This window comes from Paenibacillus sp. FSL H3-0321, from assembly GCF_038002865.1.
Lineage (GTDB): Bacteria > Bacillota > Bacilli > Paenibacillales > Paenibacillaceae > Paenibacillus_AQ.
In genome coordinates this window covers 865,071-1,095,756 of sequence record NZ_JBBODH010000001.1, presented here as the reverse complement: position 1 = coordinate 1,095,756, position 230,686 = coordinate 865,071, and the positions used below count along the sequence as shown (strand labels likewise).

At 49.5% G+C, this 230,686-nt stretch carries 202 protein-coding genes, 1 tRNA gene and 1 pseudogene (2 of these 204 only partly in view); 177 read left to right on the top strand and 27 right to left on the bottom strand.

Translation table 11 applies throughout. The annotated features are described in order from the left end of the window. From ffh to trmD, 5 genes are all read left to right on the top strand, one after another. Nucleotides 1–526, top strand: partial view of a signal recognition particle protein gene (ffh, locus tag MHI45_RS04710; protein WP_076110127.1) — the final stretch only. It extends 869 nt beyond the left edge of the window; the window shows 526 of its 1,395 coding nt (coding positions 870–1,395); its start codon lies beyond the left edge, outside the window; the stop codon is at nucleotides 524–526. A 412-nt stretch (nucleotides 527–938) separates the two neighbouring features. Next, nucleotides 939–1,211 (top strand): 30S ribosomal protein S16, encoded by a 273-nt coding sequence (rpsP, locus tag MHI45_RS04705; protein ID WP_036688604.1) that lies wholly within the window; start codon nucleotides 939–941, stop codon nucleotides 1,209–1,211. Between the two features lie 22 nt (nucleotides 1,212–1,233). Continuing rightward, nucleotides 1,234–1,464 carry a KH domain-containing protein gene (locus tag MHI45_RS04700; RefSeq protein ID WP_038593622.1) on the top strand — a complete coding sequence of 77 codons (231 nt, stop codon included), beginning with the start codon at nucleotides 1,234–1,236 and terminating at the stop codon, nucleotides 1,462–1,464. Nucleotides 1,465–1,630: 166 nt separating this feature from the next. Continuing rightward, on the top strand, nucleotides 1,631–2,155 hold the full coding sequence (gene rimM, locus MHI45_RS04695; RefSeq protein WP_076110126.1) for a ribosome maturation factor RimM: 525 nt from the start codon (nucleotides 1,631–1,633) through the stop codon (nucleotides 2,153–2,155). Then, nucleotides 2,155–3,033, top strand: a complete 879-nt coding sequence (gene trmD / locus MHI45_RS04690) for a tRNA (guanosine(37)-N1)-methyltransferase TrmD (RefSeq protein ID WP_076110159.1) — start codon at nucleotides 2,155–2,157, stop codon at nucleotides 3,031–3,033. Before rimM ends, trmD begins: the two co-directional genes overlap by 1 nt. Before the next feature lie 748 nt (nucleotides 3,034–3,781). On the opposite strand, the gene MHI45_RS04685 is transcribed toward trmD, so the two are convergent. Beyond that, on the bottom strand, nucleotides 3,782–4,147 hold the full coding sequence (locus tag MHI45_RS04685) for a hypothetical protein (protein ID WP_076110125.1): 366 nt from the start codon (nucleotides 4,145–4,147) through the stop codon (nucleotides 3,782–3,784). A 197-nt stretch (nucleotides 4,148–4,344) separates the two neighbouring features. On the opposite strand from MHI45_RS04685, the gene MHI45_RS04680 reads away from it, so the two are divergent. Beyond that, nucleotides 4,345–4,418: transfer RNA gene (locus MHI45_RS04680), tRNA-Pro, on the top strand. 162 nt (nucleotides 4,419–4,580) lie between these two features. Here the strand turns inward: MHI45_RS04680 and MHI45_RS04675 are convergent. Then, nucleotides 4,581–4,778: a hypothetical protein gene (locus MHI45_RS04675; RefSeq protein WP_076110124.1), complete on the bottom strand. Its 198-nt coding sequence runs from the start codon at nucleotides 4,776–4,778 to the stop codon at nucleotides 4,581–4,583. Nucleotides 4,779–4,989: 211 nt separating this feature from the next. On the opposite strand from MHI45_RS04675, the gene MHI45_RS04670 reads away from it, so the two are divergent. Continuing rightward, nucleotides 4,990–5,238, top strand: a complete 249-nt coding sequence (locus tag MHI45_RS04670) for a hypothetical protein (protein ID WP_076110123.1) — start codon at nucleotides 4,990–4,992, stop codon at nucleotides 5,236–5,238. 88 nt (nucleotides 5,239–5,326) lie between these two features. Here the strand turns inward: MHI45_RS04670 and MHI45_RS04665 are convergent, their stop codons facing one another. Beyond that, complete coding sequence (locus MHI45_RS04665) at nucleotides 5,327–6,370, bottom strand: hypothetical protein (protein WP_076110122.1); 1,044 nt, start codon at nucleotides 6,368–6,370, stop codon at nucleotides 5,327–5,329. A gap of 331 nt (nucleotides 6,371–6,701) precedes the next feature. Here MHI45_RS04665 and MHI45_RS04660 point away from each other — a divergent pair, with 331 nt between their 5' ends. The 11 genes from MHI45_RS04660 (at nucleotide 6,702) to MHI45_RS04610 (ending at nucleotide 16,196) form a co-directional block, all read left to right on the top strand. Further along, nucleotides 6,702–6,989, top strand: a complete 288-nt coding sequence (locus MHI45_RS04660; RefSeq protein ID WP_076110121.1) for a hypothetical protein — start codon at nucleotides 6,702–6,704, stop codon at nucleotides 6,987–6,989. A 141-nt stretch (nucleotides 6,990–7,130) separates the two neighbouring features. Further along, nucleotides 7,131–7,475, top strand: coding sequence for a 50S ribosomal protein L19 (rplS, locus tag MHI45_RS04655; RefSeq protein WP_038593601.1), 345 nt, complete (start codon nucleotides 7,131–7,133; stop codon nucleotides 7,473–7,475). Nucleotides 7,476–7,692: 217 nt separating this feature from the next. Further along, nucleotides 7,693–8,313 (top strand): signal peptidase I, encoded by a 621-nt coding sequence (gene lepB, locus MHI45_RS04650; RefSeq protein ID WP_076110120.1) that lies wholly within the window; start codon nucleotides 7,693–7,695, stop codon nucleotides 8,311–8,313. A 29-nt stretch (nucleotides 8,314–8,342) separates the two neighbouring features. Next, on the top strand, nucleotides 8,343–9,203 hold the full coding sequence (gene ylqF, locus MHI45_RS04645; protein ID WP_076110119.1) for a ribosome biogenesis GTPase YlqF: 861 nt from the start codon (nucleotides 8,343–8,345) through the stop codon (nucleotides 9,201–9,203). Between the two features lie 219 nt (nucleotides 9,204–9,422). Further along, a complete protein-coding gene (locus MHI45_RS04640) occupies nucleotides 9,423–10,034 on the top strand; it encodes a ribonuclease HII (protein ID WP_076110158.1) in 612 nt (203 codons plus the stop codon). 60 nt (nucleotides 10,035–10,094) lie between these two features. Further along, on the top strand, nucleotides 10,095–12,401 hold the full coding sequence (locus tag MHI45_RS04635) for a hypothetical protein (RefSeq protein ID WP_076110118.1): 2,307 nt from the start codon (nucleotides 10,095–10,097) through the stop codon (nucleotides 12,399–12,401). After that, the gene (locus MHI45_RS04630; RefSeq protein WP_038593587.1) at nucleotides 12,398–12,697 is read left to right on the top strand and encodes an EscU/YscU/HrcU family type III secretion system export apparatus switch protein; all 300 of its coding nucleotides are present in this window, start codon (nucleotides 12,398–12,400) and stop codon (nucleotides 12,695–12,697) included. The genes MHI45_RS04635 and MHI45_RS04630 overlap by 4 nt, the downstream gene beginning before the upstream one ends. Further along, on the top strand, nucleotides 12,694–13,080 hold the full coding sequence (locus MHI45_RS04625; protein WP_076110117.1) for a YraN family protein: 387 nt from the start codon (nucleotides 12,694–12,696) through the stop codon (nucleotides 13,078–13,080). Before MHI45_RS04630 ends, MHI45_RS04625 begins: the two co-directional genes overlap by 4 nt. Before the next feature lie 134 nt (nucleotides 13,081–13,214). Beyond that, nucleotides 13,215–13,628, top strand: coding sequence for a hypothetical protein (locus MHI45_RS04620; protein WP_038593581.1), 414 nt, complete (start codon nucleotides 13,215–13,217; stop codon nucleotides 13,626–13,628). A gap of 65 nt (nucleotides 13,629–13,693) precedes the next feature. Further along, nucleotides 13,694–14,203, top strand: a complete 510-nt coding sequence (locus tag MHI45_RS04615; RefSeq protein ID WP_076110116.1) for a metallophosphoesterase — start codon at nucleotides 13,694–13,696, stop codon at nucleotides 14,201–14,203. Between the two features lie 196 nt (nucleotides 14,204–14,399). Further along, a complete protein-coding gene (locus MHI45_RS04610; RefSeq protein ID WP_076110115.1) occupies nucleotides 14,400–16,196 on the top strand; it encodes a YifB family Mg chelatase-like AAA ATPase in 1,797 nt (598 codons plus the stop codon). Nucleotides 16,197–16,318: 122 nt separating this feature from the next. Here the strand turns inward: MHI45_RS04610 and MHI45_RS04605 are convergent, their stop codons facing one another. Continuing rightward, nucleotides 16,319–16,747 (bottom strand): organic hydroperoxide resistance protein, encoded by a 429-nt coding sequence (locus MHI45_RS04605; RefSeq protein WP_076110114.1) that lies wholly within the window; start codon nucleotides 16,745–16,747, stop codon nucleotides 16,319–16,321. A gap of 147 nt (nucleotides 16,748–16,894) precedes the next feature. On the opposite strand from MHI45_RS04605, the gene MHI45_RS04600 reads away from it, so the two are divergent. The 80 genes and pseudogenes from MHI45_RS04600 (at nucleotide 16,895) to MHI45_RS04205 (ending at nucleotide 99,942) form a co-directional block, all read left to right on the top strand. Then, nucleotides 16,895–17,359 (top strand): MarR family winged helix-turn-helix transcriptional regulator, encoded by a 465-nt coding sequence (locus MHI45_RS04600; RefSeq protein WP_038593568.1) that lies wholly within the window; start codon nucleotides 16,895–16,897, stop codon nucleotides 17,357–17,359. Nucleotides 17,360–17,707: 348 nt separating this feature from the next. Continuing rightward, nucleotides 17,708–18,865 (top strand): ADP-forming succinate--CoA ligase subunit beta, encoded by a 1,158-nt coding sequence (sucC, locus tag MHI45_RS04595; RefSeq protein ID WP_076110113.1) that lies wholly within the window; start codon nucleotides 17,708–17,710, stop codon nucleotides 18,863–18,865. Between the two features lie 66 nt (nucleotides 18,866–18,931). Further along, nucleotides 18,932–19,861, top strand: a complete 930-nt coding sequence (sucD, locus tag MHI45_RS04590) for a succinate--CoA ligase subunit alpha (RefSeq protein WP_038593560.1) — start codon at nucleotides 18,932–18,934, stop codon at nucleotides 19,859–19,861. A gap of 228 nt (nucleotides 19,862–20,089) precedes the next feature. Continuing rightward, a complete protein-coding gene (gene dprA / locus MHI45_RS04585; protein WP_076110112.1) occupies nucleotides 20,090–21,208 on the top strand; it encodes a DNA-processing protein DprA in 1,119 nt (372 codons plus the stop codon). Nucleotides 21,209–21,307: 99 nt separating this feature from the next. Beyond that, entirely contained in the window at nucleotides 21,308–23,404 is a 2,097-nt protein-coding gene (gene topA, locus MHI45_RS04580) for a type I DNA topoisomerase (protein ID WP_076110111.1), read from the top strand. Between the two features lie 24 nt (nucleotides 23,405–23,428). Next, a complete protein-coding gene (trmFO, locus tag MHI45_RS04575; protein WP_076110110.1) occupies nucleotides 23,429–24,787 on the top strand; it encodes an FADH(2)-oxidizing methylenetetrahydrofolate--tRNA-(uracil(54)-C(5))-methyltransferase TrmFO in 1,359 nt (452 codons plus the stop codon). Between the two features lie 131 nt (nucleotides 24,788–24,918). Then, nucleotides 24,919–25,461: an ATP-dependent protease subunit HslV gene (hslV, locus tag MHI45_RS04570; protein WP_341118909.1), complete on the top strand. Its 543-nt coding sequence runs from the start codon at nucleotides 24,919–24,921 to the stop codon at nucleotides 25,459–25,461. 33 nt (nucleotides 25,462–25,494) lie between these two features. Next, nucleotides 25,495–26,895: an ATP-dependent protease ATPase subunit HslU gene (hslU, locus tag MHI45_RS04565; protein WP_076110109.1), complete on the top strand. Its 1,401-nt coding sequence runs from the start codon at nucleotides 25,495–25,497 to the stop codon at nucleotides 26,893–26,895. A 379-nt stretch (nucleotides 26,896–27,274) separates the two neighbouring features. Continuing rightward, nucleotides 27,275–27,682, top strand: a complete 408-nt coding sequence (flgB, locus tag MHI45_RS04560) for a flagellar basal body rod protein FlgB (protein ID WP_076110108.1) — start codon at nucleotides 27,275–27,277, stop codon at nucleotides 27,680–27,682. A 6-nt stretch (nucleotides 27,683–27,688) separates the two neighbouring features. After that, the gene (gene flgC / locus MHI45_RS04555; protein WP_038593540.1) at nucleotides 27,689–28,135 is read left to right on the top strand and encodes a flagellar basal body rod protein FlgC; all 447 of its coding nucleotides are present in this window, start codon (nucleotides 27,689–27,691) and stop codon (nucleotides 28,133–28,135) included. A gap of 30 nt (nucleotides 28,136–28,165) precedes the next feature. Continuing rightward, nucleotides 28,166–28,474, top strand: coding sequence for a flagellar hook-basal body complex protein FliE (fliE, locus tag MHI45_RS04550; RefSeq protein WP_076110107.1), 309 nt, complete (start codon nucleotides 28,166–28,168; stop codon nucleotides 28,472–28,474). Nucleotides 28,475–28,509: 35 nt separating this feature from the next. Continuing rightward, on the top strand, nucleotides 28,510–30,099 hold the full coding sequence (gene fliF, locus MHI45_RS04545; RefSeq protein ID WP_076110106.1) for a flagellar basal-body MS-ring/collar protein FliF: 1,590 nt from the start codon (nucleotides 28,510–28,512) through the stop codon (nucleotides 30,097–30,099). A gap of 4 nt (nucleotides 30,100–30,103) precedes the next feature. Further along, complete coding sequence (gene fliG / locus MHI45_RS04540) at nucleotides 30,104–31,120, top strand: flagellar motor switch protein FliG (RefSeq protein ID WP_038593531.1); 1,017 nt, start codon at nucleotides 30,104–30,106, stop codon at nucleotides 31,118–31,120. Further along, nucleotides 31,113–31,967, top strand: coding sequence for a FliH/SctL family protein (locus tag MHI45_RS04535; RefSeq protein ID WP_076110105.1), 855 nt, complete (start codon nucleotides 31,113–31,115; stop codon nucleotides 31,965–31,967). The genes fliG and MHI45_RS04535 overlap by 8 nt, the downstream gene beginning before the upstream one ends. Beyond that, nucleotides 31,960–33,273 (top strand): flagellar protein export ATPase FliI, encoded by a 1,314-nt coding sequence (fliI, locus tag MHI45_RS04530; RefSeq protein WP_038600094.1) that lies wholly within the window; start codon nucleotides 31,960–31,962, stop codon nucleotides 33,271–33,273. Before MHI45_RS04535 ends, fliI begins: the two co-directional genes overlap by 8 nt. Nucleotides 33,274–33,279: 6 nt before the next feature. After that, complete coding sequence (fliJ, locus tag MHI45_RS04525; RefSeq protein ID WP_038593525.1) at nucleotides 33,280–33,723, top strand: flagellar export protein FliJ; 444 nt, start codon at nucleotides 33,280–33,282, stop codon at nucleotides 33,721–33,723. 18 nt (nucleotides 33,724–33,741) lie between these two features. Then, a complete protein-coding gene (locus MHI45_RS04520) occupies nucleotides 33,742–34,689 on the top strand; it encodes a MotE family protein (RefSeq protein WP_256718079.1) in 948 nt (315 codons plus the stop codon). A gap of 23 nt (nucleotides 34,690–34,712) precedes the next feature. Beyond that, a complete protein-coding gene (locus MHI45_RS04515; RefSeq protein ID WP_076110104.1) occupies nucleotides 34,713–36,347 on the top strand; it encodes a flagellar hook-length control protein FliK in 1,635 nt (544 codons plus the stop codon). Nucleotides 36,348–36,374: 27 nt separating this feature from the next. Further along, entirely contained in the window at nucleotides 36,375–36,866 is a 492-nt protein-coding gene (gene flgD, locus MHI45_RS04510) for a flagellar hook assembly protein FlgD (protein ID WP_083675551.1), read from the top strand. Further along, entirely contained in the window at nucleotides 36,863–37,246 is a 384-nt protein-coding gene (locus MHI45_RS04505; RefSeq protein WP_076110103.1) for a TIGR02530 family flagellar biosynthesis protein, read from the top strand. The genes flgD and MHI45_RS04505 overlap by 4 nt, the downstream gene beginning before the upstream one ends. A 123-nt stretch (nucleotides 37,247–37,369) precedes the next feature. Next, nucleotides 37,370–38,188 (top strand): flagellar basal body rod protein FlgG, encoded by an 819-nt coding sequence (flgG, locus tag MHI45_RS04500; RefSeq protein WP_076110102.1) that lies wholly within the window; start codon nucleotides 37,370–37,372, stop codon nucleotides 38,186–38,188. Between the two features lie 84 nt (nucleotides 38,189–38,272). Then, complete coding sequence (locus tag MHI45_RS04495; protein ID WP_038593507.1) at nucleotides 38,273–38,497, top strand: flagellar FlbD family protein; 225 nt, start codon at nucleotides 38,273–38,275, stop codon at nucleotides 38,495–38,497. After that, nucleotides 38,494–38,961: a flagellar basal body-associated FliL family protein gene (locus tag MHI45_RS04490; RefSeq protein WP_038593503.1), complete on the top strand. Its 468-nt coding sequence runs from the start codon at nucleotides 38,494–38,496 to the stop codon at nucleotides 38,959–38,961. The genes MHI45_RS04495 and MHI45_RS04490 overlap by 4 nt, the downstream gene beginning before the upstream one ends. 39 nt (nucleotides 38,962–39,000) lie before the next feature. Further along, on the top strand, nucleotides 39,001–39,999 hold the full coding sequence (fliM, locus tag MHI45_RS04485; protein ID WP_341118908.1) for a flagellar motor switch protein FliM: 999 nt from the start codon (nucleotides 39,001–39,003) through the stop codon (nucleotides 39,997–39,999). Then, nucleotides 39,989–41,299, top strand: coding sequence for a flagellar motor switch phosphatase FliY (gene fliY / locus MHI45_RS04480; RefSeq protein ID WP_076110100.1), 1,311 nt, complete (start codon nucleotides 39,989–39,991; stop codon nucleotides 41,297–41,299). Before fliM ends, fliY begins: the two co-directional genes overlap by 11 nt. A 26-nt stretch (nucleotides 41,300–41,325) precedes the next feature. Further along, on the top strand, nucleotides 41,326–41,691 hold the full coding sequence (locus MHI45_RS04475; RefSeq protein WP_019910416.1) for a response regulator: 366 nt from the start codon (nucleotides 41,326–41,328) through the stop codon (nucleotides 41,689–41,691). A 9-nt stretch (nucleotides 41,692–41,700) separates the two neighbouring features. Next, a complete protein-coding gene (locus MHI45_RS04470) occupies nucleotides 41,701–42,228 on the top strand; it encodes a flagellar biosynthetic protein FliO (RefSeq protein WP_038593494.1) in 528 nt (175 codons plus the stop codon). Further along, complete coding sequence (fliP, locus tag MHI45_RS04465; RefSeq protein ID WP_076110099.1) at nucleotides 42,225–42,992, top strand: flagellar type III secretion system pore protein FliP; 768 nt, start codon at nucleotides 42,225–42,227, stop codon at nucleotides 42,990–42,992. Before MHI45_RS04470 ends, fliP begins: the two co-directional genes overlap by 4 nt. Before the next feature lie 22 nt (nucleotides 42,993–43,014). Then, complete coding sequence (gene fliQ / locus MHI45_RS04460; RefSeq protein ID WP_038593488.1) at nucleotides 43,015–43,284, top strand: flagellar biosynthesis protein FliQ; 270 nt, start codon at nucleotides 43,015–43,017, stop codon at nucleotides 43,282–43,284. A gap of 10 nt (nucleotides 43,285–43,294) precedes the next feature. Beyond that, on the top strand, nucleotides 43,295–44,080 hold the full coding sequence (fliR, locus tag MHI45_RS04455; protein ID WP_038600090.1) for a flagellar biosynthetic protein FliR: 786 nt from the start codon (nucleotides 43,295–43,297) through the stop codon (nucleotides 44,078–44,080). A 22-nt stretch (nucleotides 44,081–44,102) separates the two neighbouring features. Next, nucleotides 44,103–45,197 (top strand): flagellar biosynthesis protein FlhB, encoded by a 1,095-nt coding sequence (gene flhB, locus MHI45_RS04450; RefSeq protein ID WP_038593485.1) that lies wholly within the window; start codon nucleotides 44,103–44,105, stop codon nucleotides 45,195–45,197. Between the two features lie 20 nt (nucleotides 45,198–45,217). Next, entirely contained in the window at nucleotides 45,218–47,251 is a 2,034-nt protein-coding gene (flhA, locus tag MHI45_RS04445) for a flagellar biosynthesis protein FlhA (protein ID WP_076110098.1), read from the top strand. Further along, nucleotides 47,248–48,672, top strand: coding sequence for a flagellar biosynthesis protein FlhF (gene flhF, locus MHI45_RS04440; protein ID WP_076110097.1), 1,425 nt, complete (start codon nucleotides 47,248–47,250; stop codon nucleotides 48,670–48,672). The genes flhA and flhF overlap by 4 nt, the downstream gene beginning before the upstream one ends. Beyond that, complete coding sequence (locus tag MHI45_RS04435; RefSeq protein ID WP_038593478.1) at nucleotides 48,672–49,547, top strand: MinD/ParA family protein; 876 nt, start codon at nucleotides 48,672–48,674, stop codon at nucleotides 49,545–49,547. The genes flhF and MHI45_RS04435 overlap by 1 nt, the downstream gene beginning before the upstream one ends. A gap of 38 nt (nucleotides 49,548–49,585) precedes the next feature. Continuing rightward, on the top strand, nucleotides 49,586–50,989 hold the full coding sequence (gene cheB, locus MHI45_RS04430) for a protein-glutamate methylesterase/protein-glutamine glutaminase (protein ID WP_076110096.1): 1,404 nt from the start codon (nucleotides 49,586–49,588) through the stop codon (nucleotides 50,987–50,989). 34 nt (nucleotides 50,990–51,023) lie between these two features. Further along, nucleotides 51,024–53,081, top strand: coding sequence for a chemotaxis protein CheA (locus MHI45_RS04425; protein WP_076110095.1), 2,058 nt, complete (start codon nucleotides 51,024–51,026; stop codon nucleotides 53,079–53,081). Nucleotides 53,082–53,108: 27 nt separating this feature from the next. Then, on the top strand, nucleotides 53,109–53,570 hold the full coding sequence (locus tag MHI45_RS04420; RefSeq protein WP_038593472.1) for a chemotaxis protein CheW: 462 nt from the start codon (nucleotides 53,109–53,111) through the stop codon (nucleotides 53,568–53,570). A gap of 3 nt (nucleotides 53,571–53,573) precedes the next feature. Continuing rightward, nucleotides 53,574–54,200: a chemotaxis protein CheC gene (locus MHI45_RS04415; protein ID WP_038593470.1), complete on the top strand. Its 627-nt coding sequence runs from the start codon at nucleotides 53,574–53,576 to the stop codon at nucleotides 54,198–54,200. Continuing rightward, nucleotides 54,193–54,690, top strand: a complete 498-nt coding sequence (locus tag MHI45_RS04410) for a chemotaxis protein CheD (protein ID WP_076110094.1) — start codon at nucleotides 54,193–54,195, stop codon at nucleotides 54,688–54,690. Before MHI45_RS04415 ends, MHI45_RS04410 begins: the two co-directional genes overlap by 8 nt. Before the next feature lie 2 nt (nucleotides 54,691–54,692). After that, nucleotides 54,693–55,106: a hypothetical protein gene (locus tag MHI45_RS04405; RefSeq protein ID WP_076110093.1), complete on the top strand. Its 414-nt coding sequence runs from the start codon at nucleotides 54,693–54,695 to the stop codon at nucleotides 55,104–55,106. A 76-nt stretch (nucleotides 55,107–55,182) separates the two neighbouring features. Next, a complete protein-coding gene (locus tag MHI45_RS04400; protein WP_076110092.1) occupies nucleotides 55,183–55,971 on the top strand; it encodes a FliA/WhiG family RNA polymerase sigma factor in 789 nt (262 codons plus the stop codon). Between the two features lie 29 nt (nucleotides 55,972–56,000). Further along, complete coding sequence (locus tag MHI45_RS04395; RefSeq protein WP_076110091.1) at nucleotides 56,001–57,404, top strand: DUF342 domain-containing protein; 1,404 nt, start codon at nucleotides 56,001–56,003, stop codon at nucleotides 57,402–57,404. A gap of 117 nt (nucleotides 57,405–57,521) precedes the next feature. Continuing rightward, the gene (locus MHI45_RS04390; protein WP_038593454.1) at nucleotides 57,522–57,833 is read left to right on the top strand and encodes a hypothetical protein; all 312 of its coding nucleotides are present in this window, start codon (nucleotides 57,522–57,524) and stop codon (nucleotides 57,831–57,833) included. A 37-nt stretch (nucleotides 57,834–57,870) separates the two neighbouring features. Next, entirely contained in the window at nucleotides 57,871–58,449 is a 579-nt protein-coding gene (locus MHI45_RS04385; RefSeq protein WP_076110090.1) for a hypothetical protein, read from the top strand. After that, nucleotides 58,446–59,072 (top strand): endolytic transglycosylase MltG, encoded by a 627-nt coding sequence (locus MHI45_RS04380; RefSeq protein WP_076110089.1) that lies wholly within the window; start codon nucleotides 58,446–58,448, stop codon nucleotides 59,070–59,072. The genes MHI45_RS04385 and MHI45_RS04380 overlap by 4 nt, the downstream gene beginning before the upstream one ends. A gap of 201 nt (nucleotides 59,073–59,273) precedes the next feature. After that, entirely contained in the window at nucleotides 59,274–59,975 is a 702-nt protein-coding gene (gene rpsB / locus MHI45_RS04375) for a 30S ribosomal protein S2 (protein ID WP_036692565.1), read from the top strand. 129 nt (nucleotides 59,976–60,104) lie between these two features. Further along, a complete protein-coding gene (gene tsf, locus MHI45_RS04370; protein ID WP_038593448.1) occupies nucleotides 60,105–60,755 on the top strand; it encodes a translation elongation factor Ts in 651 nt (216 codons plus the stop codon). A gap of 108 nt (nucleotides 60,756–60,863) precedes the next feature. Continuing rightward, nucleotides 60,864–61,592, top strand: a complete 729-nt coding sequence (gene pyrH, locus MHI45_RS04365; protein ID WP_038593446.1) for a UMP kinase — start codon at nucleotides 60,864–60,866, stop codon at nucleotides 61,590–61,592. Beyond that, nucleotides 61,592–62,146 carry a ribosome recycling factor gene (gene frr / locus MHI45_RS04360; protein ID WP_038593444.1) on the top strand — a complete coding sequence of 185 codons (555 nt, stop codon included), beginning with the start codon at nucleotides 61,592–61,594 and terminating at the stop codon, nucleotides 62,144–62,146. The genes pyrH and frr overlap by 1 nt, the downstream gene beginning before the upstream one ends. Before the next feature lie 79 nt (nucleotides 62,147–62,225). Then, the gene (locus MHI45_RS04355) at nucleotides 62,226–62,999 is read left to right on the top strand and encodes an isoprenyl transferase (protein ID WP_038593442.1); all 774 of its coding nucleotides are present in this window, start codon (nucleotides 62,226–62,228) and stop codon (nucleotides 62,997–62,999) included. A 21-nt stretch (nucleotides 63,000–63,020) separates the two neighbouring features. Continuing rightward, a complete protein-coding gene (locus MHI45_RS04350) occupies nucleotides 63,021–63,824 on the top strand; it encodes a phosphatidate cytidylyltransferase (protein ID WP_076110088.1) in 804 nt (267 codons plus the stop codon). A 24-nt stretch (nucleotides 63,825–63,848) separates the two neighbouring features. Further along, on the top strand, nucleotides 63,849–64,988 hold the full coding sequence (locus MHI45_RS04345) for a 1-deoxy-D-xylulose-5-phosphate reductoisomerase (protein WP_076110087.1): 1,140 nt from the start codon (nucleotides 63,849–63,851) through the stop codon (nucleotides 64,986–64,988). A 150-nt stretch (nucleotides 64,989–65,138) separates the two neighbouring features. After that, nucleotides 65,139–66,413 carry an RIP metalloprotease RseP gene (rseP, locus tag MHI45_RS04340; protein WP_038593436.1) on the top strand — a complete coding sequence of 425 codons (1,275 nt, stop codon included), beginning with the start codon at nucleotides 65,139–65,141 and terminating at the stop codon, nucleotides 66,411–66,413. A gap of 105 nt (nucleotides 66,414–66,518) precedes the next feature. Beyond that, nucleotides 66,519–67,967: a proline--tRNA ligase gene (gene proS, locus MHI45_RS04335; RefSeq protein WP_038593433.1), complete on the top strand. Its 1,449-nt coding sequence runs from the start codon at nucleotides 66,519–66,521 to the stop codon at nucleotides 67,965–67,967. Between the two features lie 307 nt (nucleotides 67,968–68,274). Continuing rightward, nucleotides 68,275–72,603: a PolC-type DNA polymerase III gene (locus MHI45_RS04330; protein ID WP_076110086.1), complete on the top strand. Its 4,329-nt coding sequence runs from the start codon at nucleotides 68,275–68,277 to the stop codon at nucleotides 72,601–72,603. Nucleotides 72,604–72,779: 176 nt separating this feature from the next. Further along, complete coding sequence (gene rimP / locus MHI45_RS04325) at nucleotides 72,780–73,247, top strand: ribosome maturation factor RimP (protein ID WP_038593427.1); 468 nt, start codon at nucleotides 72,780–72,782, stop codon at nucleotides 73,245–73,247. Nucleotides 73,248–73,273: 26 nt separating this feature from the next. Further along, nucleotides 73,274–74,371 carry a transcription termination factor NusA gene (nusA, locus tag MHI45_RS04320; RefSeq protein ID WP_076110085.1) on the top strand — a complete coding sequence of 366 codons (1,098 nt, stop codon included), beginning with the start codon at nucleotides 73,274–73,276 and terminating at the stop codon, nucleotides 74,369–74,371. 32 nt (nucleotides 74,372–74,403) lie between these two features. Continuing rightward, nucleotides 74,404–74,712 carry an RNase P modulator RnpM gene (gene rnpM / locus MHI45_RS04315; protein WP_076110084.1) on the top strand — a complete coding sequence of 103 codons (309 nt, stop codon included), beginning with the start codon at nucleotides 74,404–74,406 and terminating at the stop codon, nucleotides 74,710–74,712. Next, nucleotides 74,705–75,023, top strand: a pseudogene (locus MHI45_RS04310) (YlxQ family RNA-binding protein); the annotation flags it as partial. The gene rnpM and the pseudogene MHI45_RS04310, both read left to right, overlap by 8 nt. Next, nucleotides 75,021–77,723, top strand: coding sequence for a translation initiation factor IF-2 (gene infB / locus MHI45_RS04305; RefSeq protein ID WP_076110083.1), 2,703 nt, complete (start codon nucleotides 75,021–75,023; stop codon nucleotides 77,721–77,723). The pseudogene MHI45_RS04310 and the gene infB, both read left to right, overlap by 3 nt. Before the next feature lie 18 nt (nucleotides 77,724–77,741). Then, on the top strand, nucleotides 77,742–78,095 hold the full coding sequence (gene rbfA / locus MHI45_RS04300) for a 30S ribosome-binding factor RbfA (protein WP_076110082.1): 354 nt from the start codon (nucleotides 77,742–77,744) through the stop codon (nucleotides 78,093–78,095). A 21-nt stretch (nucleotides 78,096–78,116) separates the two neighbouring features. Further along, nucleotides 78,117–79,094 (top strand): DHH family phosphoesterase, encoded by a 978-nt coding sequence (locus MHI45_RS04295; protein ID WP_076110081.1) that lies wholly within the window; start codon nucleotides 78,117–78,119, stop codon nucleotides 79,092–79,094. Further along, nucleotides 79,091–80,005 (top strand): tRNA pseudouridine(55) synthase TruB, encoded by a 915-nt coding sequence (truB, locus tag MHI45_RS04290; protein ID WP_076110080.1) that lies wholly within the window; start codon nucleotides 79,091–79,093, stop codon nucleotides 80,003–80,005. The genes MHI45_RS04295 and truB overlap by 4 nt, the downstream gene beginning before the upstream one ends. Nucleotides 80,006–80,042: 37 nt before the next feature. Next, complete coding sequence (locus MHI45_RS04285) at nucleotides 80,043–80,990, top strand: bifunctional riboflavin kinase/FAD synthetase (protein ID WP_076110079.1); 948 nt, start codon at nucleotides 80,043–80,045, stop codon at nucleotides 80,988–80,990. Between the two features lie 150 nt (nucleotides 80,991–81,140). After that, nucleotides 81,141–81,410 carry a 30S ribosomal protein S15 gene (gene rpsO, locus MHI45_RS04280; RefSeq protein ID WP_019910460.1) on the top strand — a complete coding sequence of 90 codons (270 nt, stop codon included), beginning with the start codon at nucleotides 81,141–81,143 and terminating at the stop codon, nucleotides 81,408–81,410. 301 nt (nucleotides 81,411–81,711) lie between these two features. Then, entirely contained in the window at nucleotides 81,712–83,814 is a 2,103-nt protein-coding gene (pnp, locus tag MHI45_RS04275; protein ID WP_038593399.1) for a polyribonucleotide nucleotidyltransferase, read from the top strand. A gap of 361 nt (nucleotides 83,815–84,175) precedes the next feature. Then, nucleotides 84,176–85,162, top strand: a complete 987-nt coding sequence (locus tag MHI45_RS04270; RefSeq protein ID WP_076110078.1) for a polysaccharide deacetylase family protein — start codon at nucleotides 84,176–84,178, stop codon at nucleotides 85,160–85,162. Between the two features lie 80 nt (nucleotides 85,163–85,242). After that, nucleotides 85,243–86,508, top strand: a complete 1,266-nt coding sequence (locus MHI45_RS04265) for a M16 family metallopeptidase (protein WP_076110077.1) — start codon at nucleotides 85,243–85,245, stop codon at nucleotides 86,506–86,508. Further along, nucleotides 86,486–86,932 carry a dUTP diphosphatase gene (gene dut / locus MHI45_RS04260; protein ID WP_179091716.1) on the top strand — a complete coding sequence of 149 codons (447 nt, stop codon included), beginning with the start codon at nucleotides 86,486–86,488 and terminating at the stop codon, nucleotides 86,930–86,932. Before MHI45_RS04265 ends, dut begins: the two co-directional genes overlap by 23 nt. 213 nt (nucleotides 86,933–87,145) lie before the next feature. Then, a complete protein-coding gene (gene dpsA, locus MHI45_RS04255; protein ID WP_038593387.1) occupies nucleotides 87,146–88,042 on the top strand; it encodes a dipicolinate synthase subunit DpsA in 897 nt (298 codons plus the stop codon). Further along, nucleotides 88,043–88,639, top strand: a complete 597-nt coding sequence (locus MHI45_RS04250; protein WP_038593383.1) for a dipicolinate synthase subunit B — start codon at nucleotides 88,043–88,045, stop codon at nucleotides 88,637–88,639. Between the two features lie 172 nt (nucleotides 88,640–88,811). Next, the gene (dpsA, locus tag MHI45_RS04245) at nucleotides 88,812–89,711 is read left to right on the top strand and encodes a dipicolinate synthase subunit DpsA (protein WP_076110075.1); all 900 of its coding nucleotides are present in this window, start codon (nucleotides 88,812–88,814) and stop codon (nucleotides 89,709–89,711) included. Nucleotides 89,712–89,898: 187 nt separating this feature from the next. Further along, nucleotides 89,899–91,119, top strand: coding sequence for an aspartate kinase (gene dapG / locus MHI45_RS04240; protein ID WP_038593379.1), 1,221 nt, complete (start codon nucleotides 89,899–89,901; stop codon nucleotides 91,117–91,119). Between the two features lie 16 nt (nucleotides 91,120–91,135). Beyond that, nucleotides 91,136–92,011 (top strand): 4-hydroxy-tetrahydrodipicolinate synthase, encoded by an 876-nt coding sequence (dapA, locus tag MHI45_RS04235; RefSeq protein WP_076110074.1) that lies wholly within the window; start codon nucleotides 91,136–91,138, stop codon nucleotides 92,009–92,011. 611 nt (nucleotides 92,012–92,622) lie between these two features. Continuing rightward, nucleotides 92,623–94,302, top strand: a complete 1,680-nt coding sequence (locus MHI45_RS04230) for a ribonuclease J (protein ID WP_038593375.1) — start codon at nucleotides 92,623–92,625, stop codon at nucleotides 94,300–94,302. Nucleotides 94,303–94,533: 231 nt separating this feature from the next. Further along, nucleotides 94,534–95,028, top strand: coding sequence for an RNA polymerase sigma factor (locus MHI45_RS04225; RefSeq protein ID WP_038593373.1), 495 nt, complete (start codon nucleotides 94,534–94,536; stop codon nucleotides 95,026–95,028). Continuing rightward, on the top strand, nucleotides 95,025–96,035 hold the full coding sequence (locus tag MHI45_RS04220; RefSeq protein WP_076110073.1) for an anti sigma factor C-terminal domain-containing protein: 1,011 nt from the start codon (nucleotides 95,025–95,027) through the stop codon (nucleotides 96,033–96,035). Before MHI45_RS04225 ends, MHI45_RS04220 begins: the two co-directional genes overlap by 4 nt. Before the next feature lie 130 nt (nucleotides 96,036–96,165). Further along, a complete protein-coding gene (locus MHI45_RS04215) occupies nucleotides 96,166–96,945 on the top strand; it encodes a ClpP family protease (RefSeq protein WP_076110072.1) in 780 nt (259 codons plus the stop codon). Beyond that, nucleotides 96,942–97,157, top strand: coding sequence for a YlzJ-like family protein (locus MHI45_RS04210; protein WP_076110071.1), 216 nt, complete (start codon nucleotides 96,942–96,944; stop codon nucleotides 97,155–97,157). The genes MHI45_RS04215 and MHI45_RS04210 overlap by 4 nt, the downstream gene beginning before the upstream one ends. A 124-nt stretch (nucleotides 97,158–97,281) precedes the next feature. Beyond that, a complete protein-coding gene (locus MHI45_RS04205; RefSeq protein ID WP_076110070.1) occupies nucleotides 97,282–99,942 on the top strand; it encodes an FtsK/SpoIIIE family DNA translocase in 2,661 nt (886 codons plus the stop codon). Between the two features lie 60 nt (nucleotides 99,943–100,002). On the opposite strand, the gene MHI45_RS04200 is transcribed toward MHI45_RS04205, so the two are convergent. After that, the gene (locus MHI45_RS04200) at nucleotides 100,003–101,361 is read right to left on the bottom strand and encodes an AraC family transcriptional regulator (protein WP_256718077.1); all 1,359 of its coding nucleotides are present in this window, start codon (nucleotides 101,359–101,361) and stop codon (nucleotides 100,003–100,005) included. A 17-nt stretch (nucleotides 101,362–101,378) separates the two neighbouring features. After that, a complete protein-coding gene (locus MHI45_RS04195; RefSeq protein ID WP_256718076.1) occupies nucleotides 101,379–101,978 on the bottom strand; it encodes a hypothetical protein in 600 nt (199 codons plus the stop codon). Between the two features lie 172 nt (nucleotides 101,979–102,150). On the opposite strand from MHI45_RS04195, the gene sleB reads away from it, so the two are divergent. The 18 genes from sleB to pduL all read left to right on the top strand — a co-directional run bounded on the left by sleB (nucleotide 102,151) and on the right by pduL (nucleotide 119,272). Beyond that, nucleotides 102,151–103,011 (top strand): spore cortex-lytic enzyme, encoded by an 861-nt coding sequence (gene sleB, locus MHI45_RS04190; protein ID WP_076110069.1) that lies wholly within the window; start codon nucleotides 102,151–102,153, stop codon nucleotides 103,009–103,011. Between the two features lie 203 nt (nucleotides 103,012–103,214). After that, complete coding sequence (yfmF, locus tag MHI45_RS04185) at nucleotides 103,215–104,453, top strand: EF-P 5-aminopentanol modification-associated protein YfmF (protein WP_179091717.1); 1,239 nt, start codon at nucleotides 103,215–103,217, stop codon at nucleotides 104,451–104,453. 2 nt (nucleotides 104,454–104,455) lie between these two features. Further along, nucleotides 104,456–105,736, top strand: a complete 1,281-nt coding sequence (yfmH, locus tag MHI45_RS04180) for an EF-P 5-aminopentanol modification-associated protein YfmH (protein WP_076110067.1) — start codon at nucleotides 104,456–104,458, stop codon at nucleotides 105,734–105,736. Continuing rightward, nucleotides 105,736–106,503 carry an elongation factor P 5-aminopentanone reductase gene (ymfI, locus tag MHI45_RS04175; protein WP_038593352.1) on the top strand — a complete coding sequence of 256 codons (768 nt, stop codon included), beginning with the start codon at nucleotides 105,736–105,738 and terminating at the stop codon, nucleotides 106,501–106,503. The genes yfmH and ymfI overlap by 1 nt, the downstream gene beginning before the upstream one ends. 153 nt (nucleotides 106,504–106,656) lie before the next feature. Then, a complete protein-coding gene (locus MHI45_RS04170; protein ID WP_076110066.1) occupies nucleotides 106,657–106,917 on the top strand; it encodes a DUF3243 domain-containing protein in 261 nt (86 codons plus the stop codon). A gap of 177 nt (nucleotides 106,918–107,094) precedes the next feature. Further along, nucleotides 107,095–107,862, top strand: a complete 768-nt coding sequence (locus MHI45_RS04165) for a DUF3388 domain-containing protein (RefSeq protein ID WP_038593346.1) — start codon at nucleotides 107,095–107,097, stop codon at nucleotides 107,860–107,862. A 91-nt stretch (nucleotides 107,863–107,953) separates the two neighbouring features. Next, on the top strand, nucleotides 107,954–108,934 hold the full coding sequence (locus MHI45_RS04160; RefSeq protein WP_076110065.1) for a helix-turn-helix domain-containing protein: 981 nt from the start codon (nucleotides 107,954–107,956) through the stop codon (nucleotides 108,932–108,934). A gap of 82 nt (nucleotides 108,935–109,016) precedes the next feature. Beyond that, on the top strand, nucleotides 109,017–109,178 hold the full coding sequence (locus MHI45_RS04155; protein ID WP_167347618.1) for a hypothetical protein: 162 nt from the start codon (nucleotides 109,017–109,019) through the stop codon (nucleotides 109,176–109,178). Nucleotides 109,179–109,385: 207 nt separating this feature from the next. Further along, complete coding sequence (locus MHI45_RS04150) at nucleotides 109,386–109,877, top strand: YajQ family cyclic di-GMP-binding protein (protein WP_076110064.1); 492 nt, start codon at nucleotides 109,386–109,388, stop codon at nucleotides 109,875–109,877. A gap of 150 nt (nucleotides 109,878–110,027) precedes the next feature. Next, the gene (pgsA, locus tag MHI45_RS04145; protein WP_038593337.1) at nucleotides 110,028–110,615 is read left to right on the top strand and encodes a CDP-diacylglycerol--glycerol-3-phosphate 3-phosphatidyltransferase; all 588 of its coding nucleotides are present in this window, start codon (nucleotides 110,028–110,030) and stop codon (nucleotides 110,613–110,615) included. Nucleotides 110,616–110,661: 46 nt separating this feature from the next. Continuing rightward, nucleotides 110,662–111,951: a competence/damage-inducible protein A gene (locus MHI45_RS04140; protein WP_076110063.1), complete on the top strand. Its 1,290-nt coding sequence runs from the start codon at nucleotides 110,662–110,664 to the stop codon at nucleotides 111,949–111,951. A gap of 297 nt (nucleotides 111,952–112,248) precedes the next feature. After that, entirely contained in the window at nucleotides 112,249–113,313 is a 1,065-nt protein-coding gene (gene recA / locus MHI45_RS04135; RefSeq protein WP_038593331.1) for a recombinase RecA, read from the top strand. A 114-nt stretch (nucleotides 113,314–113,427) separates the two neighbouring features. Next, nucleotides 113,428–114,162: a regulatory protein RecX gene (locus tag MHI45_RS04130; protein WP_038593328.1), complete on the top strand. Its 735-nt coding sequence runs from the start codon at nucleotides 113,428–113,430 to the stop codon at nucleotides 114,160–114,162. A 307-nt stretch (nucleotides 114,163–114,469) separates the two neighbouring features. Next, nucleotides 114,470–116,011 carry a ribonuclease Y gene (gene rny / locus MHI45_RS04125; protein WP_038593326.1) on the top strand — a complete coding sequence of 514 codons (1,542 nt, stop codon included), beginning with the start codon at nucleotides 114,470–114,472 and terminating at the stop codon, nucleotides 116,009–116,011. Nucleotides 116,012–116,136: 125 nt separating this feature from the next. Continuing rightward, the gene (locus MHI45_RS04120) at nucleotides 116,137–116,931 is read left to right on the top strand and encodes a TIGR00282 family metallophosphoesterase (protein WP_076110062.1); all 795 of its coding nucleotides are present in this window, start codon (nucleotides 116,137–116,139) and stop codon (nucleotides 116,929–116,931) included. 200 nt (nucleotides 116,932–117,131) lie between these two features. Next, nucleotides 117,132–117,392 (top strand): stage V sporulation protein S, encoded by a 261-nt coding sequence (locus MHI45_RS04115; protein ID WP_019910496.1) that lies wholly within the window; start codon nucleotides 117,132–117,134, stop codon nucleotides 117,390–117,392. 165 nt (nucleotides 117,393–117,557) lie between these two features. Then, nucleotides 117,558–118,535: a dipeptidase gene (locus MHI45_RS04110; protein WP_076110061.1), complete on the top strand. Its 978-nt coding sequence runs from the start codon at nucleotides 117,558–117,560 to the stop codon at nucleotides 118,533–118,535. Nucleotides 118,536–118,699: 164 nt separating this feature from the next. Next, nucleotides 118,700–119,272 carry a phosphate propanoyltransferase gene (pduL, locus tag MHI45_RS04105; protein WP_076110060.1) on the top strand — a complete coding sequence of 191 codons (573 nt, stop codon included), beginning with the start codon at nucleotides 118,700–118,702 and terminating at the stop codon, nucleotides 119,270–119,272. A gap of 159 nt (nucleotides 119,273–119,431) precedes the next feature. Here pduL and MHI45_RS04100 read toward each other — a convergent pair whose 3' ends face one another. Then, on the bottom strand, nucleotides 119,432–119,596 hold the full coding sequence (locus tag MHI45_RS04100) for a hypothetical protein (protein WP_179091715.1): 165 nt from the start codon (nucleotides 119,594–119,596) through the stop codon (nucleotides 119,432–119,434). A 289-nt stretch (nucleotides 119,597–119,885) separates the two neighbouring features. Between MHI45_RS04100 and MHI45_RS04095 the strand changes: the two genes are divergently transcribed. Both MHI45_RS04095 and MHI45_RS04090 read left to right on the top strand, forming a co-directional pair. Next, a complete protein-coding gene (locus MHI45_RS04095; RefSeq protein ID WP_076110059.1) occupies nucleotides 119,886–121,463 on the top strand; it encodes a DEAD/DEAH box helicase in 1,578 nt (525 codons plus the stop codon). Nucleotides 121,464–121,958: 495 nt separating this feature from the next. Next, entirely contained in the window at nucleotides 121,959–122,372 is a 414-nt protein-coding gene (locus tag MHI45_RS04090) for a VOC family protein (protein WP_076110058.1), read from the top strand. 111 nt (nucleotides 122,373–122,483) lie between these two features. On the opposite strand, the gene dapA (MHI45_RS04085) is transcribed toward MHI45_RS04090, so the two are convergent. Next, nucleotides 122,484–123,359 carry a 4-hydroxy-tetrahydrodipicolinate synthase gene (gene dapA, locus MHI45_RS04085; RefSeq protein WP_076110057.1) on the bottom strand — a complete coding sequence of 292 codons (876 nt, stop codon included), beginning with the start codon at nucleotides 123,357–123,359 and terminating at the stop codon, nucleotides 122,484–122,486. A 119-nt stretch (nucleotides 123,360–123,478) separates the two neighbouring features. Here dapA (MHI45_RS04085) and MHI45_RS04080 point away from each other — a divergent pair, with 119 nt between their 5' ends. From MHI45_RS04080 to MHI45_RS04070, 3 genes are all read left to right on the top strand, one after another. Continuing rightward, complete coding sequence (locus MHI45_RS04080; protein WP_076110056.1) at nucleotides 123,479–124,375, top strand: LysR family transcriptional regulator; 897 nt, start codon at nucleotides 123,479–123,481, stop codon at nucleotides 124,373–124,375. A gap of 175 nt (nucleotides 124,376–124,550) precedes the next feature. Next, the gene (htpG, locus tag MHI45_RS04075; protein WP_076110055.1) at nucleotides 124,551–126,431 is read left to right on the top strand and encodes a molecular chaperone HtpG; all 1,881 of its coding nucleotides are present in this window, start codon (nucleotides 124,551–124,553) and stop codon (nucleotides 126,429–126,431) included. A 190-nt stretch (nucleotides 126,432–126,621) separates the two neighbouring features. Beyond that, nucleotides 126,622–127,353, top strand: coding sequence for an MOSC domain-containing protein (locus tag MHI45_RS04070; protein ID WP_144024283.1), 732 nt, complete (start codon nucleotides 126,622–126,624; stop codon nucleotides 127,351–127,353). A 77-nt stretch (nucleotides 127,354–127,430) separates the two neighbouring features. Here MHI45_RS04070 and MHI45_RS04065 read toward each other — a convergent pair whose 3' ends face one another. Next, the gene (locus MHI45_RS04065; protein WP_076110054.1) at nucleotides 127,431–128,300 is read right to left on the bottom strand and encodes a LysR family transcriptional regulator; all 870 of its coding nucleotides are present in this window, start codon (nucleotides 128,298–128,300) and stop codon (nucleotides 127,431–127,433) included. 151 nt (nucleotides 128,301–128,451) lie between these two features. Here MHI45_RS04065 and MHI45_RS04060 point away from each other — a divergent pair, with 151 nt between their 5' ends. Then, nucleotides 128,452–130,188 carry an ABC transporter ATP-binding protein gene (locus MHI45_RS04060; RefSeq protein ID WP_076110053.1) on the top strand — a complete coding sequence of 579 codons (1,737 nt, stop codon included), beginning with the start codon at nucleotides 128,452–128,454 and terminating at the stop codon, nucleotides 130,186–130,188. Next, a complete protein-coding gene (locus MHI45_RS04055; RefSeq protein ID WP_076110052.1) occupies nucleotides 130,185–131,924 on the top strand; it encodes an ABC transporter ATP-binding protein in 1,740 nt (579 codons plus the stop codon). Before MHI45_RS04060 ends, MHI45_RS04055 begins: the two co-directional genes overlap by 4 nt. Before the next feature lie 166 nt (nucleotides 131,925–132,090). On the opposite strand, the gene MHI45_RS04050 is transcribed toward MHI45_RS04055, so the two are convergent. Both MHI45_RS04050 and MHI45_RS04045 read right to left on the bottom strand, forming a co-directional pair. Continuing rightward, the gene (locus MHI45_RS04050) at nucleotides 132,091–133,221 is read right to left on the bottom strand and encodes a YARHG domain-containing protein (protein ID WP_076110051.1); all 1,131 of its coding nucleotides are present in this window, start codon (nucleotides 133,219–133,221) and stop codon (nucleotides 132,091–132,093) included. Between the two features lie 144 nt (nucleotides 133,222–133,365). Then, nucleotides 133,366–134,256 (bottom strand): helix-turn-helix domain-containing protein, encoded by an 891-nt coding sequence (locus MHI45_RS04045; RefSeq protein ID WP_076110050.1) that lies wholly within the window; start codon nucleotides 134,254–134,256, stop codon nucleotides 133,366–133,368. Between the two features lie 189 nt (nucleotides 134,257–134,445). Between MHI45_RS04045 and MHI45_RS04040 the strand changes: the two genes are divergently transcribed. Then, a complete protein-coding gene (locus tag MHI45_RS04040) occupies nucleotides 134,446–136,524 on the top strand; it encodes a beta-galactosidase (protein ID WP_076110154.1) in 2,079 nt (692 codons plus the stop codon). A gap of 141 nt (nucleotides 136,525–136,665) precedes the next feature. Here the strand turns inward: MHI45_RS04040 and MHI45_RS04035 are convergent, their stop codons facing one another. Continuing rightward, nucleotides 136,666–137,289, bottom strand: coding sequence for an NUDIX hydrolase (locus MHI45_RS04035; protein WP_076110049.1), 624 nt, complete (start codon nucleotides 137,287–137,289; stop codon nucleotides 136,666–136,668). A gap of 155 nt (nucleotides 137,290–137,444) precedes the next feature. Between MHI45_RS04035 and MHI45_RS04030 the strand changes: the two genes are divergently transcribed. The 5 genes from MHI45_RS04030 to MHI45_RS04010 all read left to right on the top strand — a co-directional run bounded on the left by MHI45_RS04030 (nucleotide 137,445) and on the right by MHI45_RS04010 (nucleotide 142,457). Continuing rightward, on the top strand, nucleotides 137,445–138,578 hold the full coding sequence (locus MHI45_RS04030) for a stalk domain-containing protein (protein WP_076110048.1): 1,134 nt from the start codon (nucleotides 137,445–137,447) through the stop codon (nucleotides 138,576–138,578). An 84-nt stretch (nucleotides 138,579–138,662) separates the two neighbouring features. After that, nucleotides 138,663–139,115 (top strand): hypothetical protein, encoded by a 453-nt coding sequence (locus MHI45_RS04025; protein ID WP_076110047.1) that lies wholly within the window; start codon nucleotides 138,663–138,665, stop codon nucleotides 139,113–139,115. Between the two features lie 155 nt (nucleotides 139,116–139,270). Next, a complete protein-coding gene (locus MHI45_RS04020; protein WP_076110046.1) occupies nucleotides 139,271–139,945 on the top strand; it encodes a response regulator transcription factor in 675 nt (224 codons plus the stop codon). Next, complete coding sequence (locus tag MHI45_RS04015) at nucleotides 139,942–141,309, top strand: sensor histidine kinase (protein WP_076110045.1); 1,368 nt, start codon at nucleotides 139,942–139,944, stop codon at nucleotides 141,307–141,309. The genes MHI45_RS04020 and MHI45_RS04015 overlap by 4 nt, the downstream gene beginning before the upstream one ends. A 221-nt stretch (nucleotides 141,310–141,530) precedes the next feature. Beyond that, nucleotides 141,531–142,457: a phosphotransferase enzyme family protein gene (locus tag MHI45_RS04010; protein WP_076110044.1), complete on the top strand. Its 927-nt coding sequence runs from the start codon at nucleotides 141,531–141,533 to the stop codon at nucleotides 142,455–142,457. A gap of 122 nt (nucleotides 142,458–142,579) precedes the next feature. Here the strand turns inward: MHI45_RS04010 and kduD are convergent, their stop codons facing one another. From kduD to kduI, 3 genes are all read right to left on the bottom strand, one after another. Next, entirely contained in the window at nucleotides 142,580–143,335 is a 756-nt protein-coding gene (gene kduD / locus MHI45_RS04005; protein WP_076110043.1) for a 2-dehydro-3-deoxy-D-gluconate 5-dehydrogenase KduD, read from the bottom strand. 70 nt (nucleotides 143,336–143,405) lie between these two features. Continuing rightward, nucleotides 143,406–144,161, bottom strand: a complete 756-nt coding sequence (locus tag MHI45_RS04000) for a DeoR/GlpR family DNA-binding transcription regulator (protein ID WP_076110042.1) — start codon at nucleotides 144,159–144,161, stop codon at nucleotides 143,406–143,408. Nucleotides 144,162–144,195: 34 nt separating this feature from the next. After that, a complete protein-coding gene (kduI, locus tag MHI45_RS03995; RefSeq protein ID WP_038593270.1) occupies nucleotides 144,196–145,029 on the bottom strand; it encodes a 5-dehydro-4-deoxy-D-glucuronate isomerase in 834 nt (277 codons plus the stop codon). A 259-nt stretch (nucleotides 145,030–145,288) separates the two neighbouring features. Here kduI and MHI45_RS03990 point away from each other — a divergent pair, with 259 nt between their 5' ends. Beyond that, the gene (locus MHI45_RS03990) at nucleotides 145,289–146,968 is read left to right on the top strand and encodes a hypothetical protein (protein WP_256718075.1); all 1,680 of its coding nucleotides are present in this window, start codon (nucleotides 145,289–145,291) and stop codon (nucleotides 146,966–146,968) included. 74 nt (nucleotides 146,969–147,042) lie between these two features. Here MHI45_RS03990 and MHI45_RS03985 read toward each other — a convergent pair whose 3' ends face one another. Further along, nucleotides 147,043–147,372, bottom strand: a complete 330-nt coding sequence (locus MHI45_RS03985; RefSeq protein ID WP_076110040.1) for a DUF4362 domain-containing protein — start codon at nucleotides 147,370–147,372, stop codon at nucleotides 147,043–147,045. A gap of 88 nt (nucleotides 147,373–147,460) precedes the next feature. On the opposite strand from MHI45_RS03985, the gene MHI45_RS03980 reads away from it, so the two are divergent. Further along, the gene (locus MHI45_RS03980; RefSeq protein WP_076110039.1) at nucleotides 147,461–147,943 is read left to right on the top strand and encodes an SRPBCC family protein; all 483 of its coding nucleotides are present in this window, start codon (nucleotides 147,461–147,463) and stop codon (nucleotides 147,941–147,943) included. A 330-nt stretch (nucleotides 147,944–148,273) separates the two neighbouring features. On the opposite strand, the gene MHI45_RS03975 is transcribed toward MHI45_RS03980, so the two are convergent. Beyond that, nucleotides 148,274–150,610, bottom strand: a complete 2,337-nt coding sequence (locus tag MHI45_RS03975) for a beta-galactosidase (RefSeq protein ID WP_076110038.1) — start codon at nucleotides 150,608–150,610, stop codon at nucleotides 148,274–148,276. 122 nt (nucleotides 150,611–150,732) lie between these two features. On the opposite strand from MHI45_RS03975, the gene MHI45_RS03970 reads away from it, so the two are divergent. Next, nucleotides 150,733–151,563 (top strand): helix-turn-helix domain-containing protein, encoded by an 831-nt coding sequence (locus MHI45_RS03970; RefSeq protein WP_341118907.1) that lies wholly within the window; start codon nucleotides 150,733–150,735, stop codon nucleotides 151,561–151,563. A gap of 63 nt (nucleotides 151,564–151,626) precedes the next feature. Here MHI45_RS03970 and MHI45_RS03965 read toward each other — a convergent pair whose 3' ends face one another. Beyond that, nucleotides 151,627–152,523, bottom strand: a complete 897-nt coding sequence (locus MHI45_RS03965; protein ID WP_076110036.1) for an AraC family transcriptional regulator — start codon at nucleotides 152,521–152,523, stop codon at nucleotides 151,627–151,629. A gap of 127 nt (nucleotides 152,524–152,650) precedes the next feature. On the opposite strand from MHI45_RS03965, the gene MHI45_RS03960 reads away from it, so the two are divergent. The 4 genes from MHI45_RS03960 (at nucleotide 152,651) to MHI45_RS03945 (ending at nucleotide 160,227) form a co-directional block, all read left to right on the top strand. Beyond that, nucleotides 152,651–156,031: a tetratricopeptide repeat protein gene (locus MHI45_RS03960; RefSeq protein WP_076110035.1), complete on the top strand. Its 3,381-nt coding sequence runs from the start codon at nucleotides 152,651–152,653 to the stop codon at nucleotides 156,029–156,031. A 33-nt stretch (nucleotides 156,032–156,064) separates the two neighbouring features. Beyond that, complete coding sequence (locus MHI45_RS03955) at nucleotides 156,065–158,017, top strand: glycoside hydrolase family 2 protein (RefSeq protein WP_341118906.1); 1,953 nt, start codon at nucleotides 156,065–156,067, stop codon at nucleotides 158,015–158,017. Between the two features lie 168 nt (nucleotides 158,018–158,185). Further along, complete coding sequence (locus tag MHI45_RS03950) at nucleotides 158,186–159,472, top strand: cellulase-like family protein (protein ID WP_076109418.1); 1,287 nt, start codon at nucleotides 158,186–158,188, stop codon at nucleotides 159,470–159,472. A 149-nt stretch (nucleotides 159,473–159,621) separates the two neighbouring features. Then, complete coding sequence (locus MHI45_RS03945; protein ID WP_076109419.1) at nucleotides 159,622–160,227, top strand: sensor histidine kinase; 606 nt, start codon at nucleotides 159,622–159,624, stop codon at nucleotides 160,225–160,227. Nucleotides 160,228–160,319: 92 nt separating this feature from the next. Here MHI45_RS03945 and MHI45_RS03940 read toward each other — a convergent pair whose 3' ends face one another. Then, nucleotides 160,320–161,123: a hypothetical protein gene (locus MHI45_RS03940; RefSeq protein WP_076109420.1), complete on the bottom strand. Its 804-nt coding sequence runs from the start codon at nucleotides 161,121–161,123 to the stop codon at nucleotides 160,320–160,322. A gap of 524 nt (nucleotides 161,124–161,647) precedes the next feature. Here MHI45_RS03940 and MHI45_RS03935 point away from each other — a divergent pair. Further along, nucleotides 161,648–161,899, top strand: a complete 252-nt coding sequence (locus MHI45_RS03935; protein ID WP_038593259.1) for a YolD-like family protein — start codon at nucleotides 161,648–161,650, stop codon at nucleotides 161,897–161,899. Between the two features lie 228 nt (nucleotides 161,900–162,127). Here the strand turns inward: MHI45_RS03935 and MHI45_RS03930 are convergent, their stop codons facing one another. Then, the gene (locus MHI45_RS03930; RefSeq protein ID WP_076109421.1) at nucleotides 162,128–162,340 is read right to left on the bottom strand and encodes a hypothetical protein; all 213 of its coding nucleotides are present in this window, start codon (nucleotides 162,338–162,340) and stop codon (nucleotides 162,128–162,130) included. A gap of 195 nt (nucleotides 162,341–162,535) precedes the next feature. Between MHI45_RS03930 and MHI45_RS03925 the strand changes: the two genes are divergently transcribed. The 9 genes from MHI45_RS03925 (at nucleotide 162,536) to ybaK (ending at nucleotide 178,467) form a co-directional block, all read left to right on the top strand. Continuing rightward, the gene (locus MHI45_RS03925; RefSeq protein ID WP_341118905.1) at nucleotides 162,536–164,806 is read left to right on the top strand and encodes a hypothetical protein; all 2,271 of its coding nucleotides are present in this window, start codon (nucleotides 162,536–162,538) and stop codon (nucleotides 164,804–164,806) included. A gap of 143 nt (nucleotides 164,807–164,949) precedes the next feature. Next, nucleotides 164,950–167,955, top strand: coding sequence for a glycosyl hydrolase (locus MHI45_RS03920; protein ID WP_341118904.1), 3,006 nt, complete (start codon nucleotides 164,950–164,952; stop codon nucleotides 167,953–167,955). A 225-nt stretch (nucleotides 167,956–168,180) separates the two neighbouring features. Further along, nucleotides 168,181–169,044, top strand: coding sequence for an ABC transporter permease (locus tag MHI45_RS03915; protein ID WP_144024255.1), 864 nt, complete (start codon nucleotides 168,181–168,183; stop codon nucleotides 169,042–169,044). 76 nt (nucleotides 169,045–169,120) lie between these two features. Then, the gene (locus MHI45_RS03910; protein ID WP_341118902.1) at nucleotides 169,121–170,023 is read left to right on the top strand and encodes a carbohydrate ABC transporter permease; all 903 of its coding nucleotides are present in this window, start codon (nucleotides 169,121–169,123) and stop codon (nucleotides 170,021–170,023) included. 108 nt (nucleotides 170,024–170,131) lie between these two features. Further along, nucleotides 170,132–171,760, top strand: a complete 1,629-nt coding sequence (locus MHI45_RS03905) for an extracellular solute-binding protein (protein ID WP_341119144.1) — start codon at nucleotides 170,132–170,134, stop codon at nucleotides 171,758–171,760. Between the two features lie 140 nt (nucleotides 171,761–171,900). Continuing rightward, nucleotides 171,901–173,475: a response regulator gene (locus MHI45_RS03900; protein ID WP_340897851.1), complete on the top strand. Its 1,575-nt coding sequence runs from the start codon at nucleotides 171,901–171,903 to the stop codon at nucleotides 173,473–173,475. After that, nucleotides 173,438–175,192 (top strand): sensor histidine kinase, encoded by a 1,755-nt coding sequence (locus MHI45_RS03895; RefSeq protein ID WP_341118901.1) that lies wholly within the window; start codon nucleotides 173,438–173,440, stop codon nucleotides 175,190–175,192. The genes MHI45_RS03900 and MHI45_RS03895 overlap by 38 nt, the downstream gene beginning before the upstream one ends. A 42-nt stretch (nucleotides 175,193–175,234) precedes the next feature. After that, nucleotides 175,235–177,022, top strand: coding sequence for a glycoside hydrolase family 36 protein (locus MHI45_RS03890; RefSeq protein WP_341118900.1), 1,788 nt, complete (start codon nucleotides 175,235–175,237; stop codon nucleotides 177,020–177,022). 971 nt (nucleotides 177,023–177,993) lie between these two features. Beyond that, nucleotides 177,994–178,467, top strand: a complete 474-nt coding sequence (gene ybaK / locus MHI45_RS03885) for a Cys-tRNA(Pro) deacylase (RefSeq protein ID WP_076109429.1) — start codon at nucleotides 177,994–177,996, stop codon at nucleotides 178,465–178,467. A gap of 61 nt (nucleotides 178,468–178,528) precedes the next feature. On the opposite strand, the gene MHI45_RS03880 is transcribed toward ybaK, so the two are convergent. Beyond that, entirely contained in the window at nucleotides 178,529–179,275 is a 747-nt protein-coding gene (locus tag MHI45_RS03880) for a YdcF family protein (RefSeq protein WP_076109574.1), read from the bottom strand. Between the two features lie 372 nt (nucleotides 179,276–179,647). Here MHI45_RS03880 and MHI45_RS03875 point away from each other — a divergent pair, with 372 nt between their 5' ends. The 6 genes from MHI45_RS03875 (at nucleotide 179,648) to MHI45_RS03850 (ending at nucleotide 187,986) form a co-directional block, all read left to right on the top strand. Next, complete coding sequence (locus tag MHI45_RS03875; protein ID WP_076109430.1) at nucleotides 179,648–181,246, top strand: response regulator; 1,599 nt, start codon at nucleotides 179,648–179,650, stop codon at nucleotides 181,244–181,246. A 33-nt stretch (nucleotides 181,247–181,279) separates the two neighbouring features. Continuing rightward, a complete protein-coding gene (locus MHI45_RS03870) occupies nucleotides 181,280–183,028 on the top strand; it encodes a cache domain-containing sensor histidine kinase (protein WP_083675490.1) in 1,749 nt (582 codons plus the stop codon). Between the two features lie 31 nt (nucleotides 183,029–183,059). Continuing rightward, complete coding sequence (locus tag MHI45_RS03865; RefSeq protein ID WP_076109432.1) at nucleotides 183,060–184,406, top strand: ABC transporter substrate-binding protein; 1,347 nt, start codon at nucleotides 183,060–183,062, stop codon at nucleotides 184,404–184,406. A 369-nt stretch (nucleotides 184,407–184,775) separates the two neighbouring features. Next, nucleotides 184,776–186,131, top strand: coding sequence for an ABC transporter substrate-binding protein (locus tag MHI45_RS03860; RefSeq protein WP_256718037.1), 1,356 nt, complete (start codon nucleotides 184,776–184,778; stop codon nucleotides 186,129–186,131). A gap of 84 nt (nucleotides 186,132–186,215) precedes the next feature. Then, entirely contained in the window at nucleotides 186,216–187,148 is a 933-nt protein-coding gene (locus MHI45_RS03855) for a carbohydrate ABC transporter permease (protein ID WP_052092152.1), read from the top strand. Nucleotide 187,149: 1 nt separating this feature from the next. Next, the gene (locus tag MHI45_RS03850; RefSeq protein WP_076109433.1) at nucleotides 187,150–187,986 is read left to right on the top strand and encodes a carbohydrate ABC transporter permease; all 837 of its coding nucleotides are present in this window, start codon (nucleotides 187,150–187,152) and stop codon (nucleotides 187,984–187,986) included. A 115-nt stretch (nucleotides 187,987–188,101) separates the two neighbouring features. On the opposite strand, the gene MHI45_RS03845 is transcribed toward MHI45_RS03850, so the two are convergent. Next, entirely contained in the window at nucleotides 188,102–189,031 is a 930-nt protein-coding gene (locus MHI45_RS03845) for an AraC family transcriptional regulator (protein WP_076109434.1), read from the bottom strand. 176 nt (nucleotides 189,032–189,207) lie between these two features. Here MHI45_RS03845 and MHI45_RS03840 point away from each other — a divergent pair, with 176 nt between their 5' ends. From MHI45_RS03840 to MHI45_RS03830, 3 genes are all read left to right on the top strand, one after another. Further along, nucleotides 189,208–191,319, top strand: coding sequence for a glycoside hydrolase family 52 protein (locus MHI45_RS03840; protein WP_076109435.1), 2,112 nt, complete (start codon nucleotides 189,208–189,210; stop codon nucleotides 191,317–191,319). Between the two features lie 225 nt (nucleotides 191,320–191,544). Further along, nucleotides 191,545–191,913, top strand: a complete 369-nt coding sequence (locus MHI45_RS03835; RefSeq protein WP_306080814.1) for a BlaI/MecI/CopY family transcriptional regulator — start codon at nucleotides 191,545–191,547, stop codon at nucleotides 191,911–191,913. Continuing rightward, nucleotides 191,910–193,817: a M56 family metallopeptidase gene (locus MHI45_RS03830; RefSeq protein WP_076109436.1), complete on the top strand. Its 1,908-nt coding sequence runs from the start codon at nucleotides 191,910–191,912 to the stop codon at nucleotides 193,815–193,817. Before MHI45_RS03835 ends, MHI45_RS03830 begins: the two co-directional genes overlap by 4 nt. Before the next feature lie 81 nt (nucleotides 193,818–193,898). On the opposite strand, the gene MHI45_RS03825 is transcribed toward MHI45_RS03830, so the two are convergent. Continuing rightward, nucleotides 193,899–195,005, bottom strand: coding sequence for a glycoside hydrolase family 88 protein (locus tag MHI45_RS03825; protein ID WP_076109437.1), 1,107 nt, complete (start codon nucleotides 195,003–195,005; stop codon nucleotides 193,899–193,901). Nucleotides 195,006–195,251: 246 nt separating this feature from the next. Between MHI45_RS03825 and MHI45_RS03820 the strand changes: the two genes are divergently transcribed. Further along, complete coding sequence (locus MHI45_RS03820; protein WP_076109438.1) at nucleotides 195,252–196,703, top strand: glycosyl hydrolase family 28 protein; 1,452 nt, start codon at nucleotides 195,252–195,254, stop codon at nucleotides 196,701–196,703. Here MHI45_RS03820 and MHI45_RS03815 read toward each other — a convergent pair. Next, on the bottom strand, nucleotides 196,700–197,557 hold the full coding sequence (locus tag MHI45_RS03815; protein WP_076109439.1) for an AraC family transcriptional regulator: 858 nt from the start codon (nucleotides 197,555–197,557) through the stop codon (nucleotides 196,700–196,702). The two genes, MHI45_RS03820 and MHI45_RS03815, sit on opposite strands and share 4 nt — an antisense overlap. A gap of 136 nt (nucleotides 197,558–197,693) precedes the next feature. Here MHI45_RS03815 and MHI45_RS03810 point away from each other — a divergent pair, with 136 nt between their 5' ends. The 3 genes from MHI45_RS03810 to MHI45_RS03800 all read left to right on the top strand — a co-directional run bounded on the left by MHI45_RS03810 (nucleotide 197,694) and on the right by MHI45_RS03800 (nucleotide 206,087). Then, nucleotides 197,694–199,283, top strand: a complete 1,590-nt coding sequence (locus MHI45_RS03810; RefSeq protein ID WP_076109440.1) for a glycoside hydrolase family 43 protein — start codon at nucleotides 197,694–197,696, stop codon at nucleotides 199,281–199,283. Between the two features lie 34 nt (nucleotides 199,284–199,317). Further along, complete coding sequence (locus MHI45_RS03805) at nucleotides 199,318–200,808, top strand: DUF5605 domain-containing protein (protein WP_076109441.1); 1,491 nt, start codon at nucleotides 199,318–199,320, stop codon at nucleotides 200,806–200,808. A gap of 512 nt (nucleotides 200,809–201,320) precedes the next feature. Then, nucleotides 201,321–206,087 (top strand): LamG-like jellyroll fold domain-containing protein, encoded by a 4,767-nt coding sequence (locus MHI45_RS03800; protein ID WP_256718045.1) that lies wholly within the window; start codon nucleotides 201,321–201,323, stop codon nucleotides 206,085–206,087. Between the two features lie 101 nt (nucleotides 206,088–206,188). Here MHI45_RS03800 and MHI45_RS03795 read toward each other — a convergent pair whose 3' ends face one another. Beyond that, nucleotides 206,189–206,503 carry a winged helix-turn-helix transcriptional regulator gene (locus MHI45_RS03795; protein WP_038593196.1) on the bottom strand — a complete coding sequence of 105 codons (315 nt, stop codon included), beginning with the start codon at nucleotides 206,501–206,503 and terminating at the stop codon, nucleotides 206,189–206,191. A 200-nt stretch (nucleotides 206,504–206,703) separates the two neighbouring features. Between MHI45_RS03795 and zwf the strand changes: the two genes are divergently transcribed. The 5 genes from zwf (at nucleotide 206,704) to MHI45_RS03770 (ending at nucleotide 211,961) form a co-directional block, all read left to right on the top strand. Next, a complete protein-coding gene (zwf, locus tag MHI45_RS03790; protein WP_076109443.1) occupies nucleotides 206,704–208,242 on the top strand; it encodes a glucose-6-phosphate dehydrogenase in 1,539 nt (512 codons plus the stop codon). 71 nt (nucleotides 208,243–208,313) lie between these two features. Further along, nucleotides 208,314–209,207: a phosphogluconate dehydrogenase (NAD(+)-dependent, decarboxylating) gene (gene gnd, locus MHI45_RS03785; protein ID WP_038593194.1), complete on the top strand. Its 894-nt coding sequence runs from the start codon at nucleotides 208,314–208,316 to the stop codon at nucleotides 209,205–209,207. Between the two features lie 219 nt (nucleotides 209,208–209,426). Next, nucleotides 209,427–210,716: an L-cysteine desulfidase family protein gene (locus tag MHI45_RS03780; protein WP_076109444.1), complete on the top strand. Its 1,290-nt coding sequence runs from the start codon at nucleotides 209,427–209,429 to the stop codon at nucleotides 210,714–210,716. Between the two features lie 589 nt (nucleotides 210,717–211,305). Further along, nucleotides 211,306–211,623 carry a transposase gene (locus MHI45_RS03775; protein WP_341118899.1) on the top strand — a complete coding sequence of 106 codons (318 nt, stop codon included), beginning with the start codon at nucleotides 211,306–211,308 and terminating at the stop codon, nucleotides 211,621–211,623. Nucleotides 211,624–211,634: 11 nt separating this feature from the next. Further along, on the top strand, nucleotides 211,635–211,961 hold the full coding sequence (locus MHI45_RS03770; RefSeq protein ID WP_341118898.1) for an IS3 family transposase: 327 nt from the start codon (nucleotides 211,635–211,637) through the stop codon (nucleotides 211,959–211,961). Nucleotides 211,962–212,142: 181 nt separating this feature from the next. Here MHI45_RS03770 and MHI45_RS03765 read toward each other — a convergent pair whose 3' ends face one another. Continuing rightward, nucleotides 212,143–212,898: a DeoR/GlpR family DNA-binding transcription regulator gene (locus MHI45_RS03765; protein ID WP_076109577.1), complete on the bottom strand. Its 756-nt coding sequence runs from the start codon at nucleotides 212,896–212,898 to the stop codon at nucleotides 212,143–212,145. 361 nt (nucleotides 212,899–213,259) lie between these two features. On the opposite strand from MHI45_RS03765, the gene MHI45_RS03760 reads away from it, so the two are divergent. From MHI45_RS03760 to MHI45_RS03735, 6 genes are all read left to right on the top strand, one after another. After that, a complete protein-coding gene (locus MHI45_RS03760; protein ID WP_076109447.1) occupies nucleotides 213,260–214,411 on the top strand; it encodes an iron-containing alcohol dehydrogenase in 1,152 nt (383 codons plus the stop codon). Between the two features lie 26 nt (nucleotides 214,412–214,437). Further along, nucleotides 214,438–215,916: a rhamnulokinase gene (rhaB, locus tag MHI45_RS03755; RefSeq protein WP_076109448.1), complete on the top strand. Its 1,479-nt coding sequence runs from the start codon at nucleotides 214,438–214,440 to the stop codon at nucleotides 215,914–215,916. Nucleotides 215,917–216,055: 139 nt separating this feature from the next. Then, nucleotides 216,056–217,312, top strand: coding sequence for an L-rhamnose isomerase (gene rhaA, locus MHI45_RS03750; RefSeq protein ID WP_076109449.1), 1,257 nt, complete (start codon nucleotides 216,056–216,058; stop codon nucleotides 217,310–217,312). 57 nt (nucleotides 217,313–217,369) lie between these two features. Then, on the top strand, nucleotides 217,370–218,215 hold the full coding sequence (gene rhaD, locus MHI45_RS03745) for a rhamnulose-1-phosphate aldolase (protein WP_076109450.1): 846 nt from the start codon (nucleotides 217,370–217,372) through the stop codon (nucleotides 218,213–218,215). A 172-nt stretch (nucleotides 218,216–218,387) separates the two neighbouring features. Then, the gene (locus MHI45_RS03740; RefSeq protein ID WP_340897880.1) at nucleotides 218,388–219,482 is read left to right on the top strand and encodes an NADH:flavin oxidoreductase; all 1,095 of its coding nucleotides are present in this window, start codon (nucleotides 218,388–218,390) and stop codon (nucleotides 219,480–219,482) included. A 151-nt stretch (nucleotides 219,483–219,633) separates the two neighbouring features. Further along, the gene (locus MHI45_RS03735; protein ID WP_076109452.1) at nucleotides 219,634–220,824 is read left to right on the top strand and encodes a beta-ketoacyl-[acyl-carrier-protein] synthase family protein; all 1,191 of its coding nucleotides are present in this window, start codon (nucleotides 219,634–219,636) and stop codon (nucleotides 220,822–220,824) included. Nucleotides 220,825–220,836: 12 nt separating this feature from the next. On the opposite strand, the gene MHI45_RS03730 is transcribed toward MHI45_RS03735, so the two are convergent. After that, nucleotides 220,837–222,414 (bottom strand): alpha/beta hydrolase, encoded by a 1,578-nt coding sequence (locus tag MHI45_RS03730; protein WP_076109453.1) that lies wholly within the window; start codon nucleotides 222,412–222,414, stop codon nucleotides 220,837–220,839. Between the two features lie 470 nt (nucleotides 222,415–222,884). On the opposite strand from MHI45_RS03730, the gene miaB reads away from it, so the two are divergent. The 7 genes from miaB to MHI45_RS03695 form a co-directional block, all read left to right on the top strand. Continuing rightward, complete coding sequence (miaB, locus tag MHI45_RS03725) at nucleotides 222,885–224,492, top strand: tRNA (N6-isopentenyl adenosine(37)-C2)-methylthiotransferase MiaB (RefSeq protein WP_083675493.1); 1,608 nt, start codon at nucleotides 222,885–222,887, stop codon at nucleotides 224,490–224,492. Nucleotides 224,493–224,552: 60 nt separating this feature from the next. After that, nucleotides 224,553–224,969: a RicAFT regulatory complex protein RicA family protein gene (locus MHI45_RS03720; protein ID WP_341380381.1), complete on the top strand. Its 417-nt coding sequence runs from the start codon at nucleotides 224,553–224,555 to the stop codon at nucleotides 224,967–224,969. A gap of 138 nt (nucleotides 224,970–225,107) precedes the next feature. Then, the gene (locus tag MHI45_RS03715) at nucleotides 225,108–225,878 is read left to right on the top strand and encodes an NUDIX domain-containing protein (protein ID WP_038593164.1); all 771 of its coding nucleotides are present in this window, start codon (nucleotides 225,108–225,110) and stop codon (nucleotides 225,876–225,878) included. A gap of 161 nt (nucleotides 225,879–226,039) precedes the next feature. Then, the gene (locus MHI45_RS03710) at nucleotides 226,040–226,582 is read left to right on the top strand and encodes a cysteine hydrolase family protein (RefSeq protein WP_076109454.1); all 543 of its coding nucleotides are present in this window, start codon (nucleotides 226,040–226,042) and stop codon (nucleotides 226,580–226,582) included. Between the two features lie 53 nt (nucleotides 226,583–226,635). Beyond that, complete coding sequence (locus tag MHI45_RS03705; protein ID WP_076109455.1) at nucleotides 226,636–228,087, top strand: nicotinate phosphoribosyltransferase; 1,452 nt, start codon at nucleotides 226,636–226,638, stop codon at nucleotides 228,085–228,087. Between the two features lie 319 nt (nucleotides 228,088–228,406). Then, nucleotides 228,407–229,636 (top strand): glycosyl hydrolase family 8, encoded by a 1,230-nt coding sequence (locus MHI45_RS03700; protein ID WP_076109456.1) that lies wholly within the window; start codon nucleotides 228,407–228,409, stop codon nucleotides 229,634–229,636. 425 nt (nucleotides 229,637–230,061) lie between these two features. After that, on the top strand, nucleotides 230,062–230,686 hold the 5' portion of the coding sequence (locus MHI45_RS03695; protein WP_076109579.1) for a 2-oxoacid:acceptor oxidoreductase family protein. The gene runs 386 nt beyond the window's last position; the window shows 625 of its 1,011 coding nt (coding positions 1–625); the start codon lies at nucleotides 230,062–230,064; the stop codon falls past the right edge of the window.

Here is a 230,686-nt window from a genome sequence, read left to right as displayed (position 1 = left end):
GGCTTCACGGATTCTCGGCATGGGCGATATGCTCTCCTTGATCGAGAAGGCTCAGGCCAACATTGATACCGAAAAAGCGAAGGAAATGGAACGTAAAATGCGCAATGCGGAATTTACGTTCGACGATTTCCTGGAGCAGATGGATCAGGTCAAGAAGCTTGGCCCGATCGACCAGATTCTCGACATGCTGCCTGGCATGAATAAAGCCAAAGGCATGAAGGACCTGAAGGTCGACGACAAGCAGATGGGCCGCGTCGAAGCAATTGTTCATTCGATGACCAAAGCTGAGAAAGCCCAGCCTGAGATCATCAACCATAACCGCCGCAAGCGCATCGCCGCAGGCAGCGGAACCAACGTAGCCGAGGTTAACCGTCTCATCAAGCAGTTCGATGAAATGCGCAAGATGATGAAGCAGTTCTCCGGTATGATGGGCGGCGGCGGTGGTGGTAAGGGCGGTAAGAAAAACGCCATGAAGCAGCTTAAGAGCCTTGGCGGCGGTAAGGGTATGAAGTTCCCTTTCCGTTAATGTTAATAGTCTTTAAGGTTTAAGGTTTAATCTTTAAGCTTTACCCTTAGATCAGACATTGTACAACATCAGATGATCGAGAAGGTCTAATCTTTTGATCTTAATCTCTTGATCTTAATCTCTTGATCTTAATCTTTTGATCTTAATCTCTTGATCTAAAGAGTTTGTAAAACCAGTTCCCAGGTACCGCCCGTTGTTAAGCGGGTCCCGTCAGGGACGAAAAGCGATCCTGCTCGAACTATCCCAGATCCCGCCAGTCTGAATGCCCACGCCAATTGCACTTAGCCGGGTGTCCAGAGGGCAGAGCCCTTGGGGCCCTCCCTTGGCTAAGGGAGGGTTTGGGAGGGATCGAAAAAAGGTTTCCGGCAAACTCTTCCCAATCTTTCGATATTCTTTTAAGGAGGTGAATTTCGTGGCAGTACGTATTCGTTTGAAAAGAATGGGTGCACATAAAGCGCCTTTCTATCGTGTAGTGGTTTCCGATTCCCGGTCCCCTCGTGACGGTCGTTTCATCGAGGAAATCGGTTATTATAATCCGATTGAACAACCGGCAGTAGTTAAGATCGATGAGGAAAAAGCTCTTAAATGGCTTCAAACAGGTGCACAAGCATCTGATACCGTCCGCAACTTGCTTTCCAAAGCAGGCGTGATGAAGAAGTTCCATGAGCTGAAGCAACAGAAATAATGACTGATTGCGAGGGTCCTCTATGGAAGAATTAGTTGGTGTTATTGCTAAGGCTTTAGTGGATCATCCAGAAGATGTGATCGTGCGGACTGTGGAGAAGGATCACCTGATTGTATATGAACTCTCTGTACATCCTGATGATGTCGGCAAGGTCATTGGCAAGCAGGGGCGGATCGCCAAAGCGCTTCGCACAGTAGTCACATCTGCAGCAGTCAAGAGCGATAAACGCGTTACCGTAGATATTTTATCTTAATGGATGCGTTCAATAAGGGGCTAGGGATAGTATATCCCGGCTCCTTTTTGTTCAAATATAGCAGTATAGATTAATGTACAAAGAACCAAAATAGGCGTTGCCGTACCATTTATGTACGAGTCCTACAGCAGCAGTAACGCTGATAATATTTGAAGGAGAGGATTATATGACCGAAGAGTTAACCGTAGGCAGGCTGGTCAATACCCACGGCATTCGCGGGGAGGTCAAGATTTTGTCGCATACCGATTTTCCGGATGTCCGCTTTGCGCCGGGCAAAAAGCTGCTGCTTATCCCCGCTGATGGAAGTCCGAAATTCGAGGTGATCGTGGAATCCGCCAAAGAGCATAAAGGGATGTTCATTGCCAAACTCAAGGGCTATACCAACATCAATCAGATCGAGAAATATAAAGGCAGCCTGCTTAAGGTTCCTAGTGATGATCTGGTCGAGCTTCCGGAAAATGAATATTACTTCCACCACATCGTTGGCTGCGAAGTATACACTGATGAGGATGGAAGCCAGCCGCTGGGCACGATTACAGACATCCTGCAGCCTGGAGCCAACGACGTCTGGGTTGTGAAGCCGGCCAAGGGACAGGATATTCTTATTCCGGTCATCAATGATGTTGTGCTTGACGTGGATATTGCAGCCCGGAAAATCACCGTTCACCTGATGGAAGGACTATTGCCATGATGAGAATTGATGTGCTGACGCTCTTCCCGGAAATGTGTGAGGGCGTATTTGGCACAAGCATTCTTGGCAAAGCACGTGAAAAAGGCATCGTCTCCCTGAACGCGGTCAATTTCCGTGATTTCTCAGGCAATAAGCATAACAGTGTGGATGACACGCCTTATGGCGGAGGCGGGGGGATGGTGCTGAAGCCTGACCCAATCTTTGCTGCCGTGGAGCATGTGCTGGGCATCTCACAGGACGGAGAGCAAGCGGAGGATGAGGGGATCGCCGCGGGAAGTTTTCCCGAAAGCGACGATGTAAACGGAGATGAGCGCGAGCATGGTACTGGAGCAATAGCGGAAAGTACGTCTGCTTCTTCTGTGAAACCGCGTATTATCCTTATGTGCCCGCAGGGAAAACAATATAACCAGCACATCGCTGAGGAATTGGCCCAGGAGCAGCATCTGATCTTTATCTGTGGCCATTATGAAGGTTATGATGAACGGATCAGAGAGCATCTCGTAACGGATGAGCTGTCCATTGGGGATTACGTGCTGACTGGTGGTGAGCTGCCCGCCCTGACGGTCATTGATTCGGTGGTGCGCCTGCAGCCCGGGGCTCTCGGAAATGAAACCTCAGCGATAACAGATTCGTTCAGCACCGGCCTGCTGGAGTATCCGCATTATACGCGTCCGGCTGAGTTTAGGGGATGGAAGGTGCCGGATATTCTGCTGAGCGGTCACCATGCCAATATCGAAATTTGGCGGCGTGAGCAGGCTCTGGAACGAACCCTGGAGCGCAGACCGGATCTTCTGGATACCGCCGAATTAACGGTGAAGGATACGAAGACGCTGGAGCGTTTACGCCAGCAGCAGAACAAGCCTGAACAAAATAATTAATGACACAAGGCATATCACACGTCTTTTTAACGTATATTACGTTGAGGAGGCGTTTTTTGTTATGTAGTGAATAATTTAACAGACACATAAGCTTCACACAAAAAATAAGAGCAAATGTGCGTAGTTATCCTTTTTTTAGGGTAATTAATAGAGGTGCCGCCATAAGATATGCAGCTTAGATGCAGTTAGCTTAACAATTGAAAGGAATGAACTGAAAGTGACTACGAATACGCGTGAAGAATTCAAACCGGACGTGGACACTGTCCACAAGGAAGCGGAGCCGCTCCGCACAGTAAGCGATATTATCGATTTTTATACGAATCGTAAATCGTAACCCCCTTTCTTGAGTAGAGAACAGACCCTGGCAACAGGTCCAATAGGAGAAGTGCTATAGTAATAGCAGCAGTAACCCAAAAAACCATTAGAACAGACGGATCAATGACCCGCTGCTTTAATGGTTTTTTTACATGAAAAAGACCGTCCGAAGACGGTCTCTCTACCCGAGGCGCTGTTTTATTACCTTGATCCGTATCCCGCGCCACCAAAGCCAGTTGTTCAGCCGTTGGTCCGGGTAAGGGATACGTTCAGCATGTCATGCTTGATGTGAACGCACCTCCTTTCCTTGTGCCAAGAGTATAGCATAACGTGATTTAAAAATCTATAAAATTTTAAGAATATATTAAAAACTATTTTCACAGAAGAAAGCATTGCTTTGATGAGAGGTCGGAGATCTGCGCTTGTTTTCGTTTTAAAACGTCAATAACCGCCGCATAAGTTCCGCAGCTTCCTCCGCAACCTCCGTATCCGGGATCGCTAAGTCACCGATGCCAGCCTGGCATTGATAACGAATCCGCAGCGTGCCATCTATGTGCTGTTTTTCTATAATGCTAATTCCGTTCTGATGTGCCTGCTCCTTTATCATGAGATCTTCTTGCGTTAATCTTTCCCGGGCCTGCGACAGCCACGCGACATACGGGTCAAGTGTGTGCATCGAGAGGAATATCTGGGAGTCCCGTTCGAATGCGGCTTTCACCATCGGAAGGATCGCGTAAGGGCGGATGAAGTTACGGATTTCTGCTGTGGTAGATGCGGGTGATGTGCGTATTGCGGACATTACAGTGCCTCCGTTCAATTGCGAATATATGTTCGCATTATATCTCATATGAAGAAGTTTGTATAGGTGCGCGTTATTTTATTGCATAGGTGCGCGGGCATACGCTATAATAAACGCAGATTGGTAAAAGCTGTGACGACCGTATGGGCAATCGTTGACAGAACGTGATAATGGCGCGGAAGTTACGGCGTAGCCGTCGGGGTATAGCGCAGCCTGGTAGCGCGCACCCTTGGGGTGGGTGAGGTCGCAGGTTCAAATCCTGTTACTCCGATGCGACACTAAAAAAACCGCTTCATACGGATTCAAGATTCCGTATGAAGCGGTTTTTTGTCCGAATATAAGAATTTATATGCTGCACGCTATAAACTATCCTTCTATTTCTCGCTGAAACGGATACCGTCCTTTTGAGGACGGCAAAGCCGTTTCCACTTGGTTATCGTCGCTCTAGTGCTTCACTGTCACTGCGGGTAAGCTTAATGATCCCAGTAACCAATGCATATAATGCAACAACCGTGAGTATGATAATGGCCCAGACGTAGTTTCTTACTGTGTAAGTAAGTGATGCAATGATTAGGAACAAGGCGATGCGCAGTATTCCCTCGTTAATAAAATTTCTCCCTGCTGTACTCATGATTCCTGCCTCCTTAAGTTCGGATTAGTACATATACAAGCCCGTAAGCGCTTTACTGTTTATAATCTTATTATAAACCTTTTCCAACGAAAAAGACACATAATGTTCACAAGTTATTTATTTCACATATATTTCACAATGGTAACTTAGCCGTTACCGGCTAATCCCTCCAGTCATAAAATAAATCATTACAGTAAAGGAGGAGTTACGGGTGGAAGCATATTATAATTGTCTGCAATGCAAAAACAAAAGGGTACGGATTATGACAACCGATGGAAAACAGCATGAAGGTATCATCGTGGATGTGGATCGTAACAATGTCTATCTGAAAACGAAGGGCAACGGAAAAATGAGAACCTCGGCATTTTACCCAGGCAATTATTACGGCGGTTTTTACGGGTACGGCAGTGAAATTTTAACTTTAAGCTTGTTTACGCTGCTGGCAATCGCGCTGATCTAAAAGGCGAAAAAGTGGGCCTCCCTAAACTGGGAAGCCCACTTTTTGCGTATATACGTAAATTTTGAAATTCGGTTCGGTATCTTTCATTCTAGTTTTGTATGGAGATGGAGCCGATTTCCGTGGATAGTGACAATAGCGGTCCACCCCCGTTTAAATCATGTTTGCCGGAACCTGTACCGGAAATATGTCCAAGCTCACTGGAGGCCTCCACGGTGCATTTGAGACTGCTGTCCAAAGAGGCGGATATTTTGCCTATGTCACTTTTAGCTTTGAGACTGCTGCCATTTTTCATCTCATTGATACTTAGCCCGATGCTTCCGGTATCTGTCTCTACCTTGGACTTGCCGGTGACTTCAACATCCCGGAGTGTGATGGCTCCAACATCGCTCGAAATGTCAAAGGTTCCCTGTAACTGGCTCAGCTCAATAGAACCTACATCATTATTGATTTCAAATCTGTTGACACTGGCTGGAAGCTCAATCAGGTAGTTGATGCTGAAATCTGAATAGCCGTATTTTTTGTGCGCCCAGGACCATAAATCCTTTTTTGGACTGTCCTTGGCGTAAGTGGATACTTTAAGCTCGTCACCGCTAATTATTACAGATACTTCAGCTTTATCAAACAACTCTGGAGCATATTTGCTGGAGGCATGATGGGCTACGATAGTAGCGGTTACGTTGACAGTATTTCCTGTAGTGGAGATGACCTCAACCTCACCCACTGCATTGTCCAGGGTAAGTGTAGAAGAGGACCCTGGTTTCGAGGTGGCAACAAGTTCTTTGCTGACACTGTCGGCTGTGATCTGTTCTGCCACGACGGACCCAGTATTCTGAAAGGCTTGATGCACATTTTCCATGGCTTCTCCGACATCCTGCCCAAGGTTTGCTGTTGCTTCACTTAACCCCTGCCCTAAATCTGCTGCTGCTTCGCTGATTTCCTGCCCGAGTTCACTAGAGAATTCTTCAAACTCCCCATTGCTGTCAGCAACTTCCTGTTGGGAGTTGCCGGATAAGCGCTGTTCAAGTTGATTATCAGCAGCTTCCTTGCCAGGCAGTTCTCTGCAGCCGGCTAATAGTACGATGGAGAAAACAGCCAGTGCTGCAATCTTCGCTGGTTTATAATTTTTTTTCAAATGGAGCCCCTCCTAAAAGTCTGTATATTGCTTATGTATAATCGTTATTATATATTATGGTAAATAATTGAATAACAGGCTGGAGACCGGTTGCTGTGCTGGACTAAAGTCCAGTACCTATGGGCGCGACTACAAATCAATAAACGATTGTGTTAAAATTAGCTGTAGATGATATGTTCAGTAAAGCTGAAACGGCGGGTTGGAAATCAGAGCAATGGAAGTGTAGAAGTGTAACGGAGCTTGACAGCAGAAACAGACCGACTCTCAGGCACCACGAAAGGCGGTCTATTACTATTTTGACTGTAAAAAGTCAAGGGAGCGGATGAGCCTGATGCGATATGCAGCAATCCTGATCGTATTGTTATTTGTTGTGGTTGTTTATTGGCTGTTTAGCAGACGGCATAAGAGGGCCGGAAGTCCAAAGACTGCAACGGCCAGTAATGTGATCTCGATGGACAGACACCGCAAAGCTAAGCAGAGTTCCACGGAGCAGCTCTGTTCCTCATGCAAGAAGAGAAACGGCAAACTAATCTTTTATGCCCAGGATAATGGAAGCGTAGTCGGACTATGCAAGGATTGCAAAACTAAGGCCCAAAAGAAGGATATGCTGCCGCTCTAAAAATATAGTTGTATTAGCCTACTCTTTATGTTATTATTATTTCTGTTGTGTGGAATACGGTGGTCCTCTGCGGATAATGAGGGAGAGCGATGGTCTCTCCGGAAGAGGCATGAACACCTGTACGGAAGGAGGAAGTCCTAAATGAATATCCTACAAGCAATTACGCAAGAACAAATCCGCAAAGATATCCCGAGTTTTCGCCCGGGTGACACTTTGAAGGTACACGTAAAAGTTATCGAAGGAACTCGTGAACGGATCCAGTTGTTCGAAGGCGTTGTAATCAAACGTCGCGGCGGTGGAATTGGTGAGACTTTTACGGTTCGTAAAATTTCTTACGGTGTTGGTGTGGAAAGAACTTTCCCAATCAACTCGCCTAAACTCGAGAAAATCGAAGTGGCTCGCCGTGGTAAAGTTCGTCGTGCGAAGCTCTACTATCTTCGTGAACTGCGCGGTAAAGCTGCAAGAATTAAAGAAATCCGTCGCTAGAATAGTGACAAAGGAAAGGGGCTTGAGTTCAAGCCCCTTTCGTTTATTCTTGTTGCTATATCCGGTTCTTCTCGACCCCAATAATGGACATTAAAATAGTTGCCTTAGGATCAGCTTCTCCGAAAAGGCCTCCTGAAGGAGTAATTGTGGAGGAGTTTTTGGCAGGAGTTTTTTTGTGTTGTATAGTGAATATAGGATGAAGAGAGGACGGTGAATTATGCAGCAGGATTTGCAGCAAGGACAAGGGGAAATCGTGGAGTCCGGCGGACAGAACCCCAAGAAACAGAAGAATGAAGTATTGGAATGGGTTAAAGCGATAGCAATTGCATTGGTTCTGGTAATTCTGATACGCTGGCTTTTATTTAAGCCGTTTATTGTGGATGGACCTTCCATGAAGCCTAATTTCCATACCGGTGAACGGGTAATTGTAAATGAAATCTTGTATGACATCCGCTCTCCGCAGCGTGGTGAGGTGATTGTGTTTCATGTACCTTCAGAGGGCAGGGACTTCATCAAGCGCGTAATTGGAGTGGCTGGAGATACGGTGAAAGTCGAAGGGGATGTCGTTACAGTTAACGGAGAACCTGTGAACGAAACTTACATTCAAGGCGCGATTGATGAAGCGCATAATAATAATGCTTTGTACAATAATAAAGATTTCCCTAACGAAGATTATACTGACGGCACAGTGCCGGAAGGACATGTATTCGTAATGGGGGATAACCGCTCAGACAGTACAGATAGCCGGATGATCGGTTATGTGCCGCTTGGCGATATTGTAGGCCGTGCAGATCTGATTTTTTGGCCGGTCAAAGACATTTCAGTAATTAACCATTAAGCTGACAGAAGTCAAAGGAGGTGACGGCAATGGCCATTCAATGGTTTCCGGGTCATATGACGAAGGCTAGACGGCAAATTGAGGATAAGCTGAAGCTGATAGATGTTGCAATAGAACTGCTCGATTCCCGTCTGCCGCTTTCCAGCCGCAATCCGATGATTGACGATATTTTACGGGACAAGCCGAGATTGATTATTCTGAATAAAGCAGATTTGGCTGATCCAGAAGCGACGCGCAAATGGTTGTCGTACTTCAAAGCCCAGGGGCATGTAGCCCATCCTGTAGATGCGTCTACCGGAACAGGTGTGAAGGAAATCCCTGAACAGGTTAAGCTGCTGCTGAAGGAGAAGATTGATCGGCAAATTGCCAAGGGGATGAATCCGCGGGCGATGCGCGCGCTGATCGTGGGGATTCCCAATGTGGGCAAATCGACGCTTATTAACCGGATGGCAGGCAAAAGCATCGCTGCAACCGGTGACCGTCCAGGGGTCACAAAGGGCCAGCAATGGATCAAAACGGGCGGAAATCTGGAACTTCTGGATACCCCGGGTATTCTGTGGCCAAAGTTCGAGGATCAGGATGTAGGCTACCGCCTTGCTGTAACCGGAGCTATTAAAGAGGAGATTCTGAACGTCGAGGATATCGCCTTTTATGCTGTCAAATATCTGGTCAAGGATTATGGTTCCCGGTTTAAGGAACGATTCGGGATTGATAAGCTTCCTGAGGATCTGGAGAACCCCGATGAGATCGTTGCCGTTCTGGAAGCAGTAGGCCGTAAACGCGGCTGTCTGATCAGTGGCGGACGTGTGGATCTGGAGAAGGCATCACGTACGTTACTCCATGAACTGCGTGCTGGAAAGCTTGGAACCTTTACCTTGGAGATGCCTTAAGCACGGTAAAATAATGATTGGATTATAAGCCATCCACTTTTTGGGGTGGCTCTTTTTGTTGTCTTTGTATTTGAAGTATGATAGAAATGGGTCCTATGCAGAGTTTTATTTATTAACTTAAAGAGGGATGCCCCCTGAAGGCTTCATATGATAAGCTAAACAGCAGTAGGACTGAATATAAGTGAAACTGGCGGTGGATGAACAGTGAGTACTACAGATATGTTGTTATACGAAAAAGAAGGCTGGGAGCAGTCATTTTGCCGGATTGCCGGAGTAGATGAGGTGGGCAGAGGCTGTCTGTTCGGGGATGTTGTCGCCGCAGCGGTGATATTGCCAGAAGGCCTTATTATAGAGGGTGTTGACGATTCAAAGAAGCTGAGCGCCAAGAAGAGAGATGTTTTGTTTGAGCTCATTATGGAGCAAGCGCTGGCGGTTGGCGTTGGCCACGTTGATTCTGCGGTCATTGATGAAATTAACATTAAACAGGCTTCGCGGCTGGCGATGAAGAAGGCGGTAGAGGGCTTGAGCCATACACCGGATTACATGCTAATTGATGCGGAAAAAGTAGATTTGCCGCTTCCTCAGCGTTCAATTATTAAAGGAGATGCCAATAGTCAATCCATAGCTGCGGCATCCATTGTGGCGAAGGTGACCCGTGACCGGCTCTGTGAAGGCTTATGGGAGGAATTATACCCGGACTATGGGATTAAAATACATAAAGGCTATGCGACCAAGCTTCACCGCGAGCAAATTGTGGCCCTGGGGCCAACGCCTATGCACCGGCGGAGTTTCATCAGCCGGATATTGGCGGAGCAGCAGACGTTATTTTAAAAAAAGAACTCAAATGTCGATATACTAAGAAGACATTAAACGAAGGGAGGAGAAAACGGCATGAATATCGGATCTTTGATTCGAGGATTGCTCGGAGACAGTAAACCGGGAGAAGCCAAGTCTTTGGAACTGAAGGAAGGCCAGGTCGTTCGTGGTGTAGTCCTCAGTGTGTCGGAATCCGGCAAAGAAGCGGTCGTACAGATCCAAGGCACGCCTGTCCGTGCGGAGCTGGAAACTCCGCTGCAGCCTGGACAAACCTTAAATCTGCAGGTTGCCCCTCCGGGTGAGGGCGGACTGCCCGTATTGAAGCCGGTCTCCCTTGGCGAATCGGCTCTTGCATCATCTCAGAGCATGGGGGAGGCACTGGAATCACTTGGGCTGTCAGATTCCAAGGCAGGACGGGAGATTATTCAGGCCATGCAATCAGGAGGCCTGCCCCTGACCAAAGAGACGGCGGCGAAGCTCGATGCGGTGATGAACGCCAAGCCGCAGGGCGTGCCTACTTCGGAGTGGCTGGAAGCGGCAGTGATCTCGGTGAAACGGGGACTGCCTGTGACTGCGGAGAGCGTGAAGGGGCTGCAGCAGGCTGTGTTTGGTCCGAAATTGCATGAATTGCTGACCAAGCTTGAAACGGAGCTTACGCTCTGGGCACAGCAGGAAGGTGAAGGGGAGGGTGGAAAGGCTATAGGTGGTTCGGAGAAGCTTGCGGCTCCTTCCGGATCTGCTGCCCCTTCTTCTACCGGCAATACTGGTACTGGTCTTGCTGTGGCAGGCGGAGAGCTTGATGTCGATCCGGCAGCGGCTAAAGCTGCCCTAGCGGCTTCTGCTATGCCGGACGAAGCTGCTGACGGGGCCAAACCAGCTGTGCAGTCTACGGCAGCGCAGCAGACTGGCGCAGGGAAGGGTGAACAGGCTGCGGCGGCGATGGCTGCGAATACACCCGAAGCCGAAGGTATTAATCCAGAAGCCGCAGCCAAAAATATGGCTGTTACTGCTGCGGCTGTGCCGGCAGACAACGAATCTGCCGACGCGGCTGTTCTCCCTAAGGCAGCAAATGCGGCTCCAGGGAGTTCCGCTGAAGGAACTGACGCGCAGAATCCTGCAGCGCGGCTGAAAGAGAGTGGAGCAGATCCTGCGGCGGTACGAATCGGCACAGGGTCTGCCGGATCAGGGGCGGATTCTGCGGAGAATGCGGCAAAGCCTGGGACCGCAGTACAGCCGGAACGAGCGCAAGCTGCCACAGGCAATGCTGGTGGACCGGCAGCGCAGCAGTCCGGTACGGCCCTGCTCACGAAGCTGCAGGGCGTGCTCAGCGAGCTGCGCGGCACACTGCCGCAGCTCGCCGCTTCGCCGCCCGCTAACGTTGCGGGCGGAAGCCCCGCGCCAACGCCGGCGGCACCACCAGCGCCAGCGGCGGCACCAGCGTCGGCGGCAGCACCAACGCTAGCGTCTACGCCAGCACCAGCGCCATTGGCTGCGCCAACGGCGGCAGTGCCGGCGCCTGCGGCTGCGCCGCCGCAGGGCAATGTAGCCCCGCTGACGCAGGCGGGGCAAACCCAGGCCCACGCGGCGGCTGCGCCACGCGGGGAGAGCCCGGCTGCTGCGTCAGCGCCGCAGCCGGGGCCCGCTGCCACCCAGGACACGGAGTCCTGGGTGGGGCGGGTGCTGAAGCTGCTCGGCGCGGAGCACGAGCAGCAGGCGGTGCGCGGTAGCTTCGCAGCCGGCGCAGAGGCGCGGCCTGTGCCAGCGGCCGCGGGAACGCGTGAAGCAGCGCTGCCGCTGGTTGCGCTGCAAGGCGGTGCGGCGGCAGGTGAAGATGCCGCCGACACGCTGAAGGGCGTGCTGCTGCAGGTGATGAGCAGCGATGCGCCGCCTGCGGTGAAGGAAGCCGCAGGCCAGCTTGTGCAGCAGCTGACCGGACAGCAGCTGCTGCTCAACACGGACCGTACGGCACCGTTCGCACAGGTGACGCTGTTTCTGCCGCTGCGGGGTGAGGATGGACAGGAAACGGCTTCTGTCCATATTCAGTCGCGGCGTGGCCGCAAGGGTGAACTGGATGCGGCGAATTGCCGGCTTTGGTTCGATTTGGACATGAAGCAGCTGGGACAGACGCTAGTTGACGTCCAAGTGGTCGACCGGATCGTAAGCCTCAAGGTGCATAATAATGATCCTTGGGTACTTGAACTGCTGGAGGATCGGCGGGAGGATGTTCAATCCGCAGTGGAGTCAATAGGCTACCAGCTTTTAAGCTTGCGCACAGAGCCCTTGCCGGAGCCCAACTCGCTTGCGGCATCTGGTATGAAGACTGTGTCCAAGCTGGCAGACTATGTTCCTGACTCCTACAAAGGAGTCGATTACCGGATATGAGTGAGCCAAATGAAGTTTCACAGAACCTTAAGAAGGCTGTTGCACTGAAATATACTCCAGGCCAAAGCGAAGCCCCGGTAGTTGTGGCCAAAGGGCAAGGCGCTGTGGCGGATATGATTTTGCAGCGGGCCAAGGAGAACGGGGTCGCCGTTCAGGAGGATGCAGCATTGGTGGAGGTCCTGTCGAAGTTGGACCTCGATCAGCAGATTCCTCCTGAGCTGTATCATTTGGTGGCGGAGATTCTAAGCTATATCTACCAGAGTGACCGTTCTGCAGGAGAGCGGAGGCTCAAGTGAGGGAGAACGGCACAGGCGGGCGGTATAGCCGCAAACAAAAAGGCACAGCAGCTGAACAAGCTGCTGTGATGTATTTGACTTCCCAAGGTTACGATATTATAAAATGCAATTGGCGCTGCCGCAGCGGCGAGATTGACATCATTGCTGAGCTTGAAGGCGGGCTGATCTTCGTGGAAGTGCGGAGCCGCAGCGGAAACCCTCAGCAGGGGACACCCGAGGAATCTGTGAACACCCGCAAAATACGGCAGGTGCGTAATACGGCAGAGGTCTATTTACATGCCACAGGTCAGGAAGAACGGCAGGTCTCATTTGATGTAATTTCGGTATTACTGAATGACGATACGAGTATCGCTGCTCTAAGGCATATTCGCGAGGCATTTTAAGTAGTTTTTTGTCGATTTAATGTCCATACTAGATCTTATGTCTTGACATTACTTCCGTGTCATGGGTCATTTCTTAAGGGAAATGGGTAAACATTATTGTAACTTTTAATGCTGCCATGAGGAGGGTTGTCCGCATGAGGAATCAACCATTTGATATACAAGTAAGTTTTACATGCCAAGAATGTGAACAGAAGATCGCTGTAGATTTAGGCGGAGAGCCTTTATCCGTTGTCTGCTGCAGCCAATGCAACAAAACCTTCACCGTTATGCGGCCAGCCATTGCCGAGGAGATATTGATTGATTGGGAGAATGAGGCGCTTATCCAAAAGATTCGGGCCGAAAAGAGCCAAAGCGACAGCAGCAGCCTGTTGTCACTGGTTATAAAAGTCATAGAGCTGCTAACTTGGCGGGATAAGGGCAATGGACAGGTGGAGGCAATTAGGGAAATGCGTAAATGGCTTATTGATCATGAAGAAGTTCCGCCACTCGCCGAATTGATTCAACTGGATGCAAACCAGCGTTCCAACAAACGGGAATGGCGTAAATAAAAGTAAGTGCAGCGTAATTGGGAAATCAGAATATAAAGAGTTTCGTGAAAGTTGGGTGTACGCAAATGTCTAAAGTATTTTTTACCTCAGACCACCATTTTGGGCATAAGCTGATTATTGATTTTGAATCACGTCCCTTCAGTGGTGTGGAGGAGATGAACCGGACGATGATCGAGAACTGGAATTCCGTGGTGGGGGAAGGGGATACGGTATTTCACCTTGGGGATTTTTCATTTATGAACCTGGAAGCGACGACGGGGATAGTGTCTTCGCTGAACGGCTACAAGATACTGATTCTCGGCAATCATGACCGCGGACGAAGCCGAAAATGGTGGCTGGAGGCGGGTTTCGACGAGGTTAGTGAATATCCGATGATCTACAAGGATTTCTTCTTTCTTTCACATGAACCGATGTATATGAACAAACATATGCCTTACGTGAATGTCCATGGTCATATTCATGGGCAGAAATATGAAGGAAACAATCATTTTAATATTTGTGTGGAGCATTGGGGCTACAAACCGCTCTCTTTTGAGCAAATTAGGGATGCTGTGGTGGTAAGTGAAGAAGGTTAATTCATCACCTTTTTAAATGCCCTTTCACATTTGTGCAAATAAGCTGGAACGGTGATCTCCGTTCAGCTATTGCGCATGGCTGCAGATCATTTGTATACTAGTTATAATATAATCTCGGAAAATGAGGAAGCACCCTTTTTCTTGAAAAGACAACGCTCAATGTGGGGCGTATTTCAGGAGAAGAGGTGTTTTTTTTATGTATGGAAAAATGCACAGCGCCTGCCTGTATGGGATTGAGGGTGTGATGATCGGTGTTGAAATTGATCTGGCCAACGGTTTACCACAGACGAATATCATTGGATTGCCTGATTCTGCTATTCGTGAAGCTGTGGAAAGAGTGCGTGCGGCGGTCAAAAATTGCGGATATCGTTACCCTCAGCAGCGTGTTACGGTCAATTTAGCTCCGGCTGATCTGCGTAAGGAAGGTTCGGCATTCGATCTGGCTATTGCCCTGGGCATTCTGACGACAAGCGGCCAACTGGTGATGCCTGAGGCAGAAAAGCTGCTGCTGATCGGCGAACTGGCGCTCGACGGCAGCCTGCGACCTGTTACAGGTGTGTTGCCAATGGTAGAGGCAGCGCGGCGTACCGGATTTCGTGCTGTATTGGTGCCATTGGGCAACGCAGCTGAGGCCGCTTTAATTAGCGGGATCACAGTGTATGCTATAGAGCACTTGCGGCAGCTGCCGCAGCCTGAACAGGAATCGGTAGTGAACCTGGCGGACACCGCAAAGAGAAGCGGGGTAGAGCAGCAAATTGTAAGCGTGAATACAATGGGTGTTGATGAATCGGTCGGCTCAGTCGAAACTAAATCTTCTCTGCCAATAGGATTGTCTGCTGCTGAAGCTGTAGCTGTGACAAAGGAGACTGTCCTGCAAAATCCGCTGCCGTTTCCGGTTTCCGTCAGCAGCGGTCTTGCGAACAGCGAGCGTCCTCCGGTCATGGCGCTTACGCTGGATCATTTGAAATATATACCGGCAGTGATGTATGAAGGATCTGCTTTAACTGAAGACAACGGTATGCTGGAGGATTACAGTGATGTTCTAGGGCAAAATCATGTGAAGCGGGCTTTAACCATTGCGGCGGCGGGGATGCACAATATTATCCTGATGGGACCACCAGGAACGGGGAAAACGATGCTCATCAAACGGCTTCCTAGTATTCTACCTCCGCTGAATGACAGTGAATCCCTGGAGGTGACCAAAATTTTCAGCGCGGCGGGCAAGCTTAAGGATGCTCACAGCGGGCTGCTGCGGGGGCGCCCGTTCCGTTCGCCGCATCATACTATCTCTGCGGCAGGGCTTATTGGTGGTGGAGGGATTCCCAAACCTGGTGAAGTCAGCTTGGCCCATCGCGGTATTCTCTTTCTGGATGAGCTGCCGGAATTCTCGCGCAATGTACTAGAGGTTCTGAGGCAGCCCTTGGAGGACCGGGTAGTGACGATCAGCCGTGCCCGCGCTGCATTTACTTTTCCCGCCCAATTTTTGCTAGCCTGTTCTATGAATCCTTGCCATTGCGGGTATTTGGGAAGCGGAGGGTTGCAGCAGAGATGCACCTGCAGTCCTGCGCGGATTGCACAATACCGCTCTAAGATTTCCGGACCGCTGCTGGACCGGATTGATATGCAGGTGGATGTTCCCCGTCCGAAGGATTGGGGCGGTGAGGGGTCTTCATTATCTTCGGCAGAGATGCGCGCAGAGGTCCTGAAAGCTCAGGCTATTCAGACAGAGCGATATAAGGCTCTGCCGATATCCTGGAACAGCGAACTATCCGGTGCGGCTTTGCGCCGTTATGCCAGTTTGAGCAGGGAAGGCACATTGATGCTGCATACCATTCTGGAAAGTCTCGGCTTAAGCATGCGGGCCCATGACCGGATTATTAAGCTGGCCCGGACGATTGCCGATCTGGAGGGATCCGCAGACATTGCTTCTGCACATCTGGCGGAGGCGGTGCAGTACCGCAATCTGGACAGGCAGATCATGACAGAGGACTAGCGACTTTTAGTATATAGTCTATTACGATTGATGAGAGATATTAACGGCAAACAAGCCGCCCATAGCCAATGGACGGCTCGTTCTGTTCTCACTTCGAGAATGGTCGGGAAGACGCATATTCTTTACAGTACGTTGATTTCCACTTCAATGTTACCGCGGGTAGCGCGGGAGTATGGGCAGGCACCGTGGGCGGCTTCTACAAGCTGGGCAGCAGTTTCATGGTCAACGCCTTTAACCAGAACATCAAGCTTCACAGCGATGCCGAACCCCCCGTCTTCAACTTTACCGAAGCTTACAGTAGCGGTAACTTCGCTGCCTTCAATCTTCACTTTGCCCATCCGGGCCACCATGTTCAACGCGCTGTCAAAACAAGCGGAATATCCGGCAGCGAACAGCTGCTCAGGATTTGTGCCTTCGCCCCCGGCGCCGCCCATTTCACGGGGAGTGCTAATCGTAAGAGCCAGCTTAGGGTTCTCCGACTCAATAGTTCCGTTTCTTCCGCCTACTGCTTTAACTGTAGTTTCATACATTTTTTGTTGAATAGTCATCATTATTATCCGCTCCCGTTCATTTGATAATATATTGTACACAACTTAATTTAACACAATTAAAATAATAGTCAATCTATTTTTCGCTATTAACATGATATTACGGATGAATTGTGATAAAATAATGTCATAAAGGCAGGTGAAGAAGAAATGCAAAAGACAACCACAACTCCTGAGCTAATGCTTGATAATCAACTTTGTTTTACCATCTATGCTTGCTCGCGCGAATTTACGAAGCTGTACCAGCCTCACCTGGACAAGATCGGTTTAACGTACTCCCAGTATCTAGTAATGATCGTGCTTTGGGAAAGACAGCAGTGTACGGTTAAGGAGCTGGGCGAAGCCCTGTTTTTGGACTCCGGTACCTTAACGCCGCTATTGAAACGGCTGCAGGCAGCTGGTTTGATTCTGCGTGAGCGTTCCTTGCAGGATGAGCGGAAGGTTCTAATTTCACTGACAGAAAAGGGCTGGGCTCTGCAAGGTGAAGCGGCATGCATCCCGGGGAAAATGGCGGAAGGAACGATGCTCTCGGCAGATGAATTTGTTGCTCTGCTGGGTCAGTTTAAAGACCTACTGGCTCGTGTACACGAAGCCAACATTAATGCCTCTAAATAGCTCTTGAAAGCTATGTCAATATAATCGTTCGCATTCCGGCATGAAATCAAGCGAAAATGTGTGTGCAAATAGTGAAAGTTTTTGAGGAAAGCGCTTTTAAAACATGTTACAATATTCTGGGTTTCCTTTTCTGACATATAGCTAAATATAGATGAAAATCTGTATTTCAAAGCTTGTGTCACTGGCAGAAGCCATGCCGTTTCTATTAGATGCGGTTAGGTTTTCTGCTTGTGCCGGAATATGTAGCAATAAACCGGTCTGGACCCGGCTTTGGACAATCAAAACGGAAAGCGGAATGGCTGCAGGCTGCCTGTTTAAGCCACCGCAACACTTTAGGAGGCTTCCGGTATGAATATCCACGAGTATCAGGGAAAAGAAGTACTTAAGAAGTACGGCGTAGCCGTACCGAACGGAAAAGTAGCTTATACAGTGGAGGAAGCAGTAGAAGCTGCAGTATCGCTGGGTACACCGGTAGTGGTTGTAAAAGCGCAGATTCATGCAGGCGGACGCGGAAAAGCCGGCGGTGTTAAGGTAGCGAAGTCGCTTGACGAAGTCCGGTCTTATGCCGGAGAGATTCTTGGCAAGACACTGGTAACCCATCAAACCGGTCCTGAAGGCAAGGTTGTAAAGCGGCTGCTGATTGAAGAAGGCTGCCAGATTATGAAAGAATATTACATTGGAATCGTGGTGGACCGTGGCTCCGGCCGGGTGGTCATGATGGCTTCTGAAGAAGGCGGCACGGAAATTGAGGAGGTAGCGGCCACTCATCCGGAAAAGATTTTCAAGGAAATCATTGATCCTGCGGTAGGCTTGCAGACTTTCCAGGCCCGCAAACTGGCGTACAGCATTGCTATTCCGACAGAACTGGTAAATAAGGCTGTCAAGTTCATGCAAGCGCTATATTTGGCTTTTGTGGATAAGGATTGCTCCATTGCGGAGATTAATCCGCTGGTCGTTACAGCTGACGGGAATGTGATGGCTCTGGATGCCAAGCTTAATTTTGACTCTAACGCATTGTTTCGGCATAAGGATATTCTGGAGCTGCGGGACCTTGATGAAGAGGACGGGAAGGAAATTGAAGCCTCGAAATACGATCTCAGTTATATTGCCCTTGACGGCAACATCGGCTGTATGGTCAATGGCGCGGGACTTGCGATGGCTACAATGGATATCATTAAATATTACGGCGGCGAACCGGCCAATTTCCTGGACGTAGGGGGCGGTGCGACGACCGAAAAGGTTACCGAAGCTTTTAAAATCATTTTGTCTGATGATAAAGTGAACGGGATTTTCGTCAATATATTCGGTGGAATTATGCGCTGCGACGTTATCGCCACAGGTGTCGTGGAAGCGGCCCGGCAGCTTGGTCTGACCAAACCGCTCGTCGTGCGTCTTGAGGGAACCAATGTAGCACTGGGCAAGCAGATTCTTGCCGGTTCCGGACTGAATATCGTTGCTGCCGATTCCATGGCGGATGGTGCCCGGAAAATTGTTGCTCTTGTGTAATCGCGGCTGGGCCTTTGAGCGCCAGTGCTCGTATTCGACAAACTAAGTAGGGATGTGACCTAAAACATGAGCATTCTTGTAGATAAAAATACGAAAGTCATCACGCAGGGCATAACAGGTTCGACGGGCTTGTTCCATACCAAGGGAGCGCTGGATTACGGCACGCAAATGGTGGGCGGGGTTACACCGGGCAAAGGCGGCACGACGGTGAACATCACGCTGGAGAACGGCAGTGAGGTCAGCCTTCCTGTATTTGATACGGTGATAGCAGCCAAGGCAGCGACCGGGGCAACTGCGAGTGTAATCTATGTGCCACCGGCGTTTGCTGCCGATTCCATTATGGAAGCAGTGGATGCAGGGCTGGAACTGGTCATTTGCATTACAGAAGGCATCCCGGTACTGGATATGGTGAAAGTATCGCGTTACATGGAAGGTCGTTCTACGGTTCTGATTGGTCCGAACTGTCCGGGTGTGATCACACCGGGAGAGTGTAAAATCGGCATTATGCCGGGCTACATCCATACTCCGGGGTACGTAGGGGTTGTCTCACGCAGCGGAACTCTGACCTATGAGGCGGTGCATCAACTAACTGAGCGCGGCATCGGCCAGTCTTCGGCAGTAGGGATAGGCGGAGATCCGGTTAAAGGATCGGAGTTTATTGATATTCTCAAGCTTTTTAATGAGGATCCGGGAACCAAGGCGGTCATTATGATCGGAGAAATCGGCGGTACTGCGGAGGAAGAAGCTGCTGTATGGATCAAGGAAAATATGACCAAACCGGTAGTTGGGTTCATCGGTGGGGTTACTGCACCTCCAGGCAAACGAATGGGCCATGCAGGTGCGATTATTTCCGGAGGAAAAGGGACGGCCAGCGAAAAAATTGCCGTGCTGGAATCCTGCGGTATTAAGGTGGCTCCTACTCCGGCAGAAATGGGCTCTACACTTGTAAGTGTGCTGGAAGAGCGCGGCATTCTGAGCGCTTTTACCGGAAGCTAAGTTTCTACTATTATATTTATCAGCATACGTATGTTCTTTAGCAGGGCATCGTGTATAATATGTTCAAAGGTAAGCAACCTTTTGTTCCTGTTCATGGGGATAAAAGGTTGCTTTTTTTGCGTTCAAATCTGCTGACGTATAGACGTTTAAGGAACTGTAACTTGCATTTCTGACACAGGTATCACAAAATAGGGAAGGCTGACCTTCCTCACGAGGGAGAATGTGCATATGGATTCGCGATATTTGTTGTTTGGATTAAATGAAGTGGAAGGCATCGGCTGGAAGAGTATCGACAAAATTCGTCGAGCGGGTATGTTGACGGATTTGGCTTTTACCTGTGGTGCCGGTGATTGGGAACGTGTCGGAATCAGCGGGAAAATGTCGCAGCGTCTCGAAGCGGTATATACTTCCGAGTGGATTCACCGTCGTCACATTCTAATGAAAGAAAGCGGAGTAGAAATGGTAACTCTTCTCGACGAGGAGTATCCCGGGCTCCTGAAAGAGACGCCGCAGCCCCCATGGGTGCTCTACTATCGTGGCAGCCTCGCCCTGGCCTCCCGCCCGGCGATTGCCATGGTTGGTACCCGTGTGCCTACGGCATATGGCCGTAAGATGGGGGAGATGCTCTCAGAGCAGCTAAGCGGGGCAGGCCTTACTGTAGTGAGCGGACTGGCCCGGGGAATCGACAGTGTATGCCATGAAGCGGCCCTGCGTGGATGCGGGAGTACGATTGCGGTGGTCGCGACGGGACTGGATAAGGTCTATCCCTTAGAGAACCGGGAACTAGAACATCAAATCGCACAGGATGGACTTGTAATCAGCGAATATCCGATTGGCACTAAAAGCCACCCAGGCTTGTTTCCACAGCGCAACCGGATTATTGCCGGCCTTGCCCTTGGGACGGTGGTCGTAGAGGCGGACAGCCGCAGTGGCTCGCTAATTACTGCCGATGCCGCCCTGGAGGCTGGTAGAGATGTTTTTGCCGTGCCGGGTCCAGTGACTTCACCCAAAAGCCGGGGTGCGAACGACCTGATCAAACAAGGGGCAAAATTAGTGACCGGCGCTCACGACATCGTGGAAGAATACATATCCTATCTGCCTGTAAAGTCGGTGGAACAGAGAGAGAAAGAGCTCTTTAACCCGGAAAACGGAGACAAGCTGGCAGAAAAGAAATTGACAAGTGAGGAGTCTCACCTATACCATATACTGCATCAAGGCCCATTTACGTTGGATGAGCTGTTGGGTAGAACGAGATGGGATTTTGGACATTTGCATTCAGTTCTGTTATCTTTAATCATAAAAAAAGCGGTAACACAATTACCGGGTGCAATTTATAAGGTAATTTAATATAGAAGAGATTGTGTTAAGCGTATGCTTTCGGATTCAGATATGCCCGAAGCAGTTCCAGGAAGCTTATGCTTACAAAACTTTTAGGAGGAACAACCTATGGCGGATGCATTAGTTATCGTCGAATCGCCTGCAAAAGCGAAGACCATCGGCAAATATTTAGGCAGTAAATATATCGTAAAGGCCTCAATGGGACATATCAGAGATTTGCCAAAGAGCCAGATTGGCGTGGAAGTAGAGAATGATTTCAGTCCCAAATATATCACGATCCGCGGAAAGGGTTCCATATTGAAGGAACTCAAAGACGCCAGCAAAAAAGTGAAAAAAGTCTATCTGGCGGCTGACCCGGACCGTGAAGGTGAAGCCATTGCCTGGCATCTGGCGCATGCGCTGGATTTGGATAATACCGAGGAGTGCCGTGTTGTCTTTAATGAAATCACCAAACAAGCCGTAAAGGATGCTTTTAAGACACCCCGCAAAATCAACATGGATCTTGTGAACGCACAGCAGGCCCGGCGGATTCTTGACCGCCTTGTCGGTTACAAGATTAGCCCACTATTATGGAAGAAAGTCAAAAAAGGCCTGTCGGCCGGACGGGTTCAATCGGTTGCAGTCAAGATCATTATGGACCGGGAGAATGAAATTTCCGCTTTCGTCCCTACTGAATATTGGAGCATCACCGCAAAGCTCGGCATTCGTGACTCCAGTTTTGAAGCGAAGTTTCATAAGCTGAATGGAGTGAAAAAAGAGCTGGGCCAGGAAAGCGATGTTCAGGAAGTTCTGGAAGCTATCAAGAACGCCGCTTTCAAAGTAAATGAAGTGAAAGAGAAGGAGAGGCAGCGCCACCCTTCTGCACCGTTTACGACAAGTTCACTGCAGCAGGAAGCTGCACGTAAACTGGGCTTTCGTGCAGCCAAGACGATGTCCGTGGCACAGCAGCTCTATGAAGGTGTGGAGCTGGGCAAAGAAGGCACCGTCGGTTTAATTACCTACATGCGTACTGACTCCACCCGGCTGTCCACAACGGCACAGGATGAAGCCAAGGAACTGATTGGGGCAAAATACGGTGAGAAGTTTGTTCCGGAGTCGCCTCGCCAGTATTCCAAAAAAGCCGCAGGCTCGCAGGACGCGCATGAAGCGATCCGCCCTACTTCAGCATTCCGCGAGCCGGAGACCGTCAAAGAATATATGAGCCGCGATCAATTCCGCTTGTATAAGCTGATCTGGGAGCGTTTTGTATCCAGTCAAATGGCTTCTGCGCTCTTGGATACGCTCTCCGTGGATATCGCCGCAGGCGATGCTGTCTTTAGAGCCGTAGGCTCGAAGGTTTCTTTCCCGGGCTTTATGAAGGTTTATGTAGAAGGTAATGATGATGGAACAACAGATGAAGAGAAGTTTCTGCCTCCGCTCAAAGCCGGAGATGATCTGACTAAACAGGACATTGAACCCAAACAGCATTTCACACAGCCTCCACCGCGTTATACAGAAGCACGTCTTGTTAAGACGCTGGAAGAGCTGGGTATTGGGCGTCCAAGTACCTATGCACCAACGCTGGAAACGATCCAGAAGCGTGGTTATGTGGCTATCGAAGAGAAGAAATTTATGCCTACTGAACTTGGTGAGCTGATTATAGAGCAGATGGAGGAGTTTTTCCCCGAAATTCTCGATGTGGAATTTACAGCACATATGGAGGGGGATCTTGACCATGTAGAAGAAGGCGCGGAGGATTGGGTGAAGGTACTTGCCCAATTTTACGAATCTTTCGAGAAGCGGCTAATCTTTGCGGAAGAAGAAATGAAAGAGATCGAGATTGAAGATGAGGTCTCCGACGAACTCTGCGAGAAATGCGGTAAGCCGATGGTTTACAAGCTGGGGCGTTTCGGGAAATTTCTGGCATGCTCAGGATTTCCGGATTGCCGTAATACCAAGCCGATTGTGAAGGATATCGGAGTAAACTGTCCGAAATGTCATGAAGGCAAGGTTGTAGAGCGGCGCAGCAAAAAGGGACGCGTCTTCTACGGGTGCGATCAGTATCCAGGCTGTGATTTTGTTTCCTGGGATAGACCATCCATTAAACCATGCCCTGTATGCAATTCCTGGATGGTTGAGAAGCGCAACAAACAAGGGACCAAGCTGCAATGCACCTCGTGCGATCATACAGAGGCCGTGTTGGACAACGAAGAATTAGCAGAATAATAGTCGCTACAGGAGGAAAGGAAATTGACAGAAACAGCTAAAGTAACAGTAATAGGCGCCGGTCTTGCCGGCAGTGAGGCCGCATGGCAGATCGCTTCGAGCGGAGTGCCGGTCAGACTATATGAAATGAGACCTGTTGTAAAGACGCCTGCGCATCATACGGATCAGTTTGCTGAACTGGTATGCAGCAACTCCCTGCGTGCAAACGGACTCGGCAATGCCGTAGGTGTATTGAAGGAAGAAATGCGGCGGTTGAATTCGCTGGTCCTGGGTGCCGCAGACCGGCATGCGGTTCCTGCCGGCGGCGCACTTGCCGTAGACCGGGACGGATTTTCGGGTGAAATTACTTCGACGCTGCACAATCATCCTTTGGTGGAAGTCATAAATGAAGAACTTACGCATATACCGGAGGAAGGGATTGTCGTTATCGCGACTGGTCCGCTGACTTCTCCGGCTTTGTCTGCTGAGATTAAAGCGCTGCTCGGTGAAGAGTATTTCTACTTCTATGACGCTGCAGCGCCGATTGTGGAGAAAGACACCATCGACATGAGCAAGGTGTATTTGGCCTCCCGTTACGACAAAGGGGAAGCAGCCTATCTTAACTGTCCGATGACGGAAGAGGAATTTGATGTTTTTTATGATGCGCTGATCTTGGCCGAGACCGCAGCACTTAAAGATTTTGAGAAAGAGATTTACTTTGAAGGCTGTATGCCGATTGAAATCATGATGAAGCGCGGCAAGCAAACGGCATTGTTCGGCCCAATGAAGCCGGTAGGACTCATGAATCCCCACACTGGAAAATTGCCTCATGCAGTAGTGCAGCTGCGTCAGGATAATGCTGCAGGTACACTATACAACCTGGTTGGATTCCAGACCCATCTTAAGTGGGGGGAGCAGAAACGTGTCTTTTCGCTGATACCGGGTCTTGAAAATGCGGAATATGTCCGTTATGGCGTAATGCACCGCAATACTTTTATTAATTCTCCCAAACTGCTGCATCCCACATATCAGATGAAAGGCAAGGAAAGATTGTTTTTTGCCGGACAGATGACAGGTGTCGAAGGTTATGTGGAATCGGCTGCTTCCGGAATGATCGCCGGAATTAACGCGGCCAGAGCTGCACTTGGCGAGGAAGGCTTGATCTTCCCGGAGGACAGTGTGCTGGGCAGCATGCCTGCTTACATCACTTCCGCGGATCCGGAACATTTCCAGCCAATGAATGCCAACTTCGGCCTGCTTCCTAAGCTTGAGAAGAAAATCCGCAGCAAGAAGGAAAAAAATGAATTTCTGGCTCACCGTGCACTGGACAGTATTGCCGGTTTCGCTGCCCGCACAGGACTTCCCTACACAGAACCGGAGATCACTGAACCAAGCCCGTCATAAACAAGGGTGTGTTAAGCCGTTCTTTTGCAAGTGGCATCCCACAAAACTTAAGGTATATGCTTTCGAAGCCAGTTTTGTTCGAAGGGATTCAAGGTGCGAAGCTCACAAAACTTTTAGGAGGTTGCAAAATCATGTTACCCAGCTTTCATGCGACTACAATTTGTGCGGTTAGACATAATGGCCATGCGGCAATAGCCGGCGATGGTCAGGTTACTTTTGGAGAAAGTGTCATCATGAAGACGACGGCTAAAAAAGTCCGCTGCCTGTACAGAGGACAAGTAATCGCTGGCTTTGCGGGTTCCGTGGCCGATGCGATTACTTTATTCGAGAAGTTTGAAGGCAAGCTGGAGGAGCATCACGGCAATCTGCAGCGGGCAGCTGTGGAACTGGCCAAGGATTGGCGCCAGGACCGCATCCTGCGCAAGCTGGAAGCCTTAATGATTGTGATGGATAAAGAGGGGATGCTGCTGATCTCCGGTAACGGTGAAATCATCGAACCGGATGATGATGTGTTGGCCATTGGCTCCGGAGGCAACTTTGCACTGGCGTCAGGACGTGCGCTGAAACGCCATGCTCCGAATTTAGAAGCTGCCGAAATTGCCAGGGAAGCACTGCAAATCGCTTCCGAGATTTGTGTATATACCAATTCCAATATTATTGTTGAACAATTATAGGCACGGCGCCGCAGAAAGAGGGAGGAAGTCATAATGGGTAATCAATCGCTTACACCGCGTCAAATCGTAGCAGAACTCGATAAGTATATCGTTGGCCAGAAGCAGGCAAAAAAATCGGTGGCAGTTGCACTACGTAACCGTTACCGCCGCAGTCTGCTTGCTGAAGAGCTGCGGGATGAAGTTGTTCCAAAGAACATTCTGATGATCGGTCCTACTGGGGTAGGGAAGACTGAGATCGCCCGCCGGCTTGCCAAGCTTGTAAATGCCCCGTTCATCAAAGTAGAGGCTACCAAGTTTACCGAGGTTGGTTATGTGGGGCGCGACGTGGAATCTATGGTCCGCGATTTGGTGGAGACCGCCATCCGTATGGTTAAGCTTGAGCGGACAGAGAAGGTGAAAGACCGGGCTGAGGAACTGGCAAATGAGCGGATCGTCTCGATTCTCGTTCCGTCTACTTCCAAAAACAAGTCACAGCGGAATCCCTTCGAAATGATTTTCGGCGGCAATAACGCAAGCTCCGAAGATACAAAGGAAGAGCCCGAGGATGGTTCGCTCAGCGAACGCCGGCGTGGTGTCAAATTCAAACTGCTGGCAGGACAGCTGGAAGACGACATCATTGAAATCGACGTGGAGGATACCGCCCCTACGATGCTGGATATGTTTGCCGGGCAAGGCAATGACCAGATGGGAATGAACATGCAGGAAATGTTCGGCAGTCTACTGCCCAAGCGGACCAAAAAACGCAAGCTGCCGGTCAAGGAAGCACGCAAAGTGCTGATCCAGGATGAAGCGGCCAAGCTGATTGACATGGACGACGTCATTCAGGAATCCGTGTCCCGTGCCGAGCAGTCCGGTATTATTTTTATCGATGAAATCGATAAGGTTGCCAGCCAGGGCAAAGGTTCTGGACCAGATGTTTCCCGTGAAGGGGTGCAGCGTGATATATTGCCTATCGTTGAAGGGTCTACGGTGATGACTAAATACGGACCTGTGAAGACGGATTATGTTCTGTTTATGGCAGCGGGAGCCTTTCATATTGCGAAACCTTCCGACCTTATCCCTGAGCTTCAGGGGCGATTCCCGATTCGTGTGGAGTTGAGCAGTCTTACACTGGAGGATTTCGTCTCCATATTGACTGAACCGGAGAATGCGCTGACGAAACAATATGTTAATTTGCTCAGGACGGAAAATATTGAAATTCAGTTCCAGCCGGACGCGATCCAGGAAATCGCCAAAATCGCAGCCTCTGTGAACCAGAACATGGAAAATATAGGTGCGCGTCGTTTGCATACCATTCTCGAGAAACTGCTGGAAGACCTATCTTTTGAAGCTCCTGAATTGACTCTCGAAACAATGGTAATCACTCCGGAATATGTTCGTGAAAAACTGTCAGAAATCGCACAAGACCGCGATTTAAGCCAGTATATCCTCTAATCCGACAGCCTCCAAAATTACTTCAAATTAGGTATATGGAAGTAGTGACATGACAAAAGTCGGTGGAAATCAACCTTTTTATGTCACTAAATGCTAAATAAAGTTAGATATTGGAACGAAAAAGGTAAATAATTGAAAAACCATGCTTTAAGCCCTCTCTTTTCAGAAAAGATAGGGCTTATTTCTTATTGTAATAATATACAATTTCTAAGAGAATCAATGTATATGAGATTGACATTTTAAATCTTCATCGACAGCTTTCGACCTGTGTGCTATAAATAAAAGTTAAAAATTTAGCTTTATTTGTCGAAAGTAGCAGGATTTCGGAAGAAGTTGTGGAATTCTTTTCATTATGATAGCTTTGGAAGGGGGGATTTGCATGGGTTTGCTAAACAATGTCAGTTTTCAAAGACTACAGGCAGGCATTGATGCCGCCAATAAACGACAAAGTGTTTTGGCCAACAATGTGGCAAATAACGACACACCGAATTTCAAACGCTCCGACGTTTCTTTTGAAAGTTTGCTTAGGCAACAGGAAAGTGGACTGAAGTCAACGCTTAACGCGAAGATATCGGATTCCCGCCATTTCCAATTCGGATCGGCTACAGCCGTTCCGTCTGCAGTAGTCACTACAGACCACACCACCTCGATGAACAACAATGATAATAATGTGGATATGGAACGCGAGATGGCGTTAAGCGCCGAGAATCAGCTTCGGTACAACTCTTATGTACATCTGTTAAACAGTGATATCACTAAAATGCGCACAGCAGTTGAGGGGAGGTAGCAAATAGTGAATTTTGGTAGCAGCTTTGGAATAAGCGCTTCAGCTTTAACCGCTCAGCGGCTGCGGATGGATGTAATATCCTCCAACATTGCCAACGCTGAAACAACCAGAGCCTCTGTAGTGGACGGCAAAGCCGTACCTTACCGGAGAAAGCTGGTGGTGCTGGAGACAGCCGAGAACAAAAGCTTTTCCAACATATTGAATGCTAAGATGAATGGTGAAAGCGAAGGGGTTAAGGTACAGTCGATTATTGATGATGCCTCACCTATGAAGCCGGTATACAACCCCAGCCATCCTGATGCGGATGCCGAAGGTTATGTGTATATGCCTAACGTAGATGTTACGAAGGAAATGGTAGATATGCTGTCTTCCTACCGTTCCTATGAAGCTAATGTTACGATGCTAAACGCGTCCAAGGCTATGGTAAGCAAAGCGCTTGAAATTGGTCGGTAATTTTGAAATGACATCTTAGGAGGAAAACAGTTGATACAGAATTTAACTATTGGAACCCAAGCTGTTCAACCGCTTGCTATGAAGCCAGTAGCTACAGAGTCAGAAGCGGTTAGCGGTTCCAAACAAAGCTTTGGTTCTTATCTGCAGGATGCACTTAATCAAGTGGCAGAGCAAGAGCAATATTCCAAGGAAATGAGTAATAAATTCGTATTGGGAGAAGTCAACATTGATGAGGCTTTGATTTCTTCCCAGCAGGCATTGCTGAGTTTGCAGCTGACTACACAAGTCCGGAACAAAGTGATCGAAGCCTATCAGGAAATTATGAGAACTCAAATCTAAATAATCCTTAGCTTAGTTTCGGATGGGGTGACACTGTGAATGAACGATTGGCCCAGTACCGGGAAAAAATCACCCAGTATTGGAACAGATTTAGCGCTAAACAGAAGATTCTATTTTTTTCTACATTGTTTATCATTATTTTAATAATCGTAGTTTTGACCATGCAGCTTTCGAAGACGGAATATGAAGTGGCATTTCAAGATCTGGACAGCACGGACTCCGCCGGAGTCATGACTTACCTGGATACAAAAGGAATTTCATACCGTTTAAGTCCGGATGGACACAGCATATCCGTACCAAGCACAGAGGCCGCTCGCATTAAAGTTGATATTGGCTCGCAGGGAATCGTGCAGGGAGGTTCCATCGGGTATAAAGTGTTTGACGAATCTTCGTCGATGATCGGTACGACGGACAGTGAGTTTGATGTTAAATACAACAATGCTTTAAATGGTGAAGTGGAACAGCTGATGAGACGGATGCAGGGAATCAAGGATGCTAAGGTACTGATTAATTTGCCCAAAGAGACGGTCTTTGCCGCTCAAGAGGGTCAGGAGCAGGCTTCGGCTTCCGTTGTACTTTCCTTTGATCCAGGATTTAGACCATCACAGGACAATATTGACGGTTATTTCAACCTTGTAAAGACTGCAGTGCCGAATTTGCCGATTGACAACATCACGATTGCAAATAACGAGATCGAGTTGATGCCGACAGCTAAAGGCGGACAGGCAGGGGTTACCAACCAGGTTGAAGAAAACTTTGCTCTTCAAAAGAAATTTGAAGAAGAAGTTAAGAAAAATGTGAAACAGTTCCTAACTACGCTCACAGGACCAGATAAAGTCGATGTCCTTGTCTTCTCTAAGTTAAATTTTGACAAAGAGAACCGGAAAGAAGATCTTGTTACTCCGGTAGATACAGAGAATATGAAAGGGATTGAAATCAGTTCGCAGATTATCAGCAATTCCTATTCGGGGCAAGGAAATACTACCGGAGGCGTTGCGGGTACGGGCTCAGAAGATGTCTCAGGTTATCCATCTGGAACTAATACAGGCACTTCTACATCTGAAGAATCATCAGAGACCCGAAACTACGAAGTGAACCGGATCACCAAGGATATTATCGCTAGCCCGTATACTGTAAAAGATTTAACCATAAATGTTGCGGTTGAACCACCTACAGGACAAAATATTTTGGATGATAATACTTCAGCAGCAATTAAGAATATTCTGACCAATATTGTAAGAGCTACTCTAGCAGATTCAGGAGTCACTTATACAGACGCAGATTTGACCAAAAAAGTTTCGGTATACTCGCAACAATTTGGAGATACAGCTGCTGATACAGGGTCGGGCGGACTTGCTACGTGGATGATTTGGGCCATTGCTGCGGCAGCATTGCTGGTCGGCGCAGGCGGGGGATACTTCATTTACCGCAGCCGCAAGAAGACAGAAGAAGAAGAAGTGGAAGAAGACATTCCGCTGCAGGTTCCTACCGAGTTTCCTTCTATTAACTTGGAGAGCGTGACGAATGAAAGTCAGGTTCGCAAGCAGTTGGAAAGTCTGGCGAAGAAAAAGCCGGATGAATTCGTAAACTTGTTGCGTACATGGCTTGCAGACGAACAGAGGTGAACTAATGGCAAAAGCTAGCCAGCAGGGTCTCAGCGGCCGTCAAAAAGCGGCGATCCTGCTTATCACACTAGGCCCTGAGGTATCAGCGCAAATATTCAAACATCTAAGAGACGAGGAGATTGAACAACTGACTCTGGAGATAGCCAATGTCCGTAAGGTGGATAGCGGCGAGAAAGAGTCAATCATGTCCGAGTTTCACCAAATATGCCTCGCTCAGGAATATATCTCTCAAGGCGGTATTAACTACGCCAAGGAGATTCTGGAGAAAGCGCTTGGTTCAACCAAGGCTATGGAGGTCATTAACCGCCTGACGGCAACGCTGCAAGTTAGACCTTTTGATTTTGCACGCAAAGCTGATCCGCATCAAATATTAAACTTTATCCAGAATGAAAATGTACAAACTATTGCCCTTGTATTATCTTATCTGCAGTTTGAACAGGCAGCTTCCATTCTTTCTTCGTTACCACAAGAGAAGCAGGCTGAAGTTGCGAGAAGAATCGCGATTATGGATAGTACTTCACCTGAGGTTGTCACGCAAATCGAACGCGTACTGGAGCAGAAACTTTCTGCAACAGTAACGCAGGATTATACGAATGCAGGCGGTATCGAATCTATCGTACAGATCCTGAACGGTGTTGACCGGGGGACGGAACGTACGATTCTGGATTCCCTGGAAATACAGGATCCGGAGCTGGCCGAAGAGATCAAAAAACGGATGTTCGTATTCGAGGATATTGTCAATGTCGACAACCGTTCCATCCAGCGCATTATCAAAGATATCGAGAATGCGGATTTGCAGCTTGCACTCAAAGTGGCCAGCGAAGAAGTGCGCGATGTTATTTTCCGCAACATGTCCAAACGGATGGCCGAAAGCTTCCGCGAGGAAATGGAATATATGGGTCCGGTGCGGTTGCGTGATGTTGAGGAAGCACAGACCCGCATTGTAGGCACGATCCGCAGACTCGAAGAGTCAGGTGAAATTATCATCGCCCGTGGTGGAGGAGATGACATCATTGTCTAAGCTGATTAAACATTCTCAATATGTTCCCGTAGATGTGCTTAAGCGGCTGGAACAAGCCAGGCACCATGCAGGGCTTGTTGTAGAGCCGGCTCACGAAGAAACAGCAGCAGCAGGAGAGGTTCAATATCAGGACCCGGCCCGTGAAGAGGCAGAGCAAGCACGCAAGCAAATGCTGAAGGACGCCCAGGAGTTCGCTGAAGGACAGGTCCGGAACGCATCGCAGGAAGCTGAGAATATTGTGGAATCGGCACGGAATGAAGCTGAGGAATGGTGGCGGCAGCGCAGGGAGCAGGATGAGCATCTTATAGAAGCTATTAAGGCCGAGGCGTTTCAGCAAGGTTACCAGGAAGGCGTCACACAGGCTGAACAGGATATGGTGCAAAAGCTTGCGGAGATGATGGAAGAAGCACGTAATGTTCTTCAAGAAGCATACCGCGGGAGAGACGTCATTATTCAGGAAGCTGAGCCTTTCCTGGTGGAGCTTAGCTGCAGTATCGCCGAGAAAATTGTGGACAAGCAGCTGACGGTTGAGCCGCAGTTCGCACTGGATCTGATCCGCAAGAATCTGGCCCGTAAACGTGAGCAGGGACTTATCTCCCTCTGCGTTTCACCTGCGCAGTTCGCTTTCGTCAATGCGGCCAGGGAAGAATTGGCGCTGGCGGTGGATTCGCAGGCCGAACTGCAAATCCTGCCTGATTCCACGGTCAAGGATCTTGGATGTGTGATCCGCTCTTCCTTCGGCAGTATTGATGCACGAATCGACACTCAGCTTGCAGAAATCAAGAAAGAGCTGGTTCGAATCGCATTGGACACCGAGGAGCACAGAAATGGGGAAGACGATGCTTGACAGTGGGCGATATAAAGAACAGCTGCGTAATTTCGACCCTGTAAGAATTAACGGGAAGGTTACCCAGGTGATCGGGCTGATGGTTGAGTCAGAAGGGCCGGATGCCAGCATCGGTGATGTCTGCTACATCTATCCTTCCAAAGGCAATAAGCCGCTGCAAGCTGAAGTTGTAGGCTTCCGCGATAATAAAGTGCTGCTGATGCCTCTTGGAGAATTGCAGGCGATAGGCCCCGGTTGTGATGTTGTTGGTACAGGCAAACCGTTGAGCGTTCAGGTTGGTTCCGAACTGCTTGGTAAGGTGCTCGATGGATTGGGCCAGCCGCTTGACGGCTCATTGATTCCGGCCCGGATGCCGCATAGCTCAACCTTCAATATTCCGTCCAATCCGCTGAATCGTCCCCGGGTGCATGAGCCCATCAGTATTGGCGTCCGGGCGATCGACGGTCTGCTTACGATCGGCAAAGGTCAGCGGGTAGGGATTTTTGCAGGGTCCGGCGTTGGTAAGAGTACTCTAATGGGCATGATCGCCCGCAATACTTCGGCGGACGTGAATGTGATTGCCCTTATCGGTGAGCGGGGCAGGGAAGTGCTGGATTTCATTGAACGTGATTTAGGGCCGGAAGGTCTGCAGCGCTCGGTAGTTATTGTTGCCACATCCGACCAGCCGGCACTCATACGGATCAAAGGTGCGCTGATCGCCACAACGATTGCTGAATATTTCCGCGACCGGGGACTGAATGTGATGCTGATGATGGATTCGGTAACACGTTACGCCATGGCACAGCGCGAAGTAGGGCTGGCGGTAGGCGAACCTCCTGCAATGAGAGGTTACACCCCTTCCGTATTTGCCAGTCTGCCCAAGCTGCTGGAACGGGCGGGAACAGGGCCAACGGGTTCCATTACCGCTTTTTACACAGTGCTGGTGGATGGTGACGATATGAATGAACCCATCGCCGATGCTGTGCGGGGTATACTCGACGGACATATTGTGCTCAACCGGAATATCGCGAATAAAGGTCACTTTCCTGCAATTGATGTACTGGCCAGCATCAGTCGTGTAATGAAGGATATTGCTCCCGAGGAGCAAATTGACGCGGCCGAGAATGTAAAACGACTTATGGCGGTATATAAGGATTCAGAGGACTTGATCAATATCGGTGCCTATCAGAGAGGCTCCAATGCCCAGATTGATGAGTCGATGCATTATATCGACAGCATCTGGGATTTCACGAAACAGAAAGTTAACGAAAAAGTGACGCTGGCCGAGGTTCAACAATCATTAATTTCACAGTTCTCGAGGAGTTGATCAGCAGTGAGGTTCCATTATACTTTTCAAAAAGTTGTGGACTTGAAAGGCAACGAAAAAACACAGGCAGAGTGGATGCTTTCAAGTGCGCTCGGAGAATTGCAAGCCCAGGAAAAAAGTCTTGATGAATTAATCTCTCAGCGCAGCACACTGATGCTGTCCCTGCAAAGTGCAGCCGAACAAAAGACACCGATGGCCAAGATTCGAGAGATGCAGGATTACATGGATTATCTGGATACCTGTATCGCCCGCAAGCATTTGGATATCCGCCGGGCTCATGTAGAGGTGCAGCATAAGCAGGATCATCTTAGCACTAAGGTCCTTGATGAGAAGGTTTGGCTGAAAGCCAAAGACAAGGCTCAGACTATATTTCAGCAGAATATGATTTTACGGGAACAAAACGAACTGGATGAGATGGCTACCGTCCGCTTCGCGATGAAATCCCTCTAACCCGGGAGGTTTCCGCTAGTGGCTAACAATGATATGGAATTTGAAAATGAAGAGTCAGCAGGTAAATTCGAGCGGTTTTTGTTCTTAATGATTCCGATCATATTCACTCTCGTACTGCTTGGTGTGTTGTTGACTCTATTTAATATGGATATCCGCAACAACGTGCTGGCAATCGGAAACAAGATCCCTTTTATCGAAAAAGTGATTCCTGATCCTCCCGCCGAACCGGGGAGCGAGACTGCCACTGATCCTGAAGCGCAAAGCGAAGAGCAGGAGGCAAGTTCGGAAACAACGATCAAAAAACTGAAGGCCCAGGTTGCTGAGCAGGCCAAACAGCTGCAGCAGGTGACCGAAGAAAAAACGACTCAGGAAACCCAGGTTCAGGCGCTCCAAAAGCAGATTGACGGTATGAAGGAAGAAGCTGCAGCTGCGGAGGTTGCTCCTGAGGAGACGGAAGATCCGTATGAAGTGAAGGTCGCTGAATTAGCCAAGCTGTATGCGGGAATGAAAGCCTCCAAGGCAGCTCCGATTATGGAGAATTTAACTACTGAAGAAATGGTTCAAGTGTTCAGCGCCATGAGTAAAGCCAGCAAAACAGCGATTCTGGAAAAAATGGATCCTAAAAAGGCTGCAGATGTCTCGATTAAGCTAAAAGAAACGACAGATTCTACCGATATGGCTATTGCAGCCCTTCAATCGAGGTTGAAGCAGAATGAGGCTAGTGTGGCCACAACAACTTCAACCGCTAATCTCAATAAGGACAAGCTCAGCCAGACATTCACGTCTATGCCTGCGACGGAAGCGGCAACCTTGCTTGGTTCAATGTACAGTATTAGCCCTGATAAGGTGATTACGATATTGAACACGGTGAGTGACAGTGTAAGATCCTCGATCTTAGGCGAGATGACGAAGAAAAACAGCGCTCAAACTGCCAAAATTGTAAATCGGCTGATGGGTGGTAAATAACACTTGAAAGGAGGTGAAAAATAATGAGTTTAGTCGTTCCATCACTTTCTGGCGGTAACCTGACAACATCGGCAGGAACTTCTTCTGCTGCAACCGGAGCAGCTTCAGCCCTTGGTGGAGCAACTGCTGCAAACGGAACAACAACGGCAATGCCTTTTGCCCAGACTCTAGTTCAGAGTATGACTGGAGGAACTGCAAAGGAAACAGAGACGCCTTTACTGGGCAATCTGGCTTCATTGCTGCAGGGTTTGCTGAATAGCGCAAGCTCGACGGGGGAAGAAGCTGGTCAATCGCTGGGCGGTAAGGCTGCAGAAAGTTCCGAGAGCTCTAAGCAGCTGGAAGGGCTTTTGCAGGATATTGAGAAGCTGGATGACAATATCAGCACTGACCCTGCTTTGCTCGCTGCCCTGCAAGGCTGGCTGATTCAGGTATCGGCACTGCTGTCCGGCAGTAACAACCCTGCTGAGACTGGTGCAGCAAACATGGACATTGACCCTGCATCGGGCTTATCTCCGCTTGCCCAGAACTCAGAGACTGTGCGTTTTGTTGTTCAGGATGACCTTACTAGTCTAGTGAATCTGATTCAGCAGTCGTCCGTTACCGGGAATGAAAAAAATGCGGCCGAGGGTATTGAGTTGTTGAACGAGTTCACGGTCATTATGGCCCAAGCTGCCGTTTCTGAGAGTAAACTTAAGTCAAAACCAGTTATCCATGCGGAGGCATCAGCCGTAGAAAATAACGTTATTGCTAAAGAGTTAACTCGGGCAGAAACTTCTATACCGGATAATAAGGCAAAAACGGTAGAGGCAACAATCCTTAGCAATACTCCTGCTGTGACTTTGAAACAACAGGCTGCTGCTGAGAATAACAAGCTTGTATTTCATTTCGAAGCTAAGGCACCTGTACAAACTGTCGGCAATGCCGCTGCCACAACTGCTGCTAACGTTGAGAGTGCAGATCCGCTTACGCCTGTAACAAATATAGGTGCTGCTGAGGCAGAGTTGATCACAACACCGGCCTCCAAGACCGGAGCGGAGGTTAAACCAGCCGGAACCTTAGAAGAAGCTTTGCCCGAGATCAATGGGACTGCAGATGAGAATAATGTCGTGACTGCAGGACAATTGTCGCTTAGAGGCGGTATTACAGCACCGCTGAAGGCAGCAACAGTCCAAGTACCCGTTCATCAATTTGCTCAAGAAATGGACACAATGATCACGGGGAAACTAGAAATTCTAAAAAAAGGCGGGGTAGCTGAAGCTACAATCACGCTTTTTCCGGAAAATTTGGGACAAGTAGATGTTAAGATTACGATGCAAAACGGCAATTTGATTGCCCAGTTCTTGACTGAGCATTCCGGAGCCAAAGATATGCTTGAGCAGCAGATGAGTCAATTGCGCAGCGCATTACAGTCTCAAGGACTTCAGGTCGAGAAATTGGAAGTTTCGCAGAATTCAGCGCTTCTTTCCCAGTTCAACGGGCAGCAGGGACGTCAATCGGCTTCCGGAGGGCAACAGCAGGATGGTCGCTCCAAGGAACGCCGTGAGGAAATTGCTGATGCGGTACTTGCCGCAGAGCTTAATGGGGAATGGAAGGATTGGGTAGCAAACGGCCAGGAGGATATCCGTAACGAAGGCGGAGGCTTCTCAGCCAAAGCTTAATTTTTGAAAAAAGTGAGGTGAAATGAAATGGAATCAACGACTCCGATAACGACTACCAAAGATCAATGGAATTATGTAGTTCCTGACAGCAGCAAGAAAACAACAGGCAGCTCCGTCCTGGGCAAGGATCAGTTCTTGAAAATCCTCATGACTCAATTGCAGAATCAGGATCCCACGCAGCCTATGGAGGATAAAGAATTTATCGCCCAGATGGCTCAATTCTCATCGGTAGAGCAACTTATGAATATTTCGACCCAAATGACGGCTATGAGTCAGTCGCTTGGTTCGGTCTCCGGATTGATCGGAAAGGATATCACCTGGACTGATACGGAAACCAAACTTCCAAAGACAGGCAATGTAGAATCCATCGTTGTCAATAAAGGTGTGCAATATGCAGTTGTAGGCACTGAGCGAATTGCTTTAACTGACATTACACAAATCCAGAATGCAGCATCTAAAGTGGAAACTGTGAGCGACAAGACTCAAGACGACGCAGGGGAGAGCGGGGGGGCAATATGAGCGACAGGTTGACTATAGGACAACTGTATCCCTCAAGTGTACATCCGCAGGCTCTACAGCGACAGCAGGCAGCAAAGAATACGGTCAAAACAGAAGCTTCATTTGAAAGTGTGCTTCAGCGGAATTTACTGAAATTCAGCAATCATGCCGCGAAACGACTGGAGCAACGGGGGATTGAACTTGGAACCCGTCAATTGGATGAGATCTCTTCGGCAGTGGATAAAGCTGCAGCCAAGGGTAGCAAAGAATCCTTGATATTAATGAAGGATATGGCTCTAATCGTCAGTGTGCCTAACCGTACTGTAGTCACGGCTATGGATGGAAGCTCTATGAAGGACAATGTGTTCACACAAATTGATAGTGCAGTTATTATCTCATAAACCGGCCGGTCCTATCGGGAGAGCCGGAGTAGACGCCGACCGACTGACGTGTCTACAGCTCAATTATGAATTACATTATAAATTATGGGTCAGTTGACTCTATAATCCGGGAGGATATTAATCATGTTAAGATCTATGTATTCAGGTGTTTCAGGTATGCGCGGATTTCAAACCAAGCTGGATGTCATCGGCAATAACATCGCCAATGTGAACACACTCGGTTTCAAATCGGGCCGCGTAATGTTCAAAGACATCATGAGCCAAACCGTATCAGGTGTTACTGCTCCGGTTGAAGGCGGTCAAGGCGGGGTCAATGCGCAGCAGATTGGCCTTGGAGTAAGCATCGGTTCCGTAGACACCATGCATCTGGCGGGCAGTGCCATGACTACCAACAATCCTACCGACCTGCGGATTGACGGAGACGGCTTCTTCGTGGTTAGACTTTCGGATGATCAGGAGACTCCTTTTCTGACCCGTGCAGGTGATTTCCATATGGATGCAGCCCGCAACCTGATCACTTCCGATGGACTGCATGTTCTGAATTCCGATGGCGAGGCTATTCAACTTGCAGCGGAAGTAACGGCGTTCTCAATCTCCAGCGACGGCACCATCGTACAGACGATGGCTGACGGAACAACTGAGCCGGGCGTTAGAATCGGTATGGCTAAAGTAAGCAATCCGCAAGGTTTGGAAAAAATCGGCGGTAATCTGTATCGCATGACATTGAATGCGAATGCCGATGGTGAGCTTGTGATAACGACTCCGAATGATGCGGAAGCAGGTACAGGGAAAATCGTCTCCGGTCAGCTAGAAATGTCCAATGTCGATCTGACGGGTGAGTTTACTGAAATGATCGTAACCCAGCGCGGTTTTCAGGCGAACTCACGGATTATTACAACTTCTGATGAAGTCCTTCAGGAAGTTGTTAACCTCAAGCGTTAATTTTTAAACCATAATCATAAACTTGCTGTATTGTGAAGTCTTGGGGGAGGAACTCCTCCCTCTATTTTTGTTAGGAGGCCTGTTATGATTTCGGTAACAAGATTGAATGGAACGCCAATGTTTTTAAATGCTTTGCTGGTAGAAATGGTAGAGGAAGGCCCGGATACTTACATTACACTGGTAACCGGAAAAAGACTGATCGTGCTTGAAAAAGCCGATGAGGTCATACGTAAGATCCGAGATTATAACAGGGACATAGGCACATATGCTGCCACCATTAAAGTCCAGTCTATGGAGGAGCTCTCATGAAAAAGATGATGCCGTGGCTCATTACAATTTTACTTGCGGTAACACTCATCGTAGTAGCTGCATTTTTACTAATGGATAAGATCTTCCCAAGCGATGCGAATGATGTGAAAGCGGCAGTTCAAAATGTGGAAACCAACAGAATGAGTGCTGATCAAATCGTCGAACTGACGGCGCAAATCACCGATATCAAAACTAATCTTGCCGATCCCGATTACATCCTTTCAGTAGACATCGCGTTCCAATTGGATACAGCGAAGTCCAAGGAAGAATTCGAAAAGATAAAAGCTATTAAGATCACGCCGCTAATTATTAAGGCGATTGCCGATACCAAGCCAGAGGATCTCAATGGTGCTAGCGGCAAAGATCAAATCAGCAGCAAGCTGGTGAATATAATCAACAAGAATTTGACTGAAGGGTCTATAACCCAGATCGAATTCACTAAATTCATTATGGCTTCTATTTAGCTGCTGGCGGGTTTAATTGTTTGATGGGGGGTGATTGAATTGGTTGATGTACTATCACAAAATGAAATTGATGCTCTGCTTGCCGCACTTTCATCCGGTGAAATGGATGCCGACGAACTTAAAAAAGAAGAAACCCAGAAAAAAATCCGCTCTTACGATTTCAAACGGGCCGTGCGCTTCTCGAAAGATCATATCCGCAGCATTACGCGGATTCATGATAACTTTGCCCGCTATCTTACGACGTACTTTTCGGCCCAATTGCGTACCTTTGTGCAGATCAGTGTCGTTCAAGTAGAGCAGCTCCCTTATGATGAGTTCATCCGTTCCATTCCAAAAATGACGATTTTGAATATTTTCGAAGCGGAACCGCTGGAGGGACGAATGGTCATGGAGGTGCATCCGAATATTGCCTTTGCCATGCTTGATAGGCTACTGGGCGGTTTTGGAACGGCACCAAGCAAGATTAATGCACTGACCGAAATTGAAACAACTATCATGGAGAGGATTTTCAGCAGATGTTTTGAAAGTCTACAGGAAGCCTGGAAGACGGTTCTGGATATTAATCCACGGATGGAAGCTCTGGAGACGAACCCGCAGTTCATGCAGATTGTATCACCGAATGAAACGATTGCGCTGATCTCGTTAAGCACCAAAATAGGCGACACTACCGGGATGATCAATCTATGTATCCCTCATGTCGTACTGGAGCCGATTATGACTAGGCTGTCCGTGCACCAATGGTTTGTTTCTGAGAAGAAGGTGCGGGACGAGGTTGAACTTGAATCTATCCGTTCGAGAGTTCACAGGGCGCAGCTGCCTATAGTTGCAGAGCTGGGTGAATCCAGGTTATCCATAGCTGAATTTCTCGGGCTTAGCGTCGGCGACGTAATCTCTCTCAATAAGACCGTGGATTCCGGGCTGTCGATCAAAGTAGGGGACAAGCTGAAATTCATTGGAAGTCCAGGGATGATTAAAGATCGTGTAGCTGTGCAAATAGACGAGATTGTCAGTGAAGGAGCTGAAGAGTTTGACGAGTAAAGACTATTTATCCCAAGAAGAGATCGATGCTCTTCTCAGACAGTCCGCGGAAGGCTCAATGGAACCACAGGAAAAGACAGTTGATGATTACCTGACACCATTTGAGCAGGATGCGCTGGGGGAAATCGGCAATATTACATTTGGCAGTGCAGCGACTGCACTTTCCACTTTGCTGGGTAAGAAGGTTGATATTACGACTCCGCAAGTGTCCATCATTACCCGCGGACAGTTTGAGGAAGCTTTTCCTAAACCTCATGTTGCCGTACATGTACAGTACGTGGATGGTTTTCAAGGCATTAACTCACTGGTAATCAAGATCAGGGATGCGCAAGTCATTGCCGACTTAATGCTTGGCGGTGAAGGAGAACCCAAGGATGAAGAGCTGAATGAAATTCATATCAGCGCCGTGCAGGAAGCAATGAACCAGATGATGGGCTCATCTGCTACCTCCATGTCAACGATCTTCAACCGGTTTGTCAACATCTCGCCTCCGGGAATTGATATCCTGAATATGTCGAGTGGAGAAGGGGTAGGCAGTCTTCCGGATGACGAAACTTTGATTCAAATTTCCTTCCGACTGAAGATTGGGGATCTTATCGACTCCACGATTATGCAGCTTTTGCCGGTTCAGTTCGCCAAGGATATGGTCAGCATGCTGCTCGGTGATGTCAGCCAGGCGGATCAGGAAGCGGCTGTGTCGACAGCAGACAAGTCTGCTGCACCAGCGCCTGCACCTGCACCTGCCCAGGCTCCTGCAGCACCTCCAGCGCAGCAGACGCCGCCTGGACCTGGTGAAGTGCCGCCGCAATATCCGCCTCAGGGAATGCCGCCTTATCCGGGGATGCCTGAAGGAGGCTATTATTATCCACCGGCAGGAATGCCTGCTTATGAAATGCCGGGCGTGCCGCCATATGGAGTACCGCCTCAGGGAATGCCTTACGGACAGGTTCCACCGCAGGCGCCGCCTCTTGGACGCAATGTAAATGTACAGCCTGTTCAATTCGCTAATCTTAGCGCAGGAGCCTTTGGCAATATTGATGAAAATAATTTAAATTTATTGATGGACATACCACTGAGAGTGACCGTAGAATTAGGAAGGACCCAGAAGCAGATCAAAGATATTCTGGAAATGTCGCAAGGTTCGATTATCGAGCTGGACAAGCTGGCTGGTGAGCCTGTTGACATTCTGGTGAACAACAAGCTCATTGCCAAGGGTGAAGTCGTAGTTATCGACGAAAACTTCGGAGTTCGCGTTACGGATATCGTCAGCCAGTGGGACCGAATTCAAAAATTACAATAAGCATACTTAGGGAGGATTTTTTAAAAATGGCTAACCGAATTCTAATCGTGGACGATGCAGCATTTATGAGAATGATGATCCGGGATATTTTGTCAAAGAACGGATTTGAGGTAGTGGGTGAAGCCCAGGACGGTTCGCAGGCTATTGAGAAGTTTAAAGAACTGCGTCCGGATCTGATCACGATGGATATTACCATGCCTGAAATGGACGGAATTGCCGCCCTTAAAGAAATTAAAAAAGTAGATGCCAATGCCAAGGTCATCATGTGTTCAGCCATGGGTCAGCAGGCTATGGTCATTGACGCGATTCAAGCGGGTGCCAAGGACTTTATCGTTAAACCGTTCCAGGCAGACCGTGTTATTGAAGCAATCAACAAAACGCTGGGCGTGTAGGAATCAGACATGCCGGCTAACAGCGAACCGCTGGGAAACAGTAACCCCCTGCTGAATTTGCTCAACGTTATTTTTGTCCTTGCGGCAATCGTCATTCTTATAGTGCTGCTGATCCGTTTTCTTGGCCGCCGCAATCAGACGTTAATGAGCGGGCGCTCCATCCGAACGCTGGGTGCGCTCGGACTGGGCCCCAATAAGTCTGTGCAGATTATTGAAATCGGCGGCAGCCTTTACATGATCGGGGTCGGTGAGAATATATCCATGTTGGATAAAATCACGGACCCGGCGGAAGTGGCACTTATCATTTCTACGTTTGAAGAAGAGTCGTCAGGACAGAACAACTTTCTGGTGCCGCTCATTTCCAAAATCAAAGCCAAGGTGCGCGGTGAGGTTCCATCTCAGGAAATCGAACTTAGTGAAACATCCTCTTTTTATGAGACCCTGCAATCCAAGCTTGCACTTGCACCTGAGCGCAACGAAAAAATGGAAGAGCTTCTCCGGGATGATGCACTTAAAGATGAGTCGAGGGATTTATGAAAAAAAAGCTGATTCTTTCTTTTCTGCTGCTCGGTATGTTCAGTGTTTTGCTTTTGCATCCGATACACGCTGATCCTATACCGAACATTAATATTCAAGTTGGCGACAGTAACGGTTCAAGCAGCGGGGGTACCAGTTCCATCTCTATACTGCTACTTGTGACAGTTCTGAGTGTAGCCCCGGCTTTTCTTGTTCTAATGACCAGCTTTACACGGATCGTCATCGTATTGGGTTTCGTCAGAACCTCACTCGGTACACAGCAGATGCCTCCGAACCAAGTGCTTGTAGGGTTGGCGCTTTTTCTTACTCTCTTCATAATGTCGCCTACACTTGCACAGGTGAATGAAACGGCGCTGCAGCCGTACATGAAAGGTACCTTAACTCAGTCCGAAGCGCTTAATAAAGCAGCCGAACCGATGAAGGAATTCATGTTCAAACAGACGAACACCAAAGATCTGCTTTTGTTTATGAATTACACGGGTAACAATGCCACGGTCAAACCCGCCACGTACAATGATATTCCGTTGACAGTGATGGTGCCGGCTTTTGCCATTGGTGAAATGAAAAAGGCGTTTACAATGGGCTTCATGATTTTTATACCTTTTCTGATCATTGATATTGTAGTTTCGAGTACACTGATGGCCATGGGGATGATGATGTTGCCTCCGGTCATGATTTCATTACCGTTCAAAATAATGCTCTTCGTACTGGTAGACGGCTGGTACTTAGTTGTAAAATCACTGCTGATGAGTTTTAACACCTGACGTATAAGAGGAGGCATAAGGGATGAATACGGAGTTTATTATCGGTCTAGCCGGCCAAGCCGTATATTTGGTGCTGGAAACAAGCGCTCCCATGCTGATTCTTGGTCTGGTGGTAGGACTGATAGTCAGTATTTTCCAAGCTACAACCCAGATTCAGGAGCAGACGCTTGCGTTCGTTCCCAAAATCGTCGCCGTACTGCTCGCATTACTGCTGTTCGGCCCTTGGATCATTACGAAGCTGGTAGACTTCACCAGTCAAATATTGGGCAGTCTCTACATGTATATCGGTTAAGACTATGGATATGGAGACCCTTCTGCAAAGTTTTCCCGTCTTTCTGTTGATTTTTTGTCGAATTTCCGCCTTTTTTGTTGTAATACCAGTGTTTTCTTCTCAGAGTCTACCGGCAACTTTCAAAATCGGATTGTCCTTTTTTGTCGCCTTAGTTGTCTTCAGCTCAAGGGGGACCGGCATTGTTGTTCCGCAGGACCTCACCTACATTTTGCTAGTGGCCAGGGAAGCGTTGATAGGTTTGCTGCTCGGGTTCATCGGCTATCTGATGTTTATGACGATTCAGACGGCCGGGTCCTTCATTGATATTCAAATCGGGTTTGGGATTGCCAACGTCATTGACCCAATGACTGGAGCATCAGCCCCAATCATAGGTAACTTTAAGTACATGATCGCCCTGCTGCTGTTTCTGAGCATGAATGGACATCATTACTTGCTGAATGCGATCGTATACAGCTATAACTGGGTGCCTCTAGACAACGATTTGTTTGTCAAAATGATCAATGGCAGTCTTTCAGAATTTCTGGTCCGCTCTTTTGCCCAATCTTTTATGCTGGCCTTTCAAATGTCGGCACCTTTGGTTACCGCGCTGTTTCTTACGGATATCGGTTTGGCCTTTCTGGCAAGAACCGCTCCGCAATATAATGTATTCGTCATCGGGGTACCGCTCAAAATTATTATAGGTCTTGCGCTGCTTCTTATTCTGATGCCGAGTCTGGCTGCGTTGTTCCAGAATCTCTTCGACATTATGTTTGAGTCCATGCAAAATTTGCTGGGGCTTATGGGGAAGAGTCCTTAGGTGACTGTAAGGAGAGAGTGTTATGCCGAAGCCGAAACGATATAAACTGGATCTTCAGCATTTTGGGGGGGATAAGACAGAGAAAGCCACCCCGAAAAAACGTCAGGATGCCCGTAAAAAGGGTCAGGTAGCCAAAAGTGCCGAACTATCCGGTGCCGTTGTATTGTTTTCGGCGCTGCTTAGTCTGACGATGTTCGGAAGTTTCATGAAAGAACGTTTTATGAGTCTCTATTTGGATGTTTTTCAGAATCGCATGATGATGGAAGTAACAGCCGAAAATGTGTCCAAGATGTTCAACGAGTATGGTCTGCAGATACTGATTCTGCTGGCCCCGCTGCTCGGGATTACCTTCTTACTCGCACTTGTCGTAAATTTTGCACAGGTTGGCTTTATGGCCTCAGGTGAAGGGATTACGCCTAAGTTCAGCAAGATTAATCCAATCAAAGGGTTCAAAAATATATTTTCCATGCGTTCGTTTGTGGAATTCCTGAAATCCGTCTTTAAACTGGTGCTGATTGCCTATCTGGTTTATAGCACGCTTTGGGGAGAGAAAGAGAGTTTTGCCGCTCTTTCACATGTGAATGCGGAGGGTGTATACCGTTTCACTGCAAAGATGACCATGAATCTTGGCATCAAAATAGCAGCTGTATTGTTTATTATGGCAGTTCTCGATTATATGTACCAGAAGTACGAACATGAAAAAAGTCTGAAAATGTCCAAGCAGGACATTAAAGATGAATACAAAAAGATGGAGGGCGATCCCTTAATTAAAGGGAAGATCAGGGAGCGCCAACGCCGAATGGCAATGCAGCGGATGATGCAGGAAGTGCCAAAGGCGGATGTGATCATTACGAATCCTACGCACTTTGCCGTTGCCCTTAAATATGACGGTTCCAAAATGGAGGCTCCGCAGATTATAGCCAAAGGCCAGGATTATGTGGCGCTCCGCATTCGAGAGCTGGCTAAGGAGCATGGTGTTGTGACTATGGAGAACAAGCCGCTGGCACGGGCATTATTCCAAAGAGCAGAAATTGGCGATGTCGTTCCTGCCGATCTGTTCCAGGCGGTTGCCGAAGTGCTGGCCTATGTATACAAGCTTAAAGGTAAGAGGAGATAAGCCGGGGGAGGTAAAGGACATTGAAAGCTAAAGATCTAACAGTTCTACTGGGCGTTATCGGTATTGTGCTTATGATGATTCTGCCCATCCCGGTCTGGCTTCTGGATGTACTGCTGATTGTCAATATTTCGATAGCACTAACCATTATTTTGGTCGCAATGAATACAAGGGATCCGCTGCAATTTTCGATTTTTCCTTCTTTGCTGTTGATCACAACGTTATTCCGTCTCGCACTCAACATTTCCACTACCAAGCTGATTCTTAAAGATGGTCATGCGGGTGAAGTTGTTGCCACGTTCGGCAGCTGGATTGCCGGGGGACAAATCGCTATCGGATTCATCGTCTTTCTAATTCTGGTTGTTGTGCAGTTCATTGTTATTACCAAAGGTTCGGAACGTGTTGCTGAAGTAGGCGCCCGGTTTACATTGGACGCGATGCCCGGTAAACAAATGAGTATTGATGCTGATTTGAATGCAGGGATGATTAATGAACAGCAGGCACGGGAACGCCGCCGGAACGTTGAACGCGAAGCTGACTTCTTCGGAGCAATGGATGGTGCGAGTAAATTCGTCAAAGGTGACGCAATTGCCAGTATCATCATTTTGCTGATCAACCTGATCGGCGGATTCGTCATCGGGATGACTATTCATGGACTGTCGTTTCAGGATGCACTTTCGACATATTCCGTACTGACAATTGGTGATGGACTGGTCAGCCAAATTCCTGCTTTGCTCATTTCAACCGCTTCCGGTTTGATCGTTACACGGGCGGCGTCAGAAGGAAACCTGGCAGAGGATTTAACAGGCCAATTATTGTCCTATCCGAAGCTCTTGTATATCGTTGCGGCGACAATTGCCTTCCTTGGGTTCTTCACTCCGATTACAGTAATGTCTACCTTGCCCCTGGCAGCACTTATGGGATATGCGGCTTACAGCATGGGCCAGAAGGCAAACCAAAAACAAATTGCCGAGGAACAACTGGTCGAGGAGAAGCAGATTGAAGAAGTGCGGAGTCCGGAGAGCGTCATTAACTTGCTTACAGTGGATCCCATTGAATTTGAGTTCGGTTACGGACTTATTCCTCTGGCCGATACAGGTCAGGGCGGAGATTTACTCGACAGAATTATCATGATTAGGCGACAATGTGCCCTAGAAATGGGACTTGTGGTGCCTGTTATTCGTATTCGCGACAATATTCAGCTAAAACCGAATGAATATGTCATAAAAATTAAAGGGAATAATGTCGGCGGTGGTGAATTATTACTTAATCACTATCTTGCCATGAGTCCCGGTTATGATGATGAATCTATAAACGGTATTGAGACTGTTGAACCATCTTTTGGACTTCCGGCACTTTGGATTGACGAATCGGTGAAAGAACGGGCGGAATTATCCGGCTACACTGTAGTTGATCCGCCTTCCGTGGTTGCTACGCATTTGACGGAGCTGATCAAACGTCATGGGCATGAGCTGCTAGGACGTCAGGAAACCAAACAGCTGGTCGACAATCTCCGGGAGAATTACCCCGTGCTGGTTGATGAACTTATTCCTTCGGTACTGGCAATTGGTGATGTTCAGAAGGTGCTCGGCAAGCTGCTGCGTGAAAAGATTTCGATCCGCGATTTGGTGACGATCTTCGAAACGCTGGCTGACTATGGTACTTACACCAAAGATCCTGATATCCTGACCGAGTATGTACGCCAGTCGTTGTCGAGACAGATTACACAGCAGTTTTCCCAAGTGGGAGAGACGCTGCGTGTAATTACTGTCGGACCTAATTTGGAGAAGAAAATTTCCGAAAGTGTGCAGCAAACGGAACAGGGCAGCTATCTGGCACTGGATCCGGTTTCGACACAAACCGTGTATCAGCGGCTTACGGAACAGATCAACCGTTTGCTTCAGTCCGGGCAGCAGCCTATCGTACTGACTTCACCGACCATTCGTATGTATTTGCGGCAGGTTATTGAGCGGACGATGCAGGATATTCCGGTGTTGTCCTACAGCGAACTGGAACCTAATATCGAAATTCAAAGCGTTGGAGTGGTGAACTTATGAGAGTGAAGCGTTATGTGGTCGATACGATGCCTGACGCCATGCATTCCATCCGCAGCGAGCTAGGAAGCGATGCCGTCATCCTAAGCACCAAGGAAGTTAAAGTCGGCGGATTTATGGGCATGTTTAAAAAGAAAAAAATTGAAGTTGTAGCCGCAGTAGAAGAGGTACGGAAGCCGGCAGTACCTGATAAGGCCCCTGTACAATCGCTGAATGTTCCGCGTAGTGCAGTGCCACAGGCCTATCAGAAAGCCGCCACAGCATCATCACCGTCAGCATCGCTCACGAAGGAGCCTGCTGCTGGCCGGAGCTTTGCTGAAATTGCCGCTGCCATATCGGAAGCCTCCGGGATTGCTGAGGCAGGCGGGAATGTAGCCGTTCTGCCTGCAACTGCAACCGTAACTGCTGTTGAGGAACAGAAAGAGGAATTGGATAGAGAGCTTGCATATGCAATGCAGGCCTCTGCTCCGAAGGAACAGCCTGGTTCGGTCAAGGCACTTTACGAGAACTTTGGTGCTGAACCCAATCCTCCCGCAGTCTCGGTAGCGGAAAGTGATGTCCTTCGCGAAATCAGGGACATGAAGCATTGGATGGAACGTATCGCCCGCTACTCTTCAAGCGGAGTGGAATTGCCCGAGCAGCTGGAACAGCTTAAGATCCGTTTACTGGACCAGGAGACTGACCCGGTGCTGGTGGAGGAATGGATCAGCAATGTGTTTACCCGCTGGAATGATGAGGGGCGTACCGGAGCTCCTGATCAATTCGGTGAAATGCTGAAAGCTCAGGTGGATGAATTTTTGTCAGGCCGTATTGCAAACGGAATTGCGGCGGATACGCGGATTGTTTACATTGCCGGGCCAACCGGAGTGGGCAAAACAACAACAATCGCCAAGCTGGCGGCAGAGCAGCTGTTTAGACAAGGCAGGAAGGTCGGCCTCATTACCTCCGACACTTACCGGATTTCCGCGGTGGAGCAGCTGCGCACGTATGCATCGATACTGAATATTCCGCTGGAGGTTGTTCAGTCCCCGGGAGATTTGCAAAGAGCGTTGTTCCGCCTGGAGAGCTGTGACCTCGTTTTGATGGATACGGCAGGACGGAATTACCGCAATGAGATGCTCGTCGCTGAACTTCAGAGCCTGCTGGCCAAGGAACTTAAGAGTGAAACTTTCCTTGTACTCAGCCTGACCTCAAAAAGCCGCGATATGAAGACGATCGCCGAGCATTTCGGCCGTTACCAGCTTGACAAGGTTATCTTCACAAAGCTGGACGAGACAGGAAGCTATGGTCCGCTATTTAATGTTCTGAATGACTTCCCTCTTATGCTGTCTTATATAACGAATGGCCAGAATGTGCCAGATGACCTGCTAATGGCTACCAAAGAGCAGCTATCAGGGATGTTGCTGGGAACAGGAGGGGCGTAATGGATCAGGCGCAATCCTTGAGACAGCTGGTGTCCAACAAGGACACCAAACTCGTGCCCAAAGACGGGGTTTCCGCCAGAATCATCACCGTATGCAGTGGAAAAGGCGGTGTCGGAAAGTCGAATTTCACGCTGAACTTTGCATTAGCGCTGAAGGCCATGGGCCGTAAGGTACTATTGTTCGACGCCGATATCGGAATGGCCAATATAGACGTGTTAATGGGTGTCTCTTCTAAATATAATTTGTACCATCTGCTGAAAAGAGAGGCGGATATCGGACAAATTATTCAGACGGGCCCAGGCGGTCTACAATTCATTGCAGGCGGATCGGGTATGGATGAGCTGTTTTCTCTCTCGGAATCAGATTTGAATTACTTTACAACACAGATTGCGCAAATTGCTGATACTATGGATTTTATCCTGTTCGATACGGGGGCAGGACTTTCTAAAGAAACACTCAAATTTATTAGCTCGGCGGATGATTGCCTTGTGGTAACAACCCCTGAGCCTACAGCTATAACTGATGCATATGCATTGATGAAGGTAGTGCATAATTCCTTTCCCGAAACTTCCTTTAGACTGATTGTGAACCAAGCAGGAGACGAAAGGGAAGCGAAAGCAACCAGCGACAAAATCCGCATGGCGGCAAGCCGCTTTTTACAATTAGATATTCCTTTTCTCGGGTATATGAGTAGTGATGCACATGTTGTTCAGGCAGTTAAGAAACAAGTTCCATTCTCAGTGGCTTTTCCGAACAGTGCAGCAGCCAAAGACGTACAGCGGCTTGCCCAAAACTATTTGGCCGCGGATTCAGCGGAACCAAGCAAGGTAGAGGGCATAAAGGGATTTATCAACAGGTGGTTGAAGCGTAAATAATAATTGTTCTGAATTAGAGGAGCAGAGGTGGAAATGATATGAAGCCATATAAAGTTTTGGTTGTTGATGATTCTGCATTTATGCGCAAGATCATTTCCGATTTAATTGAAAATGACGCGAACTTCCAGGTCACCGCTACGGCTTCAAACGGCCGTGAAGCTATTGAGAAAGTGAATCAGCTTTCTCCGGATCTGGTAACGATGGATGTGGAGATGCCGGAAATGAACGGCCTGGAGGCGCTGAAAATAATAATGGCCCAGCGTCCGCTGCCGGTGATCATGCTCTCAGGAATCAATGAGCAGGGCATGAAGGAAACGATTATGGCGCTGGAGTCAGGAGCATTTGATTTCATACGTAAGCCATCCATTTCCAACTCCCAGGATATTATTGCTGTAGGAGAATCTCTCCGGGAGCAAATGAAAGAAGCGATGATGGCCCGTGAGCAGCGTGAAGCTCGAGCATCCGCCTCCAAGAGTGAGGACAAGCCGCCAGCTGCGGTTATTCCAAAACCTCTGGCAGATACTCCTTTACGCAAGCAGGAACTTCCCAAGAAAGCAAAAGCCGCGGAAGTTCCCGGCACATCAGCACGAGACAAGCTGAAGCCGGAGGCAAAGACCGCGTCCCCTAAGGAAACGGGCAAGAATTTGCTTGATAAGCAGCCAGGGAATAGCGGATCCCCGCGAAATCCTGTCAAGCCTACTGCAGCTCCGGTAACCCCGGCATCTTCTGAAAAAGCAAAAAACCGCTCCAAAGCGAACGCTACTCCAGTCACACCTGATGTACGTCTGCAACTGGATGGTGTTCCCGGTACGTTCGTCGAACCTCCTGCAGCTTCGGCTGACCGGAAGTCCGGCAGTACTAAAGGGCTGCGCAAGCTTGTTGCTGTAGGCTGCTCTACAGGCGGGCCGCGTGCGCTCAAGGCGTTTTTGGAGAACATCCCGGCTGAATTTCCGGCACCGATAGTCATTGTCCAGCATATGCCGCCCAATTTTACCAAATCATTAGCCCAGCGGCTTAATACCTTTAGCCCGCTTGAGGTTGCAGAAGCGGAGCATGGCATGATCCTTCGCCAAGGAGCGGCTTATATCGCTCCCGGAGGTTATCATCTGAAGGTTATTCCAGCAGCGGGAGGACAATATGCGATTGAGCTTACGAGTGAGGATGCCCGCAATGGGCATCGTCCATCCGTGGACATGATGTTCGAATCACTATTGCCGCTTACCACGCTGGAACGGCATGCGGTAATTATGACGGGTATGGGCAGCGATGGTGCCAGAATGATGAAATCCCTATATGATTCGGGTGTAACCTCAACCTTCGCTGAAAGTGAAGAAACCTGCGTTGTATATGGAATGCCGCGATCTGCGGTGGAATTGAATTGCGTTAAACATATCCTGCCTTTGCATGAAATTGCTCCAAGGCTGGTGCAAGCCGTTAAATAATGGAAAAGCGAACTTGAAGGGGAGGTGCTCGTTAGTGGACATGAACCAATATTTATCCATGTTTATTGATGAGTCAAATGATCATCTGCAGTCATTGAACGAAAGTATGATGGGGTTGGAAGCAAATCCTGATGATCTGAGTATTGTACAGGTAATATTCCGCTCTGCGCACACCTTAAAAGGTATGGCGGCTACGATGGGTTTTGAGGATTTGGCTTCTCTTACCCACCAGATGGAAAATGTTCTGGATTTAGTACGCAATAACAAGCTGCGGATGCAGGATTTCATTTTTGACACACTGTTCAAAAGTCTGGATGCCCTGGAATCAATGGTTGAGGACATTACGGCTGGGGGCGAAGGTAAGGCGGATGTCTCGGTAATCGTGACTTCTCTTCAGGCTATTGTTCGAGGCGAAGTTCCTACTGCGGCCGGTGCCGCTACCGAGGTTACAGCTGCAGCTCAAAAGACTGGAGACGCTCCGGTGTTTTTAGATGAATTCCAATACTCGGTTCTGCAGCAGTCGCTGCAGGAAGGCCATCAGGTGCTTTATGTGGACGTAGCGATCCGTCAGGATTGTCAGCTTAAAGCGGTGCGGGCATATATGGTTTTCGATCTCTTGGAACGTTCAGGAGAGGTGGTCAAATCCTTCCCTTCGGTTCAAGATATAGAGCAGGAAAAATTCGATTACGGCTTTTCCCTCTATTACATAACCCAAAAGGACGCAAGTGAAATTCAATCTATGATCCTAAACTTATCGGAAATTGATAAGGTTACGGCTTTAGCCCTTGATCAAGAGACACTGGAACAGATGGTGCAGGATATGGCTGCCGCTACTGTGGAAGCACCGGTTCAAGAAGCGGCTGCTCCCGCAGCGGCACCGGCTGCAGCACCGGTCAGAGAAGAAGCAATCAAAGCGGCAGCTGCCAAAACGGTTGCAGCACCTTCCCGGACGATCCGCGTAGATATCGAACGCCTGGATGTGCTGATGAACCTGTTCAGCGAACTGCTGATCGACCGTGTCCGTCTGGAACAGCTGGCTACAGAAGTGCAGAATAGCGACCTTACTGAGACTGTTGAACATATGGGACGGGTTAGCGGCGATTTGCAGAACATTGTCATGAAGCTGCGCATGGTACCGGTCGACACTGTATTTAACCGTTTCCCCCGCATGGTTCGTGACCTTGCCAAATCTCTGGACAAAAAAATCGATCTGATCGTTACTGGTGCTGAAACAGAGCTTGACCGTACTGTTATTGATGAGATTGGTGATCCGCTGGTGCATTTGCTCCGAAATGCCGTTGACCATGGGGTTGAAGGCGTTCAGGAGCGTATTGCTGCCGGCAAACCGGAGACGGGTACGATAAATCTGCGGGCTTTCCATAGCGGCAATCACGTCTTTATCGAAATTGAGGAGGACGGCGCCGGAATCAATCCGCAGAAAATCCTGAAATCTGCTGTTAAGAAGGGAATTCTTACTCAGGATCAGGCTGCTGGCTATTCGGATGATGAAGCCATTCAACTTTTGTTCTCACCGGGCTTTAGTACCGCAGAGGTTATCTCTGACGTATCGGGGCGCGGAGTCGGACTCGATGTCGTGAAATCCAAGATTACTTCTCTTGGCGGCAACGTGGTTGTGTATTCCACCTTCGGCAAAGGAACTAACTTTTCAGTACAGCTTCCACTAACCTTATCAATTATCGCGGCCATGCTGGTGCGGCTTGGTTCCGAGAAATATGCCATCCCGCTTTCTTCCATCGTGGAGACTGGGATTGTGAAGAAAACTCAGATCCGCACGATTCATAGCAACAAAATGATTGAATTCCGTAACGGTCATATCCCTCTGCTTTCACTGAGCAAATTCTTCTCGGTGCCTGATTTTGATGAAAGTACTGAAGAGGAAACGGAAATAGTAGTAGTCCGCAAAGGGGAACGCCTCGTAGCCCTGGCCGTTCAGGATTTTATTGGGCAGAACGAAATCGTCATCAAGAATCTTGGCAAGTATCTGCCTGAGGTTCAAGGCATCTCCGGGGCGACCATACTTGGTGACGGTCAGGTTGCACTTATTATTGATCCGAATGCTTTTATTAAATAATCAGGATAGAACAGGGAGGTTCATTCCATGGCTGAAGATATCAAAGTAATCGTGTTTAAACTAGGCTCTGAAGAGTACGGTATTGAAGTGGAGAAAGTCCAAACTATTGAACGCATGATGCCAATTACCCGTGTGCCGAAGACCTACTCCTTTATTAAGGGAGTTATCAATTTGCGCGGAGTGGTTATTCCGGTAATTGATTTGCGGGGCCGTTTCGGTATTGAGGAAGCTGATCATACTGATCAGACCCGTATCATTATCGTCAATGTAAATGCAATGGAAGTCGGCTTTATTGTGGACTCGGCCAATGATGTTATTGACTTGAACCGCGATTCCATTGATACACCACCGGAGGTTGTGGGCGGCATCAGAGCGAAGTATCTGGACGGGGTGGCTAAAATTGGAGAAGAACGTTTGCTGATCATGCTCAATTTGAACGAGGTGCTGAACAAGGGCGAAATCGTGCAATTGGAAAGCCTAGAGGGCTAACATATGGAGCTTTTCAAAAACTTCAAAGATTTTAAAATGGATGTCCTTAAGGAAGTGGGCAACATTGGAGCTGGTAACGCCGCCACCGCGTTATCTCAGCTTCTTGGCAAGCCGATCGATATGGCTGTTCCGAAAGTGCAGCTGCTGAGCTTTGAAGAAATCACTGAAAAGGTCGGAGGAGCAGAAGAACTGGTATATGCAGTTTTCCTGCGGGTCGAGGGTGAAGCACCGGGCAATCTCTTTTTCATTCTTACTCCGGAAGCGGCTATAAGCCTGCTTAACCGGGTTGCCGGTATTGAGATTTCTCCCGAGCAGGAGCTGGGTGAAATGGAGCTTTCGGCTTTGAATGAAATTGGCAACATTCTTGCCGGGTCTTACCTGTCTTCCCTTGCCGACTTCACCTCGCTTTCCATGTACCCTACAGTACCTGCACTGGCCATGGACATGGCCGGGGCCATTCTGGGCTACGGTCTGCTGCAGTTCGGTCAGATGGGCGATGATGCTTTGCTGATCGACACGACTTTCCTGGAAGGCAAGGACGAAATTGAAGGACAGTTCTTTCTTATTCCCGATCCAGAATCATTCCCGAAGATCTTTAAATCATTAGGAGTACCGTTTGATAATGATTGAAGAACAAAGCATTATTAAAGTAGGTATGGCAGATCTTAATGTAGGAAGCCAAGACAGCCTTGTGCGCACAACAGGTCTTGGTTCCTGCGTGGGGCTTACATTGTTTGATCCCGGGAAGAAGCTGGCGGGGATGGCGCATGTGATGCTGCCTTCGTCGGATATTGCACGTGAGGGACAAATGAACATTGCCAAATTTGCAGATACCGCAGTGCCGGAGCTTCTGAACCGCTTGCTTACACTTGGAGCAATGCGCAGCCGGATCGTGGCCAAGATGGCCGGAGGCTCTCAAATGTTTGCCTTTGCCGGGGGGAATGACACCATGAGGATCGGGCCTCGTAATGTGGAATCCTGTAAGCTTGCTTTGGAGGCGCTAAAGATCCCTTTGATTGCTGAGGACACGGGCGGCAATTTTGGCCGCACCATTGAAATTTCCTGCAGTACCGGTATACTCTATATCCGCAGCGTGCAAAAAGGCACTAGGGAAATATAACCATGAGCAGAAAAATAGTAGTGAACATCATCGTCGGAGCGATAGGATTTTTGTTTACCTTTTTTGTGAACTATGGGCATAATTTACTTGGAACAAGTTTAATTCGGGCCAGTTTTGGATTTATTATTTGGTTTGTGCTTGCATTCCTCTTAAGATGGGTATTGGGTTTTATTGCTGGACAGTCCGCAGAGCCAGAAGATGCTGAGACAAACTTAGAGGGCAACGAGGCGCTGGGTGGTAATTTTGATGTCATTACTCCGGATGAGGATGAAGAATTAATAAACCTGCTGAAACCGAAGCCGGCCGAAGAAAGCGGAAGCAGTGAAGGTTTTACACCGCTGCAGCCGCCTAAACTGGTCTCTATGAAAGATCCTGAAGAATTGGCCAAGGCCGTTCGTCACCTGAAAGAAGAATAAGCGTGTGCTATTGCGGAAGTGGCTCACCTGTTCCGTGTTATGCCCGCTGACTAAACTTTGGGAAGGGTGAAAGCCGTTGAACGAGCATAAAGCTTCTCAATCGGAAACTGACGGGCTCTGGGAACAGTGGAAAGAGCAAGGTAATCCCGAAGCCAAAAAAAAGCTGATTGAGAATTACCTCCATATTGTAGATTACGTGTCCAGCCGCTTGGCAGTCGGATTACCTAAAAATGTATCTAAAGATGATTTGGCCAGCAACGGTGTCATGGGTTTGATTGATGCCATCGAGAAATTCGACTATAAGCGGGGACTCCAGTTTCAGACTTATGCTTCCTGGCGTGTACGTGGAGCGATTCTTGATTCATTGCGCCAGAGCGACTGGGTTCCCAGGTCCGTGAGGGAGAAAGCCAAAAAAATCGAAGATGCTTACCAGCAGCTGGAGCAGAAATACCTAAGATCAGTCAGTGACGAGGAAATGAGCGAATATCTGAATGTTTCGGAGACGGAATTTCAGAATATGCTGCAGGACGTAGCAGTAATGTCGCTCTGCTCACTAGAGGATCCTATTCGCGAGGAAGAATCAGAGACACGCTTGTCCATCCTCGTGGATGATAAAGCCAAAAATCCGGATCGCAAAGTAAATGAGTTTTATTTGCGCGATACGCTCACTAAAGGCATCGAGAAACTAACGGTGAAAGAAAGGACCGTTGTGTCCCTTTTATATTATGAAGATTTATCATTAAGCGAGATCGCCGAGGTGATGTCACTGTCGCCTTCACGGATTTCGCAGCTTCATTCAAAAGCTATTTTGCGGCTGAGAGGAACACTTGAGAAAAATCGCGATCTTCTCATGCAAAACGATTAACCGGGCGACGGTGACAAGGGGGAGCAAAATTGATCGGTAATTATGCTTTGAACCAGTACGTGAGTATCACGTTTTCGGAGGATAAAGGGATTGCGTACCTCCAATTTTCCAAGAAGGATGAAAACTTCTCCTGTTCGAGTGAAGATCTCGAAAGCTTCCTAAACAGTCACAATATTCGTTACGGTATTCAGCGGGATATTGTACAGCGAATCAGCAGCAATCCAGAAGAGTATTTCTTCAACAGGGTACCAATTGCTATTGGTGATCCCGCGGTGAATGGTACGGATGGGCGGGTAGTCCTTACTATCGATATGGAAGAGGACCGCAAACCGCTAGAAAAAGCTGACGGCAAGGTCGATTATAAGGACCTGGTCCGGCTTCACAATGTTAAGAAAGGCCAGTTGATTGCCAGAAAAATTCTGCCAATGCCCGGCAAAAGCGGCAATACGGTTACCGGCGAGGAAATTCCGTATAAAGCGGGAAAAGATGCCCACTTTAAAGTCGGCAAAAATGTTCTGATCGATCAAGATGAAACTTCGATGTATGCCGCGATGGACGGACTCGTTACTCTGACGGAGAAGGGCAAGGTCAATGTTTTCCCGGTTTATGAAGTCAACGGTGATGTTGATTACAGTACGGGAAATATTGATTTTGTAGGGACAGTTGTTATTCGCGGCAACGTCTTGACCGGGTTTACGGTTAAATCTGCCGGAGATATCCGTGTGGTTGGCGGAGTGGAAGGTGCTGAACTGATATCCGGGGGATCGATCGAGATTGCCGGCGGAATTATCGGATATAACAAGGGACTCGTCAGTGCAGGCAAAAATGTAAAAGTATCGTTCATCCAGGATGGAAATGTCGTCGCCGGAGAGGATGTTATCGTTTCGCAAAGTATTATGCATTCTAATATCCGGGCTGGCCGGGATGTGCTTTGTAATGGTTCAAAGGGACTTATAGTAGGTGGTGTTGTACAAGCCGGTGAAAGAGTTGTAGCAAGAACCATCGGAAATACGATGTCTACGGCGACGGCCATTGAGGTTGGCGTTGTACCAGAACTCCGAAATGAGATTAACGATCTGCGCCTGGAGCTGCGGCAACTGCTTGAAAATGAGGACAAAACCAACAAAGCGCTGTACCTGCTGAATCAATTGGCGAACAATGGTCAGCTTGCTCCTGATAAGGTGGCATTGCGCGTCAAGCTGAACGCCACCAAGCAATCGCATATGCGTGAGGAGAAGCGCATTAAAGAGCGTGTACTGGAAATTGAAAGAATGCTCGAGGATACGGTTAGAGCCAGGGTGGAAGTAGTTAAGACCATCTACGGAGGTTCCAAAATCGTAATTGGCAGATATACACGTTTTGTCAAGGATCCTACGGAACGGGTTGTATTTATTTATAGTGAAGGCGATATCACTTTGGCGCCGTACGTTTAATCAGGCGGGCAGCGACAGGCGGCCGGCCATCCTTGATGTCTAAATACAGCAGGCTTCGGAAGGATTTGCGAATCTTGGGACGGCCCGTCCGTTTCTACTTATGAGAAGAGGGTTGCTATGAGTCTGAAACCGGTGGAATTGCAGATTGCCCTGCCCCGGACAACTGACGCGGGCAAAGTCCAGCATGGGCTGCAGCATCGTCCTGCTGTAGATCAGCAGCAGCTCGCAGGACAGAATGTCAAGCAGAGCTCGGAGCTGGCCCATCGCAGCACTGAGGTTGACGAATCTGCGGAATCTGCGCTGCGCAATGATGATAGCCAGGGAAATCATGCGGGAAGTCAGTCCTCTTCCCATCAACAAGAGAAACAGCAGACGTCTCACGACGCTGAACATCCCTATAAGGGCCGACGGATCGATCTCAGTCTCTGAGAGGATATAATTTGATATGTAAAAGGAGATAGGGCACTTGCAACCATGGGTATATATCGTGCTGGTAGGCGCTGTCGCTATCGTTTATGCCCTGAGACTGCCGGCGCGTGCAAAAGAAGACTCAGCCGATAAGCAGAGTCTAAAGGAAACAGAAGCGGCGCTTGAACTATATATGGCGGACATCGAGCGGGAAAATGATAAAATGCTGCAGCTTGTCAGCAGCATCAAACAGCAATCCCAGAACAACAGAACAGCAATGCAGGAGGAGGTCGATTCACTTCGGGAGCAAGTTGCCGATCTGCAAAAGAACTCTATGCTGCTTGAAACGCGTCTGACGGCTGAAGAAAAGGGCCTGCTGCAGCTAACAGCTTCATTTGCCAAGGAATCTTCAGCCAGCCGCGCTTCAGAAGCTGTGAGACCGCCTTCAACAGAGCACGCTGCAGAACAGCCGGAGCCGAAACCAAAGCCGGTCAACTCGATCAAATTGCGTTATCCGCGATTGTTCGAGCTGCATGAGCAAGGTAAGTCTATTGACGCTATCGCTAAGACAGCAGGACTTCAGCGTGGAGAGGTTCAACTGATTCTGCAGCTGGCCAAGCAGGAGGAAACCGGATGATCAAGAATCGTTCCTTCATGTTCGGACTAGGTACAGGCCTGATTGCAGGAGCATTGCTGCTGCAAGTGATGATCACCGGGGGGGCTGCTCCCTTGTCCAAGGAGAAGCTAATCAAGGAAGCTGCGAAGCTGAACCTTACCGTAACCGATCCGAGTGCAACACCTATTGCCACTAGTAATACAGGCGAGACAGGAGAGGTAACAGATGGAGCAGGGAAAGAGGGGACAGCTGCGGTTGTTCCGTCAGCAACTGTATCCGCCGCTCCAGCTTCGCCTGCTTCTACGCCGCAAGCGGCGGTGGAGCCAAGCGCTGCCGCTGCTCCTTCTGAACCAGCTACCCCGTCAAAGCCGGCAAGCGAGAAGAAACCATCCAGTGCCCCAGTTGCGCCAGCAACTCCGGAGGTTGCCGTAAACGGCTCGATATCGGTTACAATTCCTACCGGCAGCACACTTACGGAAACTGCCGATTTGCTGGTCAAAGCAGGTGTAATTACGGATAAGAATAAGTTTCTTCAGACAGCAGTAAGCCGTAAAGCCAATACGAAAATTCAATATGGACGGTACAGCTTTACTAAAGGTGAGAGCAATAATGTTATCATTGACAAGCTGATTACAGTGAAATAATTTATCTTAGAACTTTGAAATTCACAAAACTTTTCATGAATCGTTGCATACATTATTTTATTATGGTATAGTAATTGACGGTGTTAAAACACACGCCGGTTGATTTCGACAAGGGGTGCTTTCTTCTGAAGAAAGTCTTGTAGAAAAATGACACGCGGCGGAGGAGACACACAATAAACCAAAACTAGGAGGTGTGTGAAGATGGCAGTAATTTCCATGAAGCAGCTTCTCGAAGCTGGGGTACACTTCGGTCATCAGACTCGTCGTTGGAATCCAAAGATGGATCGTTATATCTTCACTGAAAGAAACGGAATTTACATTATTGACCTGCAAAAAACGGTTAAAAAGGTAGAGGAAGCTTACAACTTTGTAAAAAGCGTCGCTGGCGACAACGGCACAATCCTGTTCGTAGGAACAAAGAAACAAGCTCAAGATTCCGTAAAAGAAGAAGCTGAACGTTCGGGTATGTTCTTCATTAACCAACGTTGGCTGGGTGGTACCCTGACTAACTTCCAAACTATTCAGAAGCGTATTGATCGCCTGAAGAAACTGGAAGCTTGGGAAGAAGACGGTACCTTCGCAGTTCTGCCTAAGAAAGAAGTAATCCTTCTCCGCAAAGAGAAAGATCGTCTTGAAAAATTCCTGGGCGGTATCAAGAACATGAAAGGCCTGCCAAGCGCGCTGTTCATTATCGACCCGCGTAAAGAGCGCATCGCTGTTGCGGAAGCTCGCAAATTGGGTATTCCTATCGTGGCTATCGTTGATACTAACTGTGATCCGGACGAAATCGACTATGTTATCCCGGGCAACGACGACGCAATCCGCGCCGTGAAATTGCTTACTGGTAAAATGGCTGATGCCGTTGTCGAAGCTCACCAGGGCGAAGACACAACTACTGCTTAAATAGTAGCCGGAATCAAACAAGAACTTAAATGAAAAGGGTGGTTGGCAGGTGGATAACCTCTCACTGCCCTTTTTTTAGGATAATGGACCAAAATGGTATAAAATGACAATTATCTGGAGGGAATAACAATGGCAGTAGATGCAAAAGCAGTAAAGGAACTTCGTGAAAGAACAGGCGCAGGGATGCTGGATTGCAAAAAGGCGCTTGAAGAAGCTAACAATGACATCACCAAAGCCGCTGAATTGCTTCGTGAAAAAGGCCTTTCCGCAGCAGCTAACAAAGCTGGACGTATCGCTACTGAAGGTACAGTAGAATCTTACATCCATGCTGGCGGACGTATTGGAGTACTTGTAGAAATCAACTGCGAAACTGACTTCGTAGGTAAAACGGATTCCTTCAAAGAGTTTGCACGCGATATCGCAATGCAAATTGCTGCAGCTAACCCGCTGTATGTTCGTCGTGAAGAAGTTCCGGCAGAAGCTGTAGAGAAAGAAAAAGAAATTCTGAAGGCACAAGCGCTTAATGAAGGCAAGCCTGAGAAAATCGTTGAAAAAATGGTTGAAGGCCGTATCAGCAAGTTCTACGAAGAATATTGTTTGCTTGAGCAACCCTTCGTTAAAGATCCGGACAAAACCATTTCCCAGCTGCTGAACGAAAAAATCAGCACTATTGGTGAAAACATCTCCATCCGTCGTTTTGTTCGTTTTGAACTGGGCGAAGGTCTGGAAAAGAAAGTCGACAACTTTGTTGAAGAAGTAATGGCGCAAGTTAATCAATAAGAAGCAAGTCGGATTACAACTTCATTGAACTGAATAATGCAAGCATCAAATGAACGGAACACAGGCACAATCGTGTTCCGTCTTTTGTAAGAAAGTGAGGGTATACATTTGGAACAGCCGGTATTTAAAAGAGTAGTCCTTAAGGTAAGCGGTGAGTCACTATCAGGACAAAACGGATATGGCATTGATGCCGAGACGATTATTTCCATCGCAGAGCAGGTCAAGGAAGTTGTTGAGCTTGGAGTTCAAGTCGCTATTGTTTGCGGCGGAGGCAATATCTGGCGCGGAATCGCAGGAAGCGCAAGCGGTATAGACCGTGCAACAGCCGACTACATGGGGATGCTGGCAACAGTGATGAACTCACTTGCACTGCAGGATGCATTGGAGCAAATCGATGTTCCTACCCGGGTGCAGACCTCCATTTCGATGCAGCAGATTGCTGAGCCGTACATCCGCCGCCGTGCCATTCGCCATTTGGAGAAAGGACGCGTGGTAATCTTTGCCGCAGGAACGGGTAACCCCTTCTTCTCGACGGATACGACGGCAGCTCTCAGAGCAGCTGAGATTGAAGCAGAAGTTATCCTGATGGCGAAGAATAAAGTGGACGGTGTCTACTCAGCAGATCCTTTCAAAGACAGTACTGCCGAGAAATACGAGCAGCTGACCTACATGGATGTGCTGAACAAAAATCTTGGCGTCATGGATTCCACTGCATCCTCTCTGTGCATGGATAATAATATACCGCTCATTGTGTTTGCTATTACAGAGCAAGGCAATATCAAACGTGTCGTTCTCGGTGAGAAGATCGGGACGATTGTTAAAGGGAGTGTAGATTAATGCCACAAGCGGTCAAGAAAAATGCCGAAGAGCGTATGGAAAAAGCGATTTTATCGCTGAAACGTGATTTGGCCTCATTGCGGGCGGGACGCGCTTCGACAGCGCTGCTGGATCGCATTCAAGTTGAATATTATGGTGCACCTACCCCTGTCAACCAGTTGGCCAACATCAGCACACCAGATTCACGGACGCTGCTGATTCAGCCTTGGGACAGATCATCGCTTTCCGACATTGAACGGGCAATTATGAAGTCCGATCTGGGACTTACACCGGCTAACGACGGTACAATCATCCGTTTGTCCATCCCTGCGCTAACCGAGGAACGCCGTACTGAGCTTGTGAAGTTCACCAAAAAGTTCGGTGAGGAAGCAAAGGTAGCCATCCGCAACATCCGCCGCGATGCCAACGATGATATCAAGAAAATGGAGAAGAACGGCATCTCCGAAGATGAATCACACGGACACCAAGAAGATATTCAGAAATCAACGGATAAGTTCATAGCTGAAGTTGATAAGGTGCTCTTGTCCAAAGAAAAAGAGATTATGGAAGTATAATGACAATCAAGAGACTTCAGGGCCCCTCCGTTTATGGTGGGGTTTGTCTCTTTCTGATAAGAGCTTGGAGGAAACGGAAATGATCAAACGGATTCAAGCATGGCTGAGCCGTAAAGACAGGCAGGAGCCACAGCCAGTCGAGATTTCACCGGACAACATTCCCCGGCATGTGGCTGTAATTATGGACGGCAATGGACGCTGGGCTAAACGGCGTGGTTTGCCACGCATTGTCGGCCATCAGAATGGAATGAAAGCTGTAAAACGTGCAACAATTGCCGCCAACGACCTGGGCGTTGAGTTTTTGACCATGTACGCTTTTTCTACAGAGAACTGGAAACGTCCTAAGGATGAAGTTGACTTCCTGATGCGTTTGCCTGTGGAGTTCCTGGCCCTTGAATTGGACGAGCTGATTGAGAAAAACGTACAAGTGCGCGTGATGGGTGATACCGATGCTTTGCCTACACATACCCGGAAGGCGATGGAAGAAGCCGTTGCCCGGACACAAGGGAATACTGGACTTATACTAAATTTTGCCCTGAATTACGGAGGACGTAAAGAAATCGAGGATTGCATGCGCGGATTGGGTCAGGATATCCAAGCAGGCCTGCTGTCCCCGGAGGAGATTACATCGGAGCTGATCGACAGCCGACTGTTATCAGGCGGGCTGCCAGATCCGGATCTGCTGATCCGGACCAGTGGAGAGATGCGGCTCAGCAACTTTATGCTCTGGCAGGTCGCTTACAGTGAGCTCTGGTTTACAGACGTGTTCTGGCCGGAGTTTGATAAAACGCACTTGCTGCAGGCTGTAGCGGAGTACCAGAGACGCACACGCCGTTATGGTGGACTGAAGTAGCCTGATGGGAGATGGAAATCTTTGAAGCAGCGATTGATTACCGGAATTGTTGCCGGAGCAGTGTTTTTGGGATTGTGTTTTTTGGGCGGCTGGGCTTATCAGCTTTTGCTTGCCGGTATGGCGCTCATCGGGTTTTATGAATTTGTTAAAATGACAGGTGTCCGGGTGTTTGGTGGTACTGCGATACTTGGTTATGCTGCTGTAGCCTGCTACATGATTCCTTGGAGCCTGCTCGGAGTGAATCCATGGCTGTCCTGGGAACAAGGTATATGGCTTCTGCTGCTGCTGTTCCTGCTGGTGACGGTATTCAGTAAGAATAAACAGGATATTAAGATTACTTCACTCCTGTTCACAGGGATTGTATACATAGGAATGGGCTTTTCCTATATGGCTGTGGCCCGAGCTGCGAGCGACGGTCATGGGCTCTTCTGGACCTTCCTTTTGTTGTGCTGCATTTGGGGCAGTGACGCAGGTGCTTATTTTGTAGGGAGAAGCATTGGGAGAAATAAGCTCTGGCCAGCAATCAGCCCCAATAAAACGGTAGAGGGAGCCCTTGGCGGGGTAGTGATCTCTATCGTAATTTCCATTGTTTTCGCGATATTTGTTCCTGATCTGCTGACTTACGGACGCGCGCTGCTTATCGGTTTGTCCTGCGCTGTGCTCGGTCAGCTTGGAGATCTTGTACAATCTGCCTATAAACGGGTGTACGGTATTAAGGATTCAGGCTCGCTGCTGCCAGGTCATGGAGGAATTCTTGACCGCTGCGACAGCTGGATTATCGTATTTCCTTTCGTACATATCGTAATGCTTATGCCTTACTATTAAAACGACGGGAAAGAAGGTTCACATATGAAGAAAATAAGTGTTCTCGGATCTACCGGCTCGATCGGCACTCAAACACTGGATGTAGTTGCAATGCATCCGGACTCTTTTGATGTTGATGGTTTGGCTGCAGGGAGTAATACCGCCCTGCTTCTGGAGCAGGTCCGCCGCTTTCAGCCTCGCCGAGTATCAGTGTCCACGAAAGAACTCGCTGAGCAGATCAGACCGGAGCTGCCTTCCGGTATTGAGCTTTTTTACGGAAGTGAGGGATTGGTAGAAATTGCTGCGGGTGGGGACGCTGATACGGTCGTCACAGCAGTGGTGGGCAGCGTGGGCTTGCAGTCAACGCTTGCCGCGATCGAAGCCGGACGGCATATTGGGCTAGCCAATAAGGAAACGCTTGTCACGGCAGGGCATTTGGTCACCGAGCTTGCCAACCGTAAAGGTGTTAAGCTGCTGCCCATCGACAGTGAGCACTCCGCAATTTTTCAATGTCTGAACGGTGAGAACCGCGAGGATGTTTCCAGCATTACCATCACCGCCTCTGGCGGGTCTTTCCGTGATTACACCCGCGAGCAGCTGAAGAAGGTTTCCGTAGAGGATGCGCTTCGCCACCCCAACTGGAGTATGGGAGCCAAAATAACAATTGATTCGGCAACCATGGTTAACAAAGGACTTGAGGTCATTGAAGCGCATTGGCTGTTCGGTCTGCCCTATGAGCAGATAAATGTCCTGCTGCATCCGGAGAGTATCATTCACTCCTATGTAGAATTCCGGGACAGCAGTATTGTCGCCCAGCTCGGAAATCCGGATATGCGGGTCCCGATCCAATATGCGCTGACCTATCCGGAACGTTGGGAATCGCCTGCCGCGCGGCTGTCACTTGCCGCAATAGGACGCCTAACTTTCCGGGAAATGGATTTTGTACGGTTTCCAGCCTTGAAGCTGGCGATTGAATGCGGGAAAGCGGGGGGGACGGCAACCACAGCCTTTAACGCGGCTAATGAAATTGCAGTTGCCCGTTTTCTCCGGCATGAGATTCCCTTCCTGCGTATTGAAGAGATTATTGAAGAAGTGCTCCAGCGCCTGGTGAATGTCAATCAACCGGATTTACAGCAGATTCAGCATTGCGATGAGATGACCCGGGAGCTTGCAGCTAAACTTTAAATAAATCACTTTATGTATTTGGAAAATGGAAATATTTGCTTTGCCCTGAAAAATTGGGTGGGACAGTTGATTCTCTTGTGCAGGGCCTTGGAATAATGATAAATTAAGAGGACATACTTCGGTCTTACACCTTAAGGGGGAATGTAACGCATGGAAATGGTAAGAGTCGTCTTTTTAACGGTGTTCATGTTCTTTGTTTTGGTGACCGTGCATGAATGGGGGCATTATTATTTTGCCAAACGCGCGGGTATCCTTGTAAGAGAATTTGCTATCGGTTTCGGTCCGAAACTGTTTTCTTATAAACGCAATGAAACCCAGTTCACGCTTCGCCTGCTGCCTTTTGGCGGTTATGCACGGATGGCCGGTGAAGATCCCGAAATTATTGAGATCGGTCCAGGGCAGACGATTGCCGTAAGACTGGGACAGGATAACAAAGTTAAAAGCATCTTTCTAGACGCGCTCGATACCCGCAGAAATGTAATCCGTGGGGAAGCGCAATATACCGACCTTGAGAACGAGCTGAAGATCCGCCTTGATGTCGATGGAGATGTCACTACTTATGATGTTCATCCACAGGCAATGATGATCAAACGGGGACAGCAGACTCAGATTGCGCCCAAAGACCGTCAATTCGGCAGTAAAACTGTAGGTCAGCGTGCTTTGGCCATCGTTGCCGGGCCGGTGATGAACTTTCTGCTTGCTTTTGTGCTTTTTGCAGTACATCTGCAGATGGCTGGTATCGTCATTGAGAATCCAACCTTTGTGAAGATTGGAGATCTCAGCGAAGGCATGCCGGCTCAGGAAGCCGGAGTGCAAAAAGGTGACATTGTCGTCTCTATTAACGGAGAACAGATTGGCGGAGACTACCAGAAGATGATTTCATTAACTTCCGCCTCCAAAGGTAAAGAGATGCAGTGGACGTTGCAGCGTGGCGATGAAACCTTTAATGTGGCCATGATTCCCCGCAGTATGGAGGGCGAAGAAGGCGGCAAAGTGGGGATCACTCCTGAGTTGCCTACACGGCAGCCCGGTTTTGGCGAGACCATTACTAAATCAGGAACAGCCATGGTGGATTGGACCAAAACGATTTTTGTTAGTTTTAAAACACTGATTAATAACTTTAATATGGATGATATTTCGGGTCCGGTCGGAACAGCGAAGATGACGGGGCAAATCGCTCAGCAAGGCATTCAATACTTGACCTATTGGGCGGCTATTCTAAGCCTGTACCTCGGTATTTTTAACCTGCTGCCGATCCCTGCGCTTGACGGAAGCCGTCTAGTCTTCCTGGGTGTAGAAGCACTTCGCGGCAAGCCGGTAGATCCAAGCCGTGAAGGGATGGTCCATTTTGTCGGATTTGCCTTGCTGTTCCTGGTCATGATCGCCGTTACCTATAATGATATCCTGCGGCTAATTACCGGTTGATTTTTACTTGAATGAATTTGAGCTTTGGCAGTCCCCGCAAAGGACTTGAACGATGTTGTGAAACCAAAGCCACACTTTGCAGGGCATTAGGAGGAGTTCCATCATATGGCAAAAGATAAGCAGTTTGTTACGGAAATCACCCCACAGAGCGAGGATTTCTCGCGCTGGTATATCGATGTAATCAAGAAAGCGGACCTGATGGATTACTCTCCGGTCCGCGGCTGTATTGTATTCAAACCGGAGGGATACGAGATTTGGGAGCATATCCAGGAGGAAATGAACCGCCGCCTTAAGGCAACGGGCCACCGTAATGCTTATTTCCCGGTCTTTATTCCGGAAAGCTTCTTCCAGAAGGAGAAGGATCATATCGAGGGCTTTAACCCTGAGCTGCCTTGGGTTACGGAAGCTGGCGGTGATGTGCTGGAGGAACGTCTGGCGGTTCGCCCGACCTCCGAAACCATGTTCGGGCATATGTATTCCAAATGGATTCAATCCTACCGCGATCTTCCGGTATTGATTAACCAATGGGCCAACGTAGTCCGCTGGGAGAAGCGTACGCTGCCGTTTATCCGTACCACAGAGTTCCTGTGGCAGGAAGGCCATACGGCGCATGAGAATGAAACTGAGGCCCGTGAGGAAACGATGCGGATGCTTGAGAATTACCGTGATTTTGTCGAGACCTATTTGGCAATTCCGGTCATCACTGGACAGAAGACACCTTCCGAGCGTTTTGCCGGGGCGGTTGACACGTATTCTATAGAAGCCATGATGAAGGATGGACGAGCTGTACAGGCGGCAACCTCTCATTATTTGGGAACCAAGTTTGCTACAGCATTTGATATTCAATATTTAAGCCGTGACAATGTGCTGGAATATGTTCATACAACCTCATGGGGCTCCACAACACGCTTAATCGGCTCGCTTATTATGGTGCACGGGGATGACCGTGGTTTGGCTTTGCCGCCTAAGGTCGCTCCAACACAGGTAATCATGATTCCAATCGGACCTCCTAAGACCCGTGAAGCTGTCATTGGCCGGACGGACGAGCTGTTCAAGGATCTGAAAGACGCAGGCATCCGTGTGCGTGTGGACGACCGTGCTGACGTTACTCCAGGCTGGAAATTCAATGAATACGAAATGCGTGGAGTGCCAGTCCGTCTTGAATTAGGTCCTCGTGATATGGAAAACGGGGTTTGTGTTCTGGTTTCGCGTATTACAGGCGAGAAGAAAATCATCCAGCAGGAGAACCTTGTCGCAGAGGTTAATGCCATGCTGGAGCAAGTACACAATGAAATGTTTGAACGTGCATTGAAATTCCGTGAGGACCACTTCTATTCGGTGGATACGTTAGCAGAAATGAAGGATTCGATGGAAGAACAGCGTGGTTTTGCTTTGGCAGGCTGGTGCGGTTCCGAAGAATGCGAGTCTAAAGTCAAGGAAGAAACAGGTGCAGGCAGCCGTAATATTCCGTTTGAGCCTGCGGTGAAGAAGGATACCTGTATTTGCTGCGGCAAGCCCGCTGCGCATACGGTTGTTTTTGCCAAGGCGTATTAATTCTTTGCTCAATACTATATAATTCTTCAGTATCTGAATGTAGCTTCTGGGAGAGGAGTCGGCGGGCCGAAAGAACCCAATGCTTTCACCTCCCGGGAGCTTTTTAAAATAGTGGACTCAAGGCTTCCTAATGTTTTCTTTGGTTTTGGAAATTAGGTTTTTTCAAAATATAAGAATTTATATGCTACACGCTATAAATTATCCTTCTATTTCTCGCTGAAACGGATACCGTCCTTTTGAGGACAGCGAAGCCGTTTCCACTTGCGGGGAGATTTTATTATCTGTGTAAAAGTTAGGTGGGGGAAGCATGGAACAGAACATGGAAAGAAGAAAAAGATTCGAGCTGTTGATGAAGCAGGGAGAGATTCCGCCTGCACTCATTGATCCCTACTTTTTGGACGGGCATATCGAACGTGTGGAAATCAGCCGCGGTAACCGGGACTGGCACATCGTCATTGCCAAAGATACTCTTGTTCCGGCACAGACCTACCGGACATTTTGTTTGAGAATGCGTGAGAAGCTGCAGCATATTGCCAAAGTCAGCTTCTTGTTTCTATATGATGAAAAAGTAAGCAGAGCAGAGCTTGTACAGGAATACTGGGGCTTGTTTCTGGAATGGGCGCAGCGCGAGATCCCATCGGTCAACGGTTGGCTGACCCGCTCCACTCAAGAGCTTCAAGACAGTACGCTTCTGCTCAGCCTAAATGATTCAATGTCTTTAGAGCTGGCCCGTAAAAAGGGAATCGAAGGCGCCATTATTAAATTTTACGATAAATATTTTGGCCTGTCCCTGAAAGTTAAGCTGCAGATTGCCGAGAACGAAAACAGCAAAGCGGATGCTTATGAAGAGTTCCAGCAGAAGCTTCAGCAGGAGCAGCGCGAGCTCGTTGAAATGATGATGATGGCCAGCGAGCCGGATGAACCCGTTGATGAGGGAGATCCGAATGAAGTCATTAAGCTTCAGGTCGGATATGAAATCAAGGAGCAGGCTGTACCTATTCTGGAAATTCAGGATGAAGAGAAGAAAATCACGATTCAGGGTACGATCTTCGGACTAGACAGCAAGGAGCTGCGCAACGGCAATACCCTGTTCACCTTCTGCATCACAGACTTTACTGATTCTCTGCAAATGAAGATGTTTGCGAAGACCAAAGAAGATCTGAAGGTTATGGGCCAACTGGCCAACGGCAAATGGGTTAGAGCGCGCGGCAAGGTTGAATATGACCGCTTTATGCAGATTCCGGAGCTGGTAATGATTCCATCGGATCTGAACGAAGTATCGGCACCGCCGGCACGAAAGGATAATGCGAAGCAGAAGCGGGTAGAATTCCATTTGCACACGACTATGAGCACGATGGACGCAGTGGCGCCTATTGACGCGTATGTCAAGACCGCAGCGAAGTGGGGGCACCCGGCAATTGCCGTCTCTGACCACGGGGTTGTGCAGAGCTTTCCGGACGCCAATCATGCTGCACATAAGCATAAGATCAAAATGATCTACGGCGTCGAGGCCAATGTGGTGAATGACTCAGTAAATATTGTGGAGAACGCGCAGCCGCTGGACCTGAAGACCGCCACCTATGTCGTATTTGATATAGAAACCACCGGTTTGTCAATCACCCGGAATAATATTACCGAACTTGCTGCGATTAAAATGACCGGCGGCCAGGAGATAGACCGCTACTCAACGTTCGTGAATCCGCATGAGAAAATTCCATACCATATTCAGCAGCTGACCAATATTACTGATGAGATGGTTAAGGACGCTCCTGATTTGGAGCCGGTGCTGAAGAAATTCGTCGAGTTCATAGGCGACAGTATCCTGGTTGCCCATAATGCCAGATTTGATATGGGGTTCATTCAGGCTTCCCTGGTGAAACTGGGTCTGCCTGTGCTGCCCAATCCTTCCCTGGATACGTTGGAGCTGGCACGTCTGTTGTATCCGAGCATGAAGAACCACCGGCTGAATACACTCGCCGACAAATATAAGGTTCTGCTGGAAAGCCATCACCGTGCGGTGGATGATACCATTGCCCTGGGAGGCATTCTGAACGGTCTGCTGGCTGATGCCGAGAAGCTGAAAGGGATGACCCGGCTTGACCGGCTGAATGATTATGTAGGCAATGATCTGTCGAACACCCGGCCGTTTCACTGCGGCATCTATGCACTCAACCCGACCGGCAAGAAGAACCTTTACAAGCTGATATCCATGTCGCATACGGAGTATTACAAGCGCGTTCCCTGCATTCCTAAGTCCAAGCTCGAAGAGCACAGGGACGGTCTGCTGGTCATTTCCGGCTGCGAACGGGGAGAGTTCTTTGAGGCTGTGCTCAATAAGTCTACTGAAGAAGCGATGGAGGTTGCCCAGTTCTACGATATTCTGGAGATTCAGCCGCTGACGATGTACATGCATTTGGTGGACAAGGGATTCGTGGCCAGCGCAGAGGATTTGCGGGGCGTAGTGCGCAAGGTTTGTGAAATCGGCGAACAGCTGAACAAGCCGGTCATTGCAACAGGCAATGTGCATTATCTGGAGCCGCGGGACAAGCTGTTCCGCGATATTACGATCCACGGGATTACAGGATTTAGCCCGCTCAAAGACCAGCGCAAGCCGGATGCCCATTTCCGCACCACGGAAGAAATGCTGGCCGAATTCGAATTCCTGGGCGCGGAAAAAGCGATGGAAGTTGTCGTCACCAATACGGTGGAGCTGGCTGACCGCTTTGAGGAATATGACCTGTTCCCGGACCAGCTGTTTACGCCGATTATCGAAGGCGCTGATGACGAAATCCGCAACACCTGCTATGAGACGGCAAAATCAATCTATGGTGAGGAATTGCCTGAGGTCGTCGTTGCCCGGCTGGAAAAAGAGCTGGCGCCGATTATCAAATTTGGTTTCTCTGCCAACTATCTGATTTCTGAGCGCCTTGTGAAAAAGTCGAACAAGGATGGCTACCTTGTAGGTTCCCGTGGTTCGGTAGGTTCGTCCGTAGTTGCCACCTTCCTCGGAATCTCCGAGGTAAATCCGCTGCCAGCTCATTATATATGTGTAAATCCAGAATGCCGGCATAGTGAATGGTTCCTAGATGGTAGCGTGCCAAGCGGCTTTGACCTGCCGGACAAGGTCTGCCCGGACTGTGGCGGCAAGCTCAAGGGTGAAGGCCAGGATATACCCTTTGAAACGTTTCTGGGCTTTAAGGGCGATAAGGTTCCCGATATCGACCTTAACTTTTCGGGTGAATATCAGCCGAACGCCCATAACTTTACCAAAACGATGTTTGGTCCGGACAACGTCTTCCGTGCCGGCACAATCGGTACGGTAGCGGAGAAGACAGCCTTCGGATTCACGAAGAAATATGAGGAGCATCATCAGAAGCGCTGGCGGGGAGCGGAAGTGGGACGTCTGGCCGCAGGCTGCACCGGGGTCAAGCGAAGCACTGGCCAGCATCCCGGCGGTATTGTCGTTTTGCCGGATTATATGGAGATAGAGGATATTACACCAGTGCAATTCCCGGCAGATGATGTCAATGCGGAATGGAAGACCACCCACTTTGACTATCACGCCTTTGATGCCAACCTGCTCAAGCTCGATATTCTGGGCCACGATGATCCGACAATGATGCGGATGCTGCAGGATTTAACAGGAGTGGACCCTACAACCATCCCGATGAACGATCCGAAGGTCATGAGCATGTTCAACTCCACAGATGCGCTTGAAGTAAGGCCTGACCAGATCCGGACCCCTGTGGCTACTTACGGAGTTCCGGAAATGGGGACGAAATTTGTCCGCCAGATGCTGGTGGAGTCGAAGCCTTCCAGCTTTGCCGACTTGCTGCAAATCTCCGGGCTGTCGCATGGTACGGGCGTATGGCTCGGCAATGCCCAGGAACTGATCAAGAACAACACCTGCAACATCAAGACAGTTATCGGCTGCCGCGATGATATTATGCTGTTCCTGATTTACAAGGCTGGGATGGATGCGGGACTGGCCTTCAAAATTACCGAGAGCGTACGTAAAGGGAAAGGGCTGTCTGCTGAATGGATCGAGGAAATGAAAAAGTGCAAGGTTCCTCAGTGGTACATTGATTCCTGCCTGAAGATCCAGTACATGTTCCCGAAGGCGCATGCCGCCGCCTATGTTATTTCCGCGGTCCGTACCGCCTACTTCAAGCTGTATCATCCCATTGAATATTATGCGACATACTTCACGGTGCGGGCGGCTGATTTTGATATAGAACTGTGCTGCCAGGGTTATGAAGCCATCGCCCGCCAGATTGTAGAAATTGAGCAGAAGGGCTTCCAGGCGCTTCCAAAGGAAAAAGCGATGCTGCCGATTCTTGAAATGGCACTTGAGATGACAGCCCGAGGTTTTACTTTCAAAAATATTGATTTGTACCGTTCCGACGCAAACAAATTTACTGTTGACGGCAAAAGCCTCATTCCACCGTTCTCTGCACTGGCGGGAATTGGTGAGAATGCCGCCTATAACATTGCTGCCGCCAAGGATGCCGGAGAGTTCCTCTCCATCGAGGATTTCCAGCAGAAATCCAAAGCGAGCAAGACGGTAATTGAGCTGCTGACCGGGATGGGCTGCTTCCGCGGCCTGCCGGAAAGCAACCAGCTATCCCTGTTTTAAACTACAAATTGGATGCCTGAAAAGCGGCAGTCAAGGGCTAGCACTTGTCAGTGCTGATGCACTATGGTATAATTTTTTTGGTAATAATGAGATAAGTCCGTTGTGTAAAGAGTGGGGAAACCCACTCTTTATCTTTGGTATATAGCAAAAGACAAGTTCGTGGAGGTTAATTTCTTTTGAGCACACCCAAATCCAAAATTAAACAAACGGTAGAGCAGATGCTCGGGTCCTATCTCGAGGACAATGGTTTCGAACTGGTGGACGTTGAATACGTGAAGGAAGGCTCCAACTGGTTTTTGCGCATATTCGTAGATAAAGAAGGCGGCATAGATATTGACGACTGCGGTGCCATCAGCGAATATTTCAGCTCAAAGCTGGACGAGAATGATCCTATACCCGAGGCTTATTTCCTTGAGGTTTCCTCGCCGGGTGCTGAGCGCCCGCTTAAGAAAGCGGCAGATGTTGCCAAAGCGGTAGGCAAGGACGTGTATGTGACAGTTTATGAGCCGATTCAGGGACTCAAAGAATTCGAAGGTCGTTTGCTCTCATTCGAGAACGAGGAACTGCTCATCTCCGCGGGCAAAAAAGAACATGTAGTACCGTATGCCAAAGTCGCCAGCGCGAGATTGGCCATTATTTTTTAACGTCTTGAAAGGGGGACCGGATTTTCATGAGTATGGATTTTATCGAAGCTATGAATGAACTGGAGAGGGAGAAAGGCATCAGCAAGGATGTGCTGTTTGAAGCCATCGAAGCTGCGCTGATCTCCAGCTATAAACGCAATTTTAATGCGGCGCAAAACGTGCGTGTGGACATGAACCGCAACACTGGCGTAATTAAGGTATTTGCCCGCAAGCTGATTGTTGAAGAGGTTCTGGATACCCGGACCGAAATCTCACTGCCGGCTGCACGGGAAATTAACCCGCACTTCCAGCTTGAAGATATCGCTGAGCTTGAAGTAACGCCGCGCGATTTCGGCCGTATTGCTGCCCAGACTGCCAAGCAGGTAGTCACCCAGCGTATTCGTGAAGCGGAGCGCGGACTTATCTATAACGCTTTTATCGACAAGGAAGATGATATCGTTACCGGGCTTGTACAGCGCCAGGATATGCGCAACATCTATGTTGACCTTGGCAAAATCGAAGCGGTTCTGCCGCTCAGCGAGCTGATGCCTGGAGAAAAGTTCAAGCAAAGCGAGCGCATCAAGGCTTATATCACCAAGGTGGAGAATACGACCAAAGGGCCGCAGATTATGTTGTCCCGCAGTCATCCCGGATTGTTGAAGCGTCTATTCGAGCTGGAGGTTCCGGAAATTTTTGACGGCGTGGTTGAAATTCGTTCTGTGGCCCGCGAAGCAGGCTTCCGTTCGAAAATTGCCGTTTTCTCACGCAATTCCGAAGTGGATCCGGTTGGCTCCTGCGTAGGCCCAAGAGGCACACGCGTGCAGACCATCGTCACAGAGCTGCGCGGCGAGAAAATTGACATTGTCCGTTATTCTGAGGCTGTACAGGAATATGTGGCCAACGCGCTCAGCCCGTCCAAAGTGCTTGAAGTTCAAGTCTTTGAAGCGGAAAAAATGGCCCGTGTCATCGTGCCTGATTATCAATTGTCACTGGCGATCGGCATCAAGGGGCAGAATGCCCGTCTTGCTGCCAAACTGACCGGCTGGAAAATTGATATCAAGAGCGAGACCCAGGCAGAGCAGGAATACGGCAGACCTAAAACGGTAAGCGATGAAATGCATCAGGATTCCGTCTCCATTGATTAATTAACCTGCTCACTAGAGGGGAGGCGTTTATGATGAAGCAAAGAAAGGTGCCGCTGCGCAAGTGCGTTGCCAGCCAGGAGATGATGCCCAAGAAAGAGCTGATTCGCGTGGTTAGAACGCCCGAGGGTGAAGTGCTGATCGACCTGACAGGCAAAAAGTCAGGCCGGGGCGCTTATATCTGCGGCAAGCTTGAATGCTTTAAACTGGCACAAAAGAATAGAGCACTTGACCGCGCGTTAAAATGTCAAGTGAGTCCTGAAATCTATGCCCAGCTTGCCCGGGATTTTGCATCCGTGGAGGAGCAATTTTTGGCAGCAAAGGATAGTGAGGACGATGAGTAAGGCACTTTCTTATTTAGGGCTTGCGATGAGAGCAGGCAAGATTGTCACCGGCGATGAGGCCGTGCTTAAAGCGGTACGGTCTTCAGAGGCGAAGCTGGTCGTTCTGGCGGGTGACGCTTCAGATAATACCCAAAAAAAGTTCCGTGATAAATGCGGAACCTACGATATTCCACTAGTAATCGCATTTCACCGGGATGAACTCGGTGCAAGTATTGGTAAAGACCAGCGCGTTGTGCTGGCCGTTACGGATAAAGGATTCGCGGAAATGATCTCCAAGCAACTCGGAGATACTGTCGGAGGTGGAGTTATTGACTAAAGAAGACAATAAAGATAAACTGCGCGTGTATGAATACGCGAAGTCTCTGAACATGAGCAGTAAAGAAATTATTACAATTCTGAAGCGTTTGGATGTCCCTGTGAATAATCATATGAGTGTCATGGAGAATGGCTCTGTGACCAAAGTAGAACAGTTCTTCAAGGATATTAAGTCAAACGCTGCAGCCAAGCGGGATCCCGGCACCAGCAGCCGGCCGGTAACTACCGGCTCGGTAACAGCCGAACCTCAAAGTGCTCAGAATGCCAACAAAAATCAACCGGAAAAGCAGGTAGGTATGAACAGTAACCAAAACAACAACCAATCGACGACGTCCCCAAGGCCCCAAAGCGGACAAGATTCCCGCAGAACAACAACAGGCTCCACTCAAAATTCCCGCCCGCAGGGCAGCTCCACTGGCAGCCGCCCTCAGGGCAGCTCCACTGGCAGCCGCCCGCAGGGCAGCTCCACTAGCGGCAGCCGCCCGCAAGGCAGCTCGACCGGCGGCAGCCGTCCGCAAGGCAGCTCGACCGGTGGCAGCCGCCCGCAGGGCAGCTCGACCGGCGGCAGCCGCCCGCAAGGCAGCTCGACCGGCGGCAGCCGTCCGCAAGGCAGCTCGACCGGCGGCAACCGTCCGCAAGGCGGCTCCACTGGCGGCAACCGTCCGCAAGGCGGCTCCACTGGCAGCCGTCCGCAAGCTCAAGGCGGTGCACCACGCACTGGCGATAACCGTCCGCAAGCTCAAGGCGGCGGCACCGGCGGAGACTTCTCCCGTGGCGGTGGCGGTGACAGAGGCGCTAAGAGAAACACTACAGGCGGCAGACCTAACAACAACAGCGGCCAAAAGCGCTTTGAAGACGGCAAAGGCGGCAACTACCGCGGCCGTGGCGGCAAGAACAACCGTGGCAGAAACCAGTCAATGGAACGCCGCGAGAAGATTGACAACACACCGAAGAAAATTATCGTACGCGGCAGCATGACCGTTGGTGAAACTGCCAAGCTGCTTCACAAGGATGCTTCTGAAGTGATCAAGAAGCTGATCTCGATGGGTGTTATGGCAACCATCAACCAGGAACTTGATATTGACACCATTCTGCTGCTGGCCGGTGAGTTCGGCGTAGAAGTAGAAGTGAAGATTCCAGTGGATGAAGACAGCTTCGAGACTGTTGAAGAGAACGACTCCGAAGAGGATCTTCAGGCTCGTCCTCCGGTAGTAACGATCATGGGTCACGTTGACCATGGTAAAACAACACTGCTTGATGCCATTCGTTCCACGAACGTAACTGGCGGCGAAGCTGGCGGAATTACTCAGCATATCGGTGCTTATCAAGTTGAAATCAACCACAAGAAAATCACATTCCTGGATACACCGGGTCACGAAGCGTTTACCGCGATGCGTGCTCGTGGTGCCCAAGTAACAGATATGACGATTATCGTTGTAGCTGCCGATGACGGTGTAATGCCTCAGACGGTTGAAGCCATCAACCATGCAAAAGCTGCAGGTCTTCCGATTATCGTTGCAGTCAACAAAATCGACAAGCCGGGTGCAGACCCTGATAAGGTAAAGCAGGAGCTTACAAGCTATGAGCTGGTTCCGGAAGAGTGGGGCGGGGATACCATCTTCGTTAACCTGTCCGCCAAACAGCGCATCAACCTGGAAGAACTGCTGGAAATGATCCTGCTCGTTGCTGAAGTGAATGAGTACAAGGCTAACCCGGACAAACGGGCACGCGGTACTGTAATCGAAGCTGAGCTTGACAAGAACCGTGGACCGGTTGCCCGTATTCTCGTGCAGAACGGTACGCTGAAAGTCGGGGACGCCTTTGTAGCAGGTAACTGCTTCGGACGCGTACGCGCCATGGTTAATGACAAAGGACGCAAGATCAAGGAAGCAGGTCCTTCCACACCAGTGGAAATTACCGGTTTGACTGAGGTGCCTCAGGCAGGCGATCCGTTTATGGCCTTTGAAGATGAGCGTAAAGCCCGTGCTATCGCGGACAGACGTTCTACAACCCAGCGCCAATCCGAGCTGAACACGAATACCCGTGTAACCTTGGATGACCTGTTCAAGCACATCAAGGATGGCGAGATCAAAGACCTGAACGTAATCATTAAAGCAGACGTGCAGGGATCGGTTGAAGCGCTGAAAGGCTCTTTGGCCAAGATCGAAGTCGAAGGTGTACGTGTGAAGATCATTCACAGCGGTGCAGGTGCCATTACGGAATCTGACATTACACTCGCTGCTGCATCCAATGCTATTGTTATCGGCTTCAATGTTCGTCCGGATGCCCAGACGAAAGCGGCTGCCGAGCAAGAAAAAGTGGATGTTCGTCTGCACAACATCATCTACAACGTAATTGAGGAAATTGAAAGTGCGATGAAAGGGATGCTTGATCCGATCTATAAAGAGAACGTTATCGGTCATGCAGAAGTGCGCAACGTCTTCAAAATCAGCAAAGTGGGTACCATTGCAGGTTGTATGGTTACTTCCGGCAAAATTGCCCGCAATGCCGAAATGCGCTTGATCCGCAGCGGTATTGTTGTCTTCCAAGGCAAGATCGACACCTTAAAACGTTTCAAAGATGATGCCAAAGAAGTGGCGCAGGGTTATGAATGCGGCATAACTTTGGAACGCTATAATGACGTCCAAGAGGGCGACATTATCGAAGCGTTCATTATGGAAACGGTAGAGCGCTAAGCGAAGAGGTGAATATAGATGTCTAAAATCAGAGCGGGACGGGTTGGCGAACAGATCAAGAAAGAGCTGAGCCAGCTTATCCAAAGCGGACTGAAGGACCCGCGCATCGGGTTCGTAACAGTAACCGGCGTAGATGTAACGAACGATCTCTCGCAGGCCAAGGTATACCTGAGCGTGTTCGGAGACGAAGAGCAGAAGAGCGATTCGCTAAAAGCGATTGAGAAAGCCAATGGCTTTCTCCGCTCCGAACTTGGCAAGGCGATCCGCCTGCGCCACACGCCTGAGCTGATCTTCAAGATGGACGAATCCGTTGCTTACGGAAGTCATATTGAGAAGCTGCTCGGCGAGATCGGCAAGAACGAAGAAAGTTAGGAAACATAAAGGAGACGGCGAATGCAGAGCTATGAACAAAGTCTCCAGCAGACCCGTAAGTTTCTGCTGGAACACGACGATTATCTTGTAGTGTCGCATGTTCAGCCGGACGGAGATGCAGTCAGCTCCACCCTCGCGGTGGGCTGGCTTCTCTCATGTCTGGGCAAAAAATATACTATGCTGAATGAAGGCCCGATTCCCAAACGGATGGAATACTTATGGCATGCCGATGAGATTGTCAATCTGGGGGAAGGTGATTTGCCCCGGAAGTACAGTAATGTCATTTGCGTCGATTGTGCAGATTTTCAGCGTGTGGGGCTGACCCAGCGCTTTTTTGCTCAGGATGCCCTTATCGCAAACATTGATCATCATCCCACCAATAACGGTTACGGATTCGTTACGTTGATTAAGCCGGATGCTGCTGCGACTGCGGAAATTTTGTTCGACCTGCTGAAGACGTTTGAGGTGGAATGGGATATAGATATTGCTACAGCAATCTATACAGGATTGCTGACCGATACCGGCGGCTTCCGCTACACCAATACCTCACCTAAAGTGATGGCGGCTGTCTCTGAGCTGCTGGCACTGGGAGTTAACGGTCCCGAGCTGGCGGAGACGTTGCTGGAGGAAATGACATTAGCTCAGGTGAAGGTGCTGAACCGGGCACTGAATACTTTGCAATTAACTCCGCAGGGCGATGTTGCCTGGGTTTATGTAACACCACAGGATATGCTCGAATGTAATGCCGCCAATGAGGATCTTGAAGGCATTGTTAATTATCCGCGTAATATCCGCGGTGTGGAGGTCGGCATGCTGTTCAAGGTCATCGATGAGACTGCTGTGAAGGTCAGCCTGCGTTCGGCCGGCAAGGTCGATGTCGCGGCGCTGGCTCAAGTCTTCGGAGGCGGCGGACATACCCGCGCAGCAGGTGCCCGGGTTGAGGGTACGCTGGAGCAGGCAATACCACGGGTGCTGGAGGAGGTCAGACGTCTTTTATGAGTGAGCTGACAGGTGTTTTGGCTGTTTTTAAGCCTGCAGGGTACACTTCACATGATGTTGTAGCCAAAGCCCGGCGGATTCTTGGCATGAAGCGCATCGGACATACCGGAACTCTGGATCCTCAAGTGACAGGCGTATTGCCGCTTTGTCTTGGTAGGGCAACCCGGGTTGTGGAGTATATTCAGGAGCTGCCTAAGGAATATGTGGCCACACTGAGACTAGGTATGGCAAGCGATACCGAAGACTTAACCGGAACCATCACGGAAACTGTGGATGAAGTGAAAGTTACCGAGGAAGAAGTTCTGGCGGTACTGAACTCCTTTAAAGGAGTAATCTCTCAGGTTCCCCCGATGTACTCGGCGGTGAAAGTGGAAGGCAAACGCCTCTATGAGCTGGCTAGAGAAGGCAAGACTGTAGAACGCAAGAGCCGTGATGTGGAGATTTACGAAATTGAGATGACGGATATGGTGTACAGCGGCAATTATCCTGATATTACCTTCCGTGTGCTGTGTTCCAAGGGTACATACATCCGTACGCTTTGCGTAGATATCGGCCGGGCGCTAGGAGTGCCCGGTGTGATGGTCAAGCTGGAACGGACGATGTCCGCAGGGATATCCGCCAGTCACTGTCTAACCCTTGAGCAAATTGCCGAGCATAAAGAAGCAGGCACACTCGATGAACATCTGATCGCGGCGGATGAAGCGATTTCCCATCTGTCCCGGCATTCGGTAATGGATGAGAAGAGGAAGGCCGCCCTGCAGGGGCAGCGCCTTTCAACACGTTACGTAGCGCCTGAAGTAAAGCAGGCCGGACATTTTCGGCTGTATGATCTACAGGGAGAGTTCCTGGGCATTTATGAATTGGATGACACAGGAGCTATAGCCCCTGTAAAGGTATTCGCACAAGCATAATATTAATTTTATTAGTGAATTGTAGGTGAGAAACAGCGTGAGAACCGTAACCTTAAGTTATCCAATGCCAGCGGAGACCGCAGCGCAGTGGGCGCAGCCGCAAGTGACTGCCCTGGGCCAGTTTGACGGACTGCACCGCGGACATGCCAGCGTCATTACTTCCGCTGTAGCTCTGGCCCGTAAACAAGGCGTACCGGCAGCAGTCATGACCTTTCATCCTCATCCCAAGGATGTAATGGGCAAAGGTGACTATGATGGATATTTGACCCCGGCGAAGGACAAGCAGGAACTGCTTGCCGGCATGGGGGTCGATATTTTGTATATAATTGAATTTAATGAGCAGCTGTCCCGGGTTAGCCCGCAGGATTTTGTCTCTGTAATGCTGCTGCCGCTGCACATTGTAACTGCAGTTATCGGCTTCGATTTCCGCTTTGGCTACATGGGCGAAGGGGATGCCGATATGCTCCGTGAGCTGGGGTACGGTGTGATGAATGTGGAGACGGTGCCTCCTTTTCTGCTTGAAGGAGAGAAGGTAAGCAGCTCCGGCATTCGGAAGAGCCTTCAGAACGGAGACCTAACCCTGGCCAACGCATGGTTTGGGCGCTGCTATCATCTGCGCGGAGTTGTAGGGCACGGGGAGAAGAGAGGCCGCACAATTGGTTTTCCGACTGCAAATCTTCAGCTGGAAGACCGTTATGTCATCCCGGCTAAAGGGGTGTATGCAGTGCGGGTCTTTTATAAGGAAGACGTCCTGTACGGCGTAATGAATGTCGGCGTGAAGCCTACGTTCCATGAGGGGATGATTGCCCCGAGCTTTGAGGTGCATCTGTTTGATTTTGCAGGAGACATCTATGAAGAGGAACTTAAGGTAGAACTGGTCTCCTTTATCCGGCCTGAGCGTAAGTTTGAGTCGATTGATGCCCTGATTTCACAGATTGCTGCTGATGCCGAAACGGCCAAAGAGCTGCTGGGCTATCATTCTTAATCTGCACGGGACAAGCCGTTTACTTTTCTTTCCGATAATGCTATACTGATTAACGTTGCTGGAAAAACAGCATCATAACCATAGCTTGGTTGCTCGTTCTCACCGACGGTGACGAGGCTACTGGCGATTATAATGAAGGAGGTGAACAGGATGGCATTGACTCAAGAACGTAAACACCAATTGATCGACGAGCACAAAACTCATGAATCCGATACTGGATCCCCTGAGGTGCAAGTTGCTATCCTTACGGAGAACATCGTTAATTTGACTGACCACTTGCGTACGCACAAGAAGGATCATCATTCCCGTCGCGGATTGCTGAAGATGGTTGGACAACGTCGTAAACTGCTGGCGTATTTGAAGAACAAAGACATCAGACGTTACAGCGCCCTGATCGAAAAACTGGGATTGCGTCGTTAATTTTCCATAAGATTACCCTTAAAGCAGCCTGGTTGTATACCGTATGTCCTTCTCGGAGCGACAGCGGGACAGCCGGGTTGCTTTTTGAAAATTTAGGGAAAACTTTTACAATTAGGCTAGCTTAACTTATTCGCAAAAACGGCTATTTTACCTCTTATGGAGGACAAGCCGTTTTTGCTTGTATAAAACATAGAGAACCGGCCCTTGACCCCAAAGTGATCAAGACATCCGTTTCACCAATGACAATCATTGAACCTGCGATAATGTACAGCGGGTCTACTACCATTCAAGGAGGGATTTTATGGAACAACGTGTAGAAATGCAGCTTGGCGGAAGACGCCTTGTGCTGGAAACAGGCCGTCTGGCCAAACAAGCGAACGCAGCCGTAATGGTTCGTTACGGAGATACTGCTGTATTGTGTACGGTTACAGCGTCAAGCGAACCTAAAGATCTGGATTTTTTCCCGCTTACGGTTAACTATGAAGAAAGATTATACGCAGTGGGTAAAATCCCGGGCGGATTTATTAAACGCGAAGGCAGACCGAGTGAGAAGGCTATTTTGTCCAGCCGTCTGACTGACCGTCCGATTCGTCCGCTGTTTCCGGAAGGATTCCGCAATGACGTGCAAGTATTGAATATGGTTATGAGCGTGGATCAGGATTGTGCGCCGGATATTGCTGCTATGATCGGTACTTCCGCAGCACTCAGTATTTCCGATGTTCCTTTCAATGGTCCTATCGGCGGTGTGGCTGTCGGCCGCATTGACGGTCAATTCATCATTAATCCTGACGTTGCACAGCAGGCGGCAAGTGACATCTACGTGGTGGTAGCGGGAACTAAAGACGCCATCATGATGGTGGAAGCGGAAGCCAATGAAGTGCCGGAAGATGTAATGCTGGAAGCCATCATGTTCGGTCATGATGAAGTCCGCAAGATCGTAGCAACAATTGAGCAGCTGGTAGCAGTTGCCGGCAAAGAGAAGATGGCTGTGAAGCTGCATGCGGTTAACGCTGATGTCAACACAGAGGTTCGCGCTTATGCGGAAAGCCGTCTGGTAGATGCCGTGAAAATTGCTGAGAAGCATGCCCGTCAGGATGCCATCGACTTGGTCAACAATGAAACGGTGGAGTATTTCGTAGAGAAATACATAGAGACACCTGAACTTCTTAAAGATGTGAAGGAAGTCCTGCATGATATCGTGAAGGATGAAGTCAGACGTTTGATTACACATGATAAGGTTCGCCCGGATGGCCGCAAGCTGGATGAAATCCGTCCGATTGAATGCGATACTTCTCTGCTTCCGCGTACGCACGGATCCGGACTGTTCACTCGTGGACAGACACAAATTCTTAGCGTATGTACACTGGGTGCACTGGGTGATGTACAGATTCTTGACGGTATTGATCCGGCAGAAACTAAACGGTTTATGCATCACTACAATTTCCCTCCGTTCAGCGTAGGGGAGGCACGTCCGCTTAGAGCACCGGGACGTCGCGAGATCGGCCACGGAGCCCTTGGAGAACGCGCGTTGTCCAAAGTCATTCCTAGTGAAACCGAATTCCCGTACACTATCCGTTTGGTATCTGAAGCGATTGAATCCAACGGATCTACTTCCCAGGCAAGTATCTGCGCCAGCATTTTGGCAATGATGGATGCGGGTGTGCCGATCAAAGCCCCTGTAGCGGGAGTAGCGATGGGTCTGATTAAAGATGGAGAGCATGTTTCGATCTTGACGGACATCCAAGGAATGGAAGATCATCTTGGCGATATGGACTTCAAGGTAGCAGGTACGGCTGAAGGTGTAACGGCGATCCAGATGGATATCAAAATCGACGGCATCGACCGTAAAATCCTGCAGGATGCTTTGCAGCAGGCTAAAGAAGGACGTATGTTCATCTTGGGCAAAATGATGGAAGCTATCTCCGAGCCTAGACCAAGCTTGTCCAAATACGCTCCTAAGATCATTATCATCAACATCAATCCGGACAAGATCCGTGATGTTATCGGTGCAGGTGGTAAGATTATCAATAAAATCATTGAAGAAACCGGCGTGAAGATCGACATCGAACAGGATGGCCGTGTCTTTATCGGATCTTCGGACGAAGAAATGATTCAGAAAGCCCGCGGCATTATCGAAGGCATTGTGCGTGAAGTGCAGGTCGGCGAAATTTATGTGGGTACCGTTAGACGCATCGAGAAGTTCGGCGCATTTGTTGAACTGATTCCGGGTAAAGACGGATTGGTGCATATTTCCCAGCTCTCCACTGAGCGCGTAGCCAAGGTGGAAGATGTAGTTGCCATCGGCGACACCATCACTGTAAAAGTTACCGAAATTGACCAGCAGGGCCGTGTGAATCTATCGCGCAAAGCGGTATTGACTTCGGAAAGCGGAGCAAAGGCGTAAGCCGGACTCACCCTTTTGGCAAAAGCGTCAATTGTATAATTGAGAAGAGACAGAAGCGTATGCATTCTGGCTCTTTTTTAAAAATATAAGAATTTATAGGCTTCATGCTATAAATTATCCTTATATTTCTCGCTGAAACGGATACCTTCCTTTTAAGGACGGCGAAGCCGTTTCCACTTGATATAACGATGTTTTTGGATTATCTTTGCAGACCGGGCCCCACTTTGTGGGGTTATTTTAATTTGCTTCAAGTGCGAGCTGTATGCATATTCTTCTCCAAACCTACATAGGCTGGGACAAAGCGTCCTTGCACCCTGTGCGGGACGAGCGTGAGACGTTTCTGCCGGGGAGGAAAGGCGTCATGAAGACGGAAAAAGCAGCGCTTGTGCTTGCCTGTATTGCTGTGGTAATCGGTCTTGGCAGTACATACGGACCGGTGAAGGAAATGCTGGCCGAGCTTAAGCCGCAGGATGGACTGGCTGTGTGGAGTAATATTCCGAAAGAGCGTGACCAGGAGCTGCGTTCTTTGATTGAGAGCAAAGCGGCCAAGCTGAATGCTGCACCGGTGGATGCTGCTGTGGACCGGGTGTGGAAGGCAATTCCGGGTTATAATGGCCTTCAGGTTGATGTAGAGGCTACGTACCGCAATACACTGCTGCAGGGGCCGGGAGAGGGTCTGAAATGGGTGTACCGGCAAATCCCGCCGAAGGTGTCACTGAATGATCTGGGTGCTCAACCGATTTACCGGGGCAATCCCGCCAAGCCGATGGTCTCGCTGATGATCAATGTAGCATGGGGCAATCAATTCATTATACCGATGCTTAACATTTTGGATGAGGAAAAGGTAAAGGTGACCTTTTTTCTGGATGGAAGCTGGCTTAGTCATAACCGGGAGCTTGCGGCCGAAATGCTGAAGCGAGGGCATGAGATGGAGAATCACGCGTATACCCATCCCAATATGAGCACTTTAAGCCGGGCCCGGGCGACCGCCGAGATTGAGAAAACGAAGAGTCTGCTGAAAGAAAGTCTTGGAGTAACCAATACCTGGTTTGCGCCTCCGTCCGGTGATTTTGATCAGGAAACAGTGGATATCGCCGCCTCATTGGGGCTGAAAACAGTGCTGTGGACACTGGATACCGTCGATTGGCGCAACCCTTCTCCAGAATCCGTTGTCGCCAAAATCAGCAGCCAGTCCGAGCCGGGTACATTGATATTGATGCATCCGACGGCTTCCTCTTCCAAAGCGCTGAGAGGCATGATCCGGGGGATTAAAGCTAAAGGTCTTCAGCTGGGTACGGTCAGTGAAACACTGTCAGCGGAGCGGCTGGCCCCTTCAGAAGTTGAGTGAGCGGTTAATTTCTGGTAGGATAAGAGTCGCGCGTAACAAATACAAAGATAGATACAGGGCTATGCCAGGAGGACGTAGAAGTGGAAAAAATAGTATTATCGAACGGCCTGCGGGTGGTTACGGAGAAAATTCCTACCGGACGCTCCGTTTCCTTTGGAATCTGGGTCAAGAATGGCTCCCGCAATGAGAACCCGCTGAATAACGGGATTTCCCATTTTATCGAGCATATGCTTTTTAAAGGCACCGACCGGTTCAGTGCCAAAGATATTGCCGAGCAGTTTGATGCGATTGGCGGCAACGTTAACGCATTTACCTCGAAGGAATATACATGTTATTATGCAAAAGTATTGGATGAGCATCTGCCGATCGCCGTGGATGTGCTGTCCGATATGTTCTTCCGCTCGCGGATTGATGCCGAAGAGCTGGCCAAGGAGAAAAATGTCATCCTGGAGGAAATCGCCATGTGCGAGGATACGCCAGATGATCTGGTTCATGATCTGATGTGTGCTGCGGCGTACGGCGAGCATCCGCTGGCTTATTCCATTCTGGGCTTGAAGGAACGGCTGGCAGACATGACGGCCGATGATCTCCACGCGTATATGAAACAGCAGTATACCATTGAGAATACGGTAATCAGCGTAGCAGGCAATATCAATGACGGACTGGTTGAACTGTTGGAGGCCCATTTCGGATCTTTCGATAACCATGGTGAATCTGCGCCTTTGACAGCTCCTGATTTCCATGGCGAATTGCTGTTTCACCGCAAAAAGACGGAGCAAAACCATATTTGCCTCTCCCTCCCGGGCGTAGAAAGCGGCGGACCGCTTCAATATGCCATGGTGCTGCTGAATAATGCCATCGGCGGCGGGATGAGCTCCAGAATGTTCCAAGAGATTCGCGAAAAACGCGGGTTAGCCTATTCCGTCTACTCCTATCACAGCTCCCAGGCAGACAGCGGCCTGTTCACCGTCTATGCCGGCACTGCGCCGAAACAGACCAAAGAGGTGACGGAACTGATTAAGGAAATGATGCATGATCTTGCCGTTAACGGTCTGAGCGAAGATGAGCTGAGAAAAGGTAAAGAGCAGCTCAAGGGCAGCCTGATCCTCAGCTTGGAGAGCACCAGCAGCCGGATGAACCGGATTGGCAAAAATGAGCTGATGCTTGGACGGCATGATACTCTTGACGATATGATCACCAAAATCGGACTCGTCACCATGGATGATATCAATCGATTACTGGACCACATGTTTGCTGAGCCCCTCGCATTAGCGATGGTCGGCTCCTCTGATAAAGCTATTGCCAATGTTAGGAGAGATGATCTTGTCTTATTACGTTCAAATTAACAAACTGCCCGGCAACGAGGATGTGCTGCTGCCCCGCAAAATGTCGGAACAGGCTTCCGGCTATGACCTGTATGCGTCTGTGGACGGTGAGGTTGTGCTTGCTCCGGGCGAGCGCGCCCTGATCCCTACGGGAATCTCACTGGCGATGCCGGACGGGCTGGAGGCGCAGATCCGTCCGCGCAGCGGCCTTGCTCTAAAGCACGGCATTACCTGCCTGAATACCCCGGGGACGATTGATGCCGATTACCGCGGTGAAATTAAAGTTTTATTGATAAACCTGGGTCAGGAGCCGTTTGCCATCGCACGCAATGAGCGGATTGCCCAAATGGTGTTCCAGGCCGTGCCGTCTGTGACCATGGTGGAAGTGGACGAGCTGTCCGAGACACAACGCGGCGCCGGAGGCTTTGGCCATACTGGCAAATAGCAGACGGAATTATTGTTTTACTCATACCTGGAGCTTGCGGATGTAGCCTGTAAAGGCCTTCTCCGCAGGCTTTTTTTTGTTGCATTGACCTTAAATTGAGTCAAGCCATGTATCAGTTTCTCCTGTATTTCTTCTCTGCTCTTCACCCATGGGCGCCCCCCGGCATAAGATGCTTTATAGTCGATAGTGTATGTGGAAAGGAGCGTCATCCCTATGCTTACTGGCATCAGGATCGTGTTCCTGGGCGGGGACGCGAGACAGATTGAAGTGATTCGGAAATGTGTGGAAATGGATGCGACGGTAAGTGCTGCCGGATTCGATAAGTGGGAATCCCCTAGCCCGGGGGTGAACCTGGAAGAGCTGTCGGCAGAGCTCTTAGGCAATGCGGATGTGCTGGTACTGCCAACCGTTGGTTGTGATGATGAAGGGAATATCAATGCGCTGTTCTCCTCTCACCGTCTGCAGCTGCTGGATGAGCACATCGCTGCGATGCCGTCCCGATCCACGGTGTATACCGGTATGGCCAAAAGCTATTTGCGCAGTCTGTGCGCCAGACATTCACTAAAGCTGGTGGAACTGCTGAACCGGGACGATGTGGCGATATACAACTCCATCCCTACAGCAGAAGGCGCGCTGGTTATGGCCATTCAGAATACCGATTTTACTATTCATGGTTCCACGTCGATGGTACTCGGGATGGGAAGAACCGGGTTTACGATGGCTCGGGCGCTTCAAGGGCTCGGCTCCAGCGTAAAGGTGGGGGTAAGAAGACAGGAGCATTATGCGCGGGCGGAAGAGATGGGCTGGAAACCTTTTATGACAGGTGAGCTGCTGCTTCATGTGCCGGATGTTGATCTTATCTTCAATACCATCCCAAGCATGATTATTACCGCGCAGGTACTATCCCGGCTTCAGAGGCACTGCGTAATTATTGATTTGGCCTCCGCACCGGGCGGATGTGATTTCCGCTATGCGGAGAAGCGCGGGATTAAAGCGATGCTGGCTCCGGGATTGCCCGGGATCGTTGCCCCCAAGAGCGCCGGAATTATTATGGGTAGTGCGCTGGTACAGTCGATATCTGACGAGACTTCAATCAGGGGGGACGAATAAATGGATTGGCATGGTAAAACAGTAGGTTATGCAATTACCGGTTCACATTGCACGTTTGCCGAAGTGATGCCGCAGATTCAGCGCTTTATGGACGACGGTGCAAATGTGGTGCCGATTGTTTCCGCATCGGTGCTGAACACGGATACCCGCTTCGGCACATCGGAAAATTGGTTAAAACAGTTGAAAGATATAACAGGGAATGATATCATTTCTACAATTGTTGAAGCGGAACCGCTGGGTCCTTCCAAGCTGCTGGACGTTCTGACGATCGCCCCTTGCACGGGGAATACGACGAGCAAATTGGCCAACGCCATGACAGACAGCCCCGTACTGATGGCAGCAAAGTCCCAGATGCGTAACGGTCGGCCGCTAGTGCTGGCCATCTCCACGAATGACGGCCTTGGCCTGAATGCGGCGAATATTGCAAAGCTTTTGGTAGCCAAACATATTTATTTTGTGCCGTTCGGCCAGGATAATCCTGTAGGCAAGCCCAACTCGCTTGTAGCGCGTATGGATCTCATACCCGAGGCCTGCTACGCAGCTTTGCAGGGCAATCAGCTGCAGCCGATGATTATCGAACGGTTTCATTCAGCATAATTAGCATGTTTCGATACAGTAATCATGCTCGAACATAGGCTTCACTTTTGCCGCCCTCATTCTGAGGGCGGTTCAGCTCTTTTTTAGCATTCCAAAGGTTGGACCTGGCCGCGTCTATTGTCATTACTTGATTTGGGCAGGTCCCGTGCAATTAGAAAGGAGCGTCATCCTTATGTTTACTGGCATCAGGATCGTGTTCCTGGGCGGGGACGCAAGACAGCTGGAGGTCATTCGTAAATGCGTAGAGATGGATGCGACGGTAAGCGCCGCCGGGTTTGATAAGTGGGAAACTCCAAGTCCTGAAGTGAACATGATTCAGCTTTCGGCCGGACTGCTCAGCAGCGCGGATGTGCTGGTTCTGCCTACGGTGGGATGTGACGAGGAAGGAAATATTAACGCCGTATTTTCCTCGGATCGCCTACAGCTGCTTGACGAACATATCGCGGCGCTGCCGCCGGACTGCACAGTGTATGCCGGTGTAGCCAAAAGTTATTTGCGCAACCTGTGCGCCAGACATTCGATTAAGCTCGTGGAACTGCTGAACCGGGACGATGTGGCGATTTACAACTCCATCCCAACAGCAGAGGGTGCACTGGTTATGGCTATCCAGAATACCGATTTTACAATTCACGGCTCCTCTTCGATGGTGCTAGGCATGGGCAGAACCGGATTTACAATGGCAAAGGTATTGCAGGGACTCGGTGCCAGTGTGAAAATAGGCGTCAGGAGGCAAGAGCATTACGCACGTGCGGAAGAGATGGGCTGGAAGCCATTTATGACCGGAGAACTGCTGCTGCATGTGCCGGAGGCTGATCTCATCTTTAATACCGTCCCGGGCATGATTATAACCGCGCAGGTGCTTTCACGTCTTCAGAAGCACTGTGTAATTATCGATCTGGCCTCCGCTCCGGGCGGATGCGATTTCCGCTATGCGGAGAAGCATGGACTCAAGGCGTTGCTGGCGCCAGGTCTGCCTGGAATAGTTGCCCCAAAAAGCGCAGGGATGATTATGGCTAATGCGTTGGTGCAGTCGATATCTGACGAGACATTGCGCACAGCGGACAATAAATGAATTGGCTTATAAATGAGTAGGTTATATTATTACTTTCAATCCGCTTCAATCTGCTAAGAGGAAGGTTTGACCAATATTCAGCATTTCAAAGTAAAGATCTTGCGCACATGAGCCGTTCCTTGGATAGAAACAGTTCTTCAGTGCATATAACGCATGCTTGCTTAGAGAAGTAATGGAGGAATTATAAATGGGTATTTTGGTGCAAAAGTTCGGCGGAACCTCATTGTCCACACCGGCAGCGAGGGAGCATGTCATCCGCCACGTCAAACGGGAGATGGCCAGCGGCTTTGATCTGGTTATTGTCGTCTCCGCTATGGGACGCAAAGGGGAGCCTTACGCAACCGACACGCTGCTTGACTGGGCAGTGCAGAACGGGAATTCCCTGCCGGACCGGGAGAAAGATCTCTTGATGTGCTGCGGAGAAATAATCTCCGCCACTACACTGTGTGGTCTGCTGGAGCAGGAGGGCATCCGCTCTACGGTGCTTACAGGCGCACAGGCTGGCTTCCTTACCGACAACAACTACGGCAACGCAAGAATTCTTGATGTGCAGACCGAACGCATTCTACGGGAATTGCGAGAGCATAAAGTAGTTATAGTAACCGGGTTTCAGGGTCAGACCGAAGCCGGTGATTTTACGACCCTTGGACGCGGGGGAAGCGATACCTCGGCAACAGCGCTTGGTGCAGCACTCCGTGCGGATATGGTCGATATTTACACCGATGTGGACGGGATTCTTACAGCCGATCCGCGGATTGTCGAGGATGCGAAGCAACTGACCTATGTCAGCTATACAGAAATCTGCAACATGGCCTATCAAGGGGCTAAAGTTATACATCCCCGTGCGGTGGAAATTGCCATGCAGGCCCAGATTCCTGTACGTGTGCGCTCAACGTTCTCGGAAGCCGAAGGTACGCTTGTCACCCATCCTGAAGGATTCAGCGATGTTTCACACGGGGTAGTGGACCGTTATGTTACGGGGATTGCTTATGTCAGCAACATTACACAGATCTCTGTGGAGTGTCCGGACGGCAACGGTACCGGTGTACAGCTGCAAATCTTCAAAAGTATGGCCGACAATGAAATCAGTGTGGACTTTATCAATGTAACGCCTTCGGAAGCTCTGTACACTGTGAACGATGACAAATCGGAGCAGGCTATCGCTGCGCTGCAAGAATTGGGACTTCGTCCCAAGAGTTTGTCCGGCTGTGCCAAGGTCTCGGTAATCGGCGGAGGCATTAACGGCGTGCCGGGGATTATGGCGCGCATTGTTGAGGCGTTAACCTCGCAGAACATTCAGATTTTACAGTCTGCCGATTCCAATACAACAATCTGGGTACTGGTGAAGAAGGAAGATATGGTGCAGTCGCTGCGTGCACTGCATGCCAAGTTTGAATTGCACCGCTGACAAGGAGGAATTCAAAGTGGATTTCGGAAGATTAATAACCGCGATGGTAACCCCTTTTGACGGGGATGGAGAAATCAACTGGGAAGCAACTTCACGCCTTGTTGACTATTTGATTGAGGAGCAGAAATCCGAAGCGCTGGTAGTATGTGGTACCACCGGAGAATCGCCCACACTTAGCGAGGAGGAGAAGCTCCGGCTTTTTTCCTACGTTCTGGAGAAAGCGGACGGACGCTGTAAAATCATTGCCGGAACGGGCAGTAACAGCACGAAGAATTCCATACATCTTACGAAGGAAGCGGAGAAAATCGGAGTAGATGGTGTTCTTCTCGTCGTTCCTTATTACAATAAGCCAAACCAGGAGGGGCTGTACCGGCACTTCTCGGCGATCGCTGCGGAAACAACCTTGCCCTGTATTCTTTACAATGTTCCAAGCCGTACCAGCGTAAGCATGAGTGTGGCGACGACATTAAGACTTGCTGAAATCCCCAATATTGTGGCGACCAAGGAATGTGCCTCAGTCGATCAGATTACTCTGATCGCTTCGGCTTGTGCAGATGATTTCCACGTATACTCAGGGGATGATTCTGCGGGACTGGCAACACTTGCCGTCGGCGGTCACGGCATTATTAGCGTAGCCAGCCATGTGGTGGGAGTTGAGATGTCGGAAATGATCGAAGCCTTTATCTCCGGCAATGTGCACCGGGCCGGCGAGCTTCACCGCCAACTGTTCCCTGTGTTCAAAGGGTTGTTTGAATGCCCGCAGCCGCTGCCGAATCCTTCGGCTGTTAAGTATGCACTGGAACTGCGGGGTATTCCTGTCGGATCCGTGCGTCTACCACTGGTGGGACCGAGCGAAGATGAGGCCGAGTTCATTAAAGCGCTGCTGAATTAGAAGGTCAAATCTCTTGAATAAGCATTGCAGCAAGAAGCTGTCTTCCCGAGTGGGGAAGACAGCTTCTTGTGTTTGTATTAAAACTGTAAGCTGGCGGTTAATTCTCAAACAGTCGAAATGTTGTGAAATAAGCGCAAATGTTAAGGATTGCAACAAAGTTTCTGCTTGTCTTTTCCTCAAATAATGCAAGTTCTTTAAGGAAAGAATAGGCTTACGAAGCCGATGACTTGTCTTTTGCCAAAAAAATCATGTATAATGTTCTTAAGTGACTGGGTGCGGCAAAAATTAAATATGCGGTAATCTTCCGTCAATGTAATTTTACATTGTGTGACAGGATAGGTCCTTGTATAAGTCTGTGCAATTGCTGCCAGATTTACGCGCGAGGGGCGCGGCGGTGAAGTTTGACGGTGTTTGTCCGCTTCAAGAAGGTGCTCACTGCCCGAATTCGGGGGTTTTTCGCTTTGCGTAATTATGCAGACTTACGGAATTTCTTGTTCATCGTGGAAACTATCGGCAATTTGAAGAATGTGTTCAGCGCCGCTGAAATAATGAAGCTCATTGTTTACAAATAAAAAGTATGACGTCCAACATCATAGGAGGGTTAGATTCATTTGTCCAAAAAAAACAACAACGATAAATTGCTGATATTCGCATTGGGCGGAGTCGGAGAAATCGGGAAAAACATGTATGTCGTTCAATACGGAAACGACATTGTAGTCGTGGATGCCGGTCTGAAGTTCCCGGAGGAAGATATGCTCGGTATTGATATTGTAATACCTGACATTTCGTACCTGACAGAAAACCGTGACAAGGTAAGAGGTATTGTGCTTACCCACGGACACGAGGATCACATCGGCGGATTGTCTTATGTGCTTAAGAACCTGAATGTTCCGGTTTATGGAACAAGACTTACTCTTGGACTTGTGGAGAACAAGCTTAAGGAAGCTAATCTGCTCGGAGAAACGAAACGGATTCTAATTAACGAAGATTCGGAAATCGAACTGGGAACTTCATTGAAAGCAACCTTCTTCAGAACCAATCACAGTATTCCTGACTCCGTCGGAGTATGCATCGAAACACCGGAAGGCAATGTTGTCCATACAGGTGACTTCAAATTTGATCACACCCCAGTCAATGGTCAATTTGCTAATCTCCACCGTATGGCTGAAATCGGCCAGAAAGGCGTACTTGCGCTTATGTCTGACAGCACAAACGCAGAGAAGCCAGGCTTCACGCCTTCGGAGAAGAATGTCGGCATCGTACTGGAAGATATCTTCCGCAAGGCTGAACAGCGTGTTGTTGTGGCAACCTTTGCTTCCAACGTGCACCGTATTCAGCAGGTGGTTAACGCCGCTGAATCCACTGGCCGCAAGATTACGGTTATTGGCCGCAGTATGGTGAATGTGGTATCCATCGCTTCCGAGCTGGGTTATCTGCATGTGCCGGACGGCATGCTGATTGAACCAGAGGAAATGAATAGAATGGCCGGCAACCGTGTAGTTGTGCTGTGCACAGGCAGCCAAGGCGAACCGATGTCAGCTCTTACACGCATGGCGCGCTCCAGCCACCGCAAAGTGGATATTCTGCCGGGCGACACTGTTATCATTGCGGCAACGCCGGTACCGGGTAACGAGAAATATGTAGGCCGTACGATTGATGAATTGTTCCGTCTTGGCGCCAACGTGATTTACAGCGGTTCCAATTCCGGCGTTCACGTCTCCGGTCACGGCAGCCAGGAAGAGCTGAAGCTGATGCTCAATCTGATGAAACCTAAATACTTTATTCCTATCCATGGTGAATTCCGGATGCAGCGCAAACATGCGCTTCTGGCAGAATCTGTCGGAGTGGAACCAAGCAACATTTTCATTACCGAAATCGGCGAAATTGTTGAAATTCAGGGCGGATCAGCCCGCAAAGCCGGCAAGGTTACTGCAGGCAACGTGCTGATTGACGGTCTTGGCGTCGGCGATGTCGGCAATATTGTACTGCGCGACCGCAAGCTGCTGTCCCAGGATGGTATCCTTGTTGTCGTAGTGACACTGAGCAAGCAGAACGGAGCAATCGTATCCGGACCGGATATTATCTCCCGCGGCTTTGTCTACGTGCGCGAGTCCGAAGGACTTCTGGATGAAGCGAACCGGATTGTCTCCAGTACGCTGCAGCGCCTGATGAGCGAGAAGGTCAATGAATGGGCTTCGCTCAAAACAAGCGTCAAAGATTCACTCGGCCGTTTCCTCTATGAGCAAACACGCCGCAGACCGATGATCCTCCCGATCATTATGGAAGTGTAAGAAGCAACTAGCTTCTTATAATATAAATATGCAGGGCCAAAGGCCCCTTCTCCCCGGAAATATTGGACGGTTTCTTGGGGAGGAGGGGTCTTTGTGTTGTGCAGCATTATCCCCGGTGTCTATGCAAAATTTGAATAGCAGGTCCGGCTCCGATGCCGACGTGCCCAAATAATTTTATGGCAGAGACAACATTTAGGCCCTTCAATCGTTATATAGCCAAGGAGGTGCAAGATGGGCCCGAAACTGAAGGAGCAGCAGCTTCAATCCAAAATGGCAGAAATCCGCAAGTATTTAATCCGCTTGGGCGCTGGCACCGCCGATGCGGAGGATATCGTGCAGGACACTGTATACAAGGCACTGCTGTATCTTGACGGGATTGACGAACATAAGATCAGCGCGTGGCTCTACAAGGTGGCAATTAACAGCTACTATGATTTATGCCGAAGGCAAACACGGTTCCAGTATTCCGAGGAAATCGATCTTGAGGCACCTGCAAATGAGCTGCCCGAATCAATGTTGCTTCAGCAGGAGCAAAAAGTGCTTATCGAAAAGGTTCTTGGAAAGCTGAATCCGGCGAACCGCCAGCTGATATTGCTGAAATATGAGATGGAATTCTCCTATAAACAAATCGCGGCGCTTCTAGGCATAACGGAAGGGACGGTAAAGGCTTCACTATACCGCGCCAGACAGCAGTTTCAACAAATTTACGGAGGTGAGGCTGAATGACTGCTCCATGGGAAGAACAAGAGGATCAGAATCTGGTACATACACTGAAAAAAGCCAAACGCAAAAGCCTGTTCCGCAGCATTGTCATTTCGCTGATTGTTAGTATTCTTACGCTGACCGCTATTTTCTTCGGTGCTGCGCAGCTGGTGGAGCGGAGATCGACTGAGGCCCGCTACAGCGAATGGATGTATATGATGATCAGCAGCCCCAATGAATTTCCGTCCGGATTTAGAGACAACCGTGGATTTCTGTCGGGTGTCATGGAAGTGAATACGTACAAAATCATTGAAGGTGTACCTGTTCCGTGGAATGAAAAATGGTTCAATTACAACGAGTGGTGGTTTCCGTTCGCTACTGGAGCATATGGGGGTACAACCCATCTTAGTGGGACTGACCCGCAGATGAATGTGGAGGGCTATGAATACAACAGGCAGTACAATCCCTACAACGGACAGAGGGAGATGGTTTATTATATTCCGCAAGTAAAGTACGGTAAAATCCTGAACGACCTTCCTTTGCTTACGAAGAAGGAGCCTGACGAACTGATGGAGATGGCTTTATCTTTTGATAAGCCTTATTCCTTTGATGAAGTGAAGAAGATGCTGCCTGAGGGAACGAGACCTGTATGGTATTGGGTCGATACGTATGATGAAACCTCATGGTTCAATTTGGAGCCCCATGAAGACGGAAATGGCGGGATGGTAGACCCAGAGCCCATGGCATCTTCCTCTGGTGTATATGGTTTTGGGATCGGGCCTAACCGGGATGAGGCGTCACCGGATGATTTTCTTGAGCACATTAAGAGCGGGCTTAAACTAAAGGACAATTACCACAGTGAATACAAGCGGATCCAACAATACTTAAAAAAAGACAAAAATGAACCTGAAGCCGGAGATGTCCGTATTCTGGGTGTCGTGGTCACTGGCTCCGCAGCAGGTCTGAAGATTCTGAAAGGGCAGCCTTATATCCGCGGTGCTGTGCTGGGAGCCGTTGCGGATAACTATTAAGATAGGAGGAGCAGGCTGATTTTTTATAGAAGTTCATTGCATAAGGGAGTCCCCTGGAATGTCATACTATTGAAAGATAGTACGGCTGCAGCAGATTAGGGCTGTAAGCGGAAAGGGTGAACTGCGCACAATGGACTTTACAGCAGGTACTGATACTGGCAAGAATGAAGAGATCCTTCCGGGAGAAATAAAGCCCGTAACGAGTGAACCAATCCCACCGGGTACTGTGGGGGTTCTGAAGGAGCTGGGGCAGACGGTAGTTCCAACGGGAGAACCCGATATTTTCTGTATAACGATTATTGGGCAGATCGAGGGGCATTTCGTACTCCCTCCGCACAACAAAACGACTAAATATGAACATATTATTCCGCAGCTGGTGGCTGCCGAACAGAACAAAAATATAAAAGGGCTGCTGATTATTCTGAATACGGTCGGCGGTGATGTGGAGGCAGGGCTGGCGATTGCAGAAATGATCGCGTCCTTGTCGAAACCGACGGTGACCGTAGTCATTGGCGGGGGCCACAGCATCGGAGTTCCGATTGCCGTGTCTTCCAGCTATTCCATCATTGCGGAGAGCGCGACTATGACGATTCATCCAATCCGCATGAACGGCCTTGTTATCGGAGTGCCCCAGACCTTTGAATACATGGAGCGCATGCAGGAGAGGATGGTCAGATTCGTCACTTCCCATTCACGTATTTCAGAACAGCAATTTAAAGATTTAATGTTTAAGACAGGGGAGCTTAATCGTGATATCGGCACAGCTGTAGGCGGCTATGATGCCGTCAAATATGGACTGATGGATGAGGTTGGAGGCATCGGAGCGGCGCTGACGCATCTGAATGGGCTGATTGCCAAGGATAATCCCCAAAGGACGGATGTATTGCTGCCGGGGGGGCTGACACAATGACCTTCTATACGGTGCTTCCGATGGAACAAGTTTTTGAAGGGGCGATCCACTTTTCAAAGCCCTTGCGGGAGGTCAGCATTCAGGGAATGCTGATGCAGGTTGAACCGCTGGAGGGAGGACAAGCACGGATTGTAAGGCTGCTTCAATGCCCGCTGGACAAATATTTGGACCCGGCATTCGCTCCGGGAGCCGTCGTGTTTTACGATAGATGACAACTACCCCCGGAATCCTTAAGGGAAATGCGAACAGAGAACATAAAGATGCATTTTCTGACAAAACAGAACATAGGTACGCCACGCCATTATATGGTATAATGTTGTTCCGGGGGTGGCTGTTGTGGCTAAACGAAAAAAGAAGAAGAAAAAAGCGCTGCTCGGCAGTGTTCTAAAATATGAAATTTACGGCATTATGCTGATAACGATTTCCGTCATTGCATTGTCCGGCGAGGCTGCGGTTGGACGTTCTCTTTCGAGTATGGCAGGTTATTTATTAGGCCGTTTTTATTTTGTGCTGCCGTTGGCCGGTATTTTTTACGGGCTGATGGTGATGATTCACAGAAGATGGCCTTCGAGTTGGAACAGCCGCCATTCCGGCGTGCTGCTGCTTGTGCTGTCCTTGTGTCTGATGAGTTCGATCTCAGCGATGGAGCAGAAGCTTGGTCCATTGTCGATGCTGCATCCTGGCAATGTTATGGCGCAAATACATAATGATCTTTCCGGGGCGCTTTCGCCCGGTTCCAGCAACAGCAGCGTTTATATGCTTGGCAAAGATATTAGCGGAGGCTATATCGGTGCGCTGGAGTTCGCAGCCCTGCTGTGGCTTTTCGGAACGCTTGGTGCCAAACTGCTAATGATTGTAATGATGGCCATCAGCTTCATGCTGGTCACGAACCTGTCTTATGTAGAGCTGTTCTCGCTGCTGCGGGTCCGTGCTGGAAAGCTGCTGGAAGGGATTCGCCTGAAAGCGGCCAACCGTCCAGCTGCAGTTCCCGTTGCGGCCCGTTCCTCCAGAACAGGCAGAACACCAGCACCGCAGCCTGTACAAGAGCTGGAGGAAGATGAAGAGGATGAGGACGAGCAGGCTTTGCCAAGACGAAGTCAGCCGCTGTTCTTCCGGCGGATTGGGAATTGGCTGAGCGGGACTCCGCGGACAGAAGGGCAAGGCGAAGAAGAACGGGAGGGAGATCTCTCAGCAGATCTGCTTAACGGCTCACCCAATAGCCCGATTATTAGCGGACTGGATGCCGGGAGGGGACGAGCTTCCCTGGATAATTTGGAGGATGATTTCGCTGGAGAAGATTTGGAGCCCGTTACACCGATTATCCGCGATTTCTTCGAGCATATCCGTTCAGAAGGACTGAATGAAGAAGACCGTGAGGACTGGAGCGAATTCTCTCCTGCAGCGCGGAGCGGGAACAGCTTGAGAGGCTCTGTATTAGAAGGAGTTCCGGCAGGTACTCCAGCTATTGATGGAGATGCGCCGGAAGATCCTGTGGTTGTGGAGCTGGACGGGCTGCTGGGTGCTGGCGAAGACGGAGTACCTGTCCCTGCTGCTCCGCTTCCCCCGCCGCCCAAACCGTATAAGCTCCCTTCCTTCCGGCTTCTGGCCAAGCCTAACAATGGAGGCAAGGCGGGAGACCAGAACGATTACATGCAGACTGCCCGCAAGCTGGAAGCTACACTGGAGAGCTTTGGTGTCCGGGCGAAGGTACTTGAGGTGGTAAGAGGCCCGGCCGTAACCCGTTACGAAATTCAGCCGGATATCGGGGTGAAGGTAAGCCGGATCGTCAATCTTACAGATGATATCGCGCTTGCGCTTGCAGCGAAGGATATCCGTATGGAGGCGCCAATACCGGGCAAATCAGCAATTGGGATCGAGGTGCCTAACTCTGAGGTATCCGTCGTAACCATGCGGGAGGTTATGGAAACACAGGTGTTCCAAGATGCCGAGTCCCGGTTGTCGATTGCTTTCGGCCGCGATATTTCCGGCCAGACGATTGTCGGCAATTTAGCCAAGATGCCCCATCTGCTCGTAGCCGGTGCTACCGGATCGGGTAAATCCGTGTGTATCAACGGTATCATTACAAGTATCCTTTATAAAGCGAAACCAAATGAGGTCAAATTTCTGATGGTTGACCCGAAGATGGTTGAATTGAATGTATATAACGGGATTCCCCATCTGCTTGCCCCGGTAGTTACAGATCCAAAGCGGGCTAGCCTGGCGCTGAAGAAGATTGTCGTGGAAATGGAAAAGAGATATGAGCTCTTCTCCAAATCGGGCACACGCAATGTGGAAGGCTACAATACTCTGATGAAGGATAATCCTGCTGCAGTTCTGCCTTATATTGTTGTTATTGTGGATGAGCTTGCCGACCTCATGATGGTTGCCGCAAATGATGTTGAGGATGCGATTTGCCGGCTGGCACAGATGGCACGGGCGGCGGGCATTCATTTGATTATTGCCACCCAGCGTCCATCGGTGGATGTTATTACTGGACTTATTAAGGCAAATATTCCTTCCCGTATCGCATTCGGGGTGTCGTCAAATGTGGATTCCCGGACGATCCTGGACATGCCGGGAGCCGAGAAGCTGCTTGGACGCGGGGATATGCTCTTCCTGCCGATGGGTGCATCTAAGCCAATCCGTGTGCAGGGGGCATTCATGAGCGATCAGGAAGTGGAGACCATCGTGCAGTATGTCAGCAGCCAAGGGGAGGCCAATTATGACGAGACCCTGGTGCCTGAAGTAGATGACATGGTGACAGAGGACCAGGAGCCGCAGGACGAGCTTTATGAGCAGGCGGTACAGATTGTACTGGAAGCGAAGCAGGCCTCTGTATCGCTGCTCCAGCGGCGGATGCGCGTAGGTTACACCCGTGCTGCGCGACTGATAGATGCCATGGAAGCCAGAGCAGTTATCGGGCCGTACGAAGGCAGCAAGCCGCGGGAAGTGCTTATGTCACTGGAGCAATATCAACATAACAAAATAAGCTCATAATATAGCAAAAAGAGCTGATCCCTTTACCCGGGATCAGCTCTTTTTTGCAGTCTGTGATATTTAGTTTACTTTTGGTGCTGCAAGGAGACGTTCAACGATGTAATCGAGCTGTGCATTTAGCGAAAAGATGTCGCTGTAGTACGCCAGTCCAAAGTCTATCTCCATTAAGCGGCCCGCTTTGACCGCGGGAATGCTGTTCCACAGCGGATCTTCGGTCAGATCAGCCATGCCGTCATAGGACGATCGGAAAATATAATCGCCGCTGTATTTGGCAAGTACTTCAAAAGAGACAGATTCTCCATCCGCACCGGTAGCAGTATCAATCTTTTGCTGAATAATCTCCGGTGCCTTCATTCCGAGGTATTCATAGATAATTTGTGAGCCATGGCCGAATTGTTTACTGGCGACTACAGCCATACTGCGGTCTTTGCCGCCTTCCATGATTGAAATTGTATGGTCGAGAATTCCTGCTGCCTGCAGTTTCTGTTTGCTTTCCTCGACTTTCTTGTGAAAACCGTCGAACAGTGTTTTGGCCTGCTCTTCTTTTCCCAGAGCTTCTCCAATAAAGGACACCCGTTCCTCTGCGGACATCTTCTCATATGGAACTAGCACTGTAGGTGCAATGTCATGAAGGGACTCATAGGTTTCTTCTGAGGGCACAATAATCAGATCCGGTTCAAGTGACAGCACCACTTCGGGACTTGCTTCGAACCAGGAACCCAGCTTCTGCACATCCTTCAGTTCACTCTCAAAAGCAGCTCCTTCAGATACATCTGATACACCAATGGGTTTAATGCCTAGTGCAAGCACATCCCCCAGCAGATAAAGGACGACAACCCGCTTGGGATGTACCGGTACCTCAATCTCACCTTTTACAGTGGAAAGGGTCCGTGTCTCGGCTACAGCAGCTGTATTGTCCTCCGCAGCAGTTGTTGCACCGGGTGAGGCTGATGGGGCTGCACTTGGGGGATTGCCGTTGTTGCCGGCAGTTGTATTGGCCGTACCCGTGGAACAGGCGCTAAGCACTATGGTGAAACATAACAACAGGGACAGCAATAGAGAGGGTCTTGCAGTTCTGGACATGAATGACGCTCCTTCTGGATTATAATGATAATGATTATCATAATCATTGTAATGAAGGGAAGTGTCCTGAACAATGTCAAATCGGGCAACTGCAGATGTCATATTCGGCCACGTTGCAGCACTTTTTAATAAGTTTTTGTATCTCACGGGTGATTTCCCGTAATATTTTTTGAACATCCGTCCCAGATAGTACGCATCCGGATACCCTACAGCTACTGCAATATCATGGAGAGAAGCTTCCGTATTCAGCAGCAAATCCCGGGCTTTCTCCATGCGGATAGCAATTAAATACTGGGCAGGGCTGGTCTGCAGTCTTGATCTGTATTGTCTGGACAATGTTCTTGGGCTGCTGCCTACAGCTTCGGCCAGTTTTCCAATGTAATCGGCTCATGATAATAATTCTGCATATAATGCACTGCCAGGTCTAAAGGGTCAGGCTTAAGAGTCTGTATATCCTGCGAGTGCAGCTGCCGCAGCAGCTCATAAACCCACTGGTAGAACAGTGATTTGACATGCAGCTGTTCAAGGGGGCTGGCTTTCTGCCACTCTTGAAACATCGTGTTCAGCTTGTCCAGCAGAGGCAACGGATTGCCGGGGAAGAAATGATATTGCTGGTTAAAGGGATCGCTGCGCTCTATTATGGCCAGCAGATTTTTGCGTGCAGGAAGCGCAAGAATTGATCTGTACAGAACTAAGTAATATTCCAATATTTCCTCTGCGAGCAAGAGCTCTATATTCATTCCTTTACCGCCGTGGATAACATGAGTACTTTCGAAGGTGAGTGAGATTCCATCTATAAGCCCGCTTGTGCTGCCGCGTTTGACAAACAAATAGGCGCTGGCAGGCAGAGTGTATCGTACTTTGGCATCTCCGGGACAGAAGGAACTCTGTCGGATATCTATAATTTCTATCAGAGCTTTATTCCACAGCAAAATATGATCTTGCAAATTCATGGCCGTATCTCAACTCCTGTCGGTTCATCTTTTGATTATAGGTGATAATTATTCTCATTTGCAATGGAATACAGTCCTTCTCCGGGTTGCAATGCATAGGATCACCTGTCAGTCGTCATAATAACTTTAGCCATCAATGTTGAACTTACAAGAGAAAGGTAGAGCGAACCCAATGAAAAAACATAAGCAATGGATTTTTGCCGGATTAACCCTTGCACTGGCCACCATGCCGCTTGCAGGTCTATTCTTTGAGGATCAGAATGCGGTCTACGCCAGTCCGTATCATGCTTCGTCTGATCTGTCGGAAACCGCCGCTCCCGATGGCGAGGCATTGCCTGCTTTTGGAACAACACCGCTTAAGGTCGGCTCTTCCGGACAAGATGTTTACGAGCTGCAGGGAAGATTGAAGCATCTTGGATATTACGCGGGCAAAATTGACAGCCAATTTGGGTCTAAAACGAAAAATGCGGTAACCTGGTTCCAGTGGAAATTCCGCATAAAATCTGACGGTATCGTCGGTGCCAAAACAAAGTTGAAACTGTACAATGCCACCAAGGCCTGGAAGCCGACAGAGCCTTCAACCAGCACAGCAAATAAAAATACCGGAAACAAAAGTAAAACTGCCGATTCCGGCAAGTCGAATACAGCGGAACTGTCCTCAGGGAATACAATGGGCCTGTCCGAAAATGATTTGAAAATCATGGCCAATGCCGTATACGGGGAATCGCGGGGTGAGCCGTTTGAAGGACAGGTTGCCGTTGCTGCGGTTATTCTGAACCGCGTGAAATCCCCAAGCTTTCCGAATACACCTTCCGGTGTTATTTTTCAGCCAGGGGCCTTTACGGCTGTAGCTGACGGACAGATCTACTTAGAACCCAATGAGCAGGCACGCAAAGCTGTTCAGCAGGCGCTTAATGGCTGGGACCCTTCCGGCGGCTGCCTTTATTATTTTAATCCGAAGACGGCTACTTCCAAGTGGATTTGGACCCGTCCGCAGGTGAAGACAATCGGGGAGCATATTTTCTGCATGTAGCAGCAGACTTGCACTTGCCGCAATTTAACCCCTGTATAAAACCGACCAAGAGCAACCGGTAAGCTTTCTTCCGGTTGCTTCCTTACTTTGGAATGGTTTAGAATGGATAATACTTCATAAACTTGTTGTAGAGCATCTATCCACGCCGTAAAGGAGTTTTGGACTTGACAAATAATGGATTTCAACATGGCAACGCCGCAGGCATGCGCATTCATGTATTGCCGACCAAGGCGTTCAAGACCTTCGCCATTTCACTTTATGCAGGGGTTCCGCTGGACGAAAGTACGGTCACTTCAACAGCGCTGGTTCCATTTGTGCTTCGCAGAGGTACAGCCAACTATCCGGAAACAACCCAGTTCCGTGAACGTCTGGAGGAACTTTATGGTGCCGGATTTGGTTTTGATATCTACAAAAGAGGCGATTATCAGATTGTCCAGTTCCGGATGGATACGATCAATGACTCCTTTGTGCAGAGCAAAGAGAGCCTTCTCGGGGAGTCTTTTGCTTTCCTGGGCGAAGTACTGACCCGGCCTTTGCTGGAAGACGGAAGCTTCCGTGCATCCTATGTCGCAACAGAACGTGAGACGGTACGCAAAAAGCTGGAAGCGATTATTAACGATAAGATCCGCTATGCGGCTGAACGCTGTATTGAAGAAATGTGCCGTCAGGAGCCTTACCGTCTGCATCCCCTTGGCCAAAGAGCCGACCTTGACAGCATTACTCCAGAAAACCTGTATGAATCCTACAATTCCTGGTTGAACGGAGCGATCCTCGATCTTTACGTCGTTGGTGACACTACACCTGAGGAAGTTGAAAAGCTGGTCGTTCGCCATTTTGGCCGTGGCCACAAGGAGACCGCAGCGTATTCCTCCAACTTTACACCGGTAACCGTTACAGAGGTCCGGACTGTGGAGGAAAAGCTGGACGTCAATCAGGGCAAGCTTAACATGGGGCTGCGCACTTCCATTACTTACAAGGATGACAAATACGCCTCCGCGCTGATGTATAACGGGATATTGGGCGGCTATCCTCACTCGAAGCTGTTCGTCAACGTTCGTGAGAAGGAGAGCCTTGCCTATTATGCTTCCTCCCGCTATGACGGGCATAAAGGCATTGGAACCATTCAATCGGGGATCGAAACTCAAAATTACGGCAAAGCCGTCGATATTATCCGCAAACAGCTGGAGGAATTGAAGGCCGGCAATATCAGTGACCTGGAGCTGAACCAGACCAAGGCCATGATCCGCAATCTGCTTTCCGAAATTCAAGATTCGGCGTTTGAACTGATCTCGTTTGATTTCAACCGTCAGTTGTCCGGAAAAGACCGTTCCGCGCTGGAGCTGCTGGCTCAAGTCGATGGCACCGGAGTGGAAGATGTGAAGGCGGCTGCTGACACGTTCCAGCTGGATACGATTTATTTCCTGACAGGGAAGGAGGAATAGCGGTGAAACAAATCCATTACGAAAGACTTCAAGAAACACTGTACCATGAGGTTATGGATAACGGTCTGCAGGTCTATGTGCTGCCTAAGCCCGCTTTTAAGAAAACCTATGCCACCTTTGCCACCAAATATGGCTCTGTGGACAATCACTTCAAAGTTGCCGGCGGAGAGGAAACCACTGTCCCTGACGGTATTGCCCACTTCCTGGAGCATAAAATGTTCGAAGAGCCGGAAGGCGACATTTTTGCCACCTTTGCTTCTAACGGTGCGTCGGCGAATGCTTTCACGAGCTTTGACCAGACAGTGTATCTTTTTTCGGCCACAGAAAATATTGAGACCAATCTCAGCACCCTCGTTGATTTTGTACAGCGGCCTTATTTCACCGACGAGAATGTCGAAAAGGAAAAAGGAATTATCGGTCAGGAAATCAATATGTACGCGGATAATCCGGATTGGCGCGTCTATTTCGGTTTGATTGAGGCCATGTATGCCAAACATCCAGTGCATATCGATATCGCTGGAACGATCGAATCAATTGCCACAATTACCAAAGAAACGCTTTACACCTGTTACAATTCCTTTTATCATCCCAGCAATATGCTGCTGTTTGTGGTCGGCGGCGTAGAACCGGAGCAGGTATTTGAGCTGATCCGCAGCAACCAGGCCGGTCAATCATACGACAAGCAGGGTGAAATCTCGCGTATTTTTGAAGAGGAGCCCGTTCACGTTGCAGAGAAACACAAGGAAAGCCGTCTTGCCGTATCTATGCCGAAATGTCTCTTTGGCTTTAAAGAGAAGGTAGAAGGCCTCACTGGTGAAGCGGCAGTCCGCCGCGATCTGACCACTAAGCTAATGCTGGATCTGCTGCTGGGCAGCAGTACGACGCTGTACCAGAAGCTCTATGACGAGGAGCTGATCTCCGACAGCTTCGGACATGAATTCAACAGCTCACCGCAGTACGCGTTCTCGGCGATTGGCGGCGATACGAAGGATCCGGATCTGCTCATCAGCAGGCTGAAGGAAGAAATCAGTGTTATTCTGAAGACCGGCTTCGCCGAGAAGGATTTTGAGCGGGCGCGCAAAAAGAAAATCGGCGGCTATCTGCGCATGCTGAACTCGCCGGAGAGCATTGCTCACGAATTCACACGCTACCAGTTCAGAGGCGGCGATTTGTTTGAAGTGCTGCCGCTTTATGAATCTATTACGCTGGATGAGGTTAATGCCCGCCTGCGTGATCATGTGGACTGGGAACAACTCGCTGTATCGCTTGTGGTGAGTCCTTAATGGCGTTATCGGGAGAGGGCAGCAAGCCAATAGGAGAAATGACCGTGCTCGTCACTGGAGGCAGCGGGGGAATTGGCGGGGCCATCGCCGAACGTTTTGCTTCCGTGGGGATGAACATTGTTATTCATTATATGAACTCGCACGAAGCGGCCAATGATGTGGCCAGGCGCTGTATGGCGCTGGGGTCCAAGGTGTTGACGGTGACCGCTGACATGAAGGACCGCAGCCAGCTTGTCCGCATGGCTGAAAAGCTGGAAAGCAGCGGGATGCAGCCGGATATTCTGGTAAATAACGCCGGAAAAGCACATTATGGCATGCTGGCCGATGTGACGGAGGAAGAGTGGGACGATATTATGGCGGTGAATCTGAAAGGCACTTTTTTGTGCAGCCAGATTTTTATGCCTTATATGGTCAGCCAGCGATATGGGCGGATAATTAATGTCTCCTCCGTTTGGGGCATCTCAGGCGCTTCCTGCGAGGTTGCCTACTCCGCCAGCAAGGGCGGGGTGAATGCCTTCACTAAGGCATTATCCAAAGAGCTGGCACCCTCAGGAGTCACGGTGAATGCCGTGGCTCCCGGTGCTGTCCATACGGCCATGCTGGCCAATCTGCAGGAGGATGAGATGCGGATGCTTGAGGAGGAGATTCCTGCGGGACGACTGGCTTCCCCTCATGAAATCGCCTCGCTTGTTTATTTTCTCGCCTTGCCTGAATCCGGGTACATTACCGGTCAAGTAATCAGTCCCAACGGCGGATGGATCACCTGATGAATCCGGTTACTGGCGTGGGGGCTTGGAGAAATGCTCCAGCATAAGATCGTACCGCCCGAGACATATTATAACTGTTGCTTTTAAATCTCACGTAAGGCGGCTGTCACCTGAACAAGGCGGGCGGACCGTAAACATGAAGGAGGATTTAAGATGTCAACAGAAACCGTAGTGAAAAACTTTGATACCTGGAAAAGCTTTTTGGGTGAACGGGTCATTCAGGCTGAAAAAATGGGGATGAGCGAAGAAACCATTTCCAAGCTGGCTTTCGAAATCGGGGAATTCCTTGATAAGAAAGTCGATCCGGGAAACTATTCCAACCGGGCAATCAAAGAGCTGTGGGATGTCGGTACGGACGATGAGAAGCATACCATTGCTTCCCTCATGGTCAAGCTGGCGAAGAAAAACGCATAGGCATGCGGAATAAGCTCCCCTCGCGGGAGCTTTTCTGCAATTATTACAGTAGTGTCCTTGCCTTTCAATTTCATTTTATATATCATTAACATGACCCGTGTTTCAGAACGCTTGCCGAAGCAGGTTTTTTTAATGTATGGCAAAGTGCAGGGAAAAGGAATCTATGAGGTGTAACAAGTGGAATATAAACAATGGTATATGGAGTACAAGATACATAAGAACAGACCTGGTCTGCTTGGAGATATCGCTTCTATGCTCGGAATGCTTGAAGTCAACATCCTGACTATCAACGGTGTGGAAGGTAAGACGCGTGGAATGCTCCTGGAAACAAACGATGACGAGAAGATTATGCTGATGGGCGAAATGCTCAAAAAAGTAGATAATATTACGGTTACGGCGCTGCGTTCTCCACGGCTCGTGGATAAGCTGGCTGTCCGGCATGGACGATATATTGACCGCGATTCGGATGACCGCAAGACGTTCCGTTTTACCCGGGATGAGCTGGGGCTGCTCGTGGATTTCCTCGGTGAACTGTTTAAAAGGGAAGGAAATCAGGTTATAGGACTACGGGGCATGCCCCGCGTCGGCAAGACGGAGTCTATTATCGCCGGTAGTGTCTGCGCCATGAAGCGCTGGACATTTGTTTCTTCGACGCTTTTGCGGCAAACGGTCCGCAGCCAGCTGGCTGAGGATGAGATGAACCCTCATAATGTCTTTATTATTGACGGGATTGTTAGCACGATCCGCTCCAATGAGAAGCATTACAATCTGCTTCAGAATGTGATGAGTATGCCCAGCACAAAAGTAATTGAGCATCCGGATATTTTTGTGCGGGAATCCGAGTATACCTTTGATGATTTTGATATCATTATTGAGCTGCGCAATATGCCGAACGAAGAGATATTGTACGAGTCGTTTACGACAAGCTACAGTGATGATCTTTAGAATATAAAACAAGGCGGATGCTTTCGAAGCGGGTTTTGTACGATGCTCTTCAAGAAAGCAAATGCTGACAAAACTTTTAGGAGGTGATGGCATGTCGGAACTGGGCCGGCATTTGAAGGAGGCTCGTCTGCAAAAAGGGATGAGTCTTGACGATGTCCAGGAAGTAACAAAGATTCGAAAAAAATATTTAGAAGCCATCGAGGCGGGTGACTATAAAGTGCTTCCCGGGAGCTTCTATGTTCGGGCGTTTATCAAAACCTATGCTGAGGCAGTGGGTGTGAACCCGGACGAGCTCATGGAGGAGCATGGCAATGTCCCGGCTGCCCCGGTAGAAACAACAACGATGGAGACCGTGATTCAGAAGCGCAGCCGCAGACCTGAAACGGAACGGAATGCGAAGTGGCTTCCGACAGTCCTGATGTGGACCTTCCCAATATTGATTATTGTAGTAATTTATTTGTACGCTTCTTCGAATATGAACAAAGCTGATCCTAAAAATGCTGCTCCCGAGAATTTGACCAACGAACAAAAGGATCCTTCTAAGAATCAGCCTTCCCCGACAGCGGTCGGGGGCGGAGTGGTGTCTCCTTCGGAATCAGCAGGCAGCCCTGAAGCGACTGCAACGGCTACTGTGGCTCCGACGGCTACACCGGTTCCTTCACCAAGCTCTCAGGCGGTTACGGTCACACAGGACCGTAAATCGGGCAAAACGACGATTTACAAAGTTTCTGCTCCTTCCGGAAGCGCTGTGCAGGTTGAGATTGCGGCAACCGGTGTAAGCTGGCTTGAAGTTTACAAGGGTGAGAATTCCAAAGGTGAGAAGCTCAGCTTTGGCAACACTGCGGCCGGCGAGAATAAGAGCTTTACACTCGGCAGTGAAGGGATCTATATTAAATCCGGATACTCGCCAGCTACAAATATTACTGTTAACGGACAGGTGATCACTGACGGCAAAACTTCCTCCCGTATTCTGCTTGAACTTGATGAGGGCACTTCAACCGACAGTGAATCCGGAAATACAGATGAGTCACAGGACAGCGATACTAGCCAGAATAGCAATTCAGGTCAATAAAGGTATCACGTATAGACTTTGGCTTTTTGGAGAATCTAAGAGCGATCTATAGTTCTTACGCCAAAGTGAGGTGTATACTCTCATGACCGTTAGCTGGATTGTAACAGGGCTGGGCATTATCGTCAGTCTCCTCGGTTATTACTTGACACCGAGCGCCTGGGGCTATGGAATTCTTGGCTTCGGACTGGCACATATTGTGCTGGGGATTCTGGATATGTTTCGGGCTCCCGCTCGTAGCAGATAAAGCCGCTGTATGAACGTCTCCCGGCTGCAGTTATTGCCGGGGGCGTGTTTTTAGCCTTTGCTTATCAAAGGCTTGCACTTGGCTCCACATCTGTGGGGCTGTTTTGCATGCGGGGGTGCGGGTGCCTTATTCTTACCATAATTAGACTTAAGAAGCCCTTTCTCATATAATAGGAGCAGAATAATTGTAAGCAAAGGACGTGGATTCATGAGTTCGGAAAGTTCATTTGACATTGTATCCAAAATGGATATGCAGGAATTGACCAATGCTGTTCACCAGACTGAGAAGGAGATTGATAACCGGTTTGACTTCAAGAACAGCAAAAGCAGCCTGAAGCTGGAAAAGGATGCGCTTCTGATCGCCTCAGAGGACGAGTATAAGCTGGGCGCAGTCATTGATATTTTGCAATCCAAGATGGTCAAACGTGGGATTACCCTCAAGAATCTGGATTTCGGAAAAGTCGAACCGGCTTCCCTTGGGACAGTGCGCCAGCGTCTTGGCCTCAAGCAGGGAATCGATCAGGAAAATGCTAAGAAAATCAATATTCTGATCAGGGATTCCAAGCTGAAGGTGAAGAGTCAGATTCAGGGAGATCAAATCCGCGTTACCGGCAAAAGCCGCGATGATTTGCAGCAAATTATTCAGATTTTGCGCAAAGCCGATTTGCCGCTGGATTTGCAGTTTAACAATTTAAAGTAAGCTTTTGTACCCCGCAGTGCTTACGCACCGATTTTTGCGGGGTGCTTTCTGTTTTTTTGACACGTACATATGGCTATAATATACTTGCTTAAGCAGTTTTGAAGAAAATAGTGGAATTTCGGATTCGTAACGATCAGGGGAGGAACTTCAGTGAATTTGCCCAACCGCATCACGCTAGCCCGCATTTGCCTTATCCCGATTATGATGTTTTTTTTGCTGGTGGATTTCAGATTTTATCCGGAGCCTTTACATTGGGGCTCGTTCCAGCTTTCAATTAATCATCTGATCGCGGCTGTAATCTTCCTGCTCGCGGCCAGCACGGACGGTATAGACGGCTATATAGCCCGGAAATATAACATGGTCACTAATCTCGGCAAGCTGCTCGACCCGCTGGCGGACAAGCTGCTGGTTTCTGCGGTGCTGATTTCTCTGGTTGAGCTGGGAAGATGCGATTCATGGATCGCCATTGTGATTATCAGCCGTGAGTTCGCCGTAACCGGGCTGCGCCAGGTAGCGCTGCTCGAAGGCAAAGTGGTTGCCGCCAGCAAATGGGGCAAGATAAAGACAGTCGTGCAGATTGTCGCTATTTCCCTTCTGCTGCTCAACAACTTCCCCTTCCAGTTCGTCAGTATCCCTCTTGATGATATTGCCATTTGGGCCGCTGCGCTCATCACTATTTACTCGGGGATTGATTATTTCGTGAAGAACAAGGATCTGCTGCAGCTTCATGATGCTTAGAACTTAATAACTCATCCACTCTACAACCAGGAGGAGAAAGCCAGCTATGAAAGCGGAAATTATTGCCGTCGGAACGGAGCTTTTACTTGGACAAATCGTGAACAGCAATGCCCAGTTCTTATCTGTAGAGCTGGCCGCGATGGGAATTGATGTTTATTTTCAAACTGTGGTCGGGGATAACAGCGGCCGTATTCAGGAAGCAATAGAGATTGCAAAGAGCCGTGCGGATGTCATTTTGTTCACCGGTGGAATAGGCCCGACCGAAGATGACCTGACCAAAGACGCACTGGCGTTAACGCTGGGCCGTTCGCTTCATATCGACCAGCTTGCGATGGATCATGTACAGCGTTTTTTTGATGACCGGAAGATTGTGATGACAGAGAACAACCGTAAGCAGGCACTTATTATTGAAGGAACTACGCCGCTTTCCAATGAAATCGGCCTTGCTGTCGGCATCGCGTTCGCCCATGAAGAGAAGTATTATATCGTGCTTCCAGGCCCGCCGCGCGAGATGAAGCCGATGTTTACGGACAAGGCTAAACCATGGCTGCTGCAGCACGCGCTGACAGACGAAATGCCGATTTACTCCAAAATGCTCAAATTTGCCGGTATCGGCGAGTCGCTGCTGGAGGACAAATTGATTGATCTGATCCGGAGTCAGACTGATCCAACTATCGCTCCTTATGCCAAGGAAGGAGAAGTGACGGTCCGCATCTCTACCAAAGCGACTTCTGAACACAGTGCCATGGAGAAGCTGGACGTGCTGGAGAAGACAATCAAGGATATTCTGCCGGAGCATATGTATGCCAATATAGATGTGCCGCTGGAACAGCTTATTGTGGATTGGATGGCGGATGCCGGACTGACCTTAAGCGCCGCAGAGAGCTGTACAGGCGGTTTGCTGATGGAGAGCATCACGAATATTCCAGGCAGTGCATCCATGTTCAATGGAGGTATAGTTTGCTATTCCAATGAGATGAAGAAGAAGTTGCTGAATGTGCCTGCTGCTCTTCTCGAGGGTCCTGATGCTGCCGGAGCGGTCAGCCGCGAAGTCGCTGAGGTGCTGGCGGAACAGGTAAGAATGATAGGGGACAGTGATTTCGGGTTATCAGTTACAGGTGTTGCCGGTCCCGGCTATTCCGAACGCAAGCCGGTAGGGCTTGTCTATGTCGGCTTAGCAGAACGGGGGCAAAAGACTGAAGTGTATGAGCTCAATCTCAAAGGGACGCGTGAGAACATCCGGCTGCGTTCAGTCAAAGCGCTATTATACCGTCTCTGGCGCAGGCTGGAGGAGCGCAAGGTGGCTACTCCGCTGGATGGATCAGCCTTGCAATAACCTGCTAAGACGGTATATAATTGTATATACGGAAGAACCGTAGCACTGAGAACTCTCTGCTGCGGTTTTTTGTTTTATGCGGCGCCGCTGACTACAGCGGAGCTCCTGTGAGCATAGGCCGTTGATTTCCGGTGACTGAAGGATTTGTATTGAATTCAACATCCGGAAGGAGGCTTACAATAAAAGGGAGTATTCTCCCGGAAGACAAAAAAAACGAATGTATGTTCGAAAAAAAGCTTGGCAAGACCTCCAAAACACGTTATTATATTACTATAAACAGTGAAGGAAGTGGTCTGATTGTCAGATCGTCGTGCAGCGCTTGATATGGCGCTTCGTCAAATAGAAAAACAATTCGGTAAAGGTTCGATCATGAAACTGGGAGAATCCTCGCATATGAAAGTCGAAGTCGTACCTAGCGGCTCCTTGGCACTTGATATTGCATTAGGTATTGGCGGACTTCCTAAAGGACGTATTATTGAAGTATACGGACCGGAATCTTCCGGTAAAACGACTGTTGCTCTACATGCGATTGCAGAAGTGCAGAAGCTTGGTGGACAAGCTGCTTTCATTGATGCAGAGCATGCGCTTGACCCTAAGTATGCTAATGCTCTCGGCGTAAACATTGATGAGCTGCTGCTCTCCCAGCCGGATACAGGCGAACAGGCACTGGAAATCGCCGAAGCGCTCGTCCGCAGTGGCGCAGTAGACATTATTGTCGTGGACTCCGTAGCGGCACTGGTGCCGAAAGCGGAAATTGAAGGCGATATGGGAGATTCGCACGTTGGTTTGCAGGCACGTCTGATGTCTCAAGCTTTACGTAAGCTGTCCGGAGCGATCAACAAGTCTAATACGATTGCCATCTTCATTAACCAGTTGCGTGAGAAAATCGGCGTTATGTTCGGTAACCCGGAAACAACTCCAGGCGGCCGGGCATTGAAATTCTACTCTTCCGTTCGGCTTGATGTGCGCCGCGTAGAGAGCATCAAGATGGGAAATGATGTTGTCGGTAACCGTACGAAGATCAAAGTCGTGAAGAACAAGGTTGCACCTCCGTTCAAGCAGGCTGACGTTGATATCATGTACGGTGAGGGTATCTCCAGAGAGGGAAGCCTTGTTGATATCGGTACGGAAATGGATATCGTTAACAAGAGCGGAGCCTGGTATTCCTACGAGGGTGAACGTTTGGGTCAAGGTCGTGAGAATTCCAAGCAGTTCCTGAAAGAGCATCAGGACATTGCTCTGGTGATTGAGAATAAGATTCGTGAAGCCAGCAATTTGTCGACGATTGTAGCGGCTCCGAGTGAAACCGAGATTGCTGCAGAGCAAGAGGAAGAAGAAAACTTGCTGCTCGAAATCGAATAAATTAAAGTGAATATTATATAAGGTAATAGGCGCCCTGTGAATGATCTTAACAGGGCGCTTTTTCATAAGATCAGAAGAGTATAAGAATCAATAGCTATGAGGTGACAGACAGCCATGGTAATACAATTGAACCCTGAACCGGAAGAACAGGAAGAACAACCGCTGGACAATTTCCCAGAAGGCGAGCTGCTTGTCATCACACGGGTAGAGCGGCAGAAGAAGTCCGATCACCGTTACATTATTCATTTCGGCGCTTATAACATGACTGTTCATGAAGATGTCATGATTAAATATCGGATGATTACCGGCAGTTCGTTCATGAAGGAAGATCTGGTGGAAATTGTTGTTGCGGATGAACGGCAGCGTGCTTATGTAGAGGGACTGCGGTATTTGGAACGTAAGCCTCGGACATCTCAGGAAATGGCCCGCCGTTTACGTGAGAAAGAAATAGGAGAGACTATTATTGCCGAGGTCCTGCTGCGTTTGCAGCAGGAGCGTTTCCTTGATGATCCCTTGTATGCCAAGCAGTGGGCGGAACAACGCATTGCAAATCAGCGTAAGGGCAAGCTATGGATCCGTCAGGAGCTGCGGGAGAAAGGGATCGACAAGTCGCTGATCTCGGAAGCGCTGGAGAATATCTCTCCGGAACAGGAACTGGAAAGTGCTCTGCAGACAGGGCGCAAGAAATGGAATCTGATTCGCGGAGACGTTAATGACAAGCGCAGAAAGACCGGAGCCTTCCTCATGCGGCGCGGATATTCCGGTGAAATGGTACGGCAGGTACTGAATGTTTTACGCCAGGAAGAGGATTTTGAGGGTGAAGAAGAGGAGATTTACTTCCCTGACTGATTCTCTTGACTTAAATGCGGTTATCGACTCTCTTGACAAGGTCTTTTTATAAATAATAAAATATAACATGAATCGGCATAAACTAAGAATCCTTTTTCCTTCCCAAAAAGCAGACTCTTATGAACCGGTTCGCGTACAACTCATATGAAATGTAATCGCCGGATAAGGCGGGCAGTGTGCATGTGCAGCATGTGCAGTATGGCAATCGGTGTATTACCGGTTTTTTGTATGGTGATGAACGGATAGTTTAACAACTGCACAATTCCCAAGGCATTTCCCTTGGAGGAACCAACGAGGAGGTGAACAGATGGTAACTGCAATCTGGGTCATAATCGTTCTCGTTGTAGCTGCATTATTCTTTGGATTCGGTTATTTTATTCGTAAATCCCTTGCAGAAGCTAAGATTTCAAGCGCAGAGAAAGAAGCCGTAGTCATCGTGGAGAACGCGAAGAAAGAGGCGGAGGCGCTGAAGAAGGAAACGGTACTCGAAGCTAAGGACGAAGTCCACAGAATCCGTACTGAAGCTGAGAAAGAAACTCGTGAACGTCGGAATGAAATCCAACGGCAAGAGAGACGTTTGCTGCAAAAGGAAGAATCACTGGATAAAAAAATGGAATCGCTTGAACGAAAAGAAGAACAAGTAGCTAACAAAGAGAAACGAATTGACGAAACACAACAGCAAATTGATGTAATTTACAAGAACCAGGTCACTGAACTGGAACGCATTTCCAATTTGAGCATCGATGATGCCAGAAGTATCATTCTTAGCAATGTAGAACAGGAAGTTCGCCACGAGACCGCACAGATGATTAAGGAAATTGAACAGCAGGCCAAAGAGGAAGCGGACAAGAAAGCCCGCGAGATCATTACACTGGCTATTCAGCGCTGCGCAGCTGATCATGTGGCGGAAACAACCGTGTCAGTAGTTACATTGCCGAATGAAGAAATGAAGGGCCGGATTATCGGCCGTGAAGGCCGCAACATCCGTGCACTGGAAACTCTTACTGGTATTGATCTCATTATTGATGATACGCCGGAAGCCGTTATTTTGTCGGGCTTTGATCCGATTCGCCGCGAAGTGGCCCGTACGGCACTTGAGAAGCTGGTTGCTGATGGACGTATCCATCCGGCACGGATTGAAGAGATGGTGGAGAAATCCCGCAAAGAAGTGGATGAGCGGATTCGCGAATACGGTGAACAGGCTACCTTCGAGGTTGGCGTTCACGGATTGCATCCGGATCTGATCAAAATTCTAGGCCGTCTGAAATTCCGTACGAGCTACGGTCAAAATGTACTCAAGCACTCCATGGAGGTTGCTTATTTGACTGGACTTATGGCCGGTGAGCTTGGGGAAGACATCGTGCTTGCTAAACGTGCCGGTCTGCTGCATGATATCGGCAAAGCGCTGGATCATGAAGTGGAAGGTTCGCACGTCGAGATTGGCGTCGAACTGGCGAAGAAATACAAGGAGCATCCGGTTGTTATCAATAGTATCGCGTCCCATCACGGTGACTGCGAAGCTACTTCGGTTATTGCCATGCTGGTTGGAGCTGCTGACGCCTTGTCGGCTGCACGCCCTGGCGCACGCCGTGAGACACTGGAAACGTATATCAAACGTCTGGAAAAGCTGGAGGAAATCTCCGAAAGCTTCGACGGCGTCGAGAAGTCCTACGCCATTCAAGCGGGCCGCGAGGTTCGGGTGATGGTGCAGCCTGAGAAGATCGACGATGCGGAAGCATTCCGTCTGGCCCGCGACATTACGAAGATGATCGAGAGTGAACTGGATTATCCGGGTCATATCAAGGTTACCGTAATCCGCGAGACACGGGCTGTTGAATACGCTAAATAAGCAAGGAAATCGGCCCCCCTGCGGGGCCTTTTTTCTTTCATACAGAATATATGCTTTCGAAGCCGGATGTGTACGAAGAACATTCAGCACGGATTAACCCACTAAACTTTTAGGAGGAGAACAACATTAAAGTTTTATTTATAGGTGATATTGTAGGCAATACCGGCAGAAAAGCGCTGCGTGAAATGCTGCCTTCGCTGAAGAACAAATACCAGCCGCATATAATCATTGCGAACGGAGAAAATGCCGCAGCGGGAAGAGGAATTACTTCCGCTATTGCCAATGAATTTTTCAACTGGGGCGTTCATGGCATTACAATGGGCAATCATACATGGGATAACAAGGACATCTTCGAATTTATCGACGACGAGCCCCGGATCATCCGTCCGGCTAATTTCCCCGCAGGAACACCTGGCAGAGGATATACGATTATTAAAGGCAATGGCAAAGAGCTGGCGGTTGTCAATTTGCAAGGACGGACCTTTTTGCCGGCAATTGATGATCCGTTTCGGGTGGGCGAAGAGATTGTGGACGAGCTGCGCCGGAATCACAAGTGTATTCTGGTGGATTTCCACGCCGAGGCTACTTCCGAGAAGATCGCTATGGGCTATTTTATGGACGGGCATGCTTCCATTGTTGTAGGAACCCATACACATGTGCAGAGCAATGACGATGTTATCCTGCCGGGAGGCACTGCTTATCTGACGGATGCCGGCATGGTTGGTTCAAGAGAAGGGATTTTGGGTATGGAAAAGGATGCGGTCCTCTATAAGTTCACTACCCAGCTTCCGGCCAGATTTGTGGTTGACGAAGGTAAATGGCAGTTGCACGGTTTATTCGCAGAGATTGACGAGGCTACGGGCAAGGCAACACGTCTGGAGAAGATTCGGCTGCGTGAAGATGAATGGGTAATGAGTTAATGAGGGCACCAAGGAATTAGGCTTTTCGGGAATAATCGCTGGTTTTGGGTAAAGTGTGATATTTTTTATATCGAAAAAGAGTAACTTTTGTACCATTTTCTCCGGAGTAGTCCGCAAAAAGAAGGAATTATTTCTTCTCTCGCGAATAACATCTACAGTAGTGGAAGAACACCATCATTTTCCCAGGGGAGGTACTTACTATGGATGTATTAAAAGTATCAGCTAAATCCAATCCGAATTCCGTTGCCGGCGCACTAGCGGGTGTTCTTCGTGAACGTGGATCGGCCGAGCTACAAGCTATTGGAGCAGGAGCACTGAACCAAGCAGTCAAAGCAGTTGCCATCGCCCGGGGATTTGTCGCGCCAAGCGGTGTCGACTTGATCTGCATTCCAGCCTTTACTGACATAGTGATTGATGGAGAGGATCGGACGGCGATTAAACTCATTGTAGAGCCTAGATAATTAATGAATGTTAGAACTTACGGGATGAACCTGTTTACCTATGTAAACAGGTTTTTTGCTGTGCAGGTGAAGAGCGGGTCATCCTCTGCATAAACTATAAGCAGGAGCGCTGGATGCGATGTGGCGCGGAAACTGGATGACAAGTAAGAAAGTGAGGCCGATCTCATGGGAAGAGCGGAGCAACTACGGGTGGCGGATTTCCATTGTGATGTTCTGAGCAAACTGCAGGCTTCCCCCCATCTTAATTTCGACAAGGACAGCCGGCTTGATGTAACTGCAGAACGGCTTGCAGCGGGTGGCGTCGGCCTGCAAGTTTTTGCGATTTATCTGTCTACGGTTAGGGGAAGACCTAGTTTTGAAAGTGTGCTGGGACAAATTGAACTATTCCAGGGCAAAGTGCTAGGCTCAGGAGGCCTTCAGTGGCTGCGCTGGAAGGAGGAAGCAGTGGAACTGGTTAGAGTGCCCCCTAGATGGGGGCTGCTGTCTCTGGAAGGCGTAGACGGTCTGGAGGGGAATCTATTCTATGCTCAGTTGTGTTTCGATCTCGGGGTGCGCTTCCTTGGAGTCACCTGGAACTATGCGAACTGGGCTGCAGATGGTGTACTCGAACAGCGGAATGGAGGATTTACCGAAAAAGGCCGGGAGCTGATCGAGTGGTGTAACAGCAGCGGTATGCTGCTGGATGTGTCTCATTTGGCCCCAGCAGGCTTCTGGGAGTTGGCTGAGCGGAGCAAGCGTCCGTTTATTGCCTCCCACTCCAACGTCGCAGCTGTGTGCCGCCATCCGCGCAATCTGAGCGATGAACAGATCAAAGCGTTGATTGCCATGGACGGCCGGATGGGACTTACCTTTGTTCCTTGGTTTGTTAAAAATGGAGGCGACGCCAAAGCTGATGATCTTCTAAGGCATATCGATCATGTCTGCAGCCTGGGTGGCACAAGGCAGCTGATGTTTGGTTCTGATTTTGACGGGATTGATGCCTGGGTAGAGGGACTGGAGCATCCTGGAAAATACGCCGAGTTTGCTGAGCTGCTGCTCCGCTACTATCCGGAGGATCAAGTGAAGGGGTGGCTGTACGAAAATGCTTGGAGTTTTTTAAGCCTGCATTTGCCGCCAAAACTAAACGACCAAAAAATACCATAAAGTAACAGATCATGACAAAATCGTGACAATCCAGCTTCGAAATCTCAAAATGTCGAAAAAAGGACTCTCATTGTGCAGAGGGTCTTTTTATTTTTGGGTAATAAGAGGTATAATGTTCAGTGGCTTGTACAGATACTAGAGAAAATACAAGGAGTGACTTTACAATGAGCAAGACTGTACCCGTAGGTGTGTCGGCTAGACATATTCACCTTACGCAAGAGCATGTGGAAGCGTTGTTTGGCGCAGGTTATCAATTGACTGAGTTCAAACCACTCTCCCAACCCGGACAATTCGCAGCTAACGAGCAAGTAGCAGTAATCGGCACCAAAGGTAAATTCGACAAAGTAAGAATTCTAGGACCTGTCCGTCCGGCATCACAGCTGGAGATTTCCCGCACAGATTCTTTCAGCCTCGGCGTGAAAGCACCTGTTCGTGAATCCGGACATATCGAAGGCACACCGGGCATTACCCTTAAGGGACCAGCCGGTGAAGTAGAACTGGAGACTGGCGTAATTATTGCTGCACGTCACATTCACTTCCACACTTCTAAAGCAGAAGCTTGGGGCATCGCCGACAAGCAGCTTCTAAAAGTACGTCTGGGCGGCGAACGCGGCCTGGTACTGGAAAATGTTCTTGCCCGCGTATCGGACAATTTTGCGCTTGATATGCATATCGACACCGACGAAGCCAATGCTGCAGGTGCCAACAACGGCGACACAGCTGAAATTGTAGATTAGTATTTATTTATAAGCAGGTCAAGACGCGGAGGAGCGATCCTCCGCTTTTTTATGTTCTGTTATCTTATGCGTTTAGGATGATGCCTTGGAGTTGAGGTAGTGGGTAAATGAGATGAGAAAGTGGTTACTATGTTATAGCTACAGTGTTTACGATGGTTCCTACGGGCTGCGTTCTTCGAGCAAAGTCTGGCTGAGTTTGGCAGCGGCGCGGTTTTTGTACCACATATAGCTATAGTGCTTTTTGCAATAGCCCTTGGCATAATGTCTCGCTGAACAGTTGGGGAATGTGCATAATGATGGATTTGCTGTTCTTTTTTTACCCATGATTCAAAGCGCTCCTTTGCGTCATTTGTGATTTGCATGATTACTGTACACCAGCAATCTAAACCAAATCTGAACAACCCTGCTTTAGTAATGGAATAGGAGGCGTGAAAGGAATTGATGGTGGTTACACTAGGACTAACATAAAAATTTCTGCTGATGTTTTTCTTATTGTTCAATTTGTGTTATCATTATGTGTTATGACTTTGATGAGCGCTATGTGGAGACGCTGCAAACAAGGTACAGCAGTTACCTGATTGATAATATATGTATTTAAAATTAAGGAGACAACATGACTTTTAATGATTTGAATTTGATCCCAGCGATCCTCAAGGCGTTAAGCCAAGAAAATTATACATCACCCACCCCCATTCAGGAGGAGTCCATTCCCGCGGCTTTGGCCGGCAGAGACGTTCTAGGCTGTGCTCAGACCGGAACAGGCAAAACAGCCGCTTTTTCCTTGCCGATTATTCAGCTGCTAAGCCAGCAGCCTTCTGCAACCGGCGGCAGACGCCGGATTCGTTCGCTGATTCTCACACCGACTAGAGAGCTTGCACTGCAAATCTCGGAAAATATCCAGGCCTACAGCAAATTCACCAGTATCCGTTCAACAGCTATTGTTGGCGGTGTATCGCAAAAAGCTCAGGAGCGGGCATTAAGCCAGGGCGCGGATATCCTGATTGCCACGCCAGGGCGGCTCATCGACCTGATTACCCAGAAGCATGTTGATCTGCAGTATGTGCAGATTCTTGTACTGGATGAAGCGGACCGCATGCTGGACATGGGCTTCATTCATGATGTGAAGCGGATTATCGCCAAAATGCCAAGCAAAAAACAAACATTATTCTTCTCGGCTACGATGCCGACAGAAATTTCGAATTTGATCAAAACACTGCTGGTGAACCCGGTGAAAATCGAGATTACGCCAGTTTCCTCCACCGTGGACAGAATCGAGCAGTCGATCTATCTGCTGGAGAACGGCAACAAGCAGAATCAATTAAACCGTCTTCTTCAGGACAAATCGATTGTCTCGGCACTGGTCTTTACCCGCACCAAACGTGGTGCTGACCGGGTTACCCGTGATTTGACGCGGATTAATATTACTGCTCAAGCGATTCACGGCAACAAATCCCAAAATGACCGGCAAAATGCGCTGCGCAACTTCAAAAGCGGAGCTACCCGCGTGCTTGTTGCTACAGACATTGCCGCCCGGGGGATTGATATTGACGAACTGTCGCATGTCATCAACTTCAACCTGCCGAATATTCCGGAAACTTATGTCCACCGTATTGGCCGTACAGGCCGTGCCGGTATGAGCGGAATCGCCATTTCTCTCTGTGAGGCCGAAGAGATCCCGTACCTCAAGGATATTCAGAAGCTGATCGGCAAGACGATCCCTGAAGTTAAGGACCATGCGTATCCGATGTCTAAGAGCGCACAGGCTTTGCTGAATGAACGCCCGGCAAAAGCTCCGGCGAAGCCGGCAGCCAAGGCGAAGACCAATCCGGCGCGCAAGCCAAAGTCGGAATGGTTCACACAGGGCAACCGTGCGGGCAGCACTTCCGGCGGAAGTAAGAACAGCGGCCAGGGCAGCAGACCGAACGGGGAATCGGCTCATCAAGCAGGAGCGGGTGCAAGATCCGGGAGTGCTTCGGCCAGTGGAGCCGGTTCTAGCGGCAGAGCAAGCGGAGGAAACGGCAGCGGAACAAGTGCTAGCAGCCGCCCAGGCGGCTATAGCGGCAGACCTGGTGAACGGGCTGGTGCCGGACAGAACAGCAGACCTGCCGGCAGCCAAGGCGGCAGACCCGGTAACAACCACAGCAGCCGACCTGGCGGCAGACCTGCAGCCAAAGCGGGCAGATCGCAATAAACGGATGCTTATAGATTAGACTGCAGCCTTCCCTGAGCGGGAGGCTTTTTTTTGTGCGTTATGAGTTCTGCTTTCCGAAGCTGTAGGCTAAACTGGAGTAAAAGAGGTGAGCTATGTGATAGATGAATTTGTCTGGGGAATTTTCGTCGTTGATAATTATCAATTACTTCGAATGCCGATGAATAATAGCTTCGCATACTATCATAAAAAGAGTGGTAAATTTGTTGTTAAGCTTGCGAGTCTCGTCAGTTACACAAAAAAGCGGTAGTCTAGGGCTTTATTTCGCCATGACTTCCGCTTTTTTATTGGTATCGACGAGTAAAGGCAGCTTGCTAACCCGGTTCAGAAGCTTCACGAGACAGCAAATAAAGGTAAAACTATCCATCCTGAAGAATATGGATAGAGTATTAAAAATGGAAAAATAGCATTGATTGAAGATTATGGTTAAAGCATTATAAAACAGTTGCATATCTCAGAAGAGGTGGAATTGGGAGTATGAGATTGAAATTAGAAGGAATTACGGTTTTGGCGCATGATGTTCCTAGATTGACTAGCTTTTATCGTGATGTACTCGGATTTAAGACCGTTGTTGAAGAAAACCATTATGCTGAATTTGTGAATGGCGGCATTCGCCTTGCGATTTGTTTAACACCATTGATGGCGGATAACACAAACGGTCATTATTCCTTTATAGAAGAGCGTAAAGGGCAAGCCTTCGAGCTTAACTTCGAATGTGATTCACCGGAGGCTGTCCACACGATGTATGAGGAGCTTATTTCAAAAGGGGCTGCAGGGATCACTGCACCGAAGTCGATGTCTTGGGGGCATACCACGGGTTTCTTCGCAGATCCGGAAGGCAACATTCATTCTATTTTTGCGGTTAATCCGGTGGCAGCGGACATTCAATAATACCTAGACTACGCTGAAAATGGTAGACATAACAACAACCGCCTTGGACAGTCTGTGACTGCACCGTAGCGGTTGTTGTTATGCGTAAATATCCGGTTATGGATTCAGGTGTTATCCGGCCAGATAAGCCCCCAGTTCCTCACGCAGCTCAGAGCTGATCGAGGTCATCGGCAAGCGGAGCGTATCAGAGGAAATCTCTCCGTAGGCGCTAAGCAGCCATTTGATCGGAGCCGGATTGGACTCCTTGAAGAGCAGCTTCATCAGCGGCAGCAGCTGGTCGAACGCTGCTGTAGCTTCAACGGTCTGCCCGGCTTTGAACTGCTCGTAGATACCGAGGAACTTCGCGGTATGCACGTTGGCCGAGGCCAGCATGCCCCCGGCGGCTCCGCAGCCCAGCATATGCAGGAACTGCAGGTCGTCGCCGCACAGCACCGGCTTCGATCCCAGCCGGGACAGCTCGGAGACTAGCAGCGGAGAGCCGGAGCAGTCTTTTAAACCTACTACGTTATTCATCTCAAGGATGGTGCGTGCGGTATCGACCGACATGCCGACTCCGGCGCGGCCCGGGATATCATAGGCGATGACCGGAATGCCCACTTCGGCGGCTTTGCGGAAATGCTCAATAATGCCTTGCTGGGAAGGGCGGCTGTAATAAGGGACGACCACGAGCACAGCATCAGCACCTGAATTGGCAGCCAGCTCAGTGCGGGCTATAGTGGAGGCCGTATCGTTAGTGCCTGTGCCGACCACCAGCGGGACCGGGCTCGATTTCAATAATTCCCGTGATGCATCCACGAGAGTCTGTAATTCCTGTATGTTGACTGTCGGCGATTCTCCAGTGGTTCCATTGACGACCAGACCATGAATATTGTTCTTGATGATGTTGTTCACATAACGCTGATATGATTCCAGATCAATCTCGCCAGCTGCATTGAACGGGGTTACCACGGGAACATAGATTCCATAAATCTGTTCTTCTGTTAACATGAATATCGTCCTCCAAAATGTTGAAATCCTTTTATCTTACTGTAGCATGGAATATTCCATCGGCGTTAGCTATAATAAATGATGTGGGTTATCAATAATATTGATGTTAGGGTGAGGTTATGGATTTAACATATATGAGGACCTTCCGCGAGGTCGCGAAACGGCAGAGCTTTACCCGCGCGGCTGAAGAGCTGGGCTATGCGCAGTCCAGTGTGACGATGCAAATTCAGAAGATAGAGAAGGAATACGGGGTTCCATTGATAGAGCGGCATGGACGTGCGCTGCGCCTGACTCCACCTGGAGAAGAGCTGTTGAAGCTGTTCGTGGAGATTCTGGATTTGTATGACCGTTCCAAGGAGACGATCGCCCAGCAAATCGGCGGGACGCTGACGATCGGGACCATTGATTCCTTGGCTGCATTTTATTTACCGCCGTTCCTGCAGCAGCTGCGCACGACTTTTCCGGGACTGAACATTCATCTGCAGACCGAGCAGGAAGCCAATCTGGTGGCGAAGATCCGTGACGGTGAAGTGGACATCGGCTTAATGCTGGACCGGAATGCCACCGACTCCGTGCTTGAGCGGACGATCATCAGAGATGAGCCGCTGGTGCTGGTAGCACCTGCAACCCATCCTCTAGCCCAACTTGCGGACGTGACACTGCAGGATCTGAACAACTGTGAGCTGATCGTTTCCGAGGAGAGCTGCATTTACCGCAGCCTGTTCGAGAATCTGCTGCGGGAGCACGGGATTGTTTTCCGCATCGGCTTTGAGCTGTCGAATCTGGAGGCGATCAAGCGTTGCGTGCGCAACGGGCTGGGCATTGCCTTGCTGCCAAGAATCGTCGCCGAGGAGGAGATCGAGCGGGGGAACCTGGCGGAGCTGTCTTTTGCCCATCCGGAGATTCATTTCGATCTGCAGCTGCTGCTGCATCCCAAGAAGTGGAAATCACTGCCGCTGCAATCGCTGATTCAGATGCTGCTGGCAGATGCTAAGTCGAAGACGGTGGCGCTGTGAAATGCGCGGATGAACGACAGAAAAGTGACTTTTAACAGGCTAGTATGCAGCAAGATATTGACATCAAAAACGAGAATATGGTATATAAAAGGAAGTGTTAGCACTCATTCGAGTGGAGTGCTAATTTCCAGAGAGTAAACAGAAGAGTTATTTTTGAAAGGAGATTATTTTATTCATGGCCAAAAAAGAGTTTAAAGCCGAATCGAAGAGACTACTAGAGATGATGATCAACTCCATTTATACACAGCGGGAAATTTTCCTGCGGGAGTTGATTTCCAACGCAAGCGATGCCATTGATAAAATCTATTACAAAGCGCTGGCAGACGATGCGCTGGTGTTCAATAAAGAGGATTATTTCATTAAAGTCACTGCCGACAAGGACAGCCGCACGTTGACCATCTCTGATACAGGGATCGGGATGACACAGGAAGAATTGGAGAACAATCTGGGGATTATCGCGAACAGCGGCTCTTTTGCATTCAAAAAGGACAATGAGTCGAAGGACGGCCACAATATTATCGGCCAGTTCGGTGTCGGGTTCTACTCTGCATTTATGGTGGCGGACGATGTTACTGTAATCAGCAAGGCGCTGGGCAGCGACCAGGCGTACAAATGGGAGTCCCAGGGCGCGGATGGATATACGATCGAACCGTTCGAGAAGGATGCTGTCGGCACCGAGATTATTTTGAAGATTAAAGAGAACAGTGAAGAAGACAACTACGATGAGTTCCTGGAAGATTACCGCCTGAAATCCATCATCAAGAAATATTCTGACTTTATCCGTTTCCCGATCAAGATGGATATTACCGGCAGTCAGCCTAAGGAAGGCAGCGAAGGCGAGTTCGAGGAAACCAAAGAAGAGCAGACTGTGAACAGCATGGTGCCGATCTGGCGCAAGAACAAAAACGAGCTGACCACAGAGGACTATGACAACTTCTATGCCGAAAAACGCTACGGCTTCGATAAACCGCTGAAGCATATCCATATCAGTGCAGATGGCGCTGTAGTCTATAATGCGATTCTGTTCATTCCAGAAAATACACCGTTTGATTATTACACCAAGGAGTATGAAAAAGGTCTTGAACTGTACTCCAACGGCGTGCTGATTATGAACAAATGCGGGGATCTGCTGCCGGATTACTTCAGCTTTGTCAAAGGGATGGTCGATTCCGAGGATCTGTCGCTTAATATCTCCAGAGAGCTGCTGCAGCATGACCGCCAGCTGACCCTGATTGCCAAGAACATCAAGAGCAAGATTAAGAGCCAGCTCCTGAGCCTGCTGAAGGATGAAAGAGAGAAATACGAGACATTCTACAAGTCTTTTGGCAGACAGCTTAAATTCGGAGTCTACAATGACTATGGCATGGAAAAAGAAACCCTCCAGGACCTGCTGATGTTCCACTCCTCCAAGGAGAAGAAGCTGGTTACGCTGGCTGAATACGTAGAAAGAATGCCGGAAGACCAGAAGTATATCTATTATGCTTCCGGGGAATCGGTTGAGCGGATCGAGAAGCTGCCGCAGACTGAAATGGTATTGGACAAGGGTTATGAAATGCTCTATTTCACCGATGATATCGATGAGTTCGCGATCAAGATGATCATGAACTATAAGGAAAAAGAATTCAAAAATGTATCCAGCGGTGATCTGGGGATTGAAGCAGATGCAGCTGACAAGCCTTCGGAAGAAGAGGAAAACGAGAACAAAGGGCTGTTCGACGCGATGCAGGGTATTTTGTCCGGCAAAGTGAAGGCAGTCAAAGCCTCCAAACGGCTGAAGAGTCATCCGGTCTGCCTGTCCACGGAAGGTGAGCTGACCATCGAGATGGAAAAAATCCTCAAAGCGATGCCGAACGGCCAAGAGGTACAGGCGGATAAGGTACTGGAAATCAATATTAACCACGACGTCTTCAAGTCCTTGAAGGCTGCTGCCGAAGGGGATCAGGAGAAGCTGGGCCTTTACACGAACCTGCTCTACAATCAGGCGCTGCTGATCGAGGGCTTGCAGGTTAATGATCCTGTACAGTTCACCAACGATATTTGCAAAATCATGGTATAGAATGGCGGCATTTGCCGAACTGGAGCATCACTGAAGGCTTCGCCCAACGGCTGCCCAGAGAGAGGATGTCTCATCGTAAAGATGAGGCTTCCTTTTTTTTGTTGAGGCTTGTATCAAGAGAGCTACAATTTAAGGAGAAATCGGGTACAATAAGCTTATGTAATTTCTAGGATAAATGGAGGAACAGACTTTGACATTGACTGTTGGTGTGATCCGTGAAATCAACCGGTATCCGGTCAAATCGTTCGCGGGAGAGCAGCTGGAGGCTTGCGACATTGAATCCTACGGCGTCGTAGGCGATCGGGTTTGCTCTTTTTATGATGAAAGGAAACAGGGCTGGAAGCGATTCGTTACGGCCCGCAATATACCGAATATGCTTACCTATCAGGCGCGTTACCGGGATGGGGAGGTCGCTGTCACTGCAGCGGACGGGCGGACCTTTCGCTGGGACGAGCAGCTGCTTGAAGAGATTCAAAGCCAGACAAAAATCCCGGTGAGCATGTCCAGCCTGAAGCAACCGCACCCGGAGAATCCGCATTTGCTGTCGGTGGATGAGGCCAGTATCCTGCTTGTTACCGATGGCAGTCTGAGAAAACTGGAGGCGCTCTGGGGACGCGAGGTCGATCAGCGCCGGTTCCGCGGGAATTTCGTGATAGCATTAAGCGATGAGTCGCTGTTTGAGGGAGACTGGACCGGGCGGAGGCTGCGGATTGGCGGGGTAGAGCTGCAGGTGAATGAGCTGTGCGAGCGATGCGTCATGACGACGATGGACCCTGATACTGCGGAGAAAGCCCCCTCGCTTCTGAAAATCGTCAACAAAGAGCTGGGGCTTCAATTCGGCGTGTATGCTTCCGTTATCCAAACCGGGCGCGTCTGCGTTGGAGATGAGGTTCATCTGGCTGATAGGCCGGCAAGCCAATAAGCTTAAGCGAAATGCCAGCGCTGTTCCGGGTAATGCCGGTACAGCGCTTTTTTCATTTTGTGTATCCATACCCATGCCTACTCCGCTCTGAAGCATTCAATGAACTTCTCGGCCAGCGACGACAAATATTTGTCCTTCATCCATACGGCGGCGACCCGGGTGCGGAGCGATTCACCGCGAATTTCCTTATAACGCAGATTGTCGTTTCTCATGAGGCCGAAGGCTGATTTCGGAAGAATGCCGATGCCGAGACCGGCATTGGCCCAGAGCAGCGTGGTGCGGGCATCGTCGTTCATGCAGAACACATCCGGATTGAATCCGTGCTCCAGGCAGGTTTCACGGATCAGCTGCTCGAAGCGGCGGTAAATAATCAGCGGCCTGTCCTTGAGTTCCCCGATATCAATAGAGGACTCTCCGTCCGTCCAGTCATAATCAGGAGTCATCACGGCAATCATAGGTTCAGCCCCGGCATATACACATTCGAGACTTGTGCTGTTAAAGGGCGTGCGTACAATGCCGACCTCGATGATTCCTTTGCTGAGCAGATCAATCACCTTATAGGTGTTGCCTTCGTGAATTTCGAATTTGACGCCGGAATAGATTTTGTGAAAATCAAAGAGCCGATCCTGCAGCAGAGTTGCCGCAGAGGAGGAAACCGTGCCAATGGAGAGCGTTCCCCGCAGCCCGCTTGCAAAATCACTAATCTCACGTGTGGTGGCATCGGCCAGCTCCAGAATCTGCTGTGCCCGGCCCCGCAGAATTACTCCGGCATCGGTCAGCTGTATACTGCGCGGTCCGCGCTCCACTAACTTTACACCAAGCTCCTCCTCCAGCAGCTTCAGCTGCTGACTGAGCGGGGGCTGGGCCATTTGCAGCTTCCGTGCAGCGGAAGTAATCTGTCCTTCCTCGGCAATCGCCAAGAAGTATTTGAGCTGTCGGATATCCATTTGTAAAACCTCCGGATTTGGCATATGAATTAAGTATGGCATTGATACGAAACCAATATTATTAATATGTAATCAGGTATGACATAATCATAACGGGTCTTAACGCTATTTCATAGTGATTACATACTACATAAGTTAGGTGAGGGTTACTGTGTTCAAAATTGCTGTTTTTCTTAAACCGTACAGAAAAGAAGTTATACTCGGGCCGATCTTTAAGCTGCTGGAGGCGATCCTGGAGCTGCTGCTGCCGACCATCGTTGCGCTGATCGTGAACAACGGAATCGGCGGGCAGGATAGTGCCTATGTGTACCGGATGGGCGGGCTTATGCTGCTGATGTCGCTCCTCGGTTTCGGCTGCTCGATGGTTTGCCAATATTATGCCGCCCGGGCATCACAGGGCTTTGGCACTTCGCTGCGCAACAAGATGTTCAAGCATATTTCTTCGTTGTCCTATGCCGAGCTGGATACCTTCGGTACACCGTCGCTAATCAACCGGATCACGAGTGATGTGAATCAGCTGCAGCTGGCAGTGGCCATGCTGATCCGTCTCGTAGTCCGTGCGCCGTTTATCTGCATCGGGGCCATTATTATGTCGATGGTTCTCGATTTCCGGCTGTCGCTGATTCTGCTCGCGGCGACACCTGTTTTTGGCGTCATCCTGTACTTTATCATTACCCGCAGCTCGCCGCTCTACCGCAAATATCAGCAGAAGCTGGATCATTTGGCGCTGGTGCTGAGCGAGAATCTATCCGGTATCCGCGTCATCCGCGCCTTTGCCGAAGCACGGCGGGAGAAGCAGCGCTTCAATGAAGCTTCGGATGATTTGACGGCAACGGCGATCCGGGTTGGACGCATCTCTGCCTGGCTTGGCCCGATGACTACTCTGGTGGTGAACGCAGCGATTATTGCCATTCTGTGGGCTGGCGGCATACACATTGATGCCGGCCGATTATCACAGGGTGAAATCATTGCGTTTATCAACTATGTAACCCAGATTCTGCTGGCGCTGATTGTTGTATCGAATCTGGTAATTCTCTTTACCAAGGCTGCGTCCTCTGCGAACCGTGTGAATGAAGTGCTGGCGGCTGAAACCTCAATCTCGGATGAAGGGAACGGCGCCCTGCCAGTGATGGAAGCGGCAGCTTCTGCTATTTCTTTCGAGCATGTCTCCTTCGGTTACAACAAGACTGGAGAGCTTGCACTGCAGGATATCTCAGTGGTGATCAACCGCGGAGAAACCGTGGGGCTTATCGGCAGCACCGGCTCCGGCAAGTCCACCTTCGTGAATCTCATTCCGCGTTTCTATGATGCGGTGGAGGGGGAAGTCAGAGTAGGCGGCGTCAACGTCAAAGAATACCGGCTGGATCAGCTGCGGAGCCTGATTGGCATTGTGCCGCAGAAGGCGCTCCTGTTCACCGGGACGATTGCCGATAACCTCCGCTGGGGCAAGCAGAATGCAACGAAGGAGGAACTGATGCAGGCGGCCGTTGTAGCCCAGGCCGATGAATTCATCCGCAAGCTGCCGGAAGGGCTGGATACACTGGTCGCGCGTGGAGGGTTGAACTTATCCGGCGGACAAAAGCAACGTCTTACCATTGCCCGCGCCGTCGTGGGTACCCCTCCGATCCTTATCCTTGATGATTCTTCCAGTGCGCTCGACTTTGCGACCGATGCGGCACTGCGCAGGGCACTGAAGGAGAGCAGCAGGGATATGACCGTGCTGCTGGTATCCCAGCGGGTCAGCACGGTGCGGCAGGCGGATCAGATTATCGTATTTGAAGAAGGACGGATTGTTGGGAAAGGCAGTCATCAGGAACTGCTGGAGAACTGCGGGGTTTATCAGGAAATCTGCCAGTCCCAGCTTTCCAGCGAGGAGGCGGGACAATGAAGGGCGACAATACCTGGAAGAGATTGTTTGGCTATACAAGTCATTTTAGAGGCATGACCATAACCGCGGTAATCTGCGCCATCATCAGCGTGATTGCCAGCCTGATCGGGCCGCTGCTGATCGGCCGGGCTGTCGATCATATGGTGGGTCCGGGAGATGTTGATTTCGCCGGAATCCTCCGGCTGCTGCTAATCTTGGCTGCGGTATATATTGTGGGCAGCTTTTTTGGCTGGCTGCTGACGTATTACACCAATCGGATAGCTTACAAGACGGTCTACGACATGCGCCGTGAGTTGTTTGACAAGCTGAATGTGCTGCCGCTGAAATTCCATGACAATCATCCGCAGGGCGACAGCATCAGCCGTTTTGTCAATGATATGGACGCCGTTTCGGACGGGCTGCTGCAGGGTTTCTCCACGCTGCTGACCGGTATTGTGACCATTGCCGGTGCGATCGGGCTGATGCTGTACATTAGTCCGGTGATGACGGTAGTCGTGCTGCTGTCGGCTCCGGCAACCTTTTTTGTCGCCCGGTTCATCACTACGCGTTCCCAGAAGCTGTTCCGTGAGCAGGCGAAGATTCTCGGCGGATTAAACGGATATGTGGAAGAAATTATCGGCGGACAAAAGGTGGTGCAGGCTTACCACTACGAGGACCGTTCATTCGCCCGTTTCTCGGAACGTAATAATGAGCTGTACCAGACAGGCGTCAAATCCCAGTTTTACGGTTCATTGGCTAATCCGACAACACGGCTGGTCAATAATATTACCTTCTCGGTCATTGCGATGATCGGCAGCGCGCTTGTAATTGGTGGGCATTTTTCGGTAGGGGATTTGTCCAGTTTCCTGATTTATTCGAACCTGTTCGCAAAGCCGTTTAATGAGATCACTGGTGTCATCACCCAGCTGCAGTCGGCGACGGCTTCGGCACAGCGGATCTTTGCCATTCTCGACCTCCCGGCGGAAACGCCGGATGCTGCAGGGGCACACGTCATGGGTACCAGTCATGGCACAATCACCTTTGATAAAGTAAGTTTTGCATATGATCCCGGGCGTCCGCTAATCAAGAATTTCAGCCTGGAAGTGAAGCCGGGTACCCGTGTAGCCATTGTAGGACAGACTGGGGCAGGGAAGACGACGCTGGTCAACCTGCTTATGCGTTTCTATGACGTAGACAGCGGGACAATCAAAATTGACGGAATAGACATTAATAAGATCACCAGGGACAGTCTGCGGCGGAATTTCGGAATGGTGCTGCAGGATACATGGCTGTTCGGAGGCTCCATCCGCGATAATATTGCTTATGGCAAACCGGAAGCGACGGAGGAAGAGGTGGTGGTAGCAGCCAAAGCAGCGAATGCGCACAGCTTCATCAAACGGTTGCCGGAAGGGTACGCTACGAAGATCAGCGGTTCTGGAGACAATCTGTCCCAGGGACAGAAGCAGCTGCTCACCATCGCCCGCGTTATGCTCGTGGATCCGCCGATGCTCATCTTGGACGAAGCAACCAGCAGCATTGATACATTGACGGAGATTCGGATTCAGAAGGCTTTTCTCGCCATGATCTCAGGGCGCACCAGCTTCGTTATTGCCCACCGGCTGTCCACGATCCGCGAGTCCGATCTCATTCTCTACATGAAGGACGGAGACATCGTCGAGAGCGGCACACATGAGGGACTCCTGGAAAGCGGAGGACACTATGCCCGGTTGTACAACAGCCAGTTTGCAACGGTATAGCGGGCTTAAGATTGCAGGTTATGGAGGAAGCAAGCCACTTGGACAGGCCTTCACGTTCTTTTATTGACCCCATATATACAAACAGCGGCAGTTCATGGACGGTAAAGACACGTCCTGGACTGCCGCTGTTTTATTGAGAATTAGTTCTTCGTTAGTTCAAGCTGCTTCAACCATATAATATCAGCCCCTCGAAATAATCAGTGAAATCATACTTATCCCCTGCCTGAAACCAACCAGTTAATCCTGTGGAGAGCTCAAACTTAATATAACCCCGGTTGTCTTCTCCTAAGAAACTCACCTGATCACCAGGGTTGATTTGCAGATATTCTTCATCTGAGTTTCTTAGTTTTTGCAACCTTAGTTCTTTTTTGGCGGTTAACACAGTAGGGGGAGACATAGGGTAAAAATCTTGTTCTTCCTCACGAAGTTGATGCTCTGCATCTAACCGGAATACGAGTTCACGATACCATGTCTGCAGCTCCTTCCCTTGATCAATTCCCTTAACAGTGCCATGCCCGTCAATCATAGAAGAATGTGCAGCGAAATCAGGAACGGTACCAACGGGACTGATTTTATGACCGTCATAGTAATAAAAATAAGTCTCTCTCCAATAAGAATACTGACTGTCGAATTGAAAAGCAATTTCAAAGTAAGGATCATTAATATTAAGGTCTACAATATCAAAATAAGGATAAACATCTTCACCTTCAAATTGAAGAGATGTTCCATTTACTTTAAGCGTCCATGTTGTATCCCCTTCCGTTTTAGGGACATTTAGCTCAACATCATCACTAATTCCATCTCCATTAAGATCAATAACCATTTGTTGCTGTTTAAAGGTATTGGAGCCCTCATAATCTTTGACACGATAATCATCCGTATGTACTGGGATTAACTGATAGGCTGCGTACTTTGCACTATAGGTATGTAATAATTCGATATTTTTCTTTTCTATGTCAGTGAAAGCTTCCTTGTAATTTTGGTTCTTTTTGTACCATTTCTTTGAAGAAAAGTAGTCGGCCAAATCCTTGCGTTTGAATATATAACCATGCCGGGCATAAATCTCATTACGCGCCAGTTCCAAGATATGACCATCCATGTTACTAACGTTGTCAGCATTCAGCAATACCTTGTTACTGTCATTTATGATGTATTCCCTGACCGGATTTGCCGGGCTTACAGCCTTATTGCTATTTTCTTCCTTTGTAAATTTCGATTGTTCCTTAGAGGAACAGCTTGACAAGAGAATCAGGACTCCAAAAATGAGACCCATTCTTCTGAGATTGTGGTAAAACAAATTGCATCCCCCTTAGTTGACTTCTACATCCTAAAATTTGGATCTAGCAAATATACCATAAAAAGGGGGCAGCTCCAACGAGCTTTTTTATATTAGCTTACCTGTTATTTTAAAAATAGAGCCCAGTTCCTGAGGCAAAAGCACTTATTGCTTCTGCCGGTTCGCTGCTTGACTCTGGCTTCGCTGCAGCGACTCCCTCATTACACCCGGCGTGCAGCCGTAAGTCTTGCGGAATACCCGGATGAAATAGTTTGTTTCCATCCCAAGATTCAAAGCGATATCCTGCACAGGGATGCCGGGACTTTCAGTCATCAATTGAAGACCCCGCTCCAGCCTCAGGTTCTGGAGGTATTTATGCGGGGTTACGCCATACTCTTGCAAGAACAGTCGCTGGAAGTGCTGCACGGAATAGCCGACAGCGGCAGCCAGATTAGCGACCAGCAACGGTTCGGTGAAATGCTCATTGATTAATCTCACCGCTTTTTGCAGTGCTTCGTTGCGGACATGCTCATTTTCCAGGCGGCTGGCTGTACCGGCAGAAGGCTCGCCCCGGCGCATCATAAGAATCAGCCGGTAGAGGCTGACGGACAGTTCCTGCGTGGCCTGTTCCTCCTGGCGGCTGGCATTCCCTCCATTTACGGTCTGCCAGATTCCGCCGATGGCTTCCCAGCATTCCTCGAAGCGCACAGGATGATAGGCGGAGGGCGGCAACAAGCCGAGGCTGTGAAGCATTGGCCCTGTCTGGCTGCCGTAAATGCCGGTAAAAGCTACATGCCATGGCTCATGAGACAGCGGGTAATATTCATGTCCGCGGTCAGGCGGGAAAACGAAAGCCATTCCGGGTGCCAGCACCGTTTCTGTTCCGTCCGTGAGATCGCGGAATATCCCGTTTCCGCTGCGGATCAGGAAGAGCTGATGGACAGGGAATCCAGACGGGCGGACATGATGGTACTGAATGTGTCTGCCGACAGAATAAGGGTACAGGGGAAAGTCCTCCAGGTTACGCGGCATTTCAACCAAAGAAAAAGGTAGCAAAACTGTTCACCTCATATTCATTTTGTGCTATGTAATCGCGAGTATAATCCTACTGTGAATCTGCGGTTATCCTATATTATAAATAGTATAAATGTTTGTCCGTGAAAAAGACAGAGACACAGAATAACTTGAATCAGAGAAAAGTCTCATTCTGACACGGATCTAAAATGAGAGGATGAATGTACGATGATGAGCAAGAAACTCCCTGCGGTCAGCAGCAAGGCTCCCGTAATGTTGCATGGGGCCGACTATAATCCCGAGCAATGGCTGAGATATCCTGAAGTTCTCCGCGAGGACATCCGCCTAATGAAGCTGGCGGGCTGCAATGTGATGTCTGTCGGTATTTTTTCATGGGTGTCGCTGGAGCCTGAAGAGGGCGTATTTACATTCGATTGGCTGGATCATGTGCTGGACTCTTTTGCGGAGAACGGAATATATGCTTTCCTGGCTACTCCAAGCGGAGCACGGCCAGCCTGGATGTCCGAGAAGTACCCTGAGGTGCTGCGGGTGGAACGAAACCGTGTGCGCAATCTGCATGGATTCAGGCACAACCATTGCTACACCTCCCCGGTCTACCGGGACAAAACAGCAACGCTGAATGCCAAGCTGGCTGAACGGTATGCTCATCATCCGGCGGTCATCGGCTGGCATATTTCGAATGAGTTCGGCGGCGAGTGCCATTGCGATTTGTGCCAGAACGCCTTTCGGGAATGGCTGAAGGCCAAATATAAGGGCAGCCTCGACGAACTGAACCATGCCTGGTGGGCAGCTTTCTGGAGCCATACCTATACCTCGTGGGAGCAGATTGATTCACCAGCACCGCATGGGGAGACACAGGTCCATGGCCTGAACCTGGACTGGCGGCGGTTTGTCAGTGAGCGGACGATTGATTTCTGCCGGCATGAAATTGCAGCCGTACGGGATTTCAACCCGGATCTGCCCGTGACCACCAATATGCATATGATCGACGGCATTGATTACCGTGAGCTGGCCAAAATTCTGGATGTCGTCTCTTGGGATGCATACCCGGAATGGCATTACACCGAGAACGATGATGATGTCCGGCTGGCGGCCTGGACAGCTCTGAACCATGATATGTTCCGCAGCTTCAAGCATAAGCCGTTCCTGCTGATGGAGAGTACGCCTTCGCTCACGAACTGGCAGTCAGTCAGCAAGCTGAAACGGCCGGGCATGCATAAGCTATCATCCCTGCAGGCGGTCGCTCATGGCTCTGATTCTGTGCAGTACTTCCAGTGGCGCAAGAGCCGCGGCTCCAGCGAGAAGTTCCACGGTGCTGTGCTCGACCACAGCGGCCATGCAGAAACCCGTGTGTTCAGGGATGTCGCCGAGGTTGGCAAAACACTTGCGGGATTAACCGAAGTAGTGGGCACCGTCACACCGGCAGAGACGGCGATCCTGTTCGATTGGGATAACCGCTGGGCAATCAAGGATGCCCAAGGGATCCGCAATTCCGGACTGAAATATGAAGAGACCGTGCTGCAGCATTACCGTGCCCTCTGGGAGCTTGGTATTCCAGTTGACGTGATTGGTTCAGGAGATGACCTCACACGCTACAAGCTGGTCATCGCTCCGATGCTGTACCTGATCAGTGAAGAGAATGGTCAAAGAATCGAGAAATATGTGGAGCAGGGGGGAACCTTTCTGGCAACCTACTGGTCTGGAGTGGTAGGCGAAACAGATTTGTGTCACCTCGGCGGGTTCCCGGGACCGCTGCGCAGAACGCTCGGCATTTGGGCTGAAGAAACGGAAGGCTTGCACAGCCGGGATGTGAACGGTCTTGTACTGAATGCAGACAACGCCTTGAAGCTCTCGGGCGATTACGATGCGCATGAAATTGCCGAGCTGATCCATCTGGAGGGGGCGGAGGCGCTAGGCTATTACCGCAGCGATTTCTACGCCGGGCAGCCGGCATTGACACTCAACAAGCTCGGAGCAGGCAGAGCATACCATTTGGCTACCCGCGTCAAAGACGCAGCGTTTTACGTAGAGCTGTATGCTGCAATTACCGCCAAGGCGGGAATTGGCCGCGTGCTGGAAAGTGAACTGCCAGCAGGTGTAACGGCGCAGCTTCGTACAGACGGTGAACATGACTATATTTTCCTGCAGAACTTCAGCGGTACTGAAGCGTCAGTGACACTAGATGGTCTGGTTTATACAGACCTGGAATCAGGTGAGGCAGCCCCCGAAGTTGTTGCACTTCCTGTGAACGGGCTAGTAATGCTGAAACGGAAAGTAGCACAGAAATAAATAGAATTACAAGAGGCAGGACCCGGTCATCAGGGTCCTGCCTTTTCATTGTGGAAACGGAAGCAGCCTGCGGGTGCAGGGTAGAATCTTGCTATACGCATAAGGGAATGGTTAAAATAGGTAATGATTGAAGAATGCTAATCAGCCAAAGGCTGCCTCAATGCCCTCAATGATGCGCCGATAATAATTGATCTCATGCGGCACAAAGTGGCTCCTGTCCACAGTCTGGCTGATTGGAATTCGCGTACCGCTGCTTTCCACCCTAAATCCTTGAATTTGCAGTGTAGCGCTGTCTCCCAGCCACAAACTTCGAAAGCCGGCGAAATCGGCTGTTACAATTCCCGCAACCTCTTCCTGTTGCAGCTTAAAGTCGCTTAAAGGGGAGGCGTTCGCGTACAAAAAGACATGCGCCCGCTCTCTGTCGAGAAAGCCCTCATTGTCCATGCTGTAAGGGATGATCCCAAGGGGGATCAGCTGCTCAAAAGCAACGCAGATTCCAAGCTCCTCCTGCACCTCACGGACGCCATCCTCCGGAACCTCATCAGATAATAAATGCCCGGCGGCCGTGATATCCAGCAGACCGGCATAATCTTTCTTGTGTTCGCTGCGCAGCTGAAGATAAATATGGAGCATATCCTGTTCCTTGCTGACGAACCAGCAGTGGAAGGTTTCGTGCCAGAGTCCCAACCGGTGAACTTCATCACGGGGCGCGGTCCCGGTAATATTGCCATTGTCATCAAAAGTAGTCAGTAGTTCGTCATTCATGCGAAGGCTCCTTTATTAATGTTAACATCTGGTACTGCCGATCCTACTTCGTCGGCTAAATATATCATAGCATTTGCCGCACAGGCAACGGCTTGTCCACATAGAATACGATATGAACGAGTTAGAATATCCCATCATCCCAAGGAGGAATGTTTATGAATAGCCTGTTACATTCAAGGCTAGGCAAATTGTTTCTGGTAGCTTCAATAGTTTTTTTTGGTTATTTTTTTGGTAATAAGCAGGAGACCGTGCATGCAGACTCGCCCATAACCTCGACGGCTATTTATGAGGCTTATCTTGATGTAGATATGGTTACTGAGGCCTTGAAGAACGGATTAGGCGTGAAAGTTAACGATTTTTTATCATCGGCAACCACACCGCTGGATCAAAAAGCGGCAGTAATAAATGCGCTGTATTCAGTTCAAGGATGGGAGGATAGAGATCTGACAGAGGAGTATTCACAATCTGTTTATGGAAAGAAATCAGATTCGCTGGATAAAGCGAAGTTGACACCGCAGGAGATTTTTGTCCTTGGCTATATGAAGGTGCTCGATCATTATTTTGATCCTGATTTGTATTGGATCACTGAAGCCCAGAAGGCGTCACCGGACAGTATGACGGTAGCCCTGATCCATGCGCTTGCCGTGTCCCAAGAGAACTTAATGTGCAGCTGGAAGAATACGGAGGCGGTCCTTGCCGATAAAAGTCTGAAACAGGACATTCGACCAGAAGCCATCGACATTATTATTGAGTATATGGAGCTGTACAAGGATGACCTTTGTCAAGGCGGTGGCCAGCAGCAGGCAGCAATCAATTCCTTGGTAGATGATATTAAGAGAGACGCCATCGTTCTGTCTATCGGCCAGAGCAACGTGCTTGCCAAAGGAAAGCAGACAATGATAGATGAAACGAATTCAAAGATCACCCCATATCTGCGCAAAGAGACAACAATGGTTCCACTGCGTTTTATATCAGATCAGTTCGGTGCCGCAGTACATTTTGATTCCAAGAAGCATGAGGTCACGATTCAATACAGAAATCAGAAGATCTTAATCAATGAAGCGGATTCCACTATTTCAGTCAATGGCCGTTCCTCAGCAAAAGACACAACGATCGTGACAAAAAACGGACGGACGTTTGTCCCCCTGAGAGTGATAATGGATGTATTTAGCAAGAAAACGTATTATCATCGGGGATTGATAATAATCTCGGATAAGCTTGTGCTTAATCCGCTTAATGCACAGGATAATCAAGCGGCAGAGAAAATCAAAGTTGAATTTGTTAAATGAGAAAAGGGGAATGTAATGAGTTTAGTGACGATGAAGCGGGAATCCTTTTATAGCTTAGGTGATGAAAAACTTGGGAGCGCGTGTATGGAGCCGACTTTTATGCAGATACGCGGTAAATCGCCGGCGGTTAAGGCGGAGGTGATCTCGCAGCTGACACGGGGACAACAGGCACTCTGCATGTTCCGGGTTATGTATGGTCACAGTTATAAATCGGCGGCTGAGTATTATGCCTGGATCTCCTACATGCTGAGTATACCGGGGTATTGGGACCGGATGATGGAGGGGGTGCGGTTTTTTGACGAGTCGGGAATGGTAGCTTTGCTGGAGGAAACCAGGGGGCAGCTTGAAGCGAGAAACAGCAGGTTAAAGGTCAACTGGGGAGATGCAACGCTTATGGATCTGGAGCGGGATGACGAACTGATGCAAATGATAAAATCCCTGTTTGACCGATTTGAGCAGATGGCCCCGATGACCCACTCCATTATTGCGAAATATATTCGTTCCCATCCCGAGGAGTTTGTGTTATTGGCGGATTAATCCGCTCAGCTAGGATGCTGTCCAGTCACCCGATTATGCTTAGTAGGAACTGACGACACAAGATGCATTTAACAGACGGTTCCTTTAGTTGAACGTTTATTATGGGTTGATTTATAGTATAATGCTAGGATCTACAACAGGAAAAGAGGGAACGAATGCCTACTATACTGGTTGCTGACGACGATGCGAACATTCGCGAACTTGTTTGCTTGTTTCTGCGCAACGACGGATTTGAGACAGTTGAAGCCGTGGACGGCAAAGAAGCACTGAACGTCTACGCCTCAACGCATGTTGATCTTGTCGTGCTCGATATAATGATGCCAATTATGGATGGATGGACGTTATGCAAGGAGCTCAGAAGAGCCAATCCTGATCTTCCATTACTTTTGTTGACTGCGAGAGGTGAAACCTGGGAGAAAGTGAAAGGGTTCGAACTTGGGACGGACGATTATTTGACGAAACCATTCGATCCGTTAGAGTTGACAGCTCGTGTCAGGGCATTGCTGAAACGATACCGGATTGGCTCTACGCAACCGATCCAGTTCGGCAACGTCATCCTTGACCGGCAAACCTATAAGGTGATGAGAGGGACGGAGTCGCTCACGTTGCCGCTCAAGGAATTCGAGCTGTTGTATAAGCTTGCTGGAACACCGGGGCAAGTGTATACGCGTGAGCAGCTGATTGATCAAATTTGGGGGATCGATTACGCTGGAGATGACCGAACGGTCGACGTACATATTAAACGGCTGCGCGAACGGTTCGCGACTACACCACATTTTCGTATCGAGACGGTGCGCGGACTTGGCTACCGGCTTGAGGTTAACGAATGATCAGATCCTTATATACACGTATCGTCCTGACATTTCTAGTCTCCGTCATCGGGGGCACGGTCCTTGCCCTGTATGTGGCTGTTTGGGTATATAAAGATAAATTGAACGAAAACATGCTAATGCCTTTACTTCACTTTGGCCAGGATGTCACCCGGCTTTACGAAACCCTTCCATTGACTGAAGCGGACGAGTTCGTAAGTGGAATGTATCAGCTCAAATCTTTTTATATTCGAATTTACGAAGAAACGGGTAAGTTCAAGTCTTATGGATCGCTTAACGGAGACAAACCTGTCACTGTAAGTATGGAACAACTGAAAAAAGTAATAGATGGAGAGATTGTTCAAGTAAATCCCAGTGGTTATGCTACTGTTCTCTTAGGGCTGCCTTTGACAACTGAAACGGGTACGAAAGCGATGTTTTTAGAATCAATCGGCCCCCCTTCTGCCGCTTTCAACCGAAAGTGGATTTTGACTTTTATAACTTATTCGTTGATCGCAGGAAGCCTATTGATTCTGGTTGCTGCCAGGTTCCTAGTCAGTCCGATCAAAAAGCTGACCATAGCGACTAAGCGTATCGCAGATGGAGATTTCAGTGTGAAGCTGAATATTAAGCAAAAGGATGAGCTAGGTACTCTGGCTCGCAGCTTTGAAGAAATGACGCATGACCTGCAGCAGCTGGAGCAGCTGCGCAGGGAATTCGTATCAAACGTGTCACACGAAATCCAGTCACCGCTCACCTCGATATCCGGTTATGCTATGGCGCTCAAACAAGAAAACATCGAGGTTCATAATCGGATACGTTATCTCGACATTATCATCAATGAAGCGAATCGGATGTCCAAGATGAGCGCTAGCCTGCTAAAGCTGAGTTTGCTTGAATCGCAGTCACAGCAATTGACTCTGTCAACGCTCAGTCTGGATGAACAGATTAGGCGGGTCATTGTCGCGATTCAGCCGCAATGGTCGGCTCGCAACATCACTTTCGAGCTCGAACTGAAGGCAATTATGCTAACGGGAGATCATGACCAGCTAAATCAGGTATGGACCAACATTCTCGGCAATAGCATTAAATTTTCCAAGGATGGCGGCGTTATTACCGTCAGCATTACACAGGATAACAAAAACGTGACAGTCACAATATCCGACACTGGCATTGGTATTTCCCCCGAGGACCAGAAGCGTATATTTGAGCGATTTTTTAAGGCTGATCGTTCCCACAGCCGTAAGTATGAGGGCAGCGGTATGGGGCTTGCCATCGTTAAACAGATCGTATCGCTTCATCAAGGTGACATCCGGTTGGAAAGCGAACCTGGCAGGGGAACAACATTCATTGTCACCTTGCCAATCGTAACGCCGGCAGTGTAATAAGATTCATACTGTATCAATTCCAATGCTCCGGTAATCTGTGCAAGCTCACTTGCCTGTGATGCCGGGGTGTTTTTTCGTACGTGCTTAGATTGACGATTCAGCTTGAAATTAACGCACAATTATTTATAAAGAAACTTTACCTGCCATAGAGGGAGTCTGCTTGTTATAATCTTGTTGAATGATGAAGCAGTATTTAGAAAGTTGAGGTAAACAACGCTATGGAAGAAAGAATATTGCAATTTCTAAATAATACATATCCTATTAATTTTTATGATGTTAAAGCCGTAACAAATGAAATGTACCGTTGCCAATCTCAAAAAGGTGTTTTTTTTGTTCGAATAACGAATTATAAGTCCTATCAAGAACAATTAGATGAAGTGAATTGGACGAATTATCTTTTTAACCAAGGTATAGGGGTTTCCCAGGTTATAGCCACTATTAATAATTCATTCATTGGGAAAATAATGTTAGAGGAAGAGAAGCGGGTCGTTGTATTTCAGGCTGCATCCGGAATTCATCTGCCACGTTCAAAATGGAACAAAACGGTATTTAGAGATCTTGGACAGCAAATAGGCAGAATGCATCGAGTCAGTAAAGGATATATGAATTCTGAGACTACTGCACATATCAATCATTGGCATGAGTCTAAAGAATACGATTTTCTTAAATACATTCCTACAGAAGAGAAGACGATACGGGAAATTGCACACGATGTAGTAAATGAAATTAAGGAACTACCGCAGGAGTCTTCAAATTATGGCTTAATACATGGAGACCTGTGGCTGGAAAACATCCTTGTAGACAGTGACTCCAAGCTAACGATGATTGATTTTCAAGATTGTGAAAAACATTATTATGTATACGATTTAGCCGTTCCTATCTATTCTGCACTAGAGTTCTCCTTCTCAGGAGGAGAGAACCTCAGAGATTATGAAAGATCCATTACCAGGGCATTAGTAGATGGATATAAAGAGGAGAATGAGCTCTCTTCTGAGATGCTTACGAAACTACCGCTGTTCATGAAATTAAAAGAATTGTTTGAATATAATTTAATGCATATGTATTGGAATGCTAAAGAGCTAAGCGAGGAGCAGGTCCGAATCTTGAACTTATATAGAAGTCGGATGGAGTACAGCCATTCTTGAACTAACAGTGAATAGAGCGGAATGAAGTTATCAGATAACGATTGTTAAAAAAAACAGCAGGCTGGGACTTTACTTTCTCGTCCCTGACTGCTGCTGTTTCTATTATTGGGTTAGTAAAATACTTATCTGGCCAGCCATCCGCCGTCTACATTCAGGATATGACCGTTCAGGTAGTCGGAAGCAGCGGAAGCCAGGAATACGGCAGGTCCCTTAACATCTTCTGCAGTTCCCCAGCGTCCGGCAGGAATGCGGTCCAGAATCGAGTCGGAACGGCTTTGATCCGCGCGGATTGGAGCTGTGTTTTCTGTAGCCATGTAGCCTGGTGCGATCGCGTTGATGTTCAGACCGGAACCGGCCCATTCGTTGGCGAAGGCTTTGGTCAGACCGGCAACCGCATGTTTGCTTGCAGTATAGCCCGGAACATTGATCCCGCCCTGGTAGGAAAGCATGGAGCAGATGTTGATAATTTTACCGGATCCTCTTTCCAGGAAGTGGCGGCCGGCAATTTGCGACAGCAGGAATACAGTATTCTGGTTCAGGTTGATAACATCGAACCAGTCTTTTTCGCTATGGTCTTTGGCCGGAGTACGGCGGATCATGCCTGCACAGTTGACCAGAATGTCAACGTGACCGGTCAATTCTAGCGCTTTGTCGAACATGCCCTGCAGGGTAGTGTGGTCACTCAGGTCAGCTTCGATGCCGAGAGCTTTCACACCGAAAGCTTGGGCGGCTTCAACGGTTTCCGCACTTGTGTTCAGGGAGGCAGAAACAACGTCAGCGCCAGCTTCCGCAAAAGCAAGGGCAATACCTTGTCCAAGACCTTGGGCAGCGCCCGTTACGATGGCTGTTTTACCAGCCAGACTGAATAATGATGACATATTAATATTCTCTCCTTTGAGTGGGGATTGTGGAATTTGTACTTAAGTTTTTTTAAAAGAGTGCAATTTATTATCCGCATTCAATATTGACGCCCGCACTGCGGAACTGTTCCACCGTTTCGGGTGCAAGGCCGCTGTCCGTAAGCAGCACATCCACTTCCTGCAATGAAGCGAAGGTGCGCAAAGCGGTATGCCCGAATTTATGATGATCGCAGGCGGCGAATACTTTGCGGGCCGTGGAGACCAAGGCCTGTTTGAAATCTATTAAATCACCGGTGTATATAGACAGCCCATGCTCGATATGCACGGCTGTAGCCGACAGAAATGCTTTTTCTATATTTAGCTTTTGCACGTATGAGACAGCTTCGGGACCTGCGAGCATGTTGCGGACGCGGTAGCCTCCGGGAACGACCAGACGTATGTTGTCTTTGGGAACCAGTTCGCTAATGATGTACACATCATTGGTGACGACCGTCAGAGGCATATTGTCCAGCCGCCGGGCAATTTCAAGCGTGGTGCTCCCGCCGTCCAGTGCAATGATGTCATCCTCTTCGATATGGGCAAGCGCGCGCAGCGCAATCTCCGTTTTCTCGTCGGAATATTTATCCAGCGGGTTCTTGGAAGGCAGAATGCCGAACTGATCACTTTGGGCCAGTACAGCACCGCCGTGCACACGCACGATCAATCCCTGTTCCTCCAGCTTGCTTAAGTCCTCGCGGATTGTTTTTCCCGTCACCTGGAGCTTGTCGCTCAATTCGTTTACCGTTACGTCCTTCTGGTTCAGCATAACTTCCATAATCATCTCGTGTCGCCGTATCGGGTTCATCCGCCTGCCTCATCTTTCCGTAGTTGATTTCTTTCTATTGTAATTCTTTCATACCTACGGGGTCCATATCATCATAACGTTTGTTGTCACCGGCCATGCTCCAGATGAAGGTATAGTTATGCGTGCCTACACCGCTGTGGATTGACCAGCTTGGGGAAATGACGGCTTGTTCATTGTGCATCACGATATGGCGGGTTTCGGTAGGTTCGCCCATCAGGTGGAACACGATAGAGTCATCCGGAAGATCGAAATAGAAGTAGGCTTCCATCCGGCGCGGATGAGTATGGGAAGGCATTGTATTCCACATGCTGCCCGGTTTGAGCTGAGTCATACCCATGACCAGTTGTGCGCTTTGTACACCATTGGTATGAATGAAGCGGTGAATCGTACGCTCGTTGGAGTTCTCCAGACCACCCATTGCTCCGGATTCGGATTCGGCGAGTGTAGTTTTGGTTGTAGGATAGGACTGGTGAGCCGGAGCGGAGTTCAGGTAGAATTTCGCCGGTTTGGCGCTGTCTGCGCTTTTGAACACCACATCTTTGGAACCTTGGCCGACATACAGGCATTCTTTGAAATCTATTTCATATTCTGTTCCGTCTACAACAACTGAACCTTTGCCGCCGACATTGATGATACCCAGTTCACGGCGTTCCAGGAAGTAAGTGACTCCCAGTTCCTTCAGATCCGTGGTAAGCACAACATCTTCGGTTACGGGATTGGCGCCGCCGACGATCATGCGGTCTTCATGGGTAAGCACAAGCTTCAGTTCATTCGGAGCAAAAATAACGGGAATGTGGAACTCTTTGCGCAGGCGCTCAGTATCAAACTGTTTAACTTCGTTGGGATGTGAGGCGAAACGTCTTTCCATTGGATATTCAATCTCCTTCAAAAACGTATTTTCGTTCGTATAGGTACAATTTAATCCATTTACGTTCATTTGGCAAGTGATAATCTTTTTTAGTATGTTTATTTTAGTTTATTTATCGCTTTTAGAGATTGCCATATGAACCGAAAGCGTGCACAATAGACTAAAATACAAGATCCAGGGAGAGTGAAGGGGATGTTGTTGAAGTCGTGATTCCTGAGAGTGAGCAGAGAACGATAAAAAGAAACTTAAAATATGGAGGGTGAAACCGGTAATGGTGGATGTCAATCATACTCAGAGTCCTTATAAAATTCGTCAGGATGAAATTATATATAATGTAGCGTTGGAAGCGGAGAGCCGTCCGCTGCTGGAGAGCGGTCTTTGGTTCCACGATGATGTGCGTAACAATTTTTATTATGCCTCTTACCTGTTCGCAGCTGCCGTAGACCTGTCTCGCGAGCTGCCCTTTGACCGTGTAGCAGCGAAGCAGAAAGCGGAAGCTGTGCTGCTGGAAACCGTTCTGCTGCAGAACAGACAGCCCGGGACTGCGCTATACGGACACTGGCCGCTTGGCCTGAACCCGGTGCCGCGGGAGGCCTCGCCGCATGAGCTTCCGGTGGAAATTATGGGCAGTCTGATGGCTTGGTTCTGCAAGCATTATTCCAGCGAGTTCAGTGCAGGACTCCGAATTGCTTTTCATACGGCCATCGGCCATATCTACCGCAGCGGATTTTACCGCAAACCGGTGGTGACCTTTGGGCATCATGAAGCTAAATATACCGCAGCGAAGCTGATCTTCGGCAAGCTGTTTGATGATGAGGAATTACGCGAGGAAGGACTGCTCAGCCTGCAGAATACACTGGCCTATGTCCGCGGGAATGGCATGCCGGAGTATGGCAGCCTGCCGTGGTTCTGGCATTGGGTGCAGGCATTTACCTGTGCCTGGGAGCTGGAAGAGGACCCTAAGATCAAAGACATGCTGGCAGAAATGCTGGATTATCTGTGGAAGGAACGGGGGCACTTCTACCTTCAGGGCGCCTGGGTTGGCGCACATTCCCGGGGCTGGCCGCATGATGTTCCGGCGGACGGCAATGTGCTGCATGATTATGTGCAGTTTGGAGACTTCAAATTGCCTGCGGAGATGCCGCGAACTGAATATGCCGGATTATTATTCTATGAAGCGCCGGAGCATGTGCGGTCCGCTGCTTTGGACCGTAGCGTGCCTGTTGAAGTCAAGAAGCTGACCCGGAAGGTTGTGCCAAGTGGCCCTGATCCTCAGCCGCTGCTGCATTCATACGCTTATATCACGGAGGATTATGCGGCTGGAGGTATGTGGGAGCGGGTAGAGGAATTTGATAACGAACAGCTGCGCTGGGCCTTCTCACTGCCAATTGGCGTACAGGAAGGGAGCAACCGGCTGTATTTCTTCCATCCCGGTCAAGGCTATCGGGAAGGCGATCCCCGCCATCAGAGTCCGCATATGGAGGTGCTGTTTCACAAGAGTACGGTCCTTTCCTTGTATCCCGTTCCGGAAGGAGAGAATGACTCTGTCGTAGGGGTTCTGCCCAAAGGGGAGTGGGTCAAGTCGCATGAGGCGCTGTTCGGGAGGGCTGGTAAAGTGTACTTTGCTGTTTACTTGTCCCAGCGCTACGAGTTGAAAGAACGGCAGGACTACCTGGAGGTTACGGTTACAGGAATGCCGGGAGGAGTTGTCGTGGAGGCTGTTCCGGTGAAAGAGGCAGCAGAGCTGGGGTTTGGCGACTTGCCTGCCTTTGCTGCGGAAATGACGAATAAAGTGCCGGAGTTCAGCACCGGAGATGACCTGTCGGTCCAATATCAGACTTTAAGCGGCGATCAGCTACAGCTCACCCTTGGGGTGGGTGCGGGTCCTCAAGCCAGTCTGGGCGGCAGCCGGATTTCACTGGAAGACTATGTTGTTTAATAAGTTTCTATCCTAAATACGGGGTTAAATGAACGGGCAACCATGCGGTTGTCCGTTTGCGTGTACGCTGCATTTTACTTCTTTTTGCGGATCAGAAAATAGCTCATTTCCGGATTGTCGGCTGTGCATCCGCTGATCGAATAGAAAATCTCCCCGCCGCCGCTGTCTTCCTTTGTAATCTCTGTGCAAACATCCGTTTTAATACCTTTGCCGGCTCCCCCATATTCATCGTTGGAGTTGTCCACACTATACCTGATCACTTGCCCATCGTAATTCAAATCTTTAAAGATCGGATCGCCTTTATCAATCGCTTTTTGAATCGAATATCCGGTATCGCGTTTACAACCGGCAATGCTTAATGACAGCAGGACTAATAATAGGCAGATAAAAGGCAGTTTTCTCATAAGATTCACTCCATTTGCGATTTGCTTGTAAATACTTTACAGTTTTAAGGATAAGCATACTATTAATCACAGAAAAGGGGAACTATTAATGATTGCTGAGATTGTAGCGGTCCCGGAAGGCTTCACAGCCACCTTTGTATTCCATTATAAGCATTCTGTGGATCGCGTTTGGGCGATGTTGACTCAAAATGAACTGCTGAAGGAATGGTTCTCCGAGCTGAGGGTAAAGGATTTACGGACCGGCGGGATCATCGAGTTTGATATGCAGGACGGTACCTTTTTGGAATTGGGAATTACAGGTTTTGAGCGAAACTCCATATTGGAATATATCTGGGGAGAGGACAAGGTTCGTTTTGAGCTGCTTCCGGAGCGGGAAGGCTGCCGGCTGCAATTAATCGAGACCATGGGCAAAATTACGGAGCATACAGCCAAAGATCTCTCCGGGTGGCATGTCTGTCTGGAGGTGATCGCAGCATTGCTGGACGGTAAGCCATTCGGTAACCGGAAACGGGTATGGGAGAACAGATATGAGGTGTATAGTGCGCTTGTGGACAAGTATTATCATTCGTAAGTATGAACGGGGTTTCGCCGATATTGGTGTGATGCTATTTCTACAGGTGTAGTAAACTCATGCATATAGTATCTGTGCTTGAGCCAGTCGCTCCTACGGAAGCACCATAGTTTTCTCTTCCATCCGTAAAGTTATCCAATGATAGTGAAATGCTAGACTTATCTGCTCCACGATTCATTAATACGGCTGAAGAATGCAGTTGTAATAGGGAGGCGTTCGGCGACGATTAATCTTAATGGCAAAATGTCAGAAATATAAAGAGGGTATTCTCAAGCTGAGAACACTAGCTTGGAATACCCTGTTCTTGCAGTCCGGCACAAACTTAAATCATTATACTTGCGGGAACATAGCTGTTTTATAATGAGGAATTGCCTGAATACTATGGAACTCCGCAATTTCAACACCATTAAATACTTCAATAAATGCCTGATTCACATAGCTGTGCGTAGTACCTTTGCGAAGCGGGAAAATGGTCAGATGCAGTTCTTGTTTCTCCAGCTCATCTTTGAATTCCTTAAGTCCAATATTCCACGGATGACCATAATGAATATGATCGGTAAGCAAGCGACCTGACAGGAATGCGTTCGCCACGTCTCCATCATAACTAATTTGGAGCGACACATTGTCTACCTGCTCAGGCCACTCTGAATCAATATTTAGCAGTGCTGCCCGTTCAGATGTAAAAGTCACATCCATCTGAGGTGTGTAACCCTCAACTCTGATAAAGTAAGTGAGGAACACACCGTCCTGTTCTGCTGAGTCAATTGAACCAATACTGAGTGACATCTGAAAATACGGAGCCGGATAGATAGAGGCAGTAAATTCTGCTACATCCGGGGAAATGCATATCAATTGGCCCGAGTGAGTAAATAAATGCATCCCCTCGTTTCCGTTGCCTGCAATGACTATCCTTTCTTGTCCCCAGAGGGAGAAGCGATAGGTGCCGAGGGCTTCCTTGCGGTTTAAGGTGAGGAGGGTAAAGGTTCTTCCATCCTTCATGGTGATATTTACTTGATTGCTTTTACCGACCGCAGGGGCAATGATCCATCGATCTCCGTTAAGCTCCGCAGATCCCTCGCCTGAATCGATGCTCAGAATCTCCTCAGCGTGAAGAATGATCTCTGCTTTCATTCCTTCATGCGCAAACAAAACAATGGTGGTATGAACTCCATCCTTCAGGCTGGTAAGCAATTGGGTTGTAGCGCTGACCAGCCGCAGCCCGTCCAGGTTGAGATTGAAGGGAAGGGTTACCCCCAGGCCATTTCCCAGATTGAAGGTGCCGCTGTGAGGGAAATTAACGGGTCCCTGTTTGGTAAGCAACTCAATACGCAGATCCCTATTAGGCATTTCTACATGATCCTGAAAGTTATTCAGAAACACAAAACCAGAGCCGTTTTTTTGCCGCAAACACCAGCGGAGAGAAGAGGTATCTGTCGGATGAAGTTCATTTTGACCTTCTGGAATAACCGTACCCATAGGAGCAAGGAGTTCTCCAAAGGCTTCAAGAAAGAGAGAGAGCGTGCGGATACGATGATATGAATTACCCACTCGTCCGAATTCGCCAAGCGGCGACTGATAGTCATAAGTGATCTTGGGCAGGGAAGTTTCATTCATATAGGAATGTTTGCCGACGGGATTAGAGCCGCCATGATACATATAATAGCCCAGCATATTGCTGCCACTGGCCAACTTCACTAGAGTCATCGCTTCAATGCTTGCCTCAGGTACATAAGGACGCGCAGTGTAGCTTACTTGCATCCCCCCCGCCATCTCACAATAAGCAACCGGGTAATCCGTCGTTTCGAAATCCATAGATTCCACTGGGGTAAGGTGAAGATCCTGATAGATGAATTCTCTGCTTGGCGGCTGATTGGGAATCCATGGAGTGTAGGCGTAACCTGCAAGCATGGGAAGCGCACCCTCCTCAGGAACTGCTGCACCGCCCCAGGCGGTAACGGTGAATAGAAACGGAGAAATTCCGCTTTCCAGTGCAATCCGTTTGAGTTCGCTCAGATGCTCTCTGCCACCAGTTCCCGATGACAAGTAAACGCCGCCCTTATAACCCCAGGAGTCAAAAGGTGCTCCGCAGTGCATGAACTCATTATCGAGTTGAACGGCAATGACAGGACCGCCCTCTTGAAAATAAAGGCCTTTAATTTGTCTGGCAATTTGCCGGTAGAGACGGGTAGCTAATGCGAGATATGCAGGATCGTTGGAACGGATTTGGATAGGAGAATGAAATACCCAGTCAGGGATCCCTCCATTACGCACCTCACCATGGCAGAAGGGACCAATTCTTAGAATCAGCGGGAAATCAATTTTGGAGCAAAGATCTACAAAATGTCTAAGGTTGCGGTTCTCAGACCAATTGAACTTGCCCTCTTCCTCTTCATGGAAATTCCAGAATACATAGGTGGCAACGATATGTACGCCGCCCGCTTTCATCTTCAGCAATTCTTCTTCCCATTGTAGATAGGAGAACCGGGAAAAATGGAATTCACCGACGACTGGGATATAAGGAAGTCCGTTCTGCGTCATGTAATAATTCGTGAAGCCGAAGGATTTCCCAGCCGGATTACTGCCTCCTTGGTTCGACAATTTTCCGGGAGTAATCTGCTTGTCTGGGGTATCAAGCGTATAGGATACGGTTTGGCGGATAGTGTTCATACCTGTTTCTTCCTCCTTGATGTCATGGGTGGTTTTCGGTATATTCTCTTGTGTGAACAAGAGGACTATAATTCGTTATGTCTTTATTTAACCGTATTATTTGATGAGGAGGAAGTGCGGATATGGCTAAAAAACCGACGGATTATGCTATAGAAGAATTTCGCCCTTATGGGATTCTCGTGTCCGGACATTACACGGAACAAAGTCCATATTATATTCACAGGCCATCGGGGAGCATCGATTGGCTGCTGATGTATACCCACTCCGGCAGCGGGGAAATTGTAATCAACCAGAAGACTATGAAGTGTCACGAAGGTGAAGTTGTCATTCTGCTTCCGGGAATTCCTCATCACTATGGAGTCAGCAGTGAAGAGTGGTCTTTCACTTGGGTGCATTTCATCCCCAATCCGGAATGGAGCAGTTGGCTTCGCTTGCCGGGACAAGCCGGCCGGTTTGTTCATCTGCCTGCTCATTCTTCCCCTAAGGATCAAGCTTTCCCGGAAGCCATGGGACGGATGCTGCATTATGGTGAACACAGCGGAAGGGAGCTCAGCCGAAGACTTGCGCTGAATGCTCTGGAGCAGGCATTGTTGCTCTTGTGCGCCGACTGTTCGGAAGAGCAGCATCAGATGGATCCCCGTATCATAGAGGTTATGGAGTATTTTCGGCAATCCTTCCGTGAGAAGCCCACACTGGAAGACCTGGCGAGAATTAGTTGCCTGTCCCGCTCACGCTTGTCCCATCTGTTCAAAGAGCAGGTTGGTGATACGATTGGAAATACACTCAGTAAGCTTCGTTTGGAGAAGGCAGCAGAGCTCTTACTGTATACCAAACAGCAAGTCAGTGAAATTTCAGAGGATGTAGGCTATGAGAGCAGCGACCACCTTACACGCATGTTTCGTTCGCATTTCGGAATAACTCCTGTGAAATACAGACAACAAAATCGGAATTAGTACATATTTCTTGCAGAACCACGGCGCTCACTTTTGGACGTAGACAATTAGGTTATGTGAATTTTAGCCTTTCGGGATTTTCCGGTAACCGGAGGGGGAGCAACCCGAAATCTTCTTGAAGAGCCGGGAGAAATAGTAGGGATCACTAATGCCCACTGCAGAGCTGATCTCCTTAATGCTCATCTCGGTAAGATCAAGCAGATGACCTGCTCGCTGAATTTTGAGCCGCAAGAAATATTCGATTGGGGAGACTCCAGTTTCGGAATTAAATAAATAGATCAGATGCTGTTTGGATACCCCGACATGATTAGCCAGTTCGATAAGAGAAATGGAGCTGCCCATATGTCCATTCATGTATTGAATCGCCTGCTCCAAATAAGATTCGCGTTTCTTCCCCTGTGTCGATTTCCCTGCATTTAAGCCGATTCCAGAGAGCAGCTGTCTTGTGGTCTGGGCCACATGTACATGGGTAGTCAAGGCATATGTCCGCTCGGCCAGCATTTCAAAGGCAGGTACGAACCATTCAATTAAACGGGCTTTGCCGCTTGGTGATAAAGAGGTTGGAGCGTTAGACAATCCAAACAGCTTCACCAATCTATTCGCGTGGTTGCCTTTGAAATGAAACCAGTATATGCTCCAGGGTCTCTCCTGCATTGCCCCATAACGGTGTGCGATTTCGGGAGGAATAATCATCATGTCTCCCTGCTGCAGGTTCATTCGTTCTCCATGGTTCAGCTCAATCCAGCCCTCTCCTGCTTCGCAAAAGATGAATATATGCGACGAACTGCCTTCCAGGCGTTCCCTGAAATGATACTTAGCATTAGGGAAATAGCCAATGTCTGTAATAAACAAAGAAGAAGTCAGTTCCTCCTGTTCCAGTTCCTTCATCCAGTATTCCGGGAGCACGTATAACTTCTCCTCGACAAACCCTTCAGGCTTGCGAATATGGTCAGGACTCATTCCTGTCACCTCTTAAATGAAAACTATGAATAAGAATATAATCCATCACTTTCCGCATTTCGTCAATTGGAACCTTCCCTGTCAGAAGATAAAGTATAACTATCAAGACTAGGGAGGCAGTTTAAAGATGAAGAATGAAGCTATAGACCATACTCGGCAGGCGGCTTCAACTGGATCTGACCAAGTAAAAGTATGGGAAACAAGTATGTTGATTCCAACATATGATGCAGGTGAAGCAGACCCTAATCCTATGTTTCTTGAGAAAAGAGTCTACCAAGGAAGCTCCGGCCGTGTGTATCCGCATCCGGTGATCGAGAGCATCTCGGATGTGAAGCATGATAAGAACTACAAGTTGGTTATTCTGGAGAATGAATATATCCGTATTGAGATCATGCCAGAAATCGGGGGCAGAATCTATCGCGCGCTCGACAAGACGAACAATTACGATTTCGTCTATTATAACCGCGTAATTAAACCTGCGCTGGTTGGTCTTGCCGGCCCTTGGATCTCCGGAGGGATTGAATTTAACTGGCCGCAGCATCACCGTCCGAATACGTTTGGTCCGGTCGAATACAAATTCGAAGCAACCGACAATGGCAGCGCTACAGTATGGGTGAGCGAGATTGACCGGATGTACGGCACGAAAGTAACTGCCGCATTCAAGCTCTATCCGGGCAAGGCTTACTTGGAAATCAACGCTCAATTGTACAACCGGACACCTGAGTCGCAGACTTTCCTGTGGTGGGCAAATCCGGCGGTAGCGGTTAATGACCATACGCAATCCGTGTTTCCTCCGGACGTAACTGCTGTATTTGACCATGGTAAGCGCGATGTTTCCCGTTTTCCTATCGCTACCGGAACCTATTACAAACAGGATTATTCGGAAGGCGTAGATATTTCCCGCTACAAGAACCTCCCGGTTCCAACCTCATATATGGCCTATAAATCCGATTATAATTTCGTCGGCGGATATGATCACGGCGTAGAAGCCGGTTTGCTGCATATGGCGAATCATCATATCTCTCCCGGCAAGAAACAATGGACCTGGGGGAACGGAGAGTTTGGCCAGGCGTGGGATCGTCAATTGACAGATGAAGATGGCCCTTACATTGAACTCATGACTGGAGTGTACACAGACAATCAGCCTGACTTTACCTGGCTGCAGCCCTATGAGGAGAAGACATTCACCCAGTATTTCATGCCTTACAAAAACATTGGTGTCGTCAAAAATGCATCAATTGAAGCAGCCATCAATCTGGAGGTTGATGCTGAAGCAGGGCAGGCCGTGATCAAGGTGTATGCGACATATGTACTTGAACATGCAGTCGTGGAGTTAAGCGGAGCAGCAGGCAGGTATCTGCAGGACACAGTTGATTTGTCCCCGGTGGAGGTATACCAGACTGTTGTAACGCTAAATAGCAGGGAGCAGGAGTCTGATTTGAAGCTGTCTGTCCGGAATGCAGAAGGCAGACTGCTGATCTCCTATCAACCGAAACGGCCGGATATTGAGAGGGTTCCGGAAGCTGCTAAACCACTAGCAACGCCTGAAGAGCTGCGTTCGACGGAGGAACTATATCTGGCTGGCCTGCATCTGGAGCAATACCGGCATGCTACATTTGAGCCCGAAGCCTACTATCTGGAAGGGTTGAAGCGGGACAACGGCGATATCCGGCTTAATGTAGCTTATGGAACCTTGCTGCTTCGCCGTGGATTATATACCGATAGCGAGAAGTATTTCCGCAAAGCGATCGAGCGTCTGACCTGGCGTAATCCTAACCCGTATGACAGCGAGGCATATTATCAGTTGGGAGTGGCGCTCCGTGGGCAGAAGCGGTTCGATGAAGCATTTACTGCTTTTCACAAAGCGGTATGGTCGGCAGCCTGGCAGGATGCAGGATACTTCTCTCTTGCTCAAATTTCCAGCCTTAAAGGCCAGTATGCCGAGGCACTGGAGCAGGTTGAGCGCTCGCTCATCCGCAACTCACGTAATTACAAAGCGCGGAATCTTAAAACAGCTATGCTGCGTAAGCTTGGTCAAGTTGATAATGCCAAGAGATATGCGCTTGAAACGCTCGAATTGGATGTCGCTGATTTCGGAGCTTTTAATGAGCTGGCGCTGGCCCATATAAGCTTGGGAGATAGTCTCGCTGCGCAAGGCATTCTGTCTGAACTGCAGCTTCTGATGAGAAATGATGCTCACAACTATCTTAATGTCATCGCGGATTATATGAACTGCGGTCTTTACGAAGAAGCCATTGCCGTAGGGGAAAGATTGAGTCAGGAAGATTCTTTCTATCCGATGCTGCACTATGCCCTAGGTACATTATATGAGCATACAGGACAACATGAACAAGCTCAGGCCGCCCGTCGCAAAGGACAATTGGCTAATCCGGCGTATTGCTTCCCGAACACCCTGTTTGAAATTGAGCTGCTGACAAGCGCAGTTCATGCAAATCCGGAGGACGAAATGGCCCATTACTATCTCGGGAATCTCTATTATGACAAGAAACGGCCGGTTGAGGCCATTGCAAGCTGGGAGCAGTCACGCAGGCTGCGTGACGATTATCCGACGGTACACCGCAACTTGGGTCTGGCCTATTACAATAAGCAGAACAATCCGCAAGCGGCGTTAGCCTCGCTGGAGCAGGCGTTTGCCTGTGCACCGGAGGATGTGCGTATCCTGTTTGAACTGGATCAATTGCGCAAGAAGCTGGCATGGTCCACGGAGGAGCGCCTTCATATCCTTGAAGAACGGCGAGGGCTGGTTGAGAAGCGGGACGATCTGTATGTGGAATATGTAACCCTGCTGAACAATCTTGGACGTTATCAAGACGCTATTGCTGCCCTGTCTCAGCGTAATTTCCATCCGTGGGAAGGTGGAGAGGGGAAAGTGACCGGACAATATAAGTTTGCCCATACCGAGTTAGGTAAGCAAGCGCTGCAAGAGGGGCACTATGAAGCAGCAACTCAGTATTTACACCAAGCGCTGGTCTATCCGCTAAATCTGGGTGAAGGTAAGCTGGAAGGAGCCCAGGAGAATAATATCTATTATTATCTGGGCATGGCCTACGAAGGTCTTCAGCAGGAAGAAGAAGCCGTCGCCAGCTACACGATAGCTACACGGGGACTGGCTGAGCCGACAAATGCGATGTTCTATAATGACCAGCCGCCGGAGCTGATTTTCTATCAAGGGCTGGCCTGGTTGAAGCTCCATAATGAGAAGGAAGCCAAGCGCCGATTCAATAAACTGATTGATTATGCCGAGAAGCATATTTTTGACGATATCAAAATCGATTACTTTGCCGTATCCTTGCCGGACTTCCTAGTATTCGAGGATGACCTGAACCGGCGCAATGTCATCCATTGCCGGTACATGAGAGGCCTGGGACTTCTGGGGCTAGGCCGCGACGAAGAAGCAGGAACCGAACTTGAATTAGCTCTGGAAATGGAACCTAATCATCAAGGGGCGATGGTTCATAGACGATTAAGCAGCAGTACGGCGAATTAGGGAGATTTCGAACAAGGAGGAGGACTGAATATTTTGCTTACTAACGGGCGTCAAGTGGTGAGTATGGACGAAGGCTGGAGATTTCAACCGGACGCTGCAAATTTGGGGGAACAAGGTGAGTGGCAAGCCATAGGCTTGCCTGCTCCCTTGAACGTTACCGTTCCGCACACATGGAATGTGCAGGAAGGTCTGGAGGATTACCGGGGAACCGGGTGGTATGAGTATACCCTTAGTATTCCGGAGGAATGGCAGAGCTGCCGGATCCGTATACACTTTGAAGCTATATATCGCGATGCAGTGATCTGGGTTAATGGACATCAATCCGGTTCGCACTTCAATTCGGGTTATACCGCATTTGAAATAGACCTGACAGCAAATATTCAGTGTGGCGTGGAGAACCGGATTACGGTAAAAGTGAATAATTCGAATAGTGATCAGGCGCTTCCTCTAGGGAATAGCTTTGATTGGGCGGATGACGGCGGGATAATCCGGCCCGTAAAGCTCATAGTAACCGGGCAAACAGCAATTAAACACATAAAAGTCAGCCCGGAAGTCCAATTCGGACAAGGTGATAATAAGGCTACTGGAAAGGTAAATGCAGAAGTATATCTGTGTGAACCATCCGCTGCTGCGACTGTGGAGATCGGGATATTTAAAGATGGAGAGAGAATCTGGTATGAGGTACGGCCTTTACCTCCCCAAACGATGACCTGGCAGCTTACTGATGTTCAGTTATCTCCGGTGGATCTATGGCACTTTGATCATCCGCATTTGTATCGGCTTGAGCTCACGCTTCGGGAGAAAGAGCAGATTAAAGACCGGGTGGCTGTGAATTTTGGTTTCCGTGAGATCCTGGTTAAGGGGCGTGAGCTTTGGTTAAACCGTGAGCCTGTCCGCCTGATGGGAGTAGAATGGATGCCAGGTTCTAATCCGGTGACAGGATTGGCCGAGAAGCAGGAAGACCTTATTGCAATGCTTGAGAGGCTAAAGGAAGCCAACTGTGTGATCACACGTTTCCACTGGCAGCAAGGCAGCGAGCTGTTGGATTGGTGTGACCGTAACGGGATTCTGGTGCAGGAAGAGATCCCGCATTGGCAGCAGCCTGATGAGCCGGATCAGAACACTTTTACATTAGCGTTATCACAAGCGAAGGAGATGATTGCGGATCATTCGCACCACCCTTGTATATTTGCCTGGGGTATGGGAAATGAACTGAATGGCCAATCGGAGATCACACTTCGGTACATGGAGCAGCTGAAGCAGGAGATTCTGCAACTGGACTCAAGCCGGCTCGTCAACTATGTAAGCAACACGATTCACTTCCAGCCGGGCACTGATGCTACCGGAGCAGGGGACTTATTAATGTGGAATGATTATATCGGAACATGGCATGGTGATTTGGACGAGCATGAGGTGATTAAGAAGATTATTTCCGATTATCCGGATAAGCCCATTGTTGTGGCAGAGTACGGACTCTGCGAGCCAATTTATGAGGGAGGAGATCCTAGACGAACCGAGATACTTTTGGGGAAAACAGAAATTTACCGTCAATATCCTCAGTTCGCAGCGTTAATCTTCTTCAGCTTAAATGATTACCGTACGCAAATGGGAGAAGACGGTGAAGGGAAATTGAAACAGCGGGTACATGGTTCGCTGGATATCTATAACCGGGTGAAGCCTTCATTTGCAGCCTTGCGTGAGATTTCTTCACCGCTCTTGCTGGCGGGAGCACCTGTGTGGCACGAAGGTGAGCTTGAGGTAACACTGAAATGCCGGAATGATATTCCCAGCTATGCCGTACAAGACTACTACTTAACTGTGTCTTCGGCAGATGAAAGGGTAGTCCAGCAAGTAATTCCTGAGATGCAACCGGGAGATATTCTGACAATGAACATCACTGTATCAGTACATCCTCTGCCGGAACAAGTGCTTGTCATCTATCGTCCGAATGGATTCAGTGTACTTGAACAGGAATTGAACAAATAAATCTAGCAAACTACCCGGTGATCGCGAAGATCCGCCGGGTAGTTTGCTAGGGCAACAATACTCTTATAATGTGACAACGCTCCCGAGTGCAATATCCTGCTGCTCATTTGTCACAGTATTCTTTCTTTGCTTGTTCTCCCGGTAATCAAACGCTAAGGAGTGATAAAAATGAATTCAGTACATAACAATTTGCCGCGCAAACTGACCATCACGATGTGGGATTTCTCCTGGTATACGATGACTTTGCCTGGAGAGCCTTACAGTGATCTTGCAGCAAGATTTAAGGAAGCGGTGGATCGAGGATACAATACAATTCGGATCTGTGCGATGCCTTTCTTATTGTTCACTGCGGAAGGCAAGCGGCCGGGGCCGCTACATTTTGGCAGCCTGGGGGAAGTGGGGCAGCGGACTCGATGGTACAACTGCCGCGGCGGAGCTGAGCTGGACGGACATGCCCATTTGCTGGAGTTGTTCAGACAGGCCAAAGCGCATGGGTGTTATATTATGCTGTCTTCATGGGAATATCAGCAAAGCCCCAGCTTCCTGGCCTATCCCGCTCTGCGCGACGAACTGGCCTCCATTGCTCCTAAGGAACGTTTTATGTCAATTGCCAGGTCTATGGATCAGCTCATCCGGTATATTAAGCATGAAGGGTTAGCCAGTCAAATCGTTTATGCCGAGCTTCATAATGAGGTGGAATTCGGCCAGCTTACCGCAGTGGGCGTTGAACAGGGTATCGGGGAAACAGATACGCCTAAGCAGGTTGAAGCCATGCAGCCTTATATAGAGGAAGCGATTGATTATCTCCGGAAGCAGCATCCCGATATACTGATGACGGCCAGCTACACGCTAAACGAAGCTTATCCGAAGGCTTATGTTGCCCGCAATATGCAGGTTGCTCACTATCATCTCTATATAAAGGGCGTATTGAATGAACTCATGGATGCGGCAGGGTTAAATGATGAGCGAATGTCATTTCCTAACACCTTTGTCCAGTCTTTATTAAGAGAGGATGCGCCTCCATTTGAGGAGTGGACGCTGCCGGAAGGGCAGGAATGGAGAATGGAGGGCAACCCGGTCGGGATGAAGCTCATATACTTGCATGACTGGGCTGATCCTGATCAATGGGACCTATATTTATATGATCGTTACGGTGCCCACAAGCTGGCTATGCTGCAGAAGATCGATTTCCGCTTTGAGGAAATTCATGACTGGGTACGTCATTCAGGAATTCCAGTCGTTATCGGTGAGGGTTATGTCGGCTACACGCCGCTGCATACTGGTTTCGAGGAAGGTCCTGTCGGGAAATTCATTGCCGAGTATGCACTGCGAAAAGGGAAGTCACTTGGCTTCTGGGGAATGACGTTATGCTCCAACTGTGCTCCGCATCATCCGTTCTGGGACGATATCGCATGGCAGCAGAAATGGAACCGGTTTATTCTTGAAGCGGAATAATAAGTAGAAGAGAAAGGTTTACTATTCAAACTGACTGTGTAATGTTAGGAATTCTAAGTCTATCGTAACTTTGACTGGTACCCTCCCCACGCAGGAATCACTAGAATTAAATTGTAAGGAGAATTAAGAATATAAAGGGAGGTTTCAAAGTGAAAAGGTTAAAGAAAAACACAGTTTTCTCTCTTGTAATCGCTTTAATGTTCGTGCTCTCTCTTTCCGGATGTGGTGGCAACAACAACAATACGAATAACTCGGCTAGTGAAATGTCAGAACCAGAGGCAACCAATTCAGCGGCATCGGCAGACGAGCTTCAACATATTGAAGCCTATACAAGCATACAGAATATACGTTTTGGAGGCGGGATCAGACTTGAGCTTGAAGTAACCCGCGAATGGTATACCTGCGAAATGCCAAAGATTATTCTGCAGCCCCTTGTGGAAAATGCAATTCTACACGGCATTATGGAAAAGGAGCCTGAAGCAGGGATTATACGGGTGAGAGCCTGGGCCGAGCAGGAAGATCTTATTATTCAGCTGTTAGACGATGGTATTGGTATGGATTCTGAAGAACTGGGTGCCATCTTCAAAGGGGACAACAGAAAACGAAAAGGTGGAGGGTACGGCGTCCGCAACATTGATGAGAGGTTAAAGTTTGCCTATGGTACAACATACGGATTGAAATTCGAGAGTATTTCCAAACAGGGTACTTGTGTGTATGTGCGTATTCCTCTAAAGAGTGATAGGCTTAAAGCTTAAATTCGGCGCCAATTTTGTGATAGGACGATTGGAAATTTAGAGACTACACAAAATAACCCGTCAGACATTAACCTGACGGGTCAACTTACCTATTAAGGGATATAATTGAAGTCCATAGTTGTATATAAATATGTTTGATTATAAGTATCATAAACTATTTGATCAACTAGTGGTTGGGTATACTGAGCATCGTCGCTATTCTTCTTATGAATCCAGGAAAACTTACTCAAATCTAATGTTCCGCCAGCTTTTTTAATTGGAACAGCAATTGAAAATTCTGCGCCGTAAAAATATGCTCTTTTGGTACTGTTAGTGTTTGTTAATTTATGATAAAAGGTTGAGGCATATTCGGCTTTGGGAACTAGGTTTAATTCATACCCAACGGTATTTAGTCCAGCATAATATGGATTTTCTGCCAGCCATCCGAGTGGCGCATCACCAGCTATTGAGTTTTTGTCGAGGGAAATACTGTAATTAGTTCCATCCACGGTTAATGTTAGTTTTACGATATATTCCCCTCTATTATCTACTTCCCCTCCAAATTTGAGATCTACCGTTTTTCCGGTGATATTAGGTAGAGATTTTGGCCACCATCCACTATGTCCGAATATAACTAACTCCCATTCATCACCATCGTAGATCACTCCTCCATCAAAGGTAACTCCGTTTTTTGAATTAATTGTAATGAAATATTCAGCAAGTATTTTGTCTTTTATTGGGTTGAGATTTGAAGCACTCGGTATTTTTAGTTTTGCCTGGCCACCAACGACAGTTTCTTGAAAATCTTTTTGCGTAATTGCTGATCGGAATCCATCTCCAGTATCTTCTGCAGACGCTACTGATGCAGTTGATGCAAAACATACGATTAAAAGTAAAACCAATAAAATCCTTTTCATTGTATACCTCCCAAAATATAGAAAATATATAACAACACTAAACATACAACTATAAGGTAAATTTGGCAATAAATTTAATTATATGGATTGGACAAAAGGGAAGAACCTTACAATAAATGAGCATCGGCCAAATAGTTGAAATTCTGTAACAAGATCAATCTGGCAAAATCACACAGCAGAGTAAAATCGAGCAGCAATGGAGGGATCGTACAAATCCAGTGCGGATACCCAGGCGTTGAATCTGTTTAATCAGGGCCTGAACTACTCTCTACAGCAGAAGGAGTAAATCACGATTACCTTGTTCAGACCTGCAGGAAATGTTAAGCTACGTAGAGTAGTTGTTAGAATAGCTCCTTATGCGAAACAGCTGAAGTTCAGTTGGAGGAACATAATCACTACGCTCTTTTCACCGCTTAAGTGTAATTGCTATAATTAACTCGATAACATCCATGAGCGAGTAAAAATGACATTCACTTTATATGGAATAACACATGGAAACAGTCTTATTTTAACGGAGGAATAGTGTGGCAAAAGCGAAGGTGGCCAAACGGCCGACAAGAGATGAATTTGTGCTGGAGGAAATCGGCAATCAACTGACGGAAGCGATGCAAGAGGCCTCTGAAGTGCTATTGACGGTTTGGGGCAAGGAAGATCAGGTCCGGGGGCAGATTGTCGGCATGGACTCGCGTACGGGCAAGGTGCATCTCAGCTGTAAGGAAGAGCTGGTCAAGGTGCCTTTTATGGATATAATGGCAATGGATTATCCAAGAGATTAAAGCATGCGAAGATAGATTTCCAGAACTGGCACTCCGGCTACAGCCGGAAGAGCAGGAAAGCCGTGCTTAAGCCGTCTTGGCAACAGAGAAAAGAGCATTCGGGGAGAGTCCCGGTGCTCTTTTTTTTCGGATATATAGGATCTGCCTACAAAAAAGAGCATCCCAAAGGATGCTCGATAATCTAGTTCGGAGGATGCCTGCTACTGCACTAGCTTTAGCATAATCCGGTTACAGCACACTGCGCAAAAGCCGAATGGCGATGGCATTTAAACGCAATGCTTCTCTGATGGCTACTCTCGCTGCCAAAAGTTCCCGTCTGGCCCGGCTGGGATTAGGCACTCTGCGTAGATTCTCATTAATTTCTTCCAGCTGTTCACGCAGAATGGCTCTTTGCGCACGCAGTGCAGCAATGGCCCTGCGAATTCTTGCACGTTCCGTCATAGTTAACACCTCTTTCCGGTTGGATAGTATAAGAGATGCAATGACTATCATTTCTGTTTGTGTGAATGGGTAGTTTTATAACTTTTTGATGAAAGTATCTTCCTTGCCCAGCGGCACAAATCGTTGTTCGCAGGGATGCCCGTAACTGAAGCCCGGGTGTAAGCTTGAAGAGATGTAGAGGAGGTATTAAGCATTATGAATAAAAATATTGCGCATGTCTGGACTCCGGCTTCACTGGGTGGAGGCGGATATATCACGGGGCTTATTCAGCACCCGGCCATAAGCGGGATTGTATATGCCCGCTGCGATGTGGCGGGTGTTTTCCGCAGCTCTGATGGCGGGGAGACATGGGAAACGCTGAATGGCGGGCTGACGAAGGCGTATCACCATCAGGTGCAGAGCTTTGCGATCAGTCCGCATCACCCGGAGGTGCTGTTTCGCTGCTCCGGGGAGGTCAGGAGCCGGAAGTTCTACGGATCGGTCCATAAATCTGCTGATGGCGGGCACAGCTGGCGGGAAGTCTGCACGGGTATGGGATTCTATGGAAATGGTCCCACCAGGATGTACGGTGAGGTGATCGCAGCAGACCCTCATCACCCGGACATAATCGCTGCCGGAGGGTATACCGGCGGCTTCTGGATCAGCCGGGATGAAGGCGAGACCTGGAGACGCACGGGGCTTCCAGAGGAACGGTTTGGCTGCGTTGCGTTTCACCCGTCTGTTCCCGGTGTCTTGTATGCCGGAACAATAAGCGATGACGATTTGAACATGGATTATGTTGAAGTTGGCGAAGGCGGCGTATTGGGTCTGCTTCAGGATCAGCCCCGGGGCAGGTCAGGCAAGCTGTATGTCAGCTCTGATCTGGGAGAATCCTGGGAGCTGCTGCAGGAAGGGGCCAGCTTTGCCGAGCTGTCATTCGACAGTCTTGATGACCAGCATCTGCTGGCGGCTACGATCTGGGGCGGAATCCGGAGCAGCACCGATGGCGGCAGGACTTGGGCTTCCACGGAAGAAGGTCTGCTGCCTGGCAGACAGAGATACGGGACCGTTGTGCAGGACTGCCATCACACGGAAAGGTGGTACACGGCCCCGGATCTGCGGCCGCATATGAAGGAGTGTCCACCGATTCCACTGTATGTTTCCTGTGACGGGGGTGGACATTGGCAACTGCTCCATCCTCATTCCGATGAAGACCTGAGCGGCTTTCCGGCGTATATGGACCATTTCAGCGGAGGATCCCGGGCGGCGGCAACAGGCTGGGCGATCTCCAAAATCATCGTTGACCGCTTCAGCAAGGACCGCCTCTATCTATGCAACTGGTATGGAGTTGCAATCAGCGAGGATGGGGGGAAGAGCTGGCGGGCGAATCATTTCCGGGGGCTGGAAACGACCTGCATGGAAGCGGTGATCGCTGACACGGTGCAGCCGGGGAAGTTCTGCGTCACGATGGCAGACCATCCGCCCAAGATCACGGAGGATGGCGGGCAGACCTTCCGCAATTTACCGGGACTGGATGGCTACTCAGGCAGTACTGCTGCCGTCATGTCCGGAACAGACTCCAAGCATTATCTGTACGGGCTTGTCAGGCATGGGCGAACGGCCTGCATTGCACGGAGCCGTGACGGAGGTGACAGCGCGGCAGCCGTACTTTCCCTTGGTCCGGGGCTGTTCGTCCAGGCATTGCGGGAAGATAGGGGCAACCCAGGAACTTTTTATGCTTATGTGGACGGTGAGATGGCCGCCGGAGCTGGAATCTACCGCTCCAGAGATGGGGGAGAATCCTGGGAACAGACGTCATTCCGTCCTCCGTCGCATCTAGCAACTTTGCCGCATCAGAAGAAGTGGATTGAAGCCGAGCTGCTGTCAGTGGTTGTCTATCAGGTCAAAAATGCCTGTGGAGCCAATCAACTGCTGGACACAGATTACAATCAGGCAGGACATCTTATGCTCGGGGAATGGACGGAGGGAATCTGGAGGTCGGAGGATAGCGGGGACACTTGGCAATCCATCGGTACAGGACTTCCTTTTCAGTACAGCAGCCCGTCCTCTGTATTAAATGCAGTGGCGTTTTCGCCCACTCATGCAGGCACCCTGTATGCGGGATTTATTTCGGAAGGGTTATGGCGCAGCGAAGATAACGGGCAAAGCTGGAGCAAGCTGTTCCCGGCCGGGGAGGGAGAACGGTTCAATGTTTCGGCGATTGCTGTGGGGAAGGGAAACTCCGGCAAAGACCTGCTGATTCTGGCCTGTGAGCCGATGGTTCGTACCGGAACGGAGGCCCGGGTCGTCTGCAGCCGGGATGGAGGTTTGTCCTGGGAGGAGTGGGAAAATCTATCTTTTGGTGCCCCACGCTGGAAGGGGATTGCTGTCGATTGCGCAGGTGGACAGGTGCTCGCCGTCTCCTGCGGCAACGGAGCTTTTCGTATATCGGCAGTTACGGACAGGGATAAACAGCAGCAGGGGTGACCTTTTCAAATTAGTCGTTGCTAAAACAAACTTTTCGTTGCAAATGCTTCTTGTTCAGTTAAATGGTAACGCTTACATTGAAGGGGCCGGACGATGCCAACATCGAATATAAACCGGCTTTTTCAAATGGAGGCCTGAACAAAGTGGTTGCACAAACGGGCAAAAAATGGTTCCATGGTTGGCTGGCCGTCGCTCTGTTTATTGCATCGATCGCTGTGTTTCCTGCTCCATCGCGTGCGGCAGGAGAGAATCTGCTCGGTAATCCGGGTTTTGAGTCAGGTGATGTCGGGTGGGAGAAGTGGGGTAGCCCTGTAGTGACTGCCAGTGAAAAGCATGGAGGGGATAAAAGTCTTCAGGTGAAACGGAATACTGGGGGAGCCTCGGCGTCTGTGGCGGTGCAGCAAGGCAAAACCTATCGTGTCGGTTTATGGGTCAAATTCGCCGGAACAGGAGTGACCCATGCTGTAATTGATATGGATTCATTCGGCACGCAGCAGGGCAAACAAAGTCTTCAGTTCTCGGGTTCGACGAGTTGGGAATACCGTCAGCTGCTGTATACCCCCGCTCCCGGGGATCAGCATGTCCGTCTATCGTTTTGGAACAGCACCAGCAAGGATTACTATATTGACGATGCAGTCATTCGTGAAAATGTGGATATCGAACGGCCGACAACGCCTGGTGTCTGGCAGGCCGAGCATGAGCCGGAAGCGTTGAAGCTGACTTGGGCGGGATCAACGGATGATATGGGCGTAGCATCCTACCAGCTGTCGTACAAAAAAACAGACGCGCCGGACTGGAGCACAGTGACCGTACCCCATCAGGAGACAGTCACAATGCACACTTATACGCTAAGTCAGCTGGATCCATTTTCAGTTTACGCCATTATGCTGCGCTCCAAGGATGCGGCAGGCAACATTTCAGATGCGGTGATGGGACTCGAAGCAACTCCGGGGACAAACCTTGTCTCTAATAGCGGTTTCGAGAGCGGAAGTACAGAACCTTGGGAAACCACGGGGACCGTGCAGACGGTAACTTATGACACGTACTCGGGAGGGTATGCGCTGAAGCTCCTGAACCAATCAGGAATTAAGACCGCTGAGATGGCTGCCGAAGGCGATGCCTCTTATCTGGTTTCGTACTGGAGCAGATCTTCAGCTGAGGCGGCAGTCCCGCCGGCTACAGTAAGTCTTGCAGTCTATCAGGACAATGACACAATTACGCACCCGCTGCCAGCGGAGGCGTCTTTAGGCTGGAAACGGCTGGAGCAGCAGGTACTCACCGGCGCAGAAGCCCAGTCCATGCGGTTTGCAGTGAGTAACACTACTGGTGCGGAGCTGTTCCTTGATCAGGTTGTTATCGGCAAACTTCCGCAGCTTCCGCTGGAGCTTGCACCCGGGGCACCCGCGGGATTCTCAGTGACCGGTAAGGATGGTGTATCCGCCAATCTGGAATGGGAAGCTTCTTCAGGTCCTTTTGGCGTAAAGTCTTACAAGATTTCGTATAAAAAAGCAGCTGATACCGAGTGGCAAAATGTAACGGTGCCGTATGTTCCCGGTCAAGCACTGTATGCATACAAATTGGAGGGCTTGTCGCCGGAAGGTTTGTATGACGTCGAGGTGAAGGCGGTCAGCGAAGGTACTGCGGTGTCAGCTGCTAGTGCGCTCCAGGTGACCACAGAAAAGATGTATCCGGTGAATCCGAATGCTTCGGAAGAGGCAGTGGAGCTGCTGGACCGGCTGTACGCCACGGTGGGCAATGCCGTTTATACGGGGCAGCATAATTACTACGAACAACCCAGCCTGTGGTATGACACGGCAGCAGAGCTGACCGGATATTACCCGGCATTGTGGGGTTCGGATTTCGCCTATTACACCGGCGGGGACTTCAGCGCATTGCGCCAGGCGATGATCGACGAGGCCATTGTGAAAAGCGAATCGGGAGCCATGGTGACGCTGACCTATCATGAGCCTAGGCCGATGGATGCGCCAACGGCTGGCTGGGAAAGTGTCACGGGCGATGTTACGGTTGCCCAGATGACGGATATCGTAACTCCCGGTACAGCCTTGTATGATCAGTGGGCGGCACAAATGGACGAAGTAGCCTGTTATCTGCAGCAGCTAAGGGATGAAGGGGTCCCGGTGCTGTGGCGGCCTTATCACGAGATGAACGCTGAATTCTTCTGGTGGGGGGCGCGTCCCGAGCTGTTCCGGCAGCTGTGGCACAATATGTACGACCGTTTCACCAATCTGCATGGGCTGGACAATTTAATCTGGGTGTGGAGCCCGAATGCGGAAAGCTCCTGGGCCTATGATTCCGCCCCTTATTATCCCGGACATGATGAGGTGGATGTGCTGGCGATGGATATTTACAACAACGATTACCGTGATACGTATTACAACAAGCTGGTGCAGCTGAGCGGCGGCAGACCCATTGCAATCGGGGAGAACGGGGAGCTGCCGGATATGGAGATGCTGCAGGAGAAACAGCCGCGATACGTATATTTCATGACCTGGTCCGGATATTTGACCGATAAAAATTCTCTCAGCGGCATTCAATCACTTTACAGCCATCCCCGCGCATTAAACAACGGTGAAACCGGAAACGGTCCGTTTGTTCCTCCGCCGGTGGACAGCTATGTGATTGATGATTTCGAGGATTACGGCGGTTCGAACAGCAGTCTGCGTGCGAAATGGCAGCGCAACGTCTCAGGCAACGCAGCGACGGTAACACTCGACACCTACCATACGAACAGCGGAACCTACGGCCTGAAGCTGGATTATACGATTGGGAATCCCGGTTACGCGGGGGTCTACCGCAGCATGGGCAAGGAATGGCCGGGGATGGAAGCAATATCCTTCTGGCTGCAGCCGGATGGCTCGAACCGTCAGCTGGCTGTCCAGTTCCATGAGACGAACGGTGAAGTGTGGGAAACCAGCTTCAAGATCCAGGGTACTGCACCGGTGCTGGTCACTCTTCCATTTACCGGTTTTGCCAAACCGGGGTGGGCTACCAGCGGCAACGGTGTGATTGACCTGGGCTCTATCAAGGAATTTGCTTTCTATGTGGCCCAGGGCAGCGGAACCCAAGGCAGTGGTACGTTGTATATTGACAACGTGAAGGCCATCAAGCTGCCGGAGGAAGAGGAATAGATGATTGGTCCGCATACAAGCTGCTGATTGTCATCATTGCCAGACCACATTTTTCGTTGACCACGGTACTGGTACGTCCTTCCTGTGCGACATAAGATTAAGGTGTAAAGCAAAGACACAGGAAGGATGACAAATGTGGAAATCGAACCAAGGGCCTTACCTTACAAGAAAGGGAATTCTGTTTCTTCCTGGTCCAGATGGATCAGGCAGTGGGATCTTCAGCTGATGGTTGTACCGGCAATGATCTTTATCTTCGTGTTCAGCTATCTGCCGATGTATGGGGTGTTGATGGCCTTTCAGGATTATCAGCTGTTCGGCGGTTTTTTTCAAAGTCCTTGGGTCGGGCTGAAGCACTTTGAAGCATTCTTCAATTCGCCCGACTTCTGGACGGTGATGCGCAACACGATTGTCATCAGTCTGCTGAAGCTGTGCTTCGGATTCCCGGCACCCATCCTGCTGGCGCTGATGCTGAATGAGGTGCGGAGGATGGCGTTCAAGCGGATCATTCAGACTGTCAGCTATTTGCCGCATTTTCTCTCCTGGGTCATAGTCGGCGGGTTCGTAGGGTCGATGCTTTCGACGGATAATGGAAGCGTAAACATGCTGCTGATGAGCCTGGATCTTACCTCAGAGCCGATCAGCTTTCTGTCAGTGCCGGAATACTTCTGGGGCATACTCGTTGGAACGGGGGTGTGGAAAGAAATCGGTTTTGCGGCGATTGTCTATCTGGCAGCCATTGCCGGTATTGACCCGCATTTGTATGAAGCCGCTTCCATTGACGGGGCGGGCCGCTTCCAGCAAATTAGGCTGATCACGTTGCCCTGCATCCGGCCGGTTATTATCATCTTTATGATTCTGGCAGTGGGCAACATTCTGAATGCCGGTTTTGAGGACATTCTGATTCTGGCTACCAATCCGATCCTGCGGGATGTATCGGATGTTATCGACACTTATGTCTACCGCATGGGGATTCTGAACAGCCGTTTCTCTTATGCGGCGGCAGCAGGCTTGTTCAAAGCGGTTGTCAGCGTCAGCTTGCTGGCTATCGCCAACAAAGCGGCCAGAAAAATGGGCTCAAGCCTATGGTAAGCAAAGGGACGGCGAATGGGCTTTTGGAAACTTGGTCTAGTATCGGTACAGTCTATCGGAAAGCGGGGAACAGGTTATGATGAAGCTGTCGCGGGGAGATAAAGTGCTGCAAGTGATCATCTATTTCCTGCTGATCCTGCTGGGCTTCGTCACCCTGTATCCCTTCTGGAATTCACTGGTGATCTCCTTCAATACGGGCGCGGATACGGCGTTTGGCGGCATTACATTCTGGCCCCGCAGCCCGACGCTCGACAATTATGAAGTGGTGTTCCATGACAGCCGGATTAGTCAGGCGTTCCTGGTCTCCGTTCTGCGGACAATAACCGGGACGATTCTGTCGGTGCTGTTCACAGCCATTCTGGCTTACGGGTTATCCAGGCAGGAGCTGATGGGCCGGAAATTTTTCATGGTGTTCTGCGTCATTACAATGTATTTCAGCGGCGGACTGATTCCAACTTACTTGCTGCTGCGCGAGTTTGGCATGATGGACACCTTCTGGGTACTGGTGATTCCCGGATTAATCAGCGTATATAACATGATTATTTTCCGGACGTTTTTTCTGGGGCTGCCCGCAGGTCTGGCCGAGTCGGCACGGATTGACGGCTGCAATCACATCGGTGTGCTGATCCGGATTATTTTACCGATTTCCGGACCTGTTGTGGCTACTCTGTCACTGTTTACGGCGGTATGGCATTGGAATGACTGGTTCTCCGCCAGTATTTATATCAATAATCCGAATCTCATTCCGATCCAAACTCTGCTGAAGCAGATTTTGAATTCCAATATCGTGACGGATCAGCTGCAGTCCATCGGTGCCAATGCGGCGGCTCAGGACCGGCTGGCGCTGATGAAATCGGTCACATCCAAATCACTGATCATAGCCACAACCATGGTGGCTACCTTACCGATAATTATGGTCTATCCGTTCCTGCAGAAATATTTTGTCAAAGGTGTGCTGATCGGTTCATTAAAGGAATAGGCGGCTTCATATGAAGTGAATGGTTTGCTTATGATTCAGAGTTTGCGTGCGTATAGTAAGCATTAGAGAGGGGTTACTCATTTGAAGCGTAACAAGAGCTTGCCGGTAATGACGGCTGTGTTGTGTTCGGTGCTGCTGATGTCGGGTTGTGGCGGAGGAAACAAATCAGCTGTTCAAAGCACCGCTGAACCGACAAAAGAACCTGTTGCTGCGGAAACTGCCAAAGCTACTGATACTGCGCCTGCCGTAGCGGTAGGAAGCACCGTAAAGCCGGTCACGTTCAGTTACTACAGCAATTACGATTGGGACACTACAGAGCCGTGGGGCAAGGATTCCACAACCGCCTGGATTAGAGATACCCTTAAGGTAAATATGACACCCATCCAGTCCAGCGGTGCCGCAGAAACCAAGTTCAGCACGATGATTGCCTCGGGCAGTCTGCCGGATGTTATTATGATGGACCGTGGTGCCAATGTGGAGCGTTTGCGGCAGGCAGGAATGCTTGTGGCGCTGGATGAATACCTTGATCAATATCCGAATCTGAAAAATAATGCCGGTGAAGCCACGCTGGGCATGCTCCGCTCCGACGACGGCAAGCTTTACCAGTTCCCGAATTGGTATACCTCAAGTCCCAATGGCAATGGCGGGTGGATTATTAACCGGAAGATTTATAAAGAGCTGGGTTCCCCGAAGCTGGAAACCTATGATGACCTGTATGCCTACCTGAAGCAGGTCAAGGAGAAATACAGTGATGTGATCCCGCTGGAGATTGGGGCTAAGGGCCGGGGCATTGATACGATGTATGGCGGCTTTGCCGAGAATAAGCCTTATCTGCCTAAAGCGAATCCGGTGGGAAATGCACTGGAGTCAATTTTTGAGGATCCGATATTCACCGAGAACATGCTGTACGCCAGCAAGCTGTTCCGCGAGAAGCTGATCACCCAGGATGCATTCACACAAACGGGCAATCAAGTGACAGAGAAGCTTGTGACGGGCCGGGTTGCTGTATTCGTGGAGGGTGATGTGGTCAATCCGGGCCGGGATGCGAATAACGCGCTGCGGACCCTTGATCCGGAGTCCGGGTACGACATCATCTGGCCGATTCATAAGGCAGGGCTTGACGCGAAGAAGATCACTCCGAACAATTACAGCTCGCTCGGCTGGAATGTGCTTGTGATTACGAAGAAAGCGAAGGACCCGGAAGCGATCTTCTCCTATTTGGACTGGGTAACGGGTGAAGAGGGACAGCGTATCCTGAATTTTGGACGCCAGGGCCTGTACTGGGATGAATCGGATGCTGATGGGGTGCCGATTCAGAATGAGGCCGGGCTGAATACTCCACAGGCTGATAAAGACAAGGAGAGAATCGGCCGTTTCAATTGGGTGGGCAACACCACCTTCATTGATCAGACCAAGGCTTTGATGGATGCGCAGCTGCCGGAAGAGAAACAAAATTGGACGACATTGGCCCAGAAAAAAGTCACATGGAATACTTCGAAGAACTTTACGGAGTTTGCGAATCTGGACCCGCTGCCGGATTCCGAAGAGGGAACGATTGCGACGGCTGTCAACGATATCTATCAGGAGGTTTTTGCTAAAGCGCTGTATGCCAAAAGCGATGACGAAGTGCACTCCCTCTTAAGCAAAGCCAATGAGGACGCTAAACGTGCCGGCTACGGCAAGCTGCTTAAATTCCAGACGGAAAGATGGCAAAACAACCTCAGCAAGATGAAATAAATAACGCTAGAGTCTGCTGTACCTGTGGGGTATACTGTAACCAAGTATACCCTTTTTGCTAAAAAATGTAAGGTTGGATAAGGAACTGCGGGCAGAGTATGGGTTAAGCTCATCTATACAGATTTGAAGGATGGGATGATATGTACAAGGTGCTGCTGGTTGACGATGAACTGCTGGATTTGGAAGGACTGCAGCGCTTCATGAACTGGGAGAGCCTGGGCATGGACGTTTGCGCAGCCGCAAGCAGCGGCTTTGAAGCACTGGAGGTGCTGAGGTCACAAACCGTGGATATTATCGTCACTGATATCAGAATGCCGATCATGTCGGGGATGGAGCTGGCCCGCAGAGCACTTGCCCTGGAGCTTAACCCAAAGCCGAAGATCATTTTTGTCAGCGGCCATGAGGATTTTCAGTATGCCAAGCAAGCGATTTCGATGAGTGCTTCCGGCTATGTTCTGAAGCCTGTAGATGATGCAGATATGCGCAGGACGCTTGAAGAGGTGCGGGGCATTCTGGACCGGGAACAGGCGCAATCCCATTTGCAGCGCTGCTTCTCAGATTCGGAGCCCCTGTTGAAGCGGGAGCTGTTCATGCAGCTGCTGGATGACGGCATGGCGGATGCAGACAAGATGCTGCCCTTGCTGCAGCAGGTTGGGATTACCTGGCATCGGACCGTGCTGTACACCGCGCTGCTTGAACCGGATGATTTATCCTGGAAACTAAACGGCTTTGGGGAAGAAGTCAAGGCGGAGATGGAGAAAAGGCTGGAGACAGCGGTCGAGCAATTTTGTGCACAGGAACGGATACAGTTCTGCCGGCTGGACCGGTTCCGGTTTGCCCTTATCGTGGAAGAACGGGTGGACAGCAGCCGGCTGCAGGGACTGATTGCTATGGCGGTCAGCGGGACACCGCTTACAGTGACTATTGGGGTTGGTCCGCCTGTGACAAGTCTTACCAAGCTGCATCTCTCCTTCCGGCGGGCCAAAGAGGCGCTGGGACTGAAGCTGTTTCTGGGCAAGGGCAAGCTGATTCTCCATACCGATGCCAAAGGTCCGATCTCGGCCACGGCGAAGGATCTGGATGATATTCTGCAGTCTTTATTTCTGGCGGTATCTTCTTACCGTCTGGTCGCTGTCGACGATTGCAATGAGGAACTGTTCGTATGGGTCGGCAAAATGGAAACCAAGCTGGAAATCTACCAGTTGTTTCTGCACATTGTCTCCAAACTGGATGCTTTTTTGCATACGATTAACGAGGACTTTTATATTCTGCTGGGGCTGGACAGAAAACATCTCAGCATTTTATATCAATTTGAGACAACCCAGGATATGAAATCCTGGCTCCGCCGCCGGATGTTCGAGCTCTCTGAACGGCTTCAGCGGAAACGGCAGGGCAAGAAATACAAGCTTATCGAGGAAATTAAAGCCTACATCGAGGTGGAGTTGGAAAATAACGTCATGCTGCGGGATGCGGCGATCCACTTCTCGTTCTCCCCTAATCACCTGGGTCAAATCTTCTACGATGAGACAGGCATTTATTTCTCCGATTATGTCTCTATAAGGCGGCTGGAACGTGTCAAGCTGCTGCTCGGAGATCCCAAGCTGAAGGTCTATGAAGCTGCACACCAGGTCGGATATAAGAATCTGTCTCATTTCAGCAAGCAGTTCAAGGATTATTATGGCGTCAGTCCGGGCGATTACCGGAGGCATCTATAACATGCGCCGTATGCTGAATGTGCCTTTTGGATATAAGCTGATTGTACCTTATGTACTCTGTCTGCTGGTTGCCGTCCTTACCGTCGGGATGTTCGCCTATGCGCATTCCGTGAACTCACTTAGAGAGAAGACACGGGAAAATATACAAGGCACGCTGCAGCAGATACGGGACAATATTCGTTACCGCACGGATGATGTTGAACGGATTTCCAAAATGCTGTATTACAATTATAGTCTGCAGAGCGCTCTGCGCCGTTACGAGCAGGGATGGTACAGCTATGAGACGATGACGAAGACACTGATGCCGGCGCTTGAAAATCTTCTGAATTACACAGCCAGCAATATCGGCTTGTCCCTTTACCTCCAGAACGATACCCTTCCGGAATTATACTACACAGATATTGATCAGAATCCGCTGCTTTCGATTAAACGTTATGAGATTTATCATCTGAAACGGATACAGGAGACAGACTGGTACCGTGGATTGGAGTTCTCCGGTAGCATGGCGGACCAAAGAATCTGGCGCCAGATTCTGCGCGATGAGAGCTATGGCAATATCTCGCTGCTGCAGCGGCTGGACGATGTCCATCGGGGGCAGAACATCGGGCTGGTTCGCGTGACCGTCCAAATAAGCGACCTGCTGGACTCCGTGGATTACCACAAGATTGGAGAGTACACGACTCTTGAGGTGCTGGACGGCAGCGGAAACGTGGTGCTGGAATCAGCCCCGGAAGCGGAGGGATTGAAGGGTTCCCGGACCGGAAACCGGCTGCTGCTGAGTGAACCGCTGGACGGCCTGGGCTGGGAGCTGCGGGCCTACATTCCGAACAGCCTGTTCGACGAAAGTGCGAATAACGTGCGGAGGATGACATTGATCGTCTGCCTGATTAGCGCTTTTGTGCTGGCTTTCCTGGGTATTGGTGTTTCCAGTTATTTTTCGCGGCGAATCCAAAAAATTGTAGGTTCACTGAATGCTTTTCGCGATGGCGACTTCCAGAAAAGAATCCATTATAAAGGCAACGATGAACTGGCACAGATTGCTGCAGCGTTTAACCGGATGGGCAGCAATATCGAAGAGCTGATCCACAAAAATTATGTTGCCGGTCTCCAGAAAAAAGAAGCGGAGCTGGAATCGCTCCAGGCGCAGATCAATCCCCATTTTCTATATAATACCTTGTCCTCGATCAGCCGTCTGGCACAATTCGGAGATATTCAGAAGCTGCATATTCTCGTTCAGGAATTGGCGAAATTCTACCGGCTCTCCTTGAACCGCGGGGAAATTCTCACTACGGTCGGCAAGGAAATTGAACATGCCAAAGCCTATATTGCTATTCAGTGCATCAAATACGGCAACCGGCTGTCCGTCTATTACGATATTGATCCTGCGGCGCTGGATTATATGACCGTCAAGCTGATTTTGCAGCCGATGCTTGAGAATGCGCTAGAGCATGCCTGGTTCGGAAGTACGATCGGAATCCGGCTTGTCGTGGAGAAGCGGGAAACGGACATTGTATTCAAAATTATTGATAATGGTGTGGGCATGAACGCTGACACCATAGAGCAGATTCTGGCAACGGAAGGACCCCGGATCGGCTACGGCATCCGCAATGTCGATTCCCGGATTAAGCTGCATGGAGGGAACGGGTATGGCGTAGCCATCGCCAGCCGGTCTGGAATCGGCACCTGTATACAGATCACCATTCCCTGCCGGATGTAGCCCCCTGACGGGCTCATCCGCTATGAAGGAGTTCGGATTTCATTGAAGACCATTACCACGGATTGTTATGAAATTACACTGGATGGCCATGCTGACGGATTCTATACTTCACTTGCTCTTGAGAGCGGGGAAGACGGCCTGCAATATGTCCGTCTAACGCTGCAATCTCCCGTTCCGGCAGTTCCCACTGCACTTTCACTGCGCTGGAGCTGTCCCGCGCTGGATGTTCAAGGCTTATGGCATCCTGCAGCCGGACGCAGCAGAGAATTGTTTCCCGACTGGCTCGAAGGTTTCGCTTCGAGGTCCACCTCTTCTGCGCCAGTTGTATGTCTGTACGGCAACATGGGTAACAATGTCCTGAGCTTCGCCTGCTCAGATGTCCTGCATCCGCTGCGGCTGCATGCGGGTCTACATGAGGAGACGGCTTGCTTCCATTGTGCTGTGACGCTGTTCACGGAGCCGTGCTCTCCGTTTACAGATTATGAGGCTGTCCTGCGTCTGGATTCCCGCAGCATCCCTTATTATGAAGCGCTGGCAGGGGTGGCAGAGTGGTGGGCTGGCCTTCAAGGAAACAAGCCGTCATCGGTGCCGGATGTTGCCAAAGAGCCGATGTACTCTACCTGGTACAGCTTTCATCAGCAGCTGACGGCAGCAGAGATAGAAGCCGAGTGTAGAATTGCGGCAGAACTGGGCTGCAAGGCGGTTATCGTAGACGACGGATGGCAGACCGCGGATGAGGCAAGAGGTTATGCCTATTGCGGAGACTGGCGAATTAGTTCCGGCAAAATACCGGATATGAAAGCCCATGTAGCCGTGGTCCATGAGCTGGGACTGAAATACATGCTGTGGTATGCCGTGCCATTCATCGGCAAGCATAGTGAGGCTTGGCAGACCTTCGGTGACAAGCTGCTGTATTACGACGATGGCTTTGGCGCTGGAGTTGTCGATCCGCGCTATCCGGAAGTGCGGGCTTACCTGACCTCCATCTATGAACAGGCGCTGGTGGACTGGGATCTTGATGGCTTTAAGCTCGACTTTGTAGATAGCTTTTATGCGGTACAGACCCTGGATGCTCAAGCGCAGAACGGGGGCGGACGGGACACCTATTCTGTGCCGGAAGCCGTTGATATGCTGCTCAGCGGCGTGATCTCCCGCCTGAGGCAGCTGAAACCGGAGATTATGATTGAATTCCGCCAAAATTATATCGGACCGCTGATGCGCAAATACGGCAATATGTTCCGTGCCGGCGACTGCCCGAATGATGCTCTGCAGAACCGGATCAAAACACTGGATATCCGCCTGATCTGCGGCGGCACTGCGGCTCATGCCGATATGCTGATGTGGCATCCGCAGGAGTCTGCGGCAAATGCCGCGCTGCAGTTTATCAATGTGCTGTTTTCCGTTCCGCAGATTTCTGTCCGGCTGGACCGGCTTCCGCAGCCGCATTTGGAGATGCTGGCCTTTTGGCTGTCATTCTGGCGCGAGCATCGGGATGTGCTGCTAGACGGATCTCTTGAACCGCACCATCCCGAACTGCTGTATCCGCTGGTCATTGCCCGCACGCCTCAGAAGTGGGCAATGGCTGCCTATCAGGATACGGTTATTCCCTTGAGCGGGGACCTGCCAGATCTGGTTTTGATTATAAACGGTACCTTGCTCTCCCGTATCGTAGTGGAACTGGACCGGGAATCCGGTCAGCGTGAGGTCATTATCCGGGATTGCCAGGGAAACGTGGTTTCGATACAATCAATGGCTTGGAACAACGGGGTTTACGCCATGGAGGTTCCGGCGGCAGGGGTTATCACGATTCGTGCCATTTTGGCGGAATGACGAGCAAGTACACCGGTACAGTCCATAGGGATAGAAGCGTATTATAACCGCTGATCGAATCAATGCGGTGGAATGAGCGTAGATGCTGCCGATCCAGTCGATGTAGTGGAATGAGCGCGGATGCTGTGATCCAGTCGATGTGGTGGAATGAGCGTGGATGCTGTGGTCCAGCTGGAGTGGTGGAATGAGCGTGGTTGCCTTGATCCAGCTGGAGTAGTGGAATGAGCGTGGATGCTGTGATCCAGCTGGAGTGGTGGAATGAGTGTGGTTGCCTTGATCCAAGCGATGTAGTGGAAAGAGTGTAGAAGCCGCTGGCACAGCCCTTTGTAGCTGGGCAGCGGTTTTTTGTTATACGGAGGCGGTTGGGAGGCAGGCATGCGATGAGCGGTTGTATAACATCAAACTACTGTCTCATAACACATTTAAGCATTGAGTTATGATGTCTATGGTTTGTATATCTGTACAATAGATAGCTTTCGAAGAGCCCGTATTGGCCTTCAGGCACAGACTTTATCGCTTCAAAACATACTGCTCGGGTATCGCTACCGAGCTTTTTAACGGGAAAAGTTAACGCTAGGTAAAACCGAACAATCTGATTGAAGTAACTAGCGGGAATTTCGCCTGCTAATAAATCTTATAACAATAGAATTTGAATATTCATCAATATTAGCGGTACGGATTCCCGCTACATTGTTCAGAAGAAGGATATATACATAATTAGCGGGAGGTATTCCCGCTACAAATGTATAAGCAGTTTTGATTGGGTGGTGGATGATTTTTACAGGTTGGACCTTATCTGTTTTGGTGTTTTTGACAATTGGTGTTGTTAATGTTCGAAGTCATTGATGAAGTTGATGAAGTTAATAGGTTGATGAAGTTGATGAAGTAAATGTCCATGATATAATAAATAGAAGCAACTACGCTGCAAAAACTCGGTAGCTATGAGGGGCTGCCGGAAAGGCTGATGAAGGATGCAAATAACCAAAACGAATGCCATGCGGATGCTAGATGCCAAGGGAATTGGCTATGAAATACATACCTATGATAATGAGGACGGGGCTATCCACGGAACTGCGGTAGCGGAGAAGACTGGCAGACCGCCGGAAACCGTCTTTAAGACGCTGGTCTCGCATAGCGGAGCAAACCTGTATGTGTTTGTCATTCCGGTTGCCGAAGAGCTCGATCTGAAGAAAGCCGCAAGAGCTGCGGGTGAGAAGAAGATTGAAATGCTTCCGCTGAAGGATCTGCTGAAATGGACCGGTTATGTCCGGGGCGGCTGTTCGCCGGTCGGGATGAAAAAGCTGTATCCGACCTATATCGAGCAAAGCGCGGAGGGACTGGAGACCATAGCGGTTAGTGGCGGCAAGATCGGCATGCAGATTGAGCTTGCACCGGATGAACTCGCCGGAATGGTCAATGCGAAGTATGGCGATTTGATTAAATAGAATGAAGCAGAAAAAGCAGCGGCCCGGGGAAGCTTGGGCCACTGCTTTTTTGTGTCTGCTCTTAAAAATGCGCTGCCAGTATCCCCAAGTATTCCTTCAGCGCGATTCCGGTGTTCTCCGCTGAACCGGGGGAAGGGGAGAACTTGCCTAGATAGAAGGAAGATTCCCGGCTGGCAATGTAATCAGTGGGAAAGGCCAGCGGAGACAGCCTGGCATGTTCAAACTCCAGCATGGCACGTGGCATATGAAAGCCTGAGGTTACAAGCACGGGACGGCTAAAGCCGTGAGCCTTCATCAGCGCAGCCGTATTTACAGCATTTTGCTCTGTGTTCAGCGACTGGTTCTCCGCCAGTACATCAGCCTCGGGGATTCCTAACCCGATTAACTGGCGTTTGGCGATGTCTGCTTCATTCCCGCTATCGGCATAGACCTGTCCGCCGGAGAATAGAATCGGCAGCCCGGTCTCGCGGTACAGCCGCGCGGCGGTCAGCAGCCGGTTCGCCGCCGGTCCCAGCAGGTTGCCTTCACCGTCAAGATCCCGGTTGCCGGAGGAAGCGCCGCCGCCCAGCACCACAATAACATCGCCGTCAACGGTGTTTGGCTGGTCATATTTTCGCTCCAGACTGCCGATTAACGGATCGGCAACCAGGCTGGTCATGGACAGATAGAGCAGCAGCGTGATGCCCAGCAGCACCAGGGCGGGGCGGCGGTTTTTTCGCCATAACCACACGGCTACCGCGGCGAACAACAGTACAAACAGACCCGGCGGCAGAATGAAGCTGTAGACGAATTTAATAATATAGATCAGCAGGATCAACCTCCGTTCCCTTTATATGTATACTCTATAGCTGTATTGTACCACGTAAGCTCTCCATATAGATGCTTAAGGCAGAAGGATGATGCCTCGCCGAGCCCCTTTTTGAATATGTGACTAAGATGATAAAGGTTCCCCTATAATCCCATGTTCGAACAGGCATTTGCAATAGGCAGATTTTGAAGTGCACATACACATATTTCTTAAAAAACTGCGCTTATCTGTTAAAAAAGCGGCACCCGGCATTCCTTCCTTCCGTGGTAAAGTATAGGTGGATCAATATGGTTATAATGACACTGTATAATAGGGGAAGCTAGTCTGCTAAGATGGGAACTAACGAACGAACATACAAGCGGAGGGAAAGCGATGAACAGAAATATTCGGGTGCTGCTGGCGGATGATGAACCGGTAATCCTGCGCGGGCTCAAGAAGCTTATTTCCTGGGATGCGCTTGGTCTGGATATTGTCGGAGAAGCGCGTGACGGCATTGAGCTGAAATCAATGATAGCTGCCTGCAACCCCGATCTTGTAATTAGCGACATCAGCATGCCGGGATTTACCGGAATTGATATTATACGCGATATTCATGAGTCCGGGCTTCCGATCAAGGTGGTGTTTATCAGCGCCTATCAGGAGTTTTCGTATGCGCGGCAAGCCCTGCAGTACGGGGCTCTTGATTATCTGGTGAAGCCGGTGAACACCGGCCAGCTGGAGCAGGTCGTGAGCAGAGCCGTCGCTGTAATCCGCCAGGAAACGGAAGAAGAGCGGAACAAGGAAATGCTCAAATCCTATGAACGGAAGAATCATTCCGTGACCATTGAAGAATTACTCGAACAGATTACCGATGGCAGCAAAGGAGCGGCGGCGGCACTGGCCCGCATGGGCAATATAGCCATCAGCCGTTATGCCACCGTATGTGTCGTCGAGATTGACGAATACAGCGGGATGCCCACCCGCTGGGAGGAACGCGAACGCAAGCTGGTAGAATTCGCGTTGTCCAACATTATTAAGGAAACCGTAGAAGAGGCGGGCAGTGATTATGTGTTCCGCAAAGGAGAACGCTTCGGGATTCTGCTTCAACACGAGCATGAAGGGGAGCCGCAGCGGTTGATGGAAGATCTTCACCACAAGATCAACAGCTTTCTGAAGCTGCAGGTGTCTATCGGTGTCGGCAAGTCCGTGAGTGGCGTCGAAGAGGCGGTGGAATCTTACCGCAGTGCGCTCAAAGGCCTCAAGGCCCGATATTTTGGCGGATTAAACCGGGTTATCCCGGATATTGCGGAGCGCCAGGAAACCTCGTTCCCATTATCCGAATTGATCTCCCTACAAGGTTCACTTTCGGAAGCGCTTAAATCGCTGGATAAGGAGCAGCTTGCTGCAAGCTCCGGGAAACTGCAGGAAGCGGTACAGCTTCTGTCGGGAGACAGCCGGAATCAGGCGGTTTCCCATATCTACAATGCCATTATTCAGCTGGAGCAGGAGCTTGCCGACTACGGTGTGGACGCCGGGCTGCTGGTTCAGGACGACAAGCCGCTGCTGGAGAAATTGACCGATGCGCCAACCTATGCTGAGCTGCAGCAGGCATTTGAGGATGTCGTCAATAAAATGTATGACCAGCTGGCCTGTAAGGCGGGCGGGAAAGAGATGCCCCAGCTCATGCAGGTGAAGGCTTATGTGGAAGAGCATTATGCGGAGAACATCACTCTGGAGTCAACAGCGTCACTGGTTTATATGAATCCGTATTATTTCAGCAGTTTCTTCAAAAAGCATACCGGGCAAAATTTTAAATCCTATCTCACAGAAGTCAGAATGGGCCATGCACTGCGCCTGCTGCTGCAGAGTGACCTGATGGTGTATGAAATTGCCGAGCTGGTGGGCTATAATAATGCCCGGCATTTCAGTGATATGTTCAAGAAGAAATACGGCAAGCTGCCGCAGGAATATAAACATTCACTCAGAAATTAACAGACATTTTTCTTAGAGAAAAGAGGGGTGTTCGTGCTGATCTGGGGACGCAGATCCAAGAGCATTTTCGTGAAATTTTCCGCTTCCTTTTTATTGGTCGGGCTGATACCGCTGCTTGCACTCAGCTTCTTCTCCGTGAAGACCTTCTCCGGCTATGTGGAGCGCTATACTACCAGTAATTTGCAGCAGATGGTTCTGTACATGAGCTACAATCTGAATACCGCATTTAATCAATATAATGAAACCTCCAAGCTGATGTATACCGGCCGTTATGAAGGTTTTATTGAGAGCTATACACAGAACCAGGCGACCAATGTCAATGAGCGGGAGCAGATCAACACCATTCCGATCGACTCCTTTCTGAAGACGCTGCTATTCAGCGATCCTTATATTACAGGAGTACAATTTGTCCGCCAGTCTGACGGCAAGATTTATTCCCAGGAGAAAGAGAACCGCTCGTTGTCCGGTGAACCGGTCCCAATCCCGGCATGGCTGGCGAAGATGGAAGAGAACCCCTCGAAGGTGGAAATCTTCCCCACACATATAGATAATTATTTCTTCCAGTCGCAAAGACAAGTGTTCACCATCGGGCGCAGTCTGATTGATACCTCAGGGCGTGTGGCCAAAGAACCGAAGGTTGTAGGAACGCTTTTTCTCGATATTGATACCGCATTGTTCCAGCAGTTCTTCAGAGAGCTGAATCTTGGGGAGAAGGATGAACTGTATTTGCTGGACGGTGAAGGCAGAATTTATTTCAGCAATCAAAAAGAGACTTCAGGCATCATCGCACAGCCAGATAAGCAGAACAATGAAATGATTATCCTCAGCGAGGATATCCCTTTTTTGCAGGGGAAGCTTATCGCCAAGATCCACCGGGGCAGCTTGTTCGAACAGCTTCTGTCAGCCAGAACCACCGTGTACATCGCCATTCTGATCTGTGCCTTTGTAATGATTATTATGGGGGTCTGGTTTTCCCGCAGGCTTGCCGCTCCGATCCGTGAACTCATAAAGCAGATGACGGTGGTGGAATCGGGCAAGCTGGACATTCAGGTCAGCGTGAATACCAATGATGAAATGGGCCGGCTGGCGCATGGATTCAACCGGATGGTGGAGCGGCTGCAGGTCTATATTGATGAGGCGTACGTGGCCCAGATCAAGCAGAAGCAAACAGAGCTGAATGCGCTGAAAAGCCAAATCCGCCCTCATTATCTATATAACACGCTTGAAGTTATCCGTATGAATGCGGTGGACAAGGAAGCCGGGGAAGTGGCCGATATGATTCTTGCTCTCTCCAACCAGCTGAAATATGTCATTGATTACGGGGAAGACCGTGTAAGTCTTGGCAGTGAGCTGGAGCATTTGCAGAATTACTTTTATATTATTTCCGTCCGTTTTGAGAACCGGTATGAGCTTCATCTGGACATCGCTGCTGACATTCAGATGGACTGGCCGATACTGAAACTTTCACTGCAGCCCATTGTGGAGAATGCGGTTCAGCACGGCCTGCGGCTTAAAGGGAAAGGTAAGGTAGGCATCACGGTGGAACGTCGGGGGAATGTCCTTGCGGTCACCGTGTACGATGATGGTATCGGCATGAGCAGGGAAGAACTGGCGCGTATTACCCAATCATTGAATGACGCCGAGGCCCCCAGCAAAAATGTTGGTTTGAAAAATGTGCATGAGCGGATCCGTTCCAGCTTCGGTGAGGCGTACGGGTTGTCCGTCAGCAGCCGCGAGCATATCGGAACCTCCATTACACTGCTGTTTCCGATTAGCGAATAATCCCACATTATAACCCGGGAGGTCACTGCTTATGTTCTGCAAAAAAATGTTTACCCTGCTGTCTTTACTGCTGCTAATGACCACCGGCATACTAACAGCTTGTGAAAGTAATCGTGGCTATAACGGTAATTCTGCGAATCATGGGGCTGACGTTACAGGAGCTGACGATATTGAAGCAGACAGCGGGAAAAAGGTTCAATTCAGCATCGCTTATGCAGCCGGCGACCCGGCAACCAGACAGGCCATTGCGGCGGCGATCAAAAGCTACATGCAGCTTCATCCCGATGTGATGATCAATGATGTGGCCGAGATGTCCTCAAACGCTTACCTGGATTGGCTGAAAATCAAGGATGCGGTGGGCGAGTTTCCGGATTTGGTTGAAATGCGCGATACCGAAGCCTTTGCTGCTGCCGACAAAATTGTCCCGCTGCCGTCCGATTTAGTGGAGCTGTTCGATCACCCGCCGCTGGTAGACGGCAAGGTCTGGAACGCACCGCTTTTCATAAACGTGCCAGAAGGGATTATCTATAGTAAAAAAGCCTATGCCGCTGCCGGGATTACCGAGCTGCCGACAACTTACGATGAATTTCTGGACAGCCAGGAAAAGCTGAAATCGAGCGGCATTACTCCCCTGGTTGTCGGCGGTAAGGATATATTCCACATGGGCTTCTGGGTGAATAAATTTCTGATTGATGAGGTGTACGCCAAGGACCCGGACTGGAACTCCAAGCGTACTGCGGGAATCGTCAGCTTCACGGATGATAATGTGATTCAGGCGATGAGTGATTTTAAGGATCTGTTCACTAATTATGTGAATAAAGACTGGCTCAGCACCGGAGATAACCAGACGGCTTCCATTCTCGTATCCGGCAAGGCGGCGCAGCTTTTCTCCGGAACCTGGATGTTCTCGCAGATAGAGGAAGCCGATCCAAGCTTCGAATACGGCTTTTATGCTGTGCCTGACCGTGAAGGCAACATAAATGTTGTGGGACTGCCGTCTCCCTCAGGCTGGTCCTTGTCGGCGGAAGCTGCAGGTGACCCTGACAAAAGAGAGGCGATTAAAGACTTTATCCGGTTTTTCTTTGCCCCGGAACAATATTCCAGCTTCCTGGCCCGGCTGAACGTGATTCCCTCTACCACAGACAAGATTACCTACAATACGGGTGAACAAATGAAGGCAGCGCTGGACCTGATCAAGGATCCGAAGGTGACCAAGTCACTGAAGATCAACAACTGGTGGGGCAGCAACCTTATTCCTCAGCAGTTCCGCAACTGGTACTACAAGCTGTTGCAGGATATGATAGTGAAGGGTGGTAGTGTAAGGGATTATATGAAGCTAGTGGATGCAGAATACGACAGACAGGTAAAGGAAAACTAGCCTTAGTGAGGGGTAAGTCTCTTGAAGAAACTTGATGATAAAGTAGCCTTTTTATACAGACGGAGGTCCCCGGACCTCCGTTTTTTTGTACTTTTTGAGAATGCCCAACCACTTCTGCTTGGGTTTTCTCTTAAATTTACCGCACATGAGCCTTAAGAAACTTCATTCTAACCCGAATAGGCGGGTGCTATGCTAGTAGCAAGGAAACGCTTTCGAAAAGATGATGCGCACATCAAACCCCAGTTTCCAGTCAGTAACCAACTTACGGTTCCACAGCAGTGTTCCCAAAATTCATACTCCGTTTTGTACGAAGGTACGAAGTGTTTTCCCGTAGTGATGCTAACAAAATTTTAGGGGGTTGTTCTACAGATGATTACAAAAACAATGACAAAGCTGTCTGTGATGCTGCTTGCTGCTACGGCTATCCTGTCGGCTTGCGGCAGCAACAACAATAATAACGGAAATGCCAATACCGGTGATAAGACAGCGGCATCCAATGCTCCGAGCGCGGCAGCGGCAGATACGAAGAAAGAGGTTAGTTTCACCATCGGTTACGCCGCCGGTGACCCTGCAACGAAACAGGCGATTGCCAATACGGTCAAAGCCTTTATGGCAGCTAATCCGAATGTGAAGATTAAAGATCTTAGCGAAACGACCTCTGCCGCTTATCTCGATTGGCTGAAGACCAAAGATGCGGTAGGCGAATTCCCGGATTTGGTGGAAATGCGTGATACCGAGGTATTTGCCGATGCCGGTAAGATTGTTGAGCTGCCAACCGACCTGCTGGATTTATTCGATAATCCTCCGCAGGTAGAAGGCAAGGTCTGGAATGCTCCGCTGTCCGTCAACGTGCCACAAGGCATTATTTACAGCAAAAAAGCTTATTCCGATGCCGGAATTACTGAACTCCCCAAAACCTATGATGAGTTCCTGGCGATCCAGGAGAAGCTGAAATCTGGCGGAATCACCCCGCTGGTGGTTGGCGGTAAGGATATTTTCCACATGGGCTTCTGGGTGAATAAATTCCTGATTGACGATGTATATTCAAAGGACCCGGACTGGAACTCCAAACGTACGGCCAAAACAGTCAGCTTTACGGATGCCAATGTGGTTCAGGCCATGACGGATTTTAAAGACCTGTTCAAGAATTACGTCGACAAGGGCTGGCTAAGCACCGGTGACAACCAGACGGCATCTATTCTGGTCTCCGGCAAAGCCGCTCAGCTCTACTCCGGCACATGGATGTTCTCGCAAATTAAAGAGGCCGATCCAAACTTCGATTTCGGGTTCTATGCGATTCCTGACCGCGAAGGCAAAGTGAACGTAATTGGCCTTCCGTCACCTGCCGGCTGGTCTCTGTCCGCTGAAGCCGCCAAAGACGCCGACAAAACACAAGCCATTAAAGACTTTATCCGGTACTTCTTTGCACCTGAACAATATTCACCGTATCTGGCCAGCGTCAATGCCATTCCATCCACAAAAGAGAAGGTAACCTACGAGACGGGCGAGCAAATGAAGATAGCCCTGGATTTGATTGCTGATCCTAATGTTACCAAATCCCTGGCGATCAACAACTGGTGGGGGGATAACCAGATTCCGCCGCAGTTCCGCAACTGGTACTATAAATTGCTGCAGGATTTAGTTGTGAATGATGAAGATGTAGCTAGTTATATGAAACAAGCCGATACCGAATACGATGCACAAGTGAAGGCTAACCAACAGTAAAGAAAGAGCGTCCGGAAGAGGAGTGCCTTCGTTCAAGGTGAACCACTCCTCTTTACCGGCGCATCTCCGGGAGGGAGAGTAACTATGGCTACAGCAATAGAGAGAGCAGACAAGCCGCTGGCGGCAGCCGTTCCGAAGAAAAAGAAGAAGTGGCAGTCCTACGCGTTCATGTTTATTTTGCCATCATTTTTGATTTATACATTGTTCGTTATTGTTCCTACTGTAGGAAGTATATATTTAAGCTTCACCTCATGGGATGGCATCAGCGAAGATGTGAGGTACATCGGGTTCGCTAACTTTGTGGAAATCTGGCATAGCCCCCGCGTTCACAACGCGCTGAAGAATACTTTGCTCATGACGGTCAGCCTGGTAGTGCTGGAGAATATCGCCGCTATTGCCTTGGCCATTCTTGTAGATAAAGTGCGCTGGTTCCGCAATCTGTTCAGAAGTATTTTTTATTTCCCTACTCTGCTCAGCGGGATTGTAATGGGGTTTGTCTGGGCCATGATTTTGAACTATAACTTTGGTGTGTTTAATCAGATTCTGGATAGTGTCGGGCTGGGAAGCTGGATGGTAGACTGGCTCGGGAATCCGAAGTATGCGATGATTTCGATCATTTTGTCCACGGTGTGGAAAGGCGCGGGGTATTACATGATCATCTATCTGGCGGGGCTGCAAGGCATTCCTGCTGAGCTGAATGAAGCGGCGAGCATTGACGGTGCGAACGGCTGGCAGCAATTCCGCCACATTACGTTCCCGCTGTTAGCCGGATCGATGACCGTATGTATGGTGCTCTCCATGATCAGTGCGCTGAAAATTTTTGATCAGATTGCAGTAATGACCGATGGGGGCCCCGGCTTTGATACCGAGACATTGACCTATATTATTTATAAAGTCGGCTTTGGCGAACTAAGGCAGGGCTTTGGTACGGCGCTAGCAATGGTGCTGTTCCTGATCATAATGATTATTACGGTCATCCAGGTTAAATTCCTCCGGAAACGTGAGGTGCAGATGTAAAATGACGATTCATGCGAAAAAAAGACTCTGGGAGATTTCCCTGTTTATTGTAACGCTGCTGCTGGCGATCATTTTCTTTTTCCCGATCTTCTTTAACCTGATGTCCGCCTTTAAAAGCAACGCCGAAATTATGAGGGACGCCATCGCGTTCCCTAAGGGATTATATCTGGACAGCTTTAAATACCTGCTCACAGAAACCGAATTTCCCCGGGCGATCCTGAACAGTCTGATTCTAACACTGGTTTCGATTGTTGCTCAGGTCTTGATCATTCCTATGGCGGGTTACGCCATCGAACGCAGAAATGTCCGCTGGACCAAATTTATGTTCCTGTATTTCCTGGCCGGGATGATGATTCCGTTTCAGGCTTACATGATCCCTTTGTTCAAAGAGCTGAGAATGTTTGGACTGTACGGAAGTCTTGCCGGTCCGATTCTGGTCTATGTTGCCGGGGCTGTCGGCTTTGGCTGCCTGCTCTACACCAGCTTTGTCAAAGGCATTCCGCAGGAAATTGAGGAAGCGGCAGAGATTGACGGCTGCTCCCGTTACGGAATCTTCTGGAAAATTGTCTTCCCGCTTATGGGACCGGTTACGGCAAGCATGGTTGTGCTTAACGGTCTGGGAATCTGGAATGATTTCCTGCTGCCGATGCTCGTGCTTCCTTCAGGCGAAGCCAAAACGATGGTCGTGGAAATCTACCGCTATATCGGTGAATTTTCCTCCCGCTGGGATATGATTTTTGCCGGAACAGCGATGTCCGTTGTGCCTGTGCTGATTGTCTTTGTATCGCTGCAAAAGTATTTTGTAAAAGGCATCGCCGCAGGTGCTACCAAAGGTTAAGCATAAATATATAGTTGAGGCTGCCCCTAGATCACAGGGGGCGGCCTTGCTGCATTTTTATATATACACTGCCGGGCTTAACCTTTCACTTTCAACCCCTGATGTTTAGCTTAATTTAATCGTCTGACAGCTCTGGATCAGCTGTAAGCCTGCGGTAGCCCATTGGAGGCAGGCCGGTCCAGCGCTTAAATTGTTTGCTGAAATGGGAGACGTCGCGGTAACCGAGCCGATGGGCAATCGCTTCGACGGACAGGCTGTTGTCAAGCAGCTGCAGCTTGGCATGGCGGATAATCAGATCGGAGAGATATTGTCTCGGAGACATCCCGTAGATCTGACGGAAGGCCCGGTTGCAGTGATTCGGGCTATAACCCAGCTGCGCTGCAATGCCTTCAATACCGTCGCCACGGCTGCCTGTAGCTTCTGCCGTGAAGACGGATTCCTGCAGCAGGCCTTCGATGGCATTCGCCAGGGCAACGGTATTCTCCGTGACTCCCGGAAGTGCGCTTCCAGAAACAACAGGCATTTCGGCCAAGACCCAGCCGCTGAGTGCGGTGAATAGCTGCAATGAGGCGTTCAGTATCATTAACCGGTTCAACTGCGAATCGCTGGCTTCGGAGAGAATCACCCTGCTGATGATAATGTCCAGCGCGGAACGGATAGACCGCAGCTCCGGGCTGCTCCCGCTGAGACTTACCGTATCCATCGTCATTAGGGAACGCCGCAGAATCAGATCATCAATATCAAAATGCAGGCAGAAATAAGTCATTTCGTTACCGGAATCCGCGCCGAGGCTGGAATGCTGCACGCCGGGGCGGATGAATAGAATATCTCCGCTTTCCTGAACGTAAGCGCGGCCGCCGACCGTCATTTGCTGCCTGCCCTGCAGAACTACATTGATTTCAAACATTGGGTGGGTATGTACTGGATACTGCCACTGCGTATTTACTTTGCGCCAGTGGGCGGCAAAAATATGAAAAGCTGCCTGGATGTCCGGTGACATCCGGCCGTCCAGGGAATGTTGAATGCCGGGATCATTTGACTTCATTGCCATCCTCATTTTCGAATAGAATATGGGTTTATTATAGCATAGCATGCTCCAGGCGATTGATTTGCCCAAATAATAGGCGGCTTTGGCCCTGTCGCACCCAGGGCGGCATAGATAACATAGAGATAGAGCCCGGCCGCCGCCGGGAATCAGCCTGGAGGGAGTGTTTTTACGATATGCCGCAGAATCAGTTTTTTAACGCCCATCATTCACCGATCGGCTCTTTTGCCAGCTTTACATTAGGATTTAAGGGGGCTGGAGGCGGCTTTGATTTGGAAGCCGGGAAGCCGCCCAGACAGAATATATTTATCGGACTGCAGCGGAAGGACGGCAGCGGCTTTGATACGCTGCCGTTTCACGAGCATGACGGAGAGGATGAGAGCAAGCGCTACGATATCGAGAATCCGGATCCTAAACCGTCTAAGCCGCGGATCCTCTTTCCGTTTGCAGACGGGGAAATTGTCCGGGATTTCAAGCTGACTACAGACAGCTGGCAGGCCGGTGATTTGACCTTCCGCATTTATTCGCCGGTGCGGTCCGTGCCGGACCCGGAGACGGCTTCGGAAGAAGAGTTGAAGGGGATTTTGCTGCCGGCACTGCTGGTGGAATTTGAAGTAGATAACACTGCCGGTGAAATTGAGCGGCGTGCATTCTTTGGCTTCCAGGGCAACGATCCCTATAGTGCGATGAGAAGACTGGATGATTGCTCTGCAGAGCTTGCCGGTGTCGGGCAAGGAAGATTTGTGGCGATTGCCGCAGAGCAGGGAACGGCAAGGTCGGCCATGCATTTTAAATTGGAGGATATTCTGCTGTCAGAGCTGGAGGAGAATTGGACCTTTGGCCTTGGCCGGGTAGGAGCGCTTGTTATGGATGTTCCGCCTGGCGTCCGGAAGACCTACCGTTTCGCTGTCAGCTTCCACCGGTCAGGTTACGTTACCTCCGGTATGGATGCTTCCTATTACTACAACCGCTATTTCAGCAATGTGGAGTCCGTGGCGGAATATGCGTTGTCGCATTTTGATGAATTGAAGCAGCAGGCGCTGCAGGCGAACAGCCTGCTGGAAAATACAGGCCTTAGCAGGGATCAGACCTTTATGCTGGCTCACGCTATCCGCAGCTATTACGGCTCGACGCAGCTGCTGGACTACAAGGGCAAGCCGTTCTGGATCGTAAATGAAGGCGAATACCGGATGATGAACACCTTCGACCTTACCGTCGATCAGCTGTTCTATGAACTGAAGATGAATCCATGGACGGTGCGCAACGAGCTGGATATGTTCGTAGACAGATTCAGCTACGTCGATACGGTCCGCTTCCCTGGCGACCAAACGGAGTACCCTGGAGGCCTCAGCTTTACCCATGATATGGGGGTGGCAAATGCTGTATCACGTCCCGGTTATTCCGCCTATGAGATGTACGGCATTGACGGCTGCTTCTCGCATATGACTCATGAACAGCTGGTCAACTGGGTTCTTACGTCGGCCGTTTACCTGGAGCATACAGGCGATCTTTCCTGGATGGAGCGGAATCTGACCGTGCTGGAGAGCTGCCTGCAAAGTATGCTGAACCGCGATCATCCGGACCCGGAGCAGAGAAACGGAGTTATGGGCCTCGACAGCTCGCGCACAATGGGCGGTGCCGAAATTACCACCTATGACAGCCTGGATGTTTCGCTTGGCCAGGCCCGCAACAACATCTATCTTGCCGGGAAGTGCTGGGCGGCTTATCTGGCCATGGAGAAGATTTTCCGGGAGAATGGAAACACAGTACTGTCAGAAACAGCCGGAGCTCAAGCGGAACGCTGCGCAGCAACGATTGTTGCCAGCGTGACAGAAGAGGGTTATATCCCGGCAGTGATTGGGGAAGGGAATGATTCGAAGATCATCCCGGCGATTGAAGGTCTGGTCTTCCCGTATTTCACAGGCTGCAAGGAAGCACTGGAACGCGGAGGCCGGTTCGGCGCTTATATCGCGGCATTAGAGCGGCATCTGGAGGCGGTTCTTGTGCAGGGTGTCTGCCTGTTCGAGAACGGCGGCTGGAAAATCTCCTCTACCAGCAACAACAGCTGGCTGAGCAAAGTGTATCTCTGCCAATTTATCGCCAGACAAATTCTCGGGCTGGAATGGAATGAAGCCGGCCGGGAAGCGGACCGGACGCATGTGGAATGGCTCACGCATCCGCAGCTTTCCATCTGGAGCTGGAGCGACCAGATTATCTCCGGGGAAATTACCGGCAGCAAATATTATCCTCGCGGGGTAACAGCTATCCTGTGGCTGGATGAACACTAAGCAGAGTGCTCCAGCACAAGCGCAAGGCGAGTACTTGATATAGGGAATACCAGAATAAGCGGTTCCTCCGGTTAGCTCATGACCGGGGACCGCTTTTTAGTCATTTTGAGATACGGAATTCCTGTAAGAAAAATAAAATTTCCAAAAACTACTGCAGTAGTCTTGAAATGTGCAGACTATCGTAGTAGTATGGACTTACAAACTATTGCAATAGTCTGAAAGGAGATGATCCATATTCAAATTAAACTTTTTGACTCTGAGCTCAAGGTCATGGATGTCTTATGGAAGGAAGGGACTATAACCGCCAAGCAGCTTGCTGAAGTCCTGAGTGAGCAGGTGGGCTGGAACAAGAACACCACCTACACTGTGATCAAGAAATGTATCGACAAGGGTGCCATAGAACGGCTTGAACCTAATTTTCTCTGCCGGGCTATTCTCTCTAAAGAGCAGGTACAGGAACAAGAAACGGCTGAATTGATAAACAAGGTCTTTGACGGCTCCACCGAGATGCTGTTTGCTTCTCTTTTGAACACGAAGAATCTAACCGCTAAGGAGATCGCAAGACTCAAGCAGCTTGTGGAGCAATTGAAATGAGCTGGCTGATGGACGTTTTTCAAATGAGCCTGACCGCGGCTGTACTCATTATTGCGATTGTGGTTGTTCGTGCGCTAACCTTGCATAAGCTCCCGAAGAAAACGTTTCTCGTACTTTGGGGCGTGGTGCTCTGCCGCTTGCTTATTCCGTTCTCGATCCCGTCTCCCTTCAGCTTCTACACAGGTTTAGAGAAGCTGGAGCGGGTATTTAGGACAACATCCTCAACTCCGCCTCCTGCGGAAGCATCAAGTATCTTACATACCGTGAATTTTTCAGGGACAGCGGAGTCAATTGGAAATGTCGCGTCATCGGGATCGACATCAGCATCCATCTCACCTCTTGTCATCATTGGGCTGCTAGGGATGTGTGTCTTTGCCCTGTTTTTTATCGTGACTTATATTAAATGCCGCAGGGAGTTTCAAACCTCTCTGCCGGTCGGAAATGATTTCACCGCCCGTTGGCTGCAGGAACATCCCCTGCGCCGGCAGGTACAAATCAGGCAATCGGATCAAATTAAGGCGCCGTTGACGTATGGCATTCTCCACCCTGTAGTACTCATGCCTAAAGATATGGATTGGACCGATGAAACGAGGCTGCGGTATATTTTCACCCATGAATTTGTGCATATCCGGCGCTTTGATGCTCTGACAAAGCTGGTGTTGACATTTGCCTTGTGCCTGCACTGGTTCAATCCAATGGTCTGGGTGATGTATATCCTGGTCAACCGTGATATTGAACTCTCCTGTGATGAAACCGTCGTGCGGACATTTGGGGAACCCGTAAAAGCGGCTTATGCTATGACGCTGATTGGGATGGAGGAGAAGAAAAGCAAGGTGACTCCGTTATTCAACAGCTTCAGTAAAAATTCAATTGAAGAGAGGATCATTGCGATTATGAAAATGAAAAAAACGACAGTTTTTGGATCTGCAGCGGCATTGCTGCTGATTGCGGGTACAGTCACTGCTTTTGCAACCAGTGCTGCTAAGCCGGTTTCTGGCAGTGGTTTTGAAGAGAATTCGCTGGCGGTTTATGAACCCTACGGTCTGGTCTACGATGCAAAAAGCCACGAATTAATGTATCAAAATGAAGAAGTCCGTGATTTCTTTGATGAACAGGCCGGAGTCGGCCAGTCTATGATGGATGGAACTGTGGATGTATATGCAGTCTATAAGAATGGCAAGCTGGCCGGAATCGAAAAACGGAGCCCGGAAGAGTTCAGCAAGACAACAGCCGAGAAGAAAGCTTTGCAGAAAGAGTTCGCTGAGAAAAGAAAGGAACTCGGTATTGCGGACAATGAAGACTTCGCTTATTCGGATAATTCCGAGGGCCAGTCTGGCACAATGGGGCAGTCGTCTGGTGCTGCTTATTCCTATAGCGATGAAACTGGCGCAGTTCAAATCAGCAACGATGACGGGAAAACGTGGATGAGTGAAGAAGCATATGAACAAGCGAATCCGACGCCAAAAGTTGTATGGTGGACCTATGAAGAATATAAAGCATGGCTTGCGGAAGAAAAGAAATCGCTGCAATCCATCATCGGCGGAAAAGGCTGGAACCCGACCGACGGCTGGTATGAATGGACCCCCGAGAAGGTTAATGAGGCCATAGCCATGTATGAAGGAATATTGGAGGATATTAAGAAGGGAGTGAAGGTCTCAAAATCGGTGGACGGAAAAGATGACGTGATATTGTCGTATAACCCTAAAGAAATAGAGGTATCTTCAGCACACGGAATGACAATTTCCGATGACAACGGAAATACATCAGACATCGGGCCCTATGACACCAAAGAAGAATTGCTGGCTGCAATAAAGCTTTATTGCGAAAGACAGGTGAAAGCTGGAAAGTTAACTCCAATAGAAGCTGAAAAACTGATCAATGAAGCGAATACTCAGCATAAATAAACTGTACGTATCAATACAAAACGCCTTGTCCTCTTAGGGAGAGCAAGGCGTTTTCTATGGTCACATGCTTCATTCTCAAGCTTAGAAAATGCGATGTTTCCATCCATTCAATTTCGAGACAGCTTCCACATAGTAGTAGTCTCCGTAAATCAGTGACACGTCGATGAAGGAGGTTCCGCTGCCCGTACCGTGCAGCAGAATGGCTTCATGCTCCGGCTGGTTCCAGGTGGCGTAGTTCTCTGTCAGCGAGCGCAAGATCCGTTCTGCAGCATTAGCGTAAAGGCTCTTCTCGCCGGGCGGAACAACTTCAGCGAGTTCCAGCAATCCGGAGGCAGCGATGGATGCAGCCGAGCTGTCTCTGAACATCCGCTTGTCATCCTCCAGACGGAAATCCCAATACGGCACCTGATCCTCAGGCAATGCCGCGATGAAATAATGAGCAATCCGCTTGGCCGTATCCAGAAAACGCTCATCCCCGGTGTGGCGGTAAGTGTTGATGAAGCCATAAAGTCCCCAGGCCGCCCCGCGGCTCCAGCAGGATACGGCGGAATAGCCCTGTCCGCCAAAGTTCTCGATGTATTCTCCGGTCTCTGCGTCGAAGGAGAGAATATGTTTGGTGGATCCGTCTTCATTGACGCCATATTTCATCGCCGTTTCGGCATGGCTCACAGCAATATGCTTGTACCGCGGATCGCCGCTGACCTTGCTCGCCCAGAACAGCAGAGAGATATTCAGCATGCAGTCGATTATCACCCAGCCGTATTTATCCTCATTCCACGCACGGATGAATTTGCCCACCGGATTGTAGCGGGCAGCGAGGAAATTGGCGGCTTCAAGTCCTCTGCGCAGCCCATCCTCATCTCCGGTCAAAGTATTCTTAATTACAGCAGTCGGCAGAAATTGAAAACCTACATCATGATGCAATTCAACGGTCGGTTTAACAAACCATTCCTCGAGTTTGCCATCCCAATGCCAGGCGGCCTCCTTGTACAGGTCCTTTCCGGTCATATCATGCATAATCCACAGGAGGCCCGGCCAAAAGCCCGTCGTCCACCAGTCTGAGCCGATATCGTCAAATTTGCCGTCTGCTCCGGCGAAATGCGGACATTTGCGGCCGATTTGCTCCACCATGCGCGTTACCTTTGTATCGAGTCTGTCCATGATTTCCTGCCAATACGTTTTACTCATCGCGAATCCTCCAATGCTTTAGATGTGCCCCCAGTATATCGCTATCCGTATTGTCAAAGTTGCGATTTGATATTCAAAAATATCGAAATATTGTCATGATCATAGCTGAATAAAGATCATTCGCGAATCCCGAAACTGCTGCTAATGCGACAAAATACAAACATTTCCTTATAACGTTGCCAAACTTTTGTGCGGCCCCTGAACTTTATAATATGAATAGGAAAATTACAGGGGGGACTCAGGTCAATGAACCAAGTGCAAATTTATAACGCTCCCAATAACATACCGCTCAGGGAGGATTTCAGGGTTAAGGTTCGTCCGGTTGGAGGGGAATGGCAGCCGCTTTTGATTTACGAGATCAAAGTGGACATGCATCAGGTCCGCCCGGCATCGCTCGCTTTTTTTGATCTGCAGGGTGTGGCTGAATTGGAAATTACATGCCTCTATACAGAAATTACTCATGTGAATATTGCTCCGGCAGCAAGAAATATCAAATTTGAGCAGGATGGCCGCAAACTCTCTTTCCTGTTGAACGGCCCGCAAAAGCTTTCGGTGGAAATAAACGGCGACCGTTTCCGTAATCTGCATCTGTTCGCGAATGAGCTGGAGGAAAATGTGCCTCAGCCTGAGTATGCCAACGTGCACCTGATTCAGCCGGGTATTCACCGGACTCCCGATCTGTTAAACCTGCTCGAAACGACCAGAGAGGCCGAAGGCGGAATGCCGCAAACACTCTATTTTGCACCAGGCACTCATTACATCGAAGAAACGGCATTTCCGGTGCCCTCAGGAACGGCCGTATATCTTGCCGGAGGGTCAGTCCTAGTAGGTTCACTGGTGTGTGAAGGAGTAGAGGATGTAACCATCCACGGGCGGGGTGTCATTTATTTGGCGGATTTCCACCGGTTTTCGGCTTTTCGCGGTGTACGAATTGTCTTTTCGCAACGGGTGAATGTGGAAGGAATTACTGTCATTGACCCGCCACATTACAGTGTATTTATCGGGCAGTCTGCTAAGATTTCGATCAACAACCTGAAGTCATTCAGCACACGGGGCTGGAGCGATGGAATCGACATTATGGCGAGCAGCGATATTGACATCCGTGATGTCTTCATGCGGAATTCCGACGACTGCATCGCCATTTACGGCTCCAGATGGGATTTCTATGGAGACAGCCGGGACATTACCGTACGGGACTCCATACTATGGGCCGATGTGGCTCATCCGCTGATGATTGGCACTCATGGAGATCACCAGCACGACGGGGATTTGATCGAGAACATTGTGTTCGAGAATATCGATATTCTGGAGCATCATGAACCTCAGGAGAATTATTGGGGAGCGCTGGCGATTAATGCCGGGGACCGCAATATGGTGCGGAATATCCTGTATAGCGATATCAGGGTGGAACGGATAGAGCAGGGTCAGCTGCTGGATCTGCGTGTGGTGATGAATAAGGATTATAATCCGGAACCGGGCTCGGGCATCGAAAATATTACGTTCCGCAATGTCCGTTATGACGGAGCTGACATCCAACCTTCCCGTATTTATGGATACGATGGAAAACGGGGCGTAGACGGTGTATCTTTTATCAATTTGCAGATCAATGGCGAAGTGATAGGAGAGGTGCGCACAGACAGAATGCTGATCAATGAATATGCGCGCAATATTGTTTTTGTAAGTGAAGATGCCCTTTAATTACTCTTCCGGTATTTTAGGGGAGTGGTGCCGAGGACTCTTTTGAACAGCTGGTTGAAATAGGAGGCGTTCGGGAAACCCACCGTGATACCGATCTGCTCCACAGGCATATCCGTTGTGCTGAGCAGGCGGCAGGCTTGCTTGATCCGCCGGGCGGTCAGATAGTCGACCAGGCGGCTCCCCGTTTCCTGGTGGAAGATCCGCGAGACATAAGACTTCGATAAATGGGTCTCCGCTGCGAGCTGCTCGAGGTTCACCTCTTCCTGGTAATGCTCCTCGATCCAGTTCATGATCTGCTCGGAATAGCGGAGATTCCGCCGTTCCTCCGGTTGGATTAACATGTTGTCGCCGGTTCCCAGGCAGCTCAGTAATTGCGTAAGCAGCATTGTAATATCCTCGGAATCTTCCACTGGGGAATGGGTCCGGCACTGATCATACTGGGTATAAATCCATTGTATGGCCTCATTCTGACTGCCGAGATCAAACCCGCAATAGGTGTTCTTGCCCTGCCATAAGGCAGAGAAGAGCGCCTTTCGCTTGGGGAAGTCCTTCAGCAGATTCTCAGCGGTATGCGGGTCCACATAGAAAATGCTGCGCACGAACGGGCATTCCGCAGAGACCTCCGAATAAATCCGGTGCAGCTGATAAGGCTGGAAAAAAAACAGCATGCCGGAGCGGATATCATACATTTGCTGATTGACGACAACATTGCCCTGACCGCTGTGGATATACATGATCTCGCAGCACTGGTGCCAGTGGTAGTAGCCCTTGTAATAGTCATCAGTGTATAGCTGATAGTCCCAGATGAGCGACTTGTGGTCCGTGAAAATAACAGGTTCGAACAGCTGCTTCATAGTTCCTCCATCATGACAAAATACAAACATTTTATAATAACTCATTATAACTTTCAACCGCTGCAAGCGCTACAATATTAACTGTAAATCCAAATTTTAAATAGACAATCTTATTTTCCCTGGAGGTTTAGAATTTATGGCGCAACCGATTGTGAATCCGGTATTGACCGGTTTTCATCCCGATCCGTCTTTTTTACGGGTTGGGGATGATTATTATATTGCTACATCCACTTTTGAATGGTTCCCGGGTGTCGAGATCCACCATTCACGCGATCTGATTCACTGGCACCCGATTACCCGTGTCCTGACAGAGTCTTCGCAGGTTGATCTGCGCGGCAACGTAAGTTCCGGCTCCATTTGGGCACAGGCGCTTTCATTTGATAACGGGTTGTATTATTTACTGTTTACGGATGTGAAATCCCGCAGGAGTGTGTATAAGGATCTGCATAACTACCTCATAACAGCGCCCGATATTAGGGGGCCATGGAGTGAGCCGGTCCGGCTGAACGGCAGCGGATTTGATCCCTTTCTGTTCCATGATACAGACGGCCGGAAATGGCTGCTAAATATGCGCTGGGATTTCCGCAAGAGCCACAGCAATTTCTCCGGTATTATTATGCAGGAATATGATCTCTCAACCGGCAAGCTGACCGGTCCGGTGCACGAAATCTATAAAGGGACGCCGACCGGAGTTACGGAAGGTCCGCAATTGTACAAACGCAATGGCTATTACTATCTGCTTGTTGCTGAAGGCGGCACAGGTGTGAACCATATGGTCACCATGGCGAGAAGCCGCAGCTTGACCGGACCTTATGAAACGGATCCCGATTATCCGATAATGACGACCGCCCATGACTTGAACTATCCCTTCCAGCAGGCTGGTCATGGGTCACTGGTGGAAACACAGAATGGCGAATGGTATATGGCCCATTTGTGCACACGCCCGATTCCCGGGACAGGGACGATGAATCCGCTCGGCAGAGAGACGGCGATCCAGCACTGTGTATGGACCGAAGACGGTTGGCTGCGGCTGGCGCATGGCGGGAAGCTGCCTGCTCTTGTGACAGATGCGCCGGATCTGCCGCCGCATCCCTTTGAAGCGTTGCCGGAACGCGATGAGTTCGACAGCGAAGAGCTGGGGTATCCCTATCAGGGGCTTCGTATTCCTTTTGACCCTTCATGGGTAAGCTTGACGGAGCGTCCGGGTTTTCTGCGTCTGACTGGCAGAGAATCGCTGGCTTCCCTGCATAATCAGAGTATGATCGCCCGCCCGATCCAGCATTTTGCCTGCAGGGTGTCCACCTGTATGGAGTTTAAACCTGTTAGCATAATGGAAATGGCGGGCCTGGTGCTCTATTACGATGACAGTGACTATTATTATTTGCGGGTGACGGCCGATGAGGTCCGCGGCGTAAGCCTTGGCGTTGTGCTGTGCAGAGCTGGCAAATACGATGAAATCTCCTCCATGCAAATCTCGGTGAAGGCTTGGGAGCGTTATTATCTCAAGGCAGAGATCAACGGGCGGGATATCATATTTTACGCTTCCCCGGATGGAGAGGTCTGGACAGCGATGTGCACACCGCTTGATTTCGGCACACTGTCCGATGAATACGGCGGCAAACTTGGGTTTACCGGCTCCTATGCAGGAATCTGCGCCCAGGACCTGGACCAGCAGAGTAAAAAGGCGTATTTTGACTTTTTTGAATATAAAGCTCTGGAAGGATAATGGCGTAGGTAATAAGAGGAAATGGGGCTTGTGAATGAAACAGGAAGCTGAACGCTGGGGTTTGTTTGAATTGGAACTGAACGGGCCTTGCAGCGGTAATCCATTTGTGGATGTTGACCTGACCGCCGAGTTTAAATACAACAACCGCGTGCTCCGGCCAGATGGTTTCTATGATGGTGAAGGGCGCTATAAAATCCGTTTCATGCCTGACACCGCGGCCACTTGGACATATAGAACCCGCAGCAACATTGCGGAGCTGGATGGTATCAGTGGAGAATTTGTCTGCGTGGAAGCTGGAGAAGGTAACCATGGGCCGGTATGTGTGAGCAATCAATACCATTTTGCCTATGCGGATGGCTCGCCACATTTCTCCTTCGGCACTACTTGCTATGCCTGGACTCATCAGAGGGAAGATCTGCAGGAACAGACCCTGGCAACGCTGAAGTCCGGGCCGTTCAATAAAATCCGCATGTGCATTTTCCCTAAGCATTATGACTATAATCTGGTTGATCCAGCGGACTATGCTTTTCAGGGCTCTGTATCCGGGGGCTGGGACTTCCGCAGATTTAATCACGTCTTTTTTGCCAATCTGGAGCGGCGTATTCTGGATTTGCAGCAGCTGGGGATTGAGGCGGATATTATTCTTTTCCATCCGTATGACCGCTGGGGTTTCTCCACAATGGACCGTGAAAGTGATGACTTCTATTTGCGTTATGTCGTTGCCCGGCTGGCGGCTTTCCGGAATATCTGGTGGTCGATGGCCAATGAGCATGATCTGATGCGGGCGAAAAAAACGGAAGACTGGGATCATTATTTTCAGCTGGTGCAGGAGCTTGATCCATACCAGCATTTGCGTTCCAATCATAACTGGCAGGGCTTCTATGATCACGGCAAACCGTGGGTGACTCATTGCAGTATTCAGCATCCCGATCTTCTGCGGGTCAAGGAATGGCGCAATCTCTACCGCAAGCCGGTAGTGGTTGATGAATGCTGTTATGAAGGAAATATCAACCATGACTGGGGCAATATCACAGCCCAGGAGCTAGTGCGGCGTTTTTGGGAGGCGGCAGTGCGGGGCGGATATGCCGGGCATGGCGAAACCTATGTGCATCCCGGAGATATTTTATGGTGGTCTCATGGGGGAGAACTTCACGGGGACAGTGCGGAGCGGATATCCTTTCTCCGCAGTATCATGGAGGAGGGACCTGGAGGGGGGATCGACCCGCTCCCCATGACCATGCTGGATGGAGGCGCAGGGAAGGCAGGCGAATATTATCTCTATTACTACGGCAATCAGCGGCCGGCTTTTAAGAAGCTGATTTTGCCACCCGATCATGACTACCGGATTGAAATTATCGATACGTGGAATATGACCATCACCGCTGTGCAGGAGTTAGTAAGAGGAGACTACCGCGTCGAGCTGCCTAATAAGCAATATATGGCCTTGCGGATTACCGTAGTGAATAGCTCAAGGACCTCCATTGCTTGCGGTAAGCAAGGTGAGCGCAGTCTTCGCATTTTTTAGATTCTGTACATGGATAGTTATCAAAGAAGCCTGCATGCGCATTTGTGCCTGCAGGCTTCTTTGATATAGCGATGACATGAATGTTTCCGTAATTATTTAATGCCACCTCGATCTATAATTGTCATCGGTTTTTGCTTATTTCTTCGATGAATCCTTTACTGAAGCGGATCACAGCGGTTCATTTCATGGTTTTTAATTTGCTGATGATTAATATCAATATAAACATAAAACGATTCATTTTAATATAAAATTCCAATTGACTAATTGCCGAATGTACCGTTAAAATAAAACCGTTCAAGCCGATTTATGATGGTTTAGTTTTTATTTATATGAAATAAACAAAACCTTACGGCAGAACATTTTTTTAATGACTGCATGAAAGCGTTTTATTTATGGGCGATAAAAGGGGAGGTGCTGCATACCAGAAAGAAGTCCGCTAATTTCTTGATATTGTAATCGCAAGGCTAGGCATGACTATTTTTTAGAATCGGAGGATCTCACATTTGAACAAGATGACTGGCAAGCTAACGTCTTCGTTTCTTGCGCTGCTGCTGCTTGTACCTTCGCCGATCATGGCGGCTTCTGGGTCTGTGAACGATAACAACAAGGTGGGACAGCTTACCGCCAAAATCTCAGCGCCTGACTATACAGGCCACTGGGCACAGGATGATTTTCAGACATGGGTAGATAATGGTCTGCTCACGGGTTATGGGAACGGTGTTTATAAACCGGAGCAGAACATTACCCGTGCAGAGTGGGTTTCACTTGTAGGCAGAGTATTTAATCTGCAGACTCTGAGCGAGAGCAGGTTTAGTGATGTTGCGGATGGAAGCGTTTATTATAGTGATGTTATGAAAGCGGTATCAGCCGGTTTTGTGTCGGGTTACAGCGACGGGACCTTCCGACCTGCCCAAACGGTCAGCCGGCAGGAAGCGGCCGTTATGCTGTACCGGTTGTTCCAGCTTGATGCTTCAACCGCCGCTGCCGCGCCGAAGGATGCCGCGGAGCTGCCGGAGTGGAGCAGGGAAGCTGTACTTACTTTGCTGGGAGACGGTTTCCTCAGCGGGTACGAGGATGGCAGCGTTAAGGGGAAACGTGCAGTAACGAGAGCTGAGGCACTGCGGTTAATCAGTAAACTGTCCGGGCAAATCATCCTCAAGAGCGGAACCTACAGCGATTTGACTGCCCGGAATGTTATTGTCAGCACAGCCGGAGTGGAGCTCAAGAACGCAAGCATCGCGGGCAACTTGTATCTTACCGAAGGGATTGCTGAAGGGGACGTTACCCTCGACAACGTAAAGGTCGCAGGCAAAATAGTTGTCACTGGTGGCGGTGAAAACAGTGTTGTCATGCACAATTCGACGGCTTCCAGGCTGGTGGTGAACAAAAAGAACGGGAAGCTGCGAGTCATAACCAAAGGCAGCAGCGCTGTAACGGACGTCATTGTTCAGTCTGGCGTCAAGCTTGAGGAAGATGCAGCTGCAACCGGGACGGGCTTCAGTAAAATTACAGTGGAACAGACATTGTCCAAAAATTCGGTGGTACAGCTTAGCGGCAGCTTCGACTCGGTAGTCATGAATGCGTTGGGTGAGCCGGCATTGGTATTAAATAGAGGCAGCATCACGGACATGACGCTTAACCGTAAGACGGGACTGCGTGTTGAAGCTGGCACAGAGATCAAAAATCTCAAGGTCGGCGTGAAGGAACAGATTACTGTCCAAGGCAGCGGCAAAGTGGTTTTTGACCCGGTCTACAGCTCCCTGATCAAGCTGGAAACACCAGCGGCAACGGCAACTGCTACAGCGACTGCGGGCAGCGGGGGAGGGACCCCGATATCACCGACAGCGACACCAAGTCCGATGCCAAGTGCGACACCAAGTGCGACACCAAGTGCGACACCAACGCCGTCACCAACGGCTACACCGGTGGTTTCGCCGGAAGCGACCGCGCCGGTGTTCAGCAATGTATCTGTGCATGATCCCTCAGTTGTGAAGGACGGCGACACGTATTATGTCTTCGGTTCGCATATCGAGGCGGCTGAGTCGCAAGATTTGATGAATTGGAGCACTTTCACCAACGGCTATAAAACGCCGGATAATGTACTCTACGGTGATCTTTCCGCGAATCTGTCGGAATCCTTCGCCTGGGCCGGGGAGAACGATTCCGACAGCAAAGGCGGTTTCTCCGTTTGGGCACCGGATGTTTTCTGGAATGAGGACTATGTTAACGAGGATGGAACCAAGGGCACTTATATGATGTATTATTCCACTTCCTCCACCTATATTCGTTCAGCCATTGGCTACGCCGTTTCGCAAAATATTAAAGGACCTTACACCTACGGGGGAACCGTCCTGTATTCCGGCTTCACGGCAGGCGAAGCTTATGATGCGAACAGTGATGTCAACAAAAAATGGACGAATACCAACATTCAGACGCTGATTGATGATGGAACACTGGAGGCAATGAATCCGGCCTGGTTTAATACCGATGGTACGTATAACAATAAAATGTACACAAACGCAATTGACCCTACGTTGTTCTATGATAAGGACGGCAAGCTGTGGATGACCTACGGATCATGGTCGGGCGGGATTTTCGTGCTGGAGGTTGATCCTGCAACCGGCGGGCCCAAGTATCCCGGAGAAGACGGGACGACAGCGGACGGCAGAATCATCGACCGCTATTTTGGAACCAAAATCTCGGGAGGTAATTATAAATCCGGTGAAGGCCCGTATGTAATGTACGACAAAAATACGGACTACTACTATCTATATGTAACCTATGGCGGTCTTGCGGCAGATGGCGGCTACAGTATGCGGCAGTTCCGTTCGAGCAGCCCAAGCGGTCCGTACAAGGATGCAGCAGGGCAGGATGCGGTGCTCACCACGGATGGTGACCACTCGGCATACGGCAACAAGCTGCTGGGCAACTTCCTGTTCACGAACGTGAACGGCGATCCGGACTTCCCGGTCTATGGCTATGTCTCATCCGGCCATAATTCGGTATATTACGATGAAGACAGCGGGAAGACGTTCAACTTCTTCCATACCCGGTTCCCTTACCGGGGCGAAGCTCATGAGCTTCGCGTACACCAGATGTTCATGAACGAGGACGGCTGGCCGGTGGCCGCGCCGCACCGTTACTCCGGCGAAACCATTGGCAAAGTAGCGGCGGAAGACATCGCCGGTGCCTATCAGTTCATCAACCATGGCAAGGATATCAGTGCCAAAATCAAATCAAGCGCCGATATTGAACTCCTGGCAGACGGAACCATTGCAGGATCGGTGACCGGGACCTGGAAACTGAAAGACGATTATTATGCCGATCTGCTCATCAACGAGACACAAAACGGCACTGCCGTTGAACGGCTGTACAAAGGTGTCTTCGTCAAGCAGTGGGATTCCACACGCCAAGATCATGTCATGACCTTCACTGCCATGTCGGATCAAGGTGTTGCCGTCTGGGGAAGTGCGCTGGAAACGCTGAGCGATGAGCAACTGGTGGCCAATGCTACAAGCAGCCTCACACTTGGCAACACAACTAAAGTGTACAACGATCTAACCCTGCCGAGCGAAGGCGTACGCGGTATTGCGATAACTTGGTCTTCGTCCAATGAAGCCGTTGTTGGAAATGACGGGAAGGTAACACGGCCGGAGGTTGGCAGTGGTGACACGTCTGTGGAACTGACGGCTACGATTCAGCTTGGCGATGCGAGCGCTACCAAAACCTTCACAGTAGGTGTTGTAGCACTTAGCGGCAGTCAACTGGAGGACGGTTTAGTTGGCGCTTATGACTTTGAGGGTAATCTCAAGGAAAGCGGCGGACGGCTTGAAGCGGGGATGGAAACGGGGAACCGGGTGAACAACACCGGCGGTACGATCACTTATGTAAGCGGTGAAGACGGACAGGCAGCACAATTGGATGGCAGCTCCGGCATCCGTTTGCCAAACGGCCTGATTTCCGGAAGCTCCTATACCGTGGGCATGTGGCTGAATCCAGAGGAATTGACGGCCTTTACGACTGCGTTCTTCGGAGCAAAGTCCGATACGAACTGGATCAGCCTGCTTCCTTACGGCAACGGTGTCGCAACAACCCGCTTGTGGTTTGGCAGTGAGGCCTGGATGGATGCGGATACGGGCCTGCAGATTAAGGCAGGTGAATGGTCTCACGTGGCCTTTACCTACGATGCCGGCACAGTCAAAATGTATGTGAATGGCGTACTGAAATCAACGAAAAGCGGATTTACCAACGTATTTACAGATGATTCCGGCGTGTTTGCCCTCGGCGTCAACTATTGGGATATCCCGTACAAGGGCCTGGTTGACAAGTTCCGGGTCTATGAAAAAGCGTTGTCTCCGGAAGCCGTGGGCTGGCTGGTGAATGGTGAGCCGGAAACGGATACGAAGGTGACTTCGATATCCTTCGGTACAGCAGTCCAACAAGTAGCTGTAGGCAACAGTTATACCCCGGTGGTCAGCATACTGCCTGCCAATGCCGGCAACCAGCAGCTGGAGTGGAGCTCAAGCTCTCCCGAGGTCGCAGTTGTCGATGCTGTGACAGGTGTAGTAACGGCTCTGAAGGTCGGGGATGCAAGTATTACTGCAAAGGCGACAGATGGCAGCGCGGTTACTTCCAGCTATCAAGTGAAGGTTACAGATGGGAAAATAGCTTATTATGCGTTTGACGGCAATTTACAGGATTCGCTGCAGCTGTCTGCGGCGGGCAAGGTAACCGGTGACAAAGTGGACAGTGCAACGGTCGGCAGTATTACCTATGGGACAGGTGTTGCCGGACAGGCGGCTGTCTTCGATGGTTCTTCCGGTATCCGGCTGCCTGACGGGCTTTTGAACAGCAGCACCTACTCTGTCTCCATGTGGTTAAATCCTGCGCAGCTGACGGATTTCACGACCACCTTTTTCGGTGCAAGCACCATGGACAGCTGGATCAGCCTGGTCCTGCAAAATGCCGGCGGCCAGACGCTGCTATGGTCAGGAACGGTCTGGTATGATGCTTTGACGGGTCTGCTAATCCCGCTGAATGAGTGGACACATGTCACTTTTACAGCACGTGAAGGTGAAGTCAAAGTGTACATCAACGGATCGGAGAAATTCTCCGGCACGGGCTTCCCGGATGTGTTTACCAATAAGAATGCCGTATTCACTCTGGGCATTAATTACTGGAATCCACCGTTCAAAGGGTTGATCGACGAACTGAAGGTCTATAGCAATACGCTTTCGGCGGAAGATGTGCTGGCAGAGTACAATCTGAACAGTAATTAACAATTAACAGACATTTGCAAACAATAGTAACGCGAAAAGAGGGAGAACCGGAAGCCGTTAAGGCTTGGGTACTCCCTCTTTTTTACGGTAAGGGGCTGGAGCTATAACCATTTCATCGCCCATACCTCCACATGGCAGAGTGCTGCTCCAAGCTCCTGCCCTTTTTCCGTTAACGAATATTCCGTTTTTACGGGGCGGTCCGGGATGACCACACGATTTAGCAACCCGCACTCTTCAAGCTCCTTCAAGCGTTCATTCAGCATTCGTTTGCTTAAATCCGGGATGATGGCATGCAGCTCGCTGAAGCGCTTGGGTCCTTCCATTAAAACGTGGATGATAAGATTAACCCATTTCTTCCCGATGATATGATAGGCATGTTCCACCTTGGCGAGCAACGGTTTGAAATCCTGCTTCATAGCCTTTCCCACCCCTCAAAGTTATTATTAATATCCTCCTTACTATAGCATAGTAAAAAGTTCGTGAAAATAAGTACTTTTCGTAACTGTCAGAATGAGGTTGACGAATACTTTTTGCAGTCGTATGATGGGTGTTATAAAAGTTTGCGAGTAATAATAAGTAACCTCATAAACATTTGACAACAACGGGAGGAATGAAAGTGGAATCATCAACCTTTGTACTTTTTGGCGCCACAGGAGATTTGGCAAAACGTAAAATATACCCTGCATTATATAACTTGTTCGCAGATGGCAAGCTTTCCGGTCCTCTCTCGGTCATTGGTCTCGGCAGAAGAGAGCTCAGTAACGAAACCTTCCAGGCGCAAGTGCTGGATTCGCTGCGCACCTTTTCCCGGCGGAAGGTAGAAGAATCGGCAGAGCTGCAAGATTTCCTGCTGGCTTTTGAATATAGCGTGCTGGACGTTGGACGTCCGGAGGATTATAAGAAATTGCTGGCGCATGTGCAGCGCCGTGAGGAACTGCTGAACATTCCGGAGAACCGGATGTTTTATTTGTCTGTAGGTCCTGAATTTTTCGGGCCGATTGCCGGCAACATTAACACAAGCGGACTAGGTGACACCAAAGGCTGGAAACGCCTGATCATCGAGAAACCGTTCGGCAGAGATTTGAAATCGGCGCGGGCGTTAAATGACAGCCTGAATGCAGCTTTTACAGAAGAGGAAATCTTCCGGATCGACCACTTCCTGGGCAAACCGATGGTCCAGAATCTTGAAGTGCTGAAATATTCGAACCCGGTGCTGAGAGCGTTGTGGCAGAACCGCTATATCGCCAATGTTCAGATTACAGCCGCTGAGACGGTTGGGGTAGAGGAACGGGCAGGTTATTATGACAAAGCCGGCGCTCTGCGCGATATGTTCCAGAACCATATGCTGCAGCTGCTGATGATGATGGCGATGCAGCTTCCCAAGGGCAGTACGCCGGAAGATGTCCGCAGCAAGAAGCGGCATGTGATCCGCTCGGTGCGTCCCTTGCTGAAAGAAGACGTGGCCCGGCATGTGGTCCGTGGACAATATGCCGCAGGTGAAATCCGGGGCAGCAAGGTAGACGGCTATACTTCCGAGCCGGGAATTGAAGCTTCTTCGCAGAATGAGACTTATATCGCGGCCCGCCTTTGGATTGATGATCCATTATGGAGTGAGGTGCCGTTTTATATCCGTACCGGTAAACGGATGAAAGAGAAATCAACAAGAATCGTTATAGAGTTCAAAGAACCGTTTAATGATTTGCATAACAAAAACAGAGGGAAGCTGGAGCTTGATCCTAACCTGCTGGTGATCGAAATCGGTCCCGGCGAAGGTATCTCACTGCAGCTGAACACCAAAAATCCGCGCCAGCACGGGCAGCTGGAGCCGGTCAGCATTAAGCATGAATCCGGTAATCCGGATCTGCCGGAAGCTTACGAGAACCTGATTTACGATGCTTTGCTTGGAGATGCTACTTTCTTTGCCCATTGGGAGGAAGTCGAGCTATCCTGGCAGTGGGTGCAGCCGATTATTGAAGCCACTGAGGAAGGCACTTTGCCGCTTCATTCGTATGCTGCAGGTTCCTACGGACCAGATGCGGCCGATGAGCTGCTTGGAGAGGATCATTGGTGGTTGGATGAAGAGCTCCCTGCGGAGCAGCATGAGCCGAATGATGTTCATGAGACCGATCCTGTGGCCATCCGGCCGGGTGCTTGATTAAGCCCTTTGTAACTACTTGCGAACTTGGTTTTATAAGATCCAATTAATAATTTTCGGAGGGATATCTAATGAAAGTAGGATTAGTCGGTTTAGGAAAAATGGGCTTCAATCTGGGCCAGAACCTGCTGGAGCATGATCATGAAGTTGTAGCGTTTGATGTGAATGCCGCTGCTGTGGAGGAGATGGGTTCTAAAGGTGCGGCTATGGCGAAAAGTCTCGCCGAGCTTGTTAATAAGCTGGAAACCCCGCGGGTTGCCTGGATTATGGTTCCGCATCAGTTTGTCGATTCTGTCATTGCTGAGCTTACACCGCTGCTGTCCAAAGGCGATATCATTATCGAGGCCGGAAATTCACATTACAAGGAATCGATCCGCCGCCATGAGGCGTTGAGCAAGGAGGGGATCTATTTCCTGGATGCAGGAACCTCCGGAGGAATGGAAGGCGCCCGCAATGGCGCTTGTTATATGATTGGCGGAGACGAGGAAGCCTGGGCAGTGGTCGAACCGCTGTTCCGTGATACCTCTGTGGAGAACGGGTATTTGTACGCCGGAAAGTCCGGCAGCGGCCACTTCCTGAAGATGGTGCACAACGGGATTGAATACGGCATGATGGCTGCGATCGGCGAAGGTTTTGAGGTGCTGGAGAAAAGCGGTTATGACTTCAACTTTGAAGAAGTAGCCCGCGTGTGGAACAACGGTTCCGTCATCCGCTCATGGCTGATGGAGCTGATAGAACGCGCCTTCTCCAAAGACGCCAAGCTGGACGAGATCAAAGGGATTATGCACTCCTCGGGTGAGGGCAAATGGACGCTGGAAACGGCATTTGACCTGCAGGCTGCGACACCGGTCATCGCCATGGCGCTGCTGATGCGCTACCGGTCGCTTGAAACCGATACGTTCACCGGCAAGGTGGTCGCCGCATTGCGCAACGAATTCGGCGGCCATGCAGTGGAGAGCAAATAAGAAAAAGTTCTGGAAACACTTAGGATAACAATAGGCAGTAAGACTTAATACCATCGTGGTATTGAGTCTTGCTGCTTTTTTGTAATGCCAAACAGGTTAAACCCGCCAGAGAAATGGCATGAACGGACAATTTCCAGAGAAGAAGGGTCGATCTCTCGGCAATATTCCTGTACTATATAAGAAATGCTCCGACAACAAGAGGAAATGGTGATATCGAACATGGTTAATTTATTGGATGTTTTGAAAAAGGAAGTAGTTCCGGCGGAGGGATGTACGGAGCCGATCGCCGTCGCTTATGCAGTCTCCTTAGCAGCGGAGCTGGTTCAGGAAGAAATCACGTCGATTCAGCTGTTTCTTAGTGGGAATATTATTAAAAATGCTATGGGTGTAGGTATTCCGGGTACCGGACAAAACGGTCTGCCCATTGCAGCTGCCTTGGGGGCGGTGATTCACCGTTCCCATAAGAAGCTAGAGATATTGTCAGGGCTGTCCCAGGCAGAGCTTAGTAAAGCCAACGAGATCATTGACCGGAAGCTGCTTGAAGTGGAGCTGAAAAACACGCCCGAGAAACTGTATATTGAGGCGCGGGTACACAGTGAGAGCCACACAGCTACAGCGATTATTGCCAAAGAGCATACGCATGTGATCTTTCTGGCCAAGGATGGGATCGCACTTGATCTGCCAAAAGACAAGGCGGATTGTGAGGGATCCGAGGAATTGGACCCTGAGGTTTATGCGGTTTCCCTGGACGGGATTTTTGAGTTCGTCCGGACTGTCGATTTCTCCAGCCTTCAGTTTCTTTTGGAAGGTGCGGTAATGAACAAGGCCATCTCCGATGAGGGATTGCGGGGAGATTACGGGCTGCAGGTTGGTAAAAAAATGTTACAGCAATCGGCGGTCAATCTGTTTGGCAATGATGTGGCCAACAAGGTTATCGCTGCTACAGCTGCAGCCTCCGATGCGCGGATGGACGGCAGTGCAATGCCGGTGATGACAACGGCAGGCAGCGGGAATCAGGGTATAGCGTGTACGCTGCCGGTGATTGAGCTCGCCCGGCTCATGAACAAAGACGAGGAGACGCTGGCACGGGCACTGGCCCTCAGCAACCTGATCACCGTCCATGTCAAACATTATATCGGACGTCTGTCCCCGCTATGCGGATCGGGCATCGCAGGCGGAGTAGGGGCCAACAGCGGGATCATCTATCTGATGGGCGGGAGCCTGGAGCAGATTAAGCACGGGATACAGAATACGATAGCCTCATTGTCAGGCATGATCTGCGACGGTGCGAAATCCACCTGCGCGCTGAAAATCTCCACGGCTACTAATGCAGCAATTCAGGCAGCGACACTGGCCATGAACAATATTTCGCCCACCGATAGGGATGGGGTGATTTTTGAAGAGGTGGAAGATACGATCCGCAACATGGAGAGGCTGGTCCAGGAAGGCCTTGCCGCAACGGATACGACAATTCTTAACATCATGCTGTCTAAGGGAGAGGTAATGTAATCAGGCAGATTAGATAGTGAAGCGAGGCTGCTGTCTAACGTTATGGATGCTGCGAATGGTGTGTCTGTTGTGACTGACGTGAAAGGCGTCCGTGACTGACGTGGATTGATGCGACTGACGTGACTGGCGTGGATGATGCGACCAACGTGTCTGATGTGACTGACGTAGATGATGCAATCGACGTGAATTGATGTGACTGATGTGACCGACGTGACTGACGTGAATTGATGCGACTGACGCGACTCATGCGACTATTGTTTAAGCTCAAACGATACAGCATTCTGCGTTGCCCAACCGGCTAACGGACCGTAAAGCCGCTATTCTATAATAATAGGCCGTAATGTCTTTCTTACGGACCGTATAGCCGTTATTCCCGGAAAAAACGGCGAAATGGCGCTGGGAATGAAAAATAACATCTCTGGAGTCCGCTTTGTGACCGGAAACAGGGTATTTTCCGAAATAACGTCACTGGAGTCCGATGCACATTGTATAGAACCGCCGCCATGCACATATTGCGCTGCAATTAGAATAAATAGTGGACACCCGTTAACGGACGGACTGATAATGATAGCAACGGAGGTGTGTTCACATGGGAGAACAAAGACAACGGTATAACGAAGAGTTTAAAAAGCAAACCGTGAAGTTCATTCAAGAACAGACGAAGACCTTAGGTGACTTAGCGGAAGAGCTTAACATCCCGAAAAGTACGCTGCATCAGTGGATGGGTCAATATCGGGAGCTAAAGAATGAACCGGCGGCGAGTATGGACCGGGTATGGGAACTCGAAGCACAGTTGAAAGAGGCGACCCGTCAGCTCCAGGAGAAAGAACTCAAACTTGCCGATACAGAAGAAGAACTGGCGATTGTAAAAAAAGCTGTGCACATCTTCAGCAAACCAAGGAACTAAGATTCCAGTTTATGGAGGACCATCGCTCCGAGTTTCGCTTGGAGAAGATGTGCGACACCCTACACGTTTCAAGGAGCGGTTACTACAAGTGGCGGACGGGAGAAACCAGCACACAGAAACTCCGCAAAGCAGCGATCATGGAGCGAATCCAGTATCATTTTGCCGAGCATAAAAAGCGTTATGGAAGTCCGAAGATCACCCGTCTGCTGCACCAAGAGGGCTATACCGTTACTGAACGCACCGTGAGTGTGTACATGCGGCAAATGAAGCTCCGCTCTGTCGTGTCTAAACCCTACCGTGTACAGACTACCGACTCTAAGCATGAACTATCCCAATAAGAGCAGCCTTTCTCATCCTTAAAGGATGGAAGTGCTGCTCTTATTTTATAGAACACTCCTATTGCTGCCCTGTTATTGCCCCAGTAATATCCTCGTATTGCCCTGGGTTGTCCTTCCATTGCTTTCATACGTTTCCTGTTGCCACAACTATCTTCTGGGCGGCCAGGCTTTCCCGCAGAGTTTAGTACAGCACCTCAACATTCTCCTTCGCGAGCCGCTTGAGCCAGGCTTCTGACGGTTTGCGGTCTGTGATCAGCACGTCGATTCGGTTAAGCTGGACCAGCTGTGTAAAGGCGGTCTTGTCGAATTTGGTATGGTCGGCGAGCAGCACAACCTTTTCGGCCTGGCGCAGCATGTATTTCTTAAGCTCGCACTCCGGTTCGTTGGAATCGGTGATACCGCGTTCCATATCAATACCCTTGCAGCTGATCACGGCAGTATCTACGTTGTACCGCTGGATCGTGTCATGGGCGACAGGACCCACAAGAGAGAGTGAACGGTGGCGCAAGGATCCGCCGGAGGAAATGATATTCATACCGGAGCTGGCGAACTCATGCAAAATATTGATGGAATTCGTAATGACCGTCAGATTGTTTTTGTTGCCCAGCAGTTTGAGGAATTCAAAGGAAGTCGAGCTGGGATCGACCATCAACGTGTCACCGTCATTAATCAGCTCAAGCGCCTTAAGCGCGATGTTGCGTTTGATATCAGTATTGATAGCACCCCGGGTGACAAACGGCAGATCCTCATTAGTATGCCTGTTCAGCATAGCCCCCCCGTAAGTGCGGCTTAAAATGCCGTCCTTTTCCAGCTTCTCCAGATCCCTGCGGATCGTTTCTTCCGTTACTTCAAACATGCGGCTTAAATCAGAGACCAGAACTCTTTTATCCTGATGCACTAAATCTATTATTTTTTTGCGTCTTTCAGCTGCGAGCATCATAATCACCTTTCCGGAGTTAGAACTATTTTATAAATATAGACCTAACGATCTGTGTTTTGCAATAAACTAAGGAGAAACAACATTAATTCTATTATAACCTTCGCGAAACAGACAATAAACAAATAAAAACAACATAATTATTATTTTAAATGTTGACAACAAAGATTCAAGGCGATACGATGAGGATATCATTATTCCTTTGAAAGCGCATGCCTCTTAGAGGAGCGCCAGAGCCGGTCCGCTGCGAATCTTCAGAGACCAGCCTGAAGTGCCACAGCCGAATGAAACCAAGCTTGCAGAGGAAAGAGTGTTAACCTGTAAACGCTGTATATAAATTGCCTGGGAGGCTGGTCAATCAATGAGTACTCATGTTTATTATGTTCCTTCTATCAACATTATGGGAAAAGGCTGTCTGAAGGAAATCGGGCCGTACATTCAAGAGCTGAATTTGCAGAAAGCGCTTGTGGTCACCGATAAGTTTCTGGTCAAAAGCGGAATCGCCGGTAAGCTGCTGGCTGTTTTGGATGAAGCGGGAATTAATTATGTCGTATATGATGAAGTCAAACCTAACCCGACCTGTAAAAATGTCCACGACGGCGTTGATTTTCTGAAGCAGCATGAATGCGACTATCTGGTGTCCATCGGCGGTGGTTCGCCGCAGGATACAGCCAAAGCCATCGGCATCGTTGCTACCAATGGCGGACATATCGCAGAGTACGAAGGCGTACACAAGTCACAGCATAAATCGCTGCCTATTATTGCGGTGAACACTACCGCCGGAACTTCAAGCGAAGTGACGATCAACTATGTCATTACGGATGAGGAACGCAAGGTGAAGATGGTCATGGTGGATAAGAACAGCATTGCCACCATCTCGGTGAATGACCCTGAGCTGATGGTCGACAAGCCGGCCGCGCTTACTGCGGCAACAGGAATGGATGCCCTGACTCATGCTATTGAAGCATTAGTGACGCCAGGAGCTTATCCGGTTACCGATGCAACGGCATTAGCTGCGGTGGAGCTTATATTTGCCAATCTGGCCCGCACGGTGAAAGATGGCCATGATATTGAAGCGCGTGAGCAGATGGTTTACGCAATTTTCCTTGGAGGCTTGGCTTTCAACAATGCCGGACTCGGATATGTGCATGCCATGGCGCATCAGCTTGGCGGAGTATATGATTTGCCGCATGGGGTGTGCAATGCGATGCTGCTGCCATATGTAGAAGAAGAAAACGCCAAATATGTACCGGAGAAATTCAGAAGTATCGCCAAGGCGATCGGCCTGCAGGTGAACGGCAAAAGTGACAAGGAATGCGCCGATTTCGTAATCGAATCAATTAAGGCGCTGTCCAAGGAAGTCGGCATACCGGCCAAATTATCCGAGCTGGGTGTAGATGAGGTCGATCTTGACCTGCTCGCTGAAAATGCGATGAAGGATGCCTGTGCACCAGGAAATCCATTCATTCCTACCAAAGAAGAAGTCATTGCCCTGTTCCGCAAAATCCTCTAGAACATCTTTTAATAAGGAGATTCCCTATGAACAATCATATCGCCGTCGATATCGGCGCCTCCAGCGGGCGGCTAGTGCTCGGAACCATCGTGGACGGGAGTCTCACCCTGGAGGAGATTCACCGCTTCAGCAATGGATTCACCGAGCGCGACGATTCCTGCTTCTGGGATGTGGATTATTTACTGGAGCAAATCATTACCGGGCTGCAAAAAGCAAAAGCAGGGGGTGTGACGAAATGCACCCTCGGGATTGACACGTGGGCGGTAGATTACGTCCTGCTGGATGCTGAGGGAAACCGAATCCAGGAGGTATATGCTTACCGGGACCGCAGAACGGATGGGGTCATGGAAGAGGTGGCGAAGCTCATTTCTCCGGAAGCTGTTTATGCCAAGACGGGGATTCAGCAGTTAACATTTAATACGTTATATCAGCTGTATGTCCATGACCGTGAGGAGCTGGCTAAGGCGGATCAGATTTTGCTGGTGCCCGATTATCTCTACTATAGATTGTGCGGCCGGAAGATCAACGAGGTCACCAATGCTTCGACCACTCAGTTGCTCAATCTCGCAAGCCGTGATTTCGATCCTGAGCTGCTTGCATTGCTTCAGCTTGAAAGAGCGCAGTTCGCCGGGCTGACCGAGCCCGGTGAAGATCTAGGCAGCATCAGTGATTCACTGATGCAGCAGTATGATCTGCCGGAATGCAGGCTCATTTGCGTGGCAACCCATGATACGGCTTCCGCCGTCCTTGGCATCCCGGCGCAAAGCGGGCGATCGTCAGCATATATCAGCAGCGGCACCTGGTCGCTGCTTGGCGCTCAACTGGCTCAGCCGCTTAATAACCGGAGTGCAAGGGAAGCTAACTATACCAATGAATGGGGTGCTTATGGCACCTACCGGTTCCTCAAAAACATTATGGGACTGTGGCTGATCCAGGAGGTGCGCAGGCTGGACGGCAGCCGCTACAGCTTTGCTGAGCTGGCTGAACAGGCCGCTGCTGCTGAAGGATTCCGCAGCCTGATTGCCTGCAATGATCCGTGTTTTTTGAATCCGGACAATATGATAGAAGAAATCCGTCTATTCTGTGCCGAGAGCAGCCAGCCTGTTCCGCAGTCGCCGGGTGAACTGGCACGGTGCATCTTCGACAGTCTGGCGTTGTCCTATCGCAGCTATCTGGAAGAACTCGAAGCGCTTACTGGCACAGCTATTGAAGTGCTGCAAATCGTCGGCGGTGGAGCGAACAACGAGCTGCTGTGCCAGCTGACCGCAGACGTGATCGGCAAGGAGGTCCTTGCAGGACCCACTGAGGCCACCGCACTGGGAAATATTGCGGTGCAGCTGATCCAGTCGGGCAAGGTCGCGGACATCCACGAGGCCAGAACACTGATCGGGCAATCGTTTGAGATCAAATCCTATCTACCCCGGCCTATGCCGCAGCTTGGCGAGCTGCTGGTCCGCTGGGAGGAGCTGAATGCAGCGGAAACGGCTACAAGTGAAGGTGCATAAGTTCCGCTTTGGAAGCGGGTTTTGCCCGAAGTAAACCGATGGAGCAGATGCTCACAAAACTAAGCGTGCTTCCGGAGCAAGTTTTACGCGAAGAATATTCCCGGAAGTATCGCTAACAAAACTTTTAGGAGGATGCGCCATGGATCAGAGCATCATGAACAGCTATAACGAAGCCAAGAAACTGTACGCCGCTCATGGCATTAATGTGGATGAAGTACTGGAGAAGCTGGCACAGATCAAGATTTCACTGCACTGCTGGCAGGGAGATGACGTTAGAGGTTTTCTGTTTAAGGGTAAGGAGCTTAGCGGCGGGATTGCCGTAACCGGAAGTTATCCCGGCCGCGCCGGCACACCAGAGGAGCTGCGTCAGGATTTGGAGAAGGCTTTATCGCTGATTCCGGGCAAGCATAAGGTCAACCTGCATGCGATTTATGCCGACACAGATGAAAAGGTGGATCTGGACGAACTGGAACCGCGCCACTTTGCATCGTGGGTAGACTGGGCCAAGGAGCAGGGGCTTGGACTTGATTTTAATCCGACCTGCTTCTCCCATCCGAATGCGGCAGACGGGTTCACTTTGAGCCATGCAGACGAAGCTATCCGCAGCTTCTGGATAAAGCATTGCAAGGCTTCCCGGCGGATCGCCGAACATTTCGGGCGTGAGCTTGGACAACCCTGCGTCACCAACTTCTGGGTGCCTGACGGTTATAAGGATACCCCGGTGGACCGGCTGGCACCACGGATGCGGCTGAAAGAATCATTGGATGAAGTGTTCAGCGAAGAGATTGATCCACAGTATAATATTGATGCCGTGGAGAGCAAGCTGTTCGGCATCGGCTCGGAGAGTTATGTGGTCGGATCGCATGAATTTTATATGGGTTATGGGCTGACCCGGGGCAAAGCGATTTGCCTCGATGCCGGTCACTTCCATCCGACTGAAGTGATTTCGAATAAGCTGTCCTCCATTCTGATGTTCAGCGAGCAGCTGCTGCTGCATGTCAGCAGACCGGTCCGCTGGGACAGTGACCATGTGGTGACCATGGATGATGAGCTGCTGGAGATTGCCCGGGAGCTGGTCCGCGGAGAGTTGCTGCCTCGCACGAATATCGGTCTGGACTTCTTCGACGGCAGTATCAATCATATTGCGGCATGGGTCATCGGCACACGCAACACGATCAAAGCCTTGCTGCGTGCGATGCTGGAACCAGTAGCGGAGCTGAAGGCAGTTGAACTGGCCGGTGACTACACTTCCCGGCTCGCACTTGCCGAAGAATTTAAGTCCTATCCATTTGGCGCGGTGTGGGATTATTACTGCGCTTCGCAGAATACACCGGTCCGTGAACAATGGCTGGCTGAGGTCAAGAGCTACGAGCAGGAAGTACTGGCGGCAAGATAGGCAACGGTAACCAACACGTGACTATATTAAGCAGTGTATATAAAGGAGAGAAGACATATGAGTACATCCGTAATGAATTCCAAAGGATACATTGCCGGCATCGAGGCGCCATTTATTCAGCAAATGTCGGAGATTACCCATCACATGTGGTCGCTCGGCTGGGATGAGCTGAACGGCGGCAACGTCAGCTACTTGCTGGAAGAGGAAGAGGTAGCTAAATACATTAACCTACGGGAGCCGCTGCGGACGATTAATCTGACCTTCCCGGTCACTGAGCTGGCCGGCAAATATTTCATCGTCACCGGCTCCGGCAAATATTTCCGGAATGTGATCAAAGACCCGGAAGCCAATCTTGGGGTGCTGCGTGTCACGGATAGCGGCGAGAGTGTAGAAGTGCTCTGGGGTCTGCGCAACGACGCCGTGCCGACGAGCGAGCTGGCTTCCCATTTCATGAGCCATATTGAGCGCCTGAAGGTGGACCCCAACCACCGGATCGTACTGCATACCCACGCTACCAATATCATTGCCATGACCTTCACGCATGATCTGGATGAACTGAAATTCACCAAAGCCTTATGGGAAATGTGCACCGAATGTCTGGTGGTTTTCCCAGACGGCGTAGGTGTTATTCCTTGGATCGTTCCCGGCAGCAGTGAAATCGGCCGCGCCACAGCCGATAAAATGAAGGAATACCGGGTAGTTATCTGGCCGCAGCATGGCATTTTTGTGACCGGCGGCACGATGGATGCTACCTTTGGTCTGGTGGAAACGATTGAGAAAGCGGCGATTGTCTATAACCTGATCGGTAGCAGAGAAATCAAACAGAAAATTACCGACCGCCAGCTGGCGGATCTGGCGGCGGCTTTCCATGTTACACCCAAAGCCGGCATCCTGGAGTTATAAAATACATTTCATAGCGAAAGGCAACCGGACATGGGCAGATTATCTGCCTTTGTCCGGTTTTTTGCGCAGCAGCGGCTGTCCTGAAGATCTGATGCCAGAATTTGCATTTGCCTTCAACTAGCGTCATAATATCCTTACTTAAAGTAATTATATTATTAAATGGAGGTAGTATATGAATACTGATAAATTGTTTACACCTTTTCAGGTTGGAACGCTTTCACTTCAAAACCGGATCGTAATGGCGCCAATGACCCGGGCATATTCACCGAACGGGGTAGCAACTGAAGCAGTTGCCGAGTATTACCGCAAACGGGCAGAGGGTGGAGTGGGCCTGATTGTAACCGAAGGCACAGCGATCAACCATCCGTCAGCTGTCAGTCATCCGAACATCCCGAATATTCACGGGGAAGCTGCTTTGGCAGGCTGGGCTAAGGTTGTGGAAGAAGTTCACGCCGCCGGCGGCAAAATCATTCCGCAGCTCTGGCATGTCGGCATGGCCCGCAACATTGGCGAGCTGCCGAATGCCGAAGCGCTGCCGATTGGTCCATCCGGGCTGAATTTGGCCGGCCAGCAGATTACAGAGCCGATGACGCAGCAGGAGATCGACGGTATCATCGCTGCTTTTGCCCAGGCGGCCGTAGACGCCAAGCGGATCGGTTTTGACGGCATTGAGCTGCATGGGGCACATGGTTATCTGATCGACCAGTTCTTCTGGGAGAAGACCAATCAGCGCACCGATCAATATGGTGGTGACCTTGAAGCGCGGACTACCTTTGCTGTCGAGGTTATTGATGCCTGCCGCCGTGCGGTTGGACCGGATTTCCCGATTGTGCTGCGCTTCTCGCAATGGAAGAGCGGGGATTATTCTGCCAAGCTTGCCCAAACACCGGAAGAGCTGTCCCGTTTCCTGACACCGCTCAGCAATGCCGGAGTCGATATCTTCCACTGCTCCACACGCCGCTTCTGGCTGCCGGAGTTCGAAGGCTCCGAGCTGAATCTGGCCGGTTGGACGAAGAAAATCACCGGCAAACCAACCATCACGGTAGGTTCTGTGGGTCTCAACAGCGAGTTCACCAGTGCGGTGAAGGAGAAGAATGAGGAAGATAACATCGAACGCCTGCTGGAGAAGCTGGAACAAGCGGAATTTGATCTGGTGGCGGTCGGCAGAGCGCTGATCAGTGATCCACAGTGGCCGGCCAAAGTGCAAAGCGGCAGAATGGATGAGATCATTCCGTTTACGTCCGAGTCCACAAAGACACTGAACTGAACGGCAGCCGGTTAACTTTAGGAGGAAGGCAATCATGAGCAAAGAGGGCTTCAACCGCATGGGAGAGTTTTGGACGGAGCATCCAAAACGCGCAGGTGGGAGAAGTCCTCTTTGTTTTTTTCATTAATTATCAGGAAAAGGGTGGGGAACGATGAATAAGCGAATAGCAATTACCGGTTTTGGCGTGAAGGTTCCTAACGGAGAGAACAACAACGATTTGTTGGATCATCTGATCAGCGGCGAGTATGATTTCACGGCCAGAAATGATATTACACCGAATCAGGAGCCTTTATGGGTCGGTGAAGTTCTTGGTGATTTGGGGACGCTGGAGGATAAGCAGTACCGGGTTCTGCCGAGAATCTCCAAGCTGGCCATTAGTACAAGCGCCGAAGCACTAGCGATGGCTGGACTAGATCTGACGGACCCTGGGAATAAGACGGGGGTGTTCTTTGGGACCACCATGGGCGGTACAACTCCGCTGGAGGATATGGTCCATTACGCATCTGCCGGCAAGTTCAGAGAAATGCCTGTTTACTGCTGCGGGTTGGTGCATTATCACAGTCTGGCTTCCTCCATCTCCAGCTTTTTTCATCTGACAGGAATCTCGAAGACGGTAACGACCGGCTGCACTGCCGGACTTGAAGCGCTGGAGGACGCCATGCTGTACCTGCAAAGTGGGAAGATAAACACCGCGATTGTAGGTGCAGCGGATAGCAGCAACAATAAAGTGACGGTGTACGGGTTCGGAAAAATAAGAGCGCTGCCATTCAATCAGGAAATCTGGAACTCCGGCTCGCCGTTCAACAAAAAAAGCAAAGGCTTTATACTGTCGGAGGGGGCTGCCAGCCTGATTCTGGAAACCGAAGAACATGCGCTTAGCCGCAATGCAACTATTTATGGCTATGTAGACGCCGTGTCTACGAATAATGACGCTGAATCGGTGAATGGCCAGGACAAAACCGGAAGGAATATGAAGCAGGCGGTAAATGATGTGCTGGGCAACAGAAGACCTGACTATTTTAACAGCCAGGCCTTGGGTTACGACGCTAATGACAGAATCGAGGATATAGTCTCCAGGGATATCTTTCAGCATGAAGTACCGCTGACTTCGATCAAAGGGCTGATCGGCCATCCGTTCAGCGTCAGCGGCCTGGCGCAGATTATTGCCTCCTTGCTCGGCTTTCAGCATCATTTTATTCCCGGAACCATCCGGACAGATCAACATGGCTATGAGCATCTTCCATTAATCACAAAGACTCTCCCGAAAGCCACATCCGAAGTGCTGATTACAAGTCATGGATACGGAGGCAACAATGCCTGTGTCTATTTGACGAAGCAATGATGATTTAACAATTTACATACTTTTGGTGTGCTGCAGTTGTTCCGCCTTGAGCCGCCATTTCTTCGCTTCATGTTTTTGCTGATTTTGTTCATACAGGTTAGCAATTTGCTCGTAGGCATCGAACTCTTCCGCATTAAATAAAAGTACATATTTTAAAAACGCTATAGCCGCAGTGAACTTGCCTTGAGACGCGAGATAATCTGATTGCTGATGGGCAAGTGTAACCAGTTGAATCTCCATTTTGGTTCTCAGGTGCAGGTTCCATTCCTGGTTTAGATTTCTGAATAGGTCAGGCTGGATCTGCGCAAAAACAGAATGAATCAGTGGTTCCTTCAGTTCAGGATTAGTTTCTTCATTAGCCCGGTTAATCTCCGCCAGCAGAGTCAGCACATCGGAGTCCACAGCAGTCTGCAGTGAAATTTGCTGTTTATCGCTGTAGATCAGCTTCGTGACCTCATTGTTCAGCAGCTGTTTCAGATGGGTGAGGCATACCCGAAGCTGACCTCTGGCTTTGACAAGATCCATATCCCGCCATAATTCTTCACAGAGCCGGTCTCTGGTGACGACGGGATTCAGCAGCAAATAAATCAGCAAATCCTTGGCGCTTCTCCTTCCCCAGCCGCTAATAATCGGTATATCATCTACGGCAACCGTAAATCTGTTGAGTAAACTGATCTTCAATTGTACGGATGGGGCGTTATCGGCCGGATTATTGTTAACCATGTCCAGAAATTCGGAATGCAAATTCAACAGCAAAGGGTCCAAAGGAGCCCTGTTTATCCACTTACTCTTCAGAAAGACTTCAATTTGTTTAAAGGTTTCCTCCGGCTGATCATAAAAAACCATGTTGGATGCATTGTATAAGGTCATAAACCGGCAATTCGGATTGGCGGATGCAATCAGGCTGGACAGATAGGGCGGATACATCGGGTCCTGTTCCCCAGTCAACATTAATGTCGGATGAGTATGCTGTTTGAATAGATCCATAATCTCGTTATGTGCATAAGCAAAGAAATCCAGCAGTTCCAGATAAACGTCAAAGGTGACTTTGGCAAAAGCGCTGTACAGCGCGTCCGTTTCAGCGCTATGGCGCGGATAAAGGGTCGCGTTAGGAATCACGTGGTCAGCAAGCGCCAGCATGGATTGATAAGTCATCAGCTTTTTGCGGTAATCCTTATATTTATTGGCTGTCCCCGACGAATTGAACAAGGGAAGCGACAAAAGAACAGTGCTTCTTACTCGATCCGGATACGCTTTGGCAAAATACAGGGCGATAATGCTTCCTGCCCCATGGGCGATGATATGGAAGGTTTGTATCTGGAGATCATCCAGCAGCATTCGTAAATTTTCGACAAATAATGCGGCCAGTTTATCAAGGGTAGTCTTGGAGCTTCCGCTTAATCCATGACCCCGGAGATCATATCTTACAATATGGTAGTTATCAGTCATATATGGAACCATAAAGTCCCAGCTTCTCAGATCAAAACCCAGACCATGGATAAGTACCAAGGTTTCTGTGCGGTCACTGGTGTTTTTTGCCGTCTCGTATTCATAATGGACATCAATGTCATCCCTTGAAATATAAGCCATTACTGTACCCCTCTACGTTGCGTTATATTATGATTATATCTGAAAAATATATAATATTTTATCGTAATATGTGGTTTTTTGTAGAAATGTGTAACGTATGTGTAGCGGTGCTTTGCTAAACTTGGAACAAGCAATACTTTTCAGGGGAGATGATGTGCAGCTATGAAGATGTTTTACTGTATTTGCGTCAAGGATTCCAAGTTCGATTTGGTCTATTTACGGATGTATATCCGCAGATAATAAATGTACAAAATAATAATTTTAGACGAACCTTCTTACTTATTAAAGTAGGAGGGTTTATTAGTATGTAGAATTCTAATTGTATCAGGGGATTTAATTTATTCTACCAGATTGCCTTTTAAAATTGTAAAACTTGGATTGCATTTTATCCTTATGCTATAATTTTTTATTAGCAAGAATAAAATTCTAGAGTTTATTTTACAAAGCTTCAATATAAAGGACGTGGAATAATGACAATGGGGAATAACTCACCGGACTTAAAATTCGGCAAGGGTGGTTCGAAAGATTACTCGAAGTATTTTGATTTTTCTGATGCCAAAGTCATCAGTGAAGAAGAAGGTAAAACTACGTATAGAATCAAAGGACGTACCGTACAGATCAATTCCAACCCGGACTACAAAGAGGGCAAGCGCAGGGGCAAGCAGGAAATAGAAGTTATAAACTTTCAAGATACCGATACAAATCAGGCCATGGAGCAGTTCCGGGAGATAAACCGCCACAAACAGCATTATTATTTCATCGCCACCTACGGCTGCCAGATGAACGAGCATGATACGGAAACGATGAAAGGCATGCTGGAGCAAATGGGTTATCTCGCTGCCGAAGACCGCAATGAGGCTGATATTATTCTGCTGAATACTTGTGCGATCCGCGAGAATGCCGAAGATAAGGTGTTCGGGGAGCTGGGCCATCTCAAGACGCTGAAGCTCGAGAAGCCGGGTCTGCTGCTTGGGGTCTGTGGCTGCATGTCGCAGGAGGAAGGCGTGGTTAACCGCATCATGTCCAAATATGGCTTCGTTGACATGATCTTTGGCACGCACAATATCCACCGGCTGCCGCAGCTTGTTAAGGAAGCGGTTTATAGCAAGGAGCTTGTTGTTGAAGTCTGGTCCAAGGAAGGCGACATCATCGAGAACCTGCCGAAGAAACGGGAGGGGATGCGTGCCTGGGTGAATATTATGTACGGCTGTGATAAGTTCTGCACCTACTGCATCGTACCGTTTACGCGGGGCAAGGAGCGCAGCCGCCGTCCGGAGGATGTCATCGCCGAGGTTCGGGAGCTGGCCCGTCAGGGCTTTAAGGAAGTAACTCTGCTGGGGCAGAATGTGAATGCATACGGCAAGGATTTTACAGATTTGGATTATACATTCGGTGACCTCATGGACGATATGCGCAAGATCGACATTCCACGTATCCGCTTCATGACTTCGCATCCCCGCGATTTTGACGATAGATTGATTGAAGTACTGGGAAAAGGCGGAAATCTCGCAGAGCATATTCATCTGCCGGTACAGTCCGGAAGTACTGCCGTTCTGAAGAAAATGAGCCGCAAATACACACGTGAGGCTTACCTGGAGCTTGTCCGCAAGATTAAGGCCAGTGTGCCGGCTGCCGTGCTGACGACGGATATCATCGTGGGATTCCCCGGCGAAACCGAGGAACAGTTCGAAGAAACACTGTCGCTGGTGCGTGAAGTAGGATATGATATGGCTTATACCTTCATTTATTCACCGCGCGAGGGTACGCCTGCAGCTGCGATGGAGGATAATGTACCCGCCGAGGTGAAGAGTGAGCGCCTGCAGCGGCTGAATGACCTCATTAAAGAGCAGAGCCGGATGAGCAATGACCGGATGCTGGGCGAACTGGTCGAGGTGCTGGTGGAAGGGGAGAGCAAGAATAACGCTCAAGTGCTTTCAGGCCGTTCCAGCGCCAACAAACTGGTGCATTTTGAAGGTTCGAAGGATCTCATCGGCAGTTTGGTGCAAGTCAGAATTACCGATACGAAAACATGGTACATTAAAGGGGATTGCGTGGCGGAAGCCGCGGCTGTTCTCTAATTATAGAGGGATGGAGCGATGTCAGTGAGCCAGGAAGAACCGCGTTTGAACGAATACGGCATGCCGACCTACAATACCCGCGATCTGATCGTGCGCGAGGATATTATGGGCAAAGCCAAGGAGCTCGCTTCACTCATTTCGACCAGCGAAGAGGTGCAGCATTTCCAGCAGGCCGAGCAAAAGATTCTAAATCATGAACGGGTGCAGGGACTGATCGCCACGATCAAGAAGAAGCAGAAGGAGATAGTAGCCTTTGAGAGCTTCAAGAATAAAGAGATGGTGGCCAAGATTGAACGTGAAATTGAAGTGCTGCAGGATGAAATTGACGGCATTCCGGTCGTGAACGAATTTCAGCAGAGTCAGAGCGATATTAACTATCTCCTGCAGCTCGTTATTTCTGTAATCAGAGACACCGTGTCGGAAAAAATCAATGTGGAAGCCGGCACTGAAGCGCCTCCGTCCACATGCGGCGATTAAATAAATTTCGGGGGGCGGATGCAGATCCGTCCCTTTTTTCAGGTAGGACATCATAATTAATTGATTTTAGAAGTTCAGGTTTGGTACATTAAAAGATACGAACAGTAAAATTAAAGCTGCGGCAAAGGATGATCTAGAGTGAGCGAGAACGCGGAACAAAACTATAACGCCAAAAAGTACCGTACACCGGACGGAGTTCCGGCCGACATTGTCATGTTTACCTTGACCAAACGGGAACGGAAGACGGTCACGAAGACGCTTCCGCTGCGCGAACTGAAAGTCATGCTGATCCGTCGGAAGAAATGGCCTTGCGAGGGCATGTGGGCCTTGCCGGGTGGCTTCTGCCAGGAAGATGAATCTATATATGATGCAGCCACACGTGAACTGAAGGAAGAAACCGGTGTGGACGGCGGACATTTGGAATACCTTGGTGTCTACAGTACACCAGGCCGGGATCCGCGCGGCTGGATTATCAGCCATGCCTTTTTCGCACTGGTGGAGGAGTGGATGCTGGAGCAGAGACAAGCCTCCGATGACGCGGGTGAGGTAGGGCTGTTTACGCTGCAGGAAGCGCTCGAAGAGCTGGAGCTGGCTTTTGACCACCGTGATATTATTAACGACGCCTATCTGCGGATTCAGCAGCAAATGCTGCAGACGACGATAGCCAGACAATTTTTACCGCGGCATTTTACGCTGAGCGAGTTGTACCAGGTCATTCAGACGGTAGTGCCGGAATTTAAGGAACCGAACTTTATCCGCAAAATTACGTCAACCCGCAGCCGGCAGGGTATATTAAAGGAAGTAAGCGATGAAGCAGGCAATCCGCTCAGCTCCAACCAATACTCCCAACGCCCTGCCCAGCTCTATATGTTTACGGACCACGAGCCATTATTATCAATTTATACTTAAAGCAGATACTTACAAAACCAGACGGATGCTTTCGAAGCAGTTTTGTACGAAGCTATTCAATGGAGTTGATGCTCACAAAACTTAGCGTATGCTTTCGAAGCAGTTTTGTACGAAGTTATTCAATGGAGTAGATGCTCACAAAACTTTTAGGAGGTCACTAAATGAAGGCATTGATCGTGATCGATTTCACCAATGATTTTATTGACGGCAGCCTGCCTGTTGGACAACCCGGCATAGAGATTGCGCCCAGAGTGAGCCAGTTGACGGAGCAATTTGTGAAGAGTGGCGATTTCGTGGTGATGGCGGTAGATTTACATGAAGCCAATGATCCTTATCATCCGGAGAGCAAACTGTTTCCACCGCATAATCTGCGCGGCAGCCGGGGGCGTGAGCTGTATGGGGAGCTGCATAACGTATATGAAGCCAACCAGAAAGACATCTATTGGATGGACAAAACCCGTTACAGTGCCTTTAGCGGCACCGATTTGGAGCTGAAACTGCGTGAACGCGGGATTGCCGAGCTTCATCTGATAGGGGTATGTACAGATATTTGTGTGCTGCATACTGCTGTGGATGCATATAACAAAGGTTTTGAAATCATCATACACGAAGACGCTGTGGCGAGCTTCAATGCCGATGGGCATGTCTGGGCGCTGGGCCATTTCCGGGGCAGCCTCGGAGCAAAAGTGGTTACCGTAAAATAGAGAAAACTATAGCACCTGCAGATGCAGCAGTGAAGATATTAGGAGATGAGGATTTGAGGAGAGAGCTTGCTCTACATACGGACAAATATCAGATTAATATGATGTACGCCCACTGGGTAAATGGAAGCCATAAACGCAAGGCTGTATTCGAAGCCTATTTCCGCAAGCTTCCCTTCGGGAACGGCTTTGCTGTGTTCGCAGGCCTGGAGCGGATCGCTCAGTACATCAGTGAACTGCGTTTCACTGAGGAAGACATCCGTTACTTGTCCGAGCAGGAGGAGAATTATGCGCCTGCTTTTCTGGAGGAGCTGCTGCAGTTTCATTTCCAGGGCAGCATCCATTCCATGAAGGAAGGAGCGCTTGTCTTTCCCGATGAGCCGCTGATCCGTGTGGAAGGAACCATCATGGAGGCTCAGCTTGTGGAGACAGCCATCCTGAACTTCATGAACTATCAGACACTGATCGCCACCAAAGCTTCCCGTATCAAGCAGGTGGCGCCGGATGATATTCTGCTGGAGTTCGGCACGCGGCGTGCTCAGGAAGCCGACGCGGCGGTGTGGGGAGCGCGTGCGGCTTATATCGGCGGCTTCCATGCCACCTCCAATATGCTGGCCGGCAAAATGTTCGGCATACCCACGAAGGGCACACATGCCCATTCCTGGGTACAGAGCTTCGCCAGCGAGCAGGAGGCGTTTGATGCCTATGCCAAGGTGCTGCCGGATGGTGTTACGCTGCTGGTGGATACATTTGACACGCTGCGCAGCGGTGTGCCGCATGCGATTAACACTGCGAAGAAGCTGGAGGCAGAGGGTAAACGTATGAACGCCATCCGGCTCGACAGCGGAGACTTGGCCTATTTGTCACGCCAGGCACGTAAGATGCTTGATGAAGCCGGACTGCAGTATGTCAAGATCGTCGCTTCCAATGATCTCGATGAGAACACGATCATGAACTTGAAGTCGCAGGGAGCTGCCATAGATACCTGGGGAGTGGGAACGCAGCTGATTACGGCATCCGATCAGCCTTCCCTCGGCGGAGTGTACAAGCTGGTGGAGATTGAGTCCCCTTCCGGTGAAATGGTACCGACGATCAAAATCTCCTCCAACCCCGAGAAAGTATCTACGCCGGGCAAGAAGGAAGTGTTCCGGATTGTCGGCACCAATGGTAAGGCGCTGGCCGATTATATCAGCTTCCCTGAAGAAACTGGCCCGCGCAGCGGTGCCCGGCTGAAGCTGTTTAATCCGCTGCATCCATATATGAAGAAGCATGTGGACCGTTACGAGGCGCTGCCGATGCTGGAGCCAATCTACGTCAATGGTTTCCAGGTTTATAAATTACCGGAGCTTGATGAGATCCGCCGCTACCATCAGGAGCAGCTCGACCTGTTCTGGCCTGAGTATCTGCGCATACTCAATCCTGAGGTGTACCGCGTGAATCTCAGCGAGCAGGTGTGGGACCGCAAGCAGCAGCTGATCGCTGAGCATATGCAGCAGGATATCGAGTAGAAGAGGCTTTTTAAATAGAATGTGATGGACGAGCTGTCCCCTGCAGGCAATCTGCGGATGGGGGCAGCTTTTTAATTTGGTATCCAAGACACAATACTGATTGACAGAAAATAACAGGGGTTATATATTAAAGATGTTCTTACTTTCATGACGAATTCAGGAAACTGAATTATCTTTTTTGTTGTGAAAGTTAAAGCGCTTTAACTTTCATTGCTGTTGCCGGAAAGGTTCATGGATTTATTTGAGAGGGGGGAGCTCTGGTTTCGCCGGTTTATTTTCGCAATTGATTCTTATTCTACTATTGAGGAGTGAATCATTTATGAAAAGACAAGGCAAGCATAAACTTGGCTGGAAAAGCTTCTTGTTACTCTGTCTGGCGCTATTTATCCTGCCGGCTGGTTCCGCATTTGCTGCTGTAAACAAACCGTTCCCTCAGCATACGACTTATACGAGCGGCACAATCAAGCCTAACCATGTCACACAGACAAGTATGGACAACTCGGTAAAAACAAAATGGAATGCCTGGAAAGCGGCTTATCTGAAACCGGCAGGCACAGGCAAATATTACGTAAAATATAATTCGGCTGGCGAAACTGTATCCGAAGCCCATGGCTACGGAATGCTGTTCACGGTACTTATGGGTGGTTATGACAGCAACGCACAGACTTATTTTGACGGACTGTATAATTATTACACCGCACACCCCAGTTCTCTAAATCCTTACCTGATGTCATGGAAGCAGAACAGCAGCTTTGAGAATATCGAGGGGGAAGATTCAGCTACGGATGGTGATATGGATATCGCCTACTCGCTCCTGCTCGCAGACAAACAGTGGGGCAGCAGCGGCACAGTTAACTATCTGCAGGCAGCCAATCATATTATAAATGCAATTATGGACGATGAAATCAATCAGACGCAGTGGACCATCCGTCTCGGCGATTGGGCGAACAGCGGCTCTTACAATACCGCTACCCGGCCATCGGACTTTATGCTGAGTCATTTAAAGGCATTTCAAGCGGCAACCGGAGATAACCGCTGGCAAAATGTTACAGATAAAACCTATACGATCATCAACAGCCTGTATACAGGCTATAGCTCTACCACCGGTTTGCTGCCCGACTTCGTGGTCTACTCTGGAGGGGGCTACAAACCGGCGCCAGCCAACTTCCTTGAGGATGCGAACGACGGGCACTATAACTATAATTCCTGTCGTACCCCATGGCGGATTACAACCGATTACCTGATCTCGGGAGACAACCGAGCCTTGTCCCAGCTTAACCAGCTGAATAGCTGGATCAAGACTAAAGTCAGCAATACGCCGGGCAATATTAAGGATGGCTACAAGCTCAATGGGACTACCTTCGGAAGCTATAACAGCGGTGCTTTTTATGCTCCGTTCGGGGTAAGTGCCATGACCTCTTCGGCTAACCAGAGCTGGCTGAATTCACTTTGGAGCCATACGGCAGGCAGCGCAGCGGAAGATTACTATGAAGACAGCATCAAGCTGTTCTCGATGATTGTGATGTCAGGTAACTGGTGGACTTACTAAACCTTTGAGAATTACAGCAATCCTGGCCCATCTCCGGATGGGCTTTTGCAATTTTCAGACGCGTTTTTCGCTGGGGAGAGTATGCTAACTGTGATATTTATCATGATTAATGTGATAAATTTAACATCTTAATTTTTAATTTTATTGCTAAATTAAGGGTGACCTTGTATCCACGAAAACCTTGGGAAACACGGATTTTTCACACAATTTTCACATATTGTTGCTTGTATGGCAGATTACCTTCTATTAAAGTAACGCCGCTCTGTCGCGTATAAAGAAATCATCTAAAATCCATAAATAAATGTGATTCCCAAAGCGTGGAAAATGCAAGATATGTCACTTCGCGACTTGCAAAATCAAGTTACAATCGTTGAAAAAGTCAAAAGGATGTTATTCTACTTGACACTAAGGAAGGGGTTATGTCGGTGGTACAATTACCAAAATTGAACGATCTCGGTTTCTTTGAGATTCGTCTGGAGTCCATTGGAGGGCTGGGAGCGAATCTGGCCGGTAAGATGCTCGCAGAAGCGGGTGTAATGGGCGCAGGTCTGAACGGCGTCAGTTTTTCGTCTTACGGCTCGGAGAAGAAGGGGTCAGCAGTAAAGGCCCATATCCGTTTCTGTGATTTGGACACACATATCCGCGATACTTCGCCGGTTGAGCGTCCACACGTCGTTGGGGTTTTCCATGAAGCACTGGCCAAAACCGTCAATGTGACCAGCGGCATTTATGAGCACAGTACCGTTCTTGTGAATTCGGCCAAGACGCCGGAGGAGCTGAAAGAGCTGCTCAAGATGAAGGCAGGCACGATTGCGGTGATCGATGCGACAAGCATTGCCCTGAAAGAAAAGAACCGGGTCAATATGGCAATGCTGGGTGCATTGTTCCGGCTTTGTCCTTTCCTGGATACCGAAACCATGAAGGGCGTAATTGAGAAATCTCTTGGCAAAAAATATCCGCAAGCTGTACAATCGGCGATTACCACCTTTGAACGGGGCTTCAATGAAGTGAAGTTTATGGACTTCGAGCTGCCGGAGGGCGAAAGCATGC

What these genes read in the sequence shown, in the direction of transcription:
- MHI45_RS04700 (WP_038593622.1), top strand. Translation starts at nt 1,234, where the DNA reads ATGGAAGAATTAGTTGGTGTTATTGCTAAGGCTTTAGTGGATCATCCA.
- rimM (WP_076110126.1), top strand. Translation starts at nt 1,631, where the DNA reads ATGACCGAAGAGTTAACCGTAGGCAGGCTGGTCAATACCCACGGCATT.
- trmD (WP_076110159.1), top strand. Translation starts at nt 2,155, where the DNA reads ATGAGAATTGATGTGCTGACGCTCTTCCCGGAAATGTGTGAGGGCGTA.
- MHI45_RS04685 (WP_076110125.1), bottom strand. Translation starts at nt 4,147, where the DNA reads ATGTCCGCAATACGCACATCACCCGCATCTACCACAGCAGAAATCCGT.
- MHI45_RS04675 (WP_076110124.1), bottom strand. Translation starts at nt 4,778, where the DNA reads ATGAGTACAGCAGGGAGAAATTTTATTAACGAGGGAATACTGCGCATC.
- MHI45_RS04660 (WP_076110121.1), top strand. Translation starts at nt 6,702, where the DNA reads ATGCGATATGCAGCAATCCTGATCGTATTGTTATTTGTTGTGGTTGTT.
- rplS (WP_038593601.1), top strand. Translation starts at nt 7,131, where the DNA reads ATGAATATCCTACAAGCAATTACGCAAGAACAAATCCGCAAAGATATC.
- lepB (WP_076110120.1), top strand. Translation starts at nt 7,693, where the DNA reads ATGCAGCAGGATTTGCAGCAAGGACAAGGGGAAATCGTGGAGTCCGGC.
- ylqF (WP_076110119.1), top strand. Translation starts at nt 8,343, where the DNA reads ATGGCCATTCAATGGTTTCCGGGTCATATGACGAAGGCTAGACGGCAA.
- MHI45_RS04640 (WP_076110158.1), top strand. Translation starts at nt 9,423, where the DNA reads ATGTTGTTATACGAAAAAGAAGGCTGGGAGCAGTCATTTTGCCGGATT.
- MHI45_RS04635 (WP_076110118.1), top strand. Translation starts at nt 10,095, where the DNA reads ATGAATATCGGATCTTTGATTCGAGGATTGCTCGGAGACAGTAAACCG.
- MHI45_RS04630 (WP_038593587.1), top strand. Translation starts at nt 12,398, where the DNA reads ATGAGTGAGCCAAATGAAGTTTCACAGAACCTTAAGAAGGCTGTTGCA.
- MHI45_RS04620 (WP_038593581.1), top strand. Translation starts at nt 13,215, where the DNA reads ATGAGGAATCAACCATTTGATATACAAGTAAGTTTTACATGCCAAGAA.
- MHI45_RS04615 (WP_076110116.1), top strand. Translation starts at nt 13,694, where the DNA reads ATGTCTAAAGTATTTTTTACCTCAGACCACCATTTTGGGCATAAGCTG.
- MHI45_RS04610 (WP_076110115.1), top strand. Translation starts at nt 14,400, where the DNA reads ATGTATGGAAAAATGCACAGCGCCTGCCTGTATGGGATTGAGGGTGTG.
- MHI45_RS04605 (WP_076110114.1), bottom strand. Translation starts at nt 16,747, where the DNA reads ATGATGACTATTCAACAAAAAATGTATGAAACTACAGTTAAAGCAGTA.
- MHI45_RS04600 (WP_038593568.1), top strand. Translation starts at nt 16,895, where the DNA reads ATGCAAAAGACAACCACAACTCCTGAGCTAATGCTTGATAATCAACTT.
- sucC (WP_076110113.1), top strand. Translation starts at nt 17,708, where the DNA reads ATGAATATCCACGAGTATCAGGGAAAAGAAGTACTTAAGAAGTACGGC.
- sucD (WP_038593560.1), top strand. Translation starts at nt 18,932, where the DNA reads ATGAGCATTCTTGTAGATAAAAATACGAAAGTCATCACGCAGGGCATA.
- dprA (WP_076110112.1), top strand. Translation starts at nt 20,090, where the DNA reads ATGGATTCGCGATATTTGTTGTTTGGATTAAATGAAGTGGAAGGCATC.
- topA (WP_076110111.1), top strand. Translation starts at nt 21,308, where the DNA reads ATGGCGGATGCATTAGTTATCGTCGAATCGCCTGCAAAAGCGAAGACC.
- hslV (WP_341118909.1), top strand. Translation starts at nt 24,919, where the DNA reads ATGTTACCCAGCTTTCATGCGACTACAATTTGTGCGGTTAGACATAAT.
- hslU (WP_076110109.1), top strand. Translation starts at nt 25,495, where the DNA reads ATGGGTAATCAATCGCTTACACCGCGTCAAATCGTAGCAGAACTCGAT.
- flgB (WP_076110108.1), top strand. Translation starts at nt 27,275, where the DNA reads ATGGGTTTGCTAAACAATGTCAGTTTTCAAAGACTACAGGCAGGCATT.
- fliG (WP_038593531.1), top strand. Translation starts at nt 30,104, where the DNA reads ATGGCAAAAGCTAGCCAGCAGGGTCTCAGCGGCCGTCAAAAAGCGGCG.
- fliI (WP_038600094.1), top strand. Translation starts at nt 31,960, where the DNA reads ATGCTTGACAGTGGGCGATATAAAGAACAGCTGCGTAATTTCGACCCT.
- MHI45_RS04515 (WP_076110104.1), top strand. Translation starts at nt 34,713, where the DNA reads ATGAGTTTAGTCGTTCCATCACTTTCTGGCGGTAACCTGACAACATCG.
- flgD (WP_083675551.1), top strand. Translation starts at nt 36,375, where the DNA reads ATGGAATCAACGACTCCGATAACGACTACCAAAGATCAATGGAATTAT.
- MHI45_RS04505 (WP_076110103.1), top strand. Translation starts at nt 36,863, where the DNA reads ATGAGCGACAGGTTGACTATAGGACAACTGTATCCCTCAAGTGTACAT.
- flgG (WP_076110102.1), top strand. Translation starts at nt 37,370, where the DNA reads ATGTTAAGATCTATGTATTCAGGTGTTTCAGGTATGCGCGGATTTCAA.
- MHI45_RS04495 (WP_038593507.1), top strand. Translation starts at nt 38,273, where the DNA reads ATGATTTCGGTAACAAGATTGAATGGAACGCCAATGTTTTTAAATGCT.
- MHI45_RS04490 (WP_038593503.1), top strand. Translation starts at nt 38,494, where the DNA reads ATGAAAAAGATGATGCCGTGGCTCATTACAATTTTACTTGCGGTAACA.
- MHI45_RS04475 (WP_019910416.1), top strand. Translation starts at nt 41,326, where the DNA reads ATGGCTAACCGAATTCTAATCGTGGACGATGCAGCATTTATGAGAATG.
- MHI45_RS04470 (WP_038593494.1), top strand. Translation starts at nt 41,701, where the DNA reads ATGCCGGCTAACAGCGAACCGCTGGGAAACAGTAACCCCCTGCTGAAT.
- fliP (WP_076110099.1), top strand. Translation starts at nt 42,225, where the DNA reads ATGAAAAAAAAGCTGATTCTTTCTTTTCTGCTGCTCGGTATGTTCAGT.
- fliQ (WP_038593488.1), top strand. Translation starts at nt 43,015, where the DNA reads ATGAATACGGAGTTTATTATCGGTCTAGCCGGCCAAGCCGTATATTTG.
- fliR (WP_038600090.1), top strand. Translation starts at nt 43,295, where the DNA reads ATGGAGACCCTTCTGCAAAGTTTTCCCGTCTTTCTGTTGATTTTTTGT.
- flhB (WP_038593485.1), top strand. Translation starts at nt 44,103, where the DNA reads ATGCCGAAGCCGAAACGATATAAACTGGATCTTCAGCATTTTGGGGGG.
- flhF (WP_076110097.1), top strand. Translation starts at nt 47,248, where the DNA reads ATGAGAGTGAAGCGTTATGTGGTCGATACGATGCCTGACGCCATGCAT.
- MHI45_RS04435 (WP_038593478.1), top strand. Translation starts at nt 48,672, where the DNA reads ATGGATCAGGCGCAATCCTTGAGACAGCTGGTGTCCAACAAGGACACC.
- cheB (WP_076110096.1), top strand. Translation starts at nt 49,586, where the DNA reads ATGAAGCCATATAAAGTTTTGGTTGTTGATGATTCTGCATTTATGCGC.
- MHI45_RS04420 (WP_038593472.1), top strand. Translation starts at nt 53,109, where the DNA reads ATGGCTGAAGATATCAAAGTAATCGTGTTTAAACTAGGCTCTGAAGAG.
- MHI45_RS04415 (WP_038593470.1), top strand. Translation starts at nt 53,574, where the DNA reads ATGGAGCTTTTCAAAAACTTCAAAGATTTTAAAATGGATGTCCTTAAG.
- MHI45_RS04410 (WP_076110094.1), top strand. Translation starts at nt 54,193, where the DNA reads ATGATTGAAGAACAAAGCATTATTAAAGTAGGTATGGCAGATCTTAAT.
- MHI45_RS04405 (WP_076110093.1), top strand. Translation starts at nt 54,693, where the DNA reads ATGAGCAGAAAAATAGTAGTGAACATCATCGTCGGAGCGATAGGATTT.
- MHI45_RS04390 (WP_038593454.1), top strand. Translation starts at nt 57,522, where the DNA reads ATGAGTCTGAAACCGGTGGAATTGCAGATTGCCCTGCCCCGGACAACT.
- MHI45_RS04380 (WP_076110089.1), top strand. Translation starts at nt 58,446, where the DNA reads ATGATCAAGAATCGTTCCTTCATGTTCGGACTAGGTACAGGCCTGATT.
- rpsB (WP_036692565.1), top strand. Translation starts at nt 59,274, where the DNA reads ATGGCAGTAATTTCCATGAAGCAGCTTCTCGAAGCTGGGGTACACTTC.
- tsf (WP_038593448.1), top strand. Translation starts at nt 60,105, where the DNA reads ATGGCAGTAGATGCAAAAGCAGTAAAGGAACTTCGTGAAAGAACAGGC.
- frr (WP_038593444.1), top strand. Translation starts at nt 61,592, where the DNA reads ATGCCACAAGCGGTCAAGAAAAATGCCGAAGAGCGTATGGAAAAAGCG.
- MHI45_RS04355 (WP_038593442.1), top strand. Translation starts at nt 62,226, where the DNA reads ATGATCAAACGGATTCAAGCATGGCTGAGCCGTAAAGACAGGCAGGAG.
- MHI45_RS04345 (WP_076110087.1), top strand. Translation starts at nt 63,849, where the DNA reads ATGAAGAAAATAAGTGTTCTCGGATCTACCGGCTCGATCGGCACTCAA.
- rseP (WP_038593436.1), top strand. Translation starts at nt 65,139, where the DNA reads ATGGAAATGGTAAGAGTCGTCTTTTTAACGGTGTTCATGTTCTTTGTT.
- proS (WP_038593433.1), top strand. Translation starts at nt 66,519, where the DNA reads ATGGCAAAAGATAAGCAGTTTGTTACGGAAATCACCCCACAGAGCGAG.
- MHI45_RS04330 (WP_076110086.1), top strand. Translation starts at nt 68,275, where the DNA reads ATGGAACAGAACATGGAAAGAAGAAAAAGATTCGAGCTGTTGATGAAG.
- nusA (WP_076110085.1), top strand. Translation starts at nt 73,274, where the DNA reads ATGAGTATGGATTTTATCGAAGCTATGAATGAACTGGAGAGGGAGAAA.
- rnpM (WP_076110084.1), top strand. Translation starts at nt 74,404, where the DNA reads ATGAAGCAAAGAAAGGTGCCGCTGCGCAAGTGCGTTGCCAGCCAGGAG.
- rbfA (WP_076110082.1), top strand. Translation starts at nt 77,742, where the DNA reads ATGTCTAAAATCAGAGCGGGACGGGTTGGCGAACAGATCAAGAAAGAG.
- MHI45_RS04295 (WP_076110081.1), top strand. Translation starts at nt 78,117, where the DNA reads ATGCAGAGCTATGAACAAAGTCTCCAGCAGACCCGTAAGTTTCTGCTG.
- truB (WP_076110080.1), top strand. Translation starts at nt 79,091, where the DNA reads ATGAGTGAGCTGACAGGTGTTTTGGCTGTTTTTAAGCCTGCAGGGTAC.
- rpsO (WP_019910460.1), top strand. Translation starts at nt 81,141, where the DNA reads ATGGCATTGACTCAAGAACGTAAACACCAATTGATCGACGAGCACAAA.
- pnp (WP_038593399.1), top strand. Translation starts at nt 81,712, where the DNA reads ATGGAACAACGTGTAGAAATGCAGCTTGGCGGAAGACGCCTTGTGCTG.
- MHI45_RS04270 (WP_076110078.1), top strand. Translation starts at nt 84,176, where the DNA reads ATGAAGACGGAAAAAGCAGCGCTTGTGCTTGCCTGTATTGCTGTGGTA.
- dpsA (WP_038593387.1), top strand. Translation starts at nt 87,146, where the DNA reads ATGCTTACTGGCATCAGGATCGTGTTCCTGGGCGGGGACGCGAGACAG.
- MHI45_RS04250 (WP_038593383.1), top strand. Translation starts at nt 88,043, where the DNA reads ATGGATTGGCATGGTAAAACAGTAGGTTATGCAATTACCGGTTCACAT.
- dpsA (WP_076110075.1), top strand. Translation starts at nt 88,812, where the DNA reads ATGTTTACTGGCATCAGGATCGTGTTCCTGGGCGGGGACGCAAGACAG.
- dapG (WP_038593379.1), top strand. Translation starts at nt 89,899, where the DNA reads ATGGGTATTTTGGTGCAAAAGTTCGGCGGAACCTCATTGTCCACACCG.
- MHI45_RS04225 (WP_038593373.1), top strand. Translation starts at nt 94,534, where the DNA reads ATGGGCCCGAAACTGAAGGAGCAGCAGCTTCAATCCAAAATGGCAGAA.
- MHI45_RS04220 (WP_076110073.1), top strand. Translation starts at nt 95,025, where the DNA reads ATGACTGCTCCATGGGAAGAACAAGAGGATCAGAATCTGGTACATACA.
- MHI45_RS04215 (WP_076110072.1), top strand. Translation starts at nt 96,166, where the DNA reads ATGGACTTTACAGCAGGTACTGATACTGGCAAGAATGAAGAGATCCTT.
- MHI45_RS04210 (WP_076110071.1), top strand. Translation starts at nt 96,942, where the DNA reads ATGACCTTCTATACGGTGCTTCCGATGGAACAAGTTTTTGAAGGGGCG.
- MHI45_RS04195 (WP_256718076.1), bottom strand. Translation starts at nt 101,978, where the DNA reads ATGAATTTGCAAGATCATATTTTGCTGTGGAATAAAGCTCTGATAGAA.
- sleB (WP_076110069.1), top strand. Translation starts at nt 102,151, where the DNA reads ATGAAAAAACATAAGCAATGGATTTTTGCCGGATTAACCCTTGCACTG.
- yfmF (WP_179091717.1), top strand. Translation starts at nt 103,215, where the DNA reads ATGCGCATTCATGTATTGCCGACCAAGGCGTTCAAGACCTTCGCCATT.
- ymfI (WP_038593352.1), top strand. Translation starts at nt 105,736, where the DNA reads ATGGCGTTATCGGGAGAGGGCAGCAAGCCAATAGGAGAAATGACCGTG.
- MHI45_RS04170 (WP_076110066.1), top strand. Translation starts at nt 106,657, where the DNA reads ATGTCAACAGAAACCGTAGTGAAAAACTTTGATACCTGGAAAAGCTTT.
- MHI45_RS04160 (WP_076110065.1), top strand. Translation starts at nt 107,954, where the DNA reads ATGTCGGAACTGGGCCGGCATTTGAAGGAGGCTCGTCTGCAAAAAGGG.
- MHI45_RS04155 (WP_167347618.1), top strand. Translation starts at nt 109,017, where the DNA reads ATGACCGTTAGCTGGATTGTAACAGGGCTGGGCATTATCGTCAGTCTC.
- MHI45_RS04150 (WP_076110064.1), top strand. Translation starts at nt 109,386, where the DNA reads ATGAGTTCGGAAAGTTCATTTGACATTGTATCCAAAATGGATATGCAG.
- MHI45_RS04140 (WP_076110063.1), top strand. Translation starts at nt 110,662, where the DNA reads ATGAAAGCGGAAATTATTGCCGTCGGAACGGAGCTTTTACTTGGACAA.
- MHI45_RS04130 (WP_038593328.1), top strand. Translation starts at nt 113,428, where the DNA reads ATGGTAATACAATTGAACCCTGAACCGGAAGAACAGGAAGAACAACCG.
- rny (WP_038593326.1), top strand. Translation starts at nt 114,470, where the DNA reads ATGGTAACTGCAATCTGGGTCATAATCGTTCTCGTTGTAGCTGCATTA.
- MHI45_RS04115 (WP_019910496.1), top strand. Translation starts at nt 117,132, where the DNA reads ATGGATGTATTAAAAGTATCAGCTAAATCCAATCCGAATTCCGTTGCC.
- MHI45_RS04110 (WP_076110061.1), top strand. Translation starts at nt 117,558, where the DNA reads ATGGGAAGAGCGGAGCAACTACGGGTGGCGGATTTCCATTGTGATGTT.
- pduL (WP_076110060.1), top strand. Translation starts at nt 118,700, where the DNA reads ATGAGCAAGACTGTACCCGTAGGTGTGTCGGCTAGACATATTCACCTT.
- MHI45_RS04100 (WP_179091715.1), bottom strand. Translation starts at nt 119,596, where the DNA reads ATGGGTAAAAAAAGAACAGCAAATCCATCATTATGCACATTCCCCAAC.
- MHI45_RS04095 (WP_076110059.1), top strand. Translation starts at nt 119,886, where the DNA reads ATGACTTTTAATGATTTGAATTTGATCCCAGCGATCCTCAAGGCGTTA.
- MHI45_RS04090 (WP_076110058.1), top strand. Translation starts at nt 121,959, where the DNA reads ATGAGATTGAAATTAGAAGGAATTACGGTTTTGGCGCATGATGTTCCT.
- dapA (WP_076110057.1), bottom strand. Translation starts at nt 123,359, where the DNA reads ATGTTAACAGAAGAACAGATTTATGGAATCTATGTTCCCGTGGTAACC.
- MHI45_RS04080 (WP_076110056.1), top strand. Translation starts at nt 123,479, where the DNA reads ATGGATTTAACATATATGAGGACCTTCCGCGAGGTCGCGAAACGGCAG.
- htpG (WP_076110055.1), top strand. Translation starts at nt 124,551, where the DNA reads ATGGCCAAAAAAGAGTTTAAAGCCGAATCGAAGAGACTACTAGAGATG.
- MHI45_RS04065 (WP_076110054.1), bottom strand. Translation starts at nt 128,300, where the DNA reads ATGGATATCCGACAGCTCAAATACTTCTTGGCGATTGCCGAGGAAGGA.
- MHI45_RS04055 (WP_076110052.1), top strand. Translation starts at nt 130,185, where the DNA reads ATGAAGGGCGACAATACCTGGAAGAGATTGTTTGGCTATACAAGTCAT.
- MHI45_RS04040 (WP_076110154.1), top strand. Translation starts at nt 134,446, where the DNA reads ATGAGCAAGAAACTCCCTGCGGTCAGCAGCAAGGCTCCCGTAATGTTG.
- MHI45_RS04035 (WP_076110049.1), bottom strand. Translation starts at nt 137,289, where the DNA reads ATGAATGACGAACTACTGACTACTTTTGATGACAATGGCAATATTACC.
- MHI45_RS04030 (WP_076110048.1), top strand. Translation starts at nt 137,445, where the DNA reads ATGAATAGCCTGTTACATTCAAGGCTAGGCAAATTGTTTCTGGTAGCT.
- MHI45_RS04025 (WP_076110047.1), top strand. Translation starts at nt 138,663, where the DNA reads ATGGAGCCGACTTTTATGCAGATACGCGGTAAATCGCCGGCGGTTAAG.
- MHI45_RS04020 (WP_076110046.1), top strand. Translation starts at nt 139,271, where the DNA reads ATGCCTACTATACTGGTTGCTGACGACGATGCGAACATTCGCGAACTT.
- MHI45_RS04015 (WP_076110045.1), top strand. Translation starts at nt 139,942, where the DNA reads ATGATCAGATCCTTATATACACGTATCGTCCTGACATTTCTAGTCTCC.
- MHI45_RS04010 (WP_076110044.1), top strand. Translation starts at nt 141,531, where the DNA reads ATGGAAGAAAGAATATTGCAATTTCTAAATAATACATATCCTATTAAT.
- kduD (WP_076110043.1), bottom strand. Translation starts at nt 143,335, where the DNA reads ATGTCATCATTATTCAGTCTGGCTGGTAAAACAGCCATCGTAACGGGC.
- MHI45_RS04000 (WP_076110042.1), bottom strand. Translation starts at nt 144,161, where the DNA reads ATGAACCCGATACGGCGACACGAGATGATTATGGAAGTTATGCTGAAC.
- kduI (WP_038593270.1), bottom strand. Translation starts at nt 145,029, where the DNA reads ATGGAAAGACGTTTCGCCTCACATCCCAACGAAGTTAAACAGTTTGAT.
- MHI45_RS03985 (WP_076110040.1), bottom strand. Translation starts at nt 147,372, where the DNA reads ATGAGAAAACTGCCTTTTATCTGCCTATTATTAGTCCTGCTGTCATTA.
- MHI45_RS03980 (WP_076110039.1), top strand. Translation starts at nt 147,461, where the DNA reads ATGATTGCTGAGATTGTAGCGGTCCCGGAAGGCTTCACAGCCACCTTT.
- MHI45_RS03975 (WP_076110038.1), bottom strand. Translation starts at nt 150,610, where the DNA reads ATGAACACTATCCGCCAAACCGTATCCTATACGCTTGATACCCCAGAC.
- MHI45_RS03970 (WP_341118907.1), top strand. Translation starts at nt 150,733, where the DNA reads ATGGCTAAAAAACCGACGGATTATGCTATAGAAGAATTTCGCCCTTAT.
- MHI45_RS03965 (WP_076110036.1), bottom strand. Translation starts at nt 152,523, where the DNA reads ATGAGTCCTGACCATATTCGCAAGCCTGAAGGGTTTGTCGAGGAGAAG.
- MHI45_RS03960 (WP_076110035.1), top strand. Translation starts at nt 152,651, where the DNA reads ATGAAGAATGAAGCTATAGACCATACTCGGCAGGCGGCTTCAACTGGA.
- MHI45_RS03950 (WP_076109418.1), top strand. Translation starts at nt 158,186, where the DNA reads ATGAATTCAGTACATAACAATTTGCCGCGCAAACTGACCATCACGATG.
- MHI45_RS03940 (WP_076109420.1), bottom strand. Translation starts at nt 161,123, where the DNA reads ATGAAAAGGATTTTATTGGTTTTACTTTTAATCGTATGTTTTGCATCA.
- MHI45_RS03930 (WP_076109421.1), bottom strand. Translation starts at nt 162,340, where the DNA reads ATGACGGAACGTGCAAGAATTCGCAGGGCCATTGCTGCACTGCGTGCG.
- MHI45_RS03925 (WP_341118905.1), top strand. Translation starts at nt 162,536, where the DNA reads ATGAATAAAAATATTGCGCATGTCTGGACTCCGGCTTCACTGGGTGGA.
- MHI45_RS03915 (WP_144024255.1), top strand. Translation starts at nt 168,181, where the DNA reads ATGGTTGTACCGGCAATGATCTTTATCTTCGTGTTCAGCTATCTGCCG.
- MHI45_RS03910 (WP_341118902.1), top strand. Translation starts at nt 169,121, where the DNA reads ATGATGAAGCTGTCGCGGGGAGATAAAGTGCTGCAAGTGATCATCTAT.
- MHI45_RS03905 (WP_341119144.1), top strand. Translation starts at nt 170,132, where the DNA reads ATGACGGCTGTGTTGTGTTCGGTGCTGCTGATGTCGGGTTGTGGCGGA.
- MHI45_RS03900 (WP_340897851.1), top strand. Translation starts at nt 171,901, where the DNA reads ATGTACAAGGTGCTGCTGGTTGACGATGAACTGCTGGATTTGGAAGGA.
- MHI45_RS03895 (WP_341118901.1), top strand. Translation starts at nt 173,438, where the DNA reads ATGGCGTCAGTCCGGGCGATTACCGGAGGCATCTATAACATGCGCCGT.
- ybaK (WP_076109429.1), top strand. Translation starts at nt 177,994, where the DNA reads ATGCAAATAACCAAAACGAATGCCATGCGGATGCTAGATGCCAAGGGA.
- MHI45_RS03875 (WP_076109430.1), top strand. Translation starts at nt 179,648, where the DNA reads ATGAACAGAAATATTCGGGTGCTGCTGGCGGATGATGAACCGGTAATC.
- MHI45_RS03865 (WP_076109432.1), top strand. Translation starts at nt 183,060, where the DNA reads ATGTTCTGCAAAAAAATGTTTACCCTGCTGTCTTTACTGCTGCTAATG.
- MHI45_RS03860 (WP_256718037.1), top strand. Translation starts at nt 184,776, where the DNA reads ATGATTACAAAAACAATGACAAAGCTGTCTGTGATGCTGCTTGCTGCT.
- MHI45_RS03855 (WP_052092152.1), top strand. Translation starts at nt 186,216, where the DNA reads ATGGCTACAGCAATAGAGAGAGCAGACAAGCCGCTGGCGGCAGCCGTT.
- MHI45_RS03850 (WP_076109433.1), top strand. Translation starts at nt 187,150, where the DNA reads ATGACGATTCATGCGAAAAAAAGACTCTGGGAGATTTCCCTGTTTATT.
- MHI45_RS03845 (WP_076109434.1), bottom strand. Translation starts at nt 189,031, where the DNA reads ATGAAGTCAAATGATCCCGGCATTCAACATTCCCTGGACGGCCGGATG.
- MHI45_RS03840 (WP_076109435.1), top strand. Translation starts at nt 189,208, where the DNA reads ATGCCGCAGAATCAGTTTTTTAACGCCCATCATTCACCGATCGGCTCT.
- MHI45_RS03835 (WP_306080814.1), top strand. Translation starts at nt 191,545, where the DNA reads ATGATCCATATTCAAATTAAACTTTTTGACTCTGAGCTCAAGGTCATG.
- MHI45_RS03830 (WP_076109436.1), top strand. Translation starts at nt 191,910, where the DNA reads ATGAGCTGGCTGATGGACGTTTTTCAAATGAGCCTGACCGCGGCTGTA.
- MHI45_RS03825 (WP_076109437.1), bottom strand. Translation starts at nt 195,005, where the DNA reads ATGAGTAAAACGTATTGGCAGGAAATCATGGACAGACTCGATACAAAG.
- MHI45_RS03820 (WP_076109438.1), top strand. Translation starts at nt 195,252, where the DNA reads ATGAACCAAGTGCAAATTTATAACGCTCCCAATAACATACCGCTCAGG.
- MHI45_RS03815 (WP_076109439.1), bottom strand. Translation starts at nt 197,557, where the DNA reads ATGAAGCAGCTGTTCGAACCTGTTATTTTCACGGACCACAAGTCGCTC.
- MHI45_RS03810 (WP_076109440.1), top strand. Translation starts at nt 197,694, where the DNA reads ATGGCGCAACCGATTGTGAATCCGGTATTGACCGGTTTTCATCCCGAT.
- MHI45_RS03805 (WP_076109441.1), top strand. Translation starts at nt 199,318, where the DNA reads ATGAAACAGGAAGCTGAACGCTGGGGTTTGTTTGAATTGGAACTGAAC.
- MHI45_RS03800 (WP_256718045.1), top strand. Translation starts at nt 201,321, where the DNA reads ATGACTGGCAAGCTAACGTCTTCGTTTCTTGCGCTGCTGCTGCTTGTA.
- MHI45_RS03795 (WP_038593196.1), bottom strand. Translation starts at nt 206,503, where the DNA reads ATGAAGCAGGATTTCAAACCGTTGCTCGCCAAGGTGGAACATGCCTAT.
- gnd (WP_038593194.1), top strand. Translation starts at nt 208,314, where the DNA reads ATGAAAGTAGGATTAGTCGGTTTAGGAAAAATGGGCTTCAATCTGGGC.
- MHI45_RS03780 (WP_076109444.1), top strand. Translation starts at nt 209,427, where the DNA reads ATGGTTAATTTATTGGATGTTTTGAAAAAGGAAGTAGTTCCGGCGGAG.
- MHI45_RS03775 (WP_341118899.1), top strand. Translation starts at nt 211,306, where the DNA reads ATGGGAGAACAAAGACAACGGTATAACGAAGAGTTTAAAAAGCAAACC.
- MHI45_RS03770 (WP_341118898.1), top strand. Translation starts at nt 211,635, where the DNA reads ATGGAGGACCATCGCTCCGAGTTTCGCTTGGAGAAGATGTGCGACACC.
- MHI45_RS03765 (WP_076109577.1), bottom strand. Translation starts at nt 212,898, where the DNA reads ATGCTCGCAGCTGAAAGACGCAAAAAAATAATAGATTTAGTGCATCAG.
- MHI45_RS03760 (WP_076109447.1), top strand. Translation starts at nt 213,260, where the DNA reads ATGAGTACTCATGTTTATTATGTTCCTTCTATCAACATTATGGGAAAA.
- rhaB (WP_076109448.1), top strand. Translation starts at nt 214,438, where the DNA reads ATGAACAATCATATCGCCGTCGATATCGGCGCCTCCAGCGGGCGGCTA.
- rhaA (WP_076109449.1), top strand. Translation starts at nt 216,056, where the DNA reads ATGGATCAGAGCATCATGAACAGCTATAACGAAGCCAAGAAACTGTAC.
- rhaD (WP_076109450.1), top strand. Translation starts at nt 217,370, where the DNA reads ATGAGTACATCCGTAATGAATTCCAAAGGATACATTGCCGGCATCGAG.
- MHI45_RS03740 (WP_340897880.1), top strand. Translation starts at nt 218,388, where the DNA reads ATGAATACTGATAAATTGTTTACACCTTTTCAGGTTGGAACGCTTTCA.
- MHI45_RS03735 (WP_076109452.1), top strand. Translation starts at nt 219,634, where the DNA reads ATGAATAAGCGAATAGCAATTACCGGTTTTGGCGTGAAGGTTCCTAAC.
- MHI45_RS03730 (WP_076109453.1), bottom strand. Translation starts at nt 222,414, where the DNA reads ATGGCTTATATTTCAAGGGATGACATTGATGTCCATTATGAATACGAG.
- miaB (WP_083675493.1), top strand. Translation starts at nt 222,885, where the DNA reads ATGACAATGGGGAATAACTCACCGGACTTAAAATTCGGCAAGGGTGGT.
- MHI45_RS03720 (WP_341380381.1), top strand. Translation starts at nt 224,553, where the DNA reads ATGCCGACCTACAATACCCGCGATCTGATCGTGCGCGAGGATATTATG.
- MHI45_RS03710 (WP_076109454.1), top strand. Translation starts at nt 226,040, where the DNA reads ATGAAGGCATTGATCGTGATCGATTTCACCAATGATTTTATTGACGGC.
- MHI45_RS03700 (WP_076109456.1), top strand. Translation starts at nt 228,407, where the DNA reads ATGAAAAGACAAGGCAAGCATAAACTTGGCTGGAAAAGCTTCTTGTTA.